We start from the raw sequence: 222497 nt of genomic DNA, 5'->3' as shown, positions 1-222497 counted from the left end.
TGTCAAAATAACCCTTTGGGCAAAGCATGCTGCGCTGCGGTCCTGCTGCAGCAACTTCTTTGGTTCGCCCGGCCACGAACTTGATCGCGATAAGATATCGTATGCTCTTGAACAACTCTTCAGGTTGCGCAGCTTTCAAACCACTAACAAAACAAGCTACAGCTCTAGGACAATGCTGGTAACGGCCGCTCGTTGCGCGTGCGGATTGGGACGTGGCGCTTGGATTACGCCGAAGATTTCGGGGGCCGCGTCAAATATTACCCACCATCCACCTTCCACACCGATAATTGCTACAGACCTGCATTATTTGGCGATACGCCTTGCAACCGATTGCAAACCCTAACTGTTGCCGCATAATATCGTCTCTATGAATTCGCCGATTAGCCTCCCCCCAATTCTTGGGCGCCAGCCATGAGTGTCACTCTGAAAGACGTCGCCGCGCTGGCTGGTGTGTCACGCTCCGCCGTGTCGCGAACTTTCACCGAAGGCGCCTCGGTCTCGGCAAAAACGCGTAGTAAGGTCGAGAAAGCCGCAAAAGAGCTGGGCTACAGCCCCAATGCGCTGGCCTCATCGCTGACCACTGGGCGGACCAAGCTGATCGGGCTGATTTCCAACAACTTTCACAACCCGATCTTCCTCGAGGTCTTTGACCAGTTCACCCGCGCCCTGCAAGAACGCGGGCTGCGGCCCCTGATCGTCAACCTAACGGACGAGACCGAACCGGCCAATTCTGTCCGGATGCTGCGGCAGTATTCTGTGGACGCTGCCATTGTTGCCTCCTCAACGTTGCCGCCCAGCTTTGCCAAGGCGTTTCATGATGCGGGCGTGCCAGTGGTGCACACGTTTGGCCGCTCAGCCACTTCGCCCGAGGTTCACGTCGTGGGGATCGACAACGTCGAATGCGGACGAATGGCGGCACGCGAATTGTTGGCACGCGGATATCGGCGCGTCGGGTATCTGGGCGGACCAAAAGAGGCAACTTCGGCCATGGACCGGTATCGGGGCTTCATGGAAGAGGTCGAGAAACATTCCGGCCTTGAAGTGTCGCACTCTTTCGCCAACAACTATTCCTTTGAGGCAGGGCGCGCCGAGATGTTGCGCCTACTCTCTGGCACTCCGGCAGAGGGTTATTTCTGTGGCGACGATATCCTGTCTATTGGCGCTCTGTCCGCGCTGCGTGACCATAGCCTGAGGCCAGGCGAGGATATCGGCATCATCGGGTTAAACGACATGGAAATGTCACGGTGGGAAAACATTGATCTGACCACCATTCACCAGCCGATAAAGCAGATCATCACCTCATCCGTCGATCTGGTCGAAGAGATGCTGAAAGATCCCAAACGCTATCCCGAAGCGCGGATATTCCCCTGCCGAGTGATTGAGCGAGGAACATTGCGGCCCCGCCCCTAATTATCGGAACATCGGCGGGCGCGCATCTTTCCACGCGCCGTCGTCTTTGCCCGATGCAACGGCCGCGTGTACGGCGGCAATCGACCGGACCCCGTCAGATGCGCCAGGCAGGCCGTCACGGGCTTCGCCGCGGATGGCATCCGCCAGGTCGCAATAGATATTGGCCACAGCCAAGGGGAATCCTTCGGGATGCGCAATCGCCACACGGGACAGGCGTTGTACCTCGTCATGCAGACCGCCCTCACCCTTTTCGATGATTTGAGTACGCCCGCCGACGGGTGTATAAATCAGCTGGTTGGGTTGTTCCGAGGCCCAGCGCACACCACCTGTTTCGCCAAACACCTGAATGTCAAACCCGTGCTGCCGCCCAATCGCCACGGATGACGTCCACAGGCGGCCAACCGTACCACCCTCCATCCGGAAGTTGACCATGGCGTCATCTTCCAGCTCACGGCTTGGGATGGTCGAGGCCATGTCGGCGGACAGGGTCTTCACCTCGTCATCACAGATAAAACTGGCCATGTGCAGCGCGTGGATACCGCAATCGGCAAATTGGCCAGACACCCCCGCCATCGCTGGATCATACCGCCAGCGGACGCGCGGATTGTCTGCATCGGTGGCATCGCCGTGGTGGCCGTGGCTGAAATTCGTCACCACCAACCGCACCTTGCCAATGTCGCCTGCGCGTACCATCGCGCGGGCCTGCCGAACCATCGGGTACGCGGAATAACAATAATTCACCGCACAGATTTTGCCCGAGGCCTCGGCCACGCGAACAATCTCTTCACCCTCTTCCACGGTCATGGTCATCGGCTTTTCGCAGAGCACGTTGAAGCCCGCCTCAAGAAACGCCTTGGCGATTTCAAAATGGGTTGAGTTCGGAGTGGCAATCGTCACCAGATCAATCCGGTCCTCGCGCCCTTGTTCACCTGCCAGCATCTCTTGCCAGTCGCCATAAGCGCGGTCGGCGGCAACACCCAGCCGTTGCGCATAGTCCCGCCCCACATCAGGCCGGTGATCCAGCGCGCCTGCGGCGAATTCGAACATCCCGTCCGCCAACGCCCCCAGACGGTGCGCGGGCCCGATCTGGCTGCCTTCGCCACCACCGATCATGCCCCATCTCAGCTTTGCCATGGTTCTTGTCTCTCTTCAGGTTATACGGTTGCGCGATCAGAAATCGCGTATGTCTTGCCATTGCCGCCGCTCGGACGAGGCCAGTGCTGCGGCCAGCACCCGGTTGACCTCATGCCCGTCGCGGAAGGTGGGCCAGATCGGTTGGCCGGTATGGATGGCCTCAAGGAAATCCTTGGCCTCGATGATAATCTGATCCTGATAGCCGGTGCCATGACCCGGACCCTGACAAAACGGCTCGTAATCCGGATGTGCAGGGCCTGTCAGAATCTTGGTAAAGCCGCGATGCGCCTCGGGGCCTTCACGGCGATAGAACCACAGGGCGTTCTGGTCTTCCTGATCGAAACGCAACGCGCCTTTTGTGCCTGAAATCTCATACGCATAGCCCATTTTACGCCCAGTTGAGATGCGGCTGACATAGATATTGCCCATCGCGCCGTTTTCAAAGCGGCACATGATCTGGGCATGGTCGTCATTGGTGACCTTGCCACCGGGGCGGGTTTCGTGGACAGTTTCAACCTCGGCCATCACCTCGGCAATAGGTCCCATCAAGGCCAGCGCGCCGTTGACCATATGCGGTGCAAGATCGCCAATGGTGCCGTTGGACATACCCGTGGTGCGCCACGTGGCCGGGGCATCGGGATCGGCATAAAAGTCCTCGGTATGCTCGCCCCGGAACCAGGTGACGTCACCCAATTCGCCGTCGGCAATCAGTTGCCGCGCAAATTGTGTGGCTGGCGTGCGGACATAGTTGAAACCGACCATGTTTGTGACACCCGCCGCTGCGGCCGCGGCGACCATTGCCTCGCCATCTGCCATCGATGCGCCCAGCGGTTTTTCGCACAGCACCGGCTTGCCCAAAGCAAAGGCCGCCTCAGCAATCTGACGGTGGGTTTCCTGCGGCGAAGCGATGACCAAAGCCTCGACCGCCGGGTCATTGACGAGCGCCTGCCAATCCCCGGTTGCGCGTTTGAACCCATAGGCCGCCCTATACCGTTCAGCGCTTTCAGGGCTTGAGGCGCAGATCATCTCCAGCCGCGGGCGCAGCGCGGTGTTGAACACCGCACCCACTGCTGACATCGCGACGGAGTGAGCCTTGCCCATATAGCCGCCACCCACAATTCCAATTCCGATTTCAGGCATCTGTCACGGCTCCGAACATACTATTTGCAACCGGTTGCAAAATCAGTATCGTGTGAATCGATTCAACGCAAGGTCCAAACTTTGCCGACCCCACTTTGCCGGAGGACATGACGTGAGCGCTTTGATAGACGGTATCAAAGGAAACCGCTTTGCCGTGCTGGGACGTGCAGGCATGGACCTGTATGCCGACCCGATCGGTGTCAAAAGCGAGAATGCTGATACGTTCCACGCCGATCTGGGCGGGTCATCCGCAAATATCTGCGCTGGTCTGGTCAAGCTAGGCAGTCAGGCGTCACTGATCACCTCGGTTTCGGATGATGCGGTGGGGCGGTTCTGCCTGAACAAGCTGCACGATTACGGCGTGGATACGTCCTATATCCGTGTTCTGGGCGGTGAATACCGCATGTCGCTGGCCGTTTACGAAAGCCGGATCGAAAACTTCCAGAACGTCATCTATCGCAATGGCGCGGTCGATTTTCAGGTCACAGAAGAGGATATGGACAGGATCGATTACGCGGCTTTTTCAGGCGTGATTTCGGCCGGAACAGTCTTTGCCGCCGAACCTTCACGAAGCGCCACGTTCCGCGCCTTTGACAATGCCCGTGCGGCTGGTCTGCCGATCATCTTCGACATCGACTATCGCCCCTATAGCTGGCCTTCGCCCGAAGTTGCAGCCGATGTCCTGTCGCGCGCAGGTGACGCCTGCGATCTGATCGTCGGTAATGACGAAGAATTCGGTTTTATGGCTGGCGGCATCGAAAAAGGGTTCGCCAAAGCCAAGGAACTGGCAGAAAAACCCGGCCGGATCGTCATCTACAAAATGGGAGAAAAAGGCGCTGTCACGCTGGTAGACGGTCAGGAGATTCCCACCGGCATCTACCCCGTCACAGCCGTTAAACCTAACGGTGCGGGTGACAGTTTTATGGCGGGTCTGCTGGCCTCGATCGCGGCGGGGCATTCGCTGAAAGACGCCGTGATGCGCGGCTCGGCCTGTGCGTCCATCGTGGTATCGCAACCCGGTTGCGCCCCCGCCATGCCCACGACACCCGAGCTGGACGCATTCCTTGCCACCCACCCCGGCCCGACCACATAGGAGACACCCATGCATATCGCGCCCTATGACAATCAGAACAAACCCATCGTCGATGCCGAAGACCCGACGGTGCCATTGAATTATTTCAACATCGTCAAACTGAAAAAGGGTGAGGCGTTCGAATACCAGGTGCCAGGGTATGAAACCTGCATCGCCCCCGCTACCGGCAGTGTCGACGTCGATGTCGAGGGTGTGCAGTTCCCCAAGCTCGGAAACCGAGGCGAAGACGTCTGGGATGGCGAACCCGAAGGTGTCTATGTTCCCGTCGGCGCCAAGGCCCAGATGGTCTGCGTCTCGGATCAAGCCGAAGTGTTCATTGCCGGGGCCAAATACGACAAGGTGCTGGACCCGTTCGATGTGCGCGAACATGACCTTGTGCAATATGGCAGCGACGACACGAAAACACATCGCAAGATCAAGCACATCCTCGGCCAGAAACAGCATGACAAGGTGGGCCGCCTGCTGGTCAGTGAGCTGTTCACGGTTGGTCAGGGCGGTTGGTCCGGCTTCCCAAGCCACAAGCACGACACCAACCGATTGCCGGACGAGTCGCGCCATGACGAGACCTATAATTTCCGCTTCAAGCCCAATTGGGGTTCAGGCCTGCAGATGTTGCAACGCGAGGACAACGAGCCCGGCGACGCCTACCACATCGTCGACGGGTCTACGATTTGCATCGACAAGGGCTATCACCCCTGCTGCGTGCTGCCGGGGTACGAGATGTACTATTTCACCATTCTCGGCGGTCTCAGCCAGCGGTCGCTGGTACAGTATTTCCAGCCAACCCATGCCTACCAGATCGAGACGATTCCGGGCATTAAAGACATGATTGCAAAATTCAAATGACCCTTGTCACACTGAAAGACGTTCTGACCCCCGCATATGAGCAAGGCTACGCCGTAGGTGGGCTGGTCACGCTGGGTTTGGAAGACATGCGCGCCTATGTGGCCGCGGCCGAGGCTGAAAACGCACCGGTGATCCTGCAAGCAGGCCCCAGCTGCCGCGAGCACACGCCGCTGCCCGTTCTTGGTAAAATGTTCCGCTATCTGGCCGAGAATGCCTCGGTCCCCGTCGTCGCCCATCTGGACCACGGCTATACATTTGAGGATTGCAAGATCGCACTGGACAGCGGGTTTACTTCGCTGATGTTCGACGGGTCGCGCAAGCCGTTGCAGCAGAATATAGACGAGACCGCAGCGATTGCCGAAATAGCCCATGCGGCAGGGATTTCCTGCGAAGGCGAGATCGGTTTTGTCGGCTATTCCGGCGGCGAAGGGTCAAACGGTACCGACCCGGTCGAGGCGGCGCAATTCGCGCGTGAAAGCGGCGTGGATGCAATGGCGATTTCAGTTGGCAACGTCCATCTGCAACAGAACAAAGAGGGCGGTCTAGACGAAGACCGCATCCGCCGGATCGACACCGTGACCGATGTGCCTCTGGTCATTCATGGCGGCTCTGGCGTACCGGTCGAACAGCGCACACGTCTGGCCCGCAAAACCTCGATCTGCAAATTCAACATCGGGACCGAACTGCGCATGGCCTTTGGCGCAGCCCTGCGCGAAGCCGTGAACAGTGATCCCGAAAGATTTGACCGCGTCACCATCCTGAAAGAAACCCACGACCCCGTCGAAGCCGCCGCGCGGCTAGTGATCCGAGCTTTCGGAGCACCGCCGCAGAATTAGGAGATTTCACCACTCGGAAGGGTGGGCCTCCCGGACCTGTTGCTCATTTGAAAACGGGTTGTTCGAGTAAATCTCTATAGTGTTCGCGGAAACAAATCTTGCAGACGGGATGGCAAGATTTTGTGATGGCGGGCCTGCTACAACGCGCCCGGCAGCATCAAACCGCCCACCATGCGTGGGTCAATTGATCCAATTTATCGCACCGCCAGCAGGAAGCTCGGCAGACAGCGTCACCGTGCTCAAATGAGGGCAAATTGGATTGCAAGCGAACCACTTACCCTCTGCATCAATGGTACGGCTTTCATCTAAGGCCGGAGCATCCGACCGCAGGTTGGCGTTTCGTGCGAATGGGTCATGCAAGTCCGAAATCAACACCTTGCGCGCGTGTTCGACTTCTGCCCGGGTACGGTACCTAACGACGATTGGGGCACCGTGAAGCCTTATTACAAGCTGCTGACCCGGTTCCATGCCCGTGACGTTAATCCTTGTCGCCTCGACAAGCTGGGACTTTCGGTACTTCTCACTCCACGTCTGAGAAGACGCAAAATTTGTTGACGCGGTCAGTGCAACAGATGTGGACCCAAAGACAAGAAAATCCCTGCGTATGAATTCTGACATCATCAATCCTGCCCACAGTTGTACGTGAATTGTACACGTATTGTGCGTGGCCATCAGGGCTGGTTTAATTCGGCTTTCTCATTCACGCACACTGCCGCGCGCTGCCCGACTCAATCGGAGCAAACAGGCTGGGCGACTAGACAGCTAGTATGGGCCTACCCATCACGCTCCATGATCCATTCGACCTCGGGGGCGGGTACGAAACGCCACTTGCGCAACGGTCCGGCCATGACGTTCAGATAATACATCTCAAACCCATAGGGTGCGCCGCAGGGGTGATGGCCGCGCGGGACGGTTACAACATCGCCGTCTGAGACCGCCATCGTTTCATCCAGTTGACCATCATCGGTATAGACCCGCTGAATACCAAAGCCGTTGGCCGGGTTCAGGCGGTGGTAATAGGTTTCTTCCAGATAGGTGATCCGGGGGTAATCATCCTCGTCATGGCGGTGGCTGGGATAGGATGACCAATGCCCGTTCGGCGTGAACACCTCTGTCACCAGCAGGCTATCGGCATAGTCCTCAGCCTCCATCGCGATGTTGTTGATATAGCGCGTGTTCACCCCTTTGCCGCGTTCGGCCAGGGTAATGCCATCGGGCCCGATCCGCCGCGCCGCGTGCCCGCCCTTGCCCGGAGCGGTACAGACGGCGATGACGCAATCGGTTTCGGCGATAGCCTCCCACTCGGTTCCGTTTGGCAGATACAGACAATGCGGCGGCGTCTTCTCAAAGACGTTCATCCGGTCGCCCAGAGTGCCCCAGTCCTGCCCGGCACCGGTGATCTGCGCCTTGCCCTCGACCATGACCAGAATGACCTCACGCTCACCGGTGGCCTCGGCCGCCGTATCACCTACACGCAGATGGTAGAGACCGAACCCAACGTACTGCCAACCTGCGCTGGCCGGGGTAATGTCGTGAACCTTGCCGTGGGTTCCGGCGGGTTTCTTGAGCAGGTCTGCCATTTTAGCCTCCTTAATGTCCTTGCTTCAGGCAGCTTGCCTTGTGTGCAGAGTCGAAAGCGCTTCGGCCAAATGAACTTCGGTCCAGCCCTCGGACACGGCCCGGCGCAAAATATCGGCCTGACTTTCTGGCGCATTGCCCCCGATCGGAGGATCCGTGTCCAGATTTGTCGGGAACGGATAGCCTTCCGCGGTGGCGGCGATAGCCGCATCAAGTTCTGCCTCCGTCAGCTCACCGCGCTGCTTCAAGGCGACGAGAGACGGGAATACCACCTGCGCCATGGCGCGGCGATTCACCGCCTCCATCGCGCGCCCGAAGGCCGACGAGATTTGCAGCAGGTTGGCCATTCTGTGAATGTCAGCGCTGCTGTTTTCACCCGCTGCGTGAAAAAGCGCGGGGTTGAAGAACACCGCATCGCCCTTTGCCAGAGGCAGTTGAACGTAGTGGTTTTCGAAATGATCCCGATGGGCTGCATCGTGAAACGCCAGATAGCCCGAGGGATAAAGTTGCGAGAACGGCAGCAGCTTGGTTGGCCCGCTTTCCACCGGCATATCGCAATGGGCAATCGCACCCTGCAATGTCAACGACGCAGTCACAAGATGGGCATGTGCCGGATATCGGGCCGCGCTGTCGGCGTTTTGAAAGCCAAGGTGATAATCCCTATGTGCCTGTTGTGCCTTACCGCCGGGACGCACCTGATTGACCTGCGCGGTGACCTGATAATTCGGGCCCAGCCACGCCTCGCACGCCGCCGCAATCGCGGTATTCCCAAAATACAGCGCAAAGCCTTCGGGGTCGCGCAGGCATTGCTTTTGCAGCGCGTTCCAGATCCGATCATTGGCGCCCGAGGCTGCAAAGTGATCACCCTCTCCTGCCCCACTTTGGCGTTCCTCTTCGATGATCTGGCGGAAGATTTCTGTAGCCCGGTCGATTGCCGAAGTATCCGCATACGCGTTCTTTAGTGCGATCACTCCAGCGGAATTATCCAGCACCCAAGCCCATTCCCCCAGCAATGCCCGACGAGTATCGGGCTGCGCCAATGCCGGGCGCAGCGCCTTCATGTCATAGACAGGAATGTTCTTTTCAACCGACGCGGCATGGGGCACTTCATCGGTCGAGAGGTTTTGCGAGGTCAACACCTTGAACTCATCCAGATCACAGGATTCCCGGTCGAAATAGCCGACATATCCGAGGTCTCGAATTACCATGAATTGCTCCTTTCTCATGGCTATAGGTGTTGCACGCTTTGCCTTGTTACGCCTTGATCTCCAATCCTGCCTGACCGCACACATCAAAAATGTGGTCGTAGCCCATCTTGGAATACTCATAGGGTGGTGCCTTGGCCGGGTCCTGTTCGGCCTCGACCACGATCCAGCCGTCATAGTCCATCGCCTTCAGCGCATGTGCGACCGCCTGGAAATCAATGCAACCGTCGCTGGGCACAGTGAAAGCCCCGGCAATTACTGCGTCCAGAAAGCTCCGGTTGTTTTCGCGGGTGTCCTGCACCATCGCCGGGCGGATATCCTTGAAATGCACGTGATGCACCCGGTCACCCCAACGGTTCAGGGTCGCCATCACATCACCACCGCCAAACAGCAGGTGGCCTGTGTCAAAGCACAGCTTCACCTCGGGGCCCGCCCCCTCCATCAGCCAGTTCACCTCATCTTCGGTTTCTATGATCGTGCCCATGTGATGGTGGTAGGCCATAGTCATGCCCTGATCGCCCATCCACTTGGCCAGTTCGGTGATCTTGGCCGCGTACGCCATCACCTCATCTTTCGACAGTTTAGGACGGGCATTGACCGACGTCCCGATCTGCCCCTGCACCGTGTTCGAGCATTCGGCGTAAACGATACACGGGCTGTTCAGGGCCACGAACTGCTCGACCTGCTCGCGCACGGCTTCGCGTTCAGTTGCGAAGTCATTGACCAGCGACGCGCCCGAGCACCAACCCCCGCATAGCGCGATGTCATTGCCTTCAAGATACGCGCGCAGCCCTTCGGTATCGCTGGGCATGCGCTGACCGCGTTCGACGCCTGTATAACCGATCTCGCGCGCCTCTTTCAGCGCCTGCTCCATGGTGAAAGCCGCCGTAATGCCCGGCAGATCATCATTCTGCCAGGCAATCGGAGAAATCCCGATTTTCACGCTCATTTTGTGTTTCTTTCCTGGATGGCAACCTCGTAGGCAGCGCGTTTTTCATTCACTTCGGGGCGGATGCTAACTTCGGGAACGGCCACTTCCCACCACGTGCCGCCATATTCGGTCGACGGATAGGGATCGGTGTCGATGACCACCACATACGGCCCTTTGATCTCACCGCGTTTGGCCAGCGCCTCCTCAAGCTCGGCAATCGAGCTGACCTTGACTGAGGTTGCCCCCATCGCCGCCGCGTGGGCGGCAAAGTCGATGGCCGACGGCGTTTCATGCACCGCATGATCCAGCAGGTTGTTAAACTCGGCCCCTCCCGTTCCCATCTGCAGCCGGTTGATACAGCCAAACCCGCGATTGTCGGTGATGACGACAGTGAAAGAGACACCCATCATCGCGGCCGTAGCCATTTCCGAGTTCGCCATCATATAGGTGCCGTCGCCGGTAAAGCAGATCACGTCACGTTCAGGCTTGGCCATCTTGATTCCCATTGCACCGGCGATTTCATAGCCCATACAGCTGAATCCATACTCCATGTGATACGAACCCGGACGTGACGCTTTCCAAAGCTTGTGCAACTCACCGGGCATGGTGCCCGCCGCACACATTACAATAGTGTCGTTGTGCGAGGCACGCTGAACCGCGCCCACCACTTGCATATCGGTCGGCAGCGCGTTGCCGTCACCCGGCGCATCGGTCAGCTTGTCGACCTTGCCAAACCAGTCGGCCTTCAACGTGTCGGCCACCGGATCGGAGCGGTATCCTTGCAAAGCCGTGCCCAGCTCTTGCAGCCCGACACGCGCATCGGATTGCAGCGGCATGGCAAAATGTTTCTCGGCGTCATAAGCGGCGGTGTTCAGGCAGATCATCTCGCGCTCGGGGTTCGAGAACAGGCCCCACGAACCGGTGGTGAAATCCTGCAGTCGCGTGCCGACGGCCAGCACCAGATCGGCGGCAGCGCAGACGTCATTGGCCGGCTCACCACCGGTCACGCCAACCGGCCCCAGATTCAGCGGGTGATCCCAGGCCAGGGCAGATTTACCGGCCTGCGTCTCGGCAACGGGGATGTTGTGCGTCTCGGCAAAGCTTTGCAGTGCATCGGTCGCGCCCGAGTAATGCACCCCACCCCCGGCGACGATAACCGGACGCTTCGCCGCCTTGATGGCCGCGACGGCACGGGCCAGTTCGCCTTCATCCGGGCGGATACGGCGCTGATACCAGACCCGCGGCTCAAAAAAGCTTTCGGGATAGTCATAAGCTTCGGCCTGCACGTCCTGACAAAAGGCCAATGTCGCCGGTCCGCAATCGGCCGGGTCCGTCATGGTGCGGAAGGCGCGCGGCAATGCGGTCAACAGATGCTCGGGACGCGAGATACGGTCATAATAGCGGCTGACCGGGCGGAAACAGTCATTGGCGCTGACGGTGCCGTCGCCAAAGCTTTCGATCTGCTGCAACACCGGATCGGGCCCACGCGTGGCGAATACATCGCCGGGGACAATCAGTACCGGCAGGCGGTTTACATGCGCCAGTGCGGCAGCTGTTACCATATTGGTCGCGCCCGGCCCGATCGACGAGGTCACCGCCATCGCCCGCGTGCGCCGCATCTGTTTGGCATAAGCAATCGCGCAATGCGCCATGGTCTGCTCGTTATGACCGCGATAGGTGGGAAGGGTGTCTTTGACAGCGTGCAGCGCTTCCCCCAGACCTGCCACGTTGCCATGGCCGAAAATGGCCCAGACACCAGCGATGAACGGCTCTCCGGCCTCGTTCATCTGCGCACTCAGATAGCGCACCAAAGCTTGCGCTGCGGTCAGTCGGACTGTTTTGCCCATTGTGATCCCTTTCAACACAAGGCCGATTTGGCCAAGCCTGCAATTTTGTTTGATGTCGGGCCACTGGCCCAAAATGGGGGAACGGGGTTAAACCGTTCCGCCCAGAGATCCTTCGAGTTGGGCCAGTTCCTGACCGCCAGCCATCAGGTCCTGCAACTCTTCTGGCGTGATTTCCCCGCGCCGCGCGGTGCCCAAGGTCTTACCCCGGTTCAACACGGTAAAGCGGTCGCCCACAGCCAGCGCGTGGCGCACGTTATGGCTGATGAAAACAACGCCCACACCCTGACTGCGCACCTTATCAATGGTCGCCAAAACGTTCGAAGTCTGCCGCACACCAAGGGCCGAAGTCGGTTCGTCCAGGATCAGAATCTTGGCGCCGAAATGAACTGCGCGGGCGATGGCCACTGTCTGACGTTCACCACCCGACAAGGTGCCCACAGCCTGATCGGGGCCACGCAGGTTGATGCCCATCTTGCGCATCTCTTCCATAGTAATTTCATCGGCCAGCTTCTTGTCGAAGAAATTGATCCCCGCGACTTTTCGCGTCGGTTCATTCCCCATGAAGAAGTTTCGACTGACGCTCATCAGCGGGATCATTGCCAGATGCTGGTGTACGGTCGCAATCCCTGCTGAAATCGCATCGCGTGGGTCTTCGAAATGCATCGGCCTGTCTTCAAAGAATATCTCGCCGGCGGTGGGCTTGTGTACGCCCGACATGGTCTTGATGAAGGTCGACTTTCCCGCACCATTGTCGCCCAGCAGACAGTGGCATTCGCCGGAACACAGATCAAAGCTGACACCGGCCAGCGCAATCACCGAGCCAAAATGCTTTTGAATGTCGACCATACGAATAATCGGTTTCTTGGCCTGCGCGTCGCCGTGGTGGAACTTGGTGTCTTCGGTCATCTCAGCGTTCTCCTGTGATGATGCGACGGATGTAAGTGTTCAGGATCACAGCACCCAGAAGGATGACACCCAGGAACACCCGGAAAAGCGAGCTTTCGACACCCGCAAAGAACAGGCCCTGCTGCACGACGCCAAAGATCAACGCTCCCAAGGCTGCGCCAAGGACCGATCCATAGCCGCCAGTCAGCAGCGCGCCGCCAATGACCACCGCAATGATCGCCTCGAACTCTTTCAGCAACCCGCGATCCGCCCCGGCCGAGCCGAACTCCATCACCTGACAGGTGGCAAAGACGGTGGCGCAAAAGGCGGTGAACATGAACATCAGCACCTTGACCCGGTTCACCGGCACGCCTGAGTTCCGGGCCGCTTCGGCGTCACCACCAGCGGCAAAAATCCAGTTCCCGAATTTGGTCTTGGTCAAAAGAACATGGCCAAAGATGATCAGCCCAATGGCCCAGATCAGCAACATGGGAATTCCATCGACGACGGGCTGCCCTTCACGTGTGCCACGTGAGAAAGTTTCGATCAGACCATTGTCGCCCAGCCAGGCAAAGAAGCCTTGAAACACCTTGCCGCCAAACAACCACGCCAACCAGTCGCCCTCGGCCACGTCCTTGATGCCGCCGATGATGGTTTTGCGTTCGATTGTCTGCGGCAGATAGATGGTGAAACCGCGCAAAATGAACAGAAATGCCAGCGTGACGATAAAGCTGGGCAGCCCTGTGCGTATGACGATGTATCCGTTCAGCGCTCCGATTGAGACGCACAAGACAAATGTCACCAAGATCGCCATCCAGACAGGCCAGCTGAGCGTGACTGAAAAGATTGCAATCATCATGCCCGCAAATCCAATCATCGAACCGACGGACAGGTCAAATTCACCGGCGATCATCAGCAGGCAGGCCCCAACGGCGATGATCATGAACTGCGCCGAAACGATCGACCAGTTCATAATGCCCTGAGAGTTGAACATTCCACTGTCAAAGGCGAACAGCAGGAAAAAGGTGAATACGGCAACTGTCCCGACCATGCCGCCCAATTCGGGGCGGATCAGGGCGCGACGCAGTGGCGAGATCTCTTTGATCCGTTCGTCACCGCCAGCCGTGGATTGAACTGTCTCAGACATTGTGGTCCTCCCTCGCGCGGGCTTTCCAAGTATCGGAAGTGGCGGCGGGCGCACTCCTCTTGCGCCCGCCGCATTGCGTAAATCAGCGGTATTCGCCCGCGAATTCTTCGATTTTTGTCAGGCCGTCCGCTGTCACAAAACCGGGGCCCGAGTTGATGTTGTTACCCGGCAGGACGCCATAGCGGTGGTAATTTGTCAGCACCACAACCGGCAGATAGGCCTGTAGGAATGGTTGCTGGTCGATACCCCATTGGATGGTGCCGTCCTTGATGCCTTTGACGATTTCACCACCCAGATCAAACGTGCCGAAATAAATGTCGCCGGCCATACCGTTTTCCTGCAGCGCCAGAATAGTCGGGTCAGCCGATGTCGGACCAAGCGTCAGAACAGCGTCGGTTTCAGGGTTGGCCGACAGATAGGCCAGAACCCGGTTCTTGATTTCAGCCGGGTCCTGACCGGCGTCAATCATCTGCTCGCCCAGATCAACACCCAGACCGTCGGCAAAACCCTGACAGCGCTCTTGGCTTGAGGGCTGAACGATATAGTGATTCACGCAAAGGAAAGAGCCGATCCCGTCCGCCTTGGCCCGCTGACCGGCGGCCAGACCCGCGTCATATTCCGGTTGCCCGACATACATCAGGGCACCAACCTCGCGCGCCTTTTCGGGTGTGCCAGTGTTCATGATGATCACGTCGATGCCGGAATCTACGGCGGCCTTGATCGGACCTTCCAGAATGTCAGGATCGGCCAGCGTGGTAATGATGCCATGAGGGCCGGATGCTGCCGCCTGATCAATGATCCGTGCCATGTCAGCCAGGTCGCCTGTGGGCGGGTTGCGATACTCAACCTCGACACCCATCTGCTCGCCCGCCAGGGCGATGCCATTCTTGATCGTGTTCCACCAGCTGTCGCTGTCTGGGGCGTGGCTGACCAGAATGTATTTTTCACCCTCGGCCGCAGCGCCGGTTGCGGTGACCAACGCCAGCGCGCTGGCAGCCAGGGCGCTTTTTACGAACTTATTCATTTGGTTTCCTCCCATAAAAACAGTTTGTCTTTATTGCCGGGGCACCAACCCCAGTCATTCGGACGAGCCGAATCTTTTCCGCTCCGGGAATCTGGCGGAGCTTTCCCCAGTTTCCGGATATCCACTCATTTTGCAACCGGTTTCAAAACGTCAGCCATTGCGACCGGTTTCCCGGTCTGTGCCGAACGGGTCGCGGCTTCGGCCATGGCCAAGGCAGAGACCCCGTCCTCTAGCGTCACTGGCATTGCAGAACCGGACTGAACAGCCTGTACAAACGCATCCCATTCGGCCCGGTAGGCGGGCATGTAGCGTTCAAGGAAAAAGTAGGTCGGCTTTGCCCCGGTGACACCATCCGTCGTCGACTTGACCACAGCGTTTTCGAGAATGTTATGGGCCTGTAACAGGCCACCAGACCCCAACATCTCGATCCGCTGGTCATAGCCATAAGCAGCGCGCCGCGAATTCTTGATCACTGCGATCTGACCGTCTGAATAAGTCATTGTTACAACGGCAGTATCCACGTCACCTGCTTGTCCAATCTCAGGGTCGACAATTGAGGTGCCAAAGGCAGAGATCTGTACTGGCAACTGCCCCATCAAATAGTTCGCCATGTCAAAATCATGGATCGTCATATCCCGGAACAGACCACCCGAGACCTTGATATAACTGACCGGCGGTGGGGCAGGATCGAAAGAGGTGATCGACAACATCTCGGGTGCACCGATTTCACCCAGACCCACGGCTTTTTTCAGAGTTGCGAAGCTGGGGTCGAACCGGCGGTTGAACCCCACCATCACAGGCTGGCCAGATTCCGCCGCAACCGACTGACATGCAACCGCCCGCTCAAGACTAAGATCAACGGGTTTTTCGCAAAGAACTGCCTTGCCGGCCTGTGTTGCGGCCTCAATCAGGTCAGAATGGGTGTCCGTCGGTGTTGCGATCAGGACTGCATCAATCGACGAATCCGCAATAATCTCCATCGAGTCGCGCGCAGTCGCGCCCTGTTCCGCGGCAAGGCTTTCGGCGGCATCGGAAATCGCGTCAGAGACAGCGCAAAGCTGGCTTTGTGGATGCGCTGCGATAGCCTGCGCATGTACGCGACCAATGCGCCCGGCGCCAAGCAATCCGATTCTGAGCATGCGGGTCTCCCGATTCTTTATTTTTGGGACACCATGATTTCCTTTGCAACCGGTTGCAAGATATTTTTCAATTTAGTGGAAGCGATGAGATACGAAGGGCCGACACTGTAAAGCACCCAAACAACCAACCAGGATTTTGAAAGCTTGCCGGAAAACAATTGGCAGCGCTTTCTTAGCTTCCCGCTTTCTAGCGCTGGCAAGACGGTCAACTCTTCGGTCAGAGCGGTAAAGGAGTAGTCGGTCGAAGGGAAATCTCTTCGCTTCGTTTCGGGAACAATCCCTATCAGGCTTGCACCCCCGACATGGACGACGCGGACGATCTGCTGAGTAGTCAAACCAGCCTGACTCAGCACCACTTGCGCGCCCGTGTTCAAGCGGGCTGCATGTGTGATCAACACTTTTGCCAACAAGGCATCAGTCAGTGGTCAGACAGCATATCTGGAACCATTCTTTTAAAAGAGCGGTGGCAAACCGAATGCTGATGACCCGTGCGTGTTGAGCAAAATAATGCGCATCAGTCACTACAGGCTGTGGGATATTGACAGGTTTGGCCGCCCTTTCCGGTGAGAAAGACCGTGATGATCAGCTCCCCCCTGAAATCGAACAGCACGCCATCTGCGACAGCCCGGACCGCCCTCTGAGCCTTTTTGTGACCGCTTCGACATCATGTTCGGCAGGTAGAGCGATTGGGGCAAGTAAACATCAATGAACGACACAGCGGACAGGCTAGATGAGTTGATTAAAAAGTACGCACGCAAGTTAGTATGAAAGAGACCGAAGCGATCGGTAAGCTGGTGGATTACGCGTGCTCCACAAACTTCAAACTTGCAGCCTTTTACTCCCTCCGTAATGTTTGAAATCACATTTTGTGATTCCAAACGGATGCCATGACGAGCCTGAAAAACCTACCCAGCACACATGATGTCCAAAGCGCCATTCATAGGGTGCGTGGTGCCCGTGTAGTGCTGGCCGAGGATCTGGCACAGTTCTACGGAAAATCCGTCAGCGCCTTTAATCAGGCAGTGTCGCGTAACAAGGACCTGTTCGAAGGTTACCGCTTTCAACTAACCGATACCGAGGTTGCCGATTTGCAATCACAGAATGTGATCTCAAAACCCAAAGGCCGCGGCGGTCGGCGGATCAATCCTTGGGTCTATACAGATTACGGCGTGGCTATCGCCTCGGCCCTGTTTAAAGACCCGCGCGCGATTAAGATCACTCGAATGATCACCGAGGCTTTCGTTGACGGTGCAAACGCAATGGCCGAAACCCCGCGCAGCGTGCCGGAAATCCTGCCGCCCGAGGATGCCGCTGCCCCGCTACTGCCCAATGGGGAACAGCTGCGCGATCTGGCCGAAAACATCCTCGATTCCGGTCAGCAAAGCCTGGTCGACTATATCGCCAACCCCACCACCAAGCGGCAACAGGCGGTGGCGGTAATCATGAAGACGCTGGCGGAAACCGCAGGCGAAGAGGTACGCACCCAGCACGAACGCCTGCGCCTGAACATCGCGCAACGTCTCGCGACCGGAGATTACACCGATGATGATGACCGAAAACGGCTGCTGGATCTGCTGCACGCGATGAAGGGTTAAACCCCTAACTCGGCCCGCAGCTTCTTGGTCAGCTTGGCCACGACCAGATCATAAGACGTCACGATATGCTCACGCAGGGACGCATCACTCATCCCGCGTTCTTCATAGACCTGCAGCCACTTCATCCCGCGCGAGGCCAGATAAGGCGCTGGGCGGATGCCAGGCTCATCACCAAGAACCTCAAAAGCCAAATCCGTGGCCTTGAAGGTGAACGCATCTCGCCCCTCATTCCAGCCGCAGATCGCAAAGACTTTGCCGCCGACCTTCCACACATCTGCATTGCCCCACTGCACCACGTGAGAGGTGGCTTTGAGGCCTTCGCAGAATTTATTGAACTCATCACGTGTCATGGAAGGATCTTGGCTTGCAAGATCGATTGAAAGCAAGCGAGATGATCTACCTCTCGCTTACTTTCTTTCCATGTCTTTAGTAGCTTACCCACCAGTCGTGCAGGTTGCGTTTGCCGTCAGTAAATCTCAGGTCGCGGCCGAGAAAATAGACTTTCGAGCAGAGTTCACCCTTACCTGATAGGTCAGATTCCCGGCACAGTTCATTCCCTTTGACCGACCACGTGCCCTTGTCTTCCCACGATCCGTCATTTGCGGATGAATGCTGTTTTCCATCTTTTTCAAACGTCCAGGTCCAGTTGGAGCTTTTCAGAGTTTTCCCCGAAACGATCCTTTCTATAGAAGCACCGTCCATTTGTTGCGCGCCCATGTCCTGAATCTGGGACACTTTGGTTGCGGCCAGGTAATCTTTGGCTGTGTCAGCGATGGCCATTCCGGAAAATTGGGTCGCGACCAATGCAATAGCTGCGCATTTCGAAAAGTTCATGGAACATTCCTCCTGAAAAAGTGCTGTTAAAGATTTGAAAATTTCTGCCTTAACCTCTCAGACGAGAGAGATCGCCTAACCCTTGTCCCAATGGACAACCACATCGAACCCAGCGGGCGATGGCGGACCTTCGAGGAATTCGGCGAAGTGCCCCCACAGTTCGGCCACTTTAGGCGCGTTGGCGTTCGAGGTTTCCTCGCTCTGGACAACTGCAACGACAAACCCGGTGCCGTCTTCGTTCATGACACTGGTAAAACTGTGCATGCCCTCCATGCCCATAATCTGACTTTTTAGTTCGTTCATCTTCGCCTCGGCCGCATCCCGAATGCCGGGCTTCATCTTGAATTGGGTAATACGTGCAAACATGATTTTCCTCGCTATCTGGGCGAAATCCCCCAAAGACGGCCAGAACGGCGCGTCCGGCAGAGTGTATCACAATCACGAGGATTCTCTTAGTAACGGGGTCAAGGCCGCACGAATTTAGCGTTTCCGAGGGTCCGTGATCTGGAGGGTTCAACCGTTTGCGGCACCGTGTCTTGCACGGGTGTGTGCGTGCGAGTATCGCAGGCTACGCCGTCGCCATTAGGATCGTTGTGCGGGTGATATCCTGGCCCGCCCTTCACGAAAGGCCCCGGCACAATGGTTTCGATCGCACCGCACCCGGCGAGGGCAATGAGATGCAGCAAAGCCTCTTCCTGCCTGAATTCAGATGTTCGCAGATAGATCCCTACGGCAATGGCCAGCGTCGTCACCGGCAGCATGAGAACCATGAGGATGATTCGAACCGGGGATAGTGCACGTTTACGCAGCGCCTCTGCCCGTTTCTGACGACGTGAGACCTTTGGGACTGAGACTTCCAATTCAGGCGCAGAATTTTTAATCGGCATAGCCCCTGTTAATCCGGATTTGTGGCGAAACCGAGACCGGAACCCAAGACAGACCCTCGCACCGGAAAGACAACGAGGCTATCTTCTGCGAGTTTCAAACAACCCGGGAACAAGCACAACATGAGCCAATCCAACCCCTTCCGCCCGGTCGATGAGACAGCCCGAACTTTGGCACGCAACCTGATCGAGGGGGCTACCTTTGGTGCGTTGGCAACCTTGCGGCCGGACATCGGTCTGCCTTCGGTGTCGCGCGTCGCCCTGGCCACGGACGAGGCTGGGATGCCTGTGACTCTGATTTCGATATTGGCGGATCATACGGCAGCCTTGCGTGCCAATCCGGCTTGCGCGCTGTTGATCGGAGAGCCCGGCGACACCGGTGATCCGCTGACCCATCCGCGATTGACGTTGCATGCCGAAGCCACATTCGTAGCACGAGATAGCGCCGAGCAGTCAGCTATACGTTCGCGGTATCTGACCTTGCGGCCGAGAGCAAAACTCTATGTCGATTTCACCGATTTCGGCTTTGTCCGCTTCGCCATTTCAGACGCCGTTCTTAACGGAGGGTTCGGCATGGCATGGCGCCTTGACCCGATTGATCTGCGGTCTGATCAGCGAACCACGTGAACCGCGCAGGCGGCATGTCGGACAACGTGGTTTGTAGTTGAACCCAGCAATAGATCCTGCATGCCCGGACGGTGCGAAGCCATGATGATCAGGTCAGGTTTATGAGTTTCCGTCCAATCCAGAATGGTGCGTCCGGAATGCCCTTCGACAACCACTCCCTTTGCGTTGGGCAATTTGGACGCTAAATCATCCAGTTCGGCCTGAATCGCCTTGCGAGCCTCAGCCAAGTATCCGGGCGGCATATATGAAATTGCAAAGTCCGGGATGTGTTCGACCACATGCAACAGCGTCACCTGAGCGTCCGACGTTGCCAGCATTTCAGCCAGCTTCATAGGGCCAGAAATGTCCCGTTCGGCATCGAATGAAATTGGAATAAGAATATTGTGATACATAATGCACGCCTCCTTTTTCCTTCAGCAATAATCTCCAGAGTTATTCATTAAGGCTTTGATCTAAATCAGGAACTGCTAAAAGTTTCGGCCACGTCATACATTACCGGCTCAAAGCTTTTACACATCTCGTTGATTTTCCGGTTGCGATCACGCATTTCCGGGGTTCGCAGCATCGCCAGAAAATCCTCGCGGCGGTCCCATTGGGAATAGTTGGCAATCCGCGTCTGTGCATCGTTCACATGCAGCCCTGCAGAAACGAACCCCGGTTGTTTCGAGATGAAATTTGCATAGGCATCTGTCAGCGCATCCAACAGATCGTGGCAGGTACCCGGCGTCGTTTCAAAAGTGGTGATAACTGTCTGGACGCTCGCGTTCTTGGAAATCTTCGGCATCTGGATTCTCCCTTTTCTTTTGCAAGCTTAACACAGGATTTAGAAACGTCTCGTGTTTCATTCTGGGATACATTGAGCCCACTCGTGTTTCCCTTCGGGACACGCTGATCCCTGTTGGTTTCCAAGCGGTAAACAAAACACTAACCAACCGTTAACCATGCTGGCGGAAACTGCGCAAATGCTCCGAATCCTCGTTCTTCTGCCATTGCTGATTACCGCAGCCCCAGCCTGGCCTGGCGCATGGTTACGGGAAAAGGGTGCGGCGTTCACCGCAGCCTCGGTTACCGCATTCAAAGAACCCGATGGCCGTTATGATTACAAAACGGCGTTCTACGCCGAGTTCGGGTTCCGGCCAAATCTGACAATCGGGTTGGATTTCGAAGAAGCCCGGGACTACTACGGCCACGCGCTATTATTCGTGCGGGTTCCGGTAGCCGATTTTGACAAATGGGGGCGTTTCGCGGCCGAGTTCGGGGCCGGTGCTCACCATAGGCAACTGAGTGCCTGGGCGATGTACAAACTAACCTTATCTTATGGCAAAGGCTTTCAAACCGGTTGGGGCAACGGTTGGGTGGCCGTCGATACGGCCCTGGAATATCGCACCCATGATGCGGTGTACCGCAAACTGGATGTCACGGTAGGTCTTTCCGCTGATCGCTTGTTGAATCCCCTAATCCAAATAGAAACGGCCTTTAGACCTGACCATTCAATGTATTGGAGGGCGCGCCCCTCGGTCATGATCCGCGCACGGAACAGCAAAACGACGTGGGTGCTGGGCCTTGAACGCAACGATGCGCGCAGCGACGCGGGGTTGAAAATTGCTCTATGGAACGAGTTCTAAGGTCAATGATTTGGCCGCCCTCCAAGAGGGCGACCAACGCTGTCGTCAGCTTTCCATTCGAATGAGAGTTGAGACTTCTCCGCGCACGGCTGCAGGCCAGCGCAGGGTTATCGCGTTTCTCGACGCGCCTTGCTCTACCTCTACGTATGGGGTGGCATAGGTGATCGAGTCAAAAGTATTCCTCAAAGGTCCCAGAGCCGTAACAGCATCACAACTGCGCGCGTAACTACCAAAAGGCAGCTGTCCTGCTGTTTGAACAGTCCAGGCTTGCGAAACGGACGCTTGCGTGTGCGTGACCCGCAAAGGGTTTGCTACTTTTCGATCCACCCCGTGAAACGTGTTGTTTTCGAACATAACATTCCGATGGGCATAGTTGTTCATGCCGGCGAATGAGGTATCCACGCGATCCACCCGCGTGATACCGCCACTTGTCGACCGGAATTTATTACCAGTCACGATCACCCCATTCAGGAAGTGCCCGGCGCCATGGGGGCGAACAACGATATAGCTGAACCAGGGTGCTGCCTCGCTGGAGTAGAAAATATTGTCGGTGATGGCCATCGAACTGAAGGAATATCCAGTTCTGTAAACCGGATCTGCATCCCGTTCATTGGTCCACAGGATCGAGCAGTTGTCGATGTAATTCTCCGAAATGGTCGAACTGTTATAGGTCCCGATCATGACCAGACCAGGGCTGCGAACACCTTGAGGAATGCCGTCACCCTGGAAAAAGTGATTGCCGAGAATCATGTTGTTGGTCCCGCCCAAAACCGCAAAGTGACGGAACCGTACGGCCCGGTTGTGGCGCAGTTTCACATCGTTGGCCGTCGAGTTCAGCGCGATCGAAGAACGATCCGGAACGTTGAAAGATTCTTCGGTAGACAGGAACTGGCAATTGTCGATCAGCATCCCCTGACATCCGGTGCCGATGGACGTGATTCCACGATCCTTGGGGCGGCTGACGAAACAGTTCGCCAGGGCGAAGGTACTGCCTGACGGGGCCAGACGGATACCGCTGCTGCGACCGTTGCACTGGAATTCGATTTGCTCCATCCCGAATTTGCGCAGCGTGCTGAAGCCACTGAAATCCAGCAGATACTTGAAGGAAAAGAAAGTGAAGGTTTGCGTACCATCAGCATCGTAGAGCGGTGCATTCAGTGTGATTTCACCCGCGCCTTCGTTTTTCGAGCGGACATAGATTTCACGGCCGACCCCGTTACCCTGTACCAGCGAACCAACCGGAATATTGGCCACGTTCGCCACATTCACCAGTCGGGTGGGATCGTTCGGGTTATAGGTCGCAACCGAGGTAAACATCTCGGTATCCCAAGCCGAGCTACTTTTGACGTCGAACTGCCCATTCCGAATGATACGGCGTGTCGAGAACCCGGTTTGTCGGTTCGGAACCGCAGCGGCCATATCAATGGGCTCGGTGACAGATACCTTACGCCCGCCCATGTCCAGAGATTCATGATCAGAATTGTTCAGCAACGCCTGAAAGGCCTTTTTGAAGGCCAGCATTTCATCGCCAAACGCATTAATATACGTGGGCAGATCGAAATTCTTGGTCAGCAGCAGCATTTTGTCATCCGGAATCGTGACGGTGCCTTCAAAATCGATCTCGGACGCAATGGACGTATTCTGGGCCAGTAAATAAGTCCCTTCTGGCACGAATATACAACGTCCGTTCGCAGCCTGATCTGCCGCCTCAAACGCGGCTGAATCATCCGTCACGCCATCCCCAAAGGCACCGAAATCGCGGACATCGACCAGACTGATGAGATTGCGCAGGAACACGCCGGTAACATCCGTGATCTCGATATCATCAACTCGGACAACCGCACCGTTCGCCCCGTCGATATCCAGACCGAAATGTCCGTACAACGCCTGAACGCCCCAGGGCATATCCACGCCGGGGCGTTGGCCGGTGCCAACAATGGCGGTGATCTCATGTACTGCGCCATAGCCAGAAAGCTGCGTGGCCGGCCCTTGCTCGGCCACACCGGTGACCTGTACGTCTCCGGCACCACCGGCCCATCCGGCGATACGCACCTCGGGCAGCGGTCCACTGATGGCTTTGACCCTTGCTTTGATCTGCAAGTAACAACCCGGCAGCAGCGGCGTCTGCCCCATATAGCGCAGACGCTGAGTTGTGCTGACCTTCAAGATCTCCAGACAACCACCGAAATCCGCATCCGCAGGAGCAAATGCACCCGTGCCCGACCCGTCATAGGTTGGCGAGCCGGGCGTTCCGTCGCCGCTGGACCATACGTTCAATCCATTCGCGAAAGCAGGCGGCGTGAACACGATACCGTCGGTGATTGCCTTGTTCATAGAATTCCCTTTCCCATTCGCGCCGCTTCAGCGCTCATAAACCCAATGCCCGGAGACACGCGCCCCGAACGCAAAAGTCTGAGTACCGAAAAGGGATTAACCGCCGCTCATGTCACCGTGACGGTAGTGTTGCATCAAGCTGCCGGATCCGAATTGCCCAACAGTTGCACGCCATTGATCTTCCAGCCGTTGTCCATCTGCACCATTTGATAATCCAGAATGTGGACCCGACCCGCGCCATCGGTGATCATGACCTTCTGCCACAGCGCTCCGGCCACCTCGCGCAATTCCAGAAACTGAACCTCGGCGGGACGCCACACCATCGGATAGCCGCGTTTGACCATGACGCCGAAATTTTCTGGCGTTTGGAACAAGCGCTGGATGTTGGGGCTGGCGAACGTAAAGGCGGTGGCAAAATCGTCCGCCTCAAATGCCTGAATTTGCGCGGCGATATTTGCCTCGATCTCGGCGTTCTGGGCAAATGCCCCCGAAGCCAAACCGGCGCTAAGGGATAGAGCAAGCAATAGTCGACGCATGGGGCCACCTCCTGTTGAAAGGGTAGCCCCGCGCGGTGTCAGGTCAAATCAGGCCAGCTCTCCGGCTAGCGCCTTGTCGATCAGAGCAATCGTTTCAGGCACGCCGTACAGCGCGATGAAACCGCCAAAACGCGGACCCTGCGAGGCCCCCAGCAGTACCTCGTAAAGCGCCGTGAACCAGCCGCGCATTGGGTCGAACCGCTCGCGCCCGATGGCATAAACCACCGATTGCAGCGCCTCATCCTCGATGGGGCCATCGTAAGCCTCAAGAGCAGCTTTCAACGCCTCCAACGCTTCGCGCTCCTGATCTGTCGGGGCGCGGTGTTGACGGGTGGGTTTGACAAAATCGTTGAAGTAGCGCACGGCAAATCCAGCCGCCTGATCCAGATCCGGATGCGTCTCGGCTGTCGCTTCAGGCGCATAGCGGCGGATAAAGCCCCACAGTGCCTCTTTGTCCTCGGCCCCCGATACTGACGCCAAGTTCAACAACATCGCAAACGGCACCATCAGCGTGGATGCAGGAACATTCCCGCCATGAATATGCCAGACGGGGTTGTTCAGCTGCGCCTTCAGCTCTTGGCCTGGATAGGCCCGCAATTGCTGGTGATACTCATCCACCGCCTTCGGGATTACGTCAAAATACAGGCGCTTTGCCGTTTTGGGCTTTTGATACATGAAGTAAGACAGGCTTTCGGGCGCTGCATAGGTCAGCCACTCCTCCATCGAAAGGCCGTTGCCTTTCGACTTGGAAATCTTCTGCCCTTCCTCGTCGTTGAACAGCTCATAGCTCAGCGCTTCGGGCGGCTGCTTACCCAGCGCTCGGCAGATTTTCGACGATTGCGTGACCGAGTCGATCAAGTCCTTACCCGACATCTCATAATCCACGCCCAGCGCGGCCCAGCGCATGGCCCAATCCGGCTTCCACTGCATTTTAACGTTGCCGCCGGTGACCGGGATTTCAACCTTCTCGCCGTTGGGCTCTTGATAGACGATCGTGCCCTTGGCGACATTGCGCTCCAGCGTCGGCACCTGCAGCACGTGCCCGGATTTTGGGCTGATCGGCAGGAAGCACGAATAGGTCTCACGCCGTTCCGATCCAAGCGTCGGCAGCATGATCTCTTGAATCTTGTCAAACCGCTCCAATGCGATCAGCAGCATCTCATCGAACTTGCCGCTGGTGTAGTAATCGGTGGCCGAGGCGAATTCGTACTCGAACCCGAAACTGTCCAGAAAATCACACAGCATCGCGTTGTTGTGCTGCGCAAACCCTTCGTGCGTGCCGAACGGATCGCGTACCTTGGTCAGCGGCAGGTGCAAGTCTTCTTTCAACTCGTCCTGCATCGGCACATTGGTCGGCACCTTGCGAAAACCGTCCATATCGTCCGAGAAACAGATCAGCTTGGTCGGAATGTCACTGATCTGCTCAAAGGCGCGACGCACCATCGACGTCCGCGCGACCTCGCCAAATGTACCGATATGCGGCAGGCCCGACGGGCCATAGCCGGTCTGAAACAGCACATATCCCTTTTCCGGAGCCGCTTTCTGATAGCGTTTGAGCACCCGGCGCGCCTCTTCAAAAGGCCAGGCCTTGGACGCAATCGCGGTTTCACGCAGTTCAGACATTTTTAGACGAGCTCCATCGGGAAAAATCAGCGCCAGTTACCCCATGCAACCGACCGGACCCTCCTATTGTGCTGGTGCAGCATGAGTCAATAAAGCGCGGGTTTTTTCCCGGTGAGAACGCCGTTTTGTGGCGGTTTAAGCAGTCAGTTGATCCAGTTTGGCCGCCCAGATGAAATCATTCTCGCTCAGACCACCAATTTCGTGGGTGGTTAGTTTGACATCCAAATAGCCCCACCCGAAGGTGACATCCGGGTGGTGCCCCTGCTGATCGGCCAGCCACGCGCAAAGATTGGCCAGATAGGTCGCCTTGGCAAACCCTTTGAACTTGTAGTGACGGCTCAGTTCTTTCGCATCCGCGTCCAGATTCCAATCGGACGAAAGTTCAGCCATGTGGGTATTCGCCTCATCCTGCGTCAAAGCCGGCACGCCGCCGGAACAGGGCACGCAGGTTTTGTCCGATAGGCTGCAGGTTTCTCCTGTTAGTGTCATGATCCGTTCACTCCGCTGCGGTTGCTTTTTCCGGGAACTTGTTTGGCAACAATCCAAGCGATTGCGCCTGTCGCACATCCGCCAGCAGGTCGCGGTCGGCGGCAGCAAAAAGTTCCTCGGGTGAGTTTAGCACGAAATAGCCCATCTGGTGCATGTCGATCCGATAGGGTGTGCGCAGGATGGTCAGCACATCAAACGGATCGCGGTCGGGAATGTCGCTTTCCACCGCGTAGACCAGTTCCGTCGGCGAGGACGCCAGCCCCGATCCCAGCGCCTTGGTCTTACCATCCTGACGACGCAGACCGAATTCGATCGAAAACCAATACAGCCGGATGAGCCAGGCATAGTCCTTGTCATCAGCCTGCACCCCCGCCCTGCCGATGGCATGGCTGAACGCGGCAAAGCGCGGATCGCTCAGCAATGGCGTATGGCCGAAAATCTCATGAAAGATGTCGGGCTCTTCAATATAGTCGAAATCCTCACGAGACCGAATGAAAGATGCGGCGGGAAACACCCGGTCCGCCAGCATACCAAAGAAGGTCTTGAACCCGATCAGCGCTGGCACGGGCTGAACCCGCCATCCGGTCATGTCCAAAAGCCGTTCCGAAATATCTGCGCAGGATGGCACGCGGGTTTTCGACAGTTCCAGCCTTTTCAACCCTTCGAGATAGTCCCGCGCCATATAACGCTGCACATTCTCTTCTTGCGCAGCATAGAGATCAGCCCAAACAGCGTCCTCTTCTGCCGTATAGGCGATATGGCCACGCTCATCGGCCACTTTGGCGATGTATTTCGTCGACTTTGGCATCTGCATTCCCTCCGCAGGAAAAGTATAGCCACGCGACTTGAAGATTTTGATTTGGATAACCGCTGAATTCTTAGTATTTTGGCGTATATGTATCGAAAGGTAATGTTTTTTGAAACAAACTCTCCAAACGGCCGATATTGCCATCCTACAAGAGCTGCAGACCAACGGCCGCCTGTCCATGCAAGAGCTTGCTGACCGAACCGGCCTTTCCGCTTCGCAATGCTGGCGGCGTGTGCGTGATCTGGAAGCGTCTGGCGTGGTGTCCGGCTACATTGCGCAGGTGCGGGCCAAGTCGGTCGGGCTGGATGCCATCGCCTATGTCCACGTCGCATTGCGGGATCATCAAGAAGGCAGCATCACCTCATTCCTGCGACTGGTCGAAACCGAGCCGCAAATCGTCGAATGCGCCTCGATCACCGGGGACCACGATTTTATCCTGAAAGTCTATGCCAAGACGCCCGAGGATCTAGAACATTTCATCATGCAACGGCTGCTGAAATCCGGTCTGGTTCGCGACACGCGCAGCAATTTCGTGCTGCGTCAGACCAAAACGCGCGGTCCGCTGCCCATTCTCTGACCGGGTCAGCGGTAAAATCCGTTGAACCTGCCCGCCAGCCCTCCTATCGTGCAAGCGCAGAATTGCCCAATCAGGACGACACCATGACCGAACAAGTACCCCACCCGATGTCCCCACAGGATTGCCTGGTTGCGATCATGGTCGCGGTCTCTGCATCGGATGAAACCATTCGCACGGCCGAGCTGGTCAAGATCGAAGGCGCGGTCAACATGCTGCCTGTCTTTGCCGAGTACGATATCGACCGCACGCGTCGTGTTTCACAAACTGTGTTCGACCTGTTCGAACAAGAGGACGGGCTGGACGCCCTGTTCGGACTGATCCGCGAAAACCTGCCCGAACGGCTGAATGAAACTGCTTATGCGCTGGCCTGCGATGTGGCGGCTGCGGATGGGTCTCTGGCGGAAACCGAACTGCGCCTGCTGGAAGAAATCCGCTATGAGTTGAACATCGACCGTCTGCACGCCGCTGCTATTGAGCGTGGTGCCCGGGCGCGTCATACGACCTAATCCTAGCTACCCTGTAAGCTTCCCCAGCGTTCGATCAACGCGCGTTGCAGCTTGCGCGACCTGCTGTTCCAGCTGCGCGCGCCGTCCGGGCGCTCGCGCAGTGCGCGGGGGATTGTCGCGCGATGGTCAACATCGGCGGTAAAGATCGCAAAAGCCAGTTCCGAGCCATCGGGCGCGGTCATGAAACCACCCAGTCCCGACACAAAATTCAGCGTCCCGGTCTTGGCATCCACCTTGATCGGGTGATCCTTGACCGGTCGCCCCTGCCGGTCCAGCAAGGTGAACTTCTTGAGTAGAGGGCGCAACGCCCCATCCTTGCGCGCGGCCACCAGCGCAGTGACAAAATCTTCGGGCGCCACACGCGACGCATCGCCGAGCCCCGAATGATCCACCATCGCGATTCCCGTCACGCCATAAGTCTCAGCTGCCCAGCGGTTCATCTCTGTAGCAGAATCGGCGAGGCTCTGAATATCTGCCCTGCGCGCTTTCGAAGCCGTCATGCCGACCATTTCCGCCGTTATATTAGTCGAGTATTTCAGCATACCTCGCAAGATACTCTGCAACGGATCACTCTGATGAACCACTAAGACTGTGCCCTGCGGTACCTGCCGCGTGATTTGCACGCGCCCAAGCACGATGCCATTGGCCCGCGCCAGAGTGCGAAACACATCCCCTGCATAAAGCGCGGGTTTGCGAACAGGTAGCCACCGCGCGCCACCATTGCCCAACGCACTTCGGGCGACGGTCCAGCGATCCTGCCGCGCACTTGGCTGATAGGTGTAGATCGGCAAACTGCGTTTTTCGACCTGCATCGACGCCATATCCACAGACGGAGTGTACCGGGCTGTGCGCGCATCCATGGTCACGTCGTAATTGGCACCGGCGCGCTTCCATTCGAAATGGACGCGATTGAAATTGAGTGAGATGCCGCTGATGGCTGGGCTATAGCCCAGATGATCCGGCTGTCCGGGGTCAATGCTGAACACATAGGGCAACGCCCCGTCAAAAACCTTGAATGCCCCGCGCACCTCGGTGATTCCGGCCTCGCGCAGGTTGGCGGCCATCGTGGCGAGATCATCAGTATCCAGCAACGGGTCTCCGCCGCCGACAAGAATCAGGTCGCCGTTCAACACCCCATTCTCAATCGGACCGCCCGCCATCAAGGTGGTTTCAAATCGGTAATCCGCGCCCAGAACATCCAAGGCATAAAGCGCAGTCAGTGCTTTGGCGACACTTGCGGGCGGCAGACCCTGATCGCCGCCAAACGCCTCAACCTGCGTGCCGGTCTCAACGTCCGCCACCGCAAACACGACCTCCCCTCGCAACCCTGCGGACTGGATAAGACGCTCGGCCCCACTGGGCAAGTCTCCTCGCAGTTGCGGTCGCAAGGATTGGACAGGAGCATCGGCCAGCGCAGAACCCGGTGCAATCGAGGCCCCCAGGCCCGCAAGAAACAAACGACGTGAAAGACGATCAACCATGGGTCAATTAAAATCCCAGAGATCACAGGCAAACAACCACTGAATGTGATTATGCCCGCAGGGGGGCTATTCAGGCAACACCCCGCCATCCCAGCCGCCGCGTGTGCGGATTTCGGTCGAGCTGACATCGACCATTGGCACATTCACGAAACACCACGCCGGTGCCTGCGCCCTACCCAGCAAATGCCGCGCCTGACCGTCGATCCGGTATCGGGCGTAAAGACGTGCCGCAGGTGACATCCGCGCTGAAATCCGATCCCCCGGCCTTGCCACCACGCCCACCGGCACGCTGTTCATGATCCGTCGCCAATCCTTCCAGCGATGAAACTGCGCAAGATTATCCGCGCCCATCAGCCAGACAAATCGTACTTGCGGATAAAGCTTTTGCAGAGCCGCCAGCGTATCCGCCGTTGCTCGTGTCCTCGTCAGCGCCTCGATGTCCGTTACCTCGACCTTGGGGTGCTGCATAACCTCGCGCGCGGCCATGATCCGCCGCTTTAGCGGCGCCGGTCCACGGGCCTTTAACGGATTGCCCGGAGACACCAGCCACCAAACCCGGTCCAGTCCAAACGCCTTCATTGCCTCAAGCGAGACATGCACATGCCCTTGATGCGGCGGATCAAAAGACCCACCGAACAACCCAACGACCTGCCCGGGCCGTGCATATGGAATAGCGCTTCGCAACATCCTTTGCTGATGTTCAGAACTGAAGCGGCTTGTCAATCAACAGGTTGCACCACGTCACCCAACCGGATCCGTCCGGGCCTGATGACCTCGGCACACCATCCCCCGTGCCCACGCACGGCAGAATAGCCGCCCTTGCCCAGCGCCTCCTCCATCCGGCTGCACGGCGCGCAGATGACGGTAAAGCGCAGAATCGCCTCGCCCACCTGCACATCACGCCCCTTGAGCGCCGCCAGATTGATCCCCGAAACCACCAGATTGCGCCGCAGCGTTTCGGGTGCGACAGGGCCTTGCCCCAGAAAAGAACCGATCGCCGCCAGATGCTCTTGCTGGATCAGCGTTACTGCGCGCCTGCCTGTCCGGCTACGGTCCCCGTCTATACCAGTGGCCGATATCGTGGCCGCATCCACAATCTCAATCTCAGCCCGCCGCTCAGGGCGCTGGCCAATCCAACCAACTTTCCCTTGTTGCGCCCAACCAGCAATTAGTTTTGCCAACTCCGACAAAATGCTCCTCCCATTCTGTTGAATAGGTCTAATTGAATTCAGCATCGTTAGAAATTCACAAAACCACCAGCTTGCCCCGCCCGCCTCGCTTGGATATCTAGCGGCTCAACCAGATTTCCCCGACCCAAAGGACGCGACATGGCCGCCTATCAATATGTCTACCACATGCAGGGTGTCTCCAAGACTTATCCTGGTGGCAAGAAGTGCTTTGAAAACATCCACCTGAGCTTTCTGCCCGGTGTGAAAATCGGTGTCGTCGGCGTCAACGGCGCGGGTAAATCGACTCTGATGAAGATCATGGCGGGCCTCGACACCGATTTCTCCGGTGAGGCATGGGCCGCCGAAGGTGCCAAAGTCGGCTATCTGCCGCAGGAGCCGCAGCTGGATGAAACGCTGTCTGTTCGCGAAAATGTCATGCTGGGCGTGGCCGCGAAAAAAGCCAAGGTAGACCGGTTCAACGAAATCGCCATGGAAATCGCCGAGAATTACTCGGACGAGCTGATGGAGGAAATGACCACCCTGCAGGACGCGATTGATGCGGAAAACCTGTGGGACCTCGACAGCCAGATCGACGTCTCGATGGAAGCGCTGCGCTGCCCGCCGGACGACGCCAACATCGCCAACCTCTCGGGCGGTGAGAAACGCCGCGTGGCGCTCTGCAAGCTGCTGCTCGAAGCGCCCGACATGCTGCTGCTCGACGAACCAACCAACCACCTGGACGCCGAAACCATCGCCTGGCTGCAACAGCACCTGATCGACTACAAGGGCACCATCCTGATCGTCACCCACGACCGCTATTTCCTGGACGACATCACCGGCTGGATCCTCGAACTCGACCGGGGCCGCGGCATTCCTTATGAGGGCAATTACTCCGCATGGCTGGAACAAAAAGCCAAACGGCTGGAGCAGGAAGCACGCGAGGACAAGTCCAAGCAGAAGACCCTGCAGCGCGAATTGGAATGGATGCGTCAGGGCCAGAAGGCCCGTCAGGCCAAATCCAAGGCCCGGATCAACGCCTATAACGAACTGGCCGAGCAGTCCGAGCGCGAAAAACTGACCCGCGCCCAGATCGTCATCCCCAACGGCCAGCGCCTTGGCGGCAAGGTGATCGAGGTCGAGGGTCTGTCGAAACACATGGGCGACAAGCAGTTGATCGAAAGGTTGGACTTTGCCCTGCCCCCCGGTGGCATTGTCGGCGTTATCGGCCCCAACGGCGCTGGTAAATCGACGTTGTTCAAAATGCTCACCGGGCAGGAGCAGCCCGACAGTGGCACTATTACGCTGGGCGACACGGTCGAGCTGTCCTACGTTGACCAGTCTCGCGACGACCTCAAGGACAACGACACCGTTTGGGAAGCAATCACCGGCGGCGCCGAGATCATCCAGCTGGGCGACGCGCAGGTCAATTCCCGCGCATATTGCTCGTCCTTCAATTTCAAGGGTGGCGATCAGCAGAAAAAAGTCTCGCTGCTTTCAGGCGGTGAACGTAACCGTGTCCACATGGCCCGGCTGCTGAAAGAAGGCGGCAATGTCCTGCTGCTCGACGAACCGACCAATGATCTGGACGTCGAAACCCTGCGTGCTTTGGAAGACGCGTTGGTTGATTTCGCCGGCTGCGCCGTGGTCATCAGCCACGACCGCTTCTTCCTTGACCGGATTTGCACGCATATCCTGGCCTTCGAAGGTGATGCCCATGTGGAATGGTTCGAGGGCAACTTCGAAGACTATGAAGAGGACAAAAAACGCCGTCTGGGACCGGATGCGCTGGAACCCAAGCGGCTGAAGCATAAAAAGTTCGCGCGATGATTGGTTTCATTGAAGCGCGCATAGACAAGTGGAAGCGTAGCGTACGCAGACGTTTGGCGCCGCGGAGTTTGCTACGCATTCCGAAAAACACGCCGGAAAACTGTGTCATCGTGGCCAGCAATGGGCGTTCTGGCAGCACTATGACCTTTTTGGCTCTGACTGAATCATTGAAGGATATTGATCGGGCCGCTGCTAAAAGGTCGAATTTCATCGCTCGGTTTGACGAAGCAACTTTCTACGCGCCATGTGTATACAAGACTCACGATTACCCTCAGCCGTTATCTTCATGGCCCGAGAATACTCGGGTCGTGTTTTGTTTCGGGTCCGCTAAGGATTCCGCGCTTTCTGTCTATTCAGCGTTGGAAAGATACGGCGCAGACTGGATTGAAAAGCATTTTTATAACCTGCACGCCATCGGCACCTATGACGAACTGTTCCAGCGCGACGTGTTGCAGCAGGCGCGTCAGATCAAGGAGTGGGTGACATTCGAAGATGTCCCTGTTTTGTGCGTTCATTATGATGCGCTATGGGAACATCAGGAAACCATCTCACGATTTACCGGACTGGACTTTAAACCTCCTGCGCGGCGCGAGCGCGTACCAAAGGACATTCCGGAGGATCTCAAAGAGTCTGCTGACCGGGTGTATGATCCGATAGACGCAGTGGTCGAACTATTGCCGCGATGCTTTATGGCATCCAAGCAATACCGTACGACCGTGGAAGAATTACCGATTTCCAATTGAGGGTCACTGGTCGGCCTTTCGCCTACTAAAGGATAACACCTGTAGCCTTCTCTTGCCCTGCGCTTATGCAAATGCCATATCTGACGGGCACACGTTTTTCTATTTCGACCTACTGTCTCCTTCTACGGCGCTCAGTCTATCGATACAGACAACGACGCCGGGCTGCCGCAACACCGTGGGCAGCACTAAACAGGAGACAACGGATATGCCCGCAGGCACCGTAAAATGGTTCAACACCACCAAAGGCTACGGCTTTATTGCACCCGAAGATGGCGGCAAAGACATCTTCGTACACATTTCTGCAGTCGAACGCTCGGGCCTGACCGGCCTGGCCGACAACCAGAAAGTCACGTACGAGCTGCGCTCGGGTCGTGACGGCCGCGAAAGCGCCGACAACATCGAACTGGCGTAAGCCGATGAAAGGGCAGAGTATTCCTCTGCCCTTTTTCTTGCCGAACGACACGCCCTGCGTCTGATAGTAGTTCGCAGGTGTGTCCCGGCGAATACATCACATTCAAGTTACTTCTCTGCGGCGATTGACCAGATCGGTTATCATTCCGACATTAGGGTCAAGATTTTTCTGTTTTGTTGAAGAGAGCAGCCATGTTCACTCGCCGTACGTTCCTAACAGCATCTGCCGCCGCCAGCCTTGTGCCGGGTGTTGCTTTGGCCAAGCAAAAAGCTTTCGAATACGATCCCACGCCGCAATTCGTCCGGATCAAGAAAGAGTTCTTGCCGGGCCAGTTGCTTGTCGTTCCCCGGTCTTTCTACCTGTACTATGTCACCGAACCACGCAAAGCGATCCGCTATGGGTGCGGGGTGGGCAAAGCTGGACTGGAATTTACAGGCACCGCCACGATAGACGTCAAGAAGGAATGGCCAACCTGGCGCCCGACCGATGAGATGATCGAACGCGAACCCGTCACCTATGCCAAATTCAAGGACAACGATTATGTCCAACCCGGTGGAGGCGATAATCCGCTGGGGGCGCGAGCGCTGTATCTGTTCCAGAACGGCGTCGACACCTATTTCCGTATTCACGGCACCACGCAGCCGCAAACCATAGGACGAGCAGCGTCGAATGGTTGTATCCGTATGCTGAATTCGCATGTGGTCGATCTGTATGAACGTGTGCCTATCGGCACCGTCGTCACTGTCGTCTGATCACTGTCGGGTGGCGCTTACTAGCTCCAGCACATGTGGCCCCAGATTTTCAACAATCCGTGCCACTCCTTCGGCGTTCGGGTGAATGCCATCTGATTGCATGTAACGGCGGGCGGCGTCCGGATCGCCCGCAGCGGTTAGGCCTTCAAAAAAACTGGGCGCATAGCCCGTTTCATACGCTGCCGCCAGGTCGGGGTAGATCGAATCGAACGCCTCTTTGTAATCCGCCCCGTAGTTCCCCGGCGCCTGCATCCCGACCAGCAGCACATCGACCTCAGAACCATCGGCCGCTTTGACAATTGTCTCAAGATTTGCGCGCGATACAGCCGGGTCGAGCCCACGCAGCAGATCGTTGCCGCCTAGCGCTACAATCACCCCGTCCACGTCCGGCGTCAGGGTCCAGACCACCCGCGCGGCCCCTCCGGCCGTAGTATCGCCAGACACACCGGCATTGATCAGGCGTACATCGACGCCCTGAGCCCGCAACCACCGGTCCAACTGCGGCACAAACCCGTCCTGTTCCGGCAACCCATAGCCTTGGGTCAGGGAATCGCCTAAGGCTGCGATTACCACCTCTTCGGCTGTGGCGACAAAGCTGCAACAGATAAACAGCACCGACATCAAGGCCTTGCGTACCATCAGAACCGCTCCATATCCCAATTGACCGCCCCCGTTTGGAAAACCCTATGACGACACCTGTTCTTTCGCTACAAAATGCCGCTTTGTCGCTGGATGGCAATGCCGGGCGGGTGAATATCTTGCATGACATCACCCTGACCGTGACCAAAGGTGAGACTCTGGGGCTGGTGGGTCCCTCCGGATCTGGTAAGTCCTCGCTTCTGATGCTGATGGGCGGGCTGGAGCTGGCAACGGCTGGCAAAATCACCGCCCTTGGCCGTGATCTGACGGACATGGACGAAGACGCTTTGGCCCGGTTCCGGCGTGACACGATGGGGGTAGTGTTCCAGAACTTCCACCTGATCCCGACGATGACGGCTTTGGAAAACGTGGCTACGCCATTGGAACTGGCAGGACACAGGGATGCGTTCGACCGCGCCGAGGCCGAGCTGGAAGCGGTCGGCCTGTCCCATCGGCGCGATCATTATCCGGCGCAGTTGTCAGGGGGTGAGCAGCAACGGGTAGCGCTGGCTCGGGCATCGGCCCCGCGGCCTCAGATTCTGTTGGCAGATGAACCCACGGGAAATTTGGACGATGCAACCGGCGCGGCCATTGTCGACCTGTTGTTCGGCCTGCGTGACAAACACGGTGCAACGCTGGTTCTGGTCACGCACAGCCACAGTCTGGCGCGCAAATGCGACCGGGTTGTGCGGTTGCGGGACGGAACGATTGCCGAGGACGTTCAGCAAGAGGCCGCAGAATGAGCCTGCGGCTGGCTGGCCGCCTAGCGCGGCGCGAACTGCGCGGTGGCGTGCGCGGCTTTCGCGTGTTTCTGGCCTGTCTAGCACTTGGTGTCGCCGCCATCGCCGCTGTCGGGTCCGTGCGTCAGGCCATCCAAACAGGGTTGACCCAGGAAGGTGCCGCGCTGCTGGGTGGCGACGCCCAGCTGGAATTCACCTATCGGTTCGCCACTGAGGATGAGCTTGACTGGATGGAACAGACCTCAACGGTTGTTTCCGAGGTGGTCGACTTCCGCTCGATGGCCGTGGTCCGGCAAGAAGAGGGCACCCAGCGCGCGCTGACGCAAGTGAAATCAGTGGATGCAACCTATCCATTAGTAGGCACACCCGTGCTGGACCCTGATCGACCCCTGGCCACCGCTCTGGATGGTGCTCAGGACCTGCCCGGAGCGGTCATGGACCCGGTGCTGATTGATCGACTGGGTTTATCTGTCGGAGACCGTTTTGCCCTTGGCACGCAGGAGTTTGTCCTGACCGCCGCCCTGATCCACGAACCGGACGGGGCTGCCGACGGGTTCGGGTTGGGACCACGCACTCTGGTACGGACCAAAGACTTGCAGGCGTCGGGTCTGTTGGCGCCGGGAACGTTATTCTCCACCAAATATCGACTGACTTTGCCCCCGGATAGCGACTTGGCCACCTTGGCCGCCACGGCTCAGCAGAATTTTGACGGTACCGGCATGCGCTGGACTGACGCCCGAAATGGCGCCCCTGGGATTGCGGAATTTGTCACGCGCCTCAGCGCCTTTCTGGTTCTTGTGGGGCTCTCTGGTCTGGCAGTAGGCGGGATCGGGGTGTCTGCCGCCGTCAGGGCCTATCTGGGGCAAAAGACCGAAACCATCGCCACCCTGCGCACTTTGGGGGCGGATCGCGCGACGATCTTTCAAACCTATATGATCCAGATTGGTGTTTTGTCCGGCATCGGTATTGTTCTGGGCATCGCATTGGGCGGGCTGGTTCCCCTGCTGTTGGCCCCACTGATCGAGGCGCGCCTACCCATCCCGGCGGTTTTCTCGCTCTATATCCGCCCACTGGTCGAAGCGGCGCTGTATGGGGTTCTGACAGCATTCCTCTTCACCCTCTGGCCCCTCGCGCGAACAGAAGAGGTTCGTGCCGCGACCCTGTTCCGCGATGCGTTGTCTTCGGCTCGCGCCCTCCCTCGCGCGGGTTTCATTCTGGCAACCGGTATCGGGCTGGCCCTGCTGGTCGCATCAGCATCCTGGTTCAGTGATTCGGCCCACCTGACCCTCTGGACCGCCGCAGGGCTGGTCGGTGCGCTGCTTCTGCTGTCTCTGTCGGCCTTGCTGATCCGCAAATTGGCTCGTATCGGAACCACACCGGCACGCGGCCGCCCGGCCCTGCGATGGGCCCTGTCGGCCATCTCGGACCCGCGCGAAGGCGCTGCCTCAGTCGTGCTGTCCCTAGGGTTGGGGCTTTCGGTACTGGCCGCCGTCGGACAGATTGACGGTACCCTGCGCAACGCAATTGCGGGCAATCTACCGGACGTGGCACCATCCTATTTCTTCGTCGACATCCAGAAAGACCAGATGCCGGGTTTTACCGATCGGCTGGAATCTGACCCGGCTGTCACCCGAATTGAAAGCGCGCCAATGCTGCGGGGGATCATCACGCAGATCAATGGCCGTCCCGCTCGTGAAGTGGCCGGCGACCACTGGGTACTGGATGGCGACCGGGGCGTGACTTATTCCGGCGCTCCGCCACAAAACACCCGAGTCACGGCAGGTAATTGGTGGCCCGATGACCATTCTGGTCCGCCGCAGGTCAGTTTCGCGGCAGAAGAGGCTGAGGAAATGGGCCTGTCCTTAGGCGACGAGTTGACCGTGAACATCCTTGGCCGGGACATCACCGCCGAAATCACCTCTCTGCGCGAGGTTGATTTTTCGACCGCTGGTATCGGTTTCATCATGTCGATGAACCCCTCGGCGCTGGCCGGGGCTCCGCATAGCTTTATCGCCACCGTCTATGCCGAAGAACAGGCCGAGGCCGCCATTCTGCGTGATCTGGCCGAGCAATATCCCAACATCACCGCGATCCGTGTGCGTGACGCGATTGACCGTGTCGCAGGTTTGTTGGCCAGGCTGGCGGCGGCAACATCCTATGGCGCAGGTGTGTCCCTGCTGACGGGCTTTCTGGTCCTGATCGGAGCCGCCGCGGCGGGCGAAACCGCGCGCCGCTACGAATCCGCGATCCTCAAGACGTTAGGCGCGGACCGGCGGCGTATCCTGTTCAGTTTTGCCCTGCGTTCGATCCTGCTCGGGGCCGCAGCCGGAGTCGTCGCTCTGCTGACGGGAATTCTGGGAGGCTGGGCCGTCGCCACCTATATCTTTGACACCGGGTTCACGGTCATTTGGACTTCGGCCCTAGGCATTGTGCTGGCCGGAATCCTAGTGACACTGGGCGCGGGCCTTGTCTTTGCCCTGCGCCCATTGGCGGTACGTCCCGCCCGCATCCTGCGGACCACCGATTAACGAACGCAGGCCACCGGTTGCAGGATCTGCAACAGCCGGTCGTTGTCACAGACCAGCGCGTCCAGCGTAATATCGTCCAGCGAGGCGTAAAACGCTTCGGCCGCGTCTTGCAGGGCCACCCGTAACCGACAGGCATCGGTTAGTGGGCACGTGTTGTCGGCATCAGCAAAACACTCGGCAATTGGCACATTGCCCTCGACATGGCGGAAGACCGACCCGATGCGAATCTCATCAGCCGGGTGTGCCAACGCCATGCCGCCATTACGGCCCCGTTGCGTACTCAGGTAGTTCAGCTGGCTCAGTTGATTGATCACCTGCGCCAGATGATTTTCCGAGATATTGCACACATCGGCAATCTCAGCCTTGGTCACCAACCGATCCTGGTGTGCGGCGCAATACATCAACAAGCGCACCGCTATGTTCGTCCGTTTGGTAATCCGCATGATGGCCTCCCTAACTACAACATGCGTCCTTATTGCATGTCTGGGAAAAAAGCTGTTTGACATACATCAATTGCTTAAAAGGACTTGAGCCCGTGGCAGACCCCTATTTCTTTGGCTATGGCAGCCTTGTGAACCTTTCGACCCACGATTTTCCCGATCCGCATCCGGCGCGGTTAAAAGGATGGCGGCGGGCCTGGCGACATACGGACCTACGCCCGGTGGCCTTTTTGACTGCGATCCCGGACCCCGAGTGCGAGATCGAGGGGATGATCGCCCATGTCCCTAAAAACGACTGGGCGGCGCTGGATGAACGAGAATGGGCTTATGACCGAGTGCCTACCACACAGGCGGTCACGCATCCCCTGACCCATGACGTTGAAATTGCCGTCTATGCAGTGCCCCATGACCGTCACACCGAACCGAGTAACCATCACCCCTTACTACTCAGCTATATCGACGTGGTGGTGCAGGGCTACCTGCGCGCGTTCGGTCCAAACGGGGTTGATCGGTTTTTTGCAACCACTGACGGCTGGGGCGCACCTATTCTGAATGATCGCGCCGAACCTCGGTATCCGCGTCACCAGCAGTTAAAACCAGCCGAGATCGAAATGGTGGATGATCGCCTGCAACAGGTGTCTGCACAAATTCTGCAGCCTGGCCAACAAAATAAGGCAGACGGTCTGCCTGCCTCATTCGTGTTCTAGACTGATGAGTACTGGGTCGCTGCATTCACCCGCGCGCGCGGATCACCTGCAACAGCGGTAGCAGGGTTGCCATTTCCGGCCCCCGCTCCATCCCTGTCAGCGCCTTGCGCAGCGGCATGAATAGGCCTTTGCCTTTGCGGCCCGTGGTCTCTTTCACGGCCTTGGTCCAGGCGCCCCAGGTTTCACCGTCGAACGGACCCTCGGGCAGCAAGGCGACCGCCTCGGCGATGAACTCACGATCCTCATCTGCGATCAGAGGTTCAGCCCCGTCACGGCATAGCTCCCACCAGCCTTTCAGATCGGCCAGTGTGGTGATGTTTTCGCGCGCCATTGTCCAGAACGGCTCAGCCAGATCTGCCGGAACGCCTGCGTCGGCAACGGCGTCCGCAACGTCAGCCAGGGGCAGAGATTGCAGGTGTTTCGCGGTCAGCGGAAACAGGTCCTGCACGTCGAACTTGGTTGGCGCAGCCCCGAAACGGTTCACGTCAAAACCTTCGATCAATTCGGCCATGTCCGAACGCAGTTCAACCGGATCGGACGAACCCAGACGCGCCATCAGGCTCAGCAGAGCCATCGGCTGCACGCCTTGTTCACGCAGGTCGCGCAGGGCCAATGTGCCCAGACGCTTTGACAGTGCCTCACCCTGCGGACCGGTCAGCAGCGAGTGGTGCGCAAAACGCGGGCACGTGCCGCCCAGCGCCTTAATGATCTGAATTTGTGTCGCGGTGTTGGTTACGTGATCCGAGCCGCGCACCACATCCGTGACGCCCATCTCAGTATCGTCGACCACCGACGCGATCGTATAGAGAACCTGACCATCGCCCCGGATCAGCACCGGATCGGACACCGAAGCCGCATCGATTGAGATGTCGCCCAGAATGCCATCGGTCCACTCGATCCGCTCGTGATCCAGCTTGAACCGCCAGACGCCGTTGCCACGTTCAGCCCGCAGCGCCTCTTTCTCGGCATCCGACAGGTTCAGCGCGGCGCGGTCATAGACCGGCGGTTTGCCCATGTTCAGCTGTTTCTTGCGCTTGAGGTCCAGCTCGGTTGGTGTCTCGAACGCCTCATAGAAACGACCCATTTCGCGCAGCTTGTCGGCGGCCTCGGCATAGCGGTCCAGCCGGTCAGACTGACGCTCGACCCGGTCCCAATGCAGGCCCAACCATTCCAGATCCTGCTTGATGGCGTCGACATATTCTTCCTTCGACCGCTCAGGGTCGGTGTCGTCGATACGCAGGATAAACGTACCGCCTGCCTTGCGGGCGATCAGATAGTTCATCAGGGCGGTGCGCAGGTTGCCCACATGGATGAAACCGGTGGGCGACGGGGCAAAACGGGTGGTGGTCATGGAGTTCTCCTGTTGGCGCGGCTCATGTCACAGGATGCGCCATTTGTCCAGCAGAGCCGTTCAGGTCGGCTGCACCGGCCAGTGTCGATCAAGGTCTGCCAAACCGGCACGGATCAGCTCGGCCAGAACGTCCAGATCAATATCCGCCAGCTTGTTCACATAAAGACAGGATTTACCCAACTTGTGCTTGCCCAGACGCGACAGGATATCCCCGAAATCCGCATAACCGGGCATGATGTAAATCGACAGTGCGGACTTTCGCGGGGAAAACCCGGTGGCCAGAAAATCCCCCTCGCGCCCGGATTTATAGCGATAGTGATAGCGGCCATAACCCACGATCGATGGCCCCCACATGAGCGGCGCGAACCCCGTCACCTTGCGAAAAAGCCCATCCAGAACTTTCGCGTCCTCCGCCTTTCCCGGGGGCTGAACTCCGGCAAGAAAGCTATCAACACTCTGGCTCGTCGGGACGGTCTTGTTCTCAGATCGCGGCATAAACAAAAATTAACACGCAATATTCATCCACGCAGCCCATATCTTCGGGGTATAAACTGGCAAGAGAACGTCACCGACCTATTTCCATTAAGGGTGTTCTGACAGGGAGAACCATAATGACCATCAAACTCACACGCCGCGCGGCACTGGGATCCGCGGCCGCTTTGCCATTTGCAGCCGCCGCAACCCCGCTGTTGGCCGCAGGGTCCGAGACCAAGGCCAATTCGACCATCGCCAAATCTTTTACGCTGGGCGACTTCACCGTCACTACACTTTTGGACGGTAGCCTGCCCCGCGACGGTGCTAAAGATATCTTCGGTGGCGGTGCCTCGGACGAAGATTTTGCCAAGGTCTCGGCAGATAACTTCATCTCGCCGGATGTGGCGCAGTTCTTCTTCACCCCGACGCTGGTCAATACCGGGTCTGAACTGGTTCTGTTCGACACAGGTCTGGGTCAGGGCGGAATCCAGGCCGCACTGGCGGATGCGGGCGTAACGCCGGATCAGGTCAATGTTGTTGTCATTACCCATATGCACCCCGACCATATCGGCGGCATGACCACGAACGACGCGCCGACCTTCCCCAATGCGCGCTATGTCACCGCATCTCCGGAATATGATTTCTGGGCCGCGCAGGACGCGGGCAACCGCGTGGGCGATCTGGTAGCAGCAAAGGTGACACCGCTGGCCGAGAAGATGACCTTTGTCGAAGATGGGGGCGAGGTCGCGTCGGGCATCACCGCAGTTGCGGCCTATGGGCATACTCCGGGTCACACGGTTTATCATCTGGAAAGCAACGGTCAGCGTCTGGTGCTGACGGCGGATCTGGCCAATCACTACGTCTGGTCCTTTGCTCACCCCGAGTGGGAAGTGCGTTTTGACATGGACAAGGCTGCAGCCACCGCATCACGCCGCAACGTGCTGGGTATGCTGGCGGCCGACAAGGTGCCAATGATCGGCTATCATATGCCGTTCCCCGCGGCTGGCTTTGTCGAAACTCGCGGCGACGGGTTCCGCTTTGTCCCGGTCAGCTATCAGATGATGGGCTAAGCCCTAATATCCAGGGTCCGGCCGCACTCTTGAGCCATCCGTGAAACGGGACAGGCGAAAAGCGGCCGGATCGACGCATGGCGTGGTTTCGGCGACTAGATCGGCCATTAGACGGCCTGCCGCCGGGCCGATACCGAACCCATGGCCGGAAAACCCCGTCGCGATGTACATCCCTGCGATCTCCTCCACCTCCGAGATCACCGGCACCGCGTCCGGCGTCACGTCTATCATGCCCGCCCAGCTTTGAACGATCTCAGCCTGTTGCAACGCGGGAAACGCTTTACGTGCTTTGGACCACGCCCGTCGCAGCACTTTTGCCGAAGGCTCAGGGTCCAACACGCGGCACTTTTCGAATGGCGTCACATCGGTTGGCAGCCAGCTCTGGTCCTGCTGCGCCTCAGTGCGCCAGCGGCCGGATAACCGAAAACGCAATGACCGCCATTCCTGCGCAAATGCGGGCAAGAATTGACGCGCCATACGAAAACTGTCGGGCACGATATCGACTGTATTCTCGCGACCGGACGCAATTGTATACCCCCCATCCGCACGCTTACGCATGGCGAACTCATCCGCCCAAAGCGCCGTTTCAGGGCCCACGACTGGTGACGTGCGCAGAACCGTGTTCAAAACCTTGAGTTGTGGCAGATCAATCCCGGCATTCCTGGCAAACAGACGAGACCACGCACCACCCGCCAAAACCACATAGTCACACGCCACCCGGCCACGCTCGGTGAACACACCAGCAACACGGCCAGCCGAAACATCAACACTGCGCACAGCGCAATTGGTCATCAGCACCGCGCCCCGATCCCGTGCTGCCTCGGCGATGGCGGGGGCGGCCCATTGTGGCTCGGCCCGACCGTCCTGCGGCATATAGAGGGCGCAATCAAACTCTGTTTCACCGCTGGGCAGCAGCACGTTCAACTCAGCCCCGGCAACCAATTTCGCACCTGTCTGCAACCCGTCGACATGACGCAGCCAGCGTTCTAGGTTTCCGCTGCCGCGCTTACCCGATGCCCCAAAGAGGATGCCCGCACGGGTATAACCAGTCTTGCGGCCGGTCCGTTGATCCATCCCTTGCCACAGGTGCAGTGCTTCGACCATCAGTGGGATTTCACGAGGGTCGCGCATGCCCAAACGCACCCACCCCCAGTTACGAGAGCTTTGCTCGCCCGCGATCTGCCCCTTTTCACACAACAGAACCGACGCACCGCGTTCAGACAACTCCAACGCGGTCGATGCGCCGATTATACCGCCGCCAATGACAACAACATCTACGGATTTGGGCAGGTGCAAATCAGGTTCAACGGGGGTTGGTTTGGGACCGGGCATCAACCGCTCTTACTTCATGGCTCAGATCGCCATGAAGGCGCGGAGTGGGCGCGCAGGCAACATGCCATGTGCCGCACGGCCGATGATTTTCAAAAGCTGTGGCGATCACGCCAATAGGCGCGAGAATACTCACGCCAATCCGTTCGGAATTACCTGAAAATTAAGCTGCGCCGCGCAGCTCGGCCAGTTTCTGGCGTAGGGTCGCCCCCAACCCGCTGTCTTTCGCGTTGACCTCTTCATCCATCTCAGCCTGTTGGGGCAGTTCAGGAAAAACGGTCGGCGCTCTTTCGGATTTCGCCTCGGGCTCCTCAGGCTCTTCGTCGCGAAGAAGATCCGCAATTGCAGAATCCACCTTGGCCTCGTCCAGAACCCGAGCCTCGGATTCCATGGCTTTGTACCTTAAAGGCGGATGTAGCGGTTTGTCATATCTCTCATACATAATAACACCAACTCGTTAACTCAAACATCCAGCACCAGATACGACACAGTTCGAACTTTCGAAATAAGGTCGTACCGCCCCAGTTGGGGCGTGAATTAAGCTAAAATGTGTCAAAAACATGTCTAAATTTCAAGCCATCAGTTCTCTGATCGGCTGAAAAAATAAGATGTTATCCAAAATTTTGAAACAATATCCAATTGATCAGGCACACTGACGCCAACCGAGAAACACATCTTAGGCTTGAAAGATTGAGGAGCAGTTCAGCCCTTATCCCGCCAGCGATTCACAATCGGATAGCGGCGGTCCAACCAAAAGGCCCGATGCGTCAGGCGGGTTCCGGGGGCGGACTGAAAGCGTTTGTATTCGCTGATATAGATCAGATGCTCGACTCGGCGCGCGTCGGCCGCGTCAAATCCGGCAGCGACACAATCGTCGATCGACCCGTCGCGGTCGACCAGTATGTCCAAAATGGCGTCCAGAACCGGATAGTCGGGCAGGCTGTCGCTGTCCTTCTGGTCTTCGCGCAGCTCAGCGCTTGGGGGCTTGTCGATGACCGAAGGGCGAATTACTTCGCCGGCAGGCCCCATCATCCAGTCGCGGTGATTTGCATTGCGCCAGCGACAGGTCTCGAACACACGGGTTTTGTACAGATCCTTGATCGGATTATAGCCGCCGTTCATGTCGCCATAGATGGTGGCATAGCCCACCGCGACCTCGGATTTGTTGCCAGTGGTCAGTAGCATCTCGCCAAATTTGTTCGAAATCGCCATCAGCAACAGCCCACGCAGGCGGGACTGGATGTTCTCTTCGGTCAAGTCCGCCTCGCGCCCCGTGAACAGCGGTGCCAGCGTTTCGGTCACTGCCGCACGGCTGTCAGAAATCGGCACATAGTCATAGTCGACGCCCAGCGCCTTGGCGACCGCTTCGGCATCATCCAGCGACGCCTGGCTGGTATATTCCGATGGCAGCATCACGCAACGGACATTCTCGGCCCCGATGGCATCTACCGCAATGGCCGCGACCAAAGCGGAATCGACCCCGCCCGACAGACCCAGCAGCGCCTTATTGAAGCCGGTCTTGCCCATATAGTCGCGCAGGGATTGCACCATAGCGCGATAATCTTGCTCCCATACCTCGGGTTGCGGCACGATCTCGGCAGGTACGATGCGCCAGCCATCACCACCACGCTCCAGATCGATATGCGTCACGGCTTCGTCAAAGACAGGCATCCTAAACGCCAGCTCTCCACCCGGGTTCAGGCCAAATGTAGCCCCGTCGAACACCTGATCATCCTGACCGCCAACCATGTTCAGATAAATTAGCGGCAGGCCGGTTTCCACCACGCGCGCCACCATATGGTTCAAGCGCACGTCGTATTTGTTCCGGAAATAGGGTGAGCCGTTGGGGATCAGCAGGAACTCAGCCCCGGTTTCCTCAAGCGTTTCAGCCACGTCGGGATGCCAGCTGTCCTCGCAAATCGGGCTGCCGATGCGGGTGTTGCCAACCGCGTAGGGACCGCCCAGAGGCCCGGCATCGTACAGGCGCACTTCGTCGAACACGGTTTCATTGGGCAGGTGATGTTTCAGCGATTTGCTACTGATCCGCCCGCCCTTGAGGATTAGGTACGCATTGAAAAGATTGCCATCTTCCGCCCAGGGCCCACCAATCGCCATGGCGGGGCCATCGGCGCATTCTTTGGCCAAATCCTCAACCGCCGCCATCGCGGCCCGATGGAACGCAGGCTTCATTATCAGATCCTGCGTGTTGTATCCGGTGATAAACATTTCGGGAAAGGCCACCAGATCGGCCCCGGCCTCGCGCGCCTGCTGCCATGCAGTCAACGCCTTGGCCGCGTTGCCGTCGATATCCCCTACAGTGGGGTTGAGTTGCGCCAGAGTGATGCGGAAACGGTCGGCCATGGTGCCCTCTTGCCCTCGTCAGTCTTACAGCCATTTAGCAGATCATCGCGCAAGTGAAAGGCAAATGCGGCAAAACACGTTGCTCTGCCCCCAAGGGTACCTTAGTTTTGCGCAACAGGGATGAAATACCGGGCACGCAGGACCGATCATGAACGCTTTTCGCATTTCCATTGCCGCATCTGCAATCGCCCTGATTGCTGCAGGCGCCGCCGCGCAGGACGGTCAGGTAATTACCAAAGACGATGAAGTCGGCGGTGTTTATGAAGGCACGTTCCAAAATGGCCTACGCCACGGAACCGGCACATATCGTCTGCCCAATGGGTTCGAATACAGCGGAGAATGGGCCGAGGGTGAGATTCAGGGCAAGGGGATTGCCCGCTATGTCAACGGCTCAATCTATGAAGGGATGTTTGCCAAGGGCAAACCCGAGGGGCGCGGAAAGATCATCTATGCCGATGGTGGCAGTTATGACGGTGAATGGGCCGACGGCACGATCACTGGTGCGGGTGTCGCAGTCTATGCCAACGGCGCGCGCTTTGAAGGCAACTTTAAAAACGGCCGCTACCACGGCAAAGGCGTGATGACCGATCCCAGCGGGTATAGCTATGACGGGGAGTGGGTTGACGACGTCATAGACGGCAAGGGCAAGATCACCTATGCCGAGGGCGGCGTGTATGAGGGCGACGTAAAGGGCGGTCAGCGCCACGGTCAGGGCAGCCTGACCTTGCCCGACGGGATGACCTATGTCGGCGACTGGGCCGAAGACCGTATCACCGGAACCGGGCGCCTGTCCTACGTCAATGGCGACGTCTATGAAGGCACGCTGGCCGACGGCCGCCGCCAGGGCCAGGGTAAGGTGATCTATGCGAACGGCGATGTTTACGAAGGCAACTATGCCGATGACCTTCGCCATGGTCAGGGGACATATACCGGAACAGATGGCTACGTTTACACCGGCGAATGGACCGGTGGCCTGATCGAAGGGCTGGGCGAGGTGACTTATCCGGACGGGTCCATCTATGTGGGTGATTTCAGAGCTGATCTGGCCGAAGGCAAAGGTCGCATCACCTATACGGACGGCTCGACATATGATGGTGACTGGATTGCCGGAGTGATCGAAGGTCAAGGGGTTTCGACCTATCCCAATGGCACGGTCTACAGGGGTCAGTTCAAGAACGCCACGAACCATGGCAAAGGCATCCTGACCTCAGCCGACGGCTACAGCTATGACGGAGATTGGGTTGAGGGCCTGCGTCAGGGCAAGGGCTTGGCAACCTATCCCGATGGCACTACTTATTCCGGCGATTTCGACGCAGGCAAGCGCCATGGACAGGGTGAAATCGTTATGTCGAACGGATTCAGCTATTCTGGCCAGTGGACCAATGGAAAGATCACTGGCGACGGCATCGCTACATACCCAAGCGGTGACGTCTACGAAGGCAGCTTCGTCGACGCCAAACGTCAGGGCAACGGCACCATGCGCTATGCCAACGGCGAAGAGGAAACCGGTGTTTGGGAAAACGGCGCATTGACGACATCCAATGATACGCCTCCCGAGGCGAATGCTGCTGACACGGATGGCTCCGACGGCTGAGTCATCACCACGGGACGGGTTTTCCAGCCCAATCAAAGAAACCTCCGGTATTAGCCGGGGTTAAATTCCGTATAACTGTCAGCAAGTTCGTGGCGGCCTCGTCCGGCGAAACTGCGGGATGACGCCCAAGATATTTCCGGGTAAATTCGGTTTTCACTGTGCCAGGATGCAAGGCAACGCAGATTACCTGCTTATGTGTGCGGTGCAGCTCGATCGCACCCGTATGCACGATCTGGTTTACCGCAGCTTTTGACGCACGGTAGCTGACCCATCCACCCAGCCGATTGTCTCCGATTGACCCGACACGTGCCGAAAGCACAGCCAAAACCGCCCGACGATCAAGGGGCAGCAGACGCGACGAATGGCTCAAGACCAGCGCGGGTCCGACGGCATTAAGCGCGAACTGATCCATCATCGCCTGTGCTGAAATCTTGCGGAGTGTCTTTTCTGGCGCGGCACCGTTTATCTCCAGCGCACCCGAAGCGACAAGGATAAGATCGAAGGGGCCGGATAACTTGCCCATCACGCGGTGAACACCTTCGGGATCGGTCAGATCAAACCCGTCTGCCGATCGCGACAGAGTGGTCACCTCCACGCCTTGCCCGTTCAGGCACCGGCACACTGCCTGCCCGATCCCCCCGGATGCCCCGATGATCAATGCCGTTTTCATGGCAAACCACCTAGCTGTCCGGTCAGGCGGATCAATGCGGCACGCAAAAAGAAACTTCGGCAATGGCAGTAACGTTGCAAATGGGTCTTTTCATTCCGGGCGGGCTCTGTATAAATTCCGCCCTATGATCAACCGCGCAGATATCCTTATTGCCGACACCGTCATTCGCGGTGCGTCTCTGCGTGGCCTACTGATCCTAAGCCGCCTCTGAGCGTGCCATCCGGCGCGCCCGCTCAGAGGAGGACGCCCGCGCGCCATAGGCTTTAGGACAGAAGAAGAAAGAGAATCCCATGACCAACGTGACCGACCAAGACCGCGTCTTGATCTTTGACACCACTTTGCGTGACGGCGAACAAAGCCCCGGCGCGACCATGACCCATGACGAAAAGCTTGAGATCGCCGAGCTGCTGGACGACATGGGTGTCGACATCATCGAAGCTGGATTTCCCATCGCCTCGGAAGGCGATTTCAAAGCGGTTTCCGAGATCGCCCAGCGGTCAAAAAACAGCCGTATCTGCGGCCTGGCCCGCGCCAATTTCGCCGATATCGACCGCTGCTGGGAGGCGATCAAACACGCCGAGAAAAGCCGGATTCATACCTTCATTGGCACCTCGCCTCTGCATCGCGCCATTCCAAACCTGACGCAGGACGAAATGGCCGAGAAAATCCACGAAACGGTCACCCACGCGCGCAATCTGTGTGAAAACGTGCAGTGGTCTCCGATGGATGCAACTCGGACAGAATGGGATTACCTGTGTCGCGTCATCGAAATTGCGATCAAGGCCGGGGCGACGACGATCAACATTCCCGACACTGTGGGCTACACGGCGCCGCTGGAATCCGCCGACCTTATCAAGCGTCTGATCGAAACCGTTCCGGGCGCGGATGAGATCGTCTTCGCCACCCATTGCCACAACGACTTGGGCATGGCGACAGCAAACTCGCTGGCCGCTGTGATCGGCGGTGCGCGCCAGATTGAATGTACGATCAATGGCCTGGGTGAACGAGCCGGCAACACGGCGCTGGAAGAGGTTGTGATGGCAATGCGTACCCGCAATGACATCATGCCATACCACACCGGTATCGACACAACCAAGATCATGCATATCTCGCGTCGGGTTGCGACGGTGTCAGGCTTTAACGTCCAGTTCAACAAGGCCATCGTCGGCAAGAATGCCTTTGCCCATGAAAGCGGTATCCATCAGGATGGCATGCTGAAAAACCGCGACAATTTCGAGATCATGCGCCCCGAAGATGTCGGTCTGTCCGGTACATCACTGCCGTTAGGCAAGCATTCGGGCCGTGCCGCGTTGCGCGACAAGCTGGAAACGCTGGGATTTGAGGTCGGTGACAACCAACTCAAAGATATCTTTGTGCGGTTCAAGGATCTGGCTGACCGCAAAAAAGAGGTGTTTGACGACGATCTCATTGCATTGATGACGTTGGATGACGCTGACGACCACCTGCAACTGGTGTCGATGAAAGTGACCTGCGGGACCGGTGGTCAGGCGGAGTCGACGGTTGAGTTGGAAGTGGAAGGTCAGGACACCATCGCCACCGCACACGGCGACGGCCCGGTGGATGCAACCTTCAAAGCCATCCGCGCGATCTTTCCGAACAAGGCCCATCTGCAGCTGTATCAGGTGCACGCCGTGACCGCAGGCACCGATGCGCAGGCCACGGTGTCGGTTCGCCTGGAAGAGGACGGTATGATCGCCACTGGGCAGTCGGCCAATACGGATACGGTGGTGGCTTCGGCCAAAGCCTATATCCACGCCCTGAACCGCCTGATCGTGCGCCGGGAAAAGACCGGACCGGGCACCGATGCGCGTGAGATCAGCTATAAAGACCTGACCTGACATAAATGCGGCCCGTTATTGCGGGCCGCATCTTCTCTCGACCGGTCAAGAAAACCCGGCTTTTTTAACACCATCCACAAAATGCTGCAGGTCTTCATCCCGCGCGTAATGCAGCGTCGCGACCAGATCTTCGATCTTGGCACCAGGCTGCGCGGCATAGATAGCATCCACATGTTTTCGGGCCTTAGCATCATTCCCAAGCCAAGCGTGGCAGGCCGCAACATAGGCCTCTTGCACAGCGTCCATCGCTGGCAGATGGGCAAAATCTCCAATTGCTTGCTCATAATGCTTTCCACCGAACCGCGCCTTGCCAAGATGGCTCCAGAAACGAACGGGATAATGGGGATTCAGTCGCATGGCTTTCTTAATCCATTCGGCTCCTTCGTCGGGGCGGCCTGACCAGGTCAGCAACTCGCCCATCTGAACGACGACCAAATCATAGTTTGGATTCAGCGACAGGGCCCGCTCCTGATGATACCGCGCGCGCCCAAGGTGATTTCGCAGAATTTCTATGGCTGCCATCAGCCGGTGCACGTCTGCGTCATTGTCATCCATGGTTGCCGCCTTGCGGATCGCCTCTTCGCAAGAGGCCAGCATAGCGTCACGATCATCGCACCAACCGTAACCCCAGGCCTGCCCGCGGATGCAACCGCTCCAGGCATGTGCATGGGCATAGTCAGGATCAAGTTCGATAGCCCGATCAATTAGTTTTGTTGCTTCGACATTGTCCTCGCGTGTGCTGCGATGGTGCAGAACCTTTGCAGCCAACACACATTCATATGCCGCAAAACTGGACGGCTTTCTGCGCGTCAGCCCCTCTTGTTGAGAGGCCTCGATCCGCCCCGGCAGTGTGGCGACCACGGCCGAAGTTACTTCGTCCTGGATGGCAAAAATATCGTCCAGATCCCGATCATATTTCTCGGCCCAAATATGACCGTCTTTTTCGCTGTCTATCAGCTGAACAGTCACACGCACCCGGCTTCCGGCCTTCCTGACGCTGCCTTCGACGATGTATTGCGCGCCTAGCTTTTCACCTACGTCGCGGACATTCACTGCCTGCCCCTTGTAAACAAAGCAGGAATTGCGTGAAATCACGAACAGCTCGTGCCTGCGGCTAAGCTCGGTCAGCAGGTCCTCGGTCAGCCCGTCGGCGAAAAACTCCTGCTCGGTGTCGCCGCTCATGTTTTCAAAGGGCAGAACCGCTATCGAAGGCTTCACGACCTTGGTGGATTCTTGCCCGACCCCACCCGTTTGAGGTTCGCCAGCCGCTTGATCCAACTCTACCCGAAAGGCGTGTACGGGTTGCGACAAGTTCTTGAGCGAAAGCTCCCCCAAGTCCTGAAACTGCAGTTCCAGACGGCTGACAACCTGTTCATGAACGGCACCCGAAATCAAAACATCGCCCGCTTCGGCGGATTGTTCCAGACGGGCGGCCACATTGACCCCACTTCCAAATATGTCGCCGTCTTCGAAAATGATTTCGTCCAGATTAATCCCTATTCGGAACTGGATGCGCTGATCCTGTGGAACATCTGCGTTTCTGCGCAGCATTCGGTTTTGCACCTCAACCGCGCAGGCCACTGCTTCACTGGCACTGGGGAATTCGACCAACATACCATCGCCGGTCGTCTTGATGATCTTTCCCCTGTTTTTTTCAATCGCAGGATCGACCAGCTCAATCCTGTGCGTGCGTAACCGCGCCAGCGTGCCTTGCTCGTCAGCTTCCATCAAGCGGCTATAGCCCACCATGTCGGCAGCCATCACCGTAGCAAGTCGGCGATCCATAGCGCCCCTCCTTGCCGCAATTCTAGGGCCGCGCTTCCTGTTCTAACAAGTAATTTCGTGAATGCATCCAGAGCACGAAGCAAATGATATGTTTTGCAATCTTATGGTTGTGTCAGGCGCGCCCAAGTCCAGCAAACAAAGCATCCAGCCTTCTGGTCTCGTCCGAGAACCCGAATGGAGCATTGATGACAAACATCCCCGACCCGACCATGCGGTGCCCTTCACGCGCTGCGGGAAACAGCACTTTGTGGCATTCGGATTTCGGCAGGTTCTGCTGTTTCAGCGCCTCAACCATCGGCTTGTGCCGCCCGTCGGTCAAGATTGGATACCACAGCGCTATGACGCCTACGTTCCATTTGCGATGCAATTTCGCGATCACTCCGGGCAGGTGATCATATTCGGATTTCACCTCATAACTTGGATCAATCAGCAACATCCCACGTCGCGGCGTTGGCGGCAGCAGGGATTGGGCCAGTTCATACCCATCCTGCTTGTAGACCTTTGCCTCGTAGGGCGACAGCGTCATGGCCAGCGCACCATATTCTTGCGGGTGCAGTTCAGCAAAATGCAGGCTGTCCTGATCACGCAGCAGATTGGCAGCGATCAACGGCGAACCGGCATAGGTATTTTCGCCGTACCGTGCCCGAACTTTGTTCAGCGCCATAGACAAGGGATGATCCGCGCCAAACCACCCTTCACGCTGCGCGCGTTCGATACCTGCCGCAGCCTCGCCGGTGCGCATCGCTTCGACCGCATCCAGTTGGTAGAGACCCCGCCCGGAATGCGTCTCGATATAGGTCAGCGGCTTATCTTTGCGGGTCAGATAGTCCAGCATCCACGCCAATAAAGCGTGCTTTTGCACATCAGCCAGATTCCCAGCGTGGTAAATGTGTTGATATGAGAGCATATTGCCTTCTAAAGTCCCTCTCAATAAGGCGGAAAGGTGCTGATTGTCGCGGAATCAGCCCTTTTACCGGGCGTGTTGGCACCCTATAAGTCATCCGTCCCGGAACCGTCGAGTCGCGGGCAGTAGAAAAATCGACATACAGGATCAGGGGAATCATGGGGATCTTTGGCAATCTGGGCGGCCTGTTCACAGCGGACATGGCCATCGACCTTGGGACAGCAAATACGCTGGTTTATGTCAAAGGGCGTGGTGTGATCCTGTCTGAACCGTCCGTGGTGGCCTACCACGTGAAAGATGGTGTTAAGAAAGTGTTGGCCGTTGGCGAGGATGCCAAGCTGATGCTGGGCCGCACCCCCGGATCGATCGAAGCCATCCGCCCGATGCGTGAAGGCGTCATCGCCGATTTCGACACCGCCGAGGAAATGATCAAGCACTTCATCCGCAAAGTGCATAAACGCTCAACCTTTTCGAAACCCAAGATCATCGTTTGCGTTCCGCATGGCGCAACCCCGGTTGAAAAACGCGCGATCCGTCAATCGGTTCTGTCTGCCGGTGCCCGTCGCGCCGGCTTGATCGCCGAGCCAATTGCCGCTGCAATCGGTGCTGGCATGCCGATCACCGATCCGACCGGCAACATGGTTGTCGATATCGGCGGCGGCACCACCGAAGTGGCAGTTCTGTCGCTGGGTGACATCGTCTATGCCCGCTCGGTTCGTGTGGGTGGCGACCGGATGGATGAAGCCATCATCTCGTACCTGCGCCGCCAGCAGAACCTGCTGGTGGGTGAGTCGACCGCCGAGCGGATCAAGACCACCATCGGGACTGCCCGCATGCCCGATGACGGCCGTGGTCAGTCGATGCACATCCGCGGCCGCGACTTGCTGAACGGCGTGCCCAAGGAAATCGAAATCAGCCAAGCGCAAGTGGCTGAGGCATTGTCGGAACCGGTTCAAGCTATCTGCGAAGCCGTCATGACCGCGCTGGAGACCACCCCGCCCGATCTGGCTGCCGATATCGTGGACCGAGGCGTCATGCTGACCGGCGGCGGCGCACTGCTGGGCGATTTGGATTTGGCCCTGCGCGAGCAGACCGGATTGGCCGTGTCGATTGCCGATGAAAGCCTGAATTGTGTGGCTTTGGGAACCGGCAAGGCGCTTGAATATGAAAAACAGCTGCGCCACGCGATTGACTACGAAAGCTAAGGCGCGCACCCTTTAAGGGTCAACACTCGGGCACGAGCAGCACGGGAAGGTAACCTGTGGCAAAGGACCGATCACAGCGCGACGAATACACCACCCCCCTCCGCCGCCTGCTGTTGGGGATCGTAGTACTGTGCCTGCTGGCAATCTTTCTGGTCTGGCGGATCGACAGCCCGCGCGTGGAACGGTTCCGCGCGCAGGTCGTGGACCGGGTGGTGCCTTCGATGGAATGGGCCATGGTCCCGGTCACCGCCGTGGTCAACCTGGCCCGCGATTTTCAAAGTTATCAACGCCTGAGCGAACAGAACCAGGAGCTGCGCAGCGAGCTGCGCCTGATGCGCGCCTGGAAAGAGGCCGCGCTGCAACTTGAACAGGAAAACGCCCGGCTGCTGGATCTGAATAATGTGCGCCTCGATCCGCGTCTGACCTATATCACCGGGGTTGTGATGGCCGATAGCGGGTCGCCGTTCCGGCAGTCGGTTCTGCTGAACGTAGGTGAACGGGACGGTATTACCGATGGCTGGGCGACAATGGACGGAATCGGTGTAGTCGGGCGAATTTCAGGTGTGGGTCCGGATACGGCAAGGGTGATCCTAATGACCGATGCCTCCAGCGCGATTCCGGCCACGATCCAGCCCTCAGGTCAAACTGCCCTGATTACCGGCGACAACACACCCGCACCAGCGGTCGAGTTTTTGGAGAACCGAGAGTTGGTCCGCCCAGGCGACCGGGTCGTCACCTCGGGTGATGGTGGCGTTTTTCCTGGCGGTTTGCTGATCGGTCAAATTACCGCGGATCCCGGTGGTCGCCTGCGGGTGCGCTTGTCGGCCGACTTTGAACGGCTCGAGTTTTTGCGAGTGCTGCGATATCAGTCAGCGCCTCAGATCCGCGATCCGGGTGATATCGTCGGCCCGCGAAACCCCGAGGCCTCACTGACCCCGCCGGAGGTCGGCGATGGATAGCGCCACCTCACAGCTTTGGTCCAAGCGCGGGTTGTATTTTTTCCTGGCCGCCCTTGTGTTGTTTCTGCATCTGCTGCCGCTGGACACGCAGCCGGATCGTTGGCCTTTCCCAGATTTACTGATTGCGCTGACCTTTGCCTGGGTGCTGCGACGGCCCGAGTATGTGCCGACCTTGCTGATCGCCATCGTCATGCTAATGGCCGATCTGTTGCTGCAACGCCCGCCCGGCCTTTTGGCTGCGCTGGTAGTATTGGGCGCAGCTTATCTGCGCTCGGCCTCGTTTGGCATGCGAGATTCGGGGTTCTTCAGTGAATGGTCCGCCGTCGCAGTGGTGATCACGGGAGTTTTCATGCTGAACCGCGTCATTCTTGCTATTGTGTCTGTGCAACAAGCGGCATTGGGGCCCGTAGTGATACAAGTGGTTCTGACAATTGCGGTTTATCCTTTGATCGTTCTGCTTAGCCAGAACGCTCTTGGTGTGCGGCGCGCAACCGTCGCCAACACCAATACTGTAGGGGCGCGGGGATGAAACAGCGTAAACCCAAGCCTCAGGGCCTTGCCTATAAACGCCTGCCCCGTCGGGCATTGGTTCTGGGCGGGTTGCAGGCCGCTTTTATTGGCGGACTCGCCGCCCGGATGCGATATATGCAGGTGGATCAGGCCGATGAATACCGCCTGTTGGCAGAAGAGAACCGCATCAACATTCGACTGATCCCGCCAACCCGTGGCCGGATTTACGACCGGAACGGAGAGATCATTGGCCAGAACTCGCCCTCCTACCGCATCGTCATGGTGCGCGAGGATGCTGGCGACGTCGATCAGGTTATCGCCAAGCTTTCAGAGCTGATCCCCCTGACAGCGGATGAGATTGAACGCGCCAAGACCGAAATGCGCCGCTCGGCCCCGTTCCTGCCGGTCACGCTGGCCGATCAGGTTACGTGGGAAGATATCTCGAAAGTAGCCGTCAATGCGCCTGCCCTACCCGGCGTGATCCCCGAGGTGGGACAAACCCGGCAATATCCCCGGTACGAGGACTTCGCCCATGTGGTCGGTTATGTCGGCCCAGTCAGCGATTATGATCTGAGCCAGATCGAAGACCCAGAACCCGTGCTGCGCATCCCGCGGTTCCAGATCGGCAAAGTTGGGCTGGAAGCCAAGCAGGAAATCAGCCTGCGCGGTAAAGCCGGTGCCAAACGGGTCGAGGTCAATGCCACTGGCCGGGTGATGCGTGAATTGGACCGGCAGGAAGGTGAGACCGGGGCAGACCTGCAGCTTTCGGTCGATGCCAATCTGCAGCAATATGCGCAGGCGCGACTGGCCGGGGAAAGCGCCGCCGCCGTGGTGATCGATTGCGAAACTGGCGATATCCGCGCCATCAGCTCAGCCCCCAGCTTTGATCCGAATCTGTTTGTGCGCGGCATCTCGGTTGCCGACTACCGGACGCTGACACAGGACAATTACCGCCCGCTGGCCAACAAGACGGTTCAGGGCACTTATCCGCCGGGCTCTACCTTCAAGATGATCACCGCCATGGCTGCGCTTGAGGCCGGGGTGATTGGGCCGTCCAACACTGTCTACTGCCCCGGCCACCTGAAGGTAGGCAGCCGCCGCTTCCACTGCTGGAAACGCGGCGGTCATGGCACAGTCGACCTCAATTTGTCGCTGAAACGCAGCTGCGACGTCTACTATTACGACGTGGCTCTGCGCACCGGCATCGACAAGATATCCGAGATGGCCCGCACCTTTGGACTGGGCGTGAAACACGATATTCCGATGTCGGCCGTAGCTGCTGGATTGGCCCCGAACCAGGAATGGAAGGAACGTGTTCACGGAGAAAGTTGGCTGGTCGGTGACACCGCGAATGCGTCTATTGGTCAGGGCTTCATGCTGGCCTCACCCCTGCAGCTTGCCGTCATGACGGCGCGGATCGCGACAGGGCGTGCGGTCAAGCCGCGTTTGGTGCGATCCGTGAACGGGATTGAGCAGCCTTCCGGTGCAGGAGAACCGCTAGCCGTTAATCCGAACAATCTGGAACAGATCCGCAAGGCCATGTTCTCGGTGTCGAATGAACGGGGCGGCACCGCCTATCGCAGCCGCATCATCGCGGATGACCTGCGCATGGCGGGTAAAACCGGTACCAGTCAGGTGCGCAACATCACCAAGGCAGAACGCGCCGCCGGTGTGATCCGCAACGAAGACCTGCCATGGGAACGCCGCGACCACGCGCTGTTCGTCAGTTTTGCGCCTTATGACAATCCGAAATACGCAGTGGCCGTGGTGGTGGAACATGGCGGCGGCGGGTCCAAGGCGGCGGCCCCGGTCGCGCGGGACATCATGTTGCAGGCGCTGTACAACGGCACGCCTCCGCTTGAGGCTTACCCGGCGGGTGACCGCGACCGCATCAAGGAACAACAAAAACGGCTTGAGGGCGACCGCCGCCCCAAAGCGCGTCCGACCGAGAAGGACCGCGCATGAGCTATCTTGAATACGCCGTCAAATCCACGCCATCAGGGTTCCGCAAGTTTCTGTACATGAACTGGCCTCTGACCCTGTTGCTGATCAGCACGGCCAGCGCTGGATTCCTGATGTTGTATTCGGTTGCGGGCGGGTCCTGGACCCCCTGGGCCGAACCGCAGATGGAGCGCTTTGGGCTGGGTCTGACGGCGATGTTCATAATCGCGCTGGTGCCGATCTGGTTCTGGCGGAATATGTCCGTTGTGGCCTATCTGGGATCAATTGTTCTACTTGTTTTCGTTGAGCTTTTTGGCACCATTGGTATGGGCGCGCAGCGCTGGATTGATCTGGGCTTCATGCGGCTTCAACCATCCGAGGTTATGAAAGTTGCACTGGTCATGGTTTTGGCCGCCTATTACGACTGGCTGCCGTCTCATAAAACGTCACGCCCGCTGTGGGTGCTGATTCCTGTAGCGTTGATCCTGATCCCCACTTTCATGGTTCTGAAACAACCGGATCTGGGCACCTCGATCCTGCTGTTGGCGGCTGGCGGAGGGCTGATGTTCCTTGCTGGCGTCCACTGGGCCTATTTCGCCGCTGTCATCGCCGCCGTAGTCGGGCTGATTGCCACGGTCTTCAATAGCCGTGGCACTGAATGGCAGTTGCTCAAGGATTATCAGTTCCGCCGGATCGACACGTTTCTGGACCCGTCAACCGATCCGCTGGGCGCGGGGTATCACATCACCCAGTCCAAAATTGCCCTGGGATCAGGCGGCTGGAACGGGCGTGGGTTTATGCAAGGTACACAATCCCGCCTGAACTTCCTGCCCGAAAAGCACACCGACTTCATCTTTACCACGTTGGCCGAAGAGTTCGGCTTTGTCGGTGGTATTACTCTGCTGACCCTCTATGGCCTGATACTGGTATTCTGCCTGGTCACAGCACTGTCGACCAAGGATCGGTTCTCGTCGCTGGTGACACTGGGCATCGCACTGAACTTTTTCCTGTTCTTTGCCGTCAACATGTCGATGGTGATGGGGCTAGCCCCGGTTGTAGGCGTGCCGCTGCCGATGGTCAGCTATGGCGGCTCAGCCATGCTGGTTCTGATGGCCGCCTTCGGCATTGTCCAAAGCGCCCATATTCACCGCCCTCGCTGATCTGAAAGGCCCCTTATGCCCGTGAACGTCCTGTTTTCCGCGCGCCCTGCCCTGTGGCCGATCTACGAACCGCTGCTGACCAACGGCCTGACCGAAGCCGGGTTGGACTTTCACCTTGGCACCGACTTCGACCCCGAGCAGGTGGACTACGTCGTCTACGCCCCGAACGGAGGTTTGCTGGATTTCACTCCCTTCACGCGGCTGAAGGCGGTGCTTAGCCTGTGGGCTGGGGTCGAAAAGATCGCGGGGAACAAGACACTGACCGTGCCGCTGGCGCGGATGGTGGATCACGGCCTGACGCAAGGCATGACCGAATGGGTGATGGGCCACGTGTTGCGCTATCACCTTGGCATGGATCGGCACATCACCGTGCAGGATGGTGTCTGGGCCCCGGACCCGCCGCCGCTGGCGACGGGACGTCAGGTCTGCGTTCTGGGCCTCGGGGCGTTGGGTGAAGCGGCGGCACGCGCGTTGGCCACCCTGAATTTCGACGTCACCGGTTGGAGCCGCACGGCCAAGGATATTCCCGGCATTACCTGCCTGCATGGCCCGGATGGGCTGCGTAGGGGCCTATCAAAGGCTGAGATCGTGGTTCTGCTGCTGCCCGACACCCCCGCCACCGAGAATATTCTGAACGCCGACACACTGGCCTTGCTGCCCAAGGGAGCCTGCATCATCAACCCCGGGCGCGGTCCGCTGATCGACGACGACGCCCTGCTGACGACACTGAATACCGGTCAGGTCGGCCATGCGACACTAGACGTGTTCCGGATCGAACCATTGGCTGCGGAGCATCCCTATTGGGGACATCCCAACGTGACTGTGACACCACATATCGCCTCGGAAACCCGCCCGGAAACGGCAGCTCAAGTGATCTGCGAGAACATCCACCGGGGCGAGGAAGGCAAACCCTTCCTGCACCTCGTTGACCGGTCTCTGGGGTACTAAGCCGCGATCAGACCCCGCCCCTTCAGCAAGGCCTCAACCCCCGGCAGACGCCCACGGAAGGCAAGGTACAGCTCTTCGGCCTCGCGTGAGCCACCGGTGGAAAGGATGTTTTCCTCGAGCGCTTTGGCGCGCTCGGGGTCAAAGGCCCCTCCGGCCTCTTCAAACGCGGCAAAGGCATCGGCATCCATGACCTCGGACCACATATAGCTGTAATAGCCCGAGCTATAGCTGTCGCCGGCAAAGACATGCGCGAAGTGCGGGGTCGCGTGGCGCATCCCGATCGCGCGCGGCATACCGATCTCGGACAAAACTTCAGCCTGTTTCGCCATCGGATCGGCCGGGGCATCACCATCATGGAACGCCAGATCCACCAGCGCCGAGGCGACATATTCCACGGTCTGAAACCCCTGATCGAAATTGGCGGCCTTGAGCACTTTTTCCAGCATCTCCTGCGGCATCGCTTCGCCAGTTTCGGCGTGGGTGGCGAATTCGGCCAAAACCTCGGGCACTTCCAACCAGTGTTCGTAGAGCTGGCTGGGCAACTCTACAAAGTCCCGCGCCACGCTGGTGCCCGAAATGCTTTCATAGGTCACATCGGACAGCATCTGATGCAGCGCGTGACCGAATTCATGGAACAGAGTCCGAGCATCGTCATAAGACAGCAGCGCCGGATTGCCCTTGGCGAAGTTGCAGACGTTGATCACGACCGGAGCCTGCACCTTGGGGAACTTGGCCTGCGACCGCATCGCACTGCACCAAGCCCCTGACCGTTTAGACCCCCGCGCGAAGTAGTCGCCGATGAACACAGCGATATGCTGCCCGTTGCGCGTGACCTCCCACGCGCGGCAATCGGGATGATAAAGCGGTACGTCCAGCGGCGCGAATTCAAGCCCGAACAGACGGTTGGCACAGGCAAAGGACGCTTCGATCATCCGGTCCAGCTGCAGGTAGGGTTTCAACGCTGCCTCATCCAGATCATGCTCGGCCTTGCGGCGCTTCTCGGCATAGTGGCGCCAGTCCCACGCTTCCAGAGGACCGTTGACGCCATCCTCCTGCATCATCTGCGTCAGGATTTCAGCATCGGCGTCGGCCCGCGATTTAGCGGGTGCCCACACCTGCATCAACAAGTCGCGCACCTTGTCCGGCGTGCGAGCCATTTCGGTTTCCAGTTTGAAATCGGCAAAACTGTCATAGCCCAGCAATTTGGCGCGCTCTTCGCGCAATTGCAGGGTTTCCGTTGCAATTGCGCGGTTGTCGGTCTCACCCCCATTAGCCCCGCGCGCCGTCCAGGCACGATAGGCCTTTTCCCGCAGGTCGCGACGGGGCGAGAATTGCAGGAACGGTACGATCAGCGAACGAGACAGGGTAACCACGGGCCCCTCGGCCCCTTTTTCTTGCCCTGCGGCGCGGGCGGTATCCACTACAAACTCTGGAAGCCCTTCCAGATCACCTTCGGACAGAGCCATGTACCAATCGCGTTCATCGGCCAGAATGTTCTGGGTAAAGGATGTTCCCAACGAGGCCAGCCGTGCCTTGATGTCTTGCATCCGAGCGTCCTGCTCGCCTTTCAGCGCTGCGCCTGCACGCACGAAACCGCGATGGGTCAGCATAAGCACGCGAGCCTGCTCGCCTGTCAGGTCCAGCTCGTCCCGACGCGACCACAGATCGGCTACCCGCTGAAACAGCGCCTTGTTCGAGGAAATACCCGAGAAATGCGCCGACAGCTTGGGTGAAAAGTCTCGCTGCAACTCTTCCCGCGCCGGATTGCTGTCGGCCCCCGCGACGGTGAAGAACACGGACAGAACTTTGTCCAACTGCTCACCTGCGGCTTCCAGCGCCTCGATCGTGTTGGCGAATGTGGGGGCATCGGGATTGCCTGCAATCCCGTCGATCTGATCGTTGTGGGCCTGCATCGCCTGATCCAGCGCCGGTGAAAAATCGTCATCGGAAATTGCGTTAAAGGGGGCGATTTCAAACGGCGTGGTCCAGTCGGACAGGATAGGGTTGGTCATGCAGCTCTCCTTTGCTGGTCAAGCTAGGGAGGCGGGCTGGAATGGTCCAGAGTTGGTGCGTCAATTTCTGTCACTATTCCTCTTGCTCAATCGATGCACGACACGCAGGGTCACCGGAAAGGGAGTCAGGACATGAGCAAACACAACCGACCCGTCGGCATAATGACAACCGCCATACACGCGGGCGACCCGCCGGATGCCTCAACCAATGCGTCGGCACCCCCGATCCACATGAGCTCAACCTATGTGACCGAAGACCTCGCCGGGTTTTCCGCTCATGATCTGACCCCAGACAGCCCCTATGTCTATTCTCGTTGGGCTAATCCGACCGTTGCAGGGTTGGAAGCCAAAATCGCCGCGTTGCAGGGAACCGAGGCCTGTCTGGCCACCGCATCCGGTATGGCGGCGGCGTCGGCGATCTTTTTCACCTTTCTGTCTGCGGGTGATCACCTGATAGTGTCGGATGTCTCCTATGCCGGCGTGGCCGAACTTGCGCGTGAAACGCTGCCCCGGATGGGGATTGAAGTATCGACGGTCAACATGTCTGATTTGGCGGCAGTGGGGGCGGCGATCCGACCCAATACTCGGCTGATCCACACGGAAACGCCGGTTAACCCGATCAATCGCCTGACCGATCTAGCCGAGACTTCAAAATTGGCAAAACAGGCCGGAGCTCTGCTGAGCTGCGACGCGACTTTTGCTTCGCCTCTCGGGATGGACACGGTCGCGTTGGGTGTCGACCTGACCATGCACTCGATCACGAAATACATTGGCGGGCATGGTGATGCGATCGGTGGCGCTGTGGCTGGATCGGCTGAACTGGTGGCTAGGATGCGTGCCGAAGCAGCAATCCACCATGGCGGAATTTTATCACCGTTCAACGCCTGGCTGGTTGCGCGCGGGGCATCGACCCTGCCCCTGCGCATGAGGGCACATGAGGCCGGGGCATCGGCGGTTGCTGAATGGCTTGAGGCTGACCCGAGGGTGAGTAGGGTGATTTATCCAGGCCTGGCCTCGCATCCTCAGTCAGATCTGGCGCAGCGACAGATGTCAAACATGTCCGGGATGATCTCGTTTCAGGTTGGCAGTGCAGCGGAGGGAGAGCGTGTTGCACAGCAGATGATCGAACGGTTGAACGTCATCCACTATGCCGTGTCACTGGGGCATCACCGCAGTCTGATTTTCTGGATGGGAACCGATGGGTTAATGGAAACGTCGTTCCGCTTGCAAGGTGCACAGCTTGAAGATTATCGGTGTTATGCGGGTGACGGGATATTCAGGTTGTCCGTCGGGTTGGAGGATGCCGAAGACCTTATTGCTGATCTGGACAGTACGTTGGGTTAGAGGCTCCCGCCCCCGCTGCGCGCATCAAAGATGCGCCCTGACGGGGTTGGGCCGGGCCGCGTGCGTGCGCGCGCGGCGGTTGCGCCTAGTGTTCCGACGTTGCGCAGATGGGACAGTCAGCGCGGCGTGACAAGGTGATCTTTCGGCTTTCACCATAGAGCGCGTCGTAGATCAGCATCTCGCCTCGTAGGGCTTGACCGGCACCGGTGATTACCTTGATCGCCTCGACAGCCATCATCGACCCCACCACACCCGGCAGAGGACCAATCACACCAGCCTCTGCGCAGGAGGGGGCCAGACCGGGGGCCGGAGCTTTGGGGAAGATGCATTGATAGCAAGGCGCGCCCTTGGCCGGGTCGAAGACGCTCAACTGGCCTTCCCATTGTGACAGCGCACCCGAGATCAGCGGCTTGTCCAACGCTACGGCGGTGCGGTTGGCTAGATAGCGGGTGTCGAAATTGTCGGTGCCGTCCAGGATCAGGTCAAAATCGGCAAACAGGTCTGCGGCTATCTCTTCCGTCAGACGGCGGTGATAGGGCAAGACAACCACATTGGGATTCTGCGCCTGCATCGCCTGTTGCGCCGAAAAGACCTTGGGCATGCCGATATCTGCATCGCGATGGATAACCTGTCGTTGCAGGTTTGCGTTTTCGACTTCGTCATCGTCAATCACGCCGATGGTCCCCACCCCGGCGGCAGCCAGATATTGCAAGGCAGGTGCCCCCAACCCCCCTGCGCCGATGACCAGAACCCGCGCCTGTTTCATCTTTTTTTGTCCCGGCCCGCCCAGCTCGCGCAGGACGATGTGGCGGGCATAGCGTTCGAGCTCGGTTTCGGAGAATTGGTTGGATGGCATCGTGGGCTCCTGAGCTGAGGCTGGCGCGGCGCGGTTTCGCAACGCTTTCAGCACGCGTCCATAAACCAGTACCAGCAGCGCAGTACCCGCCAGTATCAGCCACATCGCCGCAGAGCCACCAGTTGCCTGACGCAAAGGGTGCCCGTCGGGCAGAACCAGCTGTGCCGTGATCACGCCCAGAAGCAGCACGGCAACCGAAGCCATGCGCGCCGTGCGGGAAACACCTGCCAGATAGCCTATACCCCACAGACCAGCTGCAAGAATCCCGACCAGAAGCATCAGCCGCGCCCGGTCGAGCCAAAGCCACCCGCGCCACGTGCCGTATCGCTGAGTGTATCCACCGCTTCGAACGCCGCCTGCACTACGGGGGCCACAACCAGTTGTGCGATGCGTTCGCCATGGGTGATCTCGAACACCTCCTGACCCGCGTTCAGAACGATCACGCCCAGCGAGCCACGATAATCGCTATCGATCGTACCCGGCGTATTGGGCAGAGTGATCCCGTGTTTAAGCGCCAGGCCCGAACGGGGGCGCACCTGAACTTCGAACCCTTGCGGGATTTCGATCCGCAGGCCAGTAGGCACCAGCGCGCGCTGACCAGGTTCAAGCGTGATTGACGCGCCCCCGGGCAGGTTTGCCCGCACATCCGCACCTGCGGCCCCCGCTGTTTCATAAGACGGCAAAGGCACTGACAGGTCAGCGCCCTCTTCGCGGATCACACGAATTGCAACCATCATAGTACCTCTTGTCTAGCTAGTCAGCGCGTCGGCGATCTTGGTCGCCAAACGCTCGGCCACTTCGTATTTCCCCATGCGCGGCCATTCCTCGGCACCCGCGTCCGAGATCAGGATCACCGCATTCTCGGACCCGCCCATGATACCGGTTGCCGGGCTGACATCATTGGCCACGATCCAGTCGCAACCCTTGCGCCCCCGCTTGGCGGTCGCATGTTCGATCACATTGTCCGTCTCGGCAGCAAATCCGACAACCAGCGTCGGGCGTCCGGTCTCCATATGCGATACGCGTTTGAGGATGTCTGGGTTTTCGGCAAATTCCAGTGCAGGCATCCCATCGCGGCTTTTCTTCAGCTTTTTGTCCGAAGCACTTTCGACCCGCCAATCAGCAACCGCTGCCGCGAACACGCCCGCATCCACCGGTAGCGCGGCATCCACAGCGTTGGACATTTGCTGTGCGGTTTCCACCTGCACGACCTGTACCCCCTGGGGAGGGGAAACATCCGCCGGGCCGGTGACAAAGATCACCTCGGCGCCCAGCGCGGCCAGCGCCCGGGCCACCGCCGTACCCTGCGCTCCGGACGAGCGGTTGGCGATATAGCGCACCGGGTCAATCGGTTCATGTGTCGGTCCAGATGTCACAAGCACACGCTTACCGCTGAGCGGACCCTGACCCAACTCAGTCTCTATTGCAGCGACGATCTCCAACGGTTCGGACATGCGACCGGGGCCGTACTCGCCGCAAGCCATGTCGCCTTCGTTCGGGCCGACAAAGCGGACTCCGTCGGACTGCAATTGCTTCAGATTGCGCTGAGTCGCCGGATGTTCCCACATTCGCACATTCATCGCAGGGGCACACAGAACCGGCGTATCGGTTGCCATCAACAGGGTTGAGGCTAGGTCATTGGCCAGCCCTGTCGCCATTTTTCCCATCAAATCCGCCGTCGCGGGGGCTACAACGACCAGATCCGCCGAGCGCGACAATTGGATATGCCCCATCTCGGCCTCATCCGTCAGGTCAAACAGATCGCGATAGGCTTTCTCACCAGCCAGAGCCGCCACGGACAGGGGGGTAACGAACTCCTCGGCTGCACGGGTCAGCACCGGCGTCACCGCCGCACCGCGTTCCCGTAAGCGCCGGATCAGGTCCAGCGACTTATAGGCCGCGATCCCACCGCCGATAATCAGCAGAATGCGTTTCGATGCCAGCATGTTGAGCCCTTCCTGTCCCGGTCGGCCCCGACATTAGGCAAGGGGGCCTGACAGTTCCAGCGGTTAATTCCGTGTCTCGAATGCCAGACACGGGTCTTCGCGTTCAATACCCGGGCTGTCGATCACCGCGTCGAATTCTCCGTCCACCACGCCATCTTCGGACTGGCCCAGTACGAACACCTTCAATCCCGGGCGCATGCGGGACAAAAAGGTGGGAATGCCCCGATCCTTACGGGCATGGCCATTCCCGGTGATCACAGCAACCGGACCACCGGTTTCATCCGTAGCGCGCAGGATCGCCCTTGTCAGCACCGCGTCGCGGAGGCGCTGAATGGCCACCAACTGCGGCAAAGCACTTTCGGGAATCGCATCGCAATGGGCGGCCAGTTGATCCGCTTCGCGCGCGGCCTGTTCGTCGGGTGGCAAGGACACAGTCAGACCATAACGTGCTGCATCCGCACCCAAAGCAGTGGCCGCCCCTCGCTCCATCGCCGCTCTGGCCGCGGCCCGCGGGACCATAGCCCCATAGACGGGCGCATCCGAGGCCTGAAATACCGGATAATACATGCTGAGCGGCGGCCAACCGGATTCGAGCCAGTCCAAAATACGCGCAAGTTCTTCTGGGTTGGATACGGCCTTGTCAGCAAGACGCTGCGCGCCTTCTTCCGTTACCATCTCCCACACGACGGCTGATGGCTGTATGGCCTTCAAAGCTTCGGCTTGAACGACATGATGTTCAGGATTGTCATGGATTTCGCCCAAGATCACCACATCTACCGAGGTCATCGCGCCCAATACATCATCAGGGATCAAATCATCGGCATGGCCGGGCCCGGCCATAACCATCAGTGCACAAACAAGAATCGCAAGCTGTCTCATGCGATGAAGTGTTGCACCTCGCGCGATTGGGCTTCAAGGTTCTTGCGCATTTTCACAAAAGCCGCGGCCTCAAGCTGACGCACGCGCTCCTTGGACAGGCCAAGCTCCTGTCCCAAACTTTCCAATGTTCGACACGGATCGCGTAGCTTGCGTTCGCGCACGATAAAGCGTTCACGGTCGTTCAGCGACTGCATGGCCGTCACCAGCCATTCGCGCAGCTGCTCGGTATCGTGGCTGTTTTCAACCGTCTCGGCAGCCTGTGCGCACTCATCTTCCAGCGCGTCGATCCACTCCCGACCGTCTTCATCGGTCGATTGTACGGCGTTCAACGAAAAATCAGACCCCGAAAGGCGACCTTCCATCATCTCAACATCACGCAAGGGCACGCCGATTTCAGCTGCAATCATCTGATGCAATTGATGGCGATCCAGATCCATGCCTTCGGTCGCCGCCTCGCGTTCCAATCGCGCTTGCACCCGGCGCATGTTGAAAAACAACGATTTCTGCGAAGAGGTCGAACCTGTTCGCACCATAGACCAGTTGCGCATCACGTAGTCCTGAATGCTCGCCTTGATCCACCAGACCGCATAGGTCGAAAATCGCACACCACGGTCGGGGTCAAATTTGTCGGCTGCTTTCATGAGGCCCAAACCGGCCTCTTGAATCAGATCATTCATTGGCGCGCCATAGCGTTTGAATTTGGCCGCCATCGAAATCGCCAGCCGCATATAGGCCGTAATTAGCCGGTGCAGCGCTTGTTCGTCGCGGTCGTCGCGCCACGCATATGCCAGCTTCAATTCAGTTTCCGCGTCCAGCAATTCGGCCTTCATAGCCTGCCGGGACATCGAAAAATTGGTTCCATTATCCAGTGCCATAGAAATCTCCCCTTTTCACAGGCGCGGGCCGGACTTGCCTTACGGACCTAGGGTCGATACGCAGAACAAAACCGGGTGGATCACCAGAAAGGTAATTATAGTGTATCCGGATTTAACCTTTGTGTTGGGCGGCGCGGCCTCTGGGAAATCAGCTTTTGCCGAACAACTTGTTGTTTCATCAGGTAAAAACCGCATTTATCTCGCCACATCACAAGTGTTTGATGATGAGATGTACGACAAAGTTCAGCGCCATATCACCCAACGCGGCGCCGGCTGGGCGACTGTCGAGGCTCCCTTTGATCTTGGCCCCACCTTGGCCGATCTGACGCCCAATCATATCTGTCTGATCGACTGCGCCACAATGTGGCTAACCAATCATCTGCTGGTCGAAAACGATCTGGAACAGGCACAAACTGCGCTGTTGCAGGCGCTGAAATCCTGCCGGGCGCCAGTTGTCATTGTTTCAAACGAGGTCGGCCACGGCATCGTCCCGGACAACGCCCTGTCTCGCCGGTTCCGCGAGGCACAGGGGCGGCTGAATATTGCACTGGCAGCACAGGCTGATCTGGCGGTTCAAGTCACCGCAGGACTGCCACTGGTGCTGAAAGGGCAATTGCCGTGACCCGGCTGCATCTTGTCCGCCACGGGCCGACCCATGCAAATACCATGGTCGGGTGGTCCGATCTGCCCGCGGACCTCAGCGATCAGGCTGCAATTGCGCGGTTGCACGACCACCTGCCCGACGAGGCCTTGGTGATTTCATCGGATCTGTCGCGTGCTGTCGACACAGCATCGGCCATTCAGGGCGCACGCCAGCGCTTGCTCCATCACTCCGACTTGCGCGAGATTCACTTCGGCACCTGGGAACTGCGCAACTTTAAAGAGATCGAGGCCGAAGATCCTGATCTGGTCTTTGCTTATTGGGACAATCCCGGCGACGTGCGCCCCCCCAAAGGCGAAAGCTGGAACCAAGTTCGGACCCGCGTCGATGCCGTGATCGACCAGCTGATTGCCGATCACACAGACCGCGATCTAGTCATCGTGGCCCATTTCGGCGTAATTCTGACTCAAGTGCAGCGCGCCCTTGGCGTTGACGCGCAAGAGGCGTTCAGCCATCGCATCGACAATCTCTCGGTCACCGAAATCACCCATCACGGCGACCGTTGGTCGGTGGGGCGGATCAATCACTGTCCGTGATGACATCCCGCACAAATCACTGATTTACTGAACAATCACACCGCGTCATCCTAATGGCATGACCTATGATTTGTTTATCGGAGACCGTCTGTTTTCCAGCTGGTCCTTGCGCGGCTGGCTGATGCTGGAAAAGTTCGGACTGCCCTATCGAAACCACATGATCGGCCTCTACTCCGGCACCATGGCCGAGGATATGAAACCGCTAGCCCCAGCGCGCCTTGTACCTGCGCTGCGTTTGCCCGACGGTACCGTGGTGGGCGAAAGCCTTGCCATAGCCGAAACCTTGGCCGAACGGCATCCAGAGGCCAAGATGTGGCCCGAAGACCCCGCCGCCCGCGCAAACGCCCGGTGGCTGTGCGCTGAAATGACGGCCGGGTTCGCCGCATTGCGTGGGGAATGCCCAATGCAGTTGATGCACTGCTGGCAGGGCTTTGATCCATCGGCGGAAACGCAGGCCGATCTGGATCGGATTGAAACCCTCTGGGCCCATGCTCGGACCGTATCCGGTGCAGCAACCGGACCGCTGTTCGGCAGCTATTCTCTGGTGGATGTGTTTTACACACCCGTCGCCGCGCGGATCATTGGTTATGGCTTGTCGGTGTCTAAGCCCAATAGGGACTATTGCCTGGAATTGCTGTCCGATCCCACGGTCCGGCAATGGCGCGCGATGGGACTGACCGTGACATACAATCCGTTCCCTTACGCATTGGAGTTAATGTCGCAGCCGTGGGCCATCGGCGGGCAATCCGAAGCCCGGCCGGTGGAAAGCGGACCATCGGTCAACGACACCTGCCCATATTCAGGCAAAGCGGTCACTCATTTTCTGGAACTGGACGGGCAGTGCTGGGGGTTTTGCAACCAGTTCTGCCGTGACAAAACAGTCGCGGACCCCGATGCCTGGCCAAAATTCTCGGCAATGATCGGCACCGTTAACCATTCTTAAACCGTGACCATGGCAGCAACGACTTGTTAACCAAACAGGTCGTTCATGGTCGCCCGTTCTCATACCGTTGCTTTCCAAGGGGTCGATGCCCGCCCGGTCGAGGTGCAATGCGCCGTCTCTCCGGGCCTGCCCGCCTTTTCCATCGTCGGCCTACCCGACAAGGCCGTGTCCGAGGCCCGCGATCGCGTCCGTAGCGCGCTGAGTTCGATGGCCATTGCGCTGCCATCAAAACGGATCACCATCAATCTGTCCCCTGCCGACCTGCCCAAAGAAGGCAGCCATTTCGACCTGCCAATCGCCGTTGCATTGCTATCTGCATTGGAGATTATCCCAGCAGACGCTGCCGAAGGAGCCGTTTCGCTGGGGGAGCTTTCGCTGGACGGTTCGCTGGTTCCGGTTGTCGGGGCACTTCCGGCCGCCATGACTGCCGCCGCCGAGGATCGCGCGCTGCTCTGCCCCCGCGCCTCTAGCGCCGAGGCAGCTTGGGTCGATGCCACTCAGGTGATCGGCGCTGGATCTTTGGGAGATGTTGTTCGGCATTTCTCGGGGCAATCACCCTTGCCCGCTGCCCAGCCCGGCGAGGTGAATTTGGCACCCAGTGCCCGCGATCTGCGCGATGTGAAAGGACAGGAGCGGGCCAAACGCGCACTGGAAATCGCCGCCGCAGGCCGCCACCACTTAATCATGATCGGCACACCCGGATCGGGTAAATCCATGCTGGCTGCGCGCCTGCCTGGCATTCTGCCGCCCCTGACTCCGACCGAAGCTCTGGAAACTTCGATGATCCAATCCCTATGCGGTTTGCTGGACGAAGGCGGCATCAGTCGCAGCCGCCCATTTCGCGAACCGCATCATACAGCCTCGATGGCGGCTATCGTTGGGGGCGGGAAAGGAGCAAAGCCGGGCGAGATATCACTGGCCCATAATGGCGTTCTGTTCATGGACGAATTTCCCGAATTCCCGCGTACCGTTCTAGAAACCCTGCGCCAACCCATCGAGACAGGCGAGGTCATGGTCGCCCGCGCGAATGCCCACGTGAAGTATCCCTGCCGGTTCATGCTGGTGGCCGCGGCAAACCCCTGCAAATGTGGATATCTAACCGATCCCGCCCGTGCCTGTTCACGCGCACCAGTCTGCGGCGAGGACTATCTTGGTCGCATTTCCGGTCCGCTGATGGACCGATTTGACTTACGGATCGAGGTGCCCCCTGTCGGATTCACCGATCTGGATCTACCACCCTCCGGTGACAGTTCTGCCACCGTTGCCGCGCGCGTTGAACAGGCCCGCGCCTTACAGGCCCAGCGGTTTCAGGACACGCCTGCAACCCGCCAAAACGCGGACGTCGAAGGTTCGATGCTTGAAGAAATTGCCGCGCCGGATGCCGAGGGCAAGGAGTTGCTGCTGAAAGCAGCAGAACGGTTTGGCCTGTCGGCACGCGCTTTTCACCGCATTCTGCGGGTGGCGCGTACGATTGCCGATCTGGACGGCGCGCCAGATGTCCGACGCCCGCATGTGGCTGAGGCGCTGAGCTTTCGCATCAGCGCTAAGGTGGCCTCTTAAAGCTTGGCCTCAATTGCCTGCCAGATCTTTTCGGCGATGTTTACACCGTCGAACCGCTCAAGCTCTTGAATACCGGTCGGCGAGGTCACGTTGATCTCGGTCAGATAGTCGCCAATCACGTCGATCCCGACGAAAATCTGGCCTTTTTCTTTCAGCAAAGGTCCAATCGCCGCACAAATCTCCAGATCACGCTCGGACAGCCCCACCTTTTCGGGCCGTCCTCCTACATGCATGTTTGACCGCGTCTCACCCTTTGCCGGAACCCGGTTGATCGCACCCACGGCTTCGCCATCCACAAGGATCACGCGTTTGTCGCCGTTGCTGACGTCGGGCAGGAATTTCTGTACGATCAGTGGCTCGCGCGAGAAACCGGTAAACAGCTCGTGCAGCGAGGTCAGATTGCGGTCATTCGCATCCAGCCGGAACACACCCGCGCCACCATTGCCATAAAGCGGTTTCAGAATGACATCGCCGTGCTTTTCCTTGAACGCCTTGATGGTCTGCAGATCACGGGCAATTGTGGTCGGAGGGGTCAGGTCGAGGAAATCCAATACCAGCAGCTTTTCGGGGTAATTCCGTACCCAGAACGGATCATTGACCACCAACACCTGCCCTTTAAGACGGTCCAGCAGATGGGTCGACGTGATATAATGCATGTCGAACGGAGGGTCTTGGCGTAGCCAGATCACGTCGAACTCGGCCAGATCAACCTCGCGTTCCGGACCAAGCTCGGCAGGGTTGTCTACCACGCGCTGCACTTTCATGTCGTGACCGCGTGCGGTGATCCGGCCCTCTTGATAGGCCAGTTGATCCGGGCTGTAGAAAAACAGCGTATGCCCGCGCGCCTGTGCTTCTTCGGCCAGACGGAAGGAGCTGTCTGCGTTGATATCCACGGCCCCGATTGGGTCCATCTGAAAGGCGATTTTCATGGCGTGTCCCTCAGTTTCACGCCAGATACATGGCCCAGAGGGGCCGAGGGTTCAATGGGTGTCAGGCCTGACCAAACGCGTTTTCGATGATTTGAACAGCGCCGGTGGCATCCACCAGTGCGGCGTCAAACCGAACATTTGTCAGTTGTCCGTTCGGTTCTGTCTCCAGAAATTGCGCCGCTGAGGCGAAAATCCGATCGATCTGCCGCTGGCTGATCCGCGCTGCGGCGATGTCGAAACTAGAGCTTTTCTTGACTTCAATGAACACAAGCCAATCGTCATCCCGGGCGATCAGATCAATCTCACCCGCTGCGCCCCGCCAGCGATGATGCGCGATTGTGAATCCCCGGCGTTCATAGTCGGCCGCGACCTGCAATTCCGCCGCTTGTCCGGCATGGTAGGAAACCGAACTTCGGGCAGATCGCGAGGTCATGTCATCCCTTTCTCAGTTTCAACGCCTTTTGATAAATCGGGCGGCGCGGCAGTTTGTACATCTGCGACACTAGATCCGCCGCATCACGCACCGAATGCGTTTCCAGGGCGCGAGTCAAAGCCTCTTCTATGTCGGATTCGTTAACGGTTTCCGAATGTCCGCGATCAACCAGCAAAACAATTTCACCTTTGACTGTCTGCCCCTGCAGGGCCGTAGCCAGTTCCCCCAGTGGTCCACGTCGTACTTCTTCGAATTTTTTGGTCAATTCACGGCACATCGCGGCCTGGCGGTCTGCGCCCAACACTTCGGTCAAATCCGCTAGGCTGGCCGCCACACGCTTGGGCGACTCGTAGAACACTAGCGTACCGGGCACGTCGCGCAACGCTTCGATCCGCGCCTTGCGCGCACCGGTCGCGTTGGGCAAGAACCCTGCAAAAAAGAACGCATCCGTCGGCAAGCCAGCCAATGTCAGCGCCATCAACGCCGCTGATGGCCCCGGTGCGCAAGTCACCACATGTCCGGCTTCAGACGCCTGCCGCCCAAGATCATAGCCCGGATCGGCGATCAGCGGCATCCCAGCCTCGGACGCATAGGCGACCGACTTCCCCTCGGCCAGCGCATCCAGAATTTTCCCGCGTGCCCCCGCGCCGCTGTGGTCGTGATAAGCCAAAATGCGCCGCCCTTCGAGCGGGACGCCGTGAATCTCCATCAACCGGCGCAGGCTGCGGGTGTCTTCCGCGGCGATCACATCAGCCGAAGCCAGCACGTCCAACGCCCTGAGCGTTATATCGCGCGCCGCCCCGATCGGAGTGGCAACAAAATACAGACCGGCGCCCAATCTTACTTTTTGGAAATTCAAAGCTGGACCCTCACAGCGTGACGTTTATTATCGCGACCCAATAGATTGGCGGCATCTCAAGCCGCCGGGACAGGGAGTTTTCATTCAGATGTTTACCGTTTGCAAGCCCGTTCGCAAACTGGCGCATACCGCCGCCGTACTGGCAACAGCCGCATTTCTGGCCGCCTGTGACGTCAGCACCATTGGCGGAGGTCCGTCGATCGACACGTCCGACCCCGTGCCTGTTGCTCTGTTGGTCCCTGCAGGATCCGGACAGGCCGGTGATGAAGCATTGGCCCGCAGCTTGGAAAACGCTGCACGGTTGGCCATGTCGGATTTGCAGAATGTTCAGATTGACTTGCGCGTTTATGACACGCGGGGCAGCTCGAGTACGGCTGCGGCAGTTGCGCAGCAAGCGGTGGCAGACGGAGCAAAGATTATACTTGGCCCGGTCTATGCGCAGGCAGCGAATTCTGCAGGCATTGCGGCCCTGAGCAGCAACGTCAACGTACTGTCCTTCTCGAACAACACCAGCATTGCGGGTGGCAACGTCTTCGTGCTTGGGCCGACTTTCGACAATACAGCCAACCGCCTTGTCAGTTTTGCTGGGTCGCAAGGCAAATCGAACATGGTCATCGTTCACAGCAACGATGCTGCGGGCCAGTTGGGCCAAACTGCCATTGCCAACGCGCTTGCCGGCAGCCGCGTGAACAATGCGGGATCGGTGGGTTATGACCGTTCGCAGCAGGGCGTCATCAACTCGGTTCCCTCAGTCAAAGCAACCGTAGATGCGTCTGGCGCGGACTCGCTGTTCTTGACGGCAACCACAGCAGGCGCGCTGCCGCTTTTCACTCAGCTACTGCCCGAGGCGGGCGTTTCCACAACAAATACGCAGTTTATCGGTCTGACACGCTGGGACATCCCGCCCCAAACACTGGACCTGCCGGGTGTACAAGGTGGCTGGTTTGCCCTGCCAGACCCGTCGAAGGCGCAGGCATACCGGCAGCGGTATAACAATACCTATGGCGAGGCCCCGCACCCGATCAGTGGATTAGCCTATGACGGAATTGCCGCAATCGCCGCACTTGTAAGCCAGGGTAAATCCAACGCGCTGACCGCTTCGGCGCTGACCCAAAACGCCGGTTTCCAAGGCGTTGGCGGCATCTTCCGCCTGCGGCCGAATGGTACGAATGAACGCGGTCTGGCTGTCGCCACGATCCAGAATAAACAGGTAGTAGTGATTGACCCTGCCCCACAAAGCTTCACAGGCGCTGGTTTCTGAACAAACGGGTTTGACGCTTACCCCCAGGGGTGAGTTGATCTGCCCGGCCGAAGAAATTTTCGACAGCGCCGCCGTCATGGCACAGCTGTCGGAGGCCTTTGACAAGACCTCGGACAATGCAGCACGGCGAAATGAGACCGTGCGCATTTTGCGTGACGTCCAGAAAGCCGGACGTCAGGCCATTGCAGATGCCTTTGCCAAACGCCCCTTTGATGCGCGACCGCTGACCCATTCCTATACGTACCTGACCGACGGTTTGGTCTGTACCGCTATGAAGGTTTCAAGCGAGGATTTGCACCCCCTGGCCACGCCGACGCAGGGGGAAAGGATCGCAGTGCTGGCTGTGGGCGGTTACGGGCGTGGGGAAATGGCACCGTCATCCGATGTCGATCTGCTGTTCCTGACCCCATACAAGATCACCGCCTGGGCCGAGAGCGTGATCGAATCCATGCTATATATACTGTGGGATTTACGGTTGAAGGTTGGCCACGCGTCCCGCACGATCAAGGATTGTCTGCGCCTGGGTGCTGATGATTTCACCATCCGCACCTCAATGCTGGAACAACGTTATTTGGCGGGGGACAAACAGCTTGCGGCCGAGCTGGACAATCGCCTGAAGACTGACCTGTTCAAAGGCAGCGAACGCGAATTTATCGAAGCCAAGCTGCAGGAACGCGACGAGCGGCACCAGAAACAGGGTGAGCGCTATATGGTCGAGCCCAATGTCAAAGAGGGCAAGGGTGGGCTGCGCGATCTGCAATCGCTCTACTGGATCGCGAAATATATTTATGGCGTTCAGGATGTGGCGGAGTTGGTGCCACTGGGCCTGTTCACGCCCGAGGAATTCAAAACTTTCGTAAAGGCCGAGGATTTCCTGTGGGCTGTGCGCTCGCATCTGCATCTGGTGACCCGTCGCGCGACCGAGCAGCTGACCTTTGACCTGCAGGTCGAAGTGGCGGACCGGATGGGTTACGAAGACCGGGCCGGACGCCGCGCGGTCGAAGTGTTCATGCAGCGCTATTTCCGCGAGGCCACTTACGTAGGTGAGCTGACGCGCATCTTTCTGACCAAGCTGGAAGCCTCACACATCAAGGGCGAGGCGTTGCTTGACCGGATCTTTCGCCGCCGCCGTCGCGTCAAGGCAGGCTATAGAATGGTTCATGGTCGTCTGGACATTGCCGACCCCGAGAAATTCCTTGCTGACAAGCTGAACCTGCTGCGCCTGTTCGAAGAAGGTCTGCGCACCGGCATGCTGATCCACCCGGATGCGATGCGGCTAGTAACCGCAAACCTGAATCTGATCGACGACGATATGCGCGAAAACCGCGAAGCGCAGCGCATCTTTCTTGATCTGATGCTGAAACACGGCAATCCCGAACGTGCTTTGCGACGGATGAACGAACTGGGGGTATTGTCCGCTTTTCTGCCCGAGTTCGAGCACATCGTGGCGATGATGCAGTTCAACATGTATCACAGCTATACGGTGGACGAGCACACCATCCAATGCATCGTCAACCTTGCCCAGATCGAACGCGGGGAACTGATTGAATCTCTGCCTCTGGTGTCGTCGATCCTGAAGGGCGGCGTGAACCGCAAAGTTTTGTATGTCGCGCTACTGCTGCATGACATCGCCAAAGGACGGCCCGAGGATCACTCGATCCTCGGCGCGCAAATCGCCCGTAAGGTTGCGCCCCGGTTGGGGCTGAACAAGTCGGATTCGGAAACTGTGGAATGGCTGGTGCGATATCACCTACTCATGTCGGACATGGCGCAAAAGCGCGATATCTCGGACCCGCGCACGGTACGTGATTTTGCCAAGGCGGTGAAAACGGTCAAGCGGCTGGATCTGCTGACGGTACTGACGGTCTGCGACATTCGCGGTGTTGGCCCAAACACGTGGAACAACTGGAAAGCCACCCTGCTGCGCGCCCTGCACGCCGAAACCAAACGCGCGCTTGAAACCGGGATGGAGGACCTTAATCGCGCCAATCGCGGGACCGAGGCCAAAAAAGCCTTGCGCAACGCGTTGTCGGACTGGTCCAAGGCCGACCTCAAGGTCGAAACCGGGCGGCATTACCCACCTTATTGGCAAGGTCTGAACCTGCCTACCCAAATAGAATTTGCCGAGATGCTGCGAGCGCTGGAACACAGCGGCGATCCGGGCGGGATGGAGATCCGCCTGCATCCGGACGAAGACCGCGACGCCACGCGTGCCTGTTTCGCGATGGGTGATCATCCCGGTATCTTTGCGCGTATCGCTGGCGCGCTGGCCTTGGTAGGTGCAAACGTGGTGGATGCGCGCAGCTACACCACGAAGGACGGCTATGTGACTGATGCTTTCTGGATTCAGGACGCCGAAGGCCACCCGTTCGAGGCTAGCCGCTTACCGCGTCTGAATCAGATGATTCAAAAGACACTTAAGGGCGAGGTCGTGGCCCGCGACGCGCTGAAATCGCGCGACAAGATCAAGAAACGCGAACGCGCCTTTAACGTGCCGACCCATATCACCTTCGACAATGACGGGTCCGAGATTTACACGATCATCGAGGTCGATACCCGCGACCGCCCCGGTCTGTTGTTTGATCTGACCCGGACGCTGGCCGCTGCCAATGTCTATATCGCCAACGCCGTCATCGCGACTTATGGCGAGCAGGTGGTGGATACTTTCTACGTCAAAGACATGTTCGGGCTGAAATACCATTCGGAAAGCAAGCAGCGCACGCTTGAAACCAAACTGCGCAAAGCCATCACCGAAGGCGCCGAGCGCGCGGTCTCATGAAGCAAATCCGTTTGTTTTCGGGCCTGTTCACGGTCGGGTTCTGGACGCTGGCCAGCCGGATTTTGGGTTTTTTGCGGGAAATCCTGCTGACTGCCTATATAGGGCCGGGTCCGGTGATGGACGCCTTTGTCGCCGCCTTCCGTCTGCCCAACATGTTCCGCCGTTTCTTTGCCGAGGGCGCGTTCAACGCAGCCTTTGTACCGATGTTTTCAAAGCGGCTGGAAAGTGAGGAAAACGCCGAAGGGTTTGCGCAAGACGCTTTCAATCTGCTGGCCGTAGCAGTGCTGGCACTGGTTGGGCTGGCAATGGTGTTCATGCCTGCGCTGGTCTGGATCACGGCCGAGGGGTTCCACGGCGATGAACGGTTCGATTTGGCCGTAGACTATGGCTATGTGGTTTTTCCCTACATCCTGTTTATGTCGCTGGCAGCACTGTTTTCGGGTGTTCTGAATGCCACAGGCCGCTTTGCTGCCGCCGCTGCCGCGCCCGTTTTGCTGAACATCTTCGCCTGCACGGCCCTTATCGCCGGGGCCGCAGCGGGGGGCGAGGTGATCCGTTGGCTGATCACTGTCATTCCAGTGGCCGGGATCGCGCAACTGGCGCTGGTCTGGGTGGCAACCGAGCGCGCAGGCATCCGCATCCGCCCCGGCCTGCCGAAACTCAGCCCCGAGATGCGCCATATGGTGCGCATCGCCGTTCCAGCCGCCTTGGCCATGGGCGTCACGCAGGTCAATCTGGTGGTGGGGCAATTGGTGGCCTCAAAAACCGAAAAGGCAGTCAGTTGGCTGTTCGCGGCGGATCGACTGTATCAACTGCCATTGGGCGTGGTGGGTATCGCTGTTGGCATCGTGTTGCTGCCCGATCTGTCGCGCCGCCTGCGCGCCGGGGACAAAGATGGTGCCCGAAATGCGTTTTCCCGCGCGGGTGAGTTCACTCTGTTGCTGACCATCCCCTCGACCGTGGCCTTTGTTATCCTGCCGAATCCATTGGTTTCGGTCCTGTTCGAGCGCGGTCAATTCAGCGCCGAAGACACCGCCGCCACGGCGTTGGCAGTAGCAATCTATGGCATCGGCCTGCCTGCCTTCATGCTGCAAAAGCTGCTGCAGCCGCTCTATTTCGCACGTGAGGATACGCGATCTCCGTTCCGCTATGCCATGGTCGCGATGATCGTGAATGCGGTGCTGGCCTTTGGTCTTTTTCCGCTGGTGGGATGGATCGCACCGGCAATCGCGGCGTCGGCTGCGGGTTGGGCCATGGTCTGTCTGCTAATCCTAGGTGCACGACGCATGGGTGAAGAGGCACGATTTGACGACCGGTTTAAACGTCGGGCGTGGCGCATCGTGGCCGCTTCGCTGGGGATGGGGGCCGTTTTGTACGCCGCTATTCACCTGTTCGGGTGGGCGTTCGAGCTGTCTGGCTGGCGCTATCTGGCGCTGATCATCCTGATTAAGGTCGCTGCGGCCACCTATTTCTTTCTGGGCCACCTGTTCGGTGCCTTCGAAGTGTCGGAATTCCGCAAAGCCCTACGCCGGTCGTGATCAGTCGCGGCGAATGCGCCGCACAATCCGCGACCAGCCACCCGGTGCCAGCAGGAACGAAAGGCCGAAGCCTGTGGCGAACCCGCCCAGATCAGCCACCCAGTCGGACGTGCCGCCAAACAGCAGGCCGAACACCAGTTGAATCCCCATCAGGGCCGCGATCAGACCAAAGGCGCGGTGCTGGTTTTCCCCTACCAGCGACAGCTTGCGCCACAGCAGCCACGTGAACGCGCCGATCAGGCCATAGACAGGCGGGAACCCTCCGACCAACGGATAGTTGGGATCCAACAGCAGGGCGTAGGCCAGCGCTCCGCCCACGCCAGACAGCACGAAGATCACCAGCATCTGAAACCCGCCAAAGACCTCAGCCACCATCTTGCCCATGGCCAGCAGGAAGACGCAGACAAAAACGGCCTGCGTGAAACTGCCCGACACGAACGGATAGGTCACGAAACGAATGACATGTTCGAACGGCCAGCGCCCGTTCTCGACCATCCAGTCGAAGATATCGGGTGAAAACGAATAGTTCTGCAACGCATCCAGTCGCCATCCCACCGCCGACGGCCCTCCGATCAACCCGCGCGAGCCCAAGGTAAAGGCAAGTTCCACCCCCATGATGAACAGCACCAAAGCCACCACAACGGGCGGCAAAGGGTTCACGGCGGGTGTATAATTCTCACTGCTCATTGGGCTGGCCTTTCGCGGCGGTTGACGTCCCTTGGCCTCATGGGTAAGCGACGGGGGCTGATTTTTCCAGACGGGAGTTCCCTTCGATGACCGAGACCCAGTTCACACCGCGCGTGTTTTCCGGCATCCAGCCGTCGGGAAACCTGCATCTTGGCAACTATCTGGGTGCGCTCAAACGGTTTGTGGATATGCAGCAGCCGGACATGGAGACCATCTATTGCATGGTCGATCTGCACGCGATCACCGTCTGGCAAGACCCCAAGGAACTGGCTCATTCAACACGTGAGCTGTGCGCTGGTTTCATCGCTGCCGGTCTCGATCCGGATAAATCGATCCTGTTCAACCAAAGCCAGGTTCCCGAGCACGCGCAACTGGCCTGGATCTTTAACTGTGTGGCCCGCATGGGTTGGATGCAGCGCATGACTCAGTGGAAGGATAAGGCCGGTAAGAACCAGCAAAACGCTTCGCTGGGCCTGTTCGCCTATCCGTCGCTGATGGCAGCCGATATCCTGACCTATCATGCGACGCATGTGCCGGTTGGCGATGACCAGAAACAGCATCTGGAACTGACCCGCGACATCGCGATCAAGTTCAACCATGACTATGGCGTCGATTTCTTTCCGATCACGGAACCGGTGATCGAAGGAGCAGCAACCCGTGTCATGAGCCTGCGCGACGGGTCCAAAAAGATGTCCAAGTCCGACCCGTCGGATATGAGCCGCATCAACATGACTGACGATGCCGACACGATTGCCAAAAAGATTCGCAAGGCCAAGACCGACCCGGATGCCCTTCCATCAGAAATCGACGGTCTGGAAGATCGTCCCGAGGCGCGCAATCTAGTGAACATTTTCGCTGCCCTCAGTGATCAGTCCGCCGAGCAGGTCTTGGCCGATGTTGGCGGCAAGCAATTCGGTGAATTCAAACCGATGCTGGCCGAACTGGCGGTGGCGAAACTGGCACCGATTTCGTCCGAAATGGCCCGTCTGATGGGTGAACAGGCCGAGATTGACCAGATTCTCGCCAAAGGTGCGGAAAAAGCCCGCGCGATTGCCGCGCCGATCCTGCAGCAGACCTACGAAATTGTGGGGATGGTCGGGCCCAAATAAGGCTGATTGCGCTGGACGTTGCCGTGACGCCTTCCTAGGTTTGCGGAAAGCTTGGGAGGGCATCATGGCAGTCGGCAAGAACATCCGCACCTATTTCGAGGGTCAGTGGCATGACGGGGATGCCCCGATCATGCGTGCGGCCGATCATGGTGCATGGCTGGGATCGTCTGTCTTCGACGGCGCCCGGTATTTCGAAGGCATGGCCCCGGACCTTGAGGCACATTGTGCCCGCGTGAACCGCTCGGCTCAGGCCCTCATGCTGACGCCATTTGTTTCAACCCAGCAGATGGTCGAGATCATCCTCGAGGGGTTGGCCACTTACGGGCCGGACTCAGCCGTCTATATCCGCCCGATGTATTGGGGCATCGACGGCGACGCGACCGCGATTGTCCCAAAGGAAAACAGCACTGGTTTCGCAATCTGTCTGGAAGAGATTCCGATGGCGCCCGAGACCGCCTCGGCTACGCTGGGTACCACCAGCTTTCGCCGCCCGGTTCTGGAATCGGCGGTGGTAAATGCCAAGGCCGGGTGCCTTTACCCCAACAACGCCCGCATGTTGAGCGAGGTTCGCGCCAAAGGGTTCTCGAACGCGTTGGTTGCCGATGCGCTGGGGCATGTGGCCGAAACAGCAACCGCCAACATCTTTTTGGTCCGCGACGGAGAGGTGTTTACGCCCACCCCCAACGGCACCTTTCTGGCTGGCATCACCCGCGCGCGCCACATCGAAAACCTGCGCGCCGACGGGACTGTGGTTCACGAAGCCATCCTCAGCTTTGACGACTTTCACAAAGCGGATGAGGTTTTTATGACCGGCAACATGAGCAAGATCACCCCGGTCACCGCGCTGGAAGACACCCAGTATCAAGTCGGCCCCGTCGCCCGCCGGGCACGCGAGCTGTATTGGGACTGGGCGCTGAGCACGCGGTAGCCCGTCGCTTATTGCCAGCACGCAAATGGTCGGGCATGATCGCCTGAAATATACGAGGACACTTCATGCGCAAATTCTTGGTCGTTCTGGATGACAGTCGCGAATGCCTGAACGCGATGCGTTTTGCCGCTATGCGCGCAGCCCACACCGGCGGCGGCGTTACAATCTTGTCGGTCATTCCACCAGATGAGTTCAACCACTGGATCGGCGTGGCCGAAGTGATGCGCGAGGAAGCACGCGAGCGTATTCACGCCCATTACGAGGTGTTCGCCAAGTGGATGCGCGACAAGCAGAACATCGACCCCGAACTGGCCATCCGCGAAGGCGAGCCGGTCGCCGAGATCATCGAACATGTGCAATCAGACCCCGAGATCGGCGTGCTTGTGCTGGGCGCGGGTGTCGAAAAGAAAGGCCCCGGACCGCTGGTGACGCAGCTGACCAAGAACTCGGGCAATCTGCCGATTCCGATCACCATCGTTCCCGGCGACCTGAGCAAGGAAAAGCTGGAAGAAATCACCTAAAAGGACACCCATGCAGCGCAGCATTCAGTTCTGGTTCGAATTCGCATCGACATACTCTTACCTCAGTGCGATGCGAATCGAGGATCTGGCTGCACAACACGGGGTGTCAGTTGAATGGCATCCCTTTTTGCTTGGTCCGATTTTCGCCGCACAAGGCTGGGACAATTCTCCGTTCAATATCTATCCCGCCAAGGGGCGCTATATGTGGCGCGATATGGAACGGTTGTCGGCCCGGCGCGGTCTGCGATTTGCCCGGCCTGACCCGTTTCCCCAGAATGGTCTGAAAGCCGCGCGGCTAGTGATGACAATTGAGTCTCATCCCCAAAGGGCTGCTTTTGTTCGGGCTGTCTATGCTGCCGAATTCGTCGATGGCCTGAACATTGCAGACGACAAGGTGCTAATTGACTGCATGTCTCAGGCCAGCCTGCCCCCGGAAACGCTGGCCCGTTGTAAGGACCCCGATATCAAATCGGCCTTGATAAATCAGACACAGACCGCGCAGGCTAAGGGGATGTTCGGAGCGCCAAGTTTTCTAGTGCGGGATGAGCTGTTCTGGGGCGATGATCGACTGGATGAAGCTATGCAACTGGCGGCTGAAATTTAGAATTGTTCCAAATCTTGACTTCGCCGGCCCGGACCCGCATATCAGGTACAACTGAAATGGAGCCGTGACATGTTCATCCAGACCGAATCCACGCCGAATCCTGCAACGCTAAAATTCCTGCCCGGCCAGCCGGTACTGGAAGCGGGCACTGCGGATTTCCCTTCGGCAGAAGCCGGGGAAAAATCACCTCTGGCCAAACGGATTTTTGCGGTGGCTGGCGTCACCGGTGTGTTCTTTGGCAATGATTTCGTCACCGTGACCAAATCGGATGACGTTCAGTGGGACCACATCAAACCCGCCATTTTGGGCGCTGTGATGGAACATTTCCAGTCCGGTCAACCGGTATTGGGCGAAGATGCCGTTGATGGGTCAGGTCATGCGGAACATTTCGGAGAGGATGCCGAAGTAGTCAATCAGATCAAAGACCTGCTGGATACGCGCGTGCGACCGGCGGTGGCTCAGGATGGGGGTGACATCACCTTTCACGGGTTTGACCGGGGCGTTGTTTACCTGCACATGCAAGGGGCCTGCGCGGGCTGCCCGTCCTCGACCCTGACGCTGAAAATGGGGATCGAGAACCTGCTGCGCCACTATATCCCCGAAGTGACCGAGGTTCGCCCTGTTGCCGTCTGACCCGATCATTCTGGCGTTTGATACATCGGCCGCGCATTGCGCGGCCGCTTTGTTACGCGGCGACACGATTGTCGCTTCGCGCGTTGAGCCCATGTCACGCGGTCAGGCCGAACGCTTGATGCCCTTGCTAGAGGAAGTTCTGACCGAGGCCAATTGCACATGGCGCGACCTAACCGCCATTGGGGTCGGGATCGGACCGGGGAATTTCACTGGCATCCGTATATCGGTCTCGGCAGCGCGGGGATTGGCTTTGGGGCTTGGCATCCCGGCGGTAGGGGTTTCTGGTTTTGATGCCTTGGCCGAAATCGGGGGCGGAATACCCGCCATCCGCGCTCCGCGTGAGCAGGTCTATGTCGCGCTACAGGGTCAGGACCCGGCGCTGATGGCGCAGGATCAGGCAGAATCACTTGGCGATTTGGTGCTGAACGACGACCCCGATCTGCAGGTCAGGGCCATTGCCCGGCTGACGCGTGAAAAATGGTCCAGCACAACTCAGCCTCCGGCCCCGTTATATATCCGCCCCGCCGATGCGGCCCCGTCCAAGGACTCGCCACCGGTTTTGCTGGACGGATGACACCGCGAGAGCTGGCCCATACCCATGCGGCGGCCTTCACGCAATCGCGGTCGTGGACGGAAGCGGAATTCGCTGATCTTCTGGCCAATCGGTTCACGCATATTGTTGGTAACGCTGACTGTTTTGCCCTGTTTCAGGTCATCACAGATGAGGCCGAACTGCTGACAATCGCCACCCATCCCAGCCAACAACGCCAAGGTCTGGCCCTGCGATGCATGCAAGTCTGGCACACGAAGGCCAAAACTCTGGGCGCAACCCGCGCCTTTCTGGACGTTGCGGCAGACAATCACCTGGCAATCGCGCTGTACAAGCGCTGTGGGTATTCAGCATGCGGCCTGCGCAAGGCTTACTATCTGCGCGAAAAGGCTGAAAAAATCGACGCCATCGGCATGAGCTGCGATCTGACCTGAGCGACGCGCCCGTATTTTTTCGACCATTTGGTCAAGAATCAGTTGACCGCACCGGTTGCAAACGCCCTTAATTCCCGCCATCACAACAGTTATGCTCGCTCACAGTGGGTAATCGGGGCTATCTTGACCCCGACCAACAATAACAAACGGGAGTATGAAATGACCCTGATGAAATCCTTGATGGGCGCTGCCGCCGCTGTCGCGCTGACCGCAGGTGCGGCCTTGGCCGAACCGGCCCTGATCTTTGACCTGGGCGGTAAGTTCGACAAATCGTTCAACGAAGCTGCGCATAACGGCGCATCGCGTTGGGCCGAGGAAACCGGTGGCACCTATCGTGAGATCGAACTGCAATCCGAAGCCCAACGTGAGCAAGCCCTGCGCCGCTTTGCCGAAGCTGGTCTGAGCCCGATCATCACCATGGGTTTCGCAATGGCCGATCCGCTGAGCACGGTTGTTGGTGATTACCCCTACACGAAATTTGTCGTTGTCGACGTGAACTGGCTGGACGCCCCGAACCTACGTCAGGTTGGTTTTGCCGAGCATGAAGGGTCTTATCTGGTTGGCATGATGGCGGCTATGGCCTCGGAATCCGGCACAATCGGCTTTATTGGCGGCATGGATGTCCCTCTGATCCGCCATTTCGGGTGCGGCTATGCACAGGGTGCAAAGGCCGTAAATCCTGATATCAACGTGGTCGCAAACATGACCGGCACTACTCCGGCCGCATGGAACGATCCGGTCAAGGGTTCCGAGCTGACCAAGGCGCAGATCAGCCAGGGTGCTGACGTTGTCTATGCAGCGGCAGGCGGCACCGGCGTTGGTGTTCTGCAAACCGCAGCCGACGAAGGCATCCTGTCGATCGGCGTGGACAGCAACCAGAACCACCTGCACCCCGGCAAGGTCCTGACCTCGATGCTGAAACGCGTGGATGTGGCCGTTTATGACGCCATGAGTGCAGGCAATGACATCGAGACCGGTGTATTCGCCATGGGTCTGGCCGAAGAAGGTGTTGGCGTTGCGATGGACGAAAACAACGCCGAGCTGGTTTCGGATGAGATGAAAGCAGCCGTTGACAAAGCCCGTCAGGACATCATCGACGGCAATGTCAGCGTTGTCAGCTATTACGAGAACGACAGCTGCCCGGCACTGCAGTTCTGATATCGCTTGGGGCGGGGGAGATCCTCCGCCTCACCCCCACTTGGCCGCATCTTTTGCGGCCCTTTCGGCAATTGAGGACACGACATGACAGTCCCCGCCATTGAGCTCAAAGGGATTTCCAAAGCCTTTGGGCCGGTTCAGGCCAACAAGGACATTTCCATAAGCGTCGCCCCCGGCACGATCCACGGGATCATCGGTGAAAACGGTGCGGGCAAATCCACGCTGATGAGCATTCTCTACGGTTTCTACAAGGCCGACAAAGGTGAGATCTGGATCAACGGCACCAAAACCGACATTCCTGACAGCCAGGCGGCGATTGCGGCGGGCATCGGCATGGTGTTCCAGCATTTCAAGCTTGTTGAAAATTTCACCGTTCTGGAAAACATCGTTTTGGGCGCAGAAGATGGCGGGCTGTTGGCCCCGTCTTTGTCCAAGGCTCGCAAGGAACTGAAAGAGCTGGAAGAAGAATACGAACTGTTCGTTGACCCCGACAAGCGCATCGACGAGATCGGCGTGGGGATGCAGCAGCGGGTCGAAATCCTAAAGGCGCTGTATCGCAAGGCCGAAATCCTGATCCTGGACGAACCCACCGGTGTTCTGACTCCGGCCGAAGCGGACCAGCTGTTCCGCATTCTCGACCGTCTGCGCGCCGAAGGGAAAACGATCATCGTGATCACCCACAAGCTGCGCGAAATCATGGAGAACACGGACACAGTCTCGGTGATGCGGCGCGGGCAGATGACAGCGACCGTAAAAACCGCCGAGACCAGCCCTGAAGAACTGGCCGAGCTGATGGTGGGCCGCAAAGTTCTGCTGCAGGTCGACAAGGTACCTGCGAAGCCGGGCAAACCCATTCTTGAGGTCGAAAACCTGCGCGTGGTTGACTCGGCTGGTGTTGAGCGCGTCAAGGGCATCGACCTGACCGTCCGCGCCGGTGAAATTGTCGGCATCGCCGGTGTTGCGGGCAATGGCCAGTCCGAACTGCTTGAGGTTCTGGGTGGGATGCGCCCCGGTCAGGGATCGATCAAACTGAATGGTGAACCGCTGGCGCTTAGTGGGCATGGGTCTGACGGACAGGCACGGCGGGCTCAGCACATCGCCCACGTCCCCGAAGACCGCCAGCGCGAGGGCCTGATCATGGACTTCCACGCGTGGGAAAACGTGGCTTTCGGCTATCACCGCGACCCTGCCTATAAACGCGGACTGTTCATGGACAACGCGGCTTTGCGTGCAGATACCGAGCGCAAGATTGAAAAGTTCGATGTGCGCCCACCGAACGGCTGGCTGACCGCCAAAAGCTTTTCGGGCGGCAACCAGCAGAAAATTGTCGTCGCACGCGAGATTGAGCGGAACCCTGACCTGTTGCTTGTTGGTCAACCAACACGTGGCGTCGATATCGGCGCAATCGAATTCATTCACAAACAGATCGTCGCTCTGCGCGATCAGGGCAAGGCGATCCTCCTGGTCTCGGTCGAACTCGAAGAGATCTTCTCGCTGTCCGACCGGATCGCAGTGATGTTTGACGGACATATCATGGGCGAACGCCTGCCCCATGAGTCAGATGAAAAAGAACTGGGCCTGCTAATGGCCGGTGTTGCGGAAGAGGCCGCGTGAAGCATGGATAAAATGCCCAAATGGGCCGATGTCGTTCTGATCCCGCTGATCAGTCTGATACTGGCCGCTATCCTTTCGGCGCTGGTTATTCTGGCCATTGGTGAAAACCCGGTTGAGGCGGTGAAGCTGATGGTCACTGGCGCGCTGGGGTCGACCTATGGCTGGGGCTATACGCTCTATTACGCGACCAATTTCATGTTTACCGGACTGGCGGTGGCCGTGGCATTCCATGCCCGGCTGTTCAACATCGGCGGTGAGGGCCAGGCCATGCTGGGCGGGCTAGGCGTTGCCATAGTGTGCCTTTACATCGATTGGCCGCACTGGAGCATCGCCCTGTTGGCCGCCTGCGCGGCGTCGATGCTGTTTGGGGCGGCATGGGCTGCGATCCCGGCCTATCTGCAAGCCAAACGTGGCAGCCATATCGTGATCACCACGATTATGTTCAACTTTATCGCAGCCGCGTTCCTGAACTATATGCTGGTCAACGTGATGCGCCCTCAGGGCTCGCAAGATCCGGCGACGGCACGCTTCCCCGAGGCGGTGCATCTGCCTACCTTCCAGTCAATGTTCTCGACCGCTGAAAACGCAGTGTTCAAAGGCGCGCCGGCCAATATCTCGTTCTTTATCGCAATCCTGGCTTGTTTCGTGGTCTGGGCGCTGATCTGGCGGACGCGGCTGGGATACGAAATCCGCGCATATGGTCATTCCGAAACTGGTGCTGTTTACGCCGGTATCTCGCCCGTGCGCATTACCATTGTCGCCATGCTGATCTCGGGTGCTTTGGCCGGCCTGATGGCCACCAACAACGTGATGGGTGAGGCTGAAAGGCTGGTTCTGAACTCGACCGAGGGTGCGGGTTTCATCGGTATCGCTGTGGCGCTGATGGGCCGATCACACCCGTTCGGTGTTTTCCTTGCCGCCATCCTGTTCGGGTTCCTCTATCAAGGCGGCGCCGAACTGGCGCTGTGGACCTCGATCCCGCGCGAACTGATTGTGGTCGTCCAGGCGCTTGTGATCCTATTCACCGGGGCGTTGGACAATATGGTCCGAATGCCGCTTGAAAAGCTGTTCCTTGGCTTGCGGAAAGGGGCAGAGTGATGGAGTTTTTCGTTACATTCATCCAAATCCTCGATTCCACGATCCGTCTGGCCACGCCGCTGTTGTTGGCCTGTCTGGCGGGGCTGTATTCGGAACGCGCGGGCATTTTCGATATCGGGCTGGAAGGCAAGATGCTGATGGCAGCCTTTTTCTCGGCGGCAATTGCCGCGGTGACCGGGTCGGTCTGGCTGGGACTGCTGGCGGGCATTGCCTCCTCGTTGGTCTTGTCAGGCTTGCATGGGATGGCGTCGATCACATTTCGTGGCAACCAGCTGATCTCAGGCGTCGCAATCAACTTCCTGGCGGCTGGTATGACCGTCCTAGTGGCCCAGAGCTGGTTCAAACAAGGGGGGCGAACACCTTCCTTGTTCGGGGATGGACGTTTCGAAGCTTCCGAATTTCCCTATGCGATTGGCCCGAAGGATGCAGAGCTGACCGGGCGTTCCGTGTCAGATCTGATGTCGGATACCAATGTAGTGCATCTTGTCTATTCCGAACTTCTATCGGGCCATTCCATTCTGGTCTATGTCGCGTTCCTGATGGTACCCGCAACCTGGTGGGTTCTGTTCCGCACACGGTTCGGACTGCGTCTGCGCGCAGTGGGTGAAAACCCGGCCGCTGTTGACACTGCTGGTGTCTCGGTTGTTGGTCTGCGCTACGCTGCCGTTGCGATTTGTGGTGTGCTATGCGGAATCGCTGGGGCGTATTTGGCCACCGCTCTACAGGCTGGGTTCGTCAAAGACATGACTGCGGGTCGCGGGTTCATTGCGCTGGCCGCGCTGATCTTTGCGAAATGGCGGCCATGGCATGCGATGTGGGCCTGTCTGCTGTTCGGTCTGTTGCAGGCGATTGCGTTGCGGTTCCAGAATATTGACCTGGGTGGCGTGGTCATCCCGGTTCAGGTGATGGATGCCCTGCCCTATATCCTGACCGTGGTTATTTTGGCCGGGTTCGTGGGCAAAGCCGTCCCCCCACGCGCCGGTGGCGAGCCCTATGTGAAAGAACGCTGATAAGTCCAGTTTAAAACTCATTTCAGTCCTGTTCGCTGCAGAGCGGCATGCAGAGTTGATTTTGCATGCCGCAACCGCTCTAAGGGGGTATGCGTTTGTTTCCTGTGATAGCCGAGATCGGATTCGTTCCTGTCAGGGTGACAAACACACAAAAACGTCCCGGTTCCGGGGTCCGTTTTTCAACTCAGCCAGATCGGCTTGTCGGTCACGCAGCCCGCGCGATCGGCAGGTTGGTATTCGCCATACAGCCGCATTGCGCGCGCGGTATTAAAGCCTCATCCCTGTGGTATGAGACGGGCCGGATCACTTTGTGTGACGCGTCTGACCTCATCCGGTAAATACACATGCAGATCTACCTTCCAATCGCCGAAGTCTCCGTCAACGCCTTTCTGCTGCTGGGGCTGGGTGGGATGGTTGGCATCCTGTCGGGCATGTTTGGCGTCGGCGGCGGTTTTCTGATGACGCCACTGCTGTTTTTCATCGGCATCCCCCCCGCTGTAGCCGTCGCAACCGAAGCCAACCAGATCGTCGCCTCATCCTTTTCCGGTGTTTTGGCGCATTTCCGACGAAAAACCGTTGATCTGAAAATGGGGACGGTCTTATTGGTCGGAGGCTTAATGGGTGCGGCCCTTGGGGTGGTGGTGTTCAACTATCTCAAAAGCCTAGGCCAGGTCGATCTGCTTGTGACATTGTGCTACGTCGTCTTCCTTGGCGTTGTCGGTGGTCTGATGTTCATCGAAAGCCTGCGGGCGCTGCGTAAGGCCAAAAAAGGCGGTGGTGCACCCGCAAAGCGGCGTCAACGGGGTTGGATTCATGCCTTGCCGTTCAAGATGCGCTTTCGCACTTCGGGGCTGTATATCTCGGTTATTCCACCAGTTCTGGTCGGGCTGTGCGTTGGCGTGCTGGCCGCCATCATGGGGGTCGGCGGCGGCTTTATCATGGTGCCTGCGATGATCTATCTGCTGGGCATGCCCACCAAGGTTGTGGTTGGTACTTCCCTGTTCCAGATCATCTTCGTGACCGGCTTTACCACCATGCTGCACGCGACCACGAACTACACGGTCGATGTCGTTCTGGCCGTGCTGCTGCTGATTGGCGGCGTCGTGGGTGCGCAGATTGGCACGGTGATCGGCTCGAAAATGCCCGCCGAACAGCTACGTGTGCTGCTGGCAGCTCTGGTTCTGGCGGTCTGCGGCAAGCTGGCACTGGACCTGCTGATCGAACCGTCCGAGCTGTATTCGCTTGGCAGCGAAGGGGGGCACTGATCATGCTGAAACGCCTGATTGCCCTGCTGGTTTTCTGCTGCACACCCGCCCTTGCGCAAGAGGAACAAGTCGTGCTGGGTCTCAGCCAGGACCGGGTCGCTATTACTGCAACTTTCGACGGTTCGGAGATCCTGATCTTTGGTGCCGTCAAACGGGAAGCGCCGATCCCGCCCGGCCCACCACTTGAGGTGATCGTGGCCGTGGCTGGGCCGTCCAGCCCGGTTATGGTTAGGCGCAAGGAACGCAAATTGGGGATCTGGGTTAATACCGATAGCGTTCTGGTCGACCTTGCCCCCAGTTTCTACGCCGTCGCCACCAGCGGACCGCTGAATGATATTCTCGCGGACACCGAGGATCTGCGGTATCGGATTTCAATCGAGCGCGCCATCCGCTCTGTCGGGGCGGCCATGCATATCCGTGGAGCTCAGGACTTCGCAAATGCCGTGGTCCGCATCCGCGAAGATGAAGGGCTGTATTCCATCCGGGAAAACACCGTGGCAGTGGACGAGCAAACCCTGTTTCGCACCTCGATCGCAATGCCCGCCGACCTGACCGAGGGTGCCTATGCCGCCCGCATCTTCCTGACGCGAGGCAAAGAGGTCATCTCTCAGTTTGAGACAACCATCGACGTGCGCAAAGTGGGGCTGGAGCGGTTCCTGTACAACATGTCTCGCCAGCAACCCGTGTGGTACGGGCTGATGTCTCTGGTCATTGCGATTGCCGCGGGTTGGGGGGCGTCGACAGCGTTCCGTCTGTTACGCGAATAACGCCTAACCACGCCCGATATAGGGCATCGTGGTGGCCATCACGGTCATGAACTGCACATTCGCCTCGGGCGGCAAGGTCGCCATATGCAGCACCGAGCGTGCTGCATCTTCCACCGCCATGGTCGGGTCGGGCGTCTTGCCCGCCTCGACAGCAGCATCCACCAACCCCTGCACCATCTGGGTGCGTGCATTGCCGATGTCAATCTGGCCACAGGCGACGCCGAATTCCCGCCCGTCCAGAGACAGGCTGCGGGTCAGGCCGGTAATGGCATGTTTCGTGGTTGTGTAATGCACGGAATTCGGACGTGGCACATGCGCAGCAATTGAGCCGTTGTTGATGATGCGTCCACCCTGTGGCGACTGATGGCGCATGATCCGAAACGCTTCGCGCGCGCATAGGAACATGCCGTTTAGATTGACGTTGACAGTTTGATACCAATCCTCCAGCGCAATGTCGTCAATGGTGCCACCGGGCGCAAAGATGCCAGCATTGTTGAACAGCACATCTAACCGCCCGGCCTTTTCCTGAAAGGCGCCAAAGGCCGTGTGGATCGCATTCGCATCCGTTACATCTGCGACCAGTGGCACCGCATTTACGCGACCCTTCGCCATCTCGTTCAGCGTATCAACGCTGCGGGCCAGTAGACCCACTGTCCAGCCTTCGTCCAGAAATAGTTCCGCTGCGGCACGCCCGATACCCGAGCTTGCGCCGGTTACGATGATGGATGTCATGACTCTTCTGCCTCCAATGTCAGCGATGCCGCCGGAACTGCGCGCAGGTCGTCCACGCGCAACGGATGGGTGGGTTTGGCCAACCGATTCCGAACTACCCAGATCAGCCGCTGTTGCGCCCGAGTGATGGCGACATAGGCCAGTCGTTTCCACAACGGTTGCCCGGCCTCGGTTCGGCCCATGCGTGCGGCGGCGTAAATGTCAGGCGCAAAGACCTGTACCGTATCCCATTGCGAGCCCTGCGCCTTATGAATGGTCACCGCCGCGCCATGCAGAAAGGTTGCGCCCATACGGGCGGCAAAAGGGATGAAGGGTTCTTCCTCATCCGGTTTCTCGATCTTTACGATCGAGGCCGCACTGACCTGCGGGTCCTCGGCCCCCATTACATGCAGACGTGAGAATCCTGGCTTGCGCCCCGGCCCCAGATAGATGACCTGAGCACCTTTGATCAGCCCGCGCGCCTCAAGGTCCAGGCGCTTCTTGCGGTGTTTCAGCGGCAGTTCAATGCCGTCACAGATCAGCGGTTCGCCTTCCAGCAGCTCGGTATCCGGTGCACCGTGGACATGGCGGAAGGCCTGAATCAACCGAATACGCGTGGCGTTGCGCCAGACCAAAACCGGGCTGCGGGCCATCAGATCGACCTCAACACGCTGCCCCCAGACAACGCGGTCATCCTGACGGGCGGTCTGTTCGACAAGGCGTTCGAAATCCTCGAACCCCATCTGAGGGTCTGCCAACGCGTGGGCCAGATCCAGAATAGGGTTGTCCGCCTCTTGCCGGTGGACCCGGTGAAGGATTTGTTTGCGCGGTTCCGGTAAAGCCTCAAACACCATGCTGCCCGATTGATTGACGGGGGCAAGCTGGGCTGGATCACCAAACAACAGCAGGGTCGGAAAAATCTCTTGCAGGTCCTCAAATTGCCGGTCGTCCAGCATCGAGGCCTCATCGACGAACCCGATATCCAATGGTTCATCTCGGCGTTTCCAACCGGTGATGAAATCCGACCCGCGCAATCCGGCGGCGGCCAAAGCACCAGGGATGGACTTGTTGTTCGCATAGAACGCTGCGGCGCGGTCCAATGCCTCGTCCGTTAGGCCTTCGATTTCAGGGCGTTCGTCATTGCCTGCCAGCCACTCGGCGATGCGTTCGTATTCCGGGTCATAGACCGGTGTATAGAGAATTCGGTGAATGGTCGTTGCCGGCACGCCACGCAGGCGCAACACACTGGCGGCCTTGTTGGTGGGGGCCAGGATTGCAAGGCTGCGCTTTTCTTTTGCTTTGCGGCTTTCGAAATCACCCGAAACGATCTGAACACCAGTTTCGGCCAGGGCCTTGTACAGCTCGGCCAACAACAGGGTCTTGCCGGAACCGGCCTTGCCGATCACTGCCATTACACCGGATTTGCCGTTGCCAGGCAGTTTCAGAAGGGCGTCATCATCCAGGTCGACACCAGCAGATCGCAGCATTTCCGAGATGCTGTCATAGGCGGCGGCCTGGTCGTCAGAGAAGGTCACGGGGGGCAAAGACATGGCGCGACCCTACAGGGCCGCGCCAGCTATCACCAGAGAGGGATTGGGGTTTTCGCCCGATCAGGCCGACAGCGAAAATCGGTGCTGCCGCCCGATGCCAAAGGCAGTCTTGAACCACAGGTGCGACAGCTCTCGCGGGATGCCCGCGCGTTCGGCCACTCGGTTGCAATCATCGGCCGAGTAGGGCCATAGCCCGACCGAAATCTGATCGCGCCCCTTCCCTTCGGTCCCCAGTACTACCGGGGACGATCCGATCAAGCGGTAGATCCGAATCATGCGCGCATCGAAGACCCCGGCGATATGGGTCAGGCCGAACCCTTCCATCATCTCACCGCCGCTCAGCATGATGGCACCTGCCGTGTGCGGGCTTGCCGTACGCGACAGGCAGAACCGGGTAACCTCCCAAATCAACGGGCTGCAGACCGGCTGGCCACCGTTCAGATGCCCGAACACCTCGTTCACCATGACCGGGCCGGTGGTAGGCAGCACACGCATCGAGCCGCCATGACTGCCATCTTCTTCTTCCCAAATGACATAGAGCGGATTTAGGTCGTCATACTGATCCCGCTCTTCTCCTCTTTCGTTGACGTGCACGTCCCAACCCAACCGGGTTTTGAACTGATCTGCGCGATCCCGGAACATTCCTTCGGCCAATTCCGGAAACTTGTGCAGCTCATCGGCATACAAATAGCGCAACATGACTGTTTTCCCCTTGTCGTCCTGTGCAGGAACGAAGGGGGTACAAAGTCATGGTTAATTTCCCGTTCTGAGAGCGCGCGCCTCTTAAACCACTATTAATCCCCGGCTGAGCGCCGTGGCGATGGCGTGGGTTGTATTCTGCGCCCCAAGCTTGGCGCGGGCGCCTTCGATGTAGACCCGCAACGTATGCTCGGAAATAGACAGCGAATGGGCCACCTGCGCCCGGCTGTAACCCAGCGCCAGCAAGGTCATTGCATCGACCTCGCGTGGTGACAGCCCGCGGGCAGAGTCGGGTTGCCGGTCACTTTCGAACTCTAACGCTTTGCGGTTGAAATAATGCGCGATCAAGATCATCTCGCGACCATATTTTTCGATGAATCGCTGCCACGTTTCGTCGTCACAGGTGTGGTTGACCGTGAACAAAGCAAATTGTCCGTTCGGCCCCCGGATCGGGATTGAATAGCCCTGATTGCCGACGCCGTGGCTCTGCGCATCCTGCAAGAATGCCTTGGCAGCTTTGCTGGACCAATCCAGCGATTTCCAGTCAACCGGATGAAAGCGCTGAAAACACCCAAGAATGACCGGATCTATGCGGTGATAGTTCTTTTCCAGATACCGTTCGGCCCAAGCATCGGGATAGGTCGTATAGCCGTATTGATCCCCGGCTCCATCGACCCAATGGTATATAAGGTGTTCGACTTTCAGCCTGTCGCGCAATCGGATCGCGACATTGCTTAATTCATCAAGCGTGCTGGTGCTTTCCAAGTCCTCCAGGACCTGGCTCGTATCGAGTATTTTTCCCATTCGCGGGCGTCCGTACCTCAGCCTTCACGGACGCGATCTCGGCTGCGGCGATCAGCTTGGTGTCGTCCAGCTGTTCGGCCAGCGCGATCAAGCCATTCTCAACGGCGAAAGCGTTGAGGTCCGACAACACGTCCAGTATCCACTCATTCTGCGCCATCAGGGTCTCTCCGAAAGGGTTAACGAAGTGTTAACACAACCATAACATGTGCAATATTTTTTTGCCTATTCACTGCTTTCTACTCCCCAAAAACAGTGATGTTATTTTATTTAACCCATTAATAAAAATAGTGTTTTTCTAAAAAATCAACGCCCGCGAACCGTTAAAACGATTCGCGGGCATCAGTTCTCAATTTAAGTGCAGCTCAACCGCGGGCGTCCAAAACCTCTTCCAGCGTACGCATTCCGGTCTGCGGCGCCTGAACCAGAACCGACATATTCCCCGGCTTATGCTCGTTCCGCATCATTTTCATATGTGCGTCGGGCAGTTCATTCCACGAGAACACCTCGGACATGCATGGATCCAGGCGGCGCTCGACCATCAGCTGGTTCGCAGCGGCTGCTTGCTTCAGATGCGCAAAGTGCGAACCCTGCAGACGCTTCTGGTGCATCCACATATAGCGCACGTCGAAGGTCAGGTTGTAGCCGGTGGTCCCGGCACAGATTACAACCATACCGCCTTTTTTCACGACAAAGGTCGAAACCGGGAAGGTGCTTTCGCCCGGATGTTCGAACACCATGTCGACATTGTTGCCTTTGCCGGTGATGTCCCAGATGGCTTTGCCGAACTTGCGCGCCTCTTTGAACCACTCGGCATATTCCGGAGTGTTCACGGTAGGCAATTGACCCCAGCAGTTGAAATCCTTGCGGTTCAGAACGCCCTTGGCACCCAGACCCATCACAAAGTCGCGCTTGCTTTCGTCCGAGATCACACCGATCGCGTTCGCACCTGCGGTGTTGATCAGCTGGATCGCATAGGACCCCAAACCACCTGACGCGCCCCAGACCAGGACGTTCTGGCCCGGCTTCAGATCATGCGGCTCGTGACCGAACAGCATGCGATATGCAGTCGCCAACGTCAGCGTGTAACATGCGCTTTCTTCCCAGGTCAGGTGCTTGGGGCGTGGCATCAGCTGCTGTGCCTGAACATTGGTGAACTGTGCGAACGACCCGTCCGGCGTTTCATAGCCCCAGATCCGTTGGCTGGTCGAAAACATCGGATCGCCGCCATTACAATGTTCGTCGTCGCCGTCATCCTGGTTGCAGTGGATCACGACCTCGTCGCCCACTTTCCAACGCTTGACCTTGTCACCCACGGCCCAAACGATACCCGATGCATCAGAGCCGGCGATGTGGAAGGGCTGACCATGACCGTCAAACGGGCTGATCGGTTTGCCCAGCGACGCCCAGACGCCGTTGTAGTTGACGCCCGCAGCCATCACCAGAACCAGCACTTCGTGGCTGTCCAGCTTGGGGACATCGACCACTTCCAGCTGCATTGCCGTGTCCGGCTCGCCATGGCGTTCCTTGCGGATCGCCCATGCATACATTTGTTTCGGGACATACCCCATCGGAGGGATTTCACCCATCTCATAGAGGTCTTTTTCCGGTGCCTCGTACGACGCGATGCCGCTATCGGTGTCCAGAGCCATGTTGGCCTCCTTTATTCAGAATCCTCGCCGCGATGCAGAATCGGCGGCTTTACCCGATGAGTATTTACCATCGAGCAATATTGCAACCCATTTTGACTTCATTTTGTAATTTTATGACCCAGCAGTTGCAGAAATTTATTTTGCAGGCGCAGCGAGAGCCTGTTCCGCATTCAGTGGAGCAGAGGCCGCATAGTAATCGAGAAGATCAACCCTTTGACCAGACGACGATATTTTTCCGCCCTCGCGTTTAAGAATACGACGATCCACCAATTGCTGGATGGCAGCCTCGATTGCACTGCGTTCTAAAGGTGTGGGATTTCCGTTACCTCGCAGCAACTGATTAATCAGAGCCACCGCATCATCCTCGGGGATTTCCCCCTTTTCGCGTATCAACCAGCACGCGGCAGGTCCAGGCACCAATGGAATCGCTTTCCCGATGCCCGCCATTAGATCGCGCGCCAGATCGGTCATCAGGTTGGCTTCGTGGTCTGCACGGAAGGCCCGAAGCGATACAGGCTCTCCATACCGCACTGAGGCTATACCGAAACGCTGATAGCGACCAACCAGCCGGCGCCCTATCTGTTTGAGAATCCACCAGGCGATCACCCCGATTCTGGCACGAAACCGGCGTTCGTTGCCCAGCGCCGCCTTAGTGAGGATCGTATCCTCAAGCACCCGGTCGTAATTCAGGGCGACTGGCACGAACACAACGTCCCGCCCCTCGGGGCTGGTGGCGTCGATGATGTATTTGAGCAAACCCAGCTTAGGTCGCCCCAGCGCTCCAGTCAGACTTAGACCGCCCTCAGGGAACATGGCCTGCGTCACGCCCGCCTCGGTCGCGTGGCGCACGTAACAGGCCAGCACCTGCCGATACAGTTCACTGCCTGATTTGCGGCGAATAAAGTAAGCCCCCATTGCGCGGATCAAACGGCTGAGCGGCCAGACACGTGCCCATTCGCCCACAGCATAGGACAGCGCCGATTGCTGCGCTGCCAGATAAGTCACCAACACATAATCCATGTTGCTGCGGTGGTTCATGACGAAAACAACCGTGGCCTCGGGGTCAATATTACGCAGTGCGTCTTCGTCCACATAGCTTAGGCGAACGTTGTAAAATGCATTGCTCAGCATGCGGGTCAGGCGGATGGCGACGCTAAAATAGGCCACAGCCGAAAAGGATGGGACGATCTCGCGTGCGTACCGGCGGGCGGTTTCAAAGGCCACAGCCTCAGGGACACGTTCCTCCCGTGCAAAGTTCTGAACCGCCTGCCCCACCTGAGGGTCGTAGATCAGGCGTTGGATCATGTCGTGCCGATGCGCCAGCTTGAACGGCTGGATCGGCCGTTGCAGGCGTTTGTTCAGACGCTTGACCGCCCGCTCCAGTCGACGGCGAAAAAACCAACGCACCGAAGGAAACAGAAAATGCGAGGCAAGAGTGACCGCGGCAAAAACCAGGATCAGCAAAAACAGCCAAAGCGGAAGTTCCACGGTCTGAGTCATGCGCGCACCCTGCCACCAATCCGGGCCGCCTACAATCTGAAGAACTCGACATGCCGCAACGCAGCGAATTGACATGTCCCGAAAATTGCGCTTAAGAAGCTTCAAGCGTAATTTTCTTACCCACACGATACACGAGGCCCCGATATGACGCAGACGCAGAAAGATCGCCCCTGGCTCATCCGAACCTATGCCGGTCATTCCACCGCCAAGGCTTCGAATGCGCTGTATCGTGGCAACCTGGCCAAGGGTCAGACGGGACTGTCGGTGGCCTTCGATCTGCCAACGCAGACCGGATATGACAGCGACCACACGCTGGCACGCGGCGAGGTGGGCAAGGTTGGCGTGCCAATCAGCCATCTGGGCGACATGCGGGTTTTGTTCGACCAGATTCCACTGGAACAGATGAACACCTCGATGACAATTAACGCGACGGCGCCTTGGTTGCTGGCGCTTTATATCGCTGTGGCCGAGGAACAGGGTGCGGATGTCTCAAAGCTGCAGGGCACGGTTCAGAACGATCTGATCAAGGAATATCTGAGCCGTGGTACATATGTCTGCCCGCCGAAACCGTCGCTGAAGATGATCGCGGACGTGGCCGAATATTGCTATACCAACGTGCCCAAATGGAACCCGATGAACGTGTGTTCCTATCACCTGCAAGAGGCCGGCGCGACGCCGGAACAAGAACTCGCCTATGCGCTGGCCACTGCCATCGCCGTACTGGATGAGCTGCGCCCCCGCGTCCCGGCCGAGGATTTCCCGGCGCTTTGTGGACGCATTTCGTTCTTTGTGAACGCGGGCATCCGCTTTGTCACCGAGATGTGCAAAATGCGCGCCTTTGTCGATCTTTGGGATGAGATTCTTCAACAGCGCTATGGTGTCGAGAACCCGAAATTCCGCCGGTTCCGCTATGGCGTTCAGGTGAACTCGCTGGGCCTGACCGAGCAGCAGCCCGAAAACAATGTTTACCGCATCCTGATCGAGATGCTGGCCGTGACCTTGTCGAAAAAGGCGCGTGCTCGTGCTGTGCAGCTGCCTGCGTGGAACGAGGCATTGGGCTTGCCGCGCCCGTGGGATCAGCAATGGTCGATGCGGATGCAGCAAATTCTGGCCTACGAAACCGACCTGCTGGAATATGGCGATCTGTTTGACGGCAACCCCGCCGTGGACGCCAAAGTTGAAGAACTGAAAGCAGGCGCACGGGCCGAGTTGGACAATCTCGAGGCGATGGGCGGCGCGGTAGCGTCGATCGAATACATGAAATCCCGTCTGGTTGACTCCAATGCCGAACGCCTGAATCGGATTGAACGGAATGAAACCGTTGTGGTCGGGGTGAACAAGTGGACTCAGGGTGAACCCTCGCCGTTGGAGACCGAAGATGGCGGCATCATGGTTGTCGACCCGGCTGTTGAGCAGGAGCAGATCGACCGCCTGAATGAATGGCGCGCAGATCGCGATGACGCAGCCGTAACGGCAGCCCTAGCTGCACTGCGTGCGGCCGCGCAATCCGGGACCAATGTCATGGAACCGTCAATCGCAGCTGCCAAGGCTGGCGTCACCACCGGTGAATGGGCCGAGGAAATGCGCAAGGTCTACGGCACCTATCGCGGCCCGACCGGCGTATCGGGCTCGGTGTCGAACAAGACCGAAGGGCTGGAGGATCTGCGCGCCGCTGTTGACGCGGTCAGTGACAAGCTGGGCCGCCGCCTGAAATTCCTGGTGGGCAAACCGGGACTGGACGGCCACTCAAACGGTGCCGAGCAAATCGCCTTCCGCGCCCGCGATTGCGGCATCGACATCAGCTATGAAGGCATTCGCCTGACTCCCGAGGAAATCGTCACCGCAGCGCTTGAAGACAAGGCCCATGTGATCGGTCTGTCGATCCTGTCGGGCAGCCACATCCCATTGGTGCAGGATGTTATGACCCGCCTGCATGAGGCCGGGTTGGACGATGTCCCCGTTGTAGTCGGAGGGATCATTCCTGATGACGATGCCGCGAAACTCAAAGCAATGGGCGTTGCCAAAATCTATACGCCCAAGAATTTTGAGTTGAACGTGATCATGGGCGATATCGTAACACTGGTCGATCCGCAAAACATCGCGGCGGAGTAATTCCGCCTTTTCTGACAATCTCCATTTCTATTGCTTTTCAGGAAGGGATAGAAAATTAGCGAAATTGGAATTACGGTGGGCCATTGCGTCCACTTGTGACGTTTTTAGGAATGGAGAAAATAGATGGCGATCAGCCTAGATAAAATGTCACGGAAAGAATTGCTGGAATTGCGTGACCAGGTGGAAGTCGCGCTTAAAAATGCAGAAAAGCGTGATCGCAAAGAGGCATTGAAAGCCGCAGAAAAAGCTGCCGCGGAGTTTGGGTTTTCTCTATCGGACCTTTCAGGCACCAGTGCAAAACAGCCCAAAAGCCCGAAAGCCAACGCAAAGTACAAAAATCCATCCAACCCCGAGCAAACCTGGTCGGGCCGAGGCCGCAAGCCGCAATGGGTTCATGATGCTATGAAAGCCGGCGCTGATATTTCGGATTTGGAAATCTGATAGGAATTTAGTGAAAAATGACAATTCATATTGGCGCGGAAAAAGGTGAAATTGCTGAAACCGTTTTAATGCCGGGTGATCCGTATCGGGCGAAATGGGCAGCCGAAACCTTTTTGCAGGATGCCCGGCTTGTCAATAACGTTCGGGGCATGTTGGGTTTCACCGGAACCTGGAAGGGAAACCCGGTTACGATTCAGGGCAGCGGCATGGGCATGCCGTCTCTGTCGATCTACGCCAATGAACTGATCCGCGATTTTGGTGCTAAAACCCTAATCCGCATCGGATCGTGCGGCGGAATGCAGGACAGCGTCGGCATCCGTGACGTGATTCTGGCGATGACGTCGACCACGCTTAGCACGCCATCGCGCGGTATTCTGAAAGAACTAAACTTTGCCCCTTGCGCCGATTGGAGCTTGCTTCAGGCCGCAGCACAGGCTGCTGCTGCGAAGGGGACACCCACCCATATCGGCGGGATTTATTCCTCGGACGTGTTCTATGACGAGCGCCCCGATCTGAACGAACAGATGGTGCGTCACGGCATTCTGGGGGTCGAAATGGAGGCCGCCGAGCTATACATCCTGGCTGCTCGTCACAACTGCCGCGCACTCGCCGTTCTGACCGTGTCCGATCACCTACTGACGGGTGAGGCCTTGCCGTCGTCCGAACGTGAAAGCAGTTTTGGCGACATGGTTGAAATCGCATTGCAAGCGGCATTTCCTGACGCTGCTTAATCACAGACAGGGCGCAAGTTCGCCCTGCTCTTTTATTTTCCTTTCAGGCAACTGGTCGGCGTTTCCTCGCCCTCTTGCTGTGCCCCACAATAAGCACAAATCCAGACACCTTCCTTGCGGTGCTGTCGCCATCGGCAGTCGCGCGTCAAAGAAGACGTCCGTGACCGCCATATAAAATAGGCGAACACTCCGGCCGCCAGCACTAACAACAGAATGGGCATATCTATGCATTGCCCAATCCATGGATAATTTCAAGCGTCAGGCAGCGTTTGCGTATTCGAATAGCTCAGGCTCTCGCTCTTCACTCACCGGCACAGGTTCCGGGGTGTAATAGGCCCAGGCTTGTTCCAGCAGTTCCAGAGCCTCAGCGGCGTTTGTTTTTGTGTTTTGCGTGCTCATCCGAGTGATCCTGTATAAGGTCGTTCACTCCTCCCCAGCTCAAGGATTAAGCTGTCAAACGGCTTTGCTCATCACATCTTTTTGCAATCTTGATATGCTAGTAGCGCATAAAAGGCTGGCATTTTCATCTGCCAGCCTTAATTTTTGGCCTGCTACGCGGTCATACAAGCATTCGCCTTAGCGGCTTGTTCTTCACTGACACCGTTACCGGGAACGAATACCTCGGTCTGTTTACCATCCTGAAGGGTGTATTGAGTGGTAAATGGCTCCCCAATTTCCGCCTGTTTTGCGCAATCTACCTGCTTAAAAGCAAGCGCCGCCCGATCGCCACCTGATCCGCCACACGCCGAAAGAACAGTGATCGCAGAAATAGACAGGGCTTTTAGTAGTGTTTGGGTCATTGATGTACTCCGATATTTCAATGCTCGCATAACACGAAAAAACCCGGGGTGTTTCCATCCCGGGTTTTGTCTTTTTTTATGGGTGTCATTAAACGGAGCGATCGACCATCATTTTCTTGATCTCGGCAATCGCCTTGGCCGGGTTCAGACCCTTCGGGCAGGTCTTGGCACAGTTCATGATGGTGTGGCAACGATACAGCTTGAAGGGATCTTCCAGCTCGTCCAAACGCTCACCTGTAGCCTCATCGCGGCTGTCGATGATCCAGCGATAGGCATGCAGCAGCGCAGCGGGTCCAAGATAGCGGTCGCCGTTCCACCAGTAACTCGGGCACGAGGTTGAGCAGCTGGCGCACATCACGCATTCATACAGACCATCCAGCTTCTTGCGGTCTTCGATCGACTGCTTCCACTCTTTCGCGGGGCGGTTGGTCTTGGTTTCCAGCCACGGCATGATGGATGCGTGCTGAGCATAGAAATGCGTCAGGTCAGGAATCAGGTCCTTGACAACCGGCATATGCGGCAGCGGATAGATCTTCACGTCGCCCTTGATCTCATCCATGCCATAGATACAGGCCAGCGTGTTGATCCCGTCGATATTCATCGCGCAGGAGCCACAGATCCCTTCGCGGCACGACCGGCGGAAGGTCAACGTCGGGTCAATCTCGTTCTTGATCTTGATCAACGCGTCCAGAACCATCGGGCCGCAGCTGTCCATATCCACGAAATAGGTGTCGAGATGAGGGTTTTTGCCGTCTTCCGGGTTCCAGCGATAGATCTGGAACTTGCGCACATTGGTTGCGCCTTCCGGCTTGGGCCAGGTTTTGCCCGTCGTGATGCGCGAATTCTTGGGGAGGGTTAGTTGTACCATAAGTTCCTCTCCTTAGAACGTCCGCGCCTTGGGCGCGATTTTCTTGAGGCTAATACCGCCTTCGTCTTCGGTGGTCAGCGGATCGGCGATGACCGGGCGATAGCTGAGTTCAACCTTGTTGCCCTCGACCCGCGACACAGTGTGAACGCGCCAGTTTTCGTCGTCACGCTCGGTAAAGTCCTCATGCGCGTGGGCACCGCGGGATTCCTTACGCGCCTCGGCACCGACGATAGTGGCCAGCGCACTTGGCATAAGGTTGGTCAGTTCCAGCGTTTCCATCAGGTCACTGTTCCACACCAGCGAGCGGTCAGTGACTTTCAGGTCGTCCATCTTGGCCGCGATCACCGTCATCTTCTCGACGCCTTCGGCCATGGTCTTGGCGGTCCGGAACACGGCTGCGTCTTCCTGCATGGTCCGCTGCATCTCAAGCCGCAGATCGGCTGTGGGGATCGCGCCGCTGGCATTGCGCACGGCATCGAACCGGTCAAACGCCTTGTCGACCGAAGCCTGGTTCAGAACCGGGTTCGACGCTTTGGCATCAACAACCTCACCGGCCCGGATCGCAGCCGCGCGGCCAAACACCACAAGGTCAATCAGCGAGTTAGAGCCCAGACGGTTCGCGCCGTGGACCGAGGCACATCCCGCCTCACCCACGGCCATCAGGCCCGGAACAACAGCGGTCGGGTTGTCGGCGGTCGGGTTCAGAACCTCACCCCAATAGTTGGTCGGGATACCGCCCATGTTATAATGCACGGTCGGCAGAACCGGGATCGGTTCCTTGGTCACGTCCACACCAGCGAACACGCGTGCCGATTCTGAGATGCCCGGCAGGCGTTCCGCCAGTGCCTCGGAAGGCAGGTGGCTGAGGTTCAGGTGAATGTGGTCGCCATTATCACCATGGCCACGCCCTTCGCGGATTTCCATGGTCATCGAGCGCGATACGTAATCACGCGGCGCTAGGTCCTTGTACTGGGGCGCGTAACGCTCCATGAACCGTTCACCTTCCGAGTTGGTCAGGTATCCGCCCTCACCACGCGCACCTTCGGTAATCAGGCAGCCCGAGCCGTAGATGCCGGTCGGGTGGAATTGCACGAACTCCATATCCTGCAGGGCCAGCCCAGCGCGGGCTACCATTCCGCCACCATCGCCGGTGCAGGTATGGGCCGAGGTTGCGCTGAAATAGGCGCGACCATAACCGCCGGTCGCCAGCACCACCATTTTGGCGTTAAAGACGTGCATGGTGCCATCGTCAAGCTTCCAGCAGACGACACCCTGACACTGTCCGTCATCGGACATGATCAGATCGATGGCGAAGTATTCGATGTAGAACTCGGCGTTATTCTTCAGCGACTGACCGTACAGCGTGTGCAGGATCGCGTGGCCGGTCCGGTCGGCAGCGGCACAGGTCCGCTGCACTGCGGGGCCTTCGCCAAATTCGGTGGTGTGGCCACCGAACGGTCGCTGATAGATCTTGCCTTCCTCAGTCCGGCTGAAGGGCACACCGTAGTGCTCCAGCTCGTACACTGCTTTGGGAGCCTCCCGGGCCAGATATTCCATCGCGTCGGTGTCGCCCAGCCAGTCCGAGCCCTTGACGGTGTCGTACATGTGCCACTGCCAGTGGTCTGGCCCCATGTTCGACAAAGATGCTGCGATACCGCCTTGCGCCGCAACCGTGTGCGAGCGTGTCGGGAACACTTTGGTGACGCATGCTGTGCGCAGGCCCTGTTCGGCCATGCCCAGCGTCGCCCGCAGACCCGCACCACCTGCGCCTACGACAACGACGTCGTATTCGTGGGTTTCATATTCATATGCTGCTGTCATTGTTCTTGTTCCTTACCGCGCATCACAGGGCCAGCTTCACCAAGGCAAACAGCCCGGCCGCAATCAACGTGTAGCCCAGAGCCCACATCGCAACGAGCGAGACTTTCTCGAGCACGCCATGCACATAGTCTTCGATGGTTTCCTGCGCCTCATACATCAGCTGTTGCATGCCCACGACCAAAGTCAGGGCAGTCACAATCGCTGGGAAGGGGCGGCTGAAGTAAGCCATAACTTCTTCATAGCTTCCGCCGATACCACCGCCAAAAATGATGATGAAAAGCGGGACCAGCACGGTCAGAATCATCGCCCGAACCATTGTGCGCCAATGTGTTTGTGTGCCGGATTTCCCTGCGCCCAGACCCTGCGCGCGTTTACGGTCAGTCAGATATCGCATGTGCCGTCTCCTTAGACCACAATTACGGTGATAATGGTCAGGATGGTCGCACCGACGAACATACCCAGTCCCAGTTTCTCGGCGACCTCGACGTCAAGGCAGTAGCCGAAATCCCAAAAGACGTGACGCAGACGGCCCAGCGTGTGATACCAAAGCGCCCAGGTTGCGAGGGTCAGGAGGATATCCCCGAACCAGCTGCGCAGAAATCCATCGATGGCGAGGAACGCGCTTTCCGACGTCGCTGCGGCCAGCAGCCACCAGACGACTAGGATGGCAACGGCAAATGCGCCCAATCCCGAGATACGAACCATGATTGATGATATGGACGTCATCTGAGGACGATAGATCATAATGTGTGGCGAGAGCGGGCGGTTGCCCCGATTGACATCGGCCATGTCGGCTCCTCTTTCGTTGGCTACCGGTCGTTTTACCGGATTTTGCCCTTCTGTCACGTGCTGCAAGCGCAAAAATGGGTAAAAAGAGTTCAAAAATGCAGATTTCGGCATTTTGTGATCACGCAAAATAATACTGTGATCACGAAAACCCTTCACTCCCTTGAATGTTAGCGTTTTCAGGGGAAAAGCATTGTGATCACGAATCTAGTTCGGGGAGTCCAAAGCCGCAGATTGTTGGGTAACCTCGCGCAATAGCTTCTTTCGGATCCGTTCAGGGTAATCGGAAAACCCCGCAGCGGACACCACAAAGGCCCCCTCTCCGACGATGACATTTTCAAAGAAATAGGCCGTCAGATCGGGTTCGCTTTCTTCGATGGCGATGGCGTTCACCGTCACACCGCGCGTACGTAACGCCCTGTGAGTCTCGGACGGTTCGACCCCTTCGTTCGAAACCCCATCGCCCGAGATGTCAATCAAGTGCCGTTTACAATCCGCCACCGCATCGAAACTGGCCATGGTCATCTCAAGCGCCTCGCCGATCGCGGTCGAAAAGTTACGCCAGACCCTGGGATCGTCGGCAACCTGATCGGCAAACCGTTCAAGCGTGTCAAAGCTGTCGATCCGGGTCCAGGGGATCGTCACCTTTTGACGAGAAGACCCGGTCCACTGCACCAGCATCAATTGCGCCTGCCCCCGCACCAGCGCCTCGGACACCAAAGGGTCGCGCAATCCGGCGGCCAGTCCATCCATCTGAATTCTGTATTCGGTCGTATCGACCGACCCGGACACGTCCACGGCTAACGCCAACGCCAGATCGCACGCGAACGCGGGCGGCGTCAGAACCAGGCAGGTGGCGAGTGAGCGAAGCAGAACCATGACCGCAGCCTAGCATGATAAACGCAGGCTGCGATCAAATGAATGTGGGGGTGGTCAGATTGGCATCAACGCCCAATAATCAAGGTCCAGCAAGACCTTCGACTGGTACCGACCATCTTCGTTTTTCAAATCAAACGCATCTCCGCCCTTGGTTGCAACCAGCCGCAAGCGGATGGCACCCACGCCGGACACAGCGGTTTCAGCCTTGTCCAGAACCTCGGACCAGGCCTTGATCGTGTCACCGGCGAAACAGGGGTTGGCATGGGTGCCACCGTTCAGGCCCACGATCATCTGCGCATTGGCCAGACCGTTGAACGACAATGTCCGCGCCATCGAGATCACGTGGCCGCCATAGATCAAACGACCATCGGGACGAACAGTAAGGTCGAAATGCACCTTGGCGGTGTTCTGCCACAGCCGGGTGGCCAGCATATGTTCGGCCTCTTCCACCGTCACACCGTCGACATGGTCAATGGTTTCGCCGATCTCGTAATCGCCCCAGCGATGCGCCTCACCCGCTTGGACAAAATCGTAGTTTGAAAAATCAAGCCCCGCGGGCACCACCAGATCTTTCGGTTCCAGCACCTTTTTCAGGTCCGGCACAACCGCCTCGGGTGCAGGAGCGTCGATGTTCGATTTGCGCACCATCACCCAGCGCACATATTCGATAACAACGTCATCACGCTGGTTCAGACCCCGCGTGCGCACCCAGACAACGCCGGTTTTGCCGTTCGAGTTCTGCTTGATCCCAATAACCTCGGATTCCGAACGCAGCGTATCGCCGGGGTAAACCGGTAACAGCCAGCGGCCTTCGGCATAACCCAGATTGGCCACTGCGTTCAGCGAGATATCCGGCACGGTCTTGCCAAACACCACATGGAAGGCTGCCAGATCGTCAATTGGGCTTTGCCGCAGACCGCAATTTCGGGCAAACTCATCCGACGAATACAGCGCATGCCGCGCCGGGTAGAGCGCGTGATACAGCGCCCGTTCGCCATCAGTTACGGTGCGCGGCACCGCGTGATGCAGCACCTGCCCGACAGAATAGTCCTCGAAAAAACGGCCCGGATTTGTCTTTGCCATTATTGCTGTCCCAATTTCATGTCAGGGGAATAGTCGGCCTCGACTTCTTTGGTCACGGCTTGCGCACAGCGCATCATGCGGCTGTTTTCGTCATAGGCGTAAGACGGGTCGCCATACAGCTCCCACCCTTTTGCCAACGCGTCTGACACTTTGTGGCAGAAGGCGGCGGTGTCTTCCTCGGTTAGCAGGCGATAGAGTTTTGCCATGATGTCACTTCCTTATGAGGGGAACGGAGACGGGCCAACCAGCCCGTGGATATAGCCGATCACGCCCAGCAACACGATCGAGGCCACAAAGAACATCGCGTCCTTGCCATAGGTGCCGGGTTCGCCGGGCGTCCAGTTGGGTTCGGACTTGTTGATCACGATAACCTCGACAACGGCCCAGGCCAGCAGCCCGCCAAACAAGATGATCGAAGCCAGATCGCCATTCACAAGCAGATGCGCAAAGGCCCAGAGCTTGAACCCGCCCAGCATTGGGTGACGGAGTTTGTTCAGCAGCCGCCCCTTCTTGCCCGCAGGGCTCATCATATAAATCGCGATCAACACCAGCAGGTTGTTGATGTGGATCATGAAACTGGGCGGGGCCCAGACATAGATGAAATCGGTCATGCGATAGCCGAAGATCATCAGCAGGATTGCCGCCACCAACGCCAACGCGACCGCGCCCTTGCCGGCGTTGCCCATCGCGGCACGCTGTTCTGGCATAACACGTTTGAACAGATGAGCGGCCCACCACAGTGCCACACCAAGAATCAAAAGAACAAAGCCCATGCTGGCTTACCCCGCTTGCAAAGCTGAAATCGCCTCGGCTTTTGCCAGAATTTCGCGGGCCGTTACAACATGCAGATTTTCGACAATCTTCCCATCCACGACAGCAACACCCTGCCCCTGCGCCTCGGTCTCTTCAAACGCTGCGATCTGGCGGCGGGCCAGATCGATCTCGGCATCCGAAGGAGCGAAGGCTGCATTGGTTATGTTGACTTGCGCCGGGTGGATCAACGTCTTGCCGTCAAAGCCCATGTCGCGGCCCTGTTCGCATTCTGCCGCCAGACCGTCCTCATCCTTGAACGCATTATAGACGCCATCCACGATGATCAGCCCCTCGGCCTTGGCGGCCAGCAGACACAGACCTAGCGAGGTCATCAACGGTAGGCGATCTGGACGGAATCGGGTCTGCAGGTCTTTGGCCAGATCGTTGGTGCCCATGACAAAACCGGTCATCAACGGATGTGCCGCAATCCCGGCAGCATTCAGCATTCCTAGCGGCGTTTCCATCATCGCCCAAATCGGCATGTCGCCTGTGATCTCGGCCAGCGCGTCCACGTCCGCGGCTGAATTCACCTTGGGCAATAGCACGACATCCGCGTCCATCTCATTCACGGCCTCGGCATCAGCGCGCCCCCATTCGGTGCCCAAACCGTTGATGCGCACGATCTTGACCCGCTCGCCATATCCGCCTGCAGCCAGCGCCGCATTTAGCGTTTCACGCGCATTGGCCTTTTCGTCGGCGGCAACAGCGTCCTCTAGGTCAAAGATGATCGCGTCCACCGGCAGGGTGCGGGCCTTATCCAGCGCCCGATCACGCGAGCCGGGGATATAGAGAACGGAACGATAGGGGCGCTGACGGGGGTCCATTGGCCTCTCCCTTTGAAAGAATGTTGCGCGGAATGGGGCATTTTTTGTCGGAAAGTTCAAGGGCAAAATCGCCGCGCTGCAGCATTTGCGACGCAACGTGCGGAGCCTTAACCGGATTTCTGTCCACGGAACGCACCCTGATCGTAGATAGAATCGAAAGGGGTGACTGATGAAATCGACGTTTTTCAAGATGACGATGGGCCTTGGGATCATGGTTCTGGCCGCGCAACAGGTGCAGGCCCGCACCTGTGCCCCGCGTGAGGATATGGTGAAGCGCTTAACCGAGACCTACGGCGAAACGCGCCGTGGTATCGGCATCACGCGGCAAGGGGCGGTGATGGAGGTCTTTGCTTCGGACCAAAGCGGCAGTTGGACGATCACGGTGACATTGCCGGACGGGATAACGTGTCTTGTCGCTTCGGGTCAGGCTTACGAAGATATGGCCGTGGCACTGCCGCCCAACGTCTAGGTCAGCGCATCCCAAATCAGCTTGCTGCCCGTCAAGGTCAGCAGCACATAGGCGATGCCAAAGAACAGGCGCTCGGACAACATGAAATGCGCCCGAACGCCCAGCCAAGCACCCAGGATTGCAAAGGGCGTTAGCAGAAGATCTGCCCAGGCGGTGTGCCAGGTGAACAGACCCAGATAGGCATAGGGCACAAATTTCGCGATATTGATGACCCAAAAGACCAGTACGGTTGAGGCCTGAAACTGAGTTTTTGTCAGACGCTGCGATAGCAGGTAAACCGCAGCTGGCGGACCTCCGGCATGGCTGACGAAACTTGTGAACCCGGCGATCAGACCTGCTAACAGCCCTGCAGGTGGCGGCAGGCGATTGGCAAAGCCGCGCACCCAGCCCTTGGTCTGGGAAATATGCCAGACCACAAATCCAACTGAAATCCCGCCAATCAGTAACCGCAGCAGGTCGTCATTCGTGGCTCGGTACAACCACGCCCCCAGCGCCACGCCTGGCACAGCCCCCAACATCAACAAGCGCGAATCCGGCCAACTCCAGCGTTTCCAGTAGGGTCCAAGGGTGGCCACATCGATCACCATCAGGATCGGCAACATCAGCGCAAGCGCCTGCCCGGGCTCGAGTATCAAGGCCAGAATCGACGAGGATGCAAAGGCGACGCCCGACCCGAACCCGCCCTTCGAGATACCGGCAAAGACCACCGCGGGGATCGCCACGGCAAAAAACATCAGGTTCAGCTCGAACATGCGGCATCCTGCAAATAGGCCTGTCTAAAAGGCCGTTTAGCGCAATCACCCGCCACTGCGCAAATGGTATGCGGTTGCATGCCGCGCCCAAGGGCACTTGCGCGAAACCCATTTAAGGACTAGCAAAACCGCGATTTCAAAACCGACCGGAGATAATCCAAATGGCCAGACCCAAGATCGCGCTGATCGGCGCAGGTCAGATCGGCGGCACGCTCGCCCACCTCGCAGCAATGAAAGAATTGGGTGACGTCGTCCTGTTCGACATCGCCGAAGGCACCCCCGAAGGCAAGGCGCTGGACATCGCAGAATCCGGCCCGTCCGAAGGCTTTGACGCCAAGCTGAAAGGCACCCAGTCCTACGAAGATATCGCTGGCGCAGATGTCTGCATCGTGACCGCCGGTGTGCCTCGCAAACCGGGCATGAGCCGCGACGACCTGCTGGGCATCAACCTCAAGGTCATGAAATCGGTCGGTGAAGGCATCGCCGCCAACGCCCCCGACGCGTTCGTAATCTGCATCACCAACCCGCTGGACGCGATGGTCTGGGCGCTGCGCGAATTCTCGGGCCTGCCGCACAACAAAGTCTGCGGTATGGCGGGTGTTCTGGATTCGGGCCGCTTTGCCCATTTCCTAGCCGAAGAGTTCAACGTCTCGATGAAAGACGTCACCGCGTTCGTTCTGGGCGGCCATGGCGACACCATGGTGCCGTCGGTCCGTTACTCGACCGTTGCAGGTATCCCGCTGCCCGATCTGGTTGAAATGGGCTGGACCACGCAAGACAAGCTGGACGCAATCGTGCAGCGCACCCGTGACGGCGGTGCCGAGATCGTTGGCCTGCTGAAAACCGGTTCGGCATTCTATGCCCCGGCGACGTCGGCAATCGAGATGGCCGAAGCCTATCTGAAAGACCAAAAGCGCGTCCTGCCCTGCGCCGCCTATTGTACCGGCGAACTGGGTGTTGACGGTCTGTACGTCGGCGTGCCCACCGTAATCGGCGCGGGTGGTATCGAACGAGTGGTCGACATCAAGCTCAACGAAGAAGAGCAAGCCGGTTTCGACAATTCGGTCAACGCGGTGAAAGGCCTGATCGAAGCGTGCAAAGGCATCGACAGCTCGCTGACCTAATCCTGACTGTAAGATTTCCGAAAGCCGGTCCATTTGAGGGCCGGCTTTTTTTGTTTGCCCGCTTACTCTGGTCGCACTCGAAATGTTGGCGCAAACGTTTTTAATTTTGTTTTTGAATGTGTTTTTCGCAAATTTGCTTCTTGAAACGAATCAAGCAACCGCCCAGCAAAGATTTGTGATCACACCGAAAAATACTGTGATCACAAATAGTAAAAATCTTCGTGAAAAACATCGTTTCGGTCAAAAAACCCTTTAAACTTGCCAGCTACAAACCCCTATAACGATTAAATCGCAGTCAGACGGGACAGTTCCGATGAACATTCACGAATATCAGGCCAAAGCTCTTCTTCGCAGCTATGGCGCACCGGTCTCCGAAGGTCGCGCGGTTTTGCGCGCTGAGGAAGCCAAAACCGCAGCTGGTGAACTGGACGGCCCGCTTTGGGTCGTCAAAGCGCAGATCCACGCAGGTGGCCGCGGCAAGGGGTCCTTCAAAGAAGCCGACGCTGGTGAAAAAGGCGGCGTGCGTCTGACCAAGTCGGTCGAAGAAGCCGCAGAAGAAGCCAAGAAGATGCTGGGCCGCACCCTGGTCACACATCAAACCGGTCCTGCAGGCAAACAGGTCAACCGCATTTATATCGAGGCCGGTTCTGGAATCGAGCGTGAACTGTACCTGGCCCTTTTGGTGGATCGCCAGACCAGCCGCATCTCGTTCGTGTGCTCGACCGAAGGCGGCATGGACATCGAAGAAGTAGCTGCGGCCACGCCCGAGAAAATCCTCTCCTTCTCGGTTGACCCCGCGACCGGCTATCAGCCCTATCATGGCCGCCGCATCGCGTTTTCGCTGGGTCTGCAGGGCGCGCAAGTCAAGCAATGCGTCAAGCTGATGAACCAGCTCTATAACGCCTTCGTCGAGAAGGACATGGAGATGCTGGAGATCAACCCGCTGATCGTATCCGACAGCGGCGATCTCAAGGTGCTGGACGCCAAGGTCGGCTTTGACGGCAACGCGGTCTACCGCCACCCGGATATTGCCGAACTGCGCGACACGACCGAGGAAGACCCCAAGGAACTGGAAGCCTCCAAGTACGACCTGAACTACATCGCGCTGGATGGTGAGATCGGCTGCATGGTCAACGGTGCCGGTCTGGCGATGGCCACCATGGACATCATCAAGCTGTATGGGGCCGAGCCTGCAAACTTCCTCGACGTGGGTGGCGGCGCCACCAAAGAGAAAGTGACCGAGGCGTTCAAGATCATCACCAGCGACCCGCAGGTCAAAGGCATTCTGGTTAACATCTTCGGCGGCATCATGCGCTGTGATGTGATTGCCGAGGGCGTTGTCGCCGCGGTGAAAGAGGTCGGCCTGCAGGTTCCGCTGGTCGTGCGTCTGGAAGGCACGAATGTCGAGAAAGGCAAAGAGATCATCAACACCTCTGGCCTGGACGTGATCGCGGCGGACAACCTGAAAGACGGTGCCGAGAAGATCGTGAAGGCGGTTAAGGGTTGAAGGCCCCGAGCCGCATAACTCTGCTGTCTGGGTCGTTGCTCGCAGGTTTTCTATTATCAGCTTGCAGTGAAAGCTCTGTGGAACAGTCTACCGAAGCAAGTATTGCCCAGCAGGCGACATTTGCCTTCTCGAACACGTGTCTGGCTAGCTTGCCAGACTTCGAGAGCTATCGGTCGAATGCCCGCAAAGCTTCGCTTCGGTCGTCTGGCGACAGTGGCAATATTCGATCAGTGTATCTGGTTCCAAACAGCCCAGTCTTCGTGGGCTTGATGGATTTGCCGGGCGCTTCTGACGTCGAAGTATGCGGTTTGCGTGTAAAAAGTTCAGAGATGCCGTCCTCCTTTGGGACGGAAATTCTTGATGCAGCCCGCTCGGTGACAGGTTCAGGATCAGAAAAACAATTCGCGTCCGAGAGGTTCGAGTATGCCATTCAACTCTCAAACGGCAGCCTGCTAACACACGATGTAAAGGAATTCGGAAACACATACAGCAATGTGTTTCTAATCACCCACCCCGTTCCCAGAGAAAGAGTGCCGTCTCTACTAAGTGACGAATAGCTCCTTCTCCGACCAAAATCACAAAGGAGAACGCCAAATGGCAGTCCTCATCGACGAAAATACCAAAGTGATCTGTCAGGGCTTTACCGGCTCGCAGGGCACATTCCACTCTGAACAAGCCATCGCCTATGGCACCAAGATGGTCGGCGGCGTGACCCCCGGCAAAGGCGGGATGGAGCATCTTGACCTGCCGGTGTTCAACTCGGTCCACGAAGCCAAACATGTGACCGAAGCCAATGCCTCGGTGATCTACGTGCCGCCGCCCTTTGCAGCGGACTCGATCCTTGAAGCGATTGATGCCGAGATGGAAGTGATCGTCTGTATCACCGAAGGCATCCCGGTTCTGGACATGATGAAGGTGAAGCGCGCGCTGGAAGGTTCAAGCTCGCGCCTGATCGGCCCGAACTGCCCCGGTGTCATCACGCCCGACGCCTGCAAGATCGGCATCATGCCCGGCCACATCCACAAGCGCGGCTCGGTCGGCGTTGTGTCGCGTTCGGGCACCCTGACTTATGAGGCCGTCAAGCAGACCACCGATGTGGGTCTGGGCCAGTCCACCTGCGTCGGCATCGGAGGTGACCCGATCAAAGGCACCGAGCATATCGACGTGCTGGAATGGTTCCTGGCCGATGATGAAACCGAGTCGATCATCATGATCGGTGAGATCGGTGGCTCGGCCGAGGAAGAAGCCGCGCAGTTCCTGGCGGATGAAGCCAAGAAGGGCCGCAAGAAGCCGACGGCGGGTTTCATCGCAGGCCGCACAGCCCCTCCGGGCCGCCGCATGGGCCACGCAGGCGCGATTGTCGCCGGCGGTAAAGGCGGAGCCGAGGACAAGATCGAAGCGATGCGCTCGGCCGGTATCGTCGTGGCCGAAAGCCCGGCGCAGCTGGGTGAGGCTGTTCTGGAAGCGATTGGGTAAGTGATCGCTTGCCGGGCATACGCTCTGAGGGCTGCGCCCGGAAAGAGGGTGGGCGAAAAACGCCCGCCCTTCTCGCCTTTGACGAATCTTTGGTCCCTGCTTTTGGCGGCAACTCTTGAATTCTCTGCATCAGGGCAAGCCGAAGCAAAAGATTGTAGCGTTCTTACCGGCTGGACAAGCGAGGGACAATTCATCCGGGACAAGACTTGCGAAACTCACTACATCGCCAAAGAAAGAGGGTTTTCCGAGCTAAAATTGTCCAGAAGCCAGAAGTACCAGTTTCGCTTTCGAGCAAGTAAAAACTCCACCAAAGATGTGATCGTAAACCACGTGGGTTATGTTTGCGGATTGGTCGGCAGCGACAGCGCTGTTTTTACTGCCAACCGAGGTAAACGGAACTCTCTTGTCGTATCTTTTTCCTGTGGTGGAATAGTTGGGTGAGTGACCAGATATGACCTTCTCTGACGCCGTCCGCACCTGTTTCTCCAAGTTCTTCACCTTCTCGGGTCGTGCTTCGCGGCCCGAATACTGGTTCTTTTTCCTGTTCATCGTGATCTGGAGCTTTATCGCCGGGATCATCGACGCACAGTTCTTCACGCAGGTTGCGGTAAGTGAAACCGAAACGTCCAAATCCGTCACTGCCACGTCCTCGGCACCGGTGCAAAGCATCGTCAGCCTGATTGTGTTTATCCCGCATCTGGCCGTCGCGTGGCGGCGGATGCATGACACCGGGCGCAGTGGACTTTACGCTCTACTGCCGATCCTGCTGATCCTCGGGGCCTTTGCGGTTCTGATCTTTGGCATCGGCCTCGCCTCGCATTTCCAGCACGGCGGCAGCCTGGACATACTGTTCACCCACGCCACTTTGCTGATCGTCCTTCCGACACTGCTGATCCTGTTTGTGTCGCCCCTCCTGGTTCTGTGGTGGCTGACCCGCCCGTCTCAACCAGGCACCAACCAATACGGTCCCAACCCATATGAGGTAGCCCAATGACCGAACATACGCCCAATTCCGCGTTTCACGCCTCAAGCTTTATGCAGGGGCACAATGCCGAATATCTGGAGCAGCTCTATGCCCAGTACACCAAGAACCCCGGTGCGGTAGACGCCGCCTGGGCCGAGTTCTTCAAGGCTATGGGTGACGCCACGCCGGACGTTCAGCGCGAGGCTGAGGGGCCGTCCTGGGCGCGCACCGACTGGCCGCCAATGCCGGCCGATGACCTGACCAGCGCGCTGACCGGCGAATGGGCCGAGATCGACGCCAAGGCTGCGGGCCAAAAGATCAAGGACAAAGCCGCGGACAAGGGCGTCAAGGTCAGCGACGATCAGATCAAGCGCGCGGTGCTAGACAGTTTGCGGGCGTTGATGCTGATCCGGGCGTACCGGATTCGAGGTCACCTGGCCGCCAATCTGGACCCCCTGGGCATGCGCACCGCCAGCACGCATCCCGAGCTGGACCCCAAGACCTATGGCTTTACCGAATCCGACATGGATCGGCCGATCTTTATCGACAACGTGCTGGGCCTGCAGATGGCCAGCATGCGCCAGATCGTCGAGATCGTGAAGCGCACCTATTGTGGCACATTCGCGCTGCAATACATGCATATCTCTGACCCCGAACAGGCCGCGTGGCTGAAGGAACGGATCGAAGGCTATGGAAAGGAAATCGCCTTCACCAAGGAAGGCCGCAAGGCGATCCTGAACAAGATGGTCGAGGCCGAGGGTTTCGAGAAATTCCTGCACGTCAAATATATGGGCACCAAACGCTTTGGTCTTGACGGCGGCGAGGCGCTGATCCCGGCGATGGAGCAGATCATCAAGCGCGGTGGCGCCCTGGGCGTCCGGGACATCGTCATCGGCATGCCGCACCGGGGCCGTCTGAACATTCTGGCCAACGTGATGCGCAAGCCTTATCGCGCGATTTTCAACGAATTCCAGGGCGGCAGCTTCAAGCCCGAGGATGTGGATGGTTCGGGAGATGTGAAGTATCACCTCGGCGCGTCCAGCGACCGTGAGTTTGATGGCAACTCTGTTCACCTATCGCTGACCGCGAACCCCTCGCACCTTGAGGCGGTGAACCCGGTGGTGCTGGGCAAGGTCCGCGCCAAACAGGACCAGTTGAAAGATGACGACCGCACCACGGTGATGGGCATCCTGCTGCACGGCGATGCGGCATTTGCCGGTCAGGGTGTGGTGGCCGAAGGCTTTGGCCTGTCGGGTCTGCGTGGGCACAAAACCGGCGGCACTATGCATATCGTGGTCAACAACCAGATCGGTTTCACCACCGCGCCGCACTTCTCTCGCTCCAGCCCCTATCCCACGGATATCGCGCTGATGGTTGAGGCACCAATCTTTCACGTTAACGGCGACGACCCCGAAGCGGTTGTACACGCCGCCAAGGTCGCGACCGAGTTCCGCCAGAAGTTCCACAAAGACGTGGTCATCGACATCTTCTGCTATCGCCGGTTTGGTCACAACGAGGGCGACGAGCCCATGTTCACCAACCCGATCATGTACAAGAAGATCAAAACCCATAAGACCACGCTGTCGTTGTACACCGAGCGTCTGGTCAAAGACGGCCTGATCCCCGAGGGTGAGATCGAGGACATGAAAGCCGCCTTCCAGGCCCATCTGAATGATGAGTTCGACGCGGGCAAAGACTATAAACCCAACAAGGCCGATTGGCTGGACGGGCGCTGGTCGCATCTGGACAAAAACAAAGAAGAATATGTCCGTGGCGAAACTGCCATTACTCCGGACACTCTGACCGAGATCGGCAAGGCCCTGACGCACGCACCTGCCGACGTCGCCCTGCACAAGACCGTGGGCCGATTGCTCGATCACAAAAAGAAGATGTTCGACAGCGGCAAGGGCTTCGACTGGGCCACGGGCGAAGCACTGGCCTTTGGCTCGCTGCTGACCGAAGGGTTCCCGGTGCGCCTGTCCGGACAGGACGCGACACGCGGCACCTTCAGCCAGCGCCACTCGGGCTTTGTGCACCAGGAAAGCGAAGAGCGGTATTACCCGCTGAACAACATCCGCGCGGGCCAGTCGCATTACGAAGTGATCGACTCGATGCTGTCCGAATATGCGGTGCTGGGTTTCGAATACGGCTATTCGCTGGCTGAACCTAACGCTCTGACCCTGTGGGAGGCGCAGTTCGGTGACTTTGCCAACGGCGCGCAGATCATGTTCGATCAGTTCATCAGCTCGGGCGAAAGCAAATGGCTGCGCATGTCCGGTCTGGTCTGTCTGCTGCCGCACGGGTTCGAAGGGCAAGGCCCCGAACACTCGTCCGCGCGGCTTGAGCGGTTCCTGCAGATGTGCGGTCAGGACAACTGGATCGTGGCGAACTGTACGACGCCCGCGAACTATTTCCACATCCTGCGCCGTCAGCTGCACCGGACGTTCCGCAAACCGCTGATTCTGGTGACGCCGAAATCGCTGCTGCGGCACAAGCTGGCGGTCAGCACTGCCGACGAATTCACCACCGGATCCAGCTTCCACCGGGTGCTGTGGGATGACGCGCAACACGGCAATTCGGACACCAAACTGGTCAAGGATGACAAGATCAAGCGGGTCGTGATGTGTTCCGGCAAGGTCTATTATGATCTGCTGGAAGAACGCGACGCCCGCGGGATCGACGATGTCTACCTGATGCGGATCGAGCAGTTCTACCCCTTCCCCGCCCACTCGCTGATCAACGAGCTTGAGCGTTTCAAAGGGGCCGAGATGGTCTGGTGTCAGGAAGAACCCAAGAACCAGGGCGCCTGGACCTTTATCGAACCCAATATCGAATGGGTGCTGACCCGCATCGGCGCCAAAAACACACGGCCGCGCTATGTTGGCCGCGCAACCTCGGCTTCGCCCGCGACGGGTCTGGCCAGCCAACACAAAGCTCAACAAGAGGCGCTTGTGAACGAAGCGCTGAGCCTCGAAGGAAAGTAAACGATGACCATTGAAGTTCGTGTACCTACGCTAGGCGAATCCGTCACAGAAGCTACGGTAGCCACCTGGTTCAAGAAACCCGGTGACGCTGTGGCCGTGGATGAGATGCTCTGTGAGCTTGAAACCGATAAAGTAACGGTCGAGGTTCCGGCCCCCGCCTCCGGTGTGATGGGCGAAATCGTCGCCGCCGAAGGTGAAACCGTGGGCGTTGACGCATTGCTGGCCACCATCACTGCAGGCGAAGGTGCCGCACCGGCCCCTGCCGCAGCCCCGGCCCCTGCTGTTGCGCCCGCTCCGGCCGCTAGTGGTGGCAGCGTCGATGTGATGGTGCCCACTCTGGGTGAATCCGTAACCGAGGCTACCGTTTCGACCTGGTTCAAACAGGTTGGCGATGCCGTGGCGCAGGATGAGATGTTGTGCGAGCTGGAAACCGACAAGGTTTCGGTCGAGGTTCCCGCGCCTGCTGCTGGCGTTCTGGCGGAAATCGTAGCACCTGAAGGCACCACGGTGGATGCCTCGGCCAAACTGGCCGTGATCTCGGGATCGGGTGCTGGTGCCGCCCCGACCGCAGCCCCAGCCGCTGCAGCAGCGCCTGCCGCAGCCACCGCTGGTAAAGACGTGGCCAATGCGCCTTCGGCTGAAAAAGCAATGGCCGAGGTTGGCCTGTCCGCCAATCAGGTCACCGGTACTGGTCGTGATGGCCGCATCATGAAAGAGGACGTGGCCCGCGCCGCTGCAGCCCCCGCACCAGCACCTGCTCCAGCCCCCGCACCTGCACCGCGCGCACCGGTCGCTGCTGGTGACGCGGCACGTGAGGAACGGGTCAAGATGACCCGCCTGCGCCAGACCATCGCCAAGCGTCTGAAAGACAGCCAAAACACCGCTGCCATGCTGACCACCTATAACGAGGTGGACATGACCGAGGTGATGGCTCTGCGCAGCCAGTACAAAGACCAGTTCGAGAAGAAGCACGGCGTGCGTCTGGGCTTTATGTCCTTCTTCACCAAGGCCTGCTGCCACGCGCTGAAAGAAGTGCCCGAGGTCAATGCGGAAATTGACGGCACCGACATCGTCTACAAGAACTTTGTCCACATGGGCGTTGCCGCCGGAACGCCGACCGGCCTTGTGGTTCCGGTCATCCGTGACGCGGATTCGATGTCCTTTGCCGAGATCGAAAAAGCCATTGCCGAAAAGGGCAAGCGCGCCCGTGACGGCAAACTGTCGATGGAGGAAATGCAGGGCGGCACCTTCACCATCTCGAACGGTGGTGTCTATGGCTCACTGATGTCCTCGCCAATCCTGAACCCACCTCAATCGGGTATCCTGGGAATGCACAAGATTCAGGACCGCCCGATGGCGATCAACGGTCAGGTTGTAATCCGTCCGATGATGTATCTGGCCCTGTCCTATGACCACCGGATCGTTGACGGCAAAGGCGCCGTGACCTTCCTTGTTCGTGTAAAAGAGGCGCTGGAAGATCCGCGCCGCCTGCTGATGGATCTGTAATTATGGCAACTCATGTATTGTGGCAGGCCGATGTGGCCGATTTCGATGCCTGGCTGAAAGTGTTTCGTGAGGATACGCCAATGCGCAAAGCTGCGGGTATCCGCGACCTGCACGTCTGGCGTGACCCGGATCAGGCCGACCATGCCATCGCCATGTTCGAAGTCACGGATTTGGAAAAGGCACGGGCATTTTTCGGCTCTGAAGAGCTGGCGATGCACCACGAGCGGGGCGGCATTGCCCATATCACGATCAAGCTGCTGGAACCGGTTTGAAGAAAGCACAGCATGATCCACTCGCATTGGATCATGCAGCCACCGGTCAATCCGGTCGACTTAGGAGAGTATAATGGCAAATTATGATGTCATCGTAATCGGCGCCGGCCCCGGCGGCTATGTCTGCGCCATCCGCTGCGCCCAGCTGGGCCTGAAAACCGCTGTTGTCGAAGGGCGTGAAACGCTGGGCGGCACTTGCCTGAACGTGGGCTGTATTCCGTCCAAAGCGCTGCTACATGCCAGCCATCAGCTGCATGAGGCTGAACATAACTTTGCCAAGATGGGTCTGAAGGGCAAAAGCCCCTCGGTCGACTGGAAACAGATGCAGGCCTACAAAGAAGAGACCATCGAAGGGAACACCAAGGGCATCGAGTTTCTGTTCAAGAAGAACAAGATCGACTGGCTCAAAGGTTGGGGCTCGATCCCTGCGGCCGGTCAGGTTAAGGTGGGGGACGAGGTTCACTCGGCCAAGAACATCATCATCGCCTCGGGGTCCGAGCCTTCCTCGCTGTCGGGTGTTGAGGTGGATGAGAAGGTCGTCGTAACCTCGACCGGTGCGCTGTCGCTGGGCAAGATCCCGAAAAAGATGGTCGTCATCGGTGCCGGTGTGATCGGGTTGGAGCTAGGCTCGGTCTATCAGCGTTTGGGAGCTGAGGTCACGGTGATCGAATTCCTCGATGTGATCACCCCGGGCATGGATCCCGAGGTGCAGAAGACCTTCCAGCGTATCCTCAAGAAACAGGGGCTGAAGTTCGTCATGGGTGCGGCGGTGCAAAAGACCGAAGCCACCAAGACCAAGGCCAAGGTGACCTATAAGCTGCGCAAGGATGACAGCGAACACGTGATCGACGCGGATACTGTGCTGGTTGCGACCGGGCGCGCACCGTTCTCGGACGGGTTGGGGCTGGACGCACTGGGTGTTGAAATGACCCCGCGCGGTCAGATCAAGGTAGGCGCCGACTGGCAGACCAATGTGCCGGGCATCTATGCCATCGGTGACGTCACCGAAGGCCCGATGCTGGCCCACAAGGCCGAAGACGAAGGCATGGCAGCTGCCGAGCAGGTTGCCGGCAAGCATGGCCACGTGAACTATGGCGTCATCCCGGGTGTGATCTACACTTGGCCCGAAGTGGCCAATGTGGGCGAAACTGAAGAGACGCTGAAAGCGCAGGGCCGCAACTACAAGGTCGGCAAGTTCATGTTCATGGGCAACGGCCGCGCCAAGGCGAACTTTGCCGCCGATGGGTTTGTGAAAATACTGGCCGATAAGGACACAGACCGCATCCTGGGCTGCCACATCATCGGCCCGGCAGCGGGTGATCTGATCCACGAGGTTTGTGTGGCGATGGAGTTCGGCGCGTCAGCCGAAGATCTGGCCCTAACCTGCCACGCCCACCCGACCTATTCGGAAGCGGTGCGTGAAGCTGCGCTGGCTTGTGGCGACGGTCCGATCCACTCCTAAGTCAGCAATGAACCGACCGGAGTTCGCGAGGCTCTGCCTCGCGCTCCGGGACATTTTAGGGTCAGATGAAAAAGTCGGACCCCTGTTACCACATCGTTTTCGATGCGCGTGCCGCCCATTCCGAATCGTAGCTTTCGCCACCTTCCTCACCCTGGCTGGCCTCGGCCAGAATTGCGCCAGTGCTGGGCAGGTCGGCGGAGTTATCACCCGAGGTCCAGATCGCGGCCCGCATTAACGCACGGGCGCATTGCGTGTAGATCTCGTTGATTTCGATAACGATAACCGTCGCTGGTTGTTTGCGGTGTTTCGCAAACCGGGCACGCAGGTCAGCGTCCGCTGTCAACCGAGCCGTTCCATTCACGCGCACAACGTTGTTGGACCCCGGCACCAGAAACATCAATGACACACGCGGATCACGCACAATATTGCGCAAAGAATCCAACCGGTTGTTGCCGCGCCAATCCGGAAGCGCCAGTGTATTCGGATCAAGTTCCAGCACCGCAGGACCCTCGTCACCCCGGGGACTGCCGTCGACGCCTTCCGGCCCTACCGTGCTGAGAATGCACAACCGCGAGGTCATGATCCATTTGCGATAAAGCGGCGTCAGGCTGTGTACCACCTTCCGCAATGAGGGCGCACCGGGTGCTCTGCGGTAAATCCCTTCGAGCGTTTCGATATCCTTAACGAACTCCATCCGGATCAAACCCCACTTCTTTCATCAATGCATTGGACCGCGTTTCAATCTCGTCCTCCAATCGACCAAGGAACGTATTGCGTGCGACACCCGGCTCGATCGGATCAAGAAAATCGACAATCGCCAGCCCCGGTTTGCGCAGAACGCCCGTGCGTGGCCAGAATACACCGGCATTCGTCGCCACAGGGACACAGGGAAAGCCTAGCCCCTCATACAGAACCGCTGTACCCACCTTGTAGGGTTTCTGGATTCCGGGGGCAACGCGCGTACCTTGTGGGTAAATCACCAGCTGACCGGGTTCTGTAAACTCTTTGGCGACGTCTTTGACCATCTTGGCCACGGCCGCGCCCTTTTTGCCGCGATCCACCGGGATACACCCCAGACGCCGGGCGTACATGCCGATGACCGGAGTCCACAGCAGCTCTTTCTTCATGATGAATTTGCCGTGGGGAATGGCATCGAAAATGATGATGATGTCGAGAAAGGACTGGTGCTTGGCGCCAATCACCACCTCGTCCACCGGCACCGTGCCGCGTACCTCGGATCGAATGCCAACCATCCAGCGCGCCAGCCACAGGGTTGTGCGGGCGTAGGTCTTGCAAGCCCGCAGCGCGCCGCGCTTGTTGAACAAGGCAAAGGGGGCAAACACGATGCCCAGGATCAGCATCCAGGCATAAATCACGATCATGAAGATCAAAGAGCGAACCCATTGAAACACTGTGGCCATCACGAAAGCTCCTTCAATTTGCGGCTGGCGGCGGTCCAAGTGGCCAGGAAGGCAACAGTTGCGCCCAATACGGGGATCAGAGCAGGCAGCAACCAGCCCACCCCCTGATAACCCAGACCAGTCAGAAATCCGCCCTCGTCCGAGGCTTCAGGCAGTAACAGCACCCCGGCCATGCCCAGCAGCACCCCGACAACCGCGCCAAAGAACGCCCGATAGGTAAAGCGCCGGACAAAGGCGCGGGCGATAAATCGATCACGAGCCCCGACCAGACGCAGCACTTCGATGATCTGCGCGTTTGCCGCCAGCGAGGCATTGGCTGCCAGTGTGATCATGGCCGCCGTTGCGCCACCAATCAGCAGAATCGAAACCCATCCGAGCCGGCGCAGCGACATGGCCGCATCGACCAGCGGTTCGCGCCAGCGGGTATGGTCGTCCAGCACAGCGCCCGGTACCTCGGCCCCCAGCCGCAATCGCAGGCCGGTCGCGTCCAGGCCCGGATCGCCTTCGATGATCTCGATCAGTTGCGGCACAGGCAAAGTGTCAAGCGGCAAGTCCGGACCGAACCATGGTGACAACAGCGCCGCCTGTTCCTCGGTCGTGAGTGCCCGGGCTGACGCAACGCCGGGTGTTTGGGTCAACACGGTCAGCGCAGCTTCTGTCTGGGCGGCAAGCTGGTCGGCGGGGGCGTTGATGCGCAGGGTCGCCGCGCCGGCCAGTTCGGTTGCCCAACGGTCGGCCAGCCGCCCGGATGCCAGCGACAACGCCAGTGCAAACACGGCCAGAAAAGCCATCGCACCTGATACGAACAGAGTCAGATGCGCGGTGTAACCAGTCGGTGGCACCACCCGGTCGGCGCGCGCATCCCGTTGCAACAGGTTCCGGATCATCGCCTTGCTCATAGATCTGCCCCCGCAAGCTGAACCTGACGTTGCGAGATCCGCAGCACCCGCGCCTGCACCTGGCTTTTGGCCGCACGGATCAGGCTCAGGTCATGGGTGGCAATTAGTACGGTCTTGCCCATCTTGTTCAGCTCAACCAGCAAGCGCAACAAACGCTGCGACATCTCCCAGTCCACATTGCCGGTAGGCTCATCTGCCAGTACCACATCAGGCGACAGGATCACCGCACGGGCCAACGCAGCACGCTGGCGTTCACCACCCGACAGTTCGGGCGGATGCGCGCCCAGCCGCGAACCCAGACCTACCCAGGTCAGCAAATCGGTCAGATCGTCTTGCAGCGCGGCTTCGGAACGCCCCGACACCATTAGTGGCAGGGAAACGTTCTCGGCCACGGTCATATGATCCAGAAACCGACAATCCTGATGCACGACGCCAACCCGGCGCCGCAGCAGGGCCATCTGGTCGCGGTCCAGTTGGGCCACGTCCTGTTCAAACGCGCTCAGCCGTCCAGACGTGGGCAGAAGCGCACCGTAACAAAGCTTGAGCAAGGTGGTCTTACCCGCGCCCGACGGGCCGGTCAGAAAGTGAAACGAGCCCGGCTGCAGCCGCAGGGACACGTTACTCAGCAATTCACCACCACCATAGGTGTAGCTGACATTTTCCAGCTCGATCACAGGGGCCCCCGTTCTAATTGCCGCTCTTCTTGCCCGAGCGCGGTTGTGGTTTCAATGCCTGCACCGGGTCGAATTGGTGACATTTATGTTGCGAAACCGAAAACACCCTTTGCGGTCAGGTCTTAACGGAATATCATCCTTGAAAAAACTACTATCAGGTCGAAGTCCCGACCAGGAGGCAGCATGCGTCTTACTTGTCCGAATTGCAGTGCCCAATATGAGGTGCCAGACGAGGTCATCCCGGAAGAAGGCCGCGATGTTCAGTGTTCGAATTGTGAAAACACCTGGTTCCAGGCCAAGTATCCGGATCAAGCCGCGCCCGCTGCAGCCACGCCCACGGTAGAAGAGCCTCAGGCCGAGGAAACTACTGCAGAAGCTACTTCCACACCGGTGGAACAAGCTTTTGCCACTGACGTTAAAGTGGAGACCAGACCAGAGCCTGCGCCGGAACCAGAATCCACACCCGAGCCCGAAGAACCTGCGGCAACCGGTAATGTCGACCCTGCAGTTGCCAGCATCCTCAAGGAGGAAGCTGCCCGCGAGGCCGACCTGCGCGCCCAGGAAGGCGGCAGTATTGAAACCCAACCCGATCTGGCTCTGGATACCCCTCCGGAACCTGATCCCGAACGTGCCGTCAAGGAACTGACAGCCACTGAAACTGCTGAAGATGCGGGTCAGAAAGACGCTTTGCCGGATGTTGAGGCGATCAATTCCAGCCTGCGCAGCGATGACATCATGGGAACAGACGAAGAGCCTGCGCCTCGCAAATCGGGCGGTTTTGTGCGCGGGTTTGCTCTGATCCTGATTATTGGCATCATCCTGTTGCTGGTCTATGGCAACGCCCAGAAAATTAGCGAGGCGGTACCACAGGCAGAGCCAATCCTGGATCCCTATGTGTCATTGGTAGATCAGGCGAGGCTTTGGCTCGAGTCGCAGACCTCGGGAACAGCTCAGAACTGATCCGGTTGCCGGGCAGTCCTAGAACCGCTCCAACAGCCGCTTGAGGTATTCCAGTTCGATCTGAGGGCGGTCCGGTTCGCCGGTACGGCGACGGATTTCGTCCAGCAATTCACGCGCGCGGCGATAGACATCTTCACCCTGCAACAAGCTGTCATCGGTCGAGATAGACCCGTTTGCGCCCGGGCTGCGGCCCAGTGGATCACGGCTGTTGGCCTGCATATCGCCTTCTTGCGCCCCCTGACCCGGTTGGTTCTGCTGGTTCTGGGCCAATGCCTCACCTAAGGACCGCATGCCTTCGCGCAGGGCTTCCATCGCCTCAGACTGGCTATCGATCGCGTCGGCCAGATCATCATTGCGCAGCGCATTCTCGGCCTCATCCATGGCCCGGCCTGCGCGGCCCAGCGCATCGCGCGCGGCTTCGCCCTCGGGTGTACCGGCACCGGGCAGGTTCTGCTGTTGGCGGCCCAATTCATCACGTAGGGCCTGCTGGCGATCGGCCAGTGATCCTTGACCCTGCTCGCTGCCGCCTTGCTGGTCCGAACCCCGACCACCCTGACCTTCATGGCTCTGCCCCCGGCCCTGACCGCCGTTGCGGCCTTCGTTGCCTTGGCTTTCACCGGCCTGCGCGCCGGGGTTGAACTGTTCCTGCAAGTCACGGAATGCCTGATCGCTGAGCCCCTGCTGTTCGCGCAGAGTTTCGGCCAACCCTTCCATGGCCTGTTCACCCTCGGATTGCTGGCCCTGACCCTGGCCCTGGGTGATGCGCATGTTCTCCATCATCCGCTGGAACTCTTCCAGCGCCTGCTGCGCCTCAGCCATGCGGCCCTGTTCCATCAGTTCTTGAATGCGATCCATCATCCGCTGCAGATCATCCTGCGTCATCTGCAGGGCTTCGTCGTTCTGCCCTTGCTGGTTCTGGTTAAACTCACCGTTTTCTTGTGCCAGTCGCTGCAACTGACGCATGTAATCCTGCGTCGCCTCACGCAGCTCTTGCATCAATTCGGCGATTTCCTCATCGGTGGCACCGTTCTTCATCGCCTCGGACAGACGCTCCTGCGCCCGACGCATGCGTTCCAGCGCGTCGGCCAGCGTGCCCTCTTCGATGATGATCGCCAGATCCCATAGGGCCTGAGCAATCTCTTCCTGTTGTTCGGACGTCAGCCCATAGTCGTTGAACATTTCCAACCGCCGCAGGGTCACGCGCAGGCGCAGATATGCGGTATCGGACCGGAAGAACCCTTCGGGCAGATGCGAAACCGCGCGCAGAAGCTGTGACACCCGGGGCGCGTTTTCCCGCGACCACAAAAGGTCGCGCCGTTGTTCGATCATCGCCGCGGCCAGCGGATCGAAAAAGCGCCGTGCAGGCAAGTTGGTCTGATAGGGTTCAGAGTGACCTTCCTGATCAGCTGCATCCCGCGCTGTCAGAGTAATCTTGACCGGCAAATGCGCCCAGGGGTGCTGCGAGAAATCCTCGATCAGGTCTTCGTTGAAATCCATCCGATCACCGGTGATTGGCATCGGCAGCTCAACTTCGATCTCTTCGCGTGGTTCCGGCGCAGTGGTCAGACCATAACGGCGGCTGACCTCGGGCAGGTCCAGCGCGATCACAGCCGATCCGGAAACCACGCCATAGTCATCCGAGGCGGCAAACAGCAATTTCATGCGTCCGCCCGCCTCGGCCTCGGCATCTTCGGCCACAGAGATCTTTGGCGACCTATCCGCAACGACATTCACGGCCCAATCGCGACCTGCCGGGCCATCAATCGTCAACCGACCCGAACGGGTGGCGACAAAATCCTGTTCCGGTTCAGACGCGCCTTCGGCACCTAAGGGGGATGTCGTCTCGGTCAGACTATGGTCACCGACCTCACCATAAAAGCGCAACGTGATGCGGCTGCCTTGCGGCACAGTCAGCGCCGGGTCGAGCTGGTCCGCCAAGTAAAGCGTCGGCAACCCGGTATAGCGCGGCGGCTCCACCCAGCCTTCCCAGCTGGGGCCCTGCCCGGCTACAGCTGCGCCTGGCGTCATTTCGGCCACGGAGCTAATGCGCCAGAACGATCCGAAAAGGCCCGCGATAACCAGCGCCAGCAAGGCAGAGTATCGCAGTGCATACGGGTCGCGGTCAGCCAACCGCAAGTCAGGTTTGACCGGCTCTGCCTGCGCGGCGCGTTGCGCCATGCGCCTCTGGTGCGCTTGCCACAGAGCCACCGAATCCGCGTCCTTCGCCCCAATTGCCTGATCGTCCATCAGCGCCTGAATCGGGCGCCCCGGTAGGGACGCATCCAACCGCATCAACGCTTCGGCCCGGCTGGGCAGGTGGAATCGCCTGACACCCCAGACCAAAGCCCCAACCAGTGCGATCAGCGACCCTGCACTCACAGCCCATACCACTTCGACTCGAACGTGATCCTGCAACCCCAGCATCAAAACGGCCAGAATCGCCATCAGAATCGAGAAAAAAGGCCAAAAGGCACGCCAAACCTGCTCGGCCAGCATCCCTGCGTGCGTCAGCCACAAGGACAGTCTTGGAATCGGCAGGTTATGTCTTGCGGTCAAGGCAGGCCTCCTGAGCGGGCCCGCGCGGTTATCGCGTCAAAGCCACTCAGGTATGGTATCGCGGTTTATGATTTCGTCAAAGCTTGGCCGTTCACGAATAACTGCAAATTGATCCCCATGCACCAGAACCTCGGGGATCAGGGGGCGGGTATTGTATTCGCTGGCCATCACCGCGCCATAAGCGCCGGCACTGCGAAAGGCGACCAGATCGCCCGGCGCCAGCGGCGGCATGTTGCGCTGTTTGGCAAAGGTGTCGCCGGTTTCACATACAGGGCCGACGATATCATAGGGCTGCTGCTCGACCCCCGGCGTAGGTTCTTGAACGGCGACGATATCGTGATGGGCTTCATACATCGCGGGACGTATCAGGTCATTCATGGCCCCGTCGAGGATCAGGAAATCGCGGCCCTCGCCGGATTTCACATAAATGACCTTGCTGATCATCAACCCGGCATTGCCCGCGATCAGGCGGCCGGGCTCAATCTCAATCTCACAGCCCAGATGGCCCAGCGTTTTCTTGATCAGCGCGCCATATTCCACCGGCAAGGGTGGCGCGTCATTGGCACGTGTATAGGGAATGCCCAATCCACCGCCCAGATCGAGACGGCGAATATTGTGGCCTTCAGCGCGCAGTTGCTCGGTCAGTTCGGCGACCTTGGTATAGGCCAGCTCAAACGGTTCAAGCTCGGTCAGTTGAGAACCGATATGAACGTCGATGCCGATCACCTCCAACCCCGGCAGGGTGGCCGCATGGGCATAGACCTCAGAAGCGCGGGCGATCGGAATGCCGAACTTGTTTTCGGACTTACCTGTCGCGATTTTGGCATGCGTCTTGGCGTCAACGTCCGGGTTGACCCGCACAGTGATTGGTGCGACTACGCCCAGTTCCAGCGCGACGGCGTTGATCACTTCCATTTCGGGCTCGGATTCGACGTTGAACTGGCGGATGCCACCAGTCAGCGCGATGCGGATCTCTTCAGCAGTTTTGCCAACGCCCGAGAACACGATCTTGTCGCCCGGTACACCTGCCGCCTTTGCGCGCAGGTATTCGCCGCCCGAGACCACATCCATCCCCGCGCCCGCCTGCGCCAGCGTCTTCAGGATTGCCTGATTGCTTGCGGCCTTCATCGCATAGCAGACAAGATGCTCGGTCCCGTCCAACGCATCGTCGAACAGCTGGAAATGCCGCAGCAAAGTCGCGGTCGAGTAGACGTAAAACGGGGTTCCGACCGCGGCAGCGATTTCGGAAATCGGGACATCCTCGGCGTAAAGCGCGCCGTCGCGGTAGAGAAAGTGATCCATACCTGCGCGCTTAGACCAAAACCGCCGGGTGGATCAATGGATTCCACGCATCCGGCGGTCTTCAGTTAATTGGTAACCGAAACGCCAACCCGACCGTAACCCGAGATCGATACACCAGAACTGCCCGAATTCGTCTCGGGTTCGGGGCGAGAGTTGTGCGAAGGTTCGCAGGCCGCAAGAACAGCAAGGGTCAAAATCAGGCCGAAAATTTTCATGTTGTCATCTTTGTCCAGGGAGTTCGGCATCAGGCCGGTCATGCGTGAAACATGGGCATACCGCAGGTGAAATGCAATTACCTCAGAGGGTTAAACCCCCAGAAAAACGCCCAATCCACCGCGCCGAAAGCCAACGCCGCCACCAACATGGGTGCCGCTGCTTCCAACGCCGACATTAGCGCTCATCGTGGGGTGGATCGGCTCGCCATCGGCACCGCAAGCGGCCAAGGCAAACCCGGCCGCAATCAACAGGACCACACGAAGTATATGCATCATACCAGCGCCTTCCATCGCTTGACCTGGGCACGCACCTGATCTGGTGCGGTGCCGCCATAGGACTGACGAGAGTTTACCGAATTTTGGACGGTGAGGACAGAATAGACATCATCACTGATATCCGCATGGACCGATTGCATGTCCTCCAGCCTCAGGTCAGGCAGGTCGCAGCCTTTGCTTTCGGCCATGGCCACCAGCGATCCGGTCACATGGTGAGCGTCGCGGAACGGCAGGCCCAATACACGAACCAGCCAGTCGGCAAGGTCGGTCGCCGTGGAAAAGCCCGATCCTGCTGCGGCGGCGAGGCCGTCGCGGTTGGCAGTCATGTCCTTGACCATGCCTTCCATCGCCGCCAGCGCCAGCATCCAGTTGTCTGCGGCATCAAAGACCTGCTCTTTGTCTTCTTGCATGTCCTTGGAATAGGCCAGCGGCAGGCCTTTCATCACCATCATCAGCGCGGTATTCGCGCCGTAAATGCGGCCCACTTTGGCGCGGATCAACTCGGCCGCATCTGGATTTTTCTTCTGCGGCATGATCGACGACCCGGTCGAGAACCGATCGGACAAGGTGACAAATCGAAACTGAGCCGAGGACCAGATCACCAGTTCTTCGGCAAAGCGCGACAGGTGAACGGCGCAGATCGAGGCGGTCGACAGGAATTCCAGCGCAAAGTCGCGGTCGCTGACGGCGTCCAGCGAGTTAGCGGAGGGGCGGTCGAAGCCCAGCGCCTCGGCTGTCATCTGGCGATCGATAGGAAACGACGTTCCAGCCAGCGCAGCCGCCCCCAGCGGGGATTCGTTCATACGCGCACGCGCATTGCGGACGCGGCTCAGATCACGGCCAAACATCTCAACATAGGCCATCATGTGGTGGCCCCATGTCACCGGCTGCGCGGTTTGCAGATGGGTAAAGCCCGGCATGACCCAATCAGCCCCGGCCTCGGCCTGTGCCAAAAGCGCGCGGATCAGGGCCAACAGGCCCGATTCCGCCGCATCCAACTGATCGCGCACCCACAGTTTGAAATCGGTCGCAACCTGGTCATTCCGGCTGCGGCCTGTGTGCAAACGACCTGCGGGCTCTCCGATTACCTCTTTCAGACGCGCTTCGACATTCATGTGGATGTCTTCCAGTGCGGTCGAGAACTGAAATTCTCCGTTCTGAATTTCTGACAAAACGGTGAGCAGCCCTTCCCGAATAGCCTGCGCATCACTATCAGTTATTACGCCTGTGGCAGCCAGCATGGCGGCATGGGCGCGCGAGCCTGCGATGTCCTGGGCTGCCATCCGCTGATCGAACCCGATCGAGGCATTGATTGCCTCCATGATCGCGTCTGGACCGGCGGCAAAGCGGCCGCCCCACATCTGGTTCGAAGATTGATCGGTCATGTAAGAAAACCCGGAGTTGATATGCGCCTATTTCGTCTGATCCCCCTTTATATGGCCCTCGCGCTGGGTGCAAACGCCGCTTTGGCGACAGATGCCGAAACGCTTGGCCCGCTGCGTGATGGAACACTGAAACGCCTGATCCTGCACAAAGAGCCCAAGCCCGCAAAAACAATCGAGTTTCAGCTGGAAGATGATGGCGGAGTTGGAACGCTTGAGGATTACGCCGGCAAATATGTTCTGGTGAACTTCTGGGCCACGTGGTGTGCGCCCTGCCGCAAAGAGATGCCGCAGATTGCCGAGCTGCAAGAAGAGTTCGGCGGTGACAAGTTTGAGGTTCTGACCCTTGCCACCGGGCGCAACTCACCTGCTGGAATCAAGAAGTTCTTCGAGGAAAACGGCATCAACAACCTGCCGCGCCATCAGGATCCCGGTTCAGCCGCTGCGCGCGAGTTTGGCGTTGTGGCGCTGCCGATCACGGTCATCCTGAACCCCGAAGGCCAGGAAATCGCCCGACTGATCGGCGATGCGGAATGGAATTCCGACAGCGCAAAGGCGATTATCGCGACGCTGGTGGGCGCTGAAAGCTAAGCAGAACACATAAGAAAACTGCGAATCGTGCTATTCTCCCAACTTTAATCGGTGGGAGAATAGCTATGAAATCAATTGCCATCCTGGCCGCGGCAGTCAGTGTTCTGTGTATTGCGGCGACTACAGCAGACGCCAAAGACATCAAAAAGCAGCAGCAATTCATGGACACAATCGTGGGCAAGAAGTTGGTAAGCGGGGGATCTTGGCTTGTCGTCGAGGCAGACGGCACGATTCAGGGGGAAACCGCCAAAAAAGGAAAAATCAAAGGTGCTTGGGTTTGGAACAAAAGGTATTTTTGCCGAAATGTTTTTGTTGGAACCAACCAACTTCCCGAGGATTGTCAGAAAGTTACAATCGACGGCAATCAAGTAACCTTCACGCGCGATAAAGGAAAAGGTGAGGCCGTGCCTATGACCATTTCCAACTAGACAGAAAACACTGCATTTTTATGTGCTAGAGTGGAACCGGTCCCTTTGGGCCGGTTTTTCTGTTGGTTACCAGTGAAAGGAGGCGACAATGAAACCAGTGGTTCTGCTGATCGGACGCTTGCCAAACGTGATCGGTGACGTGGCGCGACAACTGGATCACATGCCGATCCAATGGCTGGGCGCGCATGATCAGGAGGAGGTCCGGCGGCAATTGGACGCTGAACCTCGGATTGTCTGTGCAATCATGGGCGCGGGGCTCGATGACAAGATCCGCGGAGAGATGGTCGGCATCATCGCTGCGCGCAGGCCAGATATCTGCATCCACCTGAAAGACAGGGCCTCGGGGCCCGATGGGCTGGTGCCCTTTGTCCAACGCGTGGTTCAGCACGAGATCCTGGACACGCTCGAAACAGGCTGACGCGACGCTACCTTTGACAGCATCATGACCGCTCTGCACTCTGTCGGGCGGGAGGAACGCATGCCGCTTGAAATACTTCTGCTTCTGGTGGCCGGGGGCATCATCGGGATCACCGTGATGCTGCACCTGTCAGGACGGTCGCGCGTGCGTGAACTGACGCCCCAAAATGCACGTTCGGAATGGCTGCGCCACGCGCCTGACGACGTGATCATCGACATTACAATCGCTCATGACAAGCGGTCGGCCCTTGTCCGGACCGAAACCGGCAACGGGCTGCTGTGGTCCTTTGGCGCCGATACAGTGGCGCGTCACCTGCTGGATTTTGACTGGATCGAACACCCCGAGGGGTTCGAAGTGCAGTTCCACGATTTCGGCACACCCAAAGCCCTCATCCGCCTTGACGATTTCGAACGCCCGCACTGGCAAAACCTGATGGACCCCGCATGACCGACCAAGTGAGCTTTCCCGATGCCGTGCAATGGGCGGTGCCCTTTTTCATTGCCGCCATTCTGGCCGAGTTCCTGTGGATCGCTTTCAAGGGAAAGGGCGGACGGTATGAGACGCGGGATGCCGTGACATCGTTGATCATGGGCGCGGGAAATATCGCCTCGGGGTTGCTGCTTGGGTTCATCGCCTATGGCTTTTTCATGTGGCTGTGGCAGATCACGCCGCTGAATCTGGGCACCTCGATCCCGGTGATCATTCTGTGTTTTGTGCTAGACGACCTGCGCTATTACTGGGTGCATCGCTTTGGCCATCGTATTCGCTGGGTTTGGGCCAGCCACGTGAACCACCACAGCTCGCAGCATTACAACCTGACCACTGCGTTGCGGCAGACATGGACCTATACGTTCACCTTTATGATGGTGGTCCGCGCGCCACTGATCCTACTGGGGTTCCACCCGGCTATGGTGCTGTTCTGCGGCGGGCTGAACCTGATTTACCAGTTCTGGATTCACACCGAGGCGATACACAAGATGCCCCGCTGGTTCGAGGCGGTGATGAATACGCCCAGCCATCACCGCGCCCATCATGGTCGCAACGCCCGCTATCTGGATTGTAACTATGCCGGGGTTTTCATCATCTGGGACAAGCTGTTCGGAACCTTTGTGCCCGAACAGAGGGACGACCGTGTCGATTACGGGCTGGTGCATAATATCGGCACGTTCAACCCGCTGCGCGTGGCGTTTCACGAATGGGTTGGTATCTGGCGCGACGTAACGCAACCGGGGCTGACCCTGCGCGAGCGGCTGGCTTATTGCTTTGCGCCGCCAGGCTACAGCCATGACGGCAGCCGCGAAAGCTCGGACCAAATCAAAGCCCGGCATCTGGCGCGCCATCCGGAAGACCGTGGAACGCCCGGTTTCGAGCAATTCGAGACCATAGCGCCTAATACACAGGCAAAACAGGCTTAAATCCGCCGGTTCACTTCTCGGTTTTCTTGAAAACGGGATTTCACATTCCATATTCAGCGGATGTGACCCGTATCCAGTAGCCGGAGGCAGCCATGAACCGTTTGACGACAGTATCGACCACACTTGGTCTGATCGGTTTGACTCTGGCTATGTTGACCGCACTGACAGGTGGCCCCTCGGCCATCGTTGCTTTGGGATTTGTGATGCTTGCCTTGGGCTTCATGGGTGCCGTGGTTGGCGCGGCGGCGGTCCTAGGGCGGGTGTGGGAGACCGTACGCTGACAGCGAGCAAATTCGCACCTCTTAACCGCAGATTCATACCTTTGCCTTGAAATGAGGCCCTGACCGGCGACGCGAAGGGGCTTGGCAAGGACATGCGGGACAGAAAACAGGCAGATGTGCCCGAAGGTACCGAAAGCCCGCTGAACGCGGCCGTCGCATCCCGTGACGAATCCTCGGTCCAGATGGCGACAGAAGCGGTGAAGTACAAACAGTGCAAACTGGCCTTTCAGCCTGTGATGCAGGCGCATCAACCATTCGGCGTGGCGTTCTACGAAGGGTTCATTCGGGTACTAGACGAAACCGGGCGGGTTATACCTGCGCGCGATTTCATGCCACAGCTTGAAAACACCCCCATCGGACGTGACCTGGATTGCGTCGCGCTTGAAATGGGGCTGAGGACGTTGACCAAAAACCCCGACATCCGCCTGTCCATCAACATGTCCGCACGTTCAATCGGCTACACGCGGTATTCGCGAGTGCTAGAGCGTTTTCTCAGGAAAGATTCCAGCGTGGGCGAACGGCTGATCCTGGAAATATCGGAAAGCTCGGCCATGACAGTACCAGAACTGGTGATTGATTTCATGGATCGGTTGCAACCGCGCGGCGTGGCTTTTGCGCTGGACGATTTCGGCGCAAGCAATTTCAGTTTCCGCCATTTTCGCGAGTTTTTGTTCGACGCCGCCAAGATCGACGGGCAGTTCGTCCGCGGGATTGCCGATAATCCGGACAATCAGGCGCTGGTCCGGGCGCTGGTCGCTGTGGCGCGGGAATTTGAAATTCTAGTGACCGCCGAATCGGTCGAAACCAGGCAAGATGCTGAATTCCTGGTGGCCAATGGCGTGGACTGCCTGCAGGGCTTTTTGTTCGGCGCGCCCACTGTTTCGGCCCCCTGGAGGGGTGAAAAAGCCAAGCAAACCGGTAGCTAAGCGCCGAAAAACTACCCCTGCGGAACCTGAGACAAGCTAACCGTTGCTGCAACTGCAGCGTTACGCTATTCCATGTGCAGTTGGAGCGGGGGATCATGGGGCGCTCTGGATCATAGGGGCTGGACTTCTACGATCTGCGCCATCACGGTTCCCACAGGACCTTGATGGTAAAGGATTGTCTATATGACCAACGTAGTAATCGCATCCGCCGCACGCACCGGTGTCGGCAGTTTTGGCGGCTCGTTTGCAAACACACCCGCACATGATCTGGGCACCGCCGTGCTTGAGGCCGTTGTAGAACGCGCCGGGGTCGACAAAGGTGAAGTAAGTGAAACCATCATGGGTCAGGTGCTGACGGCGGCTCAGGGCCAGAACCCGGCCCGTCAGGCCCATATCAATGCCGGTCTGCCGCAGGAAAGCGCGGCTTGGGGCATCAACCAGGTATGTGGCTCGGGCTTGCGTGCCGTGGCACTGGGTGCCCAGCACATCCAATTGGGCGATGCCGAGATCGTCGCCGCTGGTGGTCAGGAAAACATGACCCTGTCGCCCCATGCCGCCGCCCTGCGCGCCGGCCACAAAATGGGTGACATGAAATATATCGACACCATGATCCGCGACGGTCTGTGGGATGCCTTTAACGGCTATCACATGGGTCAGACTGCCGAAAACGTCGCCGAGAAATGGCAGATCAGCCGTGATATGCAGGACGAATTCGCCGTCGCTTCGCAAAACAAGGCAGAAGCCGCGCAAAAGGCAGGCAAATTCGCCGACGAAATCGTGCCTTTCACCATCAAGACCCGCAAGGGCGACATCGTGATGGACAAGGACGAATACATCCGCCACGGCGCGACCATGGAAGCCATGGCCAAACTGCGCCCTGCCTTCACCAAAGACGGCTCGGTCACTGCGGCAAACGCCTCGGGCCTGAACGACGGTGCAGCAGCGACCCTTCTGATGTCGGCTGAGAACGCTGAAAAGCGCGGGATCGAGCCTCTTGCCCGCATCGCATCTTACGCGACCGCTGGTTTGGACCCGTCGATCATGGGTGTTGGCCCGATCTACGCGTCGCGTAAAGCACTGGAAAAGGCAGGCTGGTCGGTAGACGATCTGGATCTGGTCGAAGCCAACGAAGCCTTCGCCGCACAAGCCTGCGCCGTGAACAAAGACATGGGCTGGGACCCGTCGATCGTGAACGTCAACGGCGGAGCCATCGCAATCGGTCACCCAATCGGTGCTTCGGGTTGCCGCGTTCTGAACACGCTGCTGTTCGAAATGAAACGCCGCGACGCGAAAAAGGGTCTGGCGACCCTGTGCATTGGTGGCGGCATGGGTGTCGCCCTGTGCGTGGAGCGCGACTAAGTGCGTTGACAACTAAATAGAAAAGGGCGTCCACTGGACGCCCTTTTTTGTTACAATCAGGCTTTAAACCGTAGATGCGACAATATCGCCGAACAGAAAGACAAAAACGAACACGAAACGATATTGCGCAGCAATCTCTCTCAGAGTAACAGAATTACCAAGTCAGACTAAATTGGAGGATTCCTCAATGGCACGTACAGCACTCGTCACCGGCGGTTCCCGCGGCATCGGCGCAGCAATTTCCAAGGCGCTCAAGGCCGAAGGCTACAATGTTGCAGCCACCTATGCCGGCAATGACGAAGCCGCCGCAAAATTCACCGAGGAAACCGGCATCGCCACCTACAAGTGGAACGTGGCCGATTACGACGAATCAAAAGCTGGCCTCGAAAAGGTCGAGGCCGAGGTTGGCCCGATCGACATCGTGGTCGCCAACGCAGGCATCACCCGCGACGCACCCTTCCACAAAATGACACCCGATCAGTGGAAAGACGTGATCGACACCAACCTGACCGGCGTGTTCAACACCGTTCACCCCATTTGGCCCGGCATGCGCGAGCGCAAGTTTGGCCGCGTAATCGTCATTAGCTCGATCAATGGTCAGAAAGGGCAGTTTGCACAGGTGAACTATGCCGCGACCAAAGCAGGCGATCTGGGCATCGTGAAGTCCCTGGCGCAAGAGGGCGCACGCGCGGGCATCACTGCAAACGCGATTTGCCCCGGCTATATCGCAACCGAGATGGTGATGGCGGTTCCGGAAAAAGTTCGCGAATCCATCATCGGTCAGATTCCCGCCGGTCGTCTGGGCGAGCCCGAAGAAATCGCGCGCTGCGTGGCATTCCTGGCGTCTGACGATTCTCAGTTCATCAATGGCTCGACGATTTCGGCCAACGGTGCGCAGTTCTTCGTCTGATCTGACGTACAATAAACAAAGCAGGCCGGTCCTTTTGGATCGGCCTTTTTTGTCTCGGCAGGCATGTTGAAGAATTGTAAATCTCCCTGGCGGCCCTGTCCGTTCAAATCAAAACGCAGCAAGAGGTCTTCCCATGACAAAAACACGCGCTACGGCCATCGGTTTTGTGGCCGTTCTACTGTGGTCTCTGCTGGCGCTGTTTACGGTCGGCTCTACGCCCACGCCGCCGCTTTTGCTGAACGCCATCTGTTTTTCTATTGGAGGCTCACTGGGTCTGATCTGGACATGGGCGTCGGGCGGGATGCCCCAACTACGTGCAGTGCCTTGGACGACGTATCTATTCGGTACTGTAGGGTTATTTGGCTACCACGCGTTGTACTTCTCGGCCCTGCGCATGGCTCCGGCGGCCGAGGCCGGGCTGATCGCCTATCTTTGGCCCCTGCTGATCGTGCTGTTTTCTGGGCTTTTACCGGGCGAGCATCTGCGTATCGGTCATCTCTTCGGGGCGTGTCTGGGCTTTGCCGGTGCCACCGTGATCATCGCCGGGGGCGGCAGTGCGGGGTTTCAGACCGCTCATCTGCCCGGGTATGGGTTGGCGCTGCTATGCGCGCTGACATGGTCGGGCTATTCGGTCCTGTCGCGCCGGTTGGGGGACACGCCGACCAGTTCGGTTGCGGTGTTTTGCATTTCGGCCGCCATCGCCTCGGGTGCGCTGCATCTGGCCGTTGAAGACACCATTTGGCCCAACAGCGCTTTTGGCTGGGCCTCGGTCTTAGCACTTGGACTGGGGCCGGTGGGGTTGGCGTTTTATGTATGGGATATCGGGGTAAAGCAGGGCGACATACAAATCCTCGGCACGGCCTCTTACGCGGCACCGCTGTTGTCTACGTTGGCTTTGGTTGTGGCCGGGATCGCCGCCCCGTCCTGGGAGCTGGCGATCGCGGCCGTTTTCATCACAGGCGGCGCGGCGATTGCCGCGCAGGCCAGTATGACTCGCTAGTGTGATAAGCGTTCGATCTCTTCTTTTAACTTAAGCTTCTGTTTTTTGAGTTGCGCAATATGGAGATCATCGATACCTGGCGAGCGTTGGGCTTGTTCTACTTCGAGACCGAGAGATTCGTGCTTCTTCTTCAGTTCGGTCAAGTGTGCGCTCACGCTCATGGCGATACTCCTCTGTTGGTGTCTGAGTTTCACGTAAGAAGTTGACCACATCGTTTCCAGACTGTCACGCTGCATACGCACAGATTCTGTAATAAATCCGACAAATTCGGCTGGTTAATGCCTATTGACCGGAAAATCCCGGCAAAGCAGCCCCGTCGCGCAGGACCGCCGAAACCTGCGGAGTATAGCTTTCACTGTCTTTTTCATGGCGATCCCCGGCATGCAGGATCAGTGGCGCATGCAGCCGAAACGCGGCTTTTCCGCCCTTTCTGGCCCGTAGAATCACCAATTCTGCGGCCCGACTGGTGCGTGCCGCCAGCGGCAACAGCTCGACCGAGCCCAAACGCCCGTTACACGCCACCAGCATGTCCGGCAAACGGTCGGCCTTTTGGATCATGTGCAAATAGCCGCGAGGCGCGAGGCGTTTGGCCGCAATATCGAACCAAAGTTCCAGCGCTGTGCCCTCACCCAGCGCGACGGCCCGCCCTTCGTCAGCGGCGGCGCTGTGTGCTCCGGCACGGTAATAAGGCGGGTTGGCAATCACATGATCGAACTGGCGTTGTCTCAAATCAGAAGGAAGGGCAGTGAGATCGGCCTCGACTACTTCTAACGATGCTTCATTTTCAGCCGCGTTACGACGCGCCAGATCGGCATAAGGTGTCTGCAATTCCACACCGACACCTTGCAACCCTGGTACGCGCGCCAGAAGGCAGAGGATCGCCGCCCCTGCCCCGCAGCCCAGCTCCAGCACGGTGTGACCACGTGTCGCCGGGACAGCCGCTGCCAGCAAGACTGGATCCACACCCGCACGATATCCCGAACGCGGCTGCCACAGGCGCACACGGCCGTTCAAAAAATCGTTACAGGTCAATTCGCTATCTGGGAAATGACTCATCGGCCCAAGGGAATTTCGTTATCACGCATCACCCGTTCGGCCCGCGTCAGATCATCGGCCCGCACCATAAGGCGGCGGGGGAAGATTCCGATGCCGCCTTCGAGGATGCTCATATTTACGTCCATCTGAAAGCAGTCTATATCCTCACCCTCAAGAAGGGCCGAAGCAAAGGCCAGGATCGTTGGATCGGTGCTGCGCAAAAGTTCTTTCATGGGGATGGATGTAAGGGCAAGGTTAGCCGAAAGTCGAGCCTTGTATCAGGAGTGTGATGGATATCGACACGATCACAAAACCGCATGAGCGGCTGGCGGACCTTCTGACCGACGAAATGGGCGCGGTGAATGAATTGATCAGCACGCGCATGGCCTCGGAACACGCGCCGCGCATCCCCGAGGTGACGGCGCATCTGGTCGAAGCTGGCGGCAAACGGCTGCGCCCGATGCTGACGCTGGCCGCTGCACGCCTGTTCGGTTATTCGGGCGACCATCATGTGCGTCTGGCTGCAACGGTAGAATTCATCCACACCGCGACCCTCCTGCATGACGACGTTGTCGACGAAAGCGCCCAACGGCGTGGCCGCCCAACGGCGAACCTGCTGTGGGACAACAAATCCAGCGTTCTGGTGGGCGATTACCTGTTCTCCCGCAGTTTCCAGCTGATGGTTGAGACTGGATCGCTGCGCGTTCTGGATATTCTGGCCAATGCCTCGGCCACAATTGCCGAAGGCGAAGTGCTGCAGATGACTGCAGCCACCGATCTGGGCACCGATGAAGCGATTTACCTGCAGGTTGTGCGCGGCAAGACCGCCGCGCTGTTCTCGGCCGCGACCGAAGTTGGCGGTGTGATCGCAGGCGCGTCGGAGGAACAGGTCAATGCGCTTTACGACTATGGTGATGCGCTGGGTATTGCCTTCCAGATCGCCGATGATTTGCTGGATTATCAAGGCGATAGCATAACCACGGGCAAAAACATTGGTGACGACTTCCGCGAGCGCAAATTGACTTTGCCGGTGATCAAGGCTGTGGCGCAAGCGACCCCTGACGAGCACGCATTTTGGGAGCGAACAATTGGCCGGGGCCGTCAGGACGAGGGCGATCTGGACCACGCGTTGAGCCTGATGGGCAAATACGGCACGCTGGACGCCACGCGGACGGACGCGTTTGGCTGGGCTACCAAGGCAAAGGATGCGCTGGCGCCCCTGCCCGATCATGAGATTCGCACATTGCTGCGCGATCTGGCCGATTACGTCGTCTCTCGCCTCAATTAAGCTGTACTGCGCGGCACCACCAATCGGGATGGGCCGCGCCGATCTCATAAGCTGCGAAATGCGCGTCTTTCATCGTGGGGTAGAGCGCAAAACAGGTTGAGCCCGAGCCCGACATGCGGGCCAGTAGCGCCTGTTTAGTGTCTGACAATTCATCAAGCACACGGGCCACATCTGGAGCCAACCCTATTGTCGGTGGTTCCAGATCATTGCGCTGCCTTCGCAGCCATGTCGCGCAATCCTCGGGTGTCTCAAAATCAGGGATATCATCGGGCATAGGTGGGTTGGTACGACTGTCCAGGGCCGAGAACACCGCGCCAGTGGGCATTTCTACGCCGGGATTGACCAACAAGGCAGGCAATGGGGGCAATGCCACCGGGTCTAGCTGCTCACCAATCCCACGCATCCGGGCGGCATGGGCCAACATACAGACCGGCACATCCGCACCCAGAGACAGCGGCTTGTCACGCAAGATGGGCATGCCTTGATCAGCGGCCATGCGGAGGGTTGCTGCGGCGTCGGATGATCCTCCGCCAATTCCGCCACCATGCGGCAGCACCTTGTTCAGGCCGATATGCCCGGTCCAGTCCGCAGCCTCGGCTGCTTTCCAGACTAGGTTACGGCTATCCGTAGGGACACCTTTGGCGTGTTCTCCGGTAACTGAAATCGACAATTCGGGGCCTGGCGTGAAGTGCAACCTGTCGCCGACATCCGCAAACACGACCAGTGAATCCAACAGGTGATATCCATCAGCCCGTTGGCCGGTCACATGTAGGGTCAGGTTGATTTTGGCGGGCGCGAAAGCCTCAGTTGCCATTGGCAACCTTCAGCGGTTCTGCCCCTTCTTCGGCCAGAACGCCATCCAGACCGATTTCCAGCTTGCGGCGGATACGGTCGGGATCCGCCTCACCATCAGTGTCTTCGGGATCAATGAAGGACAAGGCGCGCTTCCACTGGAATTCCGCCTCACGCGCGCGGCCCACGGCCCAATATACGTCGCCCAGATGGTCGTTCACCACCGGGTCAACCGCCATCAGCTCGACTGCGCGCTCCATATGTTCAACGGCCTCGTCATAACGGCCCAGACGGAACAGGACCCAGCCCAGACTGTCGACGATATAGCCACTGTCTGGTCGCGCCGCGACTGCCCGTTCGATCATGTCCAACGCCTCGTCCAACTTTTCACGCCGTTCAACCAGAGAATACCCCAGATAGTTCAGCACTTGCGGCTGATCCGGGTTCAGTTCCAGCGCGCGACGGAAATCAGCTTCGGCCTGATCCCATTGCTTGAGCCTTTCGTGCGAGATGCCACGAGCATAGTGTAGGAACCAATTCCCGCCTGCACCGGTATCGGTCAGCTCAATCGCACGATCATAAGACGCAACTGCGTTGGCGTAATCCTCTTGCTGGCGTTGCAGATCGGCCAACGCCACATGAACGCTGGGCAGGTTCGGGTTCTGGCTGGCCAGCGTCTGTAACACCTCGGCAGCCGCATCCTTTTTGTCTGACCGGCTGAGTACCTCGGCCCGGCCCAACTCGGCAGCATGATAGTCGCTACTACTGACGGGCACCTGACGATAGGCTTCCACGGCCAGATCATATTGTTCCAGCGCGTCCAGCAGCTCGGCACTCAGCAGAATTGCGTCAACGTGACCCGGGCGCAGAAAGACAGCTGTGCGAACATAGAGCAGGACGTAATTCTGCGCCGCCTCGTTGCTTAGCGCCGCGCCAACGGAAAAGAACACCTCGGCCATGCCATCCCGCGCCGATTGCACATGGGTGAACGGCAGGGTGTCACCTTCGCTCAAACGCGCCACATAACCTTCGATGGACGGGTCGCTGCCCGCCGCAAATACCTCACCAAGGAATTGCTGGGCCTCTTCATTACGGTCCAGCTGCGACAGAACCTCAGCTCTGGCCAGAGCTGCCCGGCGGGAAAAGCGGGCGACAGCACCGTTATGGGCCGTGAAAACTTCTTCAGCCCCCTCGAAATCGCCAAACGAGGCCAGCGCCAACGCTTTGTGGTACAGGGCGAAGTCGCGCAAGCCGTCCTGCGTTGCGACCTCGTCAAACTTTTCCATCGCACTGGTCATGGCCCCTTGGCCAATATACGCCCAACCCTGCATCAGGCCATCGACCAAAGGCCCCACTCCCTGTGTTTCGGGATCGCGGGCCAGCAATTCATCGAGCTTGCCATCGGCCACCAGATTAGCGGTGATCACCATCCGAGCTGCCTGGCTGGGCAGGCCGATATCTTCAATCATCTGCGCAACAGGCAGTGCGCGTTTTACTTCGCCCAGGGCCAGCCGGGCGACAACAACGCTTTCTAGCAATGCTGCATTTTCGGGATCGGCCTTTAGGGCCTGCGCGTAGTATCTTTCAGCAGACGAGTAATCGTTCTGATAGATAGCCTGACGGCCGGCCAGATATGCACCTGACCCGGAATCCGCCAGCGCCGGAAGCGCAATCGACGAGGTGAAGAGCGCAGCCACTGCGGCGCGACGAACCAGAGAAATCACCAAAATCCTGCCTTGCTGTTCTTGTCTGCGAAACAAGCTAGGGCTTTGGCTGGCAAGAGGCAATGGCAGAGCTTTCACGACCCTGCCAGTGCCCGGTTTTTTGCTTACATGTTTGGATAGTTTGGCCCGTCGCCGCCCTGGGGTGTGGTCCAGGTAATATTCTGGCTGGGGTCTTTGATATCACAGGTCTTGCAGTGCACGCAGTTTTGGAAGTTGATCACGAAGCGCGGTGTGCCTTCATCCTCGACCATCTCATACACGCCTGCCGGGCAGTAACGCTGCGCCGGTTCGTCGAACTTGGGCAGGTTCACTTTGACCGGAATGTCCGGGTCGGTCAGCTTCAGGTGGCAGGGCTGGCTTTCCTCGTGGTTGGTCATCGCGAACGAGACGTTGGTCAGACGGTCGAAGGACAGCGTGCCATCGGGTTTGGGATAGTCGATGGGCTGATGCTTGCTGGCCTCTTCGGTCGATTCAGCATCGTTCTTGCCGTGGCCCAGCGTGCCCAGCAGCGAAAAGCCCAGCGTGTTGGTCCACATGTCCATACCGCCCAGTACCAGCGAAGCGGTCAGGCCGTATTTCGACCACAGCGGTTTGACGTTGCGCACTTTTTTCAGGTCGTCACCAATGGCGCCGTCACGGACATCGACCTCATAAGCGGTCAGCTCATCGCCCGAACGGTCAGCCTTGATGGCGTCATAGGCTGCTTCGGCAGCGGCCTTGCCCGACAGCATTGCGTTGTGGTTGCCCTTGATGCGCGGCACGTTGACCATGCCCGCCGAGCAGCCCAGCAGCGCCACACCGGGCGCCACCAGCTTGGGCATCGACTGATAGCCGCCCTCGGTGATCGCACGTGCACCATAAGCCACGCGCTTGCCGCCTTTCAGCAGATCGGCCACCACCGGGTGATGCTTGAAGCGCTGGAACTCCATGTACGGGTACAGATGCGGGTTCTTGTAGTTCAGGTGCACCACGAACCCGACATAGACCTGATTGTTTTCCAGGTGATAGATGAACGACCCGCCGCCCGCATTGCTGCCCAGCGGCCAGCCCATGGTATGGGTGACCGAGCCTTCCTTGTGCTTGGCCGGATCGATCTCCCAGATCTCTTTCATACCGACGCCGTATTTCTGCACCTCTTTGCCAGCCTGCAGATCGTATTTGGCGATCACTTCCTTGGACAGCGAGCCGCGCACGCCTTCCGACAGGAAGACATATTTGCCGTGCAGTTCCATCCCTGGCTCGGTGCCGGGGCCATACGATCCGTCGGGCTCAAGGCCGAACACGCCAGCCACGACGCCTTTGACCTCGCCATTGTCGCCATAAACCAGTTCCGAACATGCCATGCCGGGGAAGATTTCCACGCCCAGCTCTTCGGCCTGTTCTGCCATCCAACGGCAGACATTGCCCATCGAGACGATGTAGTTGCCGTGGTTGTTCATCAGTGGCGGCATCGGGAAGTTCGGGATGCGAATCTTGCCCGCCTCACCCAGCATATAGAAATTGTCTTCGGTCACCGGCGTGTTCAGCGGCGCGCCTTTTTCCTTCCAGTCAGGAATCAGCGCGTCCAGACCGCACGGATCCAGCACCGCGCCCGACAGGATATGCGCGCCCACTTCCGAGCCCTTTTCCAGAACAACGACGTTCAGATCGGCATCCAGCTGTTTCAGACGGATGGCCGCTGACAGGCCCGCCGGGCCTGCGCCCACGATCACCACATCGTATTCCATCGCTTCGCGTTCAATCTCGGCCATCGCGGGCTCCTTAGCTAACTTTCCGAATTGGCGCTTTCTACATGCGGTCGGCGCAATATTGTTTCACGGCTGATTACATGGTTGGAAAGACCTTGGTCAATCAAAACACGGCGTAACATTGCTGCAATGCGGCAGTTATGTATCGGGAGAGTCCCCCATAAGGTACCTGGGACCGCTACCATGGGATTTGGCGCGGTCATCCGGGTTGTAAAGGGCGCATTTCGGCAGGCTCAGACAACCGCAACCGATGCAGCCATCCAGATTGTCGCGCAACCGCGTCAAGGTGGCGATTCGCTGATCCAGACGGTCACGCAGCCCGACACTAATTCTCTGCCAATCCTTTGGTGTCGGTGTGCGGTTGCCGGGCAGGTCTGACAGCACCTCCCTGATCTCAGGCAAGGTCAATCCGAATTGCTGGGCGATCATGACGAAACTCAACCGCCGAATATCGGCGCGCTGATACCGCCGCTGCCCGCCTGCGTTGCGCCAAGGCGCGATCAGACCCTGTGCCTCGTAATACCGGATAGCCGATACCGCCAGCCCGGTGCGCCGGGCCAATGCGCCAATTGCCAGCCCCTCAGATACCGCCATTTTGATCTCGCAAAATTACCTTGACTTAAAGTTAGGTTTAGAAATTACAGTGAGTCGTGACAAGCCTCAATTCACAAAGGAGACCCCCATGATGGCGACACTCGAACACACCAATTTCACCGTTCGCGACCCGCAGGCCTCGGCCGCATGGATGCACAAGGTATTTGGCTGGAAAACCCGCTGGGAAGGCCCGGCCATAGCGGGCGGCTACACGGTGCATGTCGGCAGCGCGCACACCTATCTGGCACTGTATGCGCCCAGCGATCCGCAACTATCAGGCGAAAGCAGCTATGACATCATTGGCGGGCTGAACCATGTGGGTGTTTTGGTCGAAGATCTCGACGCTACCGAACAGCAAGTGATCAAAGCCGGATTCACCCCAAAATCCCATGCAGATTACGAACCCGGCAAACGGTTCTACTTTGACGACGACAATGGCATCGAATTCGAAGTGATTAGTTATGGATAGGCCGTAATCCGCCCGCTGAAGGGCCAAGCCCTCTTGCAATTCACGCCTCATTTGGGTCAGGTATTTGCCAACCCATCAATTCGCCCCGACGCTGGTTCCATGCGGCGGGGCGCATCAATTTATGCGTGGACGACAAGACCATGGAAAAAATTCCGATGACGCCTGCGGGCAATGCCGCGCTCGAGGCAGAGCTGAAGAACCTGAAATCCGTTGAGCGCCCTGCGATCATCGAGGCCATCGCCTCGGCCCGTGAACTGGGCGACCTGAAGGAAAATGCCGAGTATCACTCGGCCCGCGAAAAGCAGGGATTTATCGAAGGTCGCATCAAAGAGCTGGAAGGCATCCTGTCGCTGGCCGACGTGATCGACCCGGCCAAACTGTCTGGTGCGATCAAATTCGGTGCAAAGGTTACGCTGGTCGATGAAGACACAGATGAAGAAAAGACCTGGCAAATTGTGGGTGAGTACGAGGCCAATATCGAAAACGGCCTGCTGAACATCAAATCCCCCATCGCCCGTGCCCTGATTGGCAAGGACGAAGGCGACAGTGTCGAGGTCCGCACCCCCGGCGGTGTTCGGTCTTACGAAGTTCTGAGTATCGAGTACGCCTGACCGGAGCGTCCCTCATGTCCGAGCCCAAGTCTGAACAGGAAGCCGAGCGACCGACGTCGCTGGGTATTTACGACAAGCCCTCTCGCCCGTCCGTAACCGAGATCGAAATCGCAGCCGTTGTGCTGAGCTTGATCTGGCTGGTGGTTTCGGTGGTCTTTCTGGTGCTGCCCGACGATGTTGAGGGCGGCGGGTTTGTGGTCACCCTATTGGCGGTGTTTATGCCGGTGGCAATGATCTGGGTCGCGGCCACGGCGATGCGCGCCAGCCGCGTCATGCGCGAAGAAAGTGAGCGGTTGCAGACCGCGATTGATGCAATCCGGCACACCTATGTCCTTCAGCAACAGCGGGCCGCTATTTCCCATGAACCGGCAGTCAGCAAGAAGCTGGACGAAATCGCCGTATCCACGAAAAAAACTGAAAGCGCGCTCGCCACGTTTTCCACCAATCGCAGCGAACCTGCGCGGGCAGCTGCGCCGATCCGAACCGGCGACCAAACCACGTTAGAGCTGGGCACGCAGGCCGAAGACATTGCTCCGCCGCTGAGCACTAATATCTTCATCCGGGCGCTGAACTTTCCCGAAACTCAAGATGACACCGAAGGGTTCGATGCCCTGCGTCTGGCGCTGAAGGACCGCAAGACCGCGCAATTGGTGCAGGCTTCGCAGGATGTTCTAACCCTGCTCAGCCAGGAAGGCATCTATATGGATGACCTGCGCCCTGACATGGCTCGCCCCGAAATCTGGCGCCAATTCGCGCAGGGTGCCCGTGGACGCTCGGTTGCGGCATTGGGTGGTATTCGGGATCGGTCATCGCTGGCGCTAACGGCTGCGCGCATGAAGCAGGATCCGATCTTTCGCGACGCCGCGCACCATTTCCTGCGCCGATTTGACCACATGATAGTGGCCTTTGAGCCCGAAGCCAGCGATGCCGATCTGACAGCCCTGGGCGAAACCCGCACAGCGCGGGCGTTTATGCTGCTGGGGCGCGTCGCTGGGACCTTTGATTAAAGCCCAAAACTACCGTAGGGGATGAACCGGACCATATCGCCCGGTTTGATATGCCGTGCGCCGTCTTCGATCTCGACCAGCCCTTCCGCCCAGCTAAGCCCACTGATACGGCCCGACCCTTCCGAGGCAAATACCTCGGCCCGGCCATCGCGCACACGGGCGCGCAGATATTCGCGGCGGCCCGGTTTCTTGCGTTTTTCAAAAGCGGCAGGCAGATCAAACCCCTGTGGGTCCTGCCAGCCTTCACCGGCCATCAGACCCAACGCCGGACGTGCAAAGATCAACGTACAAACCTTGGCCGCCACCGGATTGCCCGGCAGGCCAAACACCGGCGTACCTTCCCACAATCCCAGAGCCAGCGGCCGTCCTGGTTTTAGCGCAATCCGCCATTCCTGCATCGCGCCCGCCTCTCGCAACAGGGCCGATACGTGATCCTCATCCCCGGCAGATGCACCGCCACTGGTCAGGATCACATCCGCCTGTTCCGCCGCTGTGTTCAGGCGGTCGCGCAAATCCTCCCGGTCGTCTGAAACCCGCCCCATATCTACCGGCTGAAAGCCCATGCGCTCGATCAGCGACAGCAGCATTGGACGATTGGCATCAAATATCTGGCCCAGCCCGGCACTTTCTCCGGGTTCGACTAACTCGTCCCCGGTCGACAACACTGCCACTCGCAGCGTCTTGCGCACGGAAACCTCTGCGATTCCGGTGGCCGACAACAATGCCAGATCGGCAGGCGTCAACCTGCGACCCGCGGGCAGAACCAGATCGCCCTCGGTTATGTCCTCACCAGCGCGACGAGTATTGGCCCCTTGTTTCAAAGGGCCGTGAAAGGCGATGTGGCCGTCCTGTACTGTCACGTCCTCTTCCAGAATGACCGTGTCCACGCCCGCAGGCAGCGCCGCGCCGGTCAGCACGCGCAATGCGTGGCCATCCGGCACCGTGCCATCGAACGGAATTCCCGCCGCTGTACGTCCGGGATGTAAGGGCATCACCTGCGGGCCCTCAGGTACCGCACCGGCAAACCCATAGCCATCCACAGCCGTATTCGGCTGCGGCGGGTTCGAGCGTTTAGCGATGATATCCTCGGCCAGAATGCGCCCTGTGGCCTGCGGCAAAGCCGCCGTTTCGGTCGCTGTGACCACCGTCAAGCGCTGGCGCAGCAAGGCCAGCGCGTCATCCACAGGCGTCCAGTTCACCCCTGCGGGCAAGGCAAAACAATCGTTGCGCAGGGGGGGCGGTGCGATATCCGGCTTGCGTTGTGACACTCCCAAAATCCAGCCTTCCTCTGCTGCGTTGACGTTTAGGTGGTCCGCCAATTCCTCGGGCGGCATTCCGGCTAGCGACATGGCGACCTGCTCAACCTGCCAAGCGTCCTTGATCTGGTCTTTAGGCCCAGCCTCCAGGGTAAGCGAGGGCCAGATTTCCACAAAGGCAACCAGAGTGTCCAGCACCTCGAACGGCCAGACCGAGACCTTCCCTGCGAAAGCGCGACGCAAACGGGCCAGAACCGGCAGGCCGGTCATGACCTGACCACCCACAGCACCGGTCCCGCCCATTTGCCAGCAGGTAAATGTGCCCTTGGCTTCGGGTATCAATTCGACGGAACGGCGGTCGGGAAAGGGGTTGTGATAATCAGCCTTGTTCTTGGGCAGACCGTCGATGTCCCGCTGCACGCCATTGAACCAGAACGGGCCCTTGCCGCCAAAGCGGCGGTTGATCTCTCCGGCCAAGTCGAACCGGTTGTTGGTTTTTGGCGAATCCTCGATCCGTTCCTCAAACCACTCCCACAAATGCAGTGGATCATCCGATCCGGTCAGTGCGTGGGCGAACCCTTTGGGATAGCCAAAGGGAAAATCGAACCCCAGACACAACCGCCGTCCGGCGGCAATCTCATCCGCTATCAGGTCTTGCAGCCATTGCTCAGCAATCTTTCGGTTTCTGAGGTAAATTGGTTCCTCTGCCCTGCCCTGACGGACCACACAGGCCCAGATTGCATCCTTGCGCGGGCGGGGGCCGGTGTCATTGCCACCGGACCAGTCGACCATAGCAAAACTGTCGAAACTGGTCACAAACCGACCTCGTGCAAAATGAAATCCGCGATGGCTGCGGTATCATTCAGGTCAAAGACCGGCACTTCTACATCCAACGGCGTGTCACTGGCGACGGCACGGACGGAGGCATTCTCAGGGGCCATCAGCGTATTCCCTGCCACGGCCCGGTAGGCCTCGACCTTGGGGTGGGCTTCGCGCTTGAACCCCTCGATCAGCACCAGATCAACCGGCGACAGGCGCGCCAACAAAGCCTCCAATGATGGCTCGGGGGCGCCGCGCAGCTCTTGCATGATCGCGACGCGTTGACCCGAGGCCAGCAGAACCTCGGAAGCGCCTGCGGTGCGATGACGATAGCTGTCCGTACCCGGCTGATCTACATCCACAGCGTGATGGGCGTGTTTCAAGGTCGAGACAGTAAAACCGCGCCCGGTGATTTCAGTCACCAGCCGCTCCATCAACCCGGTTTTGCCTGCGTTTTTCCAGCCGGTGACGCCGTAGACCCTCATGCTTGCTCCAGCAGTTGTTCCGCGCGAGCCAGATCGTCAGGGGTGTTGACGTTGAAAAACGGGTCAAAGGGATCGGCGGGGAATAGAGCCTCGCGCCCGTCATGTTTGTCAGTCCAAAGCACGACTTTGCGCAACCCATCGTTCAGCGCATCCCTCAAATCATCGCGCAGTGCGACCGGCCAGAGACCAAAGGTCGGGTGTCGGTTTATCCGCTTTCCACCCCCAGATTTCAGCTCTTCCCCGGTGCGCGGCGTGGTGGCCAGTGCCAACGGATGTGTCTGACCTTCGGTCGCAGCAACCAAACGCTCCACCAGATCGCGGGGTAAGAACGGCGTGTCGGCAGCAGCAGTTACGATATAGTCAGCCCCTTGCGTGGCCGCCCAGTCGAGCCCGGCCAGAACGCCCGCCAGAGGACCAGCAAAGCCTTCGATCGTGTCAGGCAGAATGGGCAGGTTCAGATCGGCGAACCGTTCCGGATCACCATTAGCATTCAGCGCAAGGCCGTCCACCTGTGGGGCCAGCCGGTCGATCACATGGGACAGCAGGCTCTGCCCGCCGATCTGCAACAGGCCCTTGTCGCCGCCGCCCATTCGGGTGGCGAGACCACCTGCGAGGATGATGCCGAGTGGGCGCGTCATGTGGAGATCTCCAGGAGTTCATAGGGCCGCGTCGTCAAGACGTTGACTACAAAGAAGGCCAAAAAGAACATCGCGGCAGGAAACCCGAAGATAAAATAGGACAACACGAGGAATACGGCGAACAAAACTGCGAAAGCGCGTCTACACCTTTTCAGCTCTGAAATAGTTTCCGGCGTGCCGTTTATGCATCCTGAAAACAGCAGATTTCGTGACACTCTTCGGTTTCGCCGGGGTATGTCGAGTCTTGCCAAAAGAGGCCACCAAAGCCGGGCCGCAATCCAAAATCCCGCTATGCCAAAAACCACGAATGGCCCCAAGATCAACGGCACTATTAACAAATTATCCGACATGGTTACCCAGCACTTTTCCTGCGATGCTTCTTATCCTCAACCGCCACGCTGGCCGGGTCCACGTCGCGCATCAGGCGGTCCTCACCCGAAAGGCACACGAATCGCTGCCCGCGCATGCGGCCGATTAGGGTCAGGCCGACCTCGCGCGCGATCTCAACGCCCCAGGCAGTGAAGCCCGAGCGAGAGGCCAGAACCGGGATGCCCATCATCGCGGTTTTGATCACCATCTCGGAAGTCAGGCGACCGGTGGTGTATAGGATCTTGTCCTCTGCTGCCTCGCCCTCGGACAACATCCAACCCGCGATTTTATCGACCGCGTTGTGGCGGCCCACATCCTCCATATAGACCAAAGGACGGTTTTCGCGACACAGCACCGTACCATGGATCGCCCCGGCTTCTAGATACAGCGACGGCGTGCGATTGATCTTAGCCGCCAGCTCATACAGCCACGAGGTCCGCACCTGAACCTGCGGCAGGCGCACGTCCTCTAGCCCTTCCATCATGTCGCCGAACACCGTGCCAACCGCGCACCCGCTGGTGCGGGTCTTTTTCTTCAGCTTGTCTTCATAGGATGTCTCGCGCGCGGTACGCACGATCACAGTTTCCAAATCGTCGTCATAATCGACCCGCGTGATCTGATCATCTGCCAGTAGCATGCCCTGATTGCGCAGGAACCCCAGCGCAAGATATTCCGGGTAGTCCCCAATAGTCATTGCGGTGACGATCTCCTGCGAATTGAGGAAAATCGTCAAAGGGCGCTCTTCCACCACCGAGATCTGGCTGACCTCTCCATTCTGGTCCACGCCCTCGACCGCGCGGGTCAGGCGGGCCGCGCCGGGATCGGGGGCGATGATGTAGTCCGAGACATCCAGTTCCTTGGCCAATTGCAACCCTTTCCCAAGACCGCTACTGCTGCGGCTATTACCATAGGATTTAGCCATGGCAGACACCACAACCAAGTCATACTATTGGAAGGGTTTTCGCGACGGGACCCCGTTCATTTTCGTCGCCATCCCTTTCGGCACCTTGTTCGGAGTTTTTGCAACCGAAACCGGGCTGACCATCGTTCAGACGATGGCGTTCACGGCCACTGTTTTCGCAGGCGCTGCGCAATTCGCGGCCCTGCAATTGCTGCAGGATAACGCGCCAACCGTGATCATTCTGGCCTCAGCCTTGGCTGTGAACCTGCGGATGGCGATGTATTCGGCCTCGCTGACACCTTATCTGGGGGCCGCACCGTTGTGGCAACGTGCCATTGGCGCCTATCTGGTCGTCGACCAATCCTATGCCAGCTGCATGGTCCGGTTCGAAAAAGAGCCCCAAATGTCCGTGCCTCAACGCATGGCCTATTTCTTTGGCTCGGTTTCACCGATCACGCCCTTGTGGATACTGTCCACTTATCTGGGGGCAGTGCTGGGCACGCGGATTCCCGAAAGCTGGGCACTGGATTTTGCGCTGCCGATCACGTTTCTGGCAATGATCGGGCCGATGATGCGCACCCTTCCACACGTTGTGGCTGCATTGGTCGCCATCACAGTCTCACTGCTGACAGTAGCGGTGCCGTATAACCTGGGCCTGCTGGTGGCTGGGTGCACCGGTATGATGGCTGGGGCGCAGGCGGAACTGTGGCTCGAACGCAGAAAGGTCACGTCATGAACGCGGTCGATCCGGTCACTATGTGGATCATCATTGTCGGGCTGGCAATGGGCAGCTACGGCCTGCGGTTCGTGTTCCTCGGCCTGGTTGGGGATCGCCCGATGCCACCCTGGCTGCTGCGTCATTTACGCTATACCGCCGTGGCCATTCTGCCAGCGCTGATCGCACCACTGGTGGTCTGGCCAACTGCGACCGACGGTCAACCGGACATCCCACGTATGGCCGCTGCAGCCGTTGCGTTGGTGGCAGGGTTGATCACAAAAAACGTACTTGCGGCGATTTTTTCCGGGGCTGCGACCCTTTACGCGCTGCTGTACCTATTGGGCTAGCGCACCGCTCTGCTGGTTCAGCAGGGCGTTGTTCTCCGCCAGACCCTTTTGCAGGTCGGCATCGTCATTCTCACGGTACTCGGTGGTGGAAACCCCCGGTATCTGGCCGAATTGTTCGGACAGTTTCACCGGGTAGAACGTGGTGCCGATCTGCTCGAACCCCGGCACCTGCTGCAACAACCGAGAGGTCGAGTTGGCGCAGTACGCACTTGATACCGGCCCCATCTGCTTGGCCAGTTGTAGAGCAATCTCGGCCTGTTGCGGCGTAACCTCGATGGTCTGGATTCGCGCAAAATGCGTCTCGCGCGCGTGGCTGCTGCGATAGGCGCGTTCGACATTCGGAGTGATGCCGTACAGCACGTCATTCTTGATCGGCACAACATCCGCGCGGAACGAGCCCGCGGGATCAAAGATCACCCGCTCACTGCCGCTGATCATCAACGACGTATGCGCACCCGAACCGGTCCGGGTGTTGATCATTGTATAAAGGGTCAGCGTCGAGGGACCGGGATCACGGTAGGACCGAGCCACAACCTCCGACTGATCTGCCTGTGGGCGCTGCGATCCGGTGCAGCCTGCAACGGTTGCCGCCAGAAGGCAGGCAAGCAAAATCCTGATCACGGTCGACCCCGGTTTGGATTACGCGGCGAAGACCGCCAGGAAGAGGCAGAGGAAGGCGATCGCAACCACGCACCATGTGGTGGCCTTGATGAAACCGTTGAAGGTTTTGGTTTGAACGGTGATGTCCATTTCGCCGTGCTTGTATTCAGCCATGACTCAGAGATTCCTAAATTCGCGTGTTTGAGATGTTGGATAATCGAAAAACCAGGGGCTGTCACCACGTCATTCGCGCGCAGGGGTCCCAGATTGAAATACAGAACACCCCGGATACCCGAAACCCCAGCGCCAAGGCAGGCCGGAACAGGGCCCGCCGCCCAATCGCACGGCGGCATGCATCGCTTCGGCCGTAAAGAAATGAGCGGTACGAATCTGGTCAGGAGTCATGTCATAGCGTTGGGCATAATCCTCGGCATGGTCGTCGCCGTGCTGTTTGACACAAGCGCGCAAAGCATCATCCGCGGCCTGACGCGCGTCAAAGCTCTCGTCAGCTTGCGATGCGCCACCTGCGTTGTGATAGGCGCGGTCATGGGTCACGCAGCAATATTCCCACGGCGGATGTGCCTCATACAGCGCACTGAATTTGGGGAAAGTTTCAGCCACAAAGCGCCAGCTGGCCGACAGACCGCCTGAACAGCCATCCGTTTCAAAGGGGATGGGATCGGTATCGCCACGTTGCGCGATCAGCGCGCGATGGGCTGGCATTTCGAGGTTGCGCATGAATTCCTGTGCCGTTGCCGGAGCGGCCATCAAAACCAGCAAGACCGCCAGCTTATGGGCTTTCATCGCGCATCGCCCCTGTGTCGATGGACATGCCAAATGTGGTCGCCATCCATAGCAACAACCGCTCGGCCGGGCCCATTTCGGCCCGCACCCGCAGCACCTCATTGGCCATCGCTGGGCGGTCGGTGATCAGCCCGTCCACCCCCATCGAGGCCATGGCCGACATCTGCAACGGGTCATTCACTGTCCAGACATAAATATCCTTGCCCGCCTCATGGACCGAGCGCACCAGACCCGGCGTCGCCATCGCGGCGTTGACGGCAAGGAAATCGCCTTCAAGCCCTGTCAGGTCACCCACTGCCGTTGCCGCCAGAACGCCGGCCCGCCAATCAGGGCGGATGGATTTCATCTTTTGCACCGCAGGGTATTTCAACGACATGGTGGCAATGTCGTCTTGCATCTCCAGCTCTTCGACAAGAGCCACCACGCGATTCTCAAGATCGACATCATGGCCGTAGTATTTCAGCTCGATAATAACCTTGGCATTACCTTTGGCAGCCTCAAGCACCTCGCGCAGGGTGGGGGTACGTTCATCGGCATATTCGGGGCCGAACCAGCTGCCGATGTCGATCTGGGCCACATCCTCCATCGTTGCATCCCAAACCTTGAGGTTCACACCCGCAAGTTTCATGAAATCGCTGTCATGGGCGACGATGACCACGTCATCCGCCGTTTCCTGCACGTCGATTTCAACCCAGTCCGCGCCGTCCTCGATGGCCTTGAGCACTGCGGCCATGGTGTTTTCCGGGCGCACCGCCGCCGCGCCGCGATGGCCGATGACCTCGGCCCGGTCGGGGGCTTGCACACGTTCCAGCAAATGCTGGCCAAACCACAGCCCGACCAACACGGCCACCACCGCCGCGCCGACGGTTGCCAACAGCGGAATGCGCAGGCTGCCGGGTTCAGGATGCGGCGGCTCGGCTGTCTTGATCTTAAAAAAACCATCCAGCAATACCGCCAGCGCGCCCAGCGCAGTCGCCGCCAGCACCAATCCGGCCAATGACCAAACTCCGGCCACCAGCAGGCTGTAAAGCAACGCCAGACGCAGATGGCTGGCGCCTTGGAGGGGGACGATGTTAAACAGGATACCCGCGACCCAGGCGATCAGCGCGGCGATGATCAGGCGCAGGATCAGCCATATCGCCAGCTCGATCTTAAGGCGCCCGCGTTTGCCCTCCATCCGATTGGCGCTGATGTTAAATGCATGCCCAGGGTGGACATTTTCAAACAAGACCAAATGCAGCGACAGCGCCCAGGCCGAGAGCCGACGGATCAGCACCCAGGCCATGACCAGAACCACCACCCCGATCAGCACCACCGCCACCCAGAACGATGGCGGATGGAAGGTCAGGTAATAGTTGATGTCATATTCGGTCAGCGTCCACCACGCGATCAACGCAGCAACCACGGCGAAGGGCAGCACCAGCAGCAGAACGCGCAGCACGAACCGCACGGCAAATCCGAACAAGGCTGGCAGGCGCGAAAGGATCAGGCCGATGGCCGAACTGCCCGCTCGCCACGGGTCGGATTCGCCCATCCGCAACGATCCGGCCATAACCGAGAAAACAAACACTTCGGCCAGCAGAAACAAGCTCAGCACGGCTACGGCGGCAATGAACCCGGCAGGCGAAAGGATAAAAGCAGCAATGGCCTGATCCGTCAGCGCGGTTTGATTCGACAGCGACACGGCAAGGTTCACGGTAATCGCCACGCCTGGCGCAATTAGCGCCACCAGCAGCAGGCGCACGGCGACATAGATTGGCACGAACACGCGGCGACGCGCCCAAGCGCGCCTGTAGGCGGTTGTAACGGCTGAGAAACTGGTCACGTGGCCCCCTTGAATGTTGCACTCATTCAAGGCTGCGCAGACGTGAATTGCAAGTCAGGCGATCAGCTTTCTTCCAGATCCTTTGCAAGTCGGAACCCGATGCGATTGGCGGGCTTGTCCTCGACCGATTTGGGTAGCGCTCGCAGCATCACATTCAACTGGCTGACATGCTGTACCAGCTGGGTCCGCGCCCCGGTCGCGTCCGAGCCGTAAAAGGTGATGATATCGGGATCGAAATAGCCCATTCCTTCGATCCGCATGACACCGGCGTCACCGCCCGTAAAGCCCATGGCGACCTCCTGATCACCGGTCAGTGTCTGCTCAAAGTTCTGAATGTAAAGGATCAGCCGCTCATAAGCCCATTGCGCCGGGCTTTTGGTCTCGACCGGTTTTTGCAGCTGCCCGGGCAGATCCTTGGCACCGGATTTCGCGTCTGGGTTGGCGTGTACCTCATAGCAACGGGGCAAAGCTGCCGCTTCTGCCGCCTCGGCCGATGTTTCGATCTGGTCCTGCATAGCTTTACCCTTTGCGCTGAAACTCCCACGCCCCATCCGCGCGGCGCGTCCGGGTGACAGTTCCAATGTGGTAAAGATGGTTCAAATGTGCAACCGCTTCGACCAGCGCCAGCCCATACTCAAGCTCTCCGATCTGACGTTTGAACAGAGGCAAAAAACAGTCAGCAGCTGATTTGGGTTGATCGAGATAATCCTGCAAACGATCCAACGCACCGTGGTGGTTTTCGATCAATTGCCGCATGCGCAATGGCAAACCGGTAAAGGGCAGCTTGTGTCCGCCCAGCGCCAGTTGATCGGGTCGCGCCAAGCCCTTCAACCGCTCGCAGGCCTCAAGCCATTCGGCCACCGGGTCTGCCATCGGTTCGGTGACATAGACGCCCAGATTGGGGCTGATCGAGCTCAGGATTTGGTCTCCGGTGATCACCAGATTGTCATCGCGACTCCAGAACGTGGCGTGTTCGGGCGCGTGGCCGTTGCCCATATGCACGTCCCAGTCGCGCCCACCCATGCGGATGACACTACCCTGCTTGATTCGGGTAAAGCCCAGAGGCAAGGGATAGACCGTGTCGCAATAGTTAAACGGTCGCTGGGTCATCCGCCTGGCCAGAAGATCCGCGTCCATCCCGGCGCTGCGGTAATAGTCCAAAGTTTCCTGCGGCCAGCTTTCCTGCACGTCCAGTTGCAGCATCCGCGCGAACAGCCAGGCCGTGCGGGTCGTGACCAGTTCCACGCCATGTTCGGACTGGAACCACCCCGCATTGCCGACGTGATCGGGATGGTGGTGGGTCACAACCACTCGGTTTACCGGTTTACCCGCCAACGGCCCCGCCATTAGCGCTTCCCAGATGCGCCGGGTTTTGTTCGAGGACATCCCCGTGTCAATCACCGTCCACCCGTCGCCGTCATCCAGCGCATAGATATTGACGTGATCCAGAGCCATCGGCAGCGGCAGGCGCATCCACAGCACCCCTTCGGCGATCTCGATCGCCTCACCCTCGGCCGGAGGCTCAGGCCACGGATAGCGCATCGCCAAAGGAGTGTCTCCGTCCATCAAACCGCCAACTCCTCGGCGCTGAGGGCATAGATGTCCTCGGCCCCGTTCTGCGCCTGCGCCAGCAGACCGGCGTATTCCGGCAGCAAAGCGTTGATGTAATACCGCGCCAGCTTAAAGCGCGGACCGTTGGGTTCGGCCAGTGCCGCCTTCAGATGGTAATGCGCCCCCAGAACGCGGGCAAAGGCGTGCAGATAAGGCACGGCACCGGCAAACCGAGCGTTCATGTCGGATTGCGCCACGATCCATTCGGTCGCCTCGCGCAGGCTTTCGGTTGCTTCCCATACGGGGCCCGCCAGATCCGGCAGGCTGGCGCGGGCCTGTTCGGCGTGATCCTCGATCTCATCCAACAGGCGCGAGGCCGCTTCGCCCCCATCCATCATCTTGCGCGCCACAAGGTCCATGGCCTGAATGCCGTTGGTGCCCTCGTAAATCGCGGTGACGCGGACATCGCGGTAATACTGAGCAGCACCAGTTTCTTCGATGAAGCCCATGCCGCCGTGAACCTGCACACCGGTTTCCGAGACACGCATGCCTGTTTCAGTCCCGAAGGCTTTACAGATCGGGGTCAGCAAAGCGGCACGAGCGTTCCATTCGGCATCTCCGGTGGCCGTGGCCATGTCGATGGCCGCAGCATTGGCCAGCATGATGGCACGTGCAGCAAAGGTATCGGCGCGCATGCTCATCAGCATCCGGCGCACATCCGCGTGGTCAATGATCGTGCCCGAGGGCGTCTTGCCCTGCTTGCGTTCCAGCGCATAGGCCAAAGCACGCTGATAAGCGCCCTCGGCGGCCCCCACACCCTGACCGCCAACACCCAGGCGGGCGTTGTTCATCATGGTGAACATCGCTGCCATTCCGCCATGTTCCTTACCCACAAGCCAGCCTTTGGCCCCGTCATACTGCATCACGCAGGTCGGTGAGCCATGCAAACCCAATTTGTGCTCCAGCGACACTACTTTCAGATCGTTGGCCACACCGGGATTGCCGTTTTCATCAGGCAGATATTTGGGCACCAGAAACAGCGAAATCCCCTTGGTTCCCGGCACCCCGTCCGGCAGGCGCGCCAGCACCAGATGGCAGACATTCTCGGTGAAGTCGTTGTCGCCCCACGAGATGAAAATCTTCTGCCCGCTGACCGCATAAGTCCCGTCACCATTGGCTTCGGCCTTCGAGGACAGCGCACCCACATCCGATCCGGCTTGCGGTTCGGTCAGGTTCATGGTGCCCGCCCAATCGCCCGCCATCATCTTGGGCAGATACAGCGATTTCAACTCGTCGCTGGCGTGATGTTCCAAAGCCTCGATCTGGCCCTGGGTCATCAGTGGCGCCAGTTGCAGGGACAGACACGCAGCCGACATCATCTCATTAACTGCAGTGGTCACAGCCATCGGCAGGCCCATGCCGCCATATTCCGGATCGCCACTCATCCCGATCCAGCCACCTTCGGCGATGGCCTTCCAGCCCTCGGCATAACCGGCTGAGGTTCGCAGCACACCGTTTTCCAGCCGAGCCGGTTCCAGGTCGCCGGGGCGCTGCAGCGGGGCCATCACCTCTTCGCACATCTTGCCGGCCTCGGTCAGGATCGCGCTGACCACATCTTCGCTGGCTTCCGAAAATTTTTCGGTCGCCGCAATCTGATCGAATCCGACGACGTGGCGGAACATCACTTCGTAATCGGATATGGGCGCGCGGTATGGCATGTTTTCCCCCGGGGTTGTCTGTTCGGTTTTTCGCGGGTGGGGTTGGAAATTGCAACGCCCACCTTTATGCATCCTGGATTAATTCGATTACCTAGCCAGCCAAGTGGTACAAGCAATCAAAACGCGGCGTCACCAGATATGATCCCCAACGGTACTTTGGATTTAGCCGCCGATCCGGGCGGAATCGCGCAGGCGGCGGATTTGCTGCGGCAGGGCCTGCTGGTCGCCTTTGCCACCGAAACCGTCTACGGGCTGGGCGGCGATGCTCGCAATTCCGAGGCTGTGGCCAGCATCTACGCGGCCAAGGGGCGACCCAGCTTTAACCCTCTGATCGCGCATGTGGCCTCGGCTGAGGCAGCGCAGCGATATGTCGAATGGTCCGAGCGGGCCGAGACGCTGGCTGCCGCGTTCTGGCCCGGCCCCCTGACAATGGTTCTTCCTCTGCGTGAGGGGCACGGGATATCACCGCTGGTCACAGCCGGGCTGGAGACGTTGGCGGTTCGGGTGCCCGCGCATGGCACCGCCCGGGCGCTGTTGTCGGCCTTTGACGGGCCGGTGGCAGCACCGTCTGCCAACCCCTCGGGCCAGATCAGCCCCACAACCGCCGAACATGTGCGGGCCGGTTTGGATGGGCGTATCGCGGCCATTCTGGATGACGGCCCCTGCGGTGTTGGTCTGGAATCCACCATCGTCGGACTGGCCGGAGAGCCCGCATTGCTGCGCCCCGGCGGTGTGGCGTTGGAACAGATCGAAGCTGTTCTGAACACGCAACTGCAACTGCATCAGACCACGGATGTACTGACCGCACCGGGGCAGTTGCAATCGCACTACGCCCCCGACGCGCCAGTACGCCTGAACGCGGCCAGCACGCAGGGTGACGAGGTTTTGCTGGGGTTTGGCCCCGTTCAATGTGATCTGAACCTTTCAGAGACCGGCGATCTGACCGAAGCCGCCGCTAACCTGTTCTCGGCCTTACACAGGCTGAACACCACAGGCCGCCCTATTGCGGTGTCACCGATCCCCGATCATGGGTTGGGCGCGGCCATCAATGACCGCCTGCGCCGCGCCGCAGCGCCGCGCGACGGCTGATCAGGCGCGTCCGGCGCTGGCCGACAGGGTCAGCGGGTCAACACCCAGCGTGGCTAGCGCGGCCTCCCATTTCTCATCATCGGGAACGTCGAACACCAGTTTCGAGGTCGCCTCGGTGGTCAGCCAACCGTTCATAGCAATCTCATCCTCAAGCTGGTCGGGACCCCAACCGGAATATCCCAGCGCCAGCATCGAGTTCAAAGGCCCCCGCCCCGAGGCCAGATCCTCGAGCACATCCAATGTCGCCGTCATGCTGAAATCATCCGAAATTTGCATGGAATGCAGGTTGGCATCGTAATCCGCGCTGTGCAGGACAAAACCGCGCGACATCTCGACGGGGCCGCCGAAATGAACCAGACGTTCCCCCACGACGGGGATGCTGCAGGCGATGTTCAGCTGGCTCAGCAGGGTTTTGATCCGCAAATCCGACGGTTTGTTGATGATCAAGCCCATGGCCCCATCCTCGCCATGGCTGCAGATATACACCACTGAGTGATCGAAACGTGGATCACCCATTCCAGGCATCGCGATCAACAGTTTTCCGGTCAGATCCATGGATTTAAAACTCTTGCTTCGTCTTCCTTCAACAATGACCCCGGCACGTGGGGGTTGGCAAGGGATCAGGTCACATTTCACCAGATTTCATTGCAGTGACCGGAACGTGACTTGGATTCACCGGCAAGACCGCGCATTTATGTGGTATGAAGCGTTTTCTTAAATCAACCGCAGCCGCCCTGACCGCCTGTTTTGCCCTGACCGCCCCCGCCCATGCGCAGGTTGAGGACGACGTGGTGCAACTGGATGTGCTTGATGGTGGGCGTACGGCCAATGGCACCTATCTGGGGGCGCTGCGGCTGACGCTGAAGGACGGCTGGAAAACTTATTGGCGCGCGCCTGGCGATGCCGGTATCCCGCCGCAGTTCGACTGGACTCGTTCGAAAAATGTAGGCGATGTGGAAATCACATGGCCCGCCCCCGACGTATTTGTTCAGAACGGTCTGCAATCCCTGGGCTATGCCAACCAACTGGTGCTGCCGGTTGAGATCACCCCCCGCAATCCAGCCAAACCCGTGCGGCTGCGTGGGGAAATGGATTTGGGCGTCTGCAAGGATGTCTGCATCCCAGAGAGGCTGAATTTCGACCATAAATTGGACGCCGACGCCGCGCGCAACCCGGCCATTGCCGCAGCGCTGGCCCAACGCCCCTATTCCGCGAAAGAGGCTCGGGTAACCGCCGCCAGTTGCCATCTGACCCCAACTTCGGAAGGGATGAAGATCGAAGCCCGCGTGACCATGCCCTCGGCCGGAGGGCGCGAGATTGCGGTGATCGAACCGGGCAACCCTACGCTTTGGGCCTCGGAACCCGAAACGACGCGGCAAGGTGGAACTCTGGTGGCCACATCCGAGGTGATCAGCGCCTCGGGTGGACCTTTTGCACTGGACCGGTCCAATATCCGGATCACGGTGCTGGGGGCCAATCACGCCGTCGACATTCAGGGATGCAGCGCGGGCTGAGGCATGGCGAAAACTCCGAAGATCGGCGCGCTGGCCGTTGTGGTGCACGAGGCGCGCGTGCTGCTGGTGCAGCGCAGCAAGCAGCCCGACGCGGGGCTCTGGGGGTTTCCTGGTGGTCACGTGGAATGGGGTGAAACTGTACTGCAAGCCGCGCAAAGGGAATTGCGTGAGGAAACCTCCGTCATCGCGGAGCCGCTGCATTACCTCGACAATCTGGACCTGCTGCGCCACGACGAACAGGGATTGGTTCAGTCGCACTATCTGCTGGTCGGGGTTGCCTGTGACTACTGTTCAGGCTCTCCGACAGCCGGGGATGATGCGCTGGACGCCCGCTGGTTTCCGATTGATCAGATACGCAAGGGTGATCTGCCCATGAGCGACCGGGTCATCGATTTGCTGGAAACCGCCTTGCGCGCTAAGCCACCCGTCCCCTGAGGCGTATATAAAGCAAACCGGACAGCGCTACACTTAGCACCAAAATCGGCAGCGCCCCGGCGACAAAGGCCCCCAGCCCCATTTGCAAAGCCGCGATACCATCTTCCCCCGGATAGAGCCCTGACAACAGACCAACCGGCGCGCCTGCAATCGCAGGCCAGATCATCGTCACGCCAAACCACAGCAGCAGCACGAGCCCGGTGGCTGTTACTGCACCCTGAACCGCGCGATCCGGTGCACGTAATGCACGACGCAATGCGGTCATCGGACGTGAAAGGTCGTTAAGAATGGCCAGCAGCGCAGGTACTAGCAGCAACACCAGTAACATTCCAAAACCCAGCCCATACACCAGCGTGATCACTGACGGTTTGAGGAATTGCGCCTGCTGCGAACCCTCATACAGCAACGGAGTTAGCCCCAGAACCGTGGTCAGCGTCGTCAGCATCACCGGGCGCAACCGGTCTGCTGTGCCCTCGACAATCGAGGGCACTAGCCCGCGCTCTTGCTGATAGGCGTCAATGGTCGTGACCAGCACAATCGAGTCGTTGATGATAATCCCCGTCATCCCCAACAGCCCGATCACGGTAAACATGCTTAGGGGAACTTCCCAGATGTAGTGCCCCCAGATCGCGCCCACCAACCCAAACGGAATGATCGCCATCACCACCACAGGCCGTGTCCAACTGGCAAAGACCCAGGCAAGCACAAGGTAAATCCCGGTCAGACACAGGATCAGGCCTGTACGCGCCTCGGTCAAAAATTCGTCCTCTTGCTCGCTCAGACCCGCCATCTGCCATTCAACCTGCCGTTCAGAGGCAATTTTGGGCAGTATGTCTTCGTTCAATGCCCGGGCGATTTCTGCCGCGCGGGCCGGATCATCTTCGGAGATGTCACCGCCCACCGAAACCGACCGCAGGCCATTGTCGCGCCGTACCGTCGAGAAGCCCGACTTGCGTTGGACCGAGACGATATCAGCCAGCGGCACATAGACGCCATCCGGCGTGCGCATCAGAGTGCGTTCCAGGAAATCGGCCGTCAGCTCGCCTTCGGGCAATTCCACGCGAATCTCTGTGCTGCGAGGGCCATCGGGGAAGGTCGCAGCCTCGATCCCGTTCAACCGGTCGCGCAGAACGCGGCCCAGCGTTTCCATGCGGAAGCCCAGTGCCTGCCCCTTGGCGGTCAGATCCAGAATGAAGTCTTCTTTGTCATAAGTCAGGTCATCTTCCAGCGCCGAAACTTCGGGATACTTCGACAATTCGGCCTGTAAATCTTCTGAAGCGGACTTGAGGGTATTCACATCGGCGCCATAGAATTGCACGTCGATCGCGTCACCGCCGGGTCCGGATCGCCAACCACGGAAGCTGAGCAATTCGACCTTGGGATGACGCGGTACAAAGTCCTGCAATTCACCCACAAATTCGAAACTAGAATAAGGGCGCAGGTCGGCGTCGATCAATTCTATTGAAATCCCTCCCAGAAGGTCCTGATCCTTGCCTTCTGCGGCGGGCGGGTTGAACCATCCGGCATTGCCGCCGACCTCAGCCAGAACATAGTCGATCGGGTTACGACCGTGACGTTCTTCGTAAATCTGCCCCAGTTCCTCGGTGGCGCGTTGTATCTCGTGCATCATCGCCAGCGAATCTTCGCGAGTTGCACCTTCGGCCATGATGAAGTTGCCGGTGACCGAGCCGCGTTCGGGTGCGTTGAAAAACCGCCAATTCACGTCACCCTTGATGAACAGGGCAATCTGGCTGGCCAGAATCACCACCATCACCGCAACAACCACGTACCGCGCCCAGACCACCCAGGCGATCAGCGGACGGAACAGATGGTCTCGTACCCAGCGGAAGCCACGGTTCACCACACGGTTGGGCAGGTCATACCAATGTTCTTTGGCCGAATGTGCAATGGCATGGGCCATATGATTGGGCAATATCAGAAAACATTCGATCAACGAGGCGATCAGTACCGCAATTACGGTAAACGGGATGTCATAGATCAGCTCTCCGAACCGGCCGCCGATTGCGGTCAGACCAAAAAAGGCGATCACGGTGGTCAGGGTCGCAGCAAAAACCGGCATCGCCATGCGCCGTGCGGCGCGCTCGGCGGCCACAACCGGGGCCTCACCCAACCGGCGGGCACGGAAATCGGCGTGCTCGCCGACCACGATGGCATCATCCACCACAATGCCCAGGGTGATGATCAGCCCGAACAGAGAAATCATGTTGATCGACAGCCCGCCGATATACATGAACGCAATCGCCGCTGACATCGCCACCGGGATACCCGCCGCAACCCAGAAGGCGATGCGCGCATTCAGGAATAGGAACAGCAAGCAGACCACAAGGCCCAGCCCCATCAGCCCGTTGTCGACAAGAATATCCAGACGGTCGGTGATCGCCTGCGCTCGTGTTCTGATCAGCTCGATCGTCACACCTTCTGGCAGGCTGGCCTGAAGCTCGGCCACCACATCCTCGACCGTGTGCTGAATCTCGATAGCATCCCCAAGGTTCGAGCGGTCGACCCGCACCGACATGGCCGGGTTTTTGCCGACAAAGTAGCTGCGATTGCGATTGACCCCTTCGACCCGGATTTCCGCCACGTCGCCAATATAGAGCTTGGAGCCATCGGCGAAACTGCGCAGTGCGATGCCCTCGATCTCTTCGGGAGTGCGCTTTTCGGTGCCAGTGCGGATGCGGGCATTGGCACCGGTGACGTCGCCAGCGGGGCTGGCCATCGCCTCTGCGGCTATGGCCTGCGCAATCTCGGACATAGTGACGTCATTAGCGATCAACTGTGCCGTTGGAACCTCGACCACCACACGCGGAGCAGCAAGACCCCGGATCGTGGTGCGGGTCACGCCATTCGCAAACAGCCGATTGATCATCTCGTCGGTGAACTTGGCCAGTTGATCCGGATCGACCGGGCCGGTCACGACTACATCTGTCACCCGATCCCGCCACGCCCCGCGCCGGATCGTGGGCTCTTCGGCGTCTTCTGGCAGGTTGGTCACACTGTCGACGGCTGTTCGGACTTCATCAACGGCGCGCGACATGTCCCAGTTGGGCTCAAACTCCAGCTCGATCCTAGCGCGCCCCTCACGCGAAGTCGAATGCGTGCTGGCCACCCCTTCGACCGCCAGCAGGGCCGGTTCCAGCAATTGGACAATGCCGTTATCTATATCCTCGGGGCCTGCGCCTTCCCATTCGACATTGACGTCGACGCGCTCAAGGATCACGTCCGGGAAGAATTGCGCCCGCATGGCCGGGATCGCTGCAGCACCCAGAACCAGCATCACCAGCAACAGCAGGTTGGCCACAGTCCGATGGCGGGTGAAGTAGCTAAGGATACCGCCCGCCGCGCCGGGGATCTCGCGCATCATAGCGCTTACCCTCCTGCCCGGGTCTCGATGCTGCGCACCAGTGAGGCCGGGACACGGCCTTCATTCAATTGCCCCAGAACACGGGCCTTGACGTCTTTGGGTATCTGATCGCTGGCCTCAACCCGCGCCACCAGTTGGGCACGCTGTTCGTCCGACAATTCAACCATGTCTGGCTCGGCCCCAGCATTGGCTTCGACCCGCAGAGGGCGCACACGCACTCCGCCACCCAGCAGCGGCGTCCGGCCAACTACAACTTCGCGCCCGACCAGCCCGTCACCGCGCAACAGCACCTCATCACCCTGACGGCGGATCAGTTGCACCGGCAACGCCTCAAGCCGGTCATCGGCGCCCAGCACCAGCACCGTGCCCGCCGCATCCAAAACCGACGATGGCAACCGCACCACGTTATCCAGCGGCTGTTCCTGTACCGTAACGGTGACGAAATCGCCTGGTTTGAAGCCCGGCGCGTCATCCAGACGGGCATAGATCAAACGCCCAGTCTGTCCCTCACCCGCTGATCCGCTGTCACGGCTGATGCGTCCCGTGGCTGTCAGATCGGTGCCAGTCACCTCAAGCGATACGGCCACCGGCGCGGCGATCAGATCGCCCTCGGCATCCAACAGGCGCACAAACTGTGCGGTCGAAACGCGGAACGCGACCTCAAGCGCGTTGGGGTCAACCAGTTCCGCCAATTTTTCATTCGCAGCGACCAGCCGCCCTTCGACCAGGGTCACATCCGTTAATGTGCCGGAAAACCGCGCGCGGACCGTCATGTCATCCAAATCGCGTTCAGCAGCTTCAAGCGCAATTCGGGCGCGGGCCAGCAAGGTTGTAGCCTGATCAACCCGGGATTCAGCCTGCGCCAGTGCGATGCGGCGCGCCAGAACGGCCTGTTGCGCGGCAGCTTCGGCCAGTTCCGCCTCTTCCGCGGCGGCAGGGGTTCCAACCCCGCGGCTTTGCAAATCTTTCTGGCGCTGCATGGCGCGCCCGCGCAGGGCTGCCTGCGCCTCGGCCGAGTTTAACTCATCCTGCGCCAAAAGCAGTGAGCGTTCGGCGTCTCGTTCCTCGAACTGTGCGTCAAGCAGGTCGGATTTGGCTCGGTCCAGCGCCGATTGCGCGTCAGCCGGGTCCAGTTCGACCAACACCTCTCCGGTGGTGACAACGCCGCCATCCTCGAAATCCTCGGCCAGGGCGACGACCCGCCCGCCCAGCGCCGCGCGCAGTTCCAACCTGCGGCGGCTTTGTACCTCGCCGAATGCTTCGAGATAGGGGGTTACGGTCTCTAGCTCGGCCGGTTGCACGCTGACGGCGAATATACGTTCGCGTGCCGCGGGCGGCTCACTGTCGCGATTCAATGCCTCTTGCACCGCGCTGACGATCAGTTGAACCGCTACAAATATCAGGGCCAGCGTCAGAAACGCCAGAAAGACACCAACAAGGCTTTGCCTCAAAAATCGCATCTATCACTTACCCCGGTTGCATCAGGCTGCCACGTGCAAAAGGTAGCTGGGCAAGGAAAAATGCCAAGCCACAAAGCGGTTACAAACAGTTATACGTGCAACCAGTCTACTTCCGTCGCAGATGTTCGTCCAATCTGGGCATTATTTCCACGAAATTGCAGGGGCGATGGCGGTAATCGAACTGTTTTTCCAATATACCGTCCCAAGCATCCTTGCAGGCACCGGGGCTGCCCGGCAAAGCAAACAGATAGGTGCCCTGGGCCACGCCGCCCGTGGCGCGGGACTGTACTGCCGAAGTGCCGATTTTTTCCATCGAAATGAGGGTGAAAACAGTGCCGAACGCTTCGATTTCCTTTTCATATACGTCCCGGTGCGCCTCGACCGTCACGTCACGGCCCGTCAGACCGGTGCCACCAGTCGAGATCACCACATCAATCTCTGGATCCCCGGCCCACAGCCGCAGCTGCGCCGCAATCTCACCGCGCTCATCACGGATAATTTTGCGGTCAGCCAATGAATGGCCTGCGCGTTCGATCCGGTCGACCAATGTCTGGCCCGAGCGGTCGTCGTCTAGCGACCGTGTGTCCGAGACGGTCAGAACGGCGATCCGAACCGGAATGAATTCCATGCTTTCATCAATGCGCGACATGTGGCGTCAGGCCCTTTCCATGATGGCAAGCCGGATGGCGAGGGCGGCGAAAATCCCCCCTGTCACCCAGCCAATGATACGCGAGGCGCGTGGATTCGAGATCAAAACCTTCCCCGCGCCACCGGCGAAAACCCCCACCAGCCCGTTCACCACGAACCCGCCCAGCGCGATGATTCCACCCAGTATCAGGAATTGCGGTAGGATCGGTCCGATGGCGGGGTTCACGAATTGCGGGATGAAGGCCAGAACGAACAGGATGACCTTTGGGTTTGTCAGGTTTACAACCAACCCGTCACGAAAAGCGTACCGCGTGGGCTTCGCAGGTATATCGGCAGAGACCGCCCCGTTGCGGATCGCACCCCAAGCTAAATACAGCAGATAGGCGACACCCATCCAGCGGATTACATCGAACAGCCACGGCATCGTCGCTACGGCGGCCCCCAACCCAAGCCCCGCTACAAGAACATGAACCATCGATCCGACGGAAATCCCCGCGCTTGCGACGAAAGCTGGTTTGGCACCGGACCGCAGTCCTTGCCCAAAGCAAAACAACATGTCTGCGCCGGGGGTGAAGTTCAGCGCCAAAGCTGCCGGGATGAAAGCCAGCAGAGTGATCGTTTCGATCATAAGGTGACCTCGAACCAGTTTATTGTGGGACCCAGATTGGCGATCTGCGTACGGCCTATGTTGCCGCGATAGCCCCAACTGTCATGGATGTGGCCGCACAGCGCGAATTGCGGCTGCAGGCGTTCGACCGCGTCACGCACGGCTACCGACCCCACTGCATCCCCCTGCGACGTGACATCGCCGTACCCTTTAGGCGGGGAATGCGCGATCAGAATGTCCGCCCCGTCACAGCGGTCCAGCAATTCAGCGGCCTCGGCATCGGTCAGGTCACAGGACCAGTCGCCAAAGGGCGTAACCGGCACGCCATACCCCAGCCCGAACAGACGCAACCCGTCCAAGGTCATGCCGGTGCCGTGCAGCACATGACCGCCTTCGGGCGCAGCCTCTGCCAGTTCCTGCGCGCTTTCGGCATTGCCCGGCACCATCACGAATGGCGCAGTGATGCCGGACAGCATCGCCATCGCTTGATCCAGCCCTTGCCGCATATTGCAGAAATCCCCGGCCCCGATCACCAGATCAGCCTCGGCGCTTGCGGCCACGACGTCGGCCGCACGGTTACGCGCCATGTGCAAATCGGAAAAGGCCAGTATGCGCATCACTTGCCCTCCAGCCGGGCTTTCAACTCCAGCAAGTCGGCCCAGGCCTGCCGCTTCATCTGTGGTTGGCGCAGCAGGTAGGCGGGGTGGAACATCGGGATAACTGGCAACTCCAACGCCTGACTCCATTGCCCGCGCAACCGGGTAATGCCGCGTTTGCCCAGCACCGCCTGACAGCTGATATTGCCCATGATCACCAGAACCTCGGGCTTGGCCAGCGCCACGTGCCGTTCCAGAAACGGCTTCATCATCCCGATCTCTTCGGGTTTGGGATCGCGGTTCTGTGGTGGACGCCAGGGTAGAACGTTGGTGATATAGACGTTCTGGCTGCGGTCCAGATCAATCGCCGCCAACATCCGGTCCAGCAATTGTCCAGCGCGGCCAACAAAGGGCTTGCCCTCACGGTCCTCTTCGCGGCCCGGCGCTTCGCCGATGATCATCACCCGCGCGCCCGGTGTGCCGTCGGCAAAGACCAACTGCCGCGCCCCTCGCTTCAGCTCGCAGTGGTCAAACGCATCCATCGCCGCGCGCAACTGATCCAACGATCCCGCGTTTTGGGCCGCCGCTTTCGCTACCACAACCGGGTCAACCTGCTTGGACTTTTCCGGGGCAGTCTGGGCCGTAGCGGTTTTTTGGGCTTTCGGCGCAGTGTCGGGCAGCGCAAAGCGATCAACCGTCGTGTCGCCGATTGCGTCCGTTGTGCCCAGTTCGATCTGCCATTCCAGCAGAGCCCGCGCCGTATGATAGTCCAAAGCCGATTCCATAACCCTCAATCTAACCAGCTTTTGAACGAGGGAAAGCGAATAGGCCTTGATCGGGCGGTCCGTCGCACCGACCATGAGGGCATTCATGTTCTGTCTATTGCGATTCCTCATGATTACTTTGCTGCTGACCACACTCAGCGGCCCTGCTTTTGCGCAGCTTTTCGATCGCAATGATCAATGCCGTGCCGGTCAGTTCAAATGCGGCACAAGGTGCTGTTCCGGCGGGCAAAGGTGCAGCTTCGATGGTCACTGCATTCCCTTGGGCGGCACCTATTGCGGCGGTGGGCGCACTTGCGGACCATTTGAGCGCTGCGTTGCGGGGGGCACGCGATGCGCGCCCGCGGGGGCGAACAAATGCACTTCGCGCGCCGATTGTCCGGGCGGCTCGATTTGCAACGCACGCCGCGAATGTGAGCGCATCACGCCTGATTTCGACCCCAGTAAGGCAATCGAGGGCCTGCCCACCGTTTGCGACGACGGTCTGACCTGCGGTGCGGGATCGTCCTGCATACCCGGCGGCGGGTGCACGCGCCCCGGATGGTTTTTATGCGAGGAAACCGACTCGCAATGTCGCCCTGGGTTCAAATGTTCCGAACATCAGGGCTGTGTGCCGATCAAGGCCATCGACTGCGGCTATGGCAAATGGTGCAAACCCGGCGAGCAATGCCTGCCGGAAGGCGGATGTGAGAAACTGCCGGAAGGGAGCGATCCCTAGGTTGCCTAGGCGCGCGGACCTTCCTATAAGCGGCCCGATTGTCAGACAGGAGCCCGCCAATGCGTTTCGCCCATCGTCACCTTCTTGGCATCGAGCATCTGTCGCAGTCCGATATCACCTCCATTCTTGATCTGGCCGAAAAGTATGTCGACCTGAATCGACAATCGACCAAGCATTCCGACGTGCTGTCGGGGCTGACGCAGATCAACATGTTCTTCGAAAACTCGACCCGCACGCAAGCCAGCTTTGAACTGGCGGGCAAGCGTCTGGGCGCGGATGTGATGAACATGGCGATGCAGGCCAGTTCGATCAAAAAGGGTGAGACCCTGATCGACACCGCAATGACGCTAAACGCAATGCATCCCGATCTGTTGGTTGTACGGCATCCGCATTCCGGTGCGGTCGACCTGTTGGCGCAGAAGGTGAACTGCGCGGTGCTGAACGCGGGGGATGGCAAGCACGAACATCCGACGCAGGCCCTGTTGGATGCGCTGACCATTCGCCGCGCCAAGGGCCGATTGCACCGGTTGAACATCGCCATTTGCGGCGATGTTGCGCATTCCCGCGTTGCGCGGTCGAACCTAATCTTGCTGGGCAAGATGGAAAACCGTATCCGCCTGATCGGTCCACCCACTCTGGTGCCCGGCCACTTTGCCGAATTCGGTGCCGAAATTTATGACGACATGAACGAGGGCCTTAAGGACGTCGATGTCGTCATGATGCTGCGCCTTCAGAAAGAACGGATGGATGGCGGTTTTATCCCGTCCGAGCGTGAATATTATCACCGTTACGGGCTGGATGCCGCCAAACTGGCGCTGGCAAAGCCCGACGCCATCGTCATGCATCCCGGCCCGATGAACCGCGGGGTCGAGATTGACGGGACACTGGCCGACGACATCAACCGTTCCGTCATTCAGGAACAGGTCGAAATGGGCGTCGCCGTGCGCATGGCCGCGATGGAACTGCTGGCCCGCAACCTACGCGAGGCAGCATGAGCGATCTGACCGTTGCCCCCCATGAACGCGGCGTGATCCGCCTGTTCGCGCTGAACATGCGCCCGGAAGAGGCCAAGTTCCTGCGTGAACCCGGTGCAGCCAATCAGGTTCTGGGCGTTACGACACTGGATATGGACCAGATCGACATCTTTCCAGTCTCGGACCTCGAAGATCTGGGGCTTTATGGCTATCTGAACGAAGGTTGCGGCGTGTCCGCAGATCAGCTGGATCGCAAGGCGCTTGACGCCATTACGGGTTGGGTCATGGTGGTCCGCAGCGCCGCCTTTGGTGGACGCGCGGTCACAATTGTCCCTGACCGACGATTGCACTTGTTTGGCCCTTTCACCGAAGAGGCGACCAACTGGACCCGCGGCCCGATTGAAACCGAAAGCGCGAAACCGTTCTCGGCCTCTAAAACCCCGCCGCAATCAGACCAACTGCGCCGCATCGGCTCGGCCGTTCTGGCGCTGCTGATCCTGTTGGCCGTCGGAGGCATCCTGTGGCTGATCCTGTGACCTTCGCGCCCGACAAGGGGGCCTATATCCGCACCAACGCCTGGCTGGCAGCCGTTGCCATGGCAGGCGCGATGATCGTGCTGTGGCTGATCGGCAATCCCTATCCCTGGACTGGCGCTCCAGCCGGTCTTGCCGCCATCGGCATCCGCGCGTGGTATCTGGCCTCGGAAGAACTTGTCGCCACGTGGCAGATGACCGACTCCACCCTCACCGGCCCCGGCCCACGAAAGGTGGCGCTGAACCAGATCGAGGCTCTAAAAACCATGGGCAGCTTTGTCCAGATCGTCACCAAAGGCGGCGATAAGCACCTTATCAAATACCAATCGGACCCCGCCGCCACCAAAGCCGCAATCGAAAGGGCCATGGCATGAGTAAACTGATCTTCACCAACGCCCGCCTGATCGACCCTGAAACCGGCACGGACAGCCTTGGTTGGCTGCAAGCGACAAAAGGCAGTATTTCATCGCGCGGCGAAGGCGATGCACCGTCCACGGATGCTCAGATTGTCGACTGTAACGGGCACTGTCTGGCTCCCGGCATCGTCGATATCGGCGTCAAGGTTTGCGAACCGGGCGAGCGGCACAAGGAAAGCTATAAATCCGCCGGTCTTGCAGCGGCGGCCGGAGGGGTAACCACGATCGTTACCCGCCCGGATACCAGCCCGACCATCGACACGCCCGAAAGCCTTGAATTTGTCACCCGCCGCGCACAAGCAGATACGCCGGTCAATGTGCTGCCCATGGCCGCCCTGACCAAAGGGCGCGATGGGCGCGAAATGACCGAGATCGGCTTTCTGCAAGACGCAGGCGCAGTAGCGTTCACCGATTGCGATCACGTAGTGACCAACACCAAGGTATTTTCCCGCGCTCTGACCTATGCACGGTCGTGCGGCGCGCTGGTTATCGCGCATCCGCAGGAACCCATCCTCAGCGCCGGGGCCGCCGCGACCAGCGGTAAATTCGCCACTCTGCGCGGCTTGCCCGCAGTGTCCCCCATGGCCGAGCGGATGGGGCTGGACCGCGACATCGCCCTTTTGGAAATGACCGGCGCCAAATACCACGCCGACCAGATCACCACTGCCCGCGCCTTGCCCGCGTTGGAACGGGCCAAGCGCAACGGGTTGGACATCACCGCCGGAACCTCGATCCACCATCTGACGCTGAATGAGCTCGACGTGGCCGACTATCGCACCTTCTTCAAGGTCAAGCCGCCGCTGCGGTCCGAGGATGACCGGCAAGCGGTGATCGAGGCTGTACGCAGCGGGTTGATCGACATCCTCAGCTCGATGCACACACCGCAGGACGAAGAAAGCAAACGTCTGCCGTTTGAAGAGGCCGCCTCGGGCTCGGTCGCGCTGGAAACGCTGCTGCCCGCCGCACTGCGCCTGTATCATGCGGATCAGTTGGACTTACCGACGTTGTTCCGGGCCATGGCGCTGAACCCCGCTAAACGGCTGGGGTTGGACAGCGGCCGCCTGTCCGAGGGCGCGCCTGCCGATCTGGTGCTGTTCGACCCGGATGTGCCCTTTGTGCTGGACCGGTTCACGCTGAAATCGAAATCGCAAAACACACCGTTTGACGGTCAGCGGATGCAGGGTAAGGTCACCGCAACCTACGTGGCTGGACAAGAAGTTTACCGGAGACCCTAATGCCCCCCTTTGACAGTTCGATGACCCAGCTGATCCTCTGGGCTGTGCTTGGTTATCTCATGGGGTCCATTCCCTTTGGCATGATTATCGCCAAGGTCATGGGGCTGGGCAACCTGCGCAATATCGGGTCAGGCAATATCGGGGCCACCAACGTGCTGCGAACCGGCAACAAGGCCGCCGCCGCGCTGACACTGATCTTTGATGCCGCAAAAGGCGCGGTGGCCGTGCTATTGGCGCGGGCACTGGCTGTGGAAGACGCCGCCCAGATCGCCGCGCTGGCCGCGTTTTTGGGCCATTGCTTTCCGGTCTGGCTGAGCTTCAACGGCGGCAAGGGCGTCGCCACGTTCCTGGGTCTGTGGCTGGCGCTGGACTGGCGCGTGGGCGTGGCCTGCTGCCTGACATGGCTGGTGGCGGCGGCAATCTGGCGGATCTCATCTCTGGGCGCGCTGGTGGCAGCAGCCATGTCGGTTGTCTGGGTGCTGGTTCTGACAGACAGTTCAGCCTTTGCACTGAGCATTATCCTGACCTTGCTGGTCTATTGGCGCCACAGCGCCAATCTGGCGCGGATCAAGGCCGGAACCGAGCCGAAAATCGGCAAGTCGTGATCGCGCCAACCGGCTTTTTGAACGCCTTTTTTGCACTGCCCAAGGGCACGTTCTCGGGTCACGCCAATGGGCGACACTATATTGTCAGCCACTCGGTATTTAGTGCTGGCAAATCCCACAAACTGGTGGCGCACGAACTGGGCGGGCCGGACTATATCAGCCTGAACCTGTATCTGACCAGACGCAGTGGAGCCCTGCTGCGTCCCTGTGAAATGCCCGCCGAAAAGGTCGTTTCGTTCGTCACTACTCTGGTACCGGAAGCGCAATCAAAATCACCAAAACTTGTGTTACCGCACCTTCACAATTGATTGTCTTGAACGTGATCAGAGCACTGCCCAATTGAGGTCCTGTGACGGCCAATTACCGGCGTCGCAAAAACAAAATCCGGTTTGCCCGGGCAAAATTCAGGTGCTCTTGAGCGAGCCTATTCACGAAAGGTGAAACCATGAACAAGTTCAAATCCATTCTGGGCGGTGTCGCGCTGTCCGTTGCAATCGCAAGCTCGGCTCTGGCCGCTGGTGTAGAAATCAACGCAAGCTCGACCGGTCTGGCGATGCAGGGCTATGACCCGGTTGCATATTTCACCGTAGGCGAGCCGACCAAAGGCGATTACCGCATCTCGACCCTGCACAACGACGCGCTGTATCGTTTTGCTTCGGAAGAAAACAAAGCTGCCTTTGAAGCAAACCCGGAAGCGTACCTGCCCGCATATGGCGGCTACTGCGCATTCGGTACCGCGATGGGCTTCAAGTTCGACGGCGACCCCAACTACTGGAAAATCGTTGACAACAAACTGTACCTGAACCTGTCGCAAGACATTCAGGAACGCTGGGAAGGCGACGTTCCGGGCTTCATCGAAAAAGCCGGTGTGAACTGGGAAAACATCGCCGACAAAGATCCGGCTGAGCTGCAGCAGTAACTCGCTGATCTCTGAAAGTTTTACGGCGGCGAGGCATCTCGCCGCCGTTTTTTATGCTCACCGACCATTCTTCCTGTCTCATTATCAGAACGGTCAGGTATGCTATTGCCAATTTTGGCCCTTATTCGACAAATCGACGCCCGGGCTCCAACAGCAACTATTTGCTGATGAAAACAAGCGGATCGGCGGAAGATCACCTTGCCACCCAAAGCGGTTTGAAACCGCCAAATGACCATCCTACCTCTTCACCTGTCGACAAACCCACGGCACGTGGGCCAGTGCCGCTGACTTGAGCACAGCAGCACACTTTCTGGAATTGAATTCCGTAAACGGGCTGTGATCCGGCTACTAAGCCGGGCCGTAGTGATGAGTACAGACGAAAGAACAGCGCAAAACTGCTGCAAAGCAATTCGAATGAAAGGTTACGCTATGACAGGTAAGTTTCTATTGGTTTCCGCAATCGCGACCGTCGCCTCAGGTTCGGCGATGGCACAATCCTCGGGCAACTGGACCGGGTTTTACGGCGGTGCGCAGCTTGGTTACGCCGATATCGATACCAATCTATCAGGTGTAGAAGGCGATGACGCCATCGGTGGTATCATTCTCGGGTACGATTATGATCTTGGCGATTGGGTTGTCGGCGGCGGCTTTGACTATGACTGGACCGGCGTCGAATTGACCCCGGGCGTTGAGGTTGAGGACGTTTGGCGCCTCAAGGCGCGAGCTGGCTACAAAGTAAACCCTCAGGGCTTGCTTTACGGTACCGGCGGCTATGCCAAAGCTGGGACCGACAATCTGGGCAGTGATGACGGCTGGTTCATCGGCGCAGGTTACGAACAGATTGTTGCCCCAAACATCAGCGTCGGCGGTGAAATCCTGTACCACGAGTTCGACAATTTTGACTCGACGGGTATCGACGTGGATGCAACTACGTTCCAGATCCGCGCGGCTTACCGGTTCTAAGCGCATGTATCATCAGGCCCGGTGTCAATCGCGCCGGACCTGATGCGTCTTACGGCTCCAACACCGTGCTACCGGTGGTCTGCCGCATCTCAAGCGCGCGTTGGGCATCAGCCACCTGATCCAACGGAAAACGCTGATCAATGTGAATTTTGACTTCTCCGCCCTCAACCTTACCGAACAAACGCCGGGCCATCGCCTGACAGACCGCATGTTCAGCGATATGGGTAAACAAGGTCGGACGGGTGATCTTGAGCGAACCTTTCTTGGCCAGCATCCCAATATCAATCAGAGGCACCGACCCCGAGGCATTGCCGAAGGAAATCATCATCCCCAGCGGTTTGAGACAGTTCAGCGACCCGTTGAACGTATCCGCACCGATTGAGTCCATCACCACGTCCACGCCCTTGCCGCCGGTGATTTCGGCAACACGCTCGACAAAGTCTTCGGTCCGGTAATTGATGCAATGCGCGGCACCGTTGAATTGCGCAAGACTGCATTTTTCGTCGGTTCCGGCGGTGCCGATCAGAGTAATCCCTTCGGATTTGGCCCATTGGCAGGCGATCAGCCCTACGCCACCAGCTGCCGCGTGAAACAAAACGGTATCGCCGCGCTTCAACGGTGTGGTGCGGTGAAACAGGTATTCGACCGTCATCCCCTTGAGCATCATCGCCGCCGCCGCATCAAAGGAAATCCCGTCAGGCAATGGGCAAACCTGTGCGGCGTGCATTACCCGGGCTTCGGAATAGGCGCCAGCGGGTGCCGCGGCGTAGGCTGCGCGCTGGCCGGGTTCCAGATGAGTCACGCCTTCGCCGACAGCTTCGATCACGCCTGCAGCCTCCATGCCCAAGGCGTGGGGCAGGTCCATTGGGTACAGTCCGATACGTTGGTAGATATCGATAAAATTCAGCCCGCAAGCATGGTGGCGGATACGCACCTCGCCGGGGCCAGGGTCCCCTAGGGGGCGGTCTTCGATATTCAGAACTTCGGGGCCGCCGTGTTCATAAATGACGACGGTTCTTGCCGTTTGCTGCATGCTGACCTCCTGTTGCCTGCGTCCAAGCTAACACGCCAGAAAATCAGAGCAATCGGCACTATTCCGCGTCACGCAACCGCAACGTGAAAAAATGTGCTATACTAGCCACTGGGCGTTGCCGGCTGGTCCGGCCCAAGGCAATTGTTGCCGGATTCACCCTGCTGCGCTGATACGCAATGGGAGGGGAATCAATGGCGAAAACTATTGGAAATCCAATTAGCTGGGCCGCCCAGAATATCGGCGCGACCAGTGATCATATAGCCGAAAGCGTGAATCGCATCGGCAGTTCGGATACGCGACATCTGCCGGTGGTGCAAAACCTGACAATGCAGGACATCAGAGACTGTTTACGTGCAGGATATGAAGACTTTCTGGAGACACGCGCAGACGCCATCTTCATCGTGCTAATCTACCCCATCGCGGGGTTGCTGATGTTCGGGTTCGGGCTGAACCGCAATATGGTGCCGCTGCTGGCACCGCTGATCATGGGCTTCGCGCTGATCGGTCCGATCGCCGCTGTGGGTCTGTACGAAATCAGCCGCAAACGAGAACAAGGGGATGAAGTGCATTGGCTGGACGCGTTTGGCGTGTTCCGATCTCCGTCCTTCGGGGCAATTCTGATGTTGGGCTTCTATCTGGTCATGCTACTGCTGGTCTGGCTAATGGTGGCGCAGAGCATCTATGTCCACACCCTAGGGCCTGATCTGCCCACATCCATCGGAGCATTCGTGACACAGCTATTCACCACCGGCGCGGGATGGACTATGATCATCTTCGGCAACGCGGTAGGGTTCCTGTTTGCCCTGGTCGCACTTGCGATCAGCGTGGTCAGCTTTCCGCTATTACTGGACCGCAAGGTGGGTCTGCCGGTAGCGGTTGTGACCTCGGTCCGGGTGCTGCGGCAAAATCCCGGAGTGATCCTGACATGGGGCTTTATCGTCGCCGCCCTGCTGGTGATCGGCGCAATCCCGATGCTGCTGGGCTTGATCGTGGTGATGCCGGTTCTGGGCCATGCCACATGGCACCTGTATCGCCGGGCCGTCGCCTAAAGCGCGCGGCCTGAACCGCGCGCCTGTCCGTTTAGCCTGCAACGTTCAAAACGATCTTGCCGATGTGATTTGAACTTTCCATACGCGCATGCGCAGCGGCGGCATCGGCCAGTGCGAACTCGCTGTCCATAACGGGCGCCACCCTCCCGGCGTTCAGCAATGGCCAGACCGCCTCGCGTAGATCCTGAGCAATCTTTGCCTTGGCCAGATCGCTTTGCGGGCGCAGGGTGCTGCCAGTCAGGGTCAGACGCTTCACCATCATCAGGGCAAAATTCAGTTCGACCTTCGGGCCTTGCAAAAAGGCAATTTGAACCAATCGCCCGTCCTCGGCCAGCGTCTTGATGTTGCGCGGGATATAATCACCACCCACCATGTCGAGGATCAGGTTTGCACCGCCTTCGGCGCGCAGGACAGCAACGAAATCCTCGTCCCGGTAATTGATCGCCTTTTCCGCCCCCAGATTGACGCAAGCCTCGCATTTATCAGCTGATCCGGCGGTCGCAAAGACCCGTGCACCGAACGCATTGGCCAGTTGGATGGCCGTTGTGCCAATACCGCTAGAGCCGCCATGGATCAGAATACGCTCTCCCGCCTTCAACCCGCCGCGCATGAAGACGTTGGACCACACGGTAAAGAAGGTCTCGGGCAGGCAAGCCGCCTCTTTCATCCCCATGCCTTCGGGCACCGGCAAACAATGCGCGGCGGGCGTGGCGACATATTCGGCATACCCGCCGCCCGGCAACAACGCACAGACCTTGTCGCCAACCGACAGACCTTCGACACCCGCGCCAATGGCCGCGACTTCGCCCGACGCTTCCAGACCCGGCAGATCGCTAGCACCCGGCGGGGGATCATAAGCGCCTGCACGCTGCAAAGCGTCTGGGCGGTTCACCCCCGCATAAGCCACTTTCAGGATCACCTGACCGGCCTGCGGTTCCGGCACAGGGCAGTCGGTCAGCTGCAAGACCTCCGGTCCACCGGGTTCGGTGATCTCAACGGCGCGCATCGTCTGGGTCATGGGCAAATCTCCTTTGCCCAATGCCTAGCAGGCAAATTCTGCAAGGCCCAGATGCTTACTTGCGCGGGTTCAGCATTCCGGGCAGATCGCCCCGCATTTTCATTGGTGGCTTAACCTGGCTGGCGAACCAGTTCGGCACCGCCAGAAACGGTTTGAACAGCGGATTGCCATTAACCTGCGCCTTGAGCTTTTCGATCTGCATCACGTTGTCGATGCGACGGTCCAGAAACTCCCACGTCTTCTGGTGATCCGGGGAATCGTCACCCAGCCAAAACAACAGGGTCGAGGAATAGACCCCCGACAGGGTCGCGCGTTTGGTGTACCAGTTCACATCGTCCGAAGTGTCGCCTAGCGTGTCCCAGATCAGATCGCAGGTCTGCCACAACGCCTTGGCCCCATCCGCCGCATGTGTCGGCAGCGAAAACAGCGTCATACCGCGGCGCACCAGTTCCTTGTCCGGCACAGCCTCAAGCCGAAACCGGACGGCAGCGGCCACGCGGTCGCGGAATTTCAACTCGCTCAGGTCGGTGGATTTCAGACGGTCCACCATGGCCGCATCCCCGCGCGCGTGGAATGCCAGCGCCAGATCAACCGCGCCTCGGGGGCAGATCGCCCGTGCCAGACCGTCATCCATATCGCAATCGGTGATCGCGGCGCGAAAGCTGGCCTCGGACCAGCCATCGAAGGGAACGTGGGTCAGCATCGCGTCCAAAAGTTGTTGTTTTGCATCTTCATAGGTAACGGTCATGGCGGGTCTCCGGTTCTCGGGGCCAGTACTAGACAAGATAGACCGGCTTTGCTATACGGCCAACTCCTGCAATTTCCTTGCAACTCTATCTAGAAAGGTGGTGACAACCACATGCAGGTTAGTGTTCGCGACAATAACGTCGATCAGGCGCTTCGTGCCCTGAAGAAAAAGCTGCAGCGCGAAGGCGTGTTCCGTGAAATGAAGCTGAAGCAACATTTCGAGAAACCGTCCGAGAAAAAAGCGCGCGAGAAGGCTGAAGCGATCCGTCGTGCCCGTAAACTGGCACGTAAGAAAGCACAGCGCGAAGGTTTGCTCTAAAACCTCGCTCGTCCAGCTTTGGATGACACTATTTGACGACCCCCGAGGCATCGCCCGGGGGTTTGTCGTTTCTAGCACCGGTTGCATTCCGCCGAGTCTGCTACAGCCCTAAGCGACAAGCTGCTAAATTGCGCCAAGCAACATTTTGCCCGGCATTTTGCAGCGCAGCGAATCCCGTACCGGTAGCATGCCCCTGCTGAAATTCGCCTGATATCTGAACAGCTCTGTCCGTCCGTTCGACGCCCCCTGTAACTGGCCCCGTCTACTCAGACGACCACACAAACGGAGGCTACCATGTCGACTGCAAGTACATTCGAGCAAGAAATGCTGGCGCTAATCAACGAAGAGCGCACATCTCGCGGGCTGAACCCGCTAAAACTGGAAACACGCCTGAACGCATCGGCCGAGGATCACAGCACCTGGATGCTGAATGCCGATATATTCAGCCACACCGGATCGGGCGGCTCGAGCGCGACCGAACGCATGGAGGACGCCGGGTTCGACTTTTCGGGCAGCTGGCGATCGGGTGAGAACATCGCCTGGCAATCCGAACGTGGCGCCGAGGGCATCAGTGACGATGTCGAGCAACTGCACCAAAGCTTGATGAACAGCTCTGGCCACCGCGCCAACATCCTGAATCCTGATTATGAGTATATCGGCATTGGGATTGAAGAAGGCGACTATAATGGGTGGGACGCCGTCATGGTGACCCAGAACTTTGCCACCACAGATGCCGAGGTCGTGCTGGACAACGGTGTAGTCCCAACGCCGCCCACGGACGAAGTGGCAGAGCCCGAAGAGCCTGTGATTGAAGATCCGAATACCGATGTAACCGAAACCGAGGAACCGGTTGAAGAAACACCGGACACTGACGTCACCGAGACCGAAGAACCCGTCGAAGAAACACCGGGCACTGACGTCACCGAGACCGAAGAACCGGTCGAAGAAACACCCGACACTGACGTCACCGAAACCGAAGAACCGGTCGAAGAAACACCCGACACTGACGTCACCGAAACCGAAGAACCGGTCGAAGAAACACCGGACACCGACGTCACCGAGACCGAAGAACCGGTCGAAGAAACACCGGACACTGACGTCACCGAAACCGAAGAGCCGGACACACCGGAACCGGATGTCACCGATACAGTGGCGGGCGATTGCTTCAACGTTGAAGAGTTCCTTGCAGCGATCGAAGACTTCGTGAACGACCTGCTGGCGTTGGTCGACGACTTCAGGATGAACGACAACCCGGTAACCGTTGCGGACACCATGGAAGATGACTTCATGCTGACGTTGGATATGTGCGGAGCCGAGCCAGCGGCAAACGATGATTCCCCGGTGATGACGGCAGATGAACCAGACGATTTCTTTGTCCTGATGCCGGTCGATAACGGATGCATGATGGACTTTGCCTAAAATCCCAGGCAGCGCGTGGGGCACTGGAAAGGTGCCCCACACACATTCACAGCGCATTTGCGCAGGTTTTCGCACAAACAAAGCGAATCGGGCGGTGGCAAATCGCCGAACGAGTCAGGGTGTCCGGATTGTGTCTGTATCCCGTCAAATTCTCGCCATTAATGTCACGCCAAAATAACTCAATTCAATTGGAGGCAGAATCATGTCGACCGCCAGCAATCTAGAACGGCAGATGCTTGCGCTTATCAATGACGAACGCACAAGCCGCGGGCTGCAGCCGCTGAAGCTTGAGCGGCAGCTGAACGACTCGGCTGAAGATCACAGCGAATGGATGCTGCAGACAGATACCTTTAGCCATACCGGCCAAGGCGGTTCGAGCGCGACGCAGCGGATGAGGGATGCAGGTTTCGATTTCACAGGCAGCTGGAGATCTGGTGAAAACATCGCCTGGCAATCCGAACGCGGAGCTGCAGGTGCCAGCGATGATGTCGTGCAGCTTCATCAAAGCCTGATGAACAGCCCCGGCCACCGAGCCAACATACTGAACCCCGACTTCGAATATATCGGCATCGGTATCGAAGAAGGTAACTTCAACGGTTGGGACGCCGTGATCGTGACCCAGAACTTTGCAACTACCTCAGCTCCGGTTCAGCTGGATACCGGAGGGTCAGGTCAAGGGGATAGTGGAAACCCTGCTCCTACGACTGTGGCTGCGGGTACTGTTGGCACCTCTGTCAACGACTGGTTCGTTCTGCAGCAAGGTCAGGCCGGGTGGCTGGAAGGTAAAGGCGGGGACGACATCCTTGTCGGCCAAAACGCCCGTGATGTTCTGATCGGTGGCGGTGGCAACGACAATCTATCGGGAAAAGGCGGAAACGACTCCCTTCTCGGAGGGAACGGCATAGACGATCTGAGCGGCGGCAGCGGTAGCGATGTAATGCGTGGACAGCATGGTCAAGATGACTTGACTGGCGAGGCCGGAGACGACCACCTTTATGGAGGTGTCGGAAATGACTACGTTCATGGCGGCATAGGTAACGACATATTGTTCGGCCAGGGTGACGACGACCGCCTATTCGGAGCGGACGGAAATGATCGCCTGATCGGCGGCGCCGGAAACGATACCTTGAGTGGTGGCAACGGTTCAGATGATTTCGTATTCATCAACGGTGTGGATCGCGTGACAGATTTCTCTGCCGGCGATCAGGTTTCTTTGCGAGCTTCGCAATCAATCACCAATTATAACGACCTGATAAACAACCACATCACGCAAACTGGGAACGACGTTGTTATCAGCGACGGCTTTGGAAACGAGATGATTCTAGAAAATATCCAGTTGTCCAGCCTGGGCAGTAACGACTTTATTTTCTAGGCTTCTTAGCCCATTCGAATTCTCAAAAGAGTGCCTCTGTGAATACGGAGGCACTCTTTTTTGTCAGTAAATCTTGGGCACATGCAGTTCGTCCGGCAATACGCGTCGTTCGTATTCCGGGTTGTATCTTCGATCCGGCAAATCGACCTTTTCCTGCGGAACATCAGTATAGGGAATCTTAGTCAGAAGATGCTCTATACAGTTCAGGCGCTCGCGTTTCTTGTCATTCCCTTCGACAATGTACCAAGGCGCCTCGGGAATGTTTGTGCGGAACAACATGTCTTCTTTCGCCTTGGTGTAAGCCTCCCAACGGATGCGGGATTCCAGATCCATCGGCGACAGCTTCCACTGCTTCATCGGGTCGTGAATGCGCATGAGGAACCGCAACTGCTGTTCTTCATCGGTGATTGAGAACCAGTATTTCAGCAAAATGATCCCCGACCGCACCAGCATCCGTTCGAATTCGGGAACGTCCTGAAAGAACTGTTCGACCTGATCCTCGGACGCAAACCCCATCACCCGCTCGACCCCAGCACGGTTGTACCAGGACCGGTCGAACAACACGATTTCGCCGGCCGCTGGCAAGTGTGGAACATAGCGCTGAAAATACCACTGGCTTTGTTCCCGACGGCTGGGCGCAGGCAAGGCGACCACGCGTGCGACCCGCGGGTTCAGCCGCTGGGTGATCCGCTTGATCACGCCGCCCTTGCCGGCGCTGTCGCGCCCTTCGAACAGGATGCACACTTTGGCCCCGGTATGCTGTACCCAGTCCTGCACCTTGATCAGTTCGGCCTGCAGGCGCAGCAAATTGCGGAAATAAACCTTGCGATCCAGCATTTCAGGATGCTGGTCCTTGTAAATCTTGCGGATCTCCATCGAGAGCATGGGCTCGCTGAATTCAATCTCGAAATCTTCGTCCAGCGTGTCTTCCAACTCGGCTTCCAGCCAATCTTTGGGGGCATCGTTATGTTCGTAAGCCAAGGTCTTATCCTTATCGTCTATCGGGTCTGGACCATACACCGCACGTGTAACCGCCTGATGTCATCAGAAGAATTGATGAAAGTCCTTCCTCAAGCGAAACCGCATATGGCGGCAAGGTCAAGGTAGTGCAAAAGGGGGTTTGGTCTAACCCTAAATCTGTACCTACAAGCCAAGGGATACAAGCGGCAGAATTGCCGCATTGCCAACAGGTTGGCGTTGCCCTGCTTGCTTAGCGATACATTCTGAAGGCACTAATACTCCGTCAACCCCAAGAGGCAACCGTGGCGCATTTCATTTCCCTTCTGCCTGCGATCTGGCCTTGGTTCATCCTGATTGCCGCGCAAATAAGCATGGTAACGGGCCGACAAAGGCTGGGACTGGTTCTGCTGGCTGTGTTTAGCGGGGCTGTGGCGATGCTTGGATTACTGACTCCACCGGCCATAGCGATTGTATTGGTGGGCCTGTTGGGTGCAGCGGGACTGCGCCGTCTGTCAGGCGGGGTGGCCCTTGTTGGACATCTAGCGTTGATCCTGTGGTGCCTTGCTTTGGCGGCGCATCTGACCCCGGGGTTTCACAATTTGCTAGTTTTGGATCAGGTGCGGGCGGGATCGGAGAGTTCTGCTTTCACAATGTATCTCAACCTCGACAAACCGATGGTCTTGTTCGCCGTCCTGCTCGCCTGGCCCAGTATGATCCACAATGCGCGACCGATCAGAACAGCGCCGTTGTTGATCGGGTTGGCGATGTTGCCTGCGTTGTTCGGGCTGGGGCTCGCCCTTGGCGCGGTACGGCCGGAGTTCAACCTACCCGCTTGGTGGCTGATTTTCGCATTTTCGAACCTGTTCCTGACCTGCCTGACCGAAGAGGCCTTTTTCCGCGGCTACCTGCAGTCGGCCCTGTCTTCAAAAATTGGGGCGGGGTTAGGGATCGCGGCAGCCAGCGTGCTGTTCGGTCTGGCCCATGTGGGCGGTGGCCCGGCGCTGGTTGTCTTCGCCTCGATCCTCGGGGCGGCCTGCGGATTGGGATATTATGCAACCGGACGGCTTTGGGTGCCGGTTCTGATGCATTTCGGCTTCAACGCCCTGCATCTGACCCTGTTCACCTATCCCGGTCCGGCCTGAGCATCACACCGGTAGGGCTGTTGTCTTGAACACCGTGCGCAGCGCGAACGAGCTTTGCATCTGCGCCACGCCTGGCAGCCGTGACAGGTATTGGCGGTGGATGCGGGCAAAGTCCTCGGTGTTTTCGGCGACAACCTTCAGGATATAGTCCGCTGTCCCGGCCATAAGGTGGCATTCAAGAACGTCGGGAATTCGGGCCACAGATTTTTCGAACGCGTCCAAAAGCTCTTCGGCCTGTCCTTGCAACGTGATCTCGACAAAGACTGTTGTGGGCACGTTCATCTTGCGCGCATCCAGCAGCGCCACATAATTGCGGATATAACCGTCAGCCTCAAGCCGCTGAACCCGCCGGTGGCAGGCCGAAGGCGACAGATTCACCTGCTCGGACAGTTCCGCATTCGACATACGGCCGTCCCGCTGAAGGGCCGCCAGAATCTTTTTATCCGTCGCATCCAAGCTCATTCACGCAATTCCTTTGCGAGTTTTTGACAATATAGCGAAGAACTTCCTGAAATATAGCCATATCGCAGGCAGAGTTTCACAGAAATTGCGCTCCGAATCGCACATTATTTAGGCAGTTTATGAATGGAGGAGCGAAAAATGAAAATCGGTTGCCCCAAGGAAATCAAACCCCAGGAATTCCGCGTTGGCATGACGCCCAACGCTGCGCAAGAGGCTGTTGCACGTGGCCATGAGGTTCTGATCGAAACCAATGCTGGGATCGGCTCGGGCTTTGATGATGAATCCTATGTCGCCGCTGGCGCCCGGATCATCGACACGGCAGAAGAAGTGTTCGCCACTGCCGACATGATCGTCAAGGTAAAGGAACCCCAGGCCGTCGAGCGCAAGATGCTGCGCGAAGGCCAGCTGCTGTTCACTTACCTGCATCTGGCGCCCGATCCGGATCAGACCCATGATCTGCTGGCATCGGGCTGCACCGCGATTGCTTACGAAACTGTCACCGCACCTGGCGGCGGCCTGCCTCTGCTGGCCCCGATGTCCGAAGTTGCCGGTCGTCTGGCTCCGCAAGTTGGCTCTTGGACCCTGCAAAAGGCCAATGGTGGCCGCGGCGTTCTAATGGGCGGCGTTCCGGGCGTGGGTCCGGCCAAAGTCGTCGTGATCGGCGGCGGCGTTGTCGGCACACATGCTGCAAAAATCGCAGCAGGCATGGGCGCGGACGTTACCATTTTGGATCGCTCTCTGCCGCGTCTGCGTTACCTCGATGACGTGTTCGGCGGTACTTTCAAAAACCAGTACTCGACCGCTGGTGCCACTGCTGAACTGATCCAGACCGCCGACATGGTCATCGGTGCGGTTCTGATCCCTGGTGCGGCAGCCCCCAAACTGGTGACCCGCGAACAACTGTCCACCATGAAACCCGGTGCGGTTCTGGTTGACGTTGCAATCGACCAGGGCGGTTGCTTTGAGACCTCCAAGGCGACGACGCACGCTGATCCGATCTACGACGTGGATGGCATCATGCACTACTGCGTTGCCAACATGCCGGGTGCCGTTGCGCGCACCTCGACCATCGCACTGGGCAACGCAACCATGCCGTTCCTGCTGTCGCTGGCCGACAAAGGTTGGAAAAAAGCATGTCAGGACGACCCGCACCTGCTGGCCGGTCTGAACGTACATGCTGGTAAACTGACCTATGAAGCGGTCGGCACTGCACTGGGCCTCGACGTCGTCGCACCCGAGGCGATCGTCAACGCCTAAGGCCCTCCCTCCCCTGAAAGCGCCCTCTGACGAGGGCGTTTACAGCGTTGGGCCAGGCGCCGCCCCTGCGGTGCGGCGCGGTTGAACTTTGATCCAACCTTCCCATAAACGAAAACGGCGCCGCGCGATCAGCGCGGCGCCGGGCCCAACCGGAGGAGGGCATTTCAATGCCCGATCGACGGGCGGGAGCCCTCAGGCCTGTTTGTGAATCTCTACCGAATGCGGATACGGAATCGACACGCCTTTTGCGTCGAATGCCTCTTTCACGGCCTTGGTGATTTCGAACTTCACATCCCAGTAATCCGCCGCCGCGCACCACAGGCGAGCCGTCAGATCGACCGAGCTGTCCCCCAGATTGGTGACGCGCACCCAAGGTTCAGGGTCACTGTGGATACGCTCATCAGCCCTGGCGACGTCCAGAATGATCTTCATAGCTTCATCCGCGCTGTCACCGTAATCGATCCCGAACACCAGATCGACACGCCGTGTGTCATGCGCCGAATAGTTGGTGATGATCGAACCCCAGGATTGCCCGTTGGGGACGATGATCTGCACATTGTCCGGCGTCACCAGTTCGGTAGTGAACAAGTTCAGGTCTTTTACCGTCCCGGCTGTGCCGCCAATATCCACATACTGACCCAGTTTATAAGGGCGGAACACTACCAGCATGACACCGGCCGCCAGATCGCTGAGTGTCCCTTGCAACGCCAGACCAATGGCCAGCGACGCGGCACCCAGAATGGCAACGATGCTTGTGGCTTCGATGCCGAATATCCCAAGCACGGCCACCAGAACCATCGCCAGGATGACCCATTTCACCAGACTGGCCGAGAAATTGCCCAGCGTCGGATCAATCTGCGGGGTCGAATTGATCCGGCGGCGCACCAGGCCACCTACGGCACCGGCCACGATCCAACCAAGGATCAGAACGATCAGCGCCTTGACCGCGTTCATGATCAGCGGGGCAAACGCGCCCACCTGTGTTACGACCTCATCCACGGCCATCTCCTTTCAGTAACAAGAAACCCGCAGCTTTCGCGCGGGATTTGCCAAAGTCTGAGGCAAAAACGCCCTTTGGTCTAGGTGCCAGTTCCACCGGATTTCCCCGTTGTTCGCCAGCAAACACGCACTGACCGGTCGTGCACAGCTTTGGGGGCTTAAAAGATGCCCCGTCGGACCCTACGTTTGGGTCATATCCACTCAGGAGCCACACAATGCTGGACACCAAACTTCATCCGATCATGAATCGCTGGCCCGCGCAGTTCCCGGACCGGATTCAACTGTATTCCTTCCCCACACCAAATGGGGTTAAAGCCTCGATAATGCTGGAAGAGACTGGCCTCCCTTATGAGGCGCATAAAGTCACCCTGTCGGATGCAGATGTCAAAAGTCCCGAATTCCTGTCGCTGAATCCAAACAACAAGATCCCCGCGATCATTGACCCGAACGGCCCGGACGGAGAGCCGATCGGATTGTTCGAAAGCGGTGCCATCCTGCTGTATCTGGCCGAAAAATCGGGCAAGTTCATCGGCCAGACCAAAGCAGACAAGCACCGGATCACCCAATGGCTGATGTTTCAGATGGGCGGTATTGGTCCGATGTTCGGTCAGCTTGGATTCTTCCACAAATTCGCTGGCAGCGAGATCGAAGACCCCCGCCCGCGCGAGCGATATGTGAATGAGGCCAAACGCTTGCTGAACGTGCTGAACCAGCAGCTCGATGGACAAGACTGGATCGCCGGAGAGTACTCAATCGCCGATATAGCCATCGCGCCTTGGCTGCGCGGGCTGGAGTTCTATGATGCCAAGGAACTGGTTGGGTGGGACGACCACACCAATGTATCGGCCTACCTGGAGCGTTTTCTGGAACGCCCCGCCGTTCAGAAAGGCCTTGTGACGCCGCCGCGGGACTGACCGCACAGTTCTTTGGCGTGCCCGGGCTTGCGACCAAACTGTGCCGCAAGCCCGTTTGTATAGGGCTGAGTTAACTCGGCAGCTTGCCGGTCAGCACATAGCGCAGAATTTCAACCACTTGCGAGGGTTGCTCGGCCACGGCCAGAGCGGCGGCATCCACCTCTTTCAGCGGGTGCTGGTGTTCGGGGCCATGCAGCACGATCAGCGATTTGCCCAGTGCCGCCGCATAGCCCGCATCAAAGGCTGCGTTCCACTGTTTGTATTTCTCGCCAAACCGTACCACGACAACATCGGCATCTTCAATGCCCTTGCGAGTGCGGATCGCGTTGACCATCGCGCCCTTGTGGTCATGCCAGTATTTGTTTGGTTCTTCGCCCAGAATGGCCACACCGCAATCATCACTGGCATCGTGATCCGTCACAGGGCTGTTGAAGGTGATATCCAGCCCCTGTGCGCCTTCGGTGATTTGTTCGCGCCAATCGGTGTGAATTTCCCCCGACAGATAAACGTTTAAACCCATTTGCTTCCTCCGTTCGTGCTTTGGCGCGTATTTATGTTTTTTTCAGATCCAGCCCAACGGCAAAATGAAAAGCGCGCCCATTAGGCGCGCTTTTCGATCTTGTTACCGTTGAATTAGCCGCGCAGAACGCCGCCGGTGGCTTTGGAAACCTTGGCGATGATCTTTTCGGCCACCGCTTCGATGTCTTTTTCCTTCAGCGTCGCATCGGTTGGCTGCAGGCGCACGGTGATAGCCAGAGACTTCTTGCCTTCACCCAGGCCGCCGCCGATGAATTCGTCAAAGACGCGCACATCCTCGATCAGAGCCTTGTCGGCTCCGGCGGCGGCATTCACCAGCGTCAGCGCCTCGACACTGTCGTCGACGACAAAGGCAAAGTCGCGTTCGACAGCCTGCAGATCGCGCAGTTCCAGCGCGGCGCGGGTGGCACCGGTTTTGCGAGGTAGAGGCACCTCGTCCGGCCAGATGGTAAACGCCATCGCCGGGCCTTTGATGTCCAGCGCCTGCAACACACGCGGGTGCAGCTCGCCAAAGACACCGAGCACCTTTTTCGGGCCCAGACAGATTTTGCCGTGACGCCCAGGATGCCACCAGGCATCGCCATCGCGCAAAATCTGTACCTTGGCCGGTGCGCCGATGGCGGCCAGAACAGCCTCGGCATCCGCTTTGACGTCGAACACATCGACCGGACGCGAAGCGCCGTGCACGTCCTTGGGACCGCTACGGCCAACCAGCAGGCCGGTAATCTGGGTTTTCTGATCGCCGGGTTCGCCGTCATGGAAAACTGGGCCAACTTCGAACAATGCGACGTCCGCATAGCCGCGCGCCTGATTGCGGGCGGCGGCCTGCAACAAACCGGGCAGCAGATCGGGGCGCATATGGCTCATTTCCGACGAAATCGGGTTTTCCAGTTGTGTCGCTTCGTCCCCGCCTCCAAACAGCGCGGCCGAGGCCTGATCAATGAAAGTGTAGGACACGCATTCATTGTACTCCAGTGCCGCGCAGGTACGACGCGCCATCGACTGGCGGCGTTGTGCCGGAGTCATCACCGGTTTCGGGATGCCATCCGTGATACGCGGCAGCGGCTTGCCCTGCAGCTTGGTCAGGGATGCAATCCGTGCGACCTCTTCCACTAGATCGGCCTCACCCATGATATCGGGACGCCAGCTGGGAACATGCGCCATTTCACCCTCCAGACGGAAACCCAGACGGGTCAAAGTCTGACGCTGTTCGCTTTCGGGAATGTCCATTCCAACCAGAGACTGCACCCGCTCGGCATCCAGCTTAAAGGCGCGCGAGTGATCCGGCGCTTTGCCAGCTTCAACGACCTTGGATACTTCGCCGCCGCAGATATCCAGAATCATCTGCGTCGCCTGTTCCAGGCCCTCCAGCGTGTACTCCGGGTCCACACCACGCTCGAACCGATAGCGCGCATCCGAATTGATCTTCAACGCACGCCCTGTCAATGCGATCTGCACATGATCCCAGAACGCGCTTTCGAGGAAGACGTTCACGGTCTCGTCCGTACAGCCGGTTTCCTCGCCACCCATGATACCAGCAATGGATTCCGGGCCTTTGTCGTCGGAAATCACCATCGTGCCGGGCTGCAGGGTGTATTCTTTTTCATCCAGCGCAACCAGCTTTTCACCGCCCTTAGCGCGATGTACCCGCAGATTGCCCTGCACCTTATCCGCATCGAAAACGTGCAGCGGGCGGTTGTGATCAAAGGTCATATAGTTGGTGATATCTACCAGCGCCGAGATCGGTCGCAGACCGATCGCTTTCAACTGATCCTGCAGCCATTGCGGGCTGGGGCCGTTCTTGACGCCCTTGATCAGACGTCCGGTGAAATGGGGCGCGCCGTCCAGCGTATCCTCATCAATCGTCACCTTGATCGGGCTTTCGAAATCACCCGGTACCGGGGTGTAGTCGCGCTGTTTCAGCGTTCCTAGGCCGCGCGCAGCCAGGTCACGGGCAATTCCTTCAACGCCCAGCGCATCAGGGCGGTTCGGGGTGATCGCGATCTCGATCATCGGGTCGACTTTCGACGGCGCATTCTCGGCCAGCCAGTCGATGAACTTGTCACCCACCGCGCCCGAGGGCAGTTCGATGATGCCATCATGCTCATCCGACAGCTCCAGCTCACGCTCGGACGCCATCATGCCGAAACTCTCAACGCCACGGATCTTGCCGACGCTGATGGTCAAGTCCAGACCGGGAATATACATGCCCGGTTTGCAAACCACGACGGTGATGCCTTCGCGGGCGTTTGGGGCACCGCAGATGATCTGCAGCTCACCCTCATCAGTGTCCACTTTACAGACGCGCAGCTTGTCAGCATCCGGGTGTTTCTCGGCGTGTTTCACATACCCAAGGCTAAAATCCTTCAGCCGGTCCGCCGGGTTCACGATCTCTTCGACCTCAAGGCCCAGATCAGTCAGCGCCTCAGCAATCTCGTCCACCGAAGCGTCAGTGTCGAGGTGGTCTTTCAGCCAGGAAAGAGTGAATTTCATCGGTCGGTTTCCGCCAGTAAATCTCGGGTCAGACCGCGTTTACCGGATAATGTGCAGAGGGGAAAGAGGGCGCGTAGAACCCCTACCCCTACTCCTCGGTCACTGTGTTGGAAACGCTGTCCGATCCGGCAAACACCGCCAGAATCCGCGCGATCCCGTCGCCGGTATTCTCACCGGCATGGGGCGACCGGAACGCCTCGACCAGAGCGTCGCCTTCCTTGTAGGTCCGGCTGCCAGCATCGCCGTAATCGACGGTGATCTCACCTTCGAGGATATAGGCCGCCAGCGGCGCGTCATGCCGGTGCAGGCCGGTTTTCTGACCGGGCTGCATGGTGACGATGGCCATGGTGATCTGCGGGGTGCCGTCGGGATATTCCAGCGCCTCACCAATGACCGAGGTTTCGGTCTGCAACAACACGTCGACTGGCGGATAGGTGTCACGCGCAAAAGCGGGCGTGGCGGTAAGGATCAGGGCGAAGGGCAAAAGCAGTTTCATAAGACAGAGATTCCCTTGTCAGATCGTTTCACCTTACAGGAGGGTGAGCACGCGGCGATGTCAAACGGTTCAGGGATAGCTCGGGGTGCGGCCCAGCAATTCGTCCAACTGCCGCCCGATCCAGCCATGAGGGATGAAATGCCCGCCCGGATGCGTGTCCAGCACCACCTGCCCCCTCGCGCAATCGGTCCACTCCATCCGGCTGAGCGTCAGGATCGGCACCACGCTCCAATCCCCACGTTGGGTCGCGTCGTGGCATCCGTATTTCTGCCGCCACAGCGTCACCGGATAGGTGGTATCGCCATCCGCGCCATAGGGGAAATCCATCACGGTATCGCTGAGCCCATGAACGTGGCGCACCTCTCGCGGGGCCTGCGGGCAATCCTCGGTCTGGCGGATACTGCCGGCAACGGCCAGCAGTGCCGCCGTGTCATTGCCCGACTGGCAGACATAACGCCACGCCATCGCACCGCCAAAAGAATAGCCCGAGACATAGATGCGGTCCGGGTCGATCGGATAGCGTCTGGCCACGTCCTCCAGAACACGGTCAGCAAAAGGCACATCGCCGGTGTTCGAGGTCCAGAAATCCCAGCTTTTGCCCAACCCATTTGGGGCCACCAGCAACACACCGCGCAGTTTCGTGGCCCCGGCGATGCGTTCGTGGTTCACCACCACGGTCCCCTGTCGCGCCCAGCCGTGGAAATGCAGCAACACCGGCAGAGGCGTTTCACCGTCCCACCCGTCCGGTTCCAGCACATGATACGAGCGGTCACCGACCTGACAGGCGGTATCACCGTGACAGGTATCGATTGCGATGGCTTGGGTGGCGGTCAGCGAGAATAGGCAGAGCAGTCGGTAGATCATCTGTCGAACCCTAGCGAGCCTGTGCCCGCTGTCACGTCACAACCCCGTGGGTGCATGTAACAAGCCGTGTTTTCGCCAGACCGCTGTAAGTTGGTTTTAATTACAGGCTAGCTCGCACAATACACAAAATTTTTTAGCCAAATGCAGGAGGCCACTTTTCAATTGCCAAACGCAGAATTTAGCATCCGGTTTGGAACTGTGGTATGTTCGTAAATTACCGTTTCAAATCGTTACGGATTGCGCAAACGAGCGTGCGCCCCGTGTGTCGTACAAACTGCTGAAATTTAGTTTTTTGTGGAGTGAACTGATGAAATATTCTGTTGCGCTAATAATTGGGTCATTTTTCTTATTACCGAGTGCTTTAGCTTCCGCTCCATCCGGCGGAATGACCGAAGCACAGTTGACCAACCTTCTTGAAAATGGAGCAACCCTCAAACTGGGAGGGGAAGGACAAGGTTACAGCGGTTCGCTAAAACTCGGCAAAAACGGCAAAGGAAACGGAAAGGCCGTCACCGACGATGGCACGGAAATTGTATTAAAGGGAACTTGGTCGATCAAAGGCGATCAGTTTTGCCGTCAATGGAAAGGAATAGACGGCGGAAATGAGGTTTGTGAAACATGGGTCATAACCTCTCCTCGTTCCGTAGACGTGTACAAAGGCGACCAGAAGATCGGTGTGAACTCCTGGTAGCAGTCGCTACAACGAGCGACTGCCGACTAACTCAACGCGACAAACCACCGTGCAGGTTCGGCATATCCAGCGCCGCGAACCCGTAGTGGCGCAGCCAGCGCAGGTCGGAATCAAAGAACGCCCGCAGATCAGGGATGCCGTATTTCAGCATCGCCAGACGGTCGATGCCGATGCCAAAGGCAAAGCCCTGATAGACCTCGGGGTCGATGCCACCGGCGGCGATCACCTTGGGGTGGACCATGCCCGAGCCCAGAATCTCCATCCAGTCGTCGCCCTCGCCGATCTTCAGCTGACCGTTATCCCAGGAACAGCGGATATCAACCTCGGCCGACGGCTCGGTGAAGGGGAAGTGCGAGGCGCGGAAGCGCAGTTCGACGTCGTCGACCTCGAAGAACGCCTTCACGAATTCTTCCAGAACCCATTTCAGGTTCGCCATCGAGATGTCCTTGTCGATGGCCAGCCCTTCGACCTGATGGAACATCGGCGTGTGGGTCTGGTCATAGTCGGCGCGGTACACACCGCCCGGACAGATGACGCGGATCGGTGCGCCCTGTTTTTCCATCGAACGAATCTGCACCGGAGACGTATGGGTGCGCAGCACGTGCGGCGGGCGATTATCGCCCTCAGCGCGGTGCATATAGAACGTGTCCATCTCGGCCCGTGCAGGGTGGTGGCCGGGGATGTTCAGGGCGTCAAAGTTGTACCAGTCGTCTTCGATCCGCGGCCCTTCGGCCACCGAAAAGCCCAGCTCGGCAAAAATCGCAGTCAACTCCTCGGTCGCTTGGCTGATCGGGTGGATCGAACCCTGACGGCGCGCGCGGGTCGGCAGAGTGACGTCCAGCCATTCGGTGCGCAGACGCTCATCCAGCGCAGCATCGGCCAATGCCGATTTCTTGGCCGAGAGCGCCGAGTTGATCTCGTCCTTCAGGGCGTTCAGCGCGGGGCCTGCGATCTGCCGTTCCTCGGGTGTCATCTTGCCCAGCTCGCGCATCTTCAGCGCGACCTCGCCTTTTTTGCCCACGGCGGCGACGCGGATCGCCTCAAGCGCGTTTTCGTCGCCCGCTTCGGCGATCTGCCCCAGATATTTTGACTTTAGATCGTCCATGACGCTTTCCGAAACTGGCCCCTGAATTTGGTCCAGAACCTGCTATCGGCCAATCCGGGTGAATGCAAGCCGCACGGCGCGGATCAATAGCTGTATTCCGGGAACACCCGCGTCAGATCGCCATTCCAGTCGCCATTGTAGTGATCCAGCAACTCATCAGCCGGAACTTTGCCGGTTTCGATGCTGTCCTTCAGCGCGTTGAGGAAATGTGTCTCATCCGGGACCAGACCGCCTGCACCGGGGAAGGCGCGAGATTTCAGGCCCGCCTCAGAGATCGCAACTACCTCGCGCGCCAGATCGTGCATGTTGATGTTGCCGACCTGCGCCTGCAGCCCGTCTTTTGCGGCCTCGATCCGCAGCGCCTCTCGGGTTTCCGCATCCCAGCCTTTGACCAGATCCCAGGCCGCATCCAGCGCACCCTGATCATAGGTCAGACCAACCCAGAACGCAGGCAGCGCGCACAGGCGGCGCCACGGGCCACCATCGGCGCCGCGCATCTCCATGAATTTCTTGATCCGCGCTTCGGGGAAGGCGGTGGTCAGGTGGTCGGCCCAATCCGACAGGGTCGGCGTTTCACCGGGCAGCGCCGGCAGTTTGCCTTGCAGGAAGTCGCGGAAGGACTGACCCAGCGCGTCGATATACTGACCGTCGCGATAGACGAAATACATCGGTACGTCCAATGCGTATTGGACCCAGCGTTCGAACCCGAACCCTTCCTCAAACACAAAGGGCAGCATGCCGGTGCGTGCATTGTCCAGATGCTGCCAGATATAGCTGCGCCAGCTTTTCTGGCCGTTGGGCTTGCCTTCAAAGAACGGAGAATTGGCGAACAGCGCGGTCGCCACCGGCTGCAACGCCAGTGCGACGCGCAATTTCTGCACCATGTCGGCCTCGGAGCCGAAGTCGATATTGACCTGCACCGTGCAGGTTCGGCGCATCATGGAGCGGCCCATGGTGCCGACTTTTTCCATGTAGTCATTCATCAGACGATACCGCCCCTTGGGCATCAGCGGCATCTCATCATGTGTCCAGATCGGCGCGGCCCCAAGGCCGATGAATCCAACGCCGATCTTGTCGGCGATGTCTTTCACGTCGCGCAGGTGGGCGTTCACCTCGTCACAGGTTTCGTGAATGGTCTCCAACGGCGCACCGGACAATTCCAGCTGCCCACCGGGTTCGAGCGAGACATTTGCCCCGTCTTTTTGCAGGCCAATCAGCTTGCCATTTTCTTCCAACGGCTCCCACGCGTGCAGGTCGCGCAGGCCTTTGAGCACGGCCAAAATCGAGCGCTCGCCCTCATAGGGCAGCGGTTTCAGCGTGTCTTTGCAATAGCCGAACTTTTCATGTTCGGTCCCGATGCGCCAATCCTGCTTGGGCTTACAACCCGATTCCAGATATTCGGCCAGTTGCTCATGGCGTTCGATCGGTCCGCCGCCGGACTGAGGGATGGACATGAGTCGCGCTCCGATCCTGATGTGTCTGTCGTTGGGTCAGTCGTGGGGGCAAACCGCGCCAGTGTCAATGCAGCCTGAGATGCGCCGGGCGCGAGGGTGTGCGTTCCCAGATCACCACCTGATGCGGCGCGCCACTGTTCAGTTCGGCCAACATTTGTTCGGTTTTCAGCCCCGGCAGCGCCGAGAAGACATCGAACAGCGCCTCGGCCCCTTCGGCATTCACAGGAATGTGAAGCACAGGCTGGCCCGGTTGTTCCAGCACCCAATGCGCAGGCGATGATGTCGGGTCCAGCGCCAGACGCTCGATCTCGCGCGCGGCGACCATGCCCCCGTCCAGCGGACCCAGATAAGTGATCTGACCTTCGTCGATGGTCACCACCCCCGGGCCACCGGCACCAGTACGGAAGCGGGCGCGCTGAATGCCGATGACGGCAAGCGCGACAGAAACCAGCACCAGAACCCAACCTAGCCAGCCCAGCAATCCGCCAGGGCCGCCGATCCAGCTGATGCCTACCAGCAGGACAGCCCCCGCCACCAGCACTTCGCGCCAGCGCCACAGGGTCAGTTTGGCTTCGGGTCGGATGAAACTCATGCCGTGTCCTCGGGGTTGGTGAACAGGATCAGCGAAAACTGTTCCGCCGGTTTAAATCCGATTCCGATATAGGCACGCGCGGCGGAATCGGAAGCCGCGAACAGAACTGCACGGGTCCCTCCGGCGTTGCGCGCCTCGAGCAGATGCAGCGCAACCGCCAAGCGGGCATAGCCACGACCGCGCAGATTGGGGGGCGTATAGACACCGCCGATCTGCACAATCTCGGGAAGGCGGGCGTTGAATCCGGTCATCGCAACCGGCAGCCCGTCGATCAGCAGAACCCGGTGAGAATCGCGGGCCGTATACGCCAGATAGTCCTCGCTCGCCTGTTTCCGCGCGCGTTCTGGATCGAAATCCATTGCCTCGATTAAATAGCTTTCGCGCCACTCTTCGGTAATCGCCCTGTCAACCTCGCCCAGGGGCACAAGTTCAGCTTCCGTGGCATCGGGCTGCACAAGCTGATCAAGCTCCAGCGAAAAACCCGGTTCATCACTGTTCAGTGTCGCAGGCCGGTCTTCCCACCCGGCCAACCGCATGATCCGGCGGGCCTGAACCGCCTCGGCGGCCAGACCAAACAGCATTCGACCGCGGATCAGGGCAATTGCGTCTGCAAGCTCTTGATCGGAACAATCGGGACATTGCGGCAACACCATACCTTCGTTGGTAATGCCGAAAACAGCCCGAGGGTCATCTCCCAGAACCCACATGTTCACGGAGCGCGGGTGGTCACCATGCAGACCATGATCCCGCAGATTGGCCAGCGGAAACATCGAGGTCTGAATATGCTGCGACAAGAACGCGTCGATCTTTGGCACATCAGCGGCTTGCGCCAATCGCCATGTCACGACCAATCCCCCAGCGCCTGCTGCCACATGGTCAGTGCAGCGACGGCGGCCGTGTCGGCGCGTAGAATGCGCGGGCCCAGACTGACCACATGAGCAAAGGGCAGGCCGGTTAGCCGCGCACGTTCTCGGTCCGAAAAGCCGCCTTCGGGGCCGATCAGGATGGCCCAGGGCCGACCCTTTTCCTGCGCCGCCAACCGCAAGGCCGAACCAACCTCGGCCTCATTGCAGAACATCAGCTGACGGCCATCGGGCCATGCATCCAGAACGCGATCGAGCCGTCGCAGATCGGCAACCTCGGGTACGAAAGTGCCGCCGCATTGCTCGGCGGCCTCAACCGCGTGGGCTTGCAAGCGGTCCTGCCGGATGCGTTCGGAATTGGTGAACTCGGTCTGTACCGGCAGGATACGGGCCGCACCCATTTCCGCCGCCTTTTCAACGATAAAATCGGTGCGCGCCTTTTTGATCGGCGCAAACAGGAACCACAGATCGGGTGGCAATTGCAGCGGCCTAGTTTGTTCCACACAGCGCAGAACCCCACCGCGCTTGCCCGCCTCAGCGACCTCGGCCAGCCACTCTCCGTCCTGGCCATTGAACAGCGCCACATGACCGCCCACGGCCAGACGCATAACACCGAACAGGTAATGCGACTGCTCGCGCGTCAAATCTACCGATTGCCCCTGACCCAGAGGGTGCTCTACATACAGTCTGATCTTTGCACTCATGAGGCCTTACATATGCAAGGCAACGCCCCAACACCAGACGGTCAGGTCGCCGATGCCGTATCCGGCAATTGGGTCGATACCCACGCGCCTGCGTTCACCCGCCCTTACCTGCGCCTCAGCCGAGCGGACCGGCCCATTGGCACGTGGCTGCTGCTGATTCCATGTTGGTGGGGTTTGGCGCTGGCGATCCTCAGCGACGGGAATCCCCGGTGGGAGGACCTGTGGATCGCTATCGGCTGTGCCCTTGGCGCATTCCTGATGCGCGGCGCAGGCTGCACATGGAACGACATCACCGACCGCGAGTTCGATGGGCAAGTGGAACGCACACGATCACGCCCGATTCCCTCCGGCCAGGTCAGCGTACGGCAAGCGGTAATCTGGATGGGGCTGCAATGCCTGCTGGCGCTGGGGATTCTGCTGACTTTCAACCAAGCCGCCATCGCCATGGGCGTGCTGTCACTGCTGCCGGTGACGATCTACCCATTCGCCAAACGGTTCACCTGGTGGCCGCAGGTGTTTCTGGGGCTTGCCTTCAACTGGGGCATTCTGCTGACCTGGGCCGCGCATACAGGCACGGTCGGCGTGCCCGCGATTATACTGTACGTGGCGGGCATCGCCTGGACGCTGTTCTACGACACAATCTATGCCCACCAGGACGCCGAAGATGATGAGCTGATCGGCATCAAATCCACTGCCCGGCTGTTTGGTACTGATACAGGGCGTTGGCTGAAGTACTTTCTTGTCGCTACGGTGTTCCTGATGGGAATAGCCATAATCGACGGGGCATTGGCACAGGCTTCGGTCATGGCTTTGGTCGTAGCATTGGCCGGGCCGTGGGCGATGGGTTGGCACATGGCGTGGCAACTGCGCGGGCTTGATCTTGAGAATAACGCGAAGCTACTGCAACTGTTCCGCGCCAACCGCGATACCGGCCTTATTCCGCTGATCTTCCTCTGCGTCGCACTGTTGCTCTGATTGCACCTTAGCGCCGGGCTAGGTAAGAGTTCGCACATTCGCCTGAGGAGTCGATAACCCGCACATGCGTTTGTCCTATTTCTTTGCCGTTGCCTTTATCTTCATCGTGTCGGCCAGCCTTTGCCTGTTGGCCGCCAGCTTTGCGGTGACCAAGGTCGAAGAATCGTCCGAATTTGCAGTACGTCGCGCGCTGGACCTGAAAGGGCACGATTGGGCCGAAGTGCATTCGGACGGATTACGCGTGGTGCTGACGGGCACAGCCACGGATGAGGCCACCCGCTTTAACGCACTGACCGCAGCAGGCACCGAAGTCGACACCTCGCGCGTGATCGACGAGATGAATGTGGCACCGACCTCGCAACTGGCCGCGCCCCGGTTTTCCGCCGAGATTTTGCGCAATGACAGCGGGATTTCGGTGATCGGTCTAATTCCGGCCAGCCAGGACCGCGAAGCGCTGGTAGAGCGGCTGCGCGATCTGGGTAGTGGCAGCCACGTCTCGGACCTAATGGAAACCGCGGACTATCCCAAACCCAAAGGTTGGGACGATGCGATCACTTACGCCATCGAATCGCTGAACCGCCTGCCCCGCGCCAAGATTTCGGCCAGTCCCGGGCTGGTCAAAATCACTGCGATTGCCGACAGCCAGCAAGAAAAGGAACAGCTGGAACAAAGCCTTACCCGCGCCGCGCCGCCCAGCCTGCGGATCGGCCTGTCGATTTCGGCCCCGCGCCCTGTCATCACACCTTTTACTCTGCGGTTTTTGATCGACGAGAATGGTGGTCAGTTCGATGCCTGTTCGGCGCAGGATGAAAAGGCCCGCGATGCTATCATCGCCGCGGCGAAAGAGGCCGGTATGGGTGCCACCTATACTTGTACCATCGGGTTGGGCGTTCCGTCGCCACGCTGGTCTGACGCCGCCACGCTGAGCATTCAGGCACTGGCCGAATTGGGCGGCGGATCGGTGACCATGTCGGATGCTGACATCACACTGGCTGCGGCACAGGGCACTGACGCCGGAACTTTTGATCGCGTGGTGGGCGAGCTTGAGAACGCCCTGCCCCCGGTCTTTGCGCTTCACGCGATCCTGCCGCCCCCCGAAACCGACGCTGGGGTCGGCCCGCCCGAATTCACCGCCACGCGCAGTCCTGAAGGTTTGGTGCAGATACGGGGGCGTCTGGGCGACGACACCCAGCGCGACATGGTCGACAGCTATGCCCGCGCTGCCTTTGGGTCCGAACAGGTCCACACGGCAACCCGCATTGCGCCCGAAGGTCTGCCGATGGGCTGGCCAGTGCGCATCCTGACCGGGCTAGAGGCGCTGGCCCAGCTGCATAACGGTGCGCTGACGGTCACGCCGGATGATCTTGTCCTGAACGGTATCAGCCATGACCCCGACACAAAGGCCCAGGTCGCCGGTTTGCTGTCCGAGAAACTGGGGGATGCACAGGAATTCACGCTGTCGATCACTTATCAGGAACCACCCGAACCTGCCGACAAACTGCCTGATCCTGAAGTTTGCGAGGAACGCATCGCCGAAGTTCAGGCAGGCACCAAGATCGCCTTTGAACCGGGCTCGGCCACTGTTGCTACCGACTCGCGCGATACAGTGAACCAGATCGCTGACATCTTGCGCGAGTGCGGCCCGATCCGGCTTGAGATTCAGGGCCACACCGACAGTCAGGGCCGGGAAGAGATGAACCAACAGCTTAGCCAATCGCGGGCACAATCGATCCTGAATGAGCTACGCGCGCGCCGGGTGCCTACTGCCAGCTTTACCGCCGTGGGTTACGGGGAAACGCAGCCCATCGCCGATAACGATACCGAAGAAGGCCGCGAAGAAAACCGCCGTATCGAGTTCCGCCTGATCCGACCCGAACCGGTGGAGAACACGGAAACCGGGCTAGACGCCATCGAGGCCGAAGCGATCGAGGCCGAACAGACGGATAATACCGCCTCAGACGCGGATGCAGGGGACCAGTAAGTTGAACCGAATTGAATTCATCATCGCCACCGCCATCATCCTGTTCTCGGCCTTCTGCATGGGCTGGTTCGCCAACTGGCTGGCCCATCGCTTGTCCCGCGTGCGCCAAAGCGACGTGGCTGATCTGGACCGCATGAGTCAGGAGCTGCACGAAGCCGAGGAAACCCGCGATCAGGCCATCACCTATCTGCAGCAGCGCGAGGCCGAGCTGACCAATCAGCTAACCCAGGCCGAGGCCGAACTGGCCGCCGCCATGGACGGCCTGCGCGCTGCCCGGCAAGAAGCAGAAGAACTGCGTGGGCGGATTAACAACGCGGATTGATGCAACCAATTCGAATTGCGTGCTTACCGATATTGCAAAGGCTAGGTCAATCGGCAGGTTTTAGCCGGTCAGATTCTGCCGTCTTCATTTTAGCAACAAATTCAATAATATGAATTGGTGTGTTTTTGCCTGCACACTGAATTGTTCACGATCCAAGCCACTGGAGTGTACTATGATTCTCAATAACACAACTAAGACCGCCGCAATACTTGGGATGTTCTTCACAACCGCTGCATATGCCTCAAGCGACGTTATCCCATCAGAGAATGACACCTTTACAAAATGGGGCGAAGAGTCCGGCTGGACGATCTATGTAGACGAAACCCGTGGATCCTGCCTGATCGAACGTGTCGACGAAAATAGCAACGTCGTTCAGATGGGGCTGACCAAAGATCAGGAAATGGGATACCTTGGGGTCTTCACCCAAAACGACATCGGCTTAAAAGGCAAAAAGGAAGAGATTATATTGTCACTGGATGGCAACGTGTACTCGGCCGAAGCCCGCAAGAAGACAAAGCACCTCGCTGACGGGTACACGGGGGGCTACATTCTGGCGAACAATCCACAATTCGTTGAAGACGTCATGAAGAAATACGAGATGACCGTTTTCCCGGAAAAAGAAACCGGCTTTACGGTAAGCCTCGACGGTACTCTAAAAGCTATTGAAGCTGCGCGTACCTGCAATTCTGAACAGAGCAGCTAAGCCGATCAGCCAACTCCGGCATCCGACAAGCGGATGCCGGAACTTGTCTCTACCAACGGCTCAAGGCGTCTTCGTCTTCGTCCTTGGCGGCCACCCATTCGGCACCGCCCGAGGTGATTTCTTTCTTCCAGAACGGCGCGCGGGATTTTAGGTAATCCATCAGATATTCCGCCGCTTCAAACGCATCCTTGCGGTGCCGTGCGGCGGTGGCGACCATCATGATCCGGTCCCCCGGTGCCAGCCGTCCGTGCCGGTGGATCACCAGCACATCGCCCAAAGACCAGCGCTTCTGCGCTTCTTCGGCGATCTTGGTCAGGGCACGTTCGGTCATGCCGGGATAATGCTCGATCTCCATCACATCCAGGTCACCCGAGGCCAGATCGCGCACCACACCGGTAAAGGTCACAATCGCCCCGTTGGCATCGTCGCCCGCGGCAAAGGCATTGGCTTCGGCGCCCAGATCGAATTCTTCTTCCTGAACCGCGATCCGCATCTTAGCCGCCAGTCATCGGCGGGAAAAACGCTACCTCGCGCACGCCAGCCAGCGAAGCGTCAAAGTCCGATAGCTCCTGATCCAGCGCCACTCGCAGCGCGGACAGGTCGGCAAAAGCTGCGGCATAGCGGTCCTCGCGCGCGCTGAGTTCGGCAACCAGATCGGAAACCGTGGCGGCCTCGGTCTCGACCCGCTCTTTAGGCAGACCGATCCGTTCGCGAACCCAGGCGAAATACAGCACGTCCATCGCTTAGCTCTCCTTCAGATGGGGCATGGCTTTACGTAGGTAGTCATATCCGGTGATCAATGTCAGTGTCGCGGCAATCCACAACAGCCATAACCCAACGCGGCCCGACCAGAACATACCTTCCAGATGCCAGCGCAGGTGGTTCACATCCTCGATCTGCCCGGTCAGCGCCTGATCAATCAATTCCGGGCTCATTCCGAATGAGCCCATCACGAAGTTATGCTCAAAAATACCTTGCGAAAACAGCACTGCAATCGCCACCATCTGCGCCGTAGTTTTCCATTTCGCCAACTTCGTCACCTTCAGCGTTCCTGCCGTGTCGCCCAGATATTCGCGCAGGCCCGAGACGAACACCTCGCGGAACAGGATTACGGTGGCGGGCAGCACCAGCCACGGCGTCCAGTGTTCAGCGGAATAGCCAACCAAAATCATCAACGCGATTACCACCATCGCCTTGTCGGCGATGGGGTCCAGCATAGCGCCGATCTTAGTTTCCTGTTTCCACGCGCGCGCCAGATAGCCATCAAACCAGTCGGTGATTGCCGCCGACAAAAAAAGGATCAGCGCGAACCAATCCGCATAGGGTCGGGTAAAATACAGAAACATCACGGCCAGACCGGGGGCTGCAACAAGGCGTAGCACGGTCAGGATATTGGGCAGGTTCCACTTCATGATCCGGACATTACATCGCTGATTGCAGACATAAAAGGCGGCACCGCAAAAAACGGACCCGATCACAGGCAGTTGCGGCACAGTTGGTCAAAGCGTCGCAAGCTGGAACTCTCAGCCAGATACCCCCTTGGCGCGCAATCCCTTTGCCGCCAGATTGGCGCCCAGTTTCAAAGTGGCGGGCAATGACAGTTCATATTCAAACCGACCCCCGATCCAATTTGATCGGTAGCGCCTGGATGATCCTGGCCATGGCGCTGTTCGCGCTGGAGGACGCGCTGGTCAAAGGTGCATCCACAACCCTGCCGATCTGGCAGATTTTGGTGCTGTTCGGCATGGGTGGTTCTGTGATCTTTGCGGGTGTGGCTGTGCTGCGCGGGACATCGTTGTTTCACCCGGATGTGCTGTCGACACCTATGAAAGTGCGTGTACTGTTCGAAATACTCGGGCGGTTGTTCTACGTGCTGGCAATCGCGTTGACGCCTTTATCCGCAGCAACAGTAATCCTGCAGGCCACTCCGCTGGTCGTGGTCGCAGGCGCGGCTCTGTTCTTTGGCGAAACGGTCGGCTGGCGACGGTGGAGCGCCATTTTGGTCGGCCTGATCGGCGTGGTGGTGATTATCCAACCGACAGGGAACAGTTTCTCGGCCCTGTCCATTCTAGCCGTTCTGGGGATGCTGGGTTTTGCCGGCCGTGATCTGGCCAGCCGGGCCGCCCCTGCAACGCTGGGAACCGAGGTGCTGGGCTTTTACGGCTTTCTCTGCATCATCGTTGCCGGACTGGCCTATCGGTTCTGGGAAGGCGCGCCAATGGCCCCGTTGGACCTGCACACCAGCCTACATGTGGGGGGGGCGATCGTGATGGGAACTGCCGCCTATGCGTCGTTGATGAAAGCTATGCGGACGGGAGAGGTTTCGGCCGTCACGCCGTTCCGCTATTCCCGCCTGCTGTTCGGTGTCGGCCTGGGCGTGGTGATGTTTGGCGAGAGGCTGGATCAGAGCATGTGGATAGGTAGTGGACTGATCGTGGCCTCGGGGCTCTACATCCTGTGGCGCGGACGGCAGGCCTAGCCCTTGTCGTGAAAGAAATCATAGACCTTTTGCGCCAACCCAGCTGAGATCCCATCCACCGCCTTCAGGTCGGCCAGATTGGCCCGGCTGACCGCCTTAGCACTGCCGAAATGGGCCAGCAAGGCGCGTTTGCGTGCCGCACCGACGCCAGGAATTTCATCTAAAGGAGTCGCCCCCACGGCTTTGGCACGCTTGGCCCGATGGGTCCCGATAGCAAACCTGTGCGCCTCATCCCGCAGGCGTTGAATGAAATACAGCACCGGGTCATTGCGTTTCAGGGCAAAGGGGCGTTGGCCGATGCGATGGAACTCTTCCTTGCCGTGATCCCGGTCGACACCCTTGGCGACGCCGACCATCGGGATGTCCTCGACCCCATGCTCAATCATGATCTCATGTACGGCGCTCACCTGTCCTGCACCGCCATCGATCAGCAACAGATCGGGCCACAGACCCTTGTTGCGATCCGGGTCTTCTTTCTGCAGGCGGGTGAAACGGCGCGTCAGAACCTCTTTCATCATGCCGAAATCGTCACCGGGGGTCAGGTCGTCGCCGCGGATGTTGAACTTGCGATAGGCGTTTTTCATGAACCCCTCAGGGCCAGCCACGATCATCCCACCCACGGCATTGGTGCCCTGAATGTGACTGTTGTCGTAAACCTCAACGCGGTCGGGCGGAGTGTCCAGATCGAACGCCTCGGCCACGCCCCGCAACAGCTTAGCCTGCGTGGCACTTTCCGACATGCGGCGGGCCAGCGATTCACGCGCGTTGCGCAGGGCACCAGCAACCAGTTCCTGCTTCTCGCCACGCTGAGGCACCAGGATTTCCACCTTGCGCCCGGCTTTTTCGGTCAGTGCCTCTTGCATCAGGTCGGCGTTTTCGATGGCATCCGACAGGATCAATTGCCGGGGCGGTTCCTTGTTGTCGTAGAACTGGCCAAGGAAGGCCTCCATCACCTCGGCCGGGGAAACTTCCAGCCCGACGCGAGGATAGAAATCCTTGTTGCCCCAGTTCTGGTTGGCCCGAATGAAAAACACTTGAACGCAGGCCTGACCGCTATCCATATACAGACCGATTACATCCGCCTCGGCCACACCACGCGGGTTGATACCCTGAGACGTCTGCACCTGTGTCAACGCACGGATGCGGTCGCGCAGGCTGGCGGCGCGCTCAAACTCCATCGCCTCGGAGGCAGCCATCATCTGTTCGGCCAGCTCCTCCTGCACTTTGGTGGACCGGCCGGACAGAAAACGTTCGGCATCCTTGACGCTTTCCCTGTAATCGGCTTCAGAGATCAACCCAACACAGGGACCTGAACAGCGCTTGATCTGATACAGCAGACAAGGCCGTGTGCGGCTGTCAAACATGGAATCCGAGCAATTGCGCAGCAAGAAAGCCTTTTGCAGCTGGTTCAGCGTCCGGTTCACCGCCCCGGCATTGGCGAAGGGGCCGAAATAGGCGCCTTTCTCTTTCTTCGCGCCGCGATGTTTCTTGATTTGCGGAAAGGCGTGGTCTTTGGCGACCAGAATATTGGGGAAGCTTTTGTCATCCCGCAGCAGCACGTTGTACTTGGGTTTGAGCTGCTTGATCAGGTTCTGCTCCAGCAGCAGCGCCTCGGTTTCGGTCCGCGTGGTCAGGAACATCATCGAGGCCGTCGCCGCGATCATCCGTTCGATCCGCCCGGAATGACCGGGTCGCGCATAATTCGATACTCGCGCCTTTAGGTTCCGCGCCTTGCCGACGTATAAAACCCGGCTGTCACCATCCAGCATCCGGTACACGCCAGGCGAGCTGTCCAGCGTTTTCACATAGCGCTGAATGCAGGCATAGCCGGTGGGCTGGGCGTTCGATGTCTGGTCGTCTTGGATGGTCATGGGCCTGAGATATGATTCTCTGACCATGGCTGCAATCTTGAGCCACTCAGATCAAGAGAAAACAAATCCACGGTTTCTGTGGATAACTATGAAGATAAGTTTCCGGGCATCGCGAAATCCCCTTGTTTTATTAAGAATTACTTGATCTGCACAAAAAATAGGCAGCATCTTAACTTGTTGTTTTTAAATAAAAGAATTTCGTGCACATGACAAGTGTATGAAAAAAAAGACAATTTTGTAACGGACAGGTAACACAATTGCGAGCGGTGCAAAACTTGCGGCAGAATTACCTATTCTACCCCCAGAACATCTGGCGTTTGCCAGCCAAGATGCTGCCCGCCGTCCACGCATAAAAGCTGTCCGGTGACCGCATGTGCATCCAGAAAATAACCCAATGCGGCGGTGATATCGGACGGATTCGCGCCCCGTTCCAGAACTGTGTTGGCGCGCTGTGCTTTGAAGTGATCATCGCTTTGGCGATGGCCCTGCATGGTCGGACCCGGCCCGATGGCGTTGACCCGGATCGCAGGTGTCAGCGCCTGTGCGGCAGTGCGGGTCAGCGCCCACAGACCCATTTTGGCGATGGTGTAAGACATGAACTCGGGCGTCAGCTTGCGCACCCGCATATCGACCATGTTGACGATCAACCCGGTGGCGACAGGCTCTCCGGCCTCGTCCGTGTCGGGCGTCAGCCCCTGTTCTGCCATCGCCTGCGTCAACACAAAAGGCGCGCGCAGGTTGCTATCCATGTGACGGTCCCAGCTTTGCCGCGTGGCCGTATGAATGTTGTCGTACTCAAAGATCGAGGCGTTGTTGACCAGGCAAGTGATCGGTCCGCCCAGCGCCTCGGCCGCGCGTGGTAACAGAGCGGTGACTTGCGCCTCGTCCAGCAGATCGGCCTGCAACGCGACCGCCTTGCGTCCCAGTGCCTGGACCTCGGCCACGGTGTTCAGCGCGGGCTGTTCAGAGCTGGCATAGTGAACCGCCACATCATAACCACGACGGGCCAGGTACAGTGCCATGGCCCGGCCAAGGCGAATTCCGGCACCGGTCACTAGGGCTTGGGTCATGAAGGGTCCCTCTTCGTCAATTCACGCCAACAAGGCGATGACATAGACCGCGTAAAGCAGAGTCAACACAACGCCCCAAGTGCGCGTGATGTCCCGCTTGAAAAACACAAACGGGATCAGCAACAGCGACGCGCCCAGCATGACCCACAAATCGAATTCAAGGAACTCCGGGTCAACGGGAATGGGGCCAACCAGCGTGGCAATGCCAACAATGGCCAGCAGGTTGAACATGTTCGACCCGATCACGTTGCCCAGCGCCACATCCGCCTGCCGTCGTAGCGCCGCCATCATCGTGGTTGCCAGTTCCGGCAGAGACGTCCCCACGGCAACCAGCGTCAGGCCGATCACTGTTTCGCTGACGCCGTAGGTGCGGGCAATGACAGTCGCATTATCGACCAGCAGATGCGCGCCCATTGGCAAACCGATCAAGCCCAAAACCAGATAGATCGAGATCTTCCAGTAGGCCATATTGGGATCAGCTTCTTCCAGACCTTCCAGCTCATCATCGTCGGCACAAGCCTCACCGCACGCCTTGCGATGCGCATAGGCCTCGCGAAATGCGTTCCACAGAACCAAAGCCAATGCAGCCAGCAGAATGGCCCCGCTGAGCAAATTGAACACGCCACAAAAGGCCAGCCCGATGAACAGAACCGAAGCGAGCAGCATGAAGACATAGTTCTTGCGGCTGTCGCATTCGCTGGTGTGCAGCGTGGCCAGCAAGGCGGGCAGGCCCAGAACCAGCAGGATATTCGCCGTGTTCGACCCGACCACGTTACCCAGCGCGATCCCCGGCGCATTTTCCTTAATCGCGCTGATCGCGATCAACAGTTCGGGCGCCGAAGTGCCAAAGGCAACAATCGTCAGGCTTACGATCAGCGCAGGCACGCCCATGCGCAGGCTCAGGTTCACCGCGCCGCGCACCAGCGCGTCACCTGCCAGCAGCAGGATCAGCAATCCAAGACCGGATAACAGCCATGCCGTCATGTACGGCCTCCTTTTTCGCAGGCGCAGGGGCCTTTACCGATCCTGAACCGCCCGCAACGCGGACATCTTGACGATTGCAGCCGCTTTTGCCCCGGAAAGCGCAACTTTCCGAACATCGCCAACACGCCCATGGCGATCAGAAAAAGGGTGACAATCTTGATAATCACGTCACAAACCGAAACGCGCGTAGGCGGCGCGCTCCTCAAGCCCGGCGATAGCATCCTGTGCCAGCGACGCACCAAAGCGCGACCAGAGAGGTTTGCGTACCCCATAGCGGCGGAACTTGACCTTATCGCCAAAGCGTTCCTGCATCTTGGGTTTCAAATGAGCGATGCCGTCGATAAGCCCCAGCTCTTGCGCACGCCGTGCCAGCCAGATTTCCCCGGTGAACAGGTCCTGGCTTTCATCCAGCTTGCCACCGCGCCGGGTTTTGACATGGGTGATGAAATTCTCGTGAATGTCAGCCAACAGCACTTCCAGCCGGGCGACGTCCTCTTTCTTTTCGGGCGCAAACGGGTCGAGCATGGATTTCGATTTACCGGCGGTGTGCACACGACGCTCGATACCTTGTTTTCGCAACAGGACATGCGCCCCGAACCCCGAGGAGATCACCCCGATCGACCCAAGAACCGAACTGTCATCGGCGAAAATCTCATCCGCAGCTGCCGCCAGCCAATATCCGCCTGAAGCCGCCACATCTTCGACAAAGGCGATGACAGGGACATTCAATTCCTCAGACAACCGCCGAATACGCGCTCCGATCAGTGAACTTTGCACGGGTGATCCGCCGGGCGAGTTGACCTCGAGCGCGACGGCAGCGGGTTTACCCTTTCGAAAGGCTTTCTCAAGCACGGGGGCCAGCGTGGTGTCGGACATCGACCCACGACCGGCCATACCGATGGCACCGGACAGGCGCACAACGGCCACGACGGGTTGCTTTTTGACAAATGGCAGGCTGAGTTTCATGGGTGCCGATGTAGAGTGCACCCAACCGGTAAACAAGGGACCGCTTGGCCGATAGACGTGACGTGAACACATTTCCTGAGGCCAGTGGGCAAAAATGCAACGCCATTCGGTGGCTTAGCTACGGATACGCCAACCGGTTTTAAAGATCCAACCGATGATGCCAAGACACAGGCCGGTAAAGGCCAAAATGGCCAACAAGCTGAACCCGATCGGAACATCTGCCAGCCCGTAAAACGACCAGCGGAACCCTGAAATCAGATAAACAACCGGGTTGAACAGAGTGATCGTCTGCCAGAGCGGCGGCAGCATCGAAATTGAATAGAACGTGCCACCCAGAAAGATCAACGGCGTCACAACAAGCTGCGGCACCAGCGACATCTGCTCGAAATTACTGGCCCAGATACCGATGATGAATCCCAATAGGGAAAAGCTGAGACAGGTCAGGATCAGAAACGCTGCCATTGCAAACGGGTGTTCGATGCGCAAATCCACAAAGAAGGAGGCCGTAACCAGAATTACCAACCCGACAAACAGAGCCTTTGTTGCCGCCGCCCCAACATAGCCGATCACAATTTCGATGAAATCTATGGGGGCTGAGAGCAGTTCGTAGATCGTACCCAGAAACTTTGGAAAATAAATTCCGAAGGACGCGTTAGATATCGCCAGCATCACCACCGACAGCATGATCAACCCCGGCACAATAAAGGCGCCATAGGACACACCCTCGACCTCTTGAATACGGCTGCCGATGGCAGTGCCAAAGACCACGAAATATAGCGAGGTCGAGAGAACCGGCGACAGAAAGCTCTGTGCCAGGGTACGAAAGAACCGGGCCATTTCGAACCGGTAGATGGCGGCAATGGCGGACCAGTTCATGCGGGCTCTCCGGACACCAGATTGACAAAGATTTCCTCAAGGCTCGACTGGCGGGTCTGCACATCACGCAACACCAGCCCCGCCTGTGCCACGTCATTCAACAGCGTGGTGATCCCGGTACGGTCAGCATGAGTGTCATAGGTATAAACCAGCGCATCGCCATTGCCGTTGAGCATCAGGTTATGCGCGGCCAGACTATCCGGAATGGTCTGGATCGGCTCGCTGAGCATCACCTCAAGCTGCTTTTTCCCCATCTGCGCCATCAGCGTGTCCTTGTCCTGGACCAAGAGCAGTTCACCCTTGTCAATGACACCGATGCGGTCAGCGATGGCCTCGGCTTCTTCGATGTAATGCGTGGTCAGGATGATGGTGACGCCAGCTCGTTTCAGTTCGGCCACGATCTCCCACATATCCTTGCGCAGTTCGACGTCGACACCGGCAGTGGGTTCATCCAGAAACAGCACGCGCGGTTCATGCGACAGCGCCTTGGCAATCAGCACCCGGCGTTTCATACCGCCAGACAGCTCTTTGATCGCGTTCTTACGTTTATCCCACAGGGACAGCTTGCGCAGAATGTCCTCGACCTTTGCATCGTCGCGACCTAGCCCGAACAACCCACGCGACAGGCGGACCGTGTTCCAGACTTTTTCGAACGGCTCCAGCGCGATCTCTTGCGGCACCAGACCAATCATCCGACGCGCGGCGCGAAAATCGGTTTGAATGTCGTGGCCGCCCACTGTCACCGTCCCCGAGGTCGGCGTAGTGATCCCGCAGATGGTAGAAATCAGCGTCGTCTTTCCCGCCCCGTTGGGCCCCAAAAGCGCCAGGATTTCCCCCTGCTCGATATCCAGAGAAACGCCTTTCAACGCCTCAAACCCGTCGGAATACGATTTGCGCAGATCCTTGATTGAAAGAATGGTTGTCATGCAAGTTTCCTGTTCTGGCGGCGACCCTACCCCGCCCGCCCGGTACAGAACAGGTCAATTTCGCACAAATCCCTGCGCTTTTTTGCAGTTGGGAAACCCGCTGTTGCACACAACTCGGTCCTTGCAATTCACCGGACAAGGCGAAACCCTGCGCCGAAATGGAGGGGCACAATGCTGAACGGTATTCGGATCATCGAGATCGAGGGGCTGGGCCCCGCCCCCTTTGCCGCCATGATGCTGGCGGACATGGGCGCGGATGTGATCACCGTCCATCGCAAGGGTCAGGCGGTAACGCCGGGCATGCCCGAGCGCTCGGTTCTGGATCGCGGAAAACGGTCGATTGATCTGAGCCTAAAAGACGCGGGCGATCTGGAGATCGCAAAACGCCTGATCGCCTCGGCCGATGCTCTGATCGAAGGGTTTCGCCCCGGAGTGATGGAGAAGCTCGGTCTTGGACCTGAACCCTGTCACGAGATGAACCCTATGCTGGTCTATGGGCGCATGACCGGCTGGGGTCAGGACAGCCCCTTGTCGGACACGGCTGGGCATGACCTGAACTACATCGCGCTGTCCGGCGCGCTTTGGTACGGATCAGCCCCTGGTCAACCACCGCAAACCCCTGCCACGCTAGTCGGTGATATCGGTGGCGGCGCCATGTATCTGGTCGCGGGCCTTCTGGCCGGGCTTCTGAATGCGCAGAGAACGGGCAAAGGCACTGTGGTCGATGCCGCAATCTATGACGGCTCGGCCCACATGATGAACCTGCTGATGAGTCTGGGCCAATCCGGCAACCTATCAGACACACGCGGTCAAAGCCTGCTGGACGGGCCACATTGGAGCCGCACTTATAGCTGTGCCGACGGCGGCTTCGTGACAGTGCAATGCCTCGAACCCAAGTTCTACGCCCTGTTTCTGCAGAAGATGGGACTGTCGGACGATCCTGAGTTCCAACAGCAATACAACCGCGCGGCTTGGCCCGCCCTGACCCAACGCTTGAGCGATATCTTCGCAACCAACCCCCGGGACCATTGGGCGGGCCTGTTCGACGGCACTGATGCCTGCGTCGCGCCAGTCCTCAGCCCGGCCGAAGCACAGACCCACCCGATGAATATCGCGCGCCAGGCTTGGCAGGCACCTGCCGGCATCCTGCAAGCAGCCGCTGCCCCAAGATTCTCAACTGCCGAATGGCAACCCAAACCCAGCCCTGCGCGCGGAGAACATCGCCAGGACATCCTGAACGAGTTAAACGCGAAGCAGGCATCCGCTTCTTCATTTGGCCAAAAATACCTCGGGGGATGAATTGGCCGCAGGCCAAGAAGGGGGGCTGGCCCCCTTCCCCTTCACCGACCGCGCACCGTGTCGATCATCAGTTGTACATTCTCTGGGTCCGCATCCGGCGTGATCCCATGGCCCAGATTGAAGATATGCGGACCTTCCGAAAACGCCTCGACGATCCGGCGCGTCTCATCCACCAGAGCCTGCCCACCCGTTACCATATGGGATGAGGCCAGATTGCCCTGAACACAGCTATCCACCTGCACATGCTCGGCTGCCCATTCCGGCGAAACTGAGTTATCAAGCGCAACACAATCCACGCCGGTTGCCTTGGCGAAACCGATGTAACCGTCCCCGGCCTCTCGCGGGAAACCGATCACCGGAATGCCGGGATGGCGTTCTTTGATGGCCTGAGTGATCACCCGACAAGGCTCAAGCGCGTATTTCCGGAACGCCTCACCCTTCAGCGACCCGGCCCAGCTGTCAAATATCTTCACCGCTTCGGCACCGGCTTCGATCTGGGCCGAGAGGTATTCGATTGTGGCCAGCGTGATCCGATCCAACAGCGCCTCGAACAGGGCGGTGTTTTCTTCACGCAGCGTATGGGCAGGTCCCTGATCCGGGGTCCCGCGCCCAGCAATCATATATGTCGCAACCGTCCAGGGCGCGCCCGCGAAACCAATCAAAGTGGTCTCGGACGGCAATTCGCGCGACAGGATGCGCACCGTCTCATAAACGGGCGACAGGGTTTCGTGGATATCCTCGACCGGTTTCAGCGCATCGAAGTCCGAGGCTTGCGTGATGGTCGACAGACGCGGGCCTTCGCCGGTGACGAACCACAAATCCGCACCCAGCGCCTGAGGTACCAACAGAATATCGGCAAACAGGATCGCCGCATCGAACCCATAGCGGCGGATCGGCTGCAGCGTCACCTCGGCGGCCAGTTCAGGGTTGTAGCACAGCGACAGGAAATCGCCTGCCTGTGCCCGCGTTGCGCGATATTCCGGCAGATACCGCCCGGCCTGACGCATCATCCAGATCGGAGGCACATCCTGCACCTCACCCGCCAGCGCCCGCAGCAGTTTCTTTGTTTCGGCCATGTTTGTCCCCAATCGTCTGGTTTGTCGCAACGGGTCATCCTTCGGCGGCAATTTGTCAAGGTGTGCCCCCATTGTCAGGGCAATGTGACGCGACTAAAGCTTGGCGCATGAAACTGACCCTGCCTTCCCCCGACTCACCGCTGAAGATTGGCACCCGTGGTTCGCCTCTGGCGCTGGCGCAAGCTTATGAAACCAGGCAGCGACTGGGCGCCGCACATGATCTGCCGGAAGAGGCGTTCGAGATTGTGGTCATCAAAACCACCGGCGACAACCGCGCTATGATCGACGCGGACCGCCCGCTCAAAGAGATCGGCAATAAGGGTCTGTTCACCAAAGAGATCGAAGAGGCGATGCTGCGCGGCGATATCGACATCGCGGTGCATTCCACCAAGGACATGCCGGTGGAACAGCCCGAGGGCCTCGTGCTGGACACATTCCTGCCGCGCGAAGACGTGCGCGACGCGTTTATTTCACCTAGCCTAACCTCGATCCACGATCTGCTGCAGGGTGCCGTGGTCGGCACTTCATCCCTGCGCCGCCGGGCGCAGCTATTGAACCGGCGACCTGACCTGAACGTTGTGGAATTTCGCGGCAATGTGCAGACCCGCCTGAAGAAACTGGCGGATGGCGTGGCGGACTGCACCTTTCTGGCCATGGCTGGCATTCGCCGTCTGAACATGGCCGAAGTTCCTGCCACCGCCATCGCCCCCGAAGACATGCTGCCCGCTATTGCACAAGGCACCATCGGCATCGAACGCCGTAGCGACGATTCCCGTGCAGCGGGTATGCTCGAGGCAATCCACCATACCGAGACCGGCCAACGTTTGGCGGCTGAACGGGCCTTACTCGCGGCTCTGGATGGGTCGTGCGAAACCCCCATCGCTGGTCTGGCCGAAGTGCAGGGCGGTCAGTTGCGCCTGCGCAGTGAAGTGCTGCGCCCCGACGGGTCCGAGGCGATTGCCGAAGACCAAACCGGTGCAATCTCCGACGGGGCTGAGATGGGACGCGCCATGGCTCAGACGTTGCTGAAACAGGCGGGTCCGGGCTTTTTCGATTGGAGATCCTAAAAATTTATTGAATGTGAACTACTTCACTGTGACCGGCGCTCAAATCGTGCATCACTATAGCACACCAATTGAGACGTCAGGTAGGTCTCGAAAAAGTCGAAAAGTTTTATTGTTCTGTTTGTTTGATTAAGTGGTATTCGAGGGGGCGAGACAAAACTTGATATCCGATTGGTTAGGGCCGCTGTCATATTTTGACAGCGGCCCGTTTACTTTCACATCACAGCTTCAGACAGCGCAGATTACCCGTACGGCCTGATCGACGGCTGACCGGGTCTGTTCTATGTCCGCCTCGGTGACCGCCAGCGAAGGGTAAAGCTTACCGGGGGCTTTGAAGATTCCGTGTGCACGCAACGTATCGTTGTAATTCACGTTACGCTGCGGATCGTCATGTTTGGCACTGCGATAGTCGCGGCAAGTGGCATCGGTAAAATAGATATCGAACAACGTTTCATCGCCGACGACCTGATGCGGAATACCCGCCTTGGTCAGCGCGTCCACCTGCATCTGCTGCAACGCCGCTCCGGTTGCGCGCAGCCGGTCGTAAGTACCGTCTCGGCGCAGAATCTCCATCGTTTTCAGACCCGCAACCGAGGCCACGGGATTACCAGACAAGGTGCCCAACTGCATCAACCAGCCTTCTTCCCCCACATGCGCCTTGTTGAAATGTTTCATGACTTCAGCGCTCGCCCCCAGCGCGGCCAAAGGGAAGCCGCCACCGGTTATTTTTCCCAATGTGCAGATATCAGGCGTCACCCCGTATTTTTCCTGCGCACCGCCATAGGCCAGACGGAACCCAGTGACGATCTCGTCAAAGATCAGGAGAACATGGTGCTTATCGCACAGATCGCGCAGCCCCTGCAGGTAACTGGGTTCAGGCGGTACGATCCGTTGCAAAGGTTCAACCATAATCGCGGCGACATCGTCATGTTCATCCAGTAGGGCGGCCACTGCCTCAAGATCATTGAAAGGCGCGACAAGCACCTGTTCGGCCACACTCTGGGGGATACCGGCACTGTCGGGCACCGCTTGCGGAAAGTTGACCCGTTTCGACGGTGCAAGGCTCATCTGCGCTTCGGCGCTCATGCCGTGATATCCGCCTTCGAACTTCAGAATCTTGGTACGACCAGTAAAAGCACGAGCCAGACGGATTGCGTACATATCCGCCTCACCTCCCGAGGCGACAAAGCGTACTTGTTCGCAACAAGGGACCGCGTCGATGATCGCTTCGGCCAGTTCGATACCTTTGCTGTTGTTGGCGAAAAAGGTCATGCCTTTGGGTAGCTGCTCTAGCACGGCCTCCATCACCTCAGGGTGGCCGTGGCCCAGCAACATGGGGCCTGACCCGATTAGGTAGTCGATATATTCCTTGCCGTTCTCATCCCAGACGCGGCTGCCTTCACCGCGGGCGATGATGATGCCGGGGTCGAAATTGCCAAACCCTCCGGCAGGCAGAACCTCGTTCGCGCGGGCGATCCAGTCGGATTGAGTATTGATTTTCAGCATCTCACACGATCTCCAATATTGGGGAACCCAGGGTTTCAGGATCAGGCACTACACCTAACCCCGGACCTTCAGGCGGGGCAATCCGGCCGTTTTCACGGTTTGGTGCGTCCGGGCAAAGGCGAGGGGCCACATAGGACGACAGGTCACAGGTATTCAGCAGCGATCCATGCGGGGTCGAGGCCGCGAAATGCAGCGAGGCGGCCGTGACGATATCCGACCCCCAGGTGCATTCGGCGCAAATCTCGGCCCCCAAGTGCACGGTCAGGTCGCGCGCGCGGCGCATCGCGGACAATCCGCCAAACTTGGACAATTTCAATGCCACCGCATCCATGCAACCCAATTCATGCGACCGAAGCAATGAGGCCAGGTCAAAAGCGTTTTCGTCGATCTTCATCGGCAACCCGGTGGCCTGACGCACGGCGGCGCAATCTTCCAGTGTTTTGCACGGCTGTTCCAACATCACATCCAGATACGCCACGGCACGCCCCGTGCGCGTGGCTTGTAACCGCGATGCGCCGCAATTCCAGTCGCCATAGACCAGCGGGCCCGACCCCACGGCCTCGCGCACCTTGATCAGGCGTTCCGCATCCGCCTGCCAGTCGCCCTCGACCCCCAGTTTGACCTGAAACTGACGAATGCCAGTTTGGTAAGCGGTTTTGGCAATCCGCGCCATGTCGTCCGGAGCGATGCAGGTTATCGAGTGATAGAGCGGCATGTCCTTTCGCGTCCGCCCGCCCAACAAAGCATAGACCGGTTGGCCCGTCGCCTGACCAAACAAGTCCCACAGGGCGATATCGACGATGGATTTGGCATAAAGATGCCCCTGCAGGAAGCTGTCCAGTTTACGCATTGGAGCGTCGACACCAAACGGGGACATACCCAGAATTTCCGGCCCCATTTCTCTAACCGCCCCCGGCACGCCATCAGCATAGGCTGGCAGGTAATGGGGGATCGGACAGACCTCACCCCAGCCCTTCAGACCGGTATCCGTTTCAAGACACAAGATATGTGTCTTGACCGTGTCGCAGGTTTTGCCTTCGGCCATGTGGTAGGTTTCGTGACTGGTCAGATCCACGGACCAGAGCGATATCTTGTTGATCTTCATTGGTAGACCCCGACCGGATCGCCCAACGCTTCTTCGTCCGGATGTACACCAAGCCCCGGCGTTTCCGGCAGGTGCAGGTGACCATCGATGTTGCGCGGCCCACGGCCGCCAGCGATATCGACGGTAATCATGTCCTGACAGGCCCAGACGGCGTGGCAATTGTCATCCGGAATGGTCGCAGCGAGATGCAGCGCCTCGGTATCGGCCAGAACCGAGCCTCCGGTCGCCATCACGAACATGTCGATCCCATGCGCCAATGCGATATCCCGCATGCGCGCTGCTTTGGTCAGCCCGCCAACCCGGTTCAGCTTGATCCCGAACACCTCGGCCAGACCCTCGCGGGCAATTCGAGTAGCGTCCTGCAGGGTCACCAGGCTCTCATCGACAGACACAGGCGAGGCATGGCGGGCAGAGATAGCCGCGATATCGTCCAGCGTCTCACCGGGTTGCTCAAAGGTTACGTTCAGGTCCTCGCAAGCGCTCATCACGCGCAGGGCCTGCTGCCGGGTCCATCCCCGGTTTACGTCATAGAGGACGATCTCACCTGGCCGACGGATGCTTTCAACATCGCGCACCCGTTCAATGTCGCGTTCCACATCGCCACCGATCTTCACCGAATGGGCTACGTAGCCGCGCCTGCGATACCGTTCCATGACCTCGCGGGTTTCGTCCACAGTCTTGGCTCCGACCGAGGATGCAATCGGACGTGGCGTCCGCGACCCGCCACCCATCAGATCGGCAATCGGTAGACCCGCAGCTTGTCCGGCAATATCCCAACAGGCCATGTCGATCGGGCTTTTGGCATAGAAATGCCCGGGCAACGTCATATCCATCGCCCGCTCGACCTCAAGCACCTTGCGCGGATCAAGACCCAGAATGAACGGCGCCATTGTCTGAATGCCCGCGCGAATGCCCGGCCCATGTGCAGGTACATAGGTGTGTCCCCAGGGCGTCCCCTCGCCCCAGCCGATCAGTCCGGCATCTGTTTCGATCTTGACCAGCGTTGCGTCCAACACTTCGAATTTCAACCGCCCGCCGGACAGCCAATAAGGATGGTCCAACGGCAGATCGACGTGAAAGACCGAAAGGCGCGTAATTTTCATTTCAGCTCCACTTCGACAAAGGACATCGGCTCGTCCCCGGCATTGATCACATTGTGCTCGACCCCTTCGTCGCGGCGATAGGCAGTCCCGGCGGGGACAGTCACTTCGTTGACTGTTCCATCGGGCAGTTCCAGCTGCATATAGCAATCGGTAACAGCCGTGATGACGTAGTCCATCGCGTGACGATGCCATCCTGTTTCCGCACCAGGGGCGAAGTCAAAGCGCGTCACCCGTACGCGCGCGTCATCGATCATCTGGGTCGCAACGGCTTGCGATCTCATAAGCTGAACTCCTCAATTGGCGCACCGAGGCTTTCGAAGTCGGGCACTACACCCATTCCTGGTGCATCCGAGGCGTAGAGCTTGCCATTCCGCGACATCGGCCCGCCGATTCCGGTAGATCGCGTGTTGTAATTCATCAGGTCAGTTGTGTTTTGCAGGTATCCCGACGGTGTCGAGGCCGCAAAATGGGCGACTGCCGAGGTGGCAATTTCCCCACCCCATGTGTCTTCGCTGACCACTGGTATGCGGTTTTCGACCAGATAGTCTCGCACCCGCCGCGCCTTGCTGAGCCCCCCGAGGTTCGAAATCTTGAGGCAGCAGATCTCGGCCCCACGATCCGCGACGATGCGCTGCGCCATGTGCATGCCTGTCAGACATTCATCCAGCTTCATCGGTTGTTCGGCGACGCGGCGCACCTGCTGGCATTCCTCATAGGTGCGGCAGGGTTGTTCCAGAATGTAATCCAGATCCCGCGTTGCCCGCGCCACCCGGATCGCATTGTCGACGCGCCAACCCTGATTGGCATCGGCCATCGCCTTTTCACCCGGTTCCAGCAGCGGCACCGTGGTTCGAATCCGATCAATGTCGGTGACCCAATCGCTCCCCACTTTGATCTGAAACTGCCGATACCCCTGATCGCGATAGGTATTCATCTCGGCGACCGTCTCATCCACCGCTTTCTGCGGTGCGACGCGGTACATGGGCGCGCCGTCCGTCAGCTTACCCCCCAGCAGCATCCAGACCGGCTGATCACAGGCCTGGCCCAGAATATCCCAGCAGGCCGCATCAAATGGGGCCTTGGCATAGCCATGCCCTTGCGCCAGATGGTCCATCAATTGTTCGACGCGCCCCACCTGTCGGGGGTCTTCGCCCAACAATGACGGAGCAACCAACCGGGCCAGTGCGGTCACGCCTTCGGAATGCGCGACCATGTAGTTTTCGCCACATGGAGTGAATTCACCGCAACCCTGCAGACCTGCATCCGTGTCGATGACAACAACCGACGCAATCGCCGTGTCTATCGCGTTCCCAGCGCCCCAGGCATAGGTACCGCCCACATAAGGCAGACCGGTCTGGAACACGCGGACGCGGGTAATCTTCATGCGGCATCCATTCGTGGTAAATCGCCCATTCCTTCGCCGCGCCAAAGCACGAAGGTCAGGATCGGCTCGTCAGTTGTGGTCATCGCATGGCTTTGCCAACTGGTGTGATGGCGCGTTTGGTTGGGGCCAACATAGGTTTCGTCCCCTTCGACGCGGAATGTCGCTCCGCCCCCAACGACCAAATAGAGTTCCTCGGCTTGGTGGCTGTGCCAATCATAATTCAGCCCCGCGCCCCAATAGGCGACGTAGCCGCGTAACTGGGTCGAGTGGAAATGCCCGGTTGGTCCGAACAATTCGTAATAGCCATAGCGATTGATGAAATCGGCTCCGACCTCTTCCTCGGTATATGTATGTTTCCATTGCGCCAGATGCGCGGTTGCCCTGATCGCGTCGGATAGTGTCCGCGTGGCGTCCCCGGTCGGGAATTCGGTTTGCTGTATCAGATCCACCGCAGGAATTCGGTTTGGCCCCAGATCCGCCGCCACAAGGTCGTCGGGCCAGGCACCGAAGCCCGAAAGCTCGGGGTGCGATTGATGCAGCTG

232 protein-coding genes (1 of these 232 cut by a window edge) are annotated in these 222497 nt (G+C 58.6%); 103 read left to right on the top strand and 129 right to left on the bottom strand.

Features of this window, described 5'->3' with window-relative positions; all coding sequences use genetic code 11:
- The first annotated feature begins 411 nt into the window (after positions 1–411).
- On the top strand, positions 412–1410 hold the full coding sequence (locus ACR0DT_RS15245) for a LacI family DNA-binding transcriptional regulator (RefSeq protein ID WP_480711572.1): 999 nt from the start codon (positions 412–414) through the stop codon (positions 1408–1410).
- On the opposite strand, the gene ACR0DT_RS15240 is transcribed toward ACR0DT_RS15245, so the two are convergent.
- The gene (locus ACR0DT_RS15240) at positions 1411–2544 is read right to left on the bottom strand and encodes a Gfo/Idh/MocA family protein (protein ID WP_480711571.1); all 1134 of its coding nucleotides are present in this window, start codon (positions 2542–2544) and stop codon (positions 1411–1413) included.
- 36 nt (positions 2545–2580) lie between these two features.
- Entirely contained in the window at positions 2581–3684 is a 1104-nt protein-coding gene (locus tag ACR0DT_RS15235; protein WP_480711570.1) for a Gfo/Idh/MocA family protein, read from the bottom strand.
- A 112-nt stretch (positions 3685–3796) separates the two neighbouring features.
- Here ACR0DT_RS15235 and iolC point away from each other — a divergent pair, with 112 nt between their 5' ends.
- From iolC to ACR0DT_RS15220, 3 genes are read left to right on the top strand one after another with little or no spacing between them, the layout of a single operon-like run.
- On the top strand, positions 3797–4777 hold the full coding sequence (iolC, locus tag ACR0DT_RS15230) for a 5-dehydro-2-deoxygluconokinase (RefSeq protein WP_480711569.1): 981 nt from the start codon (positions 3797–3799) through the stop codon (positions 4775–4777).
- A gap of 9 nt (positions 4778–4786) precedes the next feature.
- Entirely contained in the window at positions 4787–5623 is an 837-nt protein-coding gene (locus ACR0DT_RS15225) for a 5-deoxy-glucuronate isomerase (RefSeq protein WP_480711568.1), read from the top strand.
- Positions 5620–6459: a class II fructose-bisphosphate aldolase gene (locus tag ACR0DT_RS15220; protein WP_480711567.1), complete on the top strand. Its 840-nt coding sequence runs from the start codon at positions 5620–5622 to the stop codon at positions 6457–6459. The genes ACR0DT_RS15225 and ACR0DT_RS15220 overlap by 4 nt, the downstream gene beginning before the upstream one ends.
- Before the next feature lie 773 nt (positions 6460–7232).
- Here ACR0DT_RS15220 and iolB read toward each other — a convergent pair.
- From iolB to ACR0DT_RS15175, 9 genes are all read right to left on the bottom strand, one after another.
- Complete coding sequence (gene iolB / locus ACR0DT_RS15215) at positions 7233–8039, bottom strand: 5-deoxy-glucuronate isomerase (protein WP_480711566.1); 807 nt, start codon at positions 8037–8039, stop codon at positions 7233–7235.
- Between the two features lie 24 nt (positions 8040–8063).
- On the bottom strand, positions 8064–9245 hold the full coding sequence (locus ACR0DT_RS15210) for a phytanoyl-CoA dioxygenase family protein (protein WP_480711565.1): 1182 nt from the start codon (positions 9243–9245) through the stop codon (positions 8064–8066).
- Positions 9246–9291: 46 nt separating this feature from the next.
- Positions 9292–10191, bottom strand: coding sequence for a myo-inosose-2 dehydratase (iolE, locus tag ACR0DT_RS15205; protein ID WP_480711564.1), 900 nt, complete (start codon positions 10189–10191; stop codon positions 9292–9294).
- Positions 10188–12020 carry a 3D-(3,5/4)-trihydroxycyclohexane-1,2-dione acylhydrolase (decyclizing) gene (gene iolD / locus ACR0DT_RS15200; RefSeq protein ID WP_480711563.1) on the bottom strand — a complete coding sequence of 611 codons (1833 nt, stop codon included), beginning with the start codon at positions 12018–12020 and terminating at the stop codon, positions 10188–10190. The genes iolE and iolD overlap by 4 nt, the downstream gene beginning before the upstream one ends.
- An 87-nt stretch (positions 12021–12107) precedes the next feature.
- Complete coding sequence (locus tag ACR0DT_RS15195; protein ID WP_480711562.1) at positions 12108–12926, bottom strand: ATP-binding cassette domain-containing protein; 819 nt, start codon at positions 12924–12926, stop codon at positions 12108–12110.
- A 1-nt stretch (position 12927) separates the two neighbouring features.
- The gene (locus ACR0DT_RS15190) at positions 12928–14052 is read right to left on the bottom strand and encodes an ABC transporter permease (RefSeq protein WP_480711561.1); all 1125 of its coding nucleotides are present in this window, start codon (positions 14050–14052) and stop codon (positions 12928–12930) included.
- An 82-nt stretch (positions 14053–14134) separates the two neighbouring features.
- Entirely contained in the window at positions 14135–15076 is a 942-nt protein-coding gene (locus ACR0DT_RS15185) for a sugar ABC transporter substrate-binding protein (protein ID WP_480711560.1), read from the bottom strand.
- A gap of 125 nt (positions 15077–15201) precedes the next feature.
- The gene (gene iolG, locus ACR0DT_RS15180; RefSeq protein WP_480711559.1) at positions 15202–16215 is read right to left on the bottom strand and encodes an inositol 2-dehydrogenase; all 1014 of its coding nucleotides are present in this window, start codon (positions 16213–16215) and stop codon (positions 15202–15204) included.
- Between the two features lie 17 nt (positions 16216–16232).
- Positions 16233–16622: a hypothetical protein gene (locus tag ACR0DT_RS15175; protein ID WP_480711558.1), complete on the bottom strand. Its 390-nt coding sequence runs from the start codon at positions 16620–16622 to the stop codon at positions 16233–16235.
- A gap of 480 nt (positions 16623–17102) precedes the next feature.
- Between ACR0DT_RS15175 and ACR0DT_RS15170 the strand changes: the two genes are divergently transcribed.
- Positions 17103–17810 (top strand): ORF6N domain-containing protein, encoded by a 708-nt coding sequence (locus tag ACR0DT_RS15170; protein ID WP_480711557.1) that lies wholly within the window; start codon positions 17103–17105, stop codon positions 17808–17810.
- Here ACR0DT_RS15170 and ACR0DT_RS15165 read toward each other — a convergent pair.
- The 4 genes from ACR0DT_RS15165 to ACR0DT_RS15150 all read right to left on the bottom strand — a co-directional run bounded on the left by ACR0DT_RS15165 (position 17807) and on the right by ACR0DT_RS15150 (position 19531).
- A complete protein-coding gene (locus ACR0DT_RS15165; protein ID WP_480711556.1) occupies positions 17807–18160 on the bottom strand; it encodes an MmcQ/YjbR family DNA-binding protein in 354 nt (117 codons plus the stop codon). The two genes, ACR0DT_RS15170 and ACR0DT_RS15165, sit on opposite strands and share 4 nt — an antisense overlap.
- A 76-nt stretch (positions 18161–18236) precedes the next feature.
- Complete coding sequence (locus ACR0DT_RS15160) at positions 18237–18644, bottom strand: hypothetical protein (RefSeq protein ID WP_480711555.1); 408 nt, start codon at positions 18642–18644, stop codon at positions 18237–18239.
- Between the two features lie 75 nt (positions 18645–18719).
- The gene (locus ACR0DT_RS15155; RefSeq protein ID WP_480711554.1) at positions 18720–19010 is read right to left on the bottom strand and encodes an antibiotic biosynthesis monooxygenase family protein; all 291 of its coding nucleotides are present in this window, start codon (positions 19008–19010) and stop codon (positions 18720–18722) included.
- A gap of 98 nt (positions 19011–19108) precedes the next feature.
- On the bottom strand, positions 19109–19531 hold the full coding sequence (locus ACR0DT_RS15150; RefSeq protein WP_480711553.1) for an excalibur calcium-binding domain-containing protein: 423 nt from the start codon (positions 19529–19531) through the stop codon (positions 19109–19111).
- A 120-nt stretch (positions 19532–19651) separates the two neighbouring features.
- Between ACR0DT_RS15150 and ACR0DT_RS15145 the strand changes: the two genes are divergently transcribed.
- Positions 19652–20155, top strand: coding sequence for a HugZ family pyridoxamine 5'-phosphate oxidase (locus tag ACR0DT_RS15145; RefSeq protein ID WP_480711552.1), 504 nt, complete (start codon positions 19652–19654; stop codon positions 20153–20155).
- Here the strand turns inward: ACR0DT_RS15145 and ACR0DT_RS15140 are convergent.
- A complete protein-coding gene (locus ACR0DT_RS15140) occupies positions 20140–20547 on the bottom strand; it encodes a universal stress protein (protein ID WP_480711551.1) in 408 nt (135 codons plus the stop codon). The genes ACR0DT_RS15145 and ACR0DT_RS15140 overlap by 16 nt on opposite strands.
- A 65-nt stretch (positions 20548–20612) precedes the next feature.
- On the bottom strand, positions 20613–20939 hold the full coding sequence (locus tag ACR0DT_RS15135; protein ID WP_480711550.1) for an antibiotic biosynthesis monooxygenase family protein: 327 nt from the start codon (positions 20937–20939) through the stop codon (positions 20613–20615).
- Between the two features lie 178 nt (positions 20940–21117).
- Here ACR0DT_RS15135 and ACR0DT_RS15130 point away from each other — a divergent pair, with 178 nt between their 5' ends.
- Positions 21118–21780 (top strand): hypothetical protein, encoded by a 663-nt coding sequence (locus tag ACR0DT_RS15130; protein ID WP_480711549.1) that lies wholly within the window; start codon positions 21118–21120, stop codon positions 21778–21780.
- Between the two features lie 45 nt (positions 21781–21825).
- Here ACR0DT_RS15130 and ACR0DT_RS15125 read toward each other — a convergent pair whose 3' ends face one another.
- From ACR0DT_RS15125 to phhA, 5 genes are all read right to left on the bottom strand, one after another.
- A complete protein-coding gene (locus ACR0DT_RS15125) occupies positions 21826–24114 on the bottom strand; it encodes a glycosyl hydrolase family 28-related protein (RefSeq protein ID WP_480711548.1) in 2289 nt (762 codons plus the stop codon).
- Positions 24115–24248: 134 nt separating this feature from the next.
- Positions 24249–24650, bottom strand: a complete 402-nt coding sequence (locus tag ACR0DT_RS15120) for a DUF4864 domain-containing protein (protein WP_480711547.1) — start codon at positions 24648–24650, stop codon at positions 24249–24251.
- Between the two features lie 48 nt (positions 24651–24698).
- Positions 24699–26273 (bottom strand): lysine--tRNA ligase, encoded by a 1575-nt coding sequence (locus ACR0DT_RS15115; protein WP_480711546.1) that lies wholly within the window; start codon positions 26271–26273, stop codon positions 24699–24701.
- A gap of 135 nt (positions 26274–26408) precedes the next feature.
- Complete coding sequence (locus tag ACR0DT_RS15110; RefSeq protein ID WP_480711545.1) at positions 26409–26762, bottom strand: 4a-hydroxytetrahydrobiopterin dehydratase; 354 nt, start codon at positions 26760–26762, stop codon at positions 26409–26411.
- 7 nt (positions 26763–26769) lie between these two features.
- The gene (phhA, locus tag ACR0DT_RS15105; RefSeq protein WP_480711544.1) at positions 26770–27570 is read right to left on the bottom strand and encodes a phenylalanine 4-monooxygenase; all 801 of its coding nucleotides are present in this window, start codon (positions 27568–27570) and stop codon (positions 26770–26772) included.
- Positions 27571–27679: 109 nt separating this feature from the next.
- Here phhA and ACR0DT_RS15100 point away from each other — a divergent pair, with 109 nt between their 5' ends.
- Positions 27680–28147, top strand: a complete 468-nt coding sequence (locus ACR0DT_RS15100) for an Lrp/AsnC family transcriptional regulator (protein WP_480711543.1) — start codon at positions 27680–27682, stop codon at positions 28145–28147.
- 83 nt (positions 28148–28230) lie between these two features.
- A complete protein-coding gene (locus tag ACR0DT_RS15095) occupies positions 28231–28653 on the top strand; it encodes a tellurite resistance TerB family protein (protein ID WP_170488914.1) in 423 nt (140 codons plus the stop codon).
- Between the two features lie 2 nt (positions 28654–28655).
- Here the strand turns inward: ACR0DT_RS15095 and dacB are convergent, their stop codons facing one another.
- From dacB to ACR0DT_RS15080, 3 genes are all read right to left on the bottom strand, one after another.
- The gene (gene dacB / locus ACR0DT_RS15090; protein ID WP_480711542.1) at positions 28656–30134 is read right to left on the bottom strand and encodes a D-alanyl-D-alanine carboxypeptidase/D-alanyl-D-alanine endopeptidase; all 1479 of its coding nucleotides are present in this window, start codon (positions 30132–30134) and stop codon (positions 28656–28658) included.
- Positions 30135–30200: 66 nt separating this feature from the next.
- Complete coding sequence (locus ACR0DT_RS15085; RefSeq protein ID WP_480711541.1) at positions 30201–30821, bottom strand: nicotinate-nucleotide adenylyltransferase; 621 nt, start codon at positions 30819–30821, stop codon at positions 30201–30203.
- Positions 30822–30853: 32 nt separating this feature from the next.
- Entirely contained in the window at positions 30854–31324 is a 471-nt protein-coding gene (locus ACR0DT_RS15080) for an MOSC domain-containing protein (protein WP_480711540.1), read from the bottom strand.
- Between the two features lie 138 nt (positions 31325–31462).
- Between ACR0DT_RS15080 and ettA the strand changes: the two genes are divergently transcribed.
- The 4 genes from ettA to ACR0DT_RS15060 all read left to right on the top strand — a co-directional run bounded on the left by ettA (position 31463) and on the right by ACR0DT_RS15060 (position 35037).
- A complete protein-coding gene (ettA, locus tag ACR0DT_RS15075; RefSeq protein WP_480711539.1) occupies positions 31463–33130 on the top strand; it encodes an energy-dependent translational throttle protein EttA in 1668 nt (555 codons plus the stop codon).
- Positions 33127–33873: a hypothetical protein gene (locus ACR0DT_RS15070; RefSeq protein ID WP_480711538.1), complete on the top strand. Its 747-nt coding sequence runs from the start codon at positions 33127–33129 to the stop codon at positions 33871–33873. The genes ettA and ACR0DT_RS15070 overlap by 4 nt, the downstream gene beginning before the upstream one ends.
- A gap of 205 nt (positions 33874–34078) precedes the next feature.
- Positions 34079–34285 (top strand): cold-shock protein, encoded by a 207-nt coding sequence (locus ACR0DT_RS15065; protein WP_170378838.1) that lies wholly within the window; start codon positions 34079–34081, stop codon positions 34283–34285.
- Between the two features lie 191 nt (positions 34286–34476).
- Positions 34477–35037 carry a L,D-transpeptidase gene (locus tag ACR0DT_RS15060; RefSeq protein ID WP_480711537.1) on the top strand — a complete coding sequence of 187 codons (561 nt, stop codon included), beginning with the start codon at positions 34477–34479 and terminating at the stop codon, positions 35035–35037.
- Here the strand turns inward: ACR0DT_RS15060 and ACR0DT_RS15055 are convergent, their stop codons facing one another.
- On the bottom strand, positions 35038–35676 hold the full coding sequence (locus tag ACR0DT_RS15055; RefSeq protein ID WP_480711536.1) for an arylesterase: 639 nt from the start codon (positions 35674–35676) through the stop codon (positions 35038–35040).
- Between the two features lie 47 nt (positions 35677–35723).
- Between ACR0DT_RS15055 and ACR0DT_RS15050 the strand changes: the two genes are divergently transcribed.
- Together ACR0DT_RS15050 and ACR0DT_RS15045 are read left to right on the top strand one after the other, a co-directional pair.
- Complete coding sequence (locus tag ACR0DT_RS15050) at positions 35724–36419, top strand: ABC transporter ATP-binding protein (protein ID WP_480711535.1); 696 nt, start codon at positions 35724–35726, stop codon at positions 36417–36419.
- Complete coding sequence (locus ACR0DT_RS15045) at positions 36416–38944, top strand: ABC transporter permease (protein WP_480711534.1); 2529 nt, start codon at positions 36416–36418, stop codon at positions 38942–38944. The genes ACR0DT_RS15050 and ACR0DT_RS15045 overlap by 4 nt, the downstream gene beginning before the upstream one ends.
- Here the strand turns inward: ACR0DT_RS15045 and ACR0DT_RS15040 are convergent.
- Complete coding sequence (locus tag ACR0DT_RS15040) at positions 38941–39387, bottom strand: RrF2 family transcriptional regulator (RefSeq protein WP_480711533.1); 447 nt, start codon at positions 39385–39387, stop codon at positions 38941–38943. The genes ACR0DT_RS15045 and ACR0DT_RS15040 overlap by 4 nt on opposite strands.
- A 92-nt stretch (positions 39388–39479) precedes the next feature.
- On the opposite strand from ACR0DT_RS15040, the gene ACR0DT_RS15035 reads away from it, so the two are divergent.
- Positions 39480–40091 (top strand): gamma-glutamylcyclotransferase family protein, encoded by a 612-nt coding sequence (locus tag ACR0DT_RS15035; protein WP_480711532.1) that lies wholly within the window; start codon positions 39480–39482, stop codon positions 40089–40091.
- A gap of 25 nt (positions 40092–40116) precedes the next feature.
- On the opposite strand, the gene gltX is transcribed toward ACR0DT_RS15035, so the two are convergent.
- Together gltX and ACR0DT_RS15025 are read right to left on the bottom strand one after the other, a co-directional pair.
- Positions 40117–41442, bottom strand: coding sequence for a glutamate--tRNA ligase (gltX, locus tag ACR0DT_RS15030; RefSeq protein ID WP_480711531.1), 1326 nt, complete (start codon positions 41440–41442; stop codon positions 40117–40119).
- Positions 41443–41502: 60 nt separating this feature from the next.
- Complete coding sequence (locus ACR0DT_RS15025) at positions 41503–41937, bottom strand: DUF1801 domain-containing protein (protein ID WP_480711530.1); 435 nt, start codon at positions 41935–41937, stop codon at positions 41503–41505.
- Between the two features lie 116 nt (positions 41938–42053).
- Here ACR0DT_RS15025 and ACR0DT_RS15020 point away from each other — a divergent pair, with 116 nt between their 5' ends.
- Positions 42054–42986, top strand: coding sequence for an MBL fold metallo-hydrolase (locus ACR0DT_RS15020; protein WP_480711529.1), 933 nt, complete (start codon positions 42054–42056; stop codon positions 42984–42986).
- A gap of 3 nt (positions 42987–42989) precedes the next feature.
- Here ACR0DT_RS15020 and ACR0DT_RS15015 read toward each other — a convergent pair whose 3' ends face one another.
- From ACR0DT_RS15015 to ACR0DT_RS15005, 3 genes are all read right to left on the bottom strand, one after another.
- Entirely contained in the window at positions 42990–44318 is a 1329-nt protein-coding gene (locus ACR0DT_RS15015; RefSeq protein WP_480711528.1) for an NAD(P)/FAD-dependent oxidoreductase, read from the bottom strand.
- 160 nt (positions 44319–44478) lie between these two features.
- Positions 44479–44706 carry a hypothetical protein gene (locus tag ACR0DT_RS15010; RefSeq protein WP_480711527.1) on the bottom strand — a complete coding sequence of 76 codons (228 nt, stop codon included), beginning with the start codon at positions 44704–44706 and terminating at the stop codon, positions 44479–44481.
- Between the two features lie 311 nt (positions 44707–45017).
- On the bottom strand, positions 45018–46676 hold the full coding sequence (locus ACR0DT_RS15005) for an NAD+ synthase (RefSeq protein ID WP_480711526.1): 1659 nt from the start codon (positions 46674–46676) through the stop codon (positions 45018–45020).
- Between the two features lie 148 nt (positions 46677–46824).
- Between ACR0DT_RS15005 and ACR0DT_RS15000 the strand changes: the two genes are divergently transcribed.
- Positions 46825–48270: an MORN repeat-containing protein gene (locus ACR0DT_RS15000; protein ID WP_480711525.1), complete on the top strand. Its 1446-nt coding sequence runs from the start codon at positions 46825–46827 to the stop codon at positions 48268–48270.
- A 4-nt stretch (positions 48271–48274) separates the two neighbouring features.
- On the opposite strand, the gene ACR0DT_RS14995 is transcribed toward ACR0DT_RS15000, so the two are convergent.
- Positions 48275–48940, bottom strand: coding sequence for an SDR family NAD(P)-dependent oxidoreductase (locus ACR0DT_RS14995; protein WP_480711524.1), 666 nt, complete (start codon positions 48938–48940; stop codon positions 48275–48277).
- 290 nt (positions 48941–49230) lie between these two features.
- Between ACR0DT_RS14995 and ACR0DT_RS14990 the strand changes: the two genes are divergently transcribed.
- Positions 49231–50799, top strand: a complete 1569-nt coding sequence (locus ACR0DT_RS14990) for a 2-isopropylmalate synthase (protein WP_480711523.1) — start codon at positions 49231–49233, stop codon at positions 50797–50799.
- Between the two features lie 45 nt (positions 50800–50844).
- Here ACR0DT_RS14990 and ACR0DT_RS14985 read toward each other — a convergent pair whose 3' ends face one another.
- A complete protein-coding gene (locus ACR0DT_RS14985; protein ID WP_480711522.1) occupies positions 50845–52584 on the bottom strand; it encodes an adenylate/guanylate cyclase domain-containing protein in 1740 nt (579 codons plus the stop codon).
- A gap of 112 nt (positions 52585–52696) precedes the next feature.
- Positions 52697–53491, bottom strand: a complete 795-nt coding sequence (rlmJ, locus tag ACR0DT_RS14980; protein WP_480711521.1) for a 23S rRNA (adenine(2030)-N(6))-methyltransferase RlmJ — start codon at positions 53489–53491, stop codon at positions 52697–52699.
- Between the two features lie 155 nt (positions 53492–53646).
- On the opposite strand from rlmJ, the gene ACR0DT_RS14975 reads away from it, so the two are divergent.
- Genes ACR0DT_RS14975 through ACR0DT_RS14950 form a run of 6 tightly spaced genes read left to right on the top strand, consistent with a single transcriptional unit; the run spans position 53647 to position 60211 of the window.
- Complete coding sequence (locus ACR0DT_RS14975; protein ID WP_008756832.1) at positions 53647–54693, top strand: rod shape-determining protein; 1047 nt, start codon at positions 53647–53649, stop codon at positions 54691–54693.
- Between the two features lie 56 nt (positions 54694–54749).
- The gene (mreC, locus tag ACR0DT_RS14970) at positions 54750–55652 is read left to right on the top strand and encodes a rod shape-determining protein MreC (RefSeq protein ID WP_480711520.1); all 903 of its coding nucleotides are present in this window, start codon (positions 54750–54752) and stop codon (positions 55650–55652) included.
- Positions 55645–56181 (top strand): rod shape-determining protein MreD, encoded by a 537-nt coding sequence (locus ACR0DT_RS14965; RefSeq protein WP_480711519.1) that lies wholly within the window; start codon positions 55645–55647, stop codon positions 56179–56181. The genes mreC and ACR0DT_RS14965 overlap by 8 nt, the downstream gene beginning before the upstream one ends.
- Positions 56178–58127 (top strand): penicillin-binding protein 2, encoded by a 1950-nt coding sequence (gene mrdA / locus ACR0DT_RS14960; protein ID WP_480711518.1) that lies wholly within the window; start codon positions 56178–56180, stop codon positions 58125–58127. The genes ACR0DT_RS14965 and mrdA overlap by 4 nt, the downstream gene beginning before the upstream one ends.
- Positions 58124–59263: a rod shape-determining protein RodA gene (gene rodA, locus ACR0DT_RS14955; protein WP_480711517.1), complete on the top strand. Its 1140-nt coding sequence runs from the start codon at positions 58124–58126 to the stop codon at positions 59261–59263. The genes mrdA and rodA overlap by 4 nt, the downstream gene beginning before the upstream one ends.
- A gap of 15 nt (positions 59264–59278) precedes the next feature.
- The gene (locus ACR0DT_RS14950) at positions 59279–60211 is read left to right on the top strand and encodes a 2-hydroxyacid dehydrogenase (protein WP_480711516.1); all 933 of its coding nucleotides are present in this window, start codon (positions 59279–59281) and stop codon (positions 60209–60211) included.
- Here the strand turns inward: ACR0DT_RS14950 and ACR0DT_RS14945 are convergent.
- Positions 60208–62223, bottom strand: coding sequence for a M3 family metallopeptidase (locus ACR0DT_RS14945; RefSeq protein WP_480711515.1), 2016 nt, complete (start codon positions 62221–62223; stop codon positions 60208–60210). The genes ACR0DT_RS14950 and ACR0DT_RS14945 overlap by 4 nt on opposite strands.
- 132 nt (positions 62224–62355) lie before the next feature.
- Between ACR0DT_RS14945 and ACR0DT_RS14940 the strand changes: the two genes are divergently transcribed.
- A complete protein-coding gene (locus ACR0DT_RS14940; protein ID WP_480711514.1) occupies positions 62356–63567 on the top strand; it encodes a trans-sulfuration enzyme family protein in 1212 nt (403 codons plus the stop codon).
- 85 nt (positions 63568–63652) lie between these two features.
- Here the strand turns inward: ACR0DT_RS14940 and ACR0DT_RS14935 are convergent, their stop codons facing one another.
- From ACR0DT_RS14935 to ACR0DT_RS14915, 5 genes are all read right to left on the bottom strand, one after another.
- Complete coding sequence (locus ACR0DT_RS14935; protein ID WP_480711513.1) at positions 63653–64702, bottom strand: HesA/MoeB/ThiF family protein; 1050 nt, start codon at positions 64700–64702, stop codon at positions 63653–63655.
- The gene (dut, locus tag ACR0DT_RS14930) at positions 64702–65157 is read right to left on the bottom strand and encodes a dUTP diphosphatase (RefSeq protein WP_480711593.1); all 456 of its coding nucleotides are present in this window, start codon (positions 65155–65157) and stop codon (positions 64702–64704) included. The genes ACR0DT_RS14935 and dut overlap by 1 nt, the downstream gene beginning before the upstream one ends.
- A gap of 15 nt (positions 65158–65172) precedes the next feature.
- Positions 65173–66369, bottom strand: coding sequence for a bifunctional phosphopantothenoylcysteine decarboxylase/phosphopantothenate--cysteine ligase CoaBC (gene coaBC / locus ACR0DT_RS14925; RefSeq protein WP_480711512.1), 1197 nt, complete (start codon positions 66367–66369; stop codon positions 65173–65175).
- Positions 66370–66432: 63 nt separating this feature from the next.
- Positions 66433–67248: a ChaN family lipoprotein gene (locus ACR0DT_RS14920; RefSeq protein WP_480711511.1), complete on the bottom strand. Its 816-nt coding sequence runs from the start codon at positions 67246–67248 to the stop codon at positions 66433–66435.
- Positions 67245–68123 (bottom strand): RNA polymerase factor sigma-32, encoded by an 879-nt coding sequence (locus ACR0DT_RS14915; RefSeq protein ID WP_480711510.1) that lies wholly within the window; start codon positions 68121–68123, stop codon positions 67245–67247. Before ACR0DT_RS14915 ends, ACR0DT_RS14920 begins: the two co-directional genes overlap by 4 nt.
- Positions 68124–68223: 100 nt before the next feature.
- On the opposite strand from ACR0DT_RS14915, the gene cobU reads away from it, so the two are divergent.
- From cobU to ACR0DT_RS14895, 4 genes are read left to right on the top strand one after another with little or no spacing between them, the layout of a single operon-like run.
- On the top strand, positions 68224–68745 hold the full coding sequence (gene cobU / locus ACR0DT_RS14910) for a bifunctional adenosylcobinamide kinase/adenosylcobinamide-phosphate guanylyltransferase (protein ID WP_480711509.1): 522 nt from the start codon (positions 68224–68226) through the stop codon (positions 68743–68745).
- Entirely contained in the window at positions 68742–69320 is a 579-nt protein-coding gene (locus ACR0DT_RS14905; RefSeq protein WP_480711508.1) for a histidine phosphatase family protein, read from the top strand. The genes cobU and ACR0DT_RS14905 overlap by 4 nt, the downstream gene beginning before the upstream one ends.
- A gap of 58 nt (positions 69321–69378) precedes the next feature.
- Positions 69379–70263 (top strand): glutathione S-transferase, encoded by an 885-nt coding sequence (locus ACR0DT_RS14900; protein WP_480711507.1) that lies wholly within the window; start codon positions 69379–69381, stop codon positions 70261–70263.
- Positions 70264–70308: 45 nt separating this feature from the next.
- Entirely contained in the window at positions 70309–71823 is a 1515-nt protein-coding gene (locus tag ACR0DT_RS14895; RefSeq protein WP_480711506.1) for a YifB family Mg chelatase-like AAA ATPase, read from the top strand.
- Here the strand turns inward: ACR0DT_RS14895 and gshB are convergent.
- From gshB to rsmI, 3 genes are all read right to left on the bottom strand, one after another.
- Positions 71820–72752, bottom strand: a complete 933-nt coding sequence (gene gshB / locus ACR0DT_RS14890) for a glutathione synthase (protein WP_480711505.1) — start codon at positions 72750–72752, stop codon at positions 71820–71822. The two genes, ACR0DT_RS14895 and gshB, sit on opposite strands and share 4 nt — an antisense overlap.
- Positions 72753–72813: 61 nt before the next feature.
- Positions 72814–73185, bottom strand: a complete 372-nt coding sequence (locus ACR0DT_RS14885) for a YraN family protein (protein WP_480711504.1) — start codon at positions 73183–73185, stop codon at positions 72814–72816.
- Position 73186: 1 nt separating this feature from the next.
- Positions 73187–74044, bottom strand: a complete 858-nt coding sequence (gene rsmI / locus ACR0DT_RS14880) for a 16S rRNA (cytidine(1402)-2'-O)-methyltransferase (protein WP_480711503.1) — start codon at positions 74042–74044, stop codon at positions 73187–73189.
- A gap of 88 nt (positions 74045–74132) precedes the next feature.
- Between rsmI and ACR0DT_RS14875 the strand changes: the two genes are divergently transcribed.
- The 3 genes from ACR0DT_RS14875 to murJ are packed head-to-tail and all read left to right on the top strand — an operon-like array spanning position 74133 to position 79622.
- On the top strand, positions 74133–75305 hold the full coding sequence (locus ACR0DT_RS14875; protein ID WP_480711502.1) for a penicillin-binding protein activator: 1173 nt from the start codon (positions 74133–74135) through the stop codon (positions 75303–75305).
- A complete protein-coding gene (locus tag ACR0DT_RS14870) occupies positions 75265–78084 on the top strand; it encodes a [protein-PII] uridylyltransferase (RefSeq protein ID WP_480711501.1) in 2820 nt (939 codons plus the stop codon). Before ACR0DT_RS14875 ends, ACR0DT_RS14870 begins: the two co-directional genes overlap by 41 nt.
- On the top strand, positions 78081–79622 hold the full coding sequence (gene murJ, locus ACR0DT_RS14865; protein ID WP_480711500.1) for a murein biosynthesis integral membrane protein MurJ: 1542 nt from the start codon (positions 78081–78083) through the stop codon (positions 79620–79622). The genes ACR0DT_RS14870 and murJ overlap by 4 nt, the downstream gene beginning before the upstream one ends.
- Here the strand turns inward: murJ and ACR0DT_RS14860 are convergent, their stop codons facing one another.
- The gene (locus tag ACR0DT_RS14860) at positions 79623–80309 is read right to left on the bottom strand and encodes a rhomboid family intramembrane serine protease (protein WP_480711499.1); all 687 of its coding nucleotides are present in this window, start codon (positions 80307–80309) and stop codon (positions 79623–79625) included.
- 86 nt (positions 80310–80395) lie between these two features.
- Here ACR0DT_RS14860 and trpS point away from each other — a divergent pair, with 86 nt between their 5' ends.
- The 13 genes from trpS to ACR0DT_RS14795 all read left to right on the top strand — a co-directional run bounded on the left by trpS (position 80396) and on the right by ACR0DT_RS14795 (position 92000).
- The gene (trpS, locus tag ACR0DT_RS14855) at positions 80396–81418 is read left to right on the top strand and encodes a tryptophan--tRNA ligase (RefSeq protein ID WP_480711498.1); all 1023 of its coding nucleotides are present in this window, start codon (positions 80396–80398) and stop codon (positions 81416–81418) included.
- Between the two features lie 64 nt (positions 81419–81482).
- Positions 81483–82346: a branched-chain amino acid aminotransferase gene (locus ACR0DT_RS14850; RefSeq protein WP_480711497.1), complete on the top strand. Its 864-nt coding sequence runs from the start codon at positions 81483–81485 to the stop codon at positions 82344–82346.
- 65 nt (positions 82347–82411) lie between these two features.
- On the top strand, positions 82412–82867 hold the full coding sequence (locus ACR0DT_RS14845) for a universal stress protein (RefSeq protein WP_170350587.1): 456 nt from the start codon (positions 82412–82414) through the stop codon (positions 82865–82867).
- 10 nt (positions 82868–82877) lie between these two features.
- The gene (locus ACR0DT_RS14840) at positions 82878–83471 is read left to right on the top strand and encodes a DsbA family protein (RefSeq protein ID WP_480711496.1); all 594 of its coding nucleotides are present in this window, start codon (positions 82878–82880) and stop codon (positions 83469–83471) included.
- Between the two features lie 69 nt (positions 83472–83540).
- Entirely contained in the window at positions 83541–84104 is a 564-nt protein-coding gene (locus ACR0DT_RS14835; RefSeq protein ID WP_480711495.1) for a NifU family protein, read from the top strand.
- A complete protein-coding gene (tsaB, locus tag ACR0DT_RS14830; RefSeq protein ID WP_480711494.1) occupies positions 84094–84678 on the top strand; it encodes a tRNA (adenosine(37)-N6)-threonylcarbamoyltransferase complex dimerization subunit type 1 TsaB in 585 nt (194 codons plus the stop codon). The genes ACR0DT_RS14835 and tsaB overlap by 11 nt, the downstream gene beginning before the upstream one ends.
- Complete coding sequence (locus ACR0DT_RS14825; RefSeq protein ID WP_480711493.1) at positions 84675–85088, top strand: GNAT family N-acetyltransferase; 414 nt, start codon at positions 84675–84677, stop codon at positions 85086–85088. Before tsaB ends, ACR0DT_RS14825 begins: the two co-directional genes overlap by 4 nt.
- A 159-nt stretch (positions 85089–85247) precedes the next feature.
- A complete protein-coding gene (locus tag ACR0DT_RS14820) occupies positions 85248–86246 on the top strand; it encodes a BMP family lipoprotein (protein ID WP_480711492.1) in 999 nt (332 codons plus the stop codon).
- Between the two features lie 84 nt (positions 86247–86330).
- Entirely contained in the window at positions 86331–87860 is a 1530-nt protein-coding gene (locus ACR0DT_RS14815) for an ABC transporter ATP-binding protein (protein ID WP_480711491.1), read from the top strand.
- Between the two features lie 3 nt (positions 87861–87863).
- Positions 87864–88958 (top strand): ABC transporter permease, encoded by a 1095-nt coding sequence (locus ACR0DT_RS14810; RefSeq protein ID WP_480711490.1) that lies wholly within the window; start codon positions 87864–87866, stop codon positions 88956–88958.
- Complete coding sequence (locus ACR0DT_RS14805; RefSeq protein WP_480711489.1) at positions 88958–89968, top strand: ABC transporter permease; 1011 nt, start codon at positions 88958–88960, stop codon at positions 89966–89968. The genes ACR0DT_RS14810 and ACR0DT_RS14805 overlap by 1 nt, the downstream gene beginning before the upstream one ends.
- 344 nt (positions 89969–90312) lie before the next feature.
- Positions 90313–91233 (top strand): sulfite exporter TauE/SafE family protein, encoded by a 921-nt coding sequence (locus ACR0DT_RS14800; RefSeq protein WP_480711488.1) that lies wholly within the window; start codon positions 90313–90315, stop codon positions 91231–91233.
- Positions 91234–91235: 2 nt separating this feature from the next.
- Positions 91236–92000 carry a TIGR02186 family protein gene (locus ACR0DT_RS14795; protein ID WP_480711487.1) on the top strand — a complete coding sequence of 255 codons (765 nt, stop codon included), beginning with the start codon at positions 91236–91238 and terminating at the stop codon, positions 91998–92000.
- A gap of 3 nt (positions 92001–92003) precedes the next feature.
- On the opposite strand, the gene ACR0DT_RS14790 is transcribed toward ACR0DT_RS14795, so the two are convergent.
- From ACR0DT_RS14790 to ACR0DT_RS14760, 7 genes are all read right to left on the bottom strand, one after another.
- Positions 92004–92732 carry an SDR family oxidoreductase gene (locus tag ACR0DT_RS14790; RefSeq protein WP_480711486.1) on the bottom strand — a complete coding sequence of 243 codons (729 nt, stop codon included), beginning with the start codon at positions 92730–92732 and terminating at the stop codon, positions 92004–92006.
- A complete protein-coding gene (locus tag ACR0DT_RS14785) occupies positions 92729–94261 on the bottom strand; it encodes an ATP-dependent DNA helicase (protein ID WP_480711485.1) in 1533 nt (510 codons plus the stop codon). Before ACR0DT_RS14785 ends, ACR0DT_RS14790 begins: the two co-directional genes overlap by 4 nt.
- A gap of 60 nt (positions 94262–94321) precedes the next feature.
- On the bottom strand, positions 94322–94960 hold the full coding sequence (locus tag ACR0DT_RS14780; protein ID WP_480711484.1) for an acyl-homoserine-lactone synthase: 639 nt from the start codon (positions 94958–94960) through the stop codon (positions 94322–94324).
- Between the two features lie 84 nt (positions 94961–95044).
- Positions 95045–95764, bottom strand: coding sequence for a helix-turn-helix transcriptional regulator (locus ACR0DT_RS14775; RefSeq protein WP_480711483.1), 720 nt, complete (start codon positions 95762–95764; stop codon positions 95045–95047).
- Positions 95703–95921, bottom strand: a complete 219-nt coding sequence (locus tag ACR0DT_RS14770) for a hypothetical protein (protein ID WP_480711482.1) — start codon at positions 95919–95921, stop codon at positions 95703–95705. Before ACR0DT_RS14770 ends, ACR0DT_RS14775 begins: the two co-directional genes overlap by 62 nt.
- A 205-nt stretch (positions 95922–96126) precedes the next feature.
- Entirely contained in the window at positions 96127–97413 is a 1287-nt protein-coding gene (gene ccrA, locus ACR0DT_RS14765; RefSeq protein WP_480711481.1) for a crotonyl-CoA carboxylase/reductase, read from the bottom strand.
- 135 nt (positions 97414–97548) lie between these two features.
- Complete coding sequence (locus tag ACR0DT_RS14760) at positions 97549–98913, bottom strand: 1-acyl-sn-glycerol-3-phosphate acyltransferase (RefSeq protein ID WP_480711480.1); 1365 nt, start codon at positions 98911–98913, stop codon at positions 97549–97551.
- A 144-nt stretch (positions 98914–99057) separates the two neighbouring features.
- On the opposite strand from ACR0DT_RS14760, the gene ACR0DT_RS14755 reads away from it, so the two are divergent.
- The 3 genes from ACR0DT_RS14755 to deoD all read left to right on the top strand — a co-directional run bounded on the left by ACR0DT_RS14755 (position 99058) and on the right by deoD (position 102197).
- Positions 99058–101025, top strand: a complete 1968-nt coding sequence (locus ACR0DT_RS14755) for a methylmalonyl-CoA mutase family protein (RefSeq protein WP_480711479.1) — start codon at positions 99058–99060, stop codon at positions 101023–101025.
- Positions 101026–101148: 123 nt separating this feature from the next.
- Positions 101149–101466 (top strand): H-NS histone family protein, encoded by a 318-nt coding sequence (locus tag ACR0DT_RS14750; RefSeq protein WP_480711478.1) that lies wholly within the window; start codon positions 101149–101151, stop codon positions 101464–101466.
- 17 nt (positions 101467–101483) lie between these two features.
- Positions 101484–102197, top strand: a complete 714-nt coding sequence (gene deoD, locus ACR0DT_RS14745) for a purine-nucleoside phosphorylase (protein ID WP_480711477.1) — start codon at positions 101484–101486, stop codon at positions 102195–102197.
- 258 nt (positions 102198–102455) lie between these two features.
- Here the strand turns inward: deoD and ACR0DT_RS14740 are convergent, their stop codons facing one another.
- From ACR0DT_RS14740 to ACR0DT_RS14690, 11 genes are all read right to left on the bottom strand, one after another.
- The gene (locus ACR0DT_RS14740; protein ID WP_480711476.1) at positions 102456–102596 is read right to left on the bottom strand and encodes a hypothetical protein; all 141 of its coding nucleotides are present in this window, start codon (positions 102594–102596) and stop codon (positions 102456–102458) included.
- A 152-nt stretch (positions 102597–102748) separates the two neighbouring features.
- On the bottom strand, positions 102749–102997 hold the full coding sequence (locus ACR0DT_RS14735; RefSeq protein WP_480711475.1) for a hypothetical protein: 249 nt from the start codon (positions 102995–102997) through the stop codon (positions 102749–102751).
- 88 nt (positions 102998–103085) lie between these two features.
- Entirely contained in the window at positions 103086–103865 is a 780-nt protein-coding gene (locus ACR0DT_RS14730; protein ID WP_480711474.1) for a succinate dehydrogenase iron-sulfur subunit, read from the bottom strand.
- 12 nt (positions 103866–103877) lie between these two features.
- Complete coding sequence (gene sdhA, locus ACR0DT_RS14725; RefSeq protein WP_480711473.1) at positions 103878–105686, bottom strand: succinate dehydrogenase flavoprotein subunit; 1809 nt, start codon at positions 105684–105686, stop codon at positions 103878–103880.
- 22 nt (positions 105687–105708) lie between these two features.
- Positions 105709–106080, bottom strand: coding sequence for a succinate dehydrogenase, hydrophobic membrane anchor protein (locus ACR0DT_RS14720; protein WP_480711472.1), 372 nt, complete (start codon positions 106078–106080; stop codon positions 105709–105711).
- Positions 106081–106091: 11 nt separating this feature from the next.
- Positions 106092–106475, bottom strand: coding sequence for a succinate dehydrogenase, cytochrome b556 subunit (sdhC, locus tag ACR0DT_RS14715; protein ID WP_480711471.1), 384 nt, complete (start codon positions 106473–106475; stop codon positions 106092–106094).
- A gap of 204 nt (positions 106476–106679) precedes the next feature.
- Positions 106680–107351, bottom strand: a complete 672-nt coding sequence (locus ACR0DT_RS14710; protein WP_480711470.1) for a DUF1194 domain-containing protein — start codon at positions 107349–107351, stop codon at positions 106680–106682.
- 54 nt (positions 107352–107405) lie between these two features.
- Entirely contained in the window at positions 107406–108434 is a 1029-nt protein-coding gene (locus ACR0DT_RS14705; RefSeq protein ID WP_480711469.1) for a MaoC family dehydratase, read from the bottom strand.
- The gene (locus tag ACR0DT_RS14700) at positions 108434–108640 is read right to left on the bottom strand and encodes a DUF1737 domain-containing protein (protein WP_058281913.1); all 207 of its coding nucleotides are present in this window, start codon (positions 108638–108640) and stop codon (positions 108434–108436) included. The genes ACR0DT_RS14705 and ACR0DT_RS14700 overlap by 1 nt, the downstream gene beginning before the upstream one ends.
- 12 nt (positions 108641–108652) lie before the next feature.
- Positions 108653–109207, bottom strand: a complete 555-nt coding sequence (locus ACR0DT_RS14695) for an NnrU family protein (protein ID WP_480711468.1) — start codon at positions 109205–109207, stop codon at positions 108653–108655.
- A 6-nt stretch (positions 109208–109213) separates the two neighbouring features.
- Positions 109214–110071 (bottom strand): HpcH/HpaI aldolase/citrate lyase family protein, encoded by an 858-nt coding sequence (locus ACR0DT_RS14690; protein ID WP_480711467.1) that lies wholly within the window; start codon positions 110069–110071, stop codon positions 109214–109216.
- A gap of 169 nt (positions 110072–110240) precedes the next feature.
- Between ACR0DT_RS14690 and ACR0DT_RS14685 the strand changes: the two genes are divergently transcribed.
- Entirely contained in the window at positions 110241–110540 is a 300-nt protein-coding gene (locus tag ACR0DT_RS14685; RefSeq protein WP_480711466.1) for a hypothetical protein, read from the top strand.
- Here ACR0DT_RS14685 and ACR0DT_RS14680 read toward each other — a convergent pair.
- Complete coding sequence (locus ACR0DT_RS14680; RefSeq protein WP_480711465.1) at positions 110537–111292, bottom strand: sulfite exporter TauE/SafE family protein; 756 nt, start codon at positions 111290–111292, stop codon at positions 110537–110539. The genes ACR0DT_RS14685 and ACR0DT_RS14680 overlap by 4 nt on opposite strands.
- 161 nt (positions 111293–111453) lie before the next feature.
- On the opposite strand from ACR0DT_RS14680, the gene mdh reads away from it, so the two are divergent.
- The 9 genes from mdh to lpdA all read left to right on the top strand — a co-directional run bounded on the left by mdh (position 111454) and on the right by lpdA (position 122587).
- On the top strand, positions 111454–112416 hold the full coding sequence (mdh, locus tag ACR0DT_RS14675) for a malate dehydrogenase (RefSeq protein WP_480711464.1): 963 nt from the start codon (positions 111454–111456) through the stop codon (positions 112414–112416).
- Between the two features lie 313 nt (positions 112417–112729).
- Complete coding sequence (gene sucC / locus ACR0DT_RS14670; RefSeq protein ID WP_480711463.1) at positions 112730–113923, top strand: ADP-forming succinate--CoA ligase subunit beta; 1194 nt, start codon at positions 112730–112732, stop codon at positions 113921–113923.
- Between the two features lie 594 nt (positions 113924–114517).
- Entirely contained in the window at positions 114518–115399 is an 882-nt protein-coding gene (gene sucD, locus ACR0DT_RS14665) for a succinate--CoA ligase subunit alpha (protein ID WP_480711462.1), read from the top strand.
- Positions 115400–115447: 48 nt separating this feature from the next.
- Complete coding sequence (locus ACR0DT_RS14660) at positions 115448–115840, top strand: hypothetical protein (RefSeq protein WP_480711461.1); 393 nt, start codon at positions 115448–115450, stop codon at positions 115838–115840.
- 10 nt (positions 115841–115850) lie between these two features.
- Positions 115851–116393: a DUF805 domain-containing protein gene (locus tag ACR0DT_RS14655; RefSeq protein ID WP_480711460.1), complete on the top strand. Its 543-nt coding sequence runs from the start codon at positions 115851–115853 to the stop codon at positions 116391–116393.
- Positions 116390–119347: a 2-oxoglutarate dehydrogenase E1 component gene (locus ACR0DT_RS14650; protein WP_480711459.1), complete on the top strand. Its 2958-nt coding sequence runs from the start codon at positions 116390–116392 to the stop codon at positions 119345–119347. The genes ACR0DT_RS14655 and ACR0DT_RS14650 overlap by 4 nt, the downstream gene beginning before the upstream one ends.
- 3 nt (positions 119348–119350) lie before the next feature.
- Positions 119351–120853: a 2-oxoglutarate dehydrogenase complex dihydrolipoyllysine-residue succinyltransferase gene (odhB, locus tag ACR0DT_RS14645; protein ID WP_480711458.1), complete on the top strand. Its 1503-nt coding sequence runs from the start codon at positions 119351–119353 to the stop codon at positions 120851–120853.
- A gap of 2 nt (positions 120854–120855) precedes the next feature.
- On the top strand, positions 120856–121125 hold the full coding sequence (locus ACR0DT_RS14640) for a hypothetical protein (protein ID WP_480711457.1): 270 nt from the start codon (positions 120856–120858) through the stop codon (positions 121123–121125).
- Between the two features lie 73 nt (positions 121126–121198).
- A complete protein-coding gene (lpdA, locus tag ACR0DT_RS14635; RefSeq protein ID WP_480711456.1) occupies positions 121199–122587 on the top strand; it encodes a dihydrolipoyl dehydrogenase in 1389 nt (462 codons plus the stop codon).
- A gap of 85 nt (positions 122588–122672) precedes the next feature.
- Here lpdA and ACR0DT_RS14630 read toward each other — a convergent pair whose 3' ends face one another.
- Genes ACR0DT_RS14630 through ACR0DT_RS14615 form a run of 4 tightly spaced genes read right to left on the bottom strand, consistent with a single transcriptional unit; the run spans position 122673 to position 125581 of the window.
- Positions 122673–123281, bottom strand: coding sequence for a pyridoxamine 5'-phosphate oxidase family protein (locus tag ACR0DT_RS14630; RefSeq protein WP_480711455.1), 609 nt, complete (start codon positions 123279–123281; stop codon positions 122673–122675).
- On the bottom strand, positions 123268–124008 hold the full coding sequence (locus ACR0DT_RS14625) for a lysophospholipid acyltransferase family protein (protein ID WP_480711454.1): 741 nt from the start codon (positions 124006–124008) through the stop codon (positions 123268–123270). The genes ACR0DT_RS14630 and ACR0DT_RS14625 overlap by 14 nt, the downstream gene beginning before the upstream one ends.
- Positions 124008–124907, bottom strand: a complete 900-nt coding sequence (locus ACR0DT_RS14620; protein WP_480711453.1) for a cell division protein FtsX — start codon at positions 124905–124907, stop codon at positions 124008–124010. Before ACR0DT_RS14620 ends, ACR0DT_RS14625 begins: the two co-directional genes overlap by 1 nt.
- Positions 124904–125581 (bottom strand): cell division ATP-binding protein FtsE, encoded by a 678-nt coding sequence (locus tag ACR0DT_RS14615; RefSeq protein WP_480711452.1) that lies wholly within the window; start codon positions 125579–125581, stop codon positions 124904–124906. The genes ACR0DT_RS14620 and ACR0DT_RS14615 overlap by 4 nt, the downstream gene beginning before the upstream one ends.
- Before the next feature lie 183 nt (positions 125582–125764).
- On the opposite strand from ACR0DT_RS14615, the gene ACR0DT_RS14610 reads away from it, so the two are divergent.
- Positions 125765–126541 carry a zinc-ribbon domain-containing protein gene (locus ACR0DT_RS14610; RefSeq protein WP_480711451.1) on the top strand — a complete coding sequence of 259 codons (777 nt, stop codon included), beginning with the start codon at positions 125765–125767 and terminating at the stop codon, positions 126539–126541.
- A gap of 18 nt (positions 126542–126559) precedes the next feature.
- Here ACR0DT_RS14610 and ACR0DT_RS14605 read toward each other — a convergent pair whose 3' ends face one another.
- The 5 genes from ACR0DT_RS14605 to argH form a co-directional block, all read right to left on the bottom strand.
- A complete protein-coding gene (locus ACR0DT_RS14605) occupies positions 126560–129097 on the bottom strand; it encodes a TIGR02302 family protein (protein WP_480711450.1) in 2538 nt (845 codons plus the stop codon).
- Between the two features lie 36 nt (positions 129098–129133).
- Positions 129134–130399, bottom strand: a complete 1266-nt coding sequence (lysA, locus tag ACR0DT_RS14600; RefSeq protein ID WP_480711449.1) for a diaminopimelate decarboxylase — start codon at positions 130397–130399, stop codon at positions 129134–129136.
- A 65-nt stretch (positions 130400–130464) separates the two neighbouring features.
- Positions 130465–130644, bottom strand: a complete 180-nt coding sequence (locus tag ACR0DT_RS14595; protein WP_480711448.1) for a hypothetical protein — start codon at positions 130642–130644, stop codon at positions 130465–130467.
- A 60-nt stretch (positions 130645–130704) separates the two neighbouring features.
- Positions 130705–130890 (bottom strand): argininosuccinate lyase, encoded by a 186-nt coding sequence (locus ACR0DT_RS14590; protein ID WP_480711447.1) that lies wholly within the window; start codon positions 130888–130890, stop codon positions 130705–130707.
- A complete protein-coding gene (argH, locus tag ACR0DT_RS14585) occupies positions 130887–132275 on the bottom strand; it encodes an argininosuccinate lyase (protein ID WP_480711446.1) in 1389 nt (462 codons plus the stop codon). Before argH ends, ACR0DT_RS14590 begins: the two co-directional genes overlap by 4 nt.
- Before the next feature lie 21 nt (positions 132276–132296).
- Between argH and ACR0DT_RS14580 the strand changes: the two genes are divergently transcribed.
- From ACR0DT_RS14580 to yddG, 10 genes are all read left to right on the top strand, one after another.
- The gene (locus tag ACR0DT_RS14580) at positions 132297–132863 is read left to right on the top strand and encodes a TlpA disulfide reductase family protein (RefSeq protein WP_480711445.1); all 567 of its coding nucleotides are present in this window, start codon (positions 132297–132299) and stop codon (positions 132861–132863) included.
- 65 nt (positions 132864–132928) lie between these two features.
- Positions 132929–133291 (top strand): hypothetical protein, encoded by a 363-nt coding sequence (locus ACR0DT_RS14575; RefSeq protein WP_480711444.1) that lies wholly within the window; start codon positions 132929–132931, stop codon positions 133289–133291.
- 88 nt (positions 133292–133379) lie between these two features.
- Positions 133380–133709 carry a hypothetical protein gene (locus ACR0DT_RS14570; RefSeq protein WP_480711443.1) on the top strand — a complete coding sequence of 110 codons (330 nt, stop codon included), beginning with the start codon at positions 133380–133382 and terminating at the stop codon, positions 133707–133709.
- A 24-nt stretch (positions 133710–133733) separates the two neighbouring features.
- Positions 133734–134156 carry a hypothetical protein gene (locus ACR0DT_RS14565; RefSeq protein WP_480711442.1) on the top strand — a complete coding sequence of 141 codons (423 nt, stop codon included), beginning with the start codon at positions 133734–133736 and terminating at the stop codon, positions 134154–134156.
- Positions 134153–135124, top strand: a complete 972-nt coding sequence (locus ACR0DT_RS14560) for a sterol desaturase family protein (RefSeq protein ID WP_480711441.1) — start codon at positions 134153–134155, stop codon at positions 135122–135124. Before ACR0DT_RS14565 ends, ACR0DT_RS14560 begins: the two co-directional genes overlap by 4 nt.
- A 92-nt stretch (positions 135125–135216) precedes the next feature.
- The gene (locus tag ACR0DT_RS14555; RefSeq protein WP_480711440.1) at positions 135217–135405 is read left to right on the top strand and encodes a hypothetical protein; all 189 of its coding nucleotides are present in this window, start codon (positions 135217–135219) and stop codon (positions 135403–135405) included.
- A 92-nt stretch (positions 135406–135497) separates the two neighbouring features.
- Complete coding sequence (locus tag ACR0DT_RS14550) at positions 135498–136331, top strand: EAL domain-containing protein (RefSeq protein ID WP_480711439.1); 834 nt, start codon at positions 135498–135500, stop codon at positions 136329–136331.
- A 183-nt stretch (positions 136332–136514) separates the two neighbouring features.
- On the top strand, positions 136515–137690 hold the full coding sequence (locus tag ACR0DT_RS14545; RefSeq protein WP_480711438.1) for an acetyl-CoA C-acetyltransferase: 1176 nt from the start codon (positions 136515–136517) through the stop codon (positions 137688–137690).
- A gap of 187 nt (positions 137691–137877) precedes the next feature.
- A complete protein-coding gene (gene phbB / locus ACR0DT_RS14540) occupies positions 137878–138600 on the top strand; it encodes an acetoacetyl-CoA reductase (RefSeq protein ID WP_480429789.1) in 723 nt (240 codons plus the stop codon).
- A gap of 133 nt (positions 138601–138733) precedes the next feature.
- On the top strand, positions 138734–139600 hold the full coding sequence (gene yddG, locus ACR0DT_RS14535) for an aromatic amino acid exporter YddG (protein WP_480711437.1): 867 nt from the start codon (positions 138734–138736) through the stop codon (positions 139598–139600).
- On the opposite strand, the gene ACR0DT_RS14530 is transcribed toward yddG, so the two are convergent.
- From ACR0DT_RS14530 to ACR0DT_RS14520, 3 genes are all read right to left on the bottom strand, one after another.
- Positions 139597–139761, bottom strand: a complete 165-nt coding sequence (locus ACR0DT_RS14530) for a YdcH family protein (protein WP_480711436.1) — start codon at positions 139759–139761, stop codon at positions 139597–139599. The two genes, yddG and ACR0DT_RS14530, sit on opposite strands and share 4 nt — an antisense overlap.
- A 121-nt stretch (positions 139762–139882) precedes the next feature.
- Positions 139883–140656, bottom strand: coding sequence for a tRNA1(Val) (adenine(37)-N6)-methyltransferase (locus ACR0DT_RS14525; RefSeq protein WP_480711435.1), 774 nt, complete (start codon positions 140654–140656; stop codon positions 139883–139885).
- Complete coding sequence (locus ACR0DT_RS14520; protein ID WP_037316655.1) at positions 140653–140868, bottom strand: putative signal transducing protein; 216 nt, start codon at positions 140866–140868, stop codon at positions 140653–140655. Before ACR0DT_RS14520 ends, ACR0DT_RS14525 begins: the two co-directional genes overlap by 4 nt.
- Positions 140869–140924: 56 nt before the next feature.
- Between ACR0DT_RS14520 and ACR0DT_RS14515 the strand changes: the two genes are divergently transcribed.
- The gene (locus tag ACR0DT_RS14515) at positions 140925–141923 is read left to right on the top strand and encodes a polyprenyl synthetase family protein (protein ID WP_480711434.1); all 999 of its coding nucleotides are present in this window, start codon (positions 140925–140927) and stop codon (positions 141921–141923) included.
- Here the strand turns inward: ACR0DT_RS14515 and ACR0DT_RS14510 are convergent.
- The 4 genes from ACR0DT_RS14510 to soxR all read right to left on the bottom strand — a co-directional run bounded on the left by ACR0DT_RS14510 (position 141916) and on the right by soxR (position 146781).
- Positions 141916–142737 carry a 4-(cytidine 5'-diphospho)-2-C-methyl-D-erythritol kinase gene (locus ACR0DT_RS14510; RefSeq protein WP_480711433.1) on the bottom strand — a complete coding sequence of 274 codons (822 nt, stop codon included), beginning with the start codon at positions 142735–142737 and terminating at the stop codon, positions 141916–141918. The two genes, ACR0DT_RS14515 and ACR0DT_RS14510, sit on opposite strands and share 8 nt — an antisense overlap.
- Positions 142727–144439, bottom strand: a complete 1713-nt coding sequence (locus ACR0DT_RS14505; RefSeq protein ID WP_480711432.1) for a tetratricopeptide repeat protein — start codon at positions 144437–144439, stop codon at positions 142727–142729. Before ACR0DT_RS14505 ends, ACR0DT_RS14510 begins: the two co-directional genes overlap by 11 nt.
- A gap of 104 nt (positions 144440–144543) precedes the next feature.
- Complete coding sequence (locus ACR0DT_RS14500; protein WP_480711431.1) at positions 144544–146190, bottom strand: electron transfer flavoprotein-ubiquinone oxidoreductase; 1647 nt, start codon at positions 146188–146190, stop codon at positions 144544–144546.
- A gap of 135 nt (positions 146191–146325) precedes the next feature.
- The gene (gene soxR, locus ACR0DT_RS14495) at positions 146326–146781 is read right to left on the bottom strand and encodes a redox-sensitive transcriptional activator SoxR (protein WP_480711430.1); all 456 of its coding nucleotides are present in this window, start codon (positions 146779–146781) and stop codon (positions 146326–146328) included.
- Positions 146782–146869: 88 nt separating this feature from the next.
- On the opposite strand from soxR, the gene ACR0DT_RS14490 reads away from it, so the two are divergent.
- The 3 genes from ACR0DT_RS14490 (at position 146870) to ACR0DT_RS14480 (ending at position 148868) form a co-directional block, all read left to right on the top strand.
- Positions 146870–147250 (top strand): VOC family protein, encoded by a 381-nt coding sequence (locus tag ACR0DT_RS14490; RefSeq protein ID WP_480711429.1) that lies wholly within the window; start codon positions 146870–146872, stop codon positions 147248–147250.
- A 140-nt stretch (positions 147251–147390) separates the two neighbouring features.
- Complete coding sequence (greA, locus tag ACR0DT_RS14485; RefSeq protein ID WP_170749941.1) at positions 147391–147861, top strand: transcription elongation factor GreA; 471 nt, start codon at positions 147391–147393, stop codon at positions 147859–147861.
- Positions 147862–147875: 14 nt separating this feature from the next.
- The gene (locus ACR0DT_RS14480) at positions 147876–148868 is read left to right on the top strand and encodes a hypothetical protein (protein WP_480711428.1); all 993 of its coding nucleotides are present in this window, start codon (positions 147876–147878) and stop codon (positions 148866–148868) included.
- Here the strand turns inward: ACR0DT_RS14480 and ACR0DT_RS14475 are convergent.
- From ACR0DT_RS14475 to ACR0DT_RS14460, 4 genes are all read right to left on the bottom strand, one after another.
- The gene (locus ACR0DT_RS14475; RefSeq protein ID WP_480711427.1) at positions 148865–150940 is read right to left on the bottom strand and encodes a molybdenum cofactor synthesis domain-containing protein; all 2076 of its coding nucleotides are present in this window, start codon (positions 150938–150940) and stop codon (positions 148865–148867) included. The genes ACR0DT_RS14480 and ACR0DT_RS14475 overlap by 4 nt on opposite strands.
- On the bottom strand, positions 150937–151428 hold the full coding sequence (gene mobB / locus ACR0DT_RS14470) for a molybdopterin-guanine dinucleotide biosynthesis protein B (RefSeq protein ID WP_480711426.1): 492 nt from the start codon (positions 151426–151428) through the stop codon (positions 150937–150939). The genes ACR0DT_RS14475 and mobB overlap by 4 nt, the downstream gene beginning before the upstream one ends.
- Positions 151425–152066 (bottom strand): molybdenum cofactor guanylyltransferase MobA, encoded by a 642-nt coding sequence (gene mobA, locus ACR0DT_RS14465; protein WP_480711425.1) that lies wholly within the window; start codon positions 152064–152066, stop codon positions 151425–151427. Before mobA ends, mobB begins: the two co-directional genes overlap by 4 nt.
- 352 nt (positions 152067–152418) lie before the next feature.
- The gene (locus ACR0DT_RS14460) at positions 152419–153357 is read right to left on the bottom strand and encodes a formate dehydrogenase accessory sulfurtransferase FdhD (protein WP_480711424.1); all 939 of its coding nucleotides are present in this window, start codon (positions 153355–153357) and stop codon (positions 152419–152421) included.
- On the opposite strand from ACR0DT_RS14460, the gene ACR0DT_RS14455 reads away from it, so the two are divergent.
- Both ACR0DT_RS14455 and ACR0DT_RS14450 read left to right on the top strand, forming a co-directional pair.
- A complete protein-coding gene (locus ACR0DT_RS14455; RefSeq protein ID WP_480711423.1) occupies positions 153356–154072 on the top strand; it encodes an AzlC family ABC transporter permease in 717 nt (238 codons plus the stop codon). The genes ACR0DT_RS14460 and ACR0DT_RS14455 overlap by 2 nt on opposite strands.
- Positions 154069–154401 carry an AzlD domain-containing protein gene (locus tag ACR0DT_RS14450; RefSeq protein WP_480711422.1) on the top strand — a complete coding sequence of 111 codons (333 nt, stop codon included), beginning with the start codon at positions 154069–154071 and terminating at the stop codon, positions 154399–154401. Before ACR0DT_RS14455 ends, ACR0DT_RS14450 begins: the two co-directional genes overlap by 4 nt.
- Here the strand turns inward: ACR0DT_RS14450 and ACR0DT_RS14445 are convergent.
- The 7 genes from ACR0DT_RS14445 to ACR0DT_RS14415 form a co-directional block, all read right to left on the bottom strand.
- Complete coding sequence (locus tag ACR0DT_RS14445; RefSeq protein ID WP_480711421.1) at positions 154390–155022, bottom strand: hypothetical protein; 633 nt, start codon at positions 155020–155022, stop codon at positions 154390–154392. The two genes, ACR0DT_RS14450 and ACR0DT_RS14445, sit on opposite strands and share 12 nt — an antisense overlap.
- Positions 155023–155040: 18 nt before the next feature.
- Complete coding sequence (locus tag ACR0DT_RS14440) at positions 155041–155175, bottom strand: aa3-type cytochrome c oxidase subunit IV (protein ID WP_058281864.1); 135 nt, start codon at positions 155173–155175, stop codon at positions 155041–155043.
- Between the two features lie 69 nt (positions 155176–155244).
- Complete coding sequence (locus ACR0DT_RS14435; RefSeq protein ID WP_480711420.1) at positions 155245–155805, bottom strand: hypothetical protein; 561 nt, start codon at positions 155803–155805, stop codon at positions 155245–155247.
- Complete coding sequence (locus ACR0DT_RS14430) at positions 155792–157630, bottom strand: glycerophosphodiester phosphodiesterase (RefSeq protein ID WP_480711419.1); 1839 nt, start codon at positions 157628–157630, stop codon at positions 155792–155794. Before ACR0DT_RS14430 ends, ACR0DT_RS14435 begins: the two co-directional genes overlap by 14 nt.
- 62 nt (positions 157631–157692) lie before the next feature.
- Entirely contained in the window at positions 157693–158145 is a 453-nt protein-coding gene (locus ACR0DT_RS14425; protein WP_170350687.1) for a DUF6173 family protein, read from the bottom strand.
- A gap of 4 nt (positions 158146–158149) precedes the next feature.
- Positions 158150–159196 carry an MBL fold metallo-hydrolase gene (locus ACR0DT_RS14420; protein WP_480711418.1) on the bottom strand — a complete coding sequence of 349 codons (1047 nt, stop codon included), beginning with the start codon at positions 159194–159196 and terminating at the stop codon, positions 158150–158152.
- Complete coding sequence (locus tag ACR0DT_RS14415; protein ID WP_480711417.1) at positions 159196–160899, bottom strand: acyl-CoA dehydrogenase family protein; 1704 nt, start codon at positions 160897–160899, stop codon at positions 159196–159198. The genes ACR0DT_RS14420 and ACR0DT_RS14415 overlap by 1 nt, the downstream gene beginning before the upstream one ends.
- Before the next feature lie 138 nt (positions 160900–161037).
- On the opposite strand from ACR0DT_RS14415, the gene ACR0DT_RS14410 reads away from it, so the two are divergent.
- Complete coding sequence (locus tag ACR0DT_RS14410; RefSeq protein ID WP_480711416.1) at positions 161038–161988, top strand: L-threonylcarbamoyladenylate synthase; 951 nt, start codon at positions 161038–161040, stop codon at positions 161986–161988.
- On the opposite strand, the gene ACR0DT_RS14405 is transcribed toward ACR0DT_RS14410, so the two are convergent.
- Positions 161989–162543, bottom strand: coding sequence for a YqgE/AlgH family protein (locus tag ACR0DT_RS14405; protein WP_170516713.1), 555 nt, complete (start codon positions 162541–162543; stop codon positions 161989–161991).
- A 146-nt stretch (positions 162544–162689) separates the two neighbouring features.
- Here ACR0DT_RS14405 and ACR0DT_RS14400 point away from each other — a divergent pair, with 146 nt between their 5' ends.
- The gene (locus ACR0DT_RS14400; RefSeq protein ID WP_480711415.1) at positions 162690–163502 is read left to right on the top strand and encodes a protein-disulfide reductase DsbD domain-containing protein; all 813 of its coding nucleotides are present in this window, start codon (positions 162690–162692) and stop codon (positions 163500–163502) included.
- Between the two features lie 3 nt (positions 163503–163505).
- Positions 163506–163937: an NUDIX hydrolase gene (locus tag ACR0DT_RS14395; protein ID WP_480711414.1), complete on the top strand. Its 432-nt coding sequence runs from the start codon at positions 163506–163508 to the stop codon at positions 163935–163937.
- Here the strand turns inward: ACR0DT_RS14395 and ACR0DT_RS14390 are convergent.
- The 6 genes from ACR0DT_RS14390 to ACR0DT_RS14365 form a co-directional block, all read right to left on the bottom strand.
- The gene (locus ACR0DT_RS14390; RefSeq protein WP_480711413.1) at positions 163918–167319 is read right to left on the bottom strand and encodes an efflux RND transporter permease subunit; all 3402 of its coding nucleotides are present in this window, start codon (positions 167317–167319) and stop codon (positions 163918–163920) included. The two genes, ACR0DT_RS14395 and ACR0DT_RS14390, sit on opposite strands and share 20 nt — an antisense overlap.
- A 5-nt stretch (positions 167320–167324) precedes the next feature.
- Positions 167325–168779 (bottom strand): efflux RND transporter periplasmic adaptor subunit, encoded by a 1455-nt coding sequence (locus ACR0DT_RS14385; protein ID WP_480711412.1) that lies wholly within the window; start codon positions 168777–168779, stop codon positions 167325–167327.
- Positions 168780–168885: 106 nt separating this feature from the next.
- Entirely contained in the window at positions 168886–169428 is a 543-nt protein-coding gene (moaB, locus tag ACR0DT_RS14380; RefSeq protein WP_480711411.1) for a molybdenum cofactor biosynthesis protein B, read from the bottom strand.
- Positions 169429–169434: 6 nt separating this feature from the next.
- The gene (locus ACR0DT_RS14375) at positions 169435–170055 is read right to left on the bottom strand and encodes a LysE family translocator (RefSeq protein ID WP_480711410.1); all 621 of its coding nucleotides are present in this window, start codon (positions 170053–170055) and stop codon (positions 169435–169437) included.
- Positions 170052–170651, bottom strand: a complete 600-nt coding sequence (locus ACR0DT_RS14370) for a metallophosphoesterase family protein (RefSeq protein WP_480711409.1) — start codon at positions 170649–170651, stop codon at positions 170052–170054. Before ACR0DT_RS14370 ends, ACR0DT_RS14375 begins: the two co-directional genes overlap by 4 nt.
- Positions 170651–171415 (bottom strand): uracil-DNA glycosylase, encoded by a 765-nt coding sequence (locus tag ACR0DT_RS14365; protein ID WP_480711592.1) that lies wholly within the window; start codon positions 171413–171415, stop codon positions 170651–170653. The genes ACR0DT_RS14370 and ACR0DT_RS14365 overlap by 1 nt, the downstream gene beginning before the upstream one ends.
- A 109-nt stretch (positions 171416–171524) precedes the next feature.
- Between ACR0DT_RS14365 and ACR0DT_RS14360 the strand changes: the two genes are divergently transcribed.
- The 9 genes from ACR0DT_RS14360 (at position 171525) to ACR0DT_RS14320 (ending at position 177775) form a co-directional block, all read left to right on the top strand.
- Entirely contained in the window at positions 171525–172130 is a 606-nt protein-coding gene (locus ACR0DT_RS14360; protein WP_480711408.1) for a scavenger receptor class F, member 2, read from the top strand.
- Between the two features lie 59 nt (positions 172131–172189).
- Complete coding sequence (locus ACR0DT_RS14355; RefSeq protein ID WP_480711407.1) at positions 172190–173125, top strand: aspartate carbamoyltransferase catalytic subunit; 936 nt, start codon at positions 172190–172192, stop codon at positions 173123–173125.
- Entirely contained in the window at positions 173122–173640 is a 519-nt protein-coding gene (locus tag ACR0DT_RS14350; RefSeq protein WP_480711406.1) for a hypothetical protein, read from the top strand. The genes ACR0DT_RS14355 and ACR0DT_RS14350 overlap by 4 nt, the downstream gene beginning before the upstream one ends.
- On the top strand, positions 173625–174011 hold the full coding sequence (locus tag ACR0DT_RS14345) for a hypothetical protein (protein WP_480711405.1): 387 nt from the start codon (positions 173625–173627) through the stop codon (positions 174009–174011). The genes ACR0DT_RS14350 and ACR0DT_RS14345 overlap by 16 nt, the downstream gene beginning before the upstream one ends.
- On the top strand, positions 174008–175288 hold the full coding sequence (pyrC, locus tag ACR0DT_RS14340; RefSeq protein ID WP_480711404.1) for a dihydroorotase: 1281 nt from the start codon (positions 174008–174010) through the stop codon (positions 175286–175288). Before ACR0DT_RS14345 ends, pyrC begins: the two co-directional genes overlap by 4 nt.
- Positions 175288–175893: a glycerol-3-phosphate 1-O-acyltransferase PlsY gene (plsY, locus tag ACR0DT_RS14335; RefSeq protein ID WP_480711403.1), complete on the top strand. Its 606-nt coding sequence runs from the start codon at positions 175288–175290 to the stop codon at positions 175891–175893. Before pyrC ends, plsY begins: the two co-directional genes overlap by 1 nt.
- Entirely contained in the window at positions 175890–176201 is a 312-nt protein-coding gene (locus ACR0DT_RS14330) for a hypothetical protein (protein WP_480711402.1), read from the top strand. Before plsY ends, ACR0DT_RS14330 begins: the two co-directional genes overlap by 4 nt.
- 137 nt (positions 176202–176338) lie before the next feature.
- The gene (locus tag ACR0DT_RS14325; protein WP_480711401.1) at positions 176339–176812 is read left to right on the top strand and encodes a YHS domain-containing (seleno)protein; all 474 of its coding nucleotides are present in this window, start codon (positions 176339–176341) and stop codon (positions 176810–176812) included.
- 429 nt (positions 176813–177241) lie between these two features.
- Positions 177242–177775: an outer membrane protein gene (locus ACR0DT_RS14320; protein ID WP_480711400.1), complete on the top strand. Its 534-nt coding sequence runs from the start codon at positions 177242–177244 to the stop codon at positions 177773–177775.
- A gap of 49 nt (positions 177776–177824) precedes the next feature.
- Here the strand turns inward: ACR0DT_RS14320 and ACR0DT_RS14315 are convergent, their stop codons facing one another.
- Complete coding sequence (locus tag ACR0DT_RS14315; protein ID WP_480711399.1) at positions 177825–178808, bottom strand: quinone oxidoreductase family protein; 984 nt, start codon at positions 178806–178808, stop codon at positions 177825–177827.
- A gap of 191 nt (positions 178809–178999) precedes the next feature.
- On the opposite strand from ACR0DT_RS14315, the gene ACR0DT_RS14310 reads away from it, so the two are divergent.
- Positions 179000–179857 carry a DUF2189 domain-containing protein gene (locus ACR0DT_RS14310; protein ID WP_480711398.1) on the top strand — a complete coding sequence of 286 codons (858 nt, stop codon included), beginning with the start codon at positions 179000–179002 and terminating at the stop codon, positions 179855–179857.
- A gap of 31 nt (positions 179858–179888) precedes the next feature.
- Here the strand turns inward: ACR0DT_RS14310 and ACR0DT_RS14305 are convergent, their stop codons facing one another.
- Positions 179889–180875 carry an NAD(P)H-quinone oxidoreductase gene (locus tag ACR0DT_RS14305; protein ID WP_480711397.1) on the bottom strand — a complete coding sequence of 329 codons (987 nt, stop codon included), beginning with the start codon at positions 180873–180875 and terminating at the stop codon, positions 179889–179891.
- A gap of 55 nt (positions 180876–180930) precedes the next feature.
- Positions 180931–181623 carry a COQ9 family protein gene (locus ACR0DT_RS14300; RefSeq protein WP_480711396.1) on the bottom strand — a complete coding sequence of 231 codons (693 nt, stop codon included), beginning with the start codon at positions 181621–181623 and terminating at the stop codon, positions 180931–180933.
- Positions 181624–181734: 111 nt separating this feature from the next.
- Here ACR0DT_RS14300 and rpsU point away from each other — a divergent pair, with 111 nt between their 5' ends.
- The 3 genes from rpsU (at position 181735) to ACR0DT_RS14285 (ending at position 184732) form a co-directional block, all read left to right on the top strand.
- The gene (rpsU, locus tag ACR0DT_RS14295) at positions 181735–181941 is read left to right on the top strand and encodes a 30S ribosomal protein S21 (RefSeq protein ID WP_005614280.1); all 207 of its coding nucleotides are present in this window, start codon (positions 181735–181737) and stop codon (positions 181939–181941) included.
- A gap of 294 nt (positions 181942–182235) precedes the next feature.
- Positions 182236–183360, top strand: a complete 1125-nt coding sequence (locus tag ACR0DT_RS14290; RefSeq protein ID WP_480711395.1) for a CAP domain-containing protein — start codon at positions 182236–182238, stop codon at positions 183358–183360.
- Between the two features lie 202 nt (positions 183361–183562).
- Positions 183563–184732, top strand: a complete 1170-nt coding sequence (locus tag ACR0DT_RS14285; RefSeq protein WP_480711394.1) for a CAP domain-containing protein — start codon at positions 183563–183565, stop codon at positions 184730–184732.
- Positions 184733–184795: 63 nt separating this feature from the next.
- Here ACR0DT_RS14285 and ppk2 read toward each other — a convergent pair whose 3' ends face one another.
- Positions 184796–185713: a polyphosphate kinase 2 gene (ppk2, locus tag ACR0DT_RS14280; RefSeq protein ID WP_480711393.1), complete on the bottom strand. Its 918-nt coding sequence runs from the start codon at positions 185711–185713 to the stop codon at positions 184796–184798.
- 281 nt (positions 185714–185994) lie between these two features.
- On the opposite strand from ppk2, the gene ACR0DT_RS14275 reads away from it, so the two are divergent.
- Complete coding sequence (locus tag ACR0DT_RS14275; protein WP_480711392.1) at positions 185995–186834, top strand: CPBP family intramembrane glutamic endopeptidase; 840 nt, start codon at positions 185995–185997, stop codon at positions 186832–186834.
- A 3-nt stretch (positions 186835–186837) separates the two neighbouring features.
- Here the strand turns inward: ACR0DT_RS14275 and ACR0DT_RS14270 are convergent, their stop codons facing one another.
- Complete coding sequence (locus tag ACR0DT_RS14270; RefSeq protein WP_058281836.1) at positions 186838–187296, bottom strand: Lrp/AsnC family transcriptional regulator; 459 nt, start codon at positions 187294–187296, stop codon at positions 186838–186840.
- Positions 187297–187434: 138 nt separating this feature from the next.
- On the opposite strand from ACR0DT_RS14270, the gene ald reads away from it, so the two are divergent.
- Positions 187435–188553, top strand: a complete 1119-nt coding sequence (ald, locus tag ACR0DT_RS14265) for an alanine dehydrogenase (RefSeq protein ID WP_480711391.1) — start codon at positions 187435–187437, stop codon at positions 188551–188553.
- 192 nt (positions 188554–188745) lie between these two features.
- Here ald and ACR0DT_RS14260 read toward each other — a convergent pair whose 3' ends face one another.
- Positions 188746–189558 (bottom strand): mechanosensitive ion channel family protein, encoded by an 813-nt coding sequence (locus tag ACR0DT_RS14260; protein ID WP_480711390.1) that lies wholly within the window; start codon positions 189556–189558, stop codon positions 188746–188748.
- A gap of 209 nt (positions 189559–189767) precedes the next feature.
- Between ACR0DT_RS14260 and ACR0DT_RS14255 the strand changes: the two genes are divergently transcribed.
- Complete coding sequence (locus tag ACR0DT_RS14255; RefSeq protein WP_480711389.1) at positions 189768–190466, top strand: glutathione S-transferase family protein; 699 nt, start codon at positions 189768–189770, stop codon at positions 190464–190466.
- Between the two features lie 70 nt (positions 190467–190536).
- On the opposite strand, the gene ACR0DT_RS14250 is transcribed toward ACR0DT_RS14255, so the two are convergent.
- The 4 genes from ACR0DT_RS14250 to ACR0DT_RS14235 all read right to left on the bottom strand — a co-directional run bounded on the left by ACR0DT_RS14250 (position 190537) and on the right by ACR0DT_RS14235 (position 194856).
- Positions 190537–190986 (bottom strand): YtoQ family protein, encoded by a 450-nt coding sequence (locus ACR0DT_RS14250; RefSeq protein ID WP_480711388.1) that lies wholly within the window; start codon positions 190984–190986, stop codon positions 190537–190539.
- 113 nt (positions 190987–191099) lie between these two features.
- Positions 191100–193496: a phenylalanine--tRNA ligase subunit beta gene (pheT, locus tag ACR0DT_RS14245; RefSeq protein ID WP_480711387.1), complete on the bottom strand. Its 2397-nt coding sequence runs from the start codon at positions 193494–193496 to the stop codon at positions 191100–191102.
- An 88-nt stretch (positions 193497–193584) separates the two neighbouring features.
- Positions 193585–193992: a cupin domain-containing protein gene (locus ACR0DT_RS14240; protein WP_480711386.1), complete on the bottom strand. Its 408-nt coding sequence runs from the start codon at positions 193990–193992 to the stop codon at positions 193585–193587.
- A 69-nt stretch (positions 193993–194061) separates the two neighbouring features.
- A complete protein-coding gene (locus ACR0DT_RS14235) occupies positions 194062–194856 on the bottom strand; it encodes a CE1 family esterase (protein ID WP_480711385.1) in 795 nt (264 codons plus the stop codon).
- Between the two features lie 307 nt (positions 194857–195163).
- Here ACR0DT_RS14235 and ACR0DT_RS14230 point away from each other — a divergent pair, with 307 nt between their 5' ends.
- Positions 195164–195547, top strand: a complete 384-nt coding sequence (locus ACR0DT_RS14230; RefSeq protein ID WP_480711384.1) for a hypothetical protein — start codon at positions 195164–195166, stop codon at positions 195545–195547.
- Positions 195548–195578: 31 nt separating this feature from the next.
- Here the strand turns inward: ACR0DT_RS14230 and pheS are convergent, their stop codons facing one another.
- The 5 genes from pheS to ACR0DT_RS14205 form a co-directional block, all read right to left on the bottom strand.
- The gene (gene pheS, locus ACR0DT_RS14225; protein WP_480711383.1) at positions 195579–196652 is read right to left on the bottom strand and encodes a phenylalanine--tRNA ligase subunit alpha; all 1074 of its coding nucleotides are present in this window, start codon (positions 196650–196652) and stop codon (positions 195579–195581) included.
- An 83-nt stretch (positions 196653–196735) separates the two neighbouring features.
- Positions 196736–198106, bottom strand: coding sequence for a glutamate--cysteine ligase (locus tag ACR0DT_RS14220; protein WP_480711382.1), 1371 nt, complete (start codon positions 198104–198106; stop codon positions 196736–196738).
- Positions 198107–198170: 64 nt separating this feature from the next.
- The gene (locus tag ACR0DT_RS14215; protein WP_480711381.1) at positions 198171–198698 is read right to left on the bottom strand and encodes a hypothetical protein; all 528 of its coding nucleotides are present in this window, start codon (positions 198696–198698) and stop codon (positions 198171–198173) included.
- Positions 198695–199543: a GNAT family N-acetyltransferase gene (locus tag ACR0DT_RS14210; RefSeq protein ID WP_480711380.1), complete on the bottom strand. Its 849-nt coding sequence runs from the start codon at positions 199541–199543 to the stop codon at positions 198695–198697. Before ACR0DT_RS14210 ends, ACR0DT_RS14215 begins: the two co-directional genes overlap by 4 nt.
- A complete protein-coding gene (locus ACR0DT_RS14205; protein WP_480711379.1) occupies positions 199540–200265 on the bottom strand; it encodes a 16S rRNA (uracil(1498)-N(3))-methyltransferase in 726 nt (241 codons plus the stop codon). The genes ACR0DT_RS14210 and ACR0DT_RS14205 overlap by 4 nt, the downstream gene beginning before the upstream one ends.
- A 12-nt stretch (positions 200266–200277) precedes the next feature.
- Between ACR0DT_RS14205 and ubiA the strand changes: the two genes are divergently transcribed.
- From ubiA to ACR0DT_RS14185, 4 genes are all read left to right on the top strand, one after another.
- Complete coding sequence (gene ubiA / locus ACR0DT_RS14200; RefSeq protein WP_480711378.1) at positions 200278–201240, top strand: 4-hydroxybenzoate octaprenyltransferase; 963 nt, start codon at positions 200278–200280, stop codon at positions 201238–201240.
- A 64-nt stretch (positions 201241–201304) separates the two neighbouring features.
- Positions 201305–203221 (top strand): OmpA family protein, encoded by a 1917-nt coding sequence (locus tag ACR0DT_RS14195; protein ID WP_480711377.1) that lies wholly within the window; start codon positions 201305–201307, stop codon positions 203219–203221.
- A 1-nt stretch (position 203222) separates the two neighbouring features.
- On the top strand, positions 203223–203543 hold the full coding sequence (locus ACR0DT_RS14190) for a hypothetical protein (protein WP_058281823.1): 321 nt from the start codon (positions 203223–203225) through the stop codon (positions 203541–203543).
- Between the two features lie 172 nt (positions 203544–203715).
- The gene (locus tag ACR0DT_RS14185; protein WP_170333143.1) at positions 203716–204246 is read left to right on the top strand and encodes a hypothetical protein; all 531 of its coding nucleotides are present in this window, start codon (positions 203716–203718) and stop codon (positions 204244–204246) included.
- Positions 204247–204295: 49 nt separating this feature from the next.
- Here the strand turns inward: ACR0DT_RS14185 and ACR0DT_RS14180 are convergent, their stop codons facing one another.
- The 3 genes from ACR0DT_RS14180 to pgsA are packed head-to-tail and all read right to left on the bottom strand — an operon-like array spanning position 204296 to position 205658.
- Positions 204296–204739, bottom strand: coding sequence for a molybdenum cofactor biosynthesis protein MoaE (locus tag ACR0DT_RS14180; protein ID WP_480711376.1), 444 nt, complete (start codon positions 204737–204739; stop codon positions 204296–204298).
- A 1-nt stretch (position 204740) separates the two neighbouring features.
- Positions 204741–204986: a molybdopterin converting factor subunit 1 gene (moaD, locus tag ACR0DT_RS14175; protein WP_058281820.1), complete on the bottom strand. Its 246-nt coding sequence runs from the start codon at positions 204984–204986 to the stop codon at positions 204741–204743.
- A 3-nt stretch (positions 204987–204989) separates the two neighbouring features.
- Entirely contained in the window at positions 204990–205658 is a 669-nt protein-coding gene (gene pgsA / locus ACR0DT_RS14170; protein WP_480711375.1) for a CDP-diacylglycerol--glycerol-3-phosphate 3-phosphatidyltransferase, read from the bottom strand.
- A gap of 182 nt (positions 205659–205840) precedes the next feature.
- Between pgsA and ACR0DT_RS14165 the strand changes: the two genes are divergently transcribed.
- Positions 205841–206725: a DMT family transporter gene (locus ACR0DT_RS14165; protein WP_480711374.1), complete on the top strand. Its 885-nt coding sequence runs from the start codon at positions 205841–205843 to the stop codon at positions 206723–206725.
- Here the strand turns inward: ACR0DT_RS14165 and uvrC are convergent.
- From uvrC to ACR0DT_RS14135, 6 genes are all read right to left on the bottom strand, one after another.
- Positions 206722–208596, bottom strand: a complete 1875-nt coding sequence (gene uvrC, locus ACR0DT_RS14160) for an excinuclease ABC subunit UvrC (RefSeq protein ID WP_480711373.1) — start codon at positions 208594–208596, stop codon at positions 206722–206724. The two genes, ACR0DT_RS14165 and uvrC, sit on opposite strands and share 4 nt — an antisense overlap.
- Before the next feature lie 290 nt (positions 208597–208886).
- Positions 208887–209666, bottom strand: coding sequence for an SDR family oxidoreductase (locus tag ACR0DT_RS14155; protein WP_480711372.1), 780 nt, complete (start codon positions 209664–209666; stop codon positions 208887–208889).
- Between the two features lie 21 nt (positions 209667–209687).
- Positions 209688–210650 carry a calcium/sodium antiporter gene (locus ACR0DT_RS14150; RefSeq protein WP_480711371.1) on the bottom strand — a complete coding sequence of 321 codons (963 nt, stop codon included), beginning with the start codon at positions 210648–210650 and terminating at the stop codon, positions 209688–209690.
- A 168-nt stretch (positions 210651–210818) separates the two neighbouring features.
- A complete protein-coding gene (locus ACR0DT_RS14145; RefSeq protein WP_480711370.1) occupies positions 210819–211616 on the bottom strand; it encodes a S49 family peptidase in 798 nt (265 codons plus the stop codon).
- 114 nt (positions 211617–211730) lie between these two features.
- Complete coding sequence (locus ACR0DT_RS14140) at positions 211731–212492, bottom strand: ABC transporter permease (protein WP_480711369.1); 762 nt, start codon at positions 212490–212492, stop codon at positions 211731–211733.
- On the bottom strand, positions 212489–213418 hold the full coding sequence (locus ACR0DT_RS14135; RefSeq protein WP_480711368.1) for an ABC transporter ATP-binding protein: 930 nt from the start codon (positions 213416–213418) through the stop codon (positions 212489–212491). The genes ACR0DT_RS14140 and ACR0DT_RS14135 overlap by 4 nt, the downstream gene beginning before the upstream one ends.
- A gap of 171 nt (positions 213419–213589) precedes the next feature.
- Here ACR0DT_RS14135 and ACR0DT_RS14130 point away from each other — a divergent pair, with 171 nt between their 5' ends.
- Positions 213590–214717, top strand: a complete 1128-nt coding sequence (locus ACR0DT_RS14130) for a CaiB/BaiF CoA transferase family protein (RefSeq protein ID WP_480711367.1) — start codon at positions 213590–213592, stop codon at positions 214715–214717.
- 41 nt (positions 214718–214758) lie between these two features.
- Here the strand turns inward: ACR0DT_RS14130 and hemE are convergent, their stop codons facing one another.
- Entirely contained in the window at positions 214759–215793 is a 1035-nt protein-coding gene (hemE, locus tag ACR0DT_RS14125) for a uroporphyrinogen decarboxylase (protein WP_480711366.1), read from the bottom strand.
- A 107-nt stretch (positions 215794–215900) separates the two neighbouring features.
- Between hemE and hemC the strand changes: the two genes are divergently transcribed.
- On the top strand, positions 215901–216860 hold the full coding sequence (hemC, locus tag ACR0DT_RS14120) for a hydroxymethylbilane synthase (protein ID WP_480711365.1): 960 nt from the start codon (positions 215901–215903) through the stop codon (positions 216858–216860).
- 225 nt (positions 216861–217085) lie between these two features.
- Here the strand turns inward: hemC and ACR0DT_RS14115 are convergent, their stop codons facing one another.
- The 6 genes in view from ACR0DT_RS14115 to ACR0DT_RS14090 are tightly spaced (at most 1 nt apart) and all read right to left on the bottom strand, a layout consistent with a single transcriptional unit that may run on beyond the window.
- On the bottom strand, positions 217086–218363 hold the full coding sequence (locus ACR0DT_RS14115; protein WP_480711364.1) for an aspartate aminotransferase family protein: 1278 nt from the start codon (positions 218361–218363) through the stop codon (positions 217086–217088).
- 1 nt (position 218364) lies between these two features.
- Positions 218365–219468, bottom strand: a complete 1104-nt coding sequence (locus tag ACR0DT_RS14110) for a mandelate racemase/muconate lactonizing enzyme family protein (protein WP_480711363.1) — start codon at positions 219466–219468, stop codon at positions 218365–218367.
- On the bottom strand, positions 219465–220571 hold the full coding sequence (locus ACR0DT_RS14105; protein WP_480711362.1) for a mandelate racemase/muconate lactonizing enzyme family protein: 1107 nt from the start codon (positions 220569–220571) through the stop codon (positions 219465–219467). The genes ACR0DT_RS14110 and ACR0DT_RS14105 overlap by 4 nt, the downstream gene beginning before the upstream one ends.
- On the bottom strand, positions 220568–220852 hold the full coding sequence (locus ACR0DT_RS14100; protein WP_480711361.1) for a cupin domain-containing protein: 285 nt from the start codon (positions 220850–220852) through the stop codon (positions 220568–220570). The genes ACR0DT_RS14105 and ACR0DT_RS14100 overlap by 4 nt, the downstream gene beginning before the upstream one ends.
- Positions 220849–221955, bottom strand: a complete 1107-nt coding sequence (locus ACR0DT_RS14095) for a mandelate racemase/muconate lactonizing enzyme family protein (RefSeq protein WP_480711360.1) — start codon at positions 221953–221955, stop codon at positions 220849–220851. Before ACR0DT_RS14095 ends, ACR0DT_RS14100 begins: the two co-directional genes overlap by 4 nt.
- Positions 221952–222497, bottom strand: the 3' portion of a protein-coding gene (locus ACR0DT_RS14090) for a dimethylsulfonioproprionate lyase family protein (protein WP_480711359.1). The gene runs 27 nt beyond the window's last position; the window shows 546 of its 573 coding nt (coding positions 28–573); its start codon lies off the right edge, out of view; its stop codon occupies positions 221952–221954. The genes ACR0DT_RS14095 and ACR0DT_RS14090 overlap by 4 nt, the downstream gene beginning before the upstream one ends.

The sequence above is a fragment of the Ruegeria sp. BI11 genome (assembly GCF_056538005.1).
Note: the sequence above shows the minus strand (reverse complement) of the source record. Positions and strands in the feature narration are given on the sequence as shown.

What these genes read in the sequence shown, in the direction of transcription:
- ACR0DT_RS15245 (WP_480711572.1), top strand. Translation starts at nt 412, where the DNA reads ATGAGTGTCACTCTGAAAGACGTCGCCGCGCTGGCTGGTGTGTCACGC.
- ACR0DT_RS15240 (WP_480711571.1), bottom strand. Translation starts at nt 2,544, where the DNA reads ATGGCAAAGCTGAGATGGGGCATGATCGGTGGTGGCGAAGGCAGCCAG.
- ACR0DT_RS15235 (WP_480711570.1), bottom strand. Translation starts at nt 3,684, where the DNA reads ATGCCTGAAATCGGAATTGGAATTGTGGGTGGCGGCTATATGGGCAAG.
- ACR0DT_RS15225 (WP_480711568.1), top strand. Translation starts at nt 4,787, where the DNA reads ATGCATATCGCGCCCTATGACAATCAGAACAAACCCATCGTCGATGCC.
- ACR0DT_RS15220 (WP_480711567.1), top strand. Translation starts at nt 5,620, where the DNA reads ATGACCCTTGTCACACTGAAAGACGTTCTGACCCCCGCATATGAGCAA.
- iolB (WP_480711566.1), bottom strand. Translation starts at nt 8,039, where the DNA reads ATGGCAGACCTGCTCAAGAAACCCGCCGGAACCCACGGCAAGGTTCAC.
- ACR0DT_RS15210 (WP_480711565.1), bottom strand. Translation starts at nt 9,245, where the DNA reads ATGGTAATTCGAGACCTCGGATATGTCGGCTATTTCGACCGGGAATCC.
- iolE (WP_480711564.1), bottom strand. Translation starts at nt 10,191, where the DNA reads ATGAGCGTGAAAATCGGGATTTCTCCGATTGCCTGGCAGAATGATGAT.
- iolD (WP_480711563.1), bottom strand. Translation starts at nt 12,020, where the DNA reads ATGGGCAAAACAGTCCGACTGACCGCAGCGCAAGCTTTGGTGCGCTAT.
- ACR0DT_RS15195 (WP_480711562.1), bottom strand. Translation starts at nt 12,926, where the DNA reads ATGACCGAAGACACCAAGTTCCACCACGGCGACGCGCAGGCCAAGAAA.
- ACR0DT_RS15190 (WP_480711561.1), bottom strand. Translation starts at nt 14,052, where the DNA reads ATGTCTGAGACAGTTCAATCCACGGCTGGCGGTGACGAACGGATCAAA.
- ACR0DT_RS15185 (WP_480711560.1), bottom strand. Translation starts at nt 15,076, where the DNA reads ATGAATAAGTTCGTAAAAAGCGCCCTGGCTGCCAGCGCGCTGGCGTTG.
- iolG (WP_480711559.1), bottom strand. Translation starts at nt 16,215, where the DNA reads ATGCTCAGAATCGGATTGCTTGGCGCCGGGCGCATTGGTCGCGTACAT.
- ACR0DT_RS15170 (WP_480711557.1), top strand. Translation starts at nt 17,103, where the DNA reads ATGACGAGCCTGAAAAACCTACCCAGCACACATGATGTCCAAAGCGCC.
- ACR0DT_RS15165 (WP_480711556.1), bottom strand. Translation starts at nt 18,160, where the DNA reads ATGACACGTGATGAGTTCAATAAATTCTGCGAAGGCCTCAAAGCCACC.
- ACR0DT_RS15160 (WP_480711555.1), bottom strand. Translation starts at nt 18,644, where the DNA reads ATGAACTTTTCGAAATGCGCAGCTATTGCATTGGTCGCGACCCAATTT.
- ACR0DT_RS15155 (WP_480711554.1), bottom strand. Translation starts at nt 19,010, where the DNA reads ATGTTTGCACGTATTACCCAATTCAAGATGAAGCCCGGCATTCGGGAT.
- ACR0DT_RS15150 (WP_480711553.1), bottom strand. Translation starts at nt 19,531, where the DNA reads ATGCCGATTAAAAATTCTGCGCCTGAATTGGAAGTCTCAGTCCCAAAG.
- ACR0DT_RS15145 (WP_480711552.1), top strand. Translation starts at nt 19,652, where the DNA reads ATGAGCCAATCCAACCCCTTCCGCCCGGTCGATGAGACAGCCCGAACT.
- ACR0DT_RS15140 (WP_480711551.1), bottom strand. Translation starts at nt 20,547, where the DNA reads ATGTATCACAATATTCTTATTCCAATTTCATTCGATGCCGAACGGGAC.
- ACR0DT_RS15135 (WP_480711550.1), bottom strand. Translation starts at nt 20,939, where the DNA reads ATGCCGAAGATTTCCAAGAACGCGAGCGTCCAGACAGTTATCACCACT.
- ACR0DT_RS15130 (WP_480711549.1), top strand. Translation starts at nt 21,118, where the DNA reads ATGCTCCGAATCCTCGTTCTTCTGCCATTGCTGATTACCGCAGCCCCA.
- ACR0DT_RS15125 (WP_480711548.1), bottom strand. Translation starts at nt 24,114, where the DNA reads ATGAACAAGGCAATCACCGACGGTATCGTGTTCACGCCGCCTGCTTTC.
- ACR0DT_RS15120 (WP_480711547.1), bottom strand. Translation starts at nt 24,650, where the DNA reads ATGCGTCGACTATTGCTTGCTCTATCCCTTAGCGCCGGTTTGGCTTCG.
- ACR0DT_RS15115 (WP_480711546.1), bottom strand. Translation starts at nt 26,273, where the DNA reads ATGTCTGAACTGCGTGAAACCGCGATTGCGTCCAAGGCCTGGCCTTTT.
- ACR0DT_RS15110 (WP_480711545.1), bottom strand. Translation starts at nt 26,762, where the DNA reads ATGACACTAACAGGAGAAACCTGCAGCCTATCGGACAAAACCTGCGTG.
- phhA (WP_480711544.1), bottom strand. Translation starts at nt 27,570, where the DNA reads ATGCCAAAGTCGACGAAATACATCGCCAAAGTGGCCGATGAGCGTGGC.
- ACR0DT_RS15095 (WP_170488914.1), top strand. Translation starts at nt 28,231, where the DNA reads ATGACCGAACAAGTACCCCACCCGATGTCCCCACAGGATTGCCTGGTT.
- dacB (WP_480711542.1), bottom strand. Translation starts at nt 30,134, where the DNA reads ATGGTTGATCGTCTTTCACGTCGTTTGTTTCTTGCGGGCCTGGGGGCC.
- ACR0DT_RS15085 (WP_480711541.1), bottom strand. Translation starts at nt 30,821, where the DNA reads ATGTTGCGAAGCGCTATTCCATATGCACGGCCCGGGCAGGTCGTTGGG.
- ettA (WP_480711539.1), top strand. Translation starts at nt 31,463, where the DNA reads ATGGCCGCCTATCAATATGTCTACCACATGCAGGGTGTCTCCAAGACT.
- ACR0DT_RS15070 (WP_480711538.1), top strand. Translation starts at nt 33,127, where the DNA reads ATGATTGGTTTCATTGAAGCGCGCATAGACAAGTGGAAGCGTAGCGTA.
- ACR0DT_RS15065 (WP_170378838.1), top strand. Translation starts at nt 34,079, where the DNA reads ATGCCCGCAGGCACCGTAAAATGGTTCAACACCACCAAAGGCTACGGC.
- ACR0DT_RS15060 (WP_480711537.1), top strand. Translation starts at nt 34,477, where the DNA reads ATGTTCACTCGCCGTACGTTCCTAACAGCATCTGCCGCCGCCAGCCTT.
- ACR0DT_RS15055 (WP_480711536.1), bottom strand. Translation starts at nt 35,676, where the DNA reads ATGGTACGCAAGGCCTTGATGTCGGTGCTGTTTATCTGTTGCAGCTTT.
- ACR0DT_RS15050 (WP_480711535.1), top strand. Translation starts at nt 35,724, where the DNA reads ATGACGACACCTGTTCTTTCGCTACAAAATGCCGCTTTGTCGCTGGAT.
- ACR0DT_RS15045 (WP_480711534.1), top strand. Translation starts at nt 36,416, where the DNA reads ATGAGCCTGCGGCTGGCTGGCCGCCTAGCGCGGCGCGAACTGCGCGGT.
- ACR0DT_RS15040 (WP_480711533.1), bottom strand. Translation starts at nt 39,387, where the DNA reads ATGCGGATTACCAAACGGACGAACATAGCGGTGCGCTTGTTGATGTAT.
- gltX (WP_480711531.1), bottom strand. Translation starts at nt 41,442, where the DNA reads ATGACCACCACCCGTTTTGCCCCGTCGCCCACCGGTTTCATCCATGTG.
- ACR0DT_RS15025 (WP_480711530.1), bottom strand. Translation starts at nt 41,937, where the DNA reads ATGCCGCGATCTGAGAACAAGACCGTCCCGACGAGCCAGAGTGTTGAT.
- ACR0DT_RS15020 (WP_480711529.1), top strand. Translation starts at nt 42,054, where the DNA reads ATGACCATCAAACTCACACGCCGCGCGGCACTGGGATCCGCGGCCGCT.
- ACR0DT_RS15015 (WP_480711528.1), bottom strand. Translation starts at nt 44,318, where the DNA reads ATGCCCGGTCCCAAACCAACCCCCGTTGAACCTGATTTGCACCTGCCC.
- ACR0DT_RS15010 (WP_480711527.1), bottom strand. Translation starts at nt 44,706, where the DNA reads ATGGAATCCGAGGCTCGGGTTCTGGACGAGGCCAAGGTGGATTCTGCA.
- ACR0DT_RS15005 (WP_480711526.1), bottom strand. Translation starts at nt 46,676, where the DNA reads ATGGCCGACCGTTTCCGCATCACTCTGGCGCAACTCAACCCCACTGTA.
- ACR0DT_RS15000 (WP_480711525.1), top strand. Translation starts at nt 46,825, where the DNA reads ATGAACGCTTTTCGCATTTCCATTGCCGCATCTGCAATCGCCCTGATT.
- ACR0DT_RS14995 (WP_480711524.1), bottom strand. Translation starts at nt 48,940, where the DNA reads ATGAAAACGGCATTGATCATCGGGGCATCCGGGGGGATCGGGCAGGCA.
- ACR0DT_RS14990 (WP_480711523.1), top strand. Translation starts at nt 49,231, where the DNA reads ATGACCAACGTGACCGACCAAGACCGCGTCTTGATCTTTGACACCACT.
- ACR0DT_RS14985 (WP_480711522.1), bottom strand. Translation starts at nt 52,584, where the DNA reads ATGGATCGCCGACTTGCTACGGTGATGGCTGCCGACATGGTGGGCTAT.
- rlmJ (WP_480711521.1), bottom strand. Translation starts at nt 53,491, where the DNA reads ATGCTCTCATATCAACACATTTACCACGCTGGGAATCTGGCTGATGTG.
- ACR0DT_RS14975 (WP_008756832.1), top strand. Translation starts at nt 53,647, where the DNA reads ATGGGGATCTTTGGCAATCTGGGCGGCCTGTTCACAGCGGACATGGCC.
- ACR0DT_RS14965 (WP_480711519.1), top strand. Translation starts at nt 55,645, where the DNA reads ATGGATAGCGCCACCTCACAGCTTTGGTCCAAGCGCGGGTTGTATTTT.
- mrdA (WP_480711518.1), top strand. Translation starts at nt 56,178, where the DNA reads ATGAAACAGCGTAAACCCAAGCCTCAGGGCCTTGCCTATAAACGCCTG.
- rodA (WP_480711517.1), top strand. Translation starts at nt 58,124, where the DNA reads ATGAGCTATCTTGAATACGCCGTCAAATCCACGCCATCAGGGTTCCGC.
- ACR0DT_RS14950 (WP_480711516.1), top strand. Translation starts at nt 59,279, where the DNA reads ATGCCCGTGAACGTCCTGTTTTCCGCGCGCCCTGCCCTGTGGCCGATC.
- ACR0DT_RS14945 (WP_480711515.1), bottom strand. Translation starts at nt 62,223, where the DNA reads ATGACCAACCCTATCCTGTCCGACTGGACCACGCCGTTTGAAATCGCC.
- ACR0DT_RS14940 (WP_480711514.1), top strand. Translation starts at nt 62,356, where the DNA reads ATGAGCAAACACAACCGACCCGTCGGCATAATGACAACCGCCATACAC.
- ACR0DT_RS14935 (WP_480711513.1), bottom strand. Translation starts at nt 64,702, where the DNA reads ATGCTTCTGGTCGGGATTCTTGCAGCTGGTCTGTGGGGTATAGGCTAT.
- dut (WP_480711593.1), bottom strand. Translation starts at nt 65,157, where the DNA reads ATGGTTGCAATTCGTGTGATCCGCGAAGAGGGCGCTGACCTGTCAGTG.
- coaBC (WP_480711512.1), bottom strand. Translation starts at nt 66,369, where the DNA reads ATGCTGGCATCGAAACGCATTCTGCTGATTATCGGCGGTGGGATCGCG.
- ACR0DT_RS14920 (WP_480711511.1), bottom strand. Translation starts at nt 67,248, where the DNA reads ATGAGACAGCTTGCGATTCTTGTTTGTGCACTGATGGTTATGGCCGGG.
- ACR0DT_RS14915 (WP_480711510.1), bottom strand. Translation starts at nt 68,123, where the DNA reads ATGGCACTGGATAATGGAACCAATTTTTCGATGTCCCGGCAGGCTATG.
- ACR0DT_RS14900 (WP_480711507.1), top strand. Translation starts at nt 69,379, where the DNA reads ATGACCTATGATTTGTTTATCGGAGACCGTCTGTTTTCCAGCTGGTCC.
- ACR0DT_RS14895 (WP_480711506.1), top strand. Translation starts at nt 70,309, where the DNA reads ATGGTCGCCCGTTCTCATACCGTTGCTTTCCAAGGGGTCGATGCCCGC.
- gshB (WP_480711505.1), bottom strand. Translation starts at nt 72,752, where the DNA reads ATGAAAATCGCCTTTCAGATGGACCCAATCGGGGCCGTGGATATCAAC.
- ACR0DT_RS14885 (WP_480711504.1), bottom strand. Translation starts at nt 73,185, where the DNA reads ATGACCTCGCGATCTGCCCGAAGTTCGGTTTCCTACCATGCCGGACAA.
- ACR0DT_RS14875 (WP_480711502.1), top strand. Translation starts at nt 74,133, where the DNA reads ATGTTTACCGTTTGCAAGCCCGTTCGCAAACTGGCGCATACCGCCGCC.
- murJ (WP_480711500.1), top strand. Translation starts at nt 78,081, where the DNA reads ATGAAGCAAATCCGTTTGTTTTCGGGCCTGTTCACGGTCGGGTTCTGG.
- ACR0DT_RS14860 (WP_480711499.1), bottom strand. Translation starts at nt 80,309, where the DNA reads ATGAGCAGTGAGAATTATACACCCGCCGTGAACCCTTTGCCGCCCGTT.
- trpS (WP_480711498.1), top strand. Translation starts at nt 80,396, where the DNA reads ATGACCGAGACCCAGTTCACACCGCGCGTGTTTTCCGGCATCCAGCCG.
- ACR0DT_RS14850 (WP_480711497.1), top strand. Translation starts at nt 81,483, where the DNA reads ATGGCAGTCGGCAAGAACATCCGCACCTATTTCGAGGGTCAGTGGCAT.
- ACR0DT_RS14845 (WP_170350587.1), top strand. Translation starts at nt 82,412, where the DNA reads ATGCGCAAATTCTTGGTCGTTCTGGATGACAGTCGCGAATGCCTGAAC.
- ACR0DT_RS14840 (WP_480711496.1), top strand. Translation starts at nt 82,878, where the DNA reads ATGCAGCGCAGCATTCAGTTCTGGTTCGAATTCGCATCGACATACTCT.
- ACR0DT_RS14835 (WP_480711495.1), top strand. Translation starts at nt 83,541, where the DNA reads ATGTTCATCCAGACCGAATCCACGCCGAATCCTGCAACGCTAAAATTC.
- ACR0DT_RS14825 (WP_480711493.1), top strand. Translation starts at nt 84,675, where the DNA reads ATGACACCGCGAGAGCTGGCCCATACCCATGCGGCGGCCTTCACGCAA.
- ACR0DT_RS14820 (WP_480711492.1), top strand. Translation starts at nt 85,248, where the DNA reads ATGACCCTGATGAAATCCTTGATGGGCGCTGCCGCCGCTGTCGCGCTG.
- ACR0DT_RS14815 (WP_480711491.1), top strand. Translation starts at nt 86,331, where the DNA reads ATGACAGTCCCCGCCATTGAGCTCAAAGGGATTTCCAAAGCCTTTGGG.
- ACR0DT_RS14810 (WP_480711490.1), top strand. Translation starts at nt 87,864, where the DNA reads ATGGATAAAATGCCCAAATGGGCCGATGTCGTTCTGATCCCGCTGATC.
- ACR0DT_RS14805 (WP_480711489.1), top strand. Translation starts at nt 88,958, where the DNA reads ATGGAGTTTTTCGTTACATTCATCCAAATCCTCGATTCCACGATCCGT.
- ACR0DT_RS14800 (WP_480711488.1), top strand. Translation starts at nt 90,313, where the DNA reads ATGCAGATCTACCTTCCAATCGCCGAAGTCTCCGTCAACGCCTTTCTG.
- ACR0DT_RS14795 (WP_480711487.1), top strand. Translation starts at nt 91,236, where the DNA reads ATGCTGAAACGCCTGATTGCCCTGCTGGTTTTCTGCTGCACACCCGCC.
- ACR0DT_RS14790 (WP_480711486.1), bottom strand. Translation starts at nt 92,732, where the DNA reads ATGACATCCATCATCGTAACCGGCGCAAGCTCGGGTATCGGGCGTGCC.
- ACR0DT_RS14785 (WP_480711485.1), bottom strand. Translation starts at nt 94,261, where the DNA reads ATGTCTTTGCCCCCCGTGACCTTCTCTGACGACCAGGCCGCCGCCTAT.
- ACR0DT_RS14780 (WP_480711484.1), bottom strand. Translation starts at nt 94,960, where the DNA reads ATGTTGCGCTATTTGTATGCCGATGAGCTGCACAAGTTTCCGGAATTG.
- ACR0DT_RS14775 (WP_480711483.1), bottom strand. Translation starts at nt 95,764, where the DNA reads ATGGGAAAAATACTCGATACGAGCCAGGTCCTGGAGGACTTGGAAAGC.
- ACR0DT_RS14770 (WP_480711482.1), bottom strand. Translation starts at nt 95,921, where the DNA reads ATGGCGCAGAATGAGTGGATACTGGACGTGTTGTCGGACCTCAACGCT.
- ccrA (WP_480711481.1), bottom strand. Translation starts at nt 97,413, where the DNA reads ATGGCTCTGGACACCGATAGCGGCATCGCGTCGTACGAGGCACCGGAA.
- ACR0DT_RS14760 (WP_480711480.1), bottom strand. Translation starts at nt 98,913, where the DNA reads ATGACTCAGACCGTGGAACTTCCGCTTTGGCTGTTTTTGCTGATCCTG.
- ACR0DT_RS14755 (WP_480711479.1), top strand. Translation starts at nt 99,058, where the DNA reads ATGACGCAGACGCAGAAAGATCGCCCCTGGCTCATCCGAACCTATGCC.
- ACR0DT_RS14750 (WP_480711478.1), top strand. Translation starts at nt 101,149, where the DNA reads ATGGCGATCAGCCTAGATAAAATGTCACGGAAAGAATTGCTGGAATTG.
- deoD (WP_480711477.1), top strand. Translation starts at nt 101,484, where the DNA reads ATGACAATTCATATTGGCGCGGAAAAAGGTGAAATTGCTGAAACCGTT.
- ACR0DT_RS14740 (WP_480711476.1), bottom strand. Translation starts at nt 102,596, where the DNA reads ATGAGCACGCAAAACACAAAAACAAACGCCGCTGAGGCTCTGGAACTG.
- ACR0DT_RS14735 (WP_480711475.1), bottom strand. Translation starts at nt 102,997, where the DNA reads ATGACCCAAACACTACTAAAAGCCCTGTCTATTTCTGCGATCACTGTT.
- ACR0DT_RS14730 (WP_480711474.1), bottom strand. Translation starts at nt 103,865, where the DNA reads ATGGTACAACTAACCCTCCCCAAGAATTCGCGCATCACGACGGGCAAA.
- sdhA (WP_480711473.1), bottom strand. Translation starts at nt 105,686, where the DNA reads ATGACAGCAGCATATGAATATGAAACCCACGAATACGACGTCGTTGTC.
- ACR0DT_RS14720 (WP_480711472.1), bottom strand. Translation starts at nt 106,080, where the DNA reads ATGCGATATCTGACTGACCGTAAACGCGCGCAGGGTCTGGGCGCAGGG.
- sdhC (WP_480711471.1), bottom strand. Translation starts at nt 106,475, where the DNA reads ATGGCCGATGTCAATCGGGGCAACCGCCCGCTCTCGCCACACATTATG.
- ACR0DT_RS14710 (WP_480711470.1), bottom strand. Translation starts at nt 107,351, where the DNA reads ATGGTTCTGCTTCGCTCACTCGCCACCTGCCTGGTTCTGACGCCGCCC.
- ACR0DT_RS14705 (WP_480711469.1), bottom strand. Translation starts at nt 108,434, where the DNA reads ATGGCAAAGACAAATCCGGGCCGTTTTTTCGAGGACTATTCTGTCGGG.
- ACR0DT_RS14700 (WP_058281913.1), bottom strand. Translation starts at nt 108,640, where the DNA reads ATGGCAAAACTCTATCGCCTGCTAACCGAGGAAGACACCGCCGCCTTC.
- ACR0DT_RS14695 (WP_480711468.1), bottom strand. Translation starts at nt 109,207, where the DNA reads ATGGGCTTTGTTCTTTTGATTCTTGGTGTGGCACTGTGGTGGGCCGCT.
- ACR0DT_RS14690 (WP_480711467.1), bottom strand. Translation starts at nt 110,071, where the DNA reads ATGGACCCCCGTCAGCGCCCCTATCGTTCCGTTCTCTATATCCCCGGC.
- ACR0DT_RS14685 (WP_480711466.1), top strand. Translation starts at nt 110,241, where the DNA reads ATGAAATCGACGTTTTTCAAGATGACGATGGGCCTTGGGATCATGGTT.
- ACR0DT_RS14680 (WP_480711465.1), bottom strand. Translation starts at nt 111,292, where the DNA reads ATGTTCGAGCTGAACCTGATGTTTTTTGCCGTGGCGATCCCCGCGGTG.
- mdh (WP_480711464.1), top strand. Translation starts at nt 111,454, where the DNA reads ATGGCCAGACCCAAGATCGCGCTGATCGGCGCAGGTCAGATCGGCGGC.
- sucC (WP_480711463.1), top strand. Translation starts at nt 112,730, where the DNA reads ATGAACATTCACGAATATCAGGCCAAAGCTCTTCTTCGCAGCTATGGC.
- sucD (WP_480711462.1), top strand. Translation starts at nt 114,518, where the DNA reads ATGGCAGTCCTCATCGACGAAAATACCAAAGTGATCTGTCAGGGCTTT.
- ACR0DT_RS14655 (WP_480711460.1), top strand. Translation starts at nt 115,851, where the DNA reads ATGACCTTCTCTGACGCCGTCCGCACCTGTTTCTCCAAGTTCTTCACC.
- ACR0DT_RS14650 (WP_480711459.1), top strand. Translation starts at nt 116,390, where the DNA reads ATGACCGAACATACGCCCAATTCCGCGTTTCACGCCTCAAGCTTTATG.
- odhB (WP_480711458.1), top strand. Translation starts at nt 119,351, where the DNA reads ATGACCATTGAAGTTCGTGTACCTACGCTAGGCGAATCCGTCACAGAA.
- ACR0DT_RS14640 (WP_480711457.1), top strand. Translation starts at nt 120,856, where the DNA reads ATGGCAACTCATGTATTGTGGCAGGCCGATGTGGCCGATTTCGATGCC.
- lpdA (WP_480711456.1), top strand. Translation starts at nt 121,199, where the DNA reads ATGGCAAATTATGATGTCATCGTAATCGGCGCCGGCCCCGGCGGCTAT.
- ACR0DT_RS14630 (WP_480711455.1), bottom strand. Translation starts at nt 123,281, where the DNA reads ATGGAGTTCGTTAAGGATATCGAAACGCTCGAAGGGATTTACCGCAGA.
- ACR0DT_RS14625 (WP_480711454.1), bottom strand. Translation starts at nt 124,008, where the DNA reads ATGGCCACAGTGTTTCAATGGGTTCGCTCTTTGATCTTCATGATCGTG.
- ACR0DT_RS14620 (WP_480711453.1), bottom strand. Translation starts at nt 124,907, where the DNA reads ATGAGCAAGGCGATGATCCGGAACCTGTTGCAACGGGATGCGCGCGCC.
- ACR0DT_RS14610 (WP_480711451.1), top strand. Translation starts at nt 125,765, where the DNA reads ATGCGTCTTACTTGTCCGAATTGCAGTGCCCAATATGAGGTGCCAGAC.
- lysA (WP_480711449.1), bottom strand. Translation starts at nt 130,399, where the DNA reads ATGGATCACTTTCTCTACCGCGACGGCGCGCTTTACGCCGAGGATGTC.
- ACR0DT_RS14595 (WP_480711448.1), bottom strand. Translation starts at nt 130,644, where the DNA reads ATGCCGAACTCCCTGGACAAAGATGACAACATGAAAATTTTCGGCCTG.
- ACR0DT_RS14590 (WP_480711447.1), bottom strand. Translation starts at nt 130,890, where the DNA reads ATGATGCATATACTTCGTGTGGTCCTGTTGATTGCGGCCGGGTTTGCC.
- argH (WP_480711446.1), bottom strand. Translation starts at nt 132,275, where the DNA reads ATGACCGATCAATCTTCGAACCAGATGTGGGGCGGCCGCTTTGCCGCC.
- ACR0DT_RS14580 (WP_480711445.1), top strand. Translation starts at nt 132,297, where the DNA reads ATGCGCCTATTTCGTCTGATCCCCCTTTATATGGCCCTCGCGCTGGGT.
- ACR0DT_RS14575 (WP_480711444.1), top strand. Translation starts at nt 132,929, where the DNA reads ATGAAATCAATTGCCATCCTGGCCGCGGCAGTCAGTGTTCTGTGTATT.
- ACR0DT_RS14570 (WP_480711443.1), top strand. Translation starts at nt 133,380, where the DNA reads ATGAAACCAGTGGTTCTGCTGATCGGACGCTTGCCAAACGTGATCGGT.
- ACR0DT_RS14565 (WP_480711442.1), top strand. Translation starts at nt 133,734, where the DNA reads ATGACCGCTCTGCACTCTGTCGGGCGGGAGGAACGCATGCCGCTTGAA.
- ACR0DT_RS14560 (WP_480711441.1), top strand. Translation starts at nt 134,153, where the DNA reads ATGACCGACCAAGTGAGCTTTCCCGATGCCGTGCAATGGGCGGTGCCC.
- ACR0DT_RS14555 (WP_480711440.1), top strand. Translation starts at nt 135,217, where the DNA reads ATGAACCGTTTGACGACAGTATCGACCACACTTGGTCTGATCGGTTTG.
- ACR0DT_RS14550 (WP_480711439.1), top strand. Translation starts at nt 135,498, where the DNA reads ATGCGGGACAGAAAACAGGCAGATGTGCCCGAAGGTACCGAAAGCCCG.
- ACR0DT_RS14545 (WP_480711438.1), top strand. Translation starts at nt 136,515, where the DNA reads ATGACCAACGTAGTAATCGCATCCGCCGCACGCACCGGTGTCGGCAGT.
- phbB (WP_480429789.1), top strand. Translation starts at nt 137,878, where the DNA reads ATGGCACGTACAGCACTCGTCACCGGCGGTTCCCGCGGCATCGGCGCA.
- yddG (WP_480711437.1), top strand. Translation starts at nt 138,734, where the DNA reads ATGACAAAAACACGCGCTACGGCCATCGGTTTTGTGGCCGTTCTACTG.
- ACR0DT_RS14530 (WP_480711436.1), bottom strand. Translation starts at nt 139,761, where the DNA reads ATGAGCGTGAGCGCACACTTGACCGAACTGAAGAAGAAGCACGAATCT.
- ACR0DT_RS14525 (WP_480711435.1), bottom strand. Translation starts at nt 140,656, where the DNA reads ATGAGTCATTTCCCAGATAGCGAATTGACCTGTAACGATTTTTTGAAC.
- ACR0DT_RS14520 (WP_037316655.1), bottom strand. Translation starts at nt 140,868, where the DNA reads ATGAAAGAACTTTTGCGCAGCACCGATCCAACGATCCTGGCCTTTGCT.
- ACR0DT_RS14515 (WP_480711434.1), top strand. Translation starts at nt 140,925, where the DNA reads ATGGATATCGACACGATCACAAAACCGCATGAGCGGCTGGCGGACCTT.
- ACR0DT_RS14510 (WP_480711433.1), bottom strand. Translation starts at nt 142,737, where the DNA reads ATGGCAACTGAGGCTTTCGCGCCCGCCAAAATCAACCTGACCCTACAT.
- ACR0DT_RS14500 (WP_480711431.1), bottom strand. Translation starts at nt 146,190, where the DNA reads ATGGCCGAGATTGAACGCGAAGCGATGGAATACGATGTGGTGATCGTG.
- soxR (WP_480711430.1), bottom strand. Translation starts at nt 146,781, where the DNA reads ATGGCGGTATCTGAGGGGCTGGCAATTGGCGCATTGGCCCGGCGCACC.
- ACR0DT_RS14490 (WP_480711429.1), top strand. Translation starts at nt 146,870, where the DNA reads ATGATGGCGACACTCGAACACACCAATTTCACCGTTCGCGACCCGCAG.
- greA (WP_170749941.1), top strand. Translation starts at nt 147,391, where the DNA reads ATGGAAAAAATTCCGATGACGCCTGCGGGCAATGCCGCGCTCGAGGCA.
- ACR0DT_RS14480 (WP_480711428.1), top strand. Translation starts at nt 147,876, where the DNA reads ATGTCCGAGCCCAAGTCTGAACAGGAAGCCGAGCGACCGACGTCGCTG.
- mobB (WP_480711426.1), bottom strand. Translation starts at nt 151,428, where the DNA reads ATGAGGGTCTACGGCGTCACCGGCTGGAAAAACGCAGGCAAAACCGGG.
- mobA (WP_480711425.1), bottom strand. Translation starts at nt 152,066, where the DNA reads ATGACGCGCCCACTCGGCATCATCCTCGCAGGTGGTCTCGCCACCCGA.
- ACR0DT_RS14455 (WP_480711423.1), top strand. Translation starts at nt 153,356, where the DNA reads ATGGCAGACACCACAACCAAGTCATACTATTGGAAGGGTTTTCGCGAC.
- ACR0DT_RS14460 (WP_480711424.1), bottom strand. Translation starts at nt 153,357, where the DNA reads ATGGCTAAATCCTATGGTAATAGCCGCAGCAGTAGCGGTCTTGGGAAA.
- ACR0DT_RS14450 (WP_480711422.1), top strand. Translation starts at nt 154,069, where the DNA reads ATGAACGCGGTCGATCCGGTCACTATGTGGATCATCATTGTCGGGCTG.
- ACR0DT_RS14440 (WP_058281864.1), bottom strand. Translation starts at nt 155,175, where the DNA reads ATGGCTGAATACAAGCACGGCGAAATGGACATCACCGTTCAAACCAAA.
- ACR0DT_RS14435 (WP_480711420.1), bottom strand. Translation starts at nt 155,805, where the DNA reads ATGAAAGCCCATAAGCTGGCGGTCTTGCTGGTTTTGATGGCCGCTCCG.
- ACR0DT_RS14425 (WP_170350687.1), bottom strand. Translation starts at nt 158,145, where the DNA reads ATGCAGGACCAGATCGAAACATCGGCCGAGGCGGCAGAAGCGGCAGCT.
- ACR0DT_RS14420 (WP_480711418.1), bottom strand. Translation starts at nt 159,196, where the DNA reads ATGGACGGAGACACTCCTTTGGCGATGCGCTATCCGTGGCCTGAGCCT.
- ACR0DT_RS14415 (WP_480711417.1), bottom strand. Translation starts at nt 160,899, where the DNA reads ATGCCATACCGCGCGCCCATATCCGATTACGAAGTGATGTTCCGCCAC.
- ACR0DT_RS14410 (WP_480711416.1), top strand. Translation starts at nt 161,038, where the DNA reads ATGATCCCCAACGGTACTTTGGATTTAGCCGCCGATCCGGGCGGAATC.
- ACR0DT_RS14405 (WP_170516713.1), bottom strand. Translation starts at nt 162,543, where the DNA reads ATGGATCTGACCGGAAAACTGTTGATCGCGATGCCTGGAATGGGTGAT.
- ACR0DT_RS14400 (WP_480711415.1), top strand. Translation starts at nt 162,690, where the DNA reads ATGAAGCGTTTTCTTAAATCAACCGCAGCCGCCCTGACCGCCTGTTTT.
- ACR0DT_RS14395 (WP_480711414.1), top strand. Translation starts at nt 163,506, where the DNA reads ATGGCGAAAACTCCGAAGATCGGCGCGCTGGCCGTTGTGGTGCACGAG.
- ACR0DT_RS14390 (WP_480711413.1), bottom strand. Translation starts at nt 167,319, where the DNA reads ATGATGCGCGAGATCCCCGGCGCGGCGGGCGGTATCCTTAGCTACTTC.
- ACR0DT_RS14385 (WP_480711412.1), bottom strand. Translation starts at nt 168,779, where the DNA reads ATGCGATTTTTGAGGCAAAGCCTTGTTGGTGTCTTTCTGGCGTTTCTG.
- moaB (WP_480711411.1), bottom strand. Translation starts at nt 169,428, where the DNA reads ATGTCGCGCATTGATGAAAGCATGGAATTCATTCCGGTTCGGATCGCC.
- ACR0DT_RS14375 (WP_480711410.1), bottom strand. Translation starts at nt 170,055, where the DNA reads ATGATCGAAACGATCACTCTGCTGGCTTTCATCCCGGCAGCTTTGGCG.
- ACR0DT_RS14370 (WP_480711409.1), bottom strand. Translation starts at nt 170,651, where the DNA reads ATGCGCATACTGGCCTTTTCCGATTTGCACATGGCGCGTAACCGTGCG.
- ACR0DT_RS14365 (WP_480711592.1), bottom strand. Translation starts at nt 171,415, where the DNA reads ATGGAATCGGCTTTGGACTATCATACGGCGCGGGCTCTGCTGGAATGG.
- ACR0DT_RS14360 (WP_480711408.1), top strand. Translation starts at nt 171,525, where the DNA reads ATGATTACTTTGCTGCTGACCACACTCAGCGGCCCTGCTTTTGCGCAG.
- ACR0DT_RS14355 (WP_480711407.1), top strand. Translation starts at nt 172,190, where the DNA reads ATGCGTTTCGCCCATCGTCACCTTCTTGGCATCGAGCATCTGTCGCAG.
- ACR0DT_RS14350 (WP_480711406.1), top strand. Translation starts at nt 173,122, where the DNA reads ATGAGCGATCTGACCGTTGCCCCCCATGAACGCGGCGTGATCCGCCTG.
- pyrC (WP_480711404.1), top strand. Translation starts at nt 174,008, where the DNA reads ATGAGTAAACTGATCTTCACCAACGCCCGCCTGATCGACCCTGAAACC.
- plsY (WP_480711403.1), top strand. Translation starts at nt 175,288, where the DNA reads ATGCCCCCCTTTGACAGTTCGATGACCCAGCTGATCCTCTGGGCTGTG.
- ACR0DT_RS14325 (WP_480711401.1), top strand. Translation starts at nt 176,339, where the DNA reads ATGAACAAGTTCAAATCCATTCTGGGCGGTGTCGCGCTGTCCGTTGCA.
- ACR0DT_RS14320 (WP_480711400.1), top strand. Translation starts at nt 177,242, where the DNA reads ATGACAGGTAAGTTTCTATTGGTTTCCGCAATCGCGACCGTCGCCTCA.
- ACR0DT_RS14315 (WP_480711399.1), bottom strand. Translation starts at nt 178,808, where the DNA reads ATGCAGCAAACGGCAAGAACCGTCGTCATTTATGAACACGGCGGCCCC.
- ACR0DT_RS14310 (WP_480711398.1), top strand. Translation starts at nt 179,000, where the DNA reads ATGGCGAAAACTATTGGAAATCCAATTAGCTGGGCCGCCCAGAATATC.
- ACR0DT_RS14305 (WP_480711397.1), bottom strand. Translation starts at nt 180,875, where the DNA reads ATGACCCAGACGATGCGCGCCGTTGAGATCACCGAACCCGGTGGACCG.
- ACR0DT_RS14300 (WP_480711396.1), bottom strand. Translation starts at nt 181,623, where the DNA reads ATGACCGTTACCTATGAAGATGCAAAACAACAACTTTTGGACGCGATG.
- rpsU (WP_005614280.1), top strand. Translation starts at nt 181,735, where the DNA reads ATGCAGGTTAGTGTTCGCGACAATAACGTCGATCAGGCGCTTCGTGCC.
- ACR0DT_RS14290 (WP_480711395.1), top strand. Translation starts at nt 182,236, where the DNA reads ATGTCGACTGCAAGTACATTCGAGCAAGAAATGCTGGCGCTAATCAAC.
- ACR0DT_RS14285 (WP_480711394.1), top strand. Translation starts at nt 183,563, where the DNA reads ATGTCGACCGCCAGCAATCTAGAACGGCAGATGCTTGCGCTTATCAAT.
- ACR0DT_RS14270 (WP_058281836.1), bottom strand. Translation starts at nt 187,296, where the DNA reads ATGAGCTTGGATGCGACGGATAAAAAGATTCTGGCGGCCCTTCAGCGG.
- ald (WP_480711391.1), top strand. Translation starts at nt 187,435, where the DNA reads ATGAAAATCGGTTGCCCCAAGGAAATCAAACCCCAGGAATTCCGCGTT.
- ACR0DT_RS14260 (WP_480711390.1), bottom strand. Translation starts at nt 189,558, where the DNA reads ATGGCCGTGGATGAGGTCGTAACACAGGTGGGCGCGTTTGCCCCGCTG.
- ACR0DT_RS14255 (WP_480711389.1), top strand. Translation starts at nt 189,768, where the DNA reads ATGCTGGACACCAAACTTCATCCGATCATGAATCGCTGGCCCGCGCAG.
- ACR0DT_RS14250 (WP_480711388.1), bottom strand. Translation starts at nt 190,986, where the DNA reads ATGGGTTTAAACGTTTATCTGTCGGGGGAAATTCACACCGATTGGCGC.
- pheT (WP_480711387.1), bottom strand. Translation starts at nt 193,496, where the DNA reads ATGAAATTCACTCTTTCCTGGCTGAAAGACCACCTCGACACTGACGCT.
- ACR0DT_RS14240 (WP_480711386.1), bottom strand. Translation starts at nt 193,992, where the DNA reads ATGAAACTGCTTTTGCCCTTCGCCCTGATCCTTACCGCCACGCCCGCT.
- ACR0DT_RS14235 (WP_480711385.1), bottom strand. Translation starts at nt 194,856, where the DNA reads ATGATCTACCGACTGCTCTGCCTATTCTCGCTGACCGCCACCCAAGCC.
- ACR0DT_RS14230 (WP_480711384.1), top strand. Translation starts at nt 195,164, where the DNA reads ATGAAATATTCTGTTGCGCTAATAATTGGGTCATTTTTCTTATTACCG.
- pheS (WP_480711383.1), bottom strand. Translation starts at nt 196,652, where the DNA reads ATGGACGATCTAAAGTCAAAATATCTGGGGCAGATCGCCGAAGCGGGC.
- ACR0DT_RS14220 (WP_480711382.1), bottom strand. Translation starts at nt 198,106, where the DNA reads ATGTCCATCCCTCAGTCCGGCGGCGGACCGATCGAACGCCATGAGCAA.
- ACR0DT_RS14215 (WP_480711381.1), bottom strand. Translation starts at nt 198,698, where the DNA reads ATGAGTTTCATCCGACCCGAAGCCAAACTGACCCTGTGGCGCTGGCGC.
- ACR0DT_RS14205 (WP_480711379.1), bottom strand. Translation starts at nt 200,265, where the DNA reads ATGAGTGCAAAGATCAGACTGTATGTAGAGCACCCTCTGGGTCAGGGG.
- ubiA (WP_480711378.1), top strand. Translation starts at nt 200,278, where the DNA reads ATGCAAGGCAACGCCCCAACACCAGACGGTCAGGTCGCCGATGCCGTA.
- ACR0DT_RS14195 (WP_480711377.1), top strand. Translation starts at nt 201,305, where the DNA reads ATGCGTTTGTCCTATTTCTTTGCCGTTGCCTTTATCTTCATCGTGTCG.
- ACR0DT_RS14185 (WP_170333143.1), top strand. Translation starts at nt 203,716, where the DNA reads ATGATTCTCAATAACACAACTAAGACCGCCGCAATACTTGGGATGTTC.
- ACR0DT_RS14180 (WP_480711376.1), bottom strand. Translation starts at nt 204,739, where the DNA reads ATGCGGATCGCGGTTCAGGAAGAAGAATTCGATCTGGGCGCCGAAGCC.
- moaD (WP_058281820.1), bottom strand. Translation starts at nt 204,986, where the DNA reads ATGGACGTGCTGTATTTCGCCTGGGTTCGCGAACGGATCGGTCTGCCT.
- pgsA (WP_480711375.1), bottom strand. Translation starts at nt 205,658, where the DNA reads ATGAAGTGGAACCTGCCCAATATCCTGACCGTGCTACGCCTTGTTGCA.
- ACR0DT_RS14165 (WP_480711374.1), top strand. Translation starts at nt 205,841, where the DNA reads ATGACAGTTCATATTCAAACCGACCCCCGATCCAATTTGATCGGTAGC.
- uvrC (WP_480711373.1), bottom strand. Translation starts at nt 208,596, where the DNA reads ATGACCATCCAAGACGACCAGACATCGAACGCCCAGCCCACCGGCTAT.
- ACR0DT_RS14155 (WP_480711372.1), bottom strand. Translation starts at nt 209,666, where the DNA reads ATGACCCAAGCCCTAGTGACCGGTGCCGGAATTCGCCTTGGCCGGGCC.
- ACR0DT_RS14150 (WP_480711371.1), bottom strand. Translation starts at nt 210,650, where the DNA reads ATGACGGCATGGCTGTTATCCGGTCTTGGATTGCTGATCCTGCTGCTG.
- ACR0DT_RS14145 (WP_480711370.1), bottom strand. Translation starts at nt 211,616, where the DNA reads ATGAAACTCAGCCTGCCATTTGTCAAAAAGCAACCCGTCGTGGCCGTT.
- ACR0DT_RS14140 (WP_480711369.1), bottom strand. Translation starts at nt 212,492, where the DNA reads ATGAACTGGTCCGCCATTGCCGCCATCTACCGGTTCGAAATGGCCCGG.
- ACR0DT_RS14135 (WP_480711368.1), bottom strand. Translation starts at nt 213,418, where the DNA reads ATGACAACCATTCTTTCAATCAAGGATCTGCGCAAATCGTATTCCGAC.
- ACR0DT_RS14130 (WP_480711367.1), top strand. Translation starts at nt 213,590, where the DNA reads ATGCTGAACGGTATTCGGATCATCGAGATCGAGGGGCTGGGCCCCGCC.
- hemE (WP_480711366.1), bottom strand. Translation starts at nt 215,793, where the DNA reads ATGGCCGAAACAAAGAAACTGCTGCGGGCGCTGGCGGGTGAGGTGCAG.
- hemC (WP_480711365.1), top strand. Translation starts at nt 215,901, where the DNA reads ATGAAACTGACCCTGCCTTCCCCCGACTCACCGCTGAAGATTGGCACC.
- ACR0DT_RS14115 (WP_480711364.1), bottom strand. Translation starts at nt 218,363, where the DNA reads ATGCTGAAAATCAATACTCAATCCGACTGGATCGCCCGCGCGAACGAG.
- ACR0DT_RS14110 (WP_480711363.1), bottom strand. Translation starts at nt 219,468, where the DNA reads ATGAAGATCAACAAGATATCGCTCTGGTCCGTGGATCTGACCAGTCAC.
- ACR0DT_RS14105 (WP_480711362.1), bottom strand. Translation starts at nt 220,571, where the DNA reads ATGAAAATTACGCGCCTTTCGGTCTTTCACGTCGATCTGCCGTTGGAC.
- ACR0DT_RS14100 (WP_480711361.1), bottom strand. Translation starts at nt 220,852, where the DNA reads ATGAGATCGCAAGCCGTTGCGACCCAGATGATCGATGACGCGCGCGTA.
- ACR0DT_RS14095 (WP_480711360.1), bottom strand. Translation starts at nt 221,955, where the DNA reads ATGAAGATTACCCGCGTCCGCGTGTTCCAGACCGGTCTGCCTTATGTG.